At 48.0% G+C, this 180,389-nt stretch carries 161 protein-coding genes, 1 tRNA gene and 1 pseudogene (1 of these 163 only partly in view); 45 read left to right on the top strand and 118 right to left on the bottom strand.

Annotation, left to right across the window (positions count from 1 at the left end):
- Positions 1-234 precede the first annotated feature (234 nt).
- From ABWV76_RS12905 to ABWV76_RS12770, 28 genes are all read right to left on the bottom strand, one after another.
- Positions 235-324: transfer RNA gene (locus tag ABWV76_RS12905), tRNA-Ser, on the bottom strand.
- 282 nt (positions 325-606) lie between these two features.
- Positions 607-801, bottom strand: coding sequence for a carbon storage regulator CsrA (csrA, locus tag ABWV76_RS12900; protein WP_020411317.1), 195 nt, complete (start codon positions 799-801; stop codon positions 607-609).
- 229 nt (positions 802-1,030) lie between these two features.
- Positions 1,031-2,263, bottom strand: a complete 1,233-nt coding sequence (locus ABWV76_RS12895) for an aspartate kinase (RefSeq protein ID WP_020411318.1) — start codon at positions 2,261-2,263, stop codon at positions 1,031-1,033.
- 128 nt (positions 2,264-2,391) lie between these two features.
- A complete protein-coding gene (alaS, locus tag ABWV76_RS12890; protein WP_353376149.1) occupies positions 2,392-5,004 on the bottom strand; it encodes an alanine--tRNA ligase in 2,613 nt (870 codons plus the stop codon).
- 72 nt (positions 5,005-5,076) lie between these two features.
- Positions 5,077-5,424 carry a histidine triad nucleotide-binding protein gene (locus tag ABWV76_RS12885; protein ID WP_020411320.1) on the bottom strand — a complete coding sequence of 116 codons (348 nt, stop codon included), beginning with the start codon at positions 5,422-5,424 and terminating at the stop codon, positions 5,077-5,079.
- Between the two features lie 4 nt (positions 5,425-5,428).
- Positions 5,429-5,614, bottom strand: a complete 186-nt coding sequence (locus ABWV76_RS12880; protein WP_020411321.1) for a Trm112 family protein — start codon at positions 5,612-5,614, stop codon at positions 5,429-5,431.
- Positions 5,615-5,758: 144 nt separating this feature from the next.
- Positions 5,759-6,598 (bottom strand): alpha/beta hydrolase, encoded by an 840-nt coding sequence (locus tag ABWV76_RS12875; RefSeq protein WP_353376148.1) that lies wholly within the window; start codon positions 6,596-6,598, stop codon positions 5,759-5,761.
- A 50-nt stretch (positions 6,599-6,648) separates the two neighbouring features.
- Complete coding sequence (locus ABWV76_RS12870) at positions 6,649-7,668, bottom strand: class I fructose-bisphosphate aldolase (protein WP_353376147.1); 1,020 nt, start codon at positions 7,666-7,668, stop codon at positions 6,649-6,651.
- Positions 7,669-7,718: 50 nt separating this feature from the next.
- On the bottom strand, positions 7,719-9,197 hold the full coding sequence (gene glpK / locus ABWV76_RS12865) for a glycerol kinase GlpK (RefSeq protein ID WP_282952801.1): 1,479 nt from the start codon (positions 9,195-9,197) through the stop codon (positions 7,719-7,721).
- A gap of 96 nt (positions 9,198-9,293) precedes the next feature.
- Entirely contained in the window at positions 9,294-9,779 is a 486-nt protein-coding gene (locus ABWV76_RS12860) for a regulatory protein RecX (RefSeq protein ID WP_020411325.1), read from the bottom strand.
- Positions 9,780-10,814 carry a recombinase RecA gene (recA, locus tag ABWV76_RS12855; RefSeq protein WP_353376146.1) on the bottom strand — a complete coding sequence of 345 codons (1,035 nt, stop codon included), beginning with the start codon at positions 10,812-10,814 and terminating at the stop codon, positions 9,780-9,782.
- Positions 10,815-10,986: 172 nt separating this feature from the next.
- A complete protein-coding gene (locus ABWV76_RS12850; RefSeq protein ID WP_353376145.1) occupies positions 10,987-11,502 on the bottom strand; it encodes a CinA family protein in 516 nt (171 codons plus the stop codon).
- A gap of 542 nt (positions 11,503-12,044) precedes the next feature.
- Positions 12,045-14,048 (bottom strand): polysaccharide biosynthesis protein, encoded by a 2,004-nt coding sequence (locus tag ABWV76_RS12845; protein ID WP_353376144.1) that lies wholly within the window; start codon positions 14,046-14,048, stop codon positions 12,045-12,047.
- 34 nt (positions 14,049-14,082) lie between these two features.
- Positions 14,083-14,664 (bottom strand): acetyltransferase, encoded by a 582-nt coding sequence (locus ABWV76_RS12840; protein WP_353376143.1) that lies wholly within the window; start codon positions 14,662-14,664, stop codon positions 14,083-14,085.
- A 111-nt stretch (positions 14,665-14,775) separates the two neighbouring features.
- Entirely contained in the window at positions 14,776-15,801 is a 1,026-nt protein-coding gene (locus tag ABWV76_RS12835) for an MraY family glycosyltransferase (protein WP_353376142.1), read from the bottom strand.
- On the bottom strand, positions 15,798-16,778 hold the full coding sequence (locus ABWV76_RS12830) for a UDP-glucose 4-epimerase family protein (RefSeq protein WP_353376141.1): 981 nt from the start codon (positions 16,776-16,778) through the stop codon (positions 15,798-15,800). Before ABWV76_RS12830 ends, ABWV76_RS12835 begins: the two co-directional genes overlap by 4 nt.
- Positions 16,775-17,905: a glycosyltransferase family 4 protein gene (locus ABWV76_RS12825; RefSeq protein WP_353376140.1), complete on the bottom strand. Its 1,131-nt coding sequence runs from the start codon at positions 17,903-17,905 to the stop codon at positions 16,775-16,777. The genes ABWV76_RS12830 and ABWV76_RS12825 overlap by 4 nt, the downstream gene beginning before the upstream one ends.
- Before the next feature lie 82 nt (positions 17,906-17,987).
- A complete protein-coding gene (gene wecB / locus ABWV76_RS12820) occupies positions 17,988-19,115 on the bottom strand; it encodes a non-hydrolyzing UDP-N-acetylglucosamine 2-epimerase (RefSeq protein WP_353376139.1) in 1,128 nt (375 codons plus the stop codon).
- Positions 19,108-20,118 carry a polysaccharide biosynthesis protein gene (locus ABWV76_RS12815; protein ID WP_353376138.1) on the bottom strand — a complete coding sequence of 337 codons (1,011 nt, stop codon included), beginning with the start codon at positions 20,116-20,118 and terminating at the stop codon, positions 19,108-19,110. Before ABWV76_RS12815 ends, wecB begins: the two co-directional genes overlap by 8 nt.
- 120 nt (positions 20,119-20,238) lie before the next feature.
- Positions 20,239-21,111 (bottom strand): dTDP-4-dehydrorhamnose reductase family protein, encoded by an 873-nt coding sequence (locus tag ABWV76_RS12810; protein ID WP_353376137.1) that lies wholly within the window; start codon positions 21,109-21,111, stop codon positions 20,239-20,241.
- Positions 21,112-21,292: 181 nt separating this feature from the next.
- Positions 21,293-22,798: a murein biosynthesis integral membrane protein MurJ gene (gene murJ / locus ABWV76_RS12805; protein WP_353376136.1), complete on the bottom strand. Its 1,506-nt coding sequence runs from the start codon at positions 22,796-22,798 to the stop codon at positions 21,293-21,295.
- Position 22,799: 1 nt separating this feature from the next.
- Positions 22,800-24,137: a hypothetical protein gene (locus ABWV76_RS12800; RefSeq protein ID WP_353376135.1), complete on the bottom strand. Its 1,338-nt coding sequence runs from the start codon at positions 24,135-24,137 to the stop codon at positions 22,800-22,802.
- Positions 24,134-24,670: an acyltransferase gene (locus ABWV76_RS12795; protein WP_353376134.1), complete on the bottom strand. Its 537-nt coding sequence runs from the start codon at positions 24,668-24,670 to the stop codon at positions 24,134-24,136. Before ABWV76_RS12795 ends, ABWV76_RS12800 begins: the two co-directional genes overlap by 4 nt.
- Positions 24,671-25,864 carry a glycosyltransferase family protein gene (locus ABWV76_RS12790; protein ID WP_353376133.1) on the bottom strand — a complete coding sequence of 398 codons (1,194 nt, stop codon included), beginning with the start codon at positions 25,862-25,864 and terminating at the stop codon, positions 24,671-24,673.
- Between the two features lie 101 nt (positions 25,865-25,965).
- Positions 25,966-26,988 (bottom strand): NAD-dependent epimerase/dehydratase family protein, encoded by a 1,023-nt coding sequence (locus tag ABWV76_RS12785; RefSeq protein ID WP_353376132.1) that lies wholly within the window; start codon positions 26,986-26,988, stop codon positions 25,966-25,968.
- A 111-nt stretch (positions 26,989-27,099) separates the two neighbouring features.
- Positions 27,100-28,377, bottom strand: a complete 1,278-nt coding sequence (gene tviB / locus ABWV76_RS12780; protein WP_353376131.1) for a Vi polysaccharide biosynthesis UDP-N-acetylglucosamine C-6 dehydrogenase TviB — start codon at positions 28,375-28,377, stop codon at positions 27,100-27,102.
- Positions 28,378-28,439: 62 nt separating this feature from the next.
- The gene (locus tag ABWV76_RS12775) at positions 28,440-29,537 is read right to left on the bottom strand and encodes an LPS O-antigen chain length determinant protein WzzB (RefSeq protein WP_353376130.1); all 1,098 of its coding nucleotides are present in this window, start codon (positions 29,535-29,537) and stop codon (positions 28,440-28,442) included.
- Between the two features lie 1,177 nt (positions 29,538-30,714).
- Positions 30,715-31,149: a GNAT family N-acetyltransferase gene (locus ABWV76_RS12770; protein WP_353376129.1), complete on the bottom strand. Its 435-nt coding sequence runs from the start codon at positions 31,147-31,149 to the stop codon at positions 30,715-30,717.
- A 28-nt stretch (positions 31,150-31,177) separates the two neighbouring features.
- Between ABWV76_RS12770 and ABWV76_RS12765 the strand changes: the two genes are divergently transcribed.
- From ABWV76_RS12765 to ABWV76_RS12755, 3 genes are all read left to right on the top strand, one after another.
- Positions 31,178-31,777 carry a tRNA-uridine aminocarboxypropyltransferase gene (locus tag ABWV76_RS12765; RefSeq protein WP_353376128.1) on the top strand — a complete coding sequence of 200 codons (600 nt, stop codon included), beginning with the start codon at positions 31,178-31,180 and terminating at the stop codon, positions 31,775-31,777.
- Positions 31,778-32,302: 525 nt separating this feature from the next.
- Entirely contained in the window at positions 32,303-32,470 is a 168-nt protein-coding gene (locus tag ABWV76_RS12760; protein ID WP_353376127.1) for a hypothetical protein, read from the top strand.
- Between the two features lie 38 nt (positions 32,471-32,508).
- Positions 32,509-32,916: an SbtR family transcriptional regulator gene (locus ABWV76_RS12755; protein WP_353376126.1), complete on the top strand. Its 408-nt coding sequence runs from the start codon at positions 32,509-32,511 to the stop codon at positions 32,914-32,916.
- A 90-nt stretch (positions 32,917-33,006) separates the two neighbouring features.
- Here the strand turns inward: ABWV76_RS12755 and ABWV76_RS12750 are convergent, their stop codons facing one another.
- Positions 33,007-33,777 carry a sulfite exporter TauE/SafE family protein gene (locus tag ABWV76_RS12750; protein WP_020411348.1) on the bottom strand — a complete coding sequence of 257 codons (771 nt, stop codon included), beginning with the start codon at positions 33,775-33,777 and terminating at the stop codon, positions 33,007-33,009.
- A 3-nt stretch (positions 33,778-33,780) separates the two neighbouring features.
- Positions 33,781-34,569, bottom strand: coding sequence for a TauD/TfdA family dioxygenase (locus tag ABWV76_RS12745; RefSeq protein ID WP_353376125.1), 789 nt, complete (start codon positions 34,567-34,569; stop codon positions 33,781-33,783).
- Positions 34,570-34,870: 301 nt separating this feature from the next.
- On the opposite strand from ABWV76_RS12745, the gene ABWV76_RS12740 reads away from it, so the two are divergent.
- Both ABWV76_RS12740 and csrA (ABWV76_RS12735) read left to right on the top strand, forming a co-directional pair.
- Positions 34,871-36,058, top strand: coding sequence for a glutathione S-transferase (locus tag ABWV76_RS12740; protein WP_353376124.1), 1,188 nt, complete (start codon positions 34,871-34,873; stop codon positions 36,056-36,058).
- Between the two features lie 809 nt (positions 36,059-36,867).
- A complete protein-coding gene (gene csrA, locus ABWV76_RS12735; protein ID WP_353376123.1) occupies positions 36,868-37,056 on the top strand; it encodes a carbon storage regulator CsrA in 189 nt (62 codons plus the stop codon).
- 386 nt (positions 37,057-37,442) lie between these two features.
- On the opposite strand, the gene ABWV76_RS12730 is transcribed toward csrA (ABWV76_RS12735), so the two are convergent.
- The 5 genes from ABWV76_RS12730 to ABWV76_RS12710 form a co-directional block, all read right to left on the bottom strand.
- Positions 37,443-37,829, bottom strand: coding sequence for a DUF805 domain-containing protein (locus ABWV76_RS12730; protein ID WP_353376122.1), 387 nt, complete (start codon positions 37,827-37,829; stop codon positions 37,443-37,445).
- Positions 37,830-37,978: 149 nt separating this feature from the next.
- The gene (locus tag ABWV76_RS12725) at positions 37,979-38,284 is read right to left on the bottom strand and encodes a DUF5076 domain-containing protein (protein ID WP_353376121.1); all 306 of its coding nucleotides are present in this window, start codon (positions 38,282-38,284) and stop codon (positions 37,979-37,981) included.
- Between the two features lie 1,104 nt (positions 38,285-39,388).
- Entirely contained in the window at positions 39,389-39,988 is a 600-nt protein-coding gene (locus tag ABWV76_RS12720) for a dihydrofolate reductase family protein (protein ID WP_353376120.1), read from the bottom strand.
- Positions 39,989-40,037: 49 nt separating this feature from the next.
- Entirely contained in the window at positions 40,038-40,451 is a 414-nt protein-coding gene (locus ABWV76_RS12715; protein WP_353376119.1) for a hypothetical protein, read from the bottom strand.
- A gap of 152 nt (positions 40,452-40,603) precedes the next feature.
- Positions 40,604-40,870 (bottom strand): hypothetical protein, encoded by a 267-nt coding sequence (locus ABWV76_RS12710; protein ID WP_353376118.1) that lies wholly within the window; start codon positions 40,868-40,870, stop codon positions 40,604-40,606.
- A 2,368-nt stretch (positions 40,871-43,238) separates the two neighbouring features.
- On the opposite strand from ABWV76_RS12710, the gene mutS reads away from it, so the two are divergent.
- The 4 genes from mutS to ABWV76_RS12690 all read left to right on the top strand — a co-directional run bounded on the left by mutS (position 43,239) and on the right by ABWV76_RS12690 (position 47,349).
- Entirely contained in the window at positions 43,239-45,890 is a 2,652-nt protein-coding gene (gene mutS / locus ABWV76_RS12705; RefSeq protein ID WP_353376117.1) for a DNA mismatch repair protein MutS, read from the top strand.
- A 139-nt stretch (positions 45,891-46,029) separates the two neighbouring features.
- Complete coding sequence (fdxA, locus tag ABWV76_RS12700) at positions 46,030-46,353, top strand: ferredoxin FdxA (protein ID WP_020411359.1); 324 nt, start codon at positions 46,030-46,032, stop codon at positions 46,351-46,353.
- Positions 46,354-46,421: 68 nt separating this feature from the next.
- Positions 46,422-47,090, top strand: a complete 669-nt coding sequence (locus ABWV76_RS12695) for a polysaccharide deacetylase family protein (RefSeq protein ID WP_353376116.1) — start codon at positions 46,422-46,424, stop codon at positions 47,088-47,090.
- A 91-nt stretch (positions 47,091-47,181) separates the two neighbouring features.
- Entirely contained in the window at positions 47,182-47,349 is a 168-nt protein-coding gene (locus tag ABWV76_RS12690) for a DUF1328 domain-containing protein (RefSeq protein WP_020411361.1), read from the top strand.
- A gap of 55 nt (positions 47,350-47,404) precedes the next feature.
- Here the strand turns inward: ABWV76_RS12690 and ABWV76_RS12685 are convergent, their stop codons facing one another.
- Positions 47,405-47,947, bottom strand: coding sequence for a carboxymuconolactone decarboxylase family protein (locus ABWV76_RS12685; protein ID WP_020411362.1), 543 nt, complete (start codon positions 47,945-47,947; stop codon positions 47,405-47,407).
- Between the two features lie 98 nt (positions 47,948-48,045).
- Here ABWV76_RS12685 and dinB point away from each other — a divergent pair, with 98 nt between their 5' ends.
- The 5 genes from dinB (at position 48,046) to ABWV76_RS12660 (ending at position 51,458) form a co-directional block, all read left to right on the top strand.
- Positions 48,046-49,122: a DNA polymerase IV gene (gene dinB / locus ABWV76_RS12680; protein WP_026304883.1), complete on the top strand. Its 1,077-nt coding sequence runs from the start codon at positions 48,046-48,048 to the stop codon at positions 49,120-49,122.
- 308 nt (positions 49,123-49,430) lie between these two features.
- Positions 49,431-49,958, top strand: a complete 528-nt coding sequence (locus ABWV76_RS12675; protein WP_020411364.1) for an RNA polymerase sigma factor — start codon at positions 49,431-49,433, stop codon at positions 49,956-49,958.
- 13 nt (positions 49,959-49,971) lie between these two features.
- Complete coding sequence (locus tag ABWV76_RS12670; RefSeq protein WP_353376115.1) at positions 49,972-50,421, top strand: hypothetical protein; 450 nt, start codon at positions 49,972-49,974, stop codon at positions 50,419-50,421.
- A 125-nt stretch (positions 50,422-50,546) separates the two neighbouring features.
- Positions 50,547-51,125 carry a hypothetical protein gene (locus ABWV76_RS12665; protein ID WP_157533296.1) on the top strand — a complete coding sequence of 193 codons (579 nt, stop codon included), beginning with the start codon at positions 50,547-50,549 and terminating at the stop codon, positions 51,123-51,125.
- A 114-nt stretch (positions 51,126-51,239) separates the two neighbouring features.
- Positions 51,240-51,458 carry a hypothetical protein gene (locus ABWV76_RS12660; RefSeq protein WP_353376114.1) on the top strand — a complete coding sequence of 73 codons (219 nt, stop codon included), beginning with the start codon at positions 51,240-51,242 and terminating at the stop codon, positions 51,456-51,458.
- Positions 51,459-51,481: 23 nt separating this feature from the next.
- Here the strand turns inward: ABWV76_RS12660 and ABWV76_RS12655 are convergent, their stop codons facing one another.
- From ABWV76_RS12655 to ABWV76_RS12630, 6 genes are all read right to left on the bottom strand, one after another.
- Positions 51,482-51,943 (bottom strand): MaoC family dehydratase, encoded by a 462-nt coding sequence (locus ABWV76_RS12655; protein ID WP_353376113.1) that lies wholly within the window; start codon positions 51,941-51,943, stop codon positions 51,482-51,484.
- Positions 51,944-52,037: 94 nt separating this feature from the next.
- On the bottom strand, positions 52,038-52,814 hold the full coding sequence (locus tag ABWV76_RS12650; RefSeq protein ID WP_353376112.1) for an SDR family NAD(P)-dependent oxidoreductase: 777 nt from the start codon (positions 52,812-52,814) through the stop codon (positions 52,038-52,040).
- Between the two features lies 1 nt (position 52,815).
- Complete coding sequence (locus ABWV76_RS12645; RefSeq protein ID WP_020411370.1) at positions 52,816-53,592, bottom strand: SDR family oxidoreductase; 777 nt, start codon at positions 53,590-53,592, stop codon at positions 52,816-52,818.
- Between the two features lie 58 nt (positions 53,593-53,650).
- Positions 53,651-54,706, bottom strand: a complete 1,056-nt coding sequence (locus tag ABWV76_RS12640) for a phosphotransferase (RefSeq protein ID WP_353376111.1) — start codon at positions 54,704-54,706, stop codon at positions 53,651-53,653.
- The gene (locus tag ABWV76_RS12635; RefSeq protein ID WP_353376110.1) at positions 54,699-55,931 is read right to left on the bottom strand and encodes an acyl-CoA dehydrogenase family protein; all 1,233 of its coding nucleotides are present in this window, start codon (positions 55,929-55,931) and stop codon (positions 54,699-54,701) included. The genes ABWV76_RS12640 and ABWV76_RS12635 overlap by 8 nt, the downstream gene beginning before the upstream one ends.
- A gap of 35 nt (positions 55,932-55,966) precedes the next feature.
- Complete coding sequence (locus ABWV76_RS12630; protein WP_353376109.1) at positions 55,967-56,644, bottom strand: histidine phosphatase family protein; 678 nt, start codon at positions 56,642-56,644, stop codon at positions 55,967-55,969.
- 108 nt (positions 56,645-56,752) lie between these two features.
- On the opposite strand from ABWV76_RS12630, the gene ABWV76_RS12625 reads away from it, so the two are divergent.
- Positions 56,753-57,646, top strand: coding sequence for a LysR family transcriptional regulator (locus ABWV76_RS12625; protein WP_353376108.1), 894 nt, complete (start codon positions 56,753-56,755; stop codon positions 57,644-57,646).
- Positions 57,647-57,858: 212 nt separating this feature from the next.
- Positions 57,859-59,895, top strand: a complete 2,037-nt coding sequence (locus ABWV76_RS12620; RefSeq protein ID WP_353376107.1) for an oxidoreductase — start codon at positions 57,859-57,861, stop codon at positions 59,893-59,895.
- A 152-nt stretch (positions 59,896-60,047) separates the two neighbouring features.
- Here ABWV76_RS12620 and ABWV76_RS12615 read toward each other — a convergent pair whose 3' ends face one another.
- Positions 60,048-61,319 carry an MDR family MFS transporter gene (locus ABWV76_RS12615; RefSeq protein ID WP_353376106.1) on the bottom strand — a complete coding sequence of 424 codons (1,272 nt, stop codon included), beginning with the start codon at positions 61,317-61,319 and terminating at the stop codon, positions 60,048-60,050.
- A gap of 440 nt (positions 61,320-61,759) precedes the next feature.
- Complete coding sequence (locus ABWV76_RS12610) at positions 61,760-61,897, bottom strand: hypothetical protein (RefSeq protein WP_353376105.1); 138 nt, start codon at positions 61,895-61,897, stop codon at positions 61,760-61,762.
- Here ABWV76_RS12610 and ABWV76_RS12605 point away from each other — a divergent pair.
- Positions 61,896-66,683, top strand: a complete 4,788-nt coding sequence (locus tag ABWV76_RS12605) for a CapA family protein (RefSeq protein ID WP_353376104.1) — start codon at positions 61,896-61,898, stop codon at positions 66,681-66,683. The two genes, ABWV76_RS12610 and ABWV76_RS12605, sit on opposite strands and share 2 nt — an antisense overlap.
- 8 nt (positions 66,684-66,691) lie before the next feature.
- Here the strand turns inward: ABWV76_RS12605 and ABWV76_RS12600 are convergent, their stop codons facing one another.
- The 6 genes from ABWV76_RS12600 to ABWV76_RS12575 all read right to left on the bottom strand — a co-directional run bounded on the left by ABWV76_RS12600 (position 66,692) and on the right by ABWV76_RS12575 (position 75,910).
- Positions 66,692-67,381, bottom strand: coding sequence for a TIGR02466 family protein (locus ABWV76_RS12600; RefSeq protein WP_020411378.1), 690 nt, complete (start codon positions 67,379-67,381; stop codon positions 66,692-66,694).
- A gap of 59 nt (positions 67,382-67,440) precedes the next feature.
- Positions 67,441-68,358, bottom strand: coding sequence for a transglutaminase-like domain-containing protein (locus ABWV76_RS12595; RefSeq protein WP_353376103.1), 918 nt, complete (start codon positions 68,356-68,358; stop codon positions 67,441-67,443).
- Between the two features lie 11 nt (positions 68,359-68,369).
- Positions 68,370-69,590 carry a beta-barrel domain-containing protein gene (locus ABWV76_RS12590; RefSeq protein WP_353376102.1) on the bottom strand — a complete coding sequence of 407 codons (1,221 nt, stop codon included), beginning with the start codon at positions 69,588-69,590 and terminating at the stop codon, positions 68,370-68,372.
- Positions 69,591-69,642: 52 nt separating this feature from the next.
- The gene (locus ABWV76_RS12585; RefSeq protein ID WP_353376101.1) at positions 69,643-71,844 is read right to left on the bottom strand and encodes a type I secretion system permease/ATPase; all 2,202 of its coding nucleotides are present in this window, start codon (positions 71,842-71,844) and stop codon (positions 69,643-69,645) included.
- Complete coding sequence (locus ABWV76_RS12580; protein WP_353376100.1) at positions 71,841-73,268, bottom strand: TolC family outer membrane protein; 1,428 nt, start codon at positions 73,266-73,268, stop codon at positions 71,841-71,843. Before ABWV76_RS12580 ends, ABWV76_RS12585 begins: the two co-directional genes overlap by 4 nt.
- A 152-nt stretch (positions 73,269-73,420) precedes the next feature.
- Positions 73,421-75,910 carry a BapA/Bap/LapF family prefix-like domain-containing protein gene (locus ABWV76_RS12575; protein WP_353376099.1) on the bottom strand — a complete coding sequence of 830 codons (2,490 nt, stop codon included), beginning with the start codon at positions 75,908-75,910 and terminating at the stop codon, positions 73,421-73,423.
- Between the two features lie 272 nt (positions 75,911-76,182).
- Here ABWV76_RS12575 and ABWV76_RS12570 point away from each other — a divergent pair, with 272 nt between their 5' ends.
- Both ABWV76_RS12570 and ABWV76_RS12565 read left to right on the top strand, forming a co-directional pair.
- Positions 76,183-77,754 carry a carboxylesterase/lipase family protein gene (locus ABWV76_RS12570; protein WP_353376098.1) on the top strand — a complete coding sequence of 524 codons (1,572 nt, stop codon included), beginning with the start codon at positions 76,183-76,185 and terminating at the stop codon, positions 77,752-77,754.
- A gap of 11 nt (positions 77,755-77,765) precedes the next feature.
- Positions 77,766-78,314, top strand: coding sequence for a histidine phosphatase family protein (locus tag ABWV76_RS12565; RefSeq protein WP_353376097.1), 549 nt, complete (start codon positions 77,766-77,768; stop codon positions 78,312-78,314).
- Between the two features lie 337 nt (positions 78,315-78,651).
- Here ABWV76_RS12565 and ABWV76_RS12560 read toward each other — a convergent pair whose 3' ends face one another.
- From ABWV76_RS12560 to ABWV76_RS12495, 14 genes and pseudogenes are all read right to left on the bottom strand, one after another.
- Positions 78,652-79,584 (bottom strand): hypothetical protein, encoded by a 933-nt coding sequence (locus tag ABWV76_RS12560; RefSeq protein WP_353376096.1) that lies wholly within the window; start codon positions 79,582-79,584, stop codon positions 78,652-78,654.
- A gap of 523 nt (positions 79,585-80,107) precedes the next feature.
- Complete coding sequence (locus ABWV76_RS12555) at positions 80,108-80,464, bottom strand: hypothetical protein (protein WP_353376095.1); 357 nt, start codon at positions 80,462-80,464, stop codon at positions 80,108-80,110.
- A gap of 198 nt (positions 80,465-80,662) precedes the next feature.
- Complete coding sequence (locus ABWV76_RS12550; protein WP_353376094.1) at positions 80,663-81,445, bottom strand: glutathione S-transferase family protein; 783 nt, start codon at positions 81,443-81,445, stop codon at positions 80,663-80,665.
- 167 nt (positions 81,446-81,612) lie between these two features.
- A pseudogene (locus ABWV76_RS12545) lies at positions 81,613-82,798 on the bottom strand (IS3 family transposase).
- Between the two features lie 110 nt (positions 82,799-82,908).
- A complete protein-coding gene (locus ABWV76_RS12540) occupies positions 82,909-83,199 on the bottom strand; it encodes a hypothetical protein (RefSeq protein WP_353376093.1) in 291 nt (96 codons plus the stop codon).
- An 88-nt stretch (positions 83,200-83,287) separates the two neighbouring features.
- Positions 83,288-83,638, bottom strand: a complete 351-nt coding sequence (locus ABWV76_RS12535) for a hypothetical protein (protein WP_353376092.1) — start codon at positions 83,636-83,638, stop codon at positions 83,288-83,290.
- Between the two features lie 90 nt (positions 83,639-83,728).
- Positions 83,729-83,983 carry a hypothetical protein gene (locus ABWV76_RS12530; RefSeq protein WP_353376091.1) on the bottom strand — a complete coding sequence of 85 codons (255 nt, stop codon included), beginning with the start codon at positions 83,981-83,983 and terminating at the stop codon, positions 83,729-83,731.
- A 90-nt stretch (positions 83,984-84,073) separates the two neighbouring features.
- Positions 84,074-84,382 carry an immunity 53 family protein gene (locus ABWV76_RS12525; RefSeq protein ID WP_353376090.1) on the bottom strand — a complete coding sequence of 103 codons (309 nt, stop codon included), beginning with the start codon at positions 84,380-84,382 and terminating at the stop codon, positions 84,074-84,076.
- Positions 84,383-84,494: 112 nt separating this feature from the next.
- On the bottom strand, positions 84,495-84,797 hold the full coding sequence (locus tag ABWV76_RS12520; RefSeq protein ID WP_353376089.1) for a hypothetical protein: 303 nt from the start codon (positions 84,795-84,797) through the stop codon (positions 84,495-84,497).
- A gap of 94 nt (positions 84,798-84,891) precedes the next feature.
- Positions 84,892-85,395: a YcxB family protein gene (locus ABWV76_RS12515; RefSeq protein ID WP_353376088.1), complete on the bottom strand. Its 504-nt coding sequence runs from the start codon at positions 85,393-85,395 to the stop codon at positions 84,892-84,894.
- A gap of 104 nt (positions 85,396-85,499) precedes the next feature.
- Positions 85,500-85,688 carry a hypothetical protein gene (locus tag ABWV76_RS12510; RefSeq protein WP_353376087.1) on the bottom strand — a complete coding sequence of 63 codons (189 nt, stop codon included), beginning with the start codon at positions 85,686-85,688 and terminating at the stop codon, positions 85,500-85,502.
- 92 nt (positions 85,689-85,780) lie between these two features.
- Positions 85,781-86,161 carry a hypothetical protein gene (locus ABWV76_RS12505; protein WP_353376086.1) on the bottom strand — a complete coding sequence of 127 codons (381 nt, stop codon included), beginning with the start codon at positions 86,159-86,161 and terminating at the stop codon, positions 85,781-85,783.
- 93 nt (positions 86,162-86,254) lie between these two features.
- The gene (locus ABWV76_RS12500) at positions 86,255-86,770 is read right to left on the bottom strand and encodes a hypothetical protein (RefSeq protein WP_282951560.1); all 516 of its coding nucleotides are present in this window, start codon (positions 86,768-86,770) and stop codon (positions 86,255-86,257) included.
- A gap of 148 nt (positions 86,771-86,918) precedes the next feature.
- A complete protein-coding gene (locus ABWV76_RS12495; RefSeq protein ID WP_353376085.1) occupies positions 86,919-87,350 on the bottom strand; it encodes a hypothetical protein in 432 nt (143 codons plus the stop codon).
- Positions 87,351-87,668: 318 nt separating this feature from the next.
- Between ABWV76_RS12495 and ABWV76_RS12490 the strand changes: the two genes are divergently transcribed.
- Together ABWV76_RS12490 and ABWV76_RS12485 are read left to right on the top strand one after the other, a co-directional pair.
- Complete coding sequence (locus tag ABWV76_RS12490) at positions 87,669-88,442, top strand: integron integrase (RefSeq protein ID WP_353376084.1); 774 nt, start codon at positions 87,669-87,671, stop codon at positions 88,440-88,442.
- A 12-nt stretch (positions 88,443-88,454) separates the two neighbouring features.
- Complete coding sequence (locus tag ABWV76_RS12485) at positions 88,455-88,712, top strand: tyrosine-type recombinase/integrase (protein ID WP_353376083.1); 258 nt, start codon at positions 88,455-88,457, stop codon at positions 88,710-88,712.
- A gap of 99 nt (positions 88,713-88,811) precedes the next feature.
- Here ABWV76_RS12485 and aroC read toward each other — a convergent pair whose 3' ends face one another.
- A complete protein-coding gene (aroC, locus tag ABWV76_RS12480) occupies positions 88,812-89,888 on the bottom strand; it encodes a chorismate synthase (RefSeq protein ID WP_020412736.1) in 1,077 nt (358 codons plus the stop codon).
- Positions 89,889-90,063: 175 nt separating this feature from the next.
- A complete protein-coding gene (gene prmB / locus ABWV76_RS12475; RefSeq protein ID WP_353376082.1) occupies positions 90,064-90,987 on the bottom strand; it encodes a 50S ribosomal protein L3 N(5)-glutamine methyltransferase in 924 nt (307 codons plus the stop codon).
- A 307-nt stretch (positions 90,988-91,294) separates the two neighbouring features.
- Between prmB and folE the strand changes: the two genes are divergently transcribed.
- A complete protein-coding gene (gene folE / locus ABWV76_RS12470; RefSeq protein WP_020412734.1) occupies positions 91,295-91,837 on the top strand; it encodes a GTP cyclohydrolase I FolE in 543 nt (180 codons plus the stop codon).
- 65 nt (positions 91,838-91,902) lie between these two features.
- A complete protein-coding gene (locus ABWV76_RS12465; RefSeq protein WP_020412733.1) occupies positions 91,903-92,247 on the top strand; it encodes a 5-carboxymethyl-2-hydroxymuconate Delta-isomerase in 345 nt (114 codons plus the stop codon).
- 4 nt (positions 92,248-92,251) lie between these two features.
- Here ABWV76_RS12465 and ABWV76_RS12460 read toward each other — a convergent pair whose 3' ends face one another.
- The 7 genes from ABWV76_RS12460 to ABWV76_RS12430 form a co-directional block, all read right to left on the bottom strand.
- Positions 92,252-93,121 carry an alpha/beta fold hydrolase gene (locus tag ABWV76_RS12460; protein WP_353376081.1) on the bottom strand — a complete coding sequence of 290 codons (870 nt, stop codon included), beginning with the start codon at positions 93,119-93,121 and terminating at the stop codon, positions 92,252-92,254.
- A 133-nt stretch (positions 93,122-93,254) separates the two neighbouring features.
- On the bottom strand, positions 93,255-93,707 hold the full coding sequence (gene sixA / locus ABWV76_RS12455; protein WP_020412731.1) for a phosphohistidine phosphatase SixA: 453 nt from the start codon (positions 93,705-93,707) through the stop codon (positions 93,255-93,257).
- 32 nt (positions 93,708-93,739) lie between these two features.
- Positions 93,740-94,270 (bottom strand): DUF4389 domain-containing protein, encoded by a 531-nt coding sequence (locus ABWV76_RS12450; RefSeq protein WP_282952721.1) that lies wholly within the window; start codon positions 94,268-94,270, stop codon positions 93,740-93,742.
- Positions 94,271-94,282: 12 nt separating this feature from the next.
- Positions 94,283-95,314 (bottom strand): NAD(P)H-dependent glycerol-3-phosphate dehydrogenase, encoded by a 1,032-nt coding sequence (locus ABWV76_RS12445; RefSeq protein ID WP_026305013.1) that lies wholly within the window; start codon positions 95,312-95,314, stop codon positions 94,283-94,285.
- Positions 95,315-95,571: 257 nt separating this feature from the next.
- Positions 95,572-97,491 (bottom strand): molecular chaperone HtpG, encoded by a 1,920-nt coding sequence (gene htpG / locus ABWV76_RS12440; RefSeq protein WP_020412728.1) that lies wholly within the window; start codon positions 97,489-97,491, stop codon positions 95,572-95,574.
- Between the two features lie 99 nt (positions 97,492-97,590).
- A complete protein-coding gene (locus ABWV76_RS12435; RefSeq protein ID WP_020412727.1) occupies positions 97,591-98,793 on the bottom strand; it encodes a serine hydrolase domain-containing protein in 1,203 nt (400 codons plus the stop codon).
- A 240-nt stretch (positions 98,794-99,033) separates the two neighbouring features.
- Complete coding sequence (locus tag ABWV76_RS12430) at positions 99,034-99,636, bottom strand: peroxiredoxin (RefSeq protein ID WP_020412726.1); 603 nt, start codon at positions 99,634-99,636, stop codon at positions 99,034-99,036.
- A gap of 302 nt (positions 99,637-99,938) precedes the next feature.
- Here ABWV76_RS12430 and ABWV76_RS12425 point away from each other — a divergent pair, with 302 nt between their 5' ends.
- The gene (locus ABWV76_RS12425; RefSeq protein ID WP_342664458.1) at positions 99,939-100,181 is read left to right on the top strand and encodes a bacterioferritin-associated ferredoxin; all 243 of its coding nucleotides are present in this window, start codon (positions 99,939-99,941) and stop codon (positions 100,179-100,181) included.
- Between the two features lie 68 nt (positions 100,182-100,249).
- Here ABWV76_RS12425 and ABWV76_RS12420 read toward each other — a convergent pair whose 3' ends face one another.
- From ABWV76_RS12420 to ABWV76_RS12405, 4 genes are all read right to left on the bottom strand, one after another.
- Complete coding sequence (locus tag ABWV76_RS12420) at positions 100,250-101,776, bottom strand: sensor histidine kinase (RefSeq protein WP_353376080.1); 1,527 nt, start codon at positions 101,774-101,776, stop codon at positions 100,250-100,252.
- Positions 101,757-102,464 (bottom strand): response regulator transcription factor, encoded by a 708-nt coding sequence (locus ABWV76_RS12415; protein ID WP_282952718.1) that lies wholly within the window; start codon positions 102,462-102,464, stop codon positions 101,757-101,759. The genes ABWV76_RS12420 and ABWV76_RS12415 overlap by 20 nt, the downstream gene beginning before the upstream one ends.
- A 99-nt stretch (positions 102,465-102,563) precedes the next feature.
- Positions 102,564-103,298, bottom strand: a complete 735-nt coding sequence (locus ABWV76_RS12410) for a spondin domain-containing protein (protein WP_020412722.1) — start codon at positions 103,296-103,298, stop codon at positions 102,564-102,566.
- 23 nt (positions 103,299-103,321) lie between these two features.
- On the bottom strand, positions 103,322-104,017 hold the full coding sequence (locus ABWV76_RS12405) for a spondin domain-containing protein (protein ID WP_353376079.1): 696 nt from the start codon (positions 104,015-104,017) through the stop codon (positions 103,322-103,324).
- A gap of 1,144 nt (positions 104,018-105,161) precedes the next feature.
- Here ABWV76_RS12405 and bfr point away from each other — a divergent pair.
- Positions 105,162-105,653 carry a bacterioferritin gene (gene bfr, locus ABWV76_RS12400; RefSeq protein ID WP_020412720.1) on the top strand — a complete coding sequence of 164 codons (492 nt, stop codon included), beginning with the start codon at positions 105,162-105,164 and terminating at the stop codon, positions 105,651-105,653.
- Positions 105,654-105,761: 108 nt separating this feature from the next.
- Here bfr and grxD read toward each other — a convergent pair whose 3' ends face one another.
- Positions 105,762-106,094 carry a Grx4 family monothiol glutaredoxin gene (grxD, locus tag ABWV76_RS12395; protein WP_026305012.1) on the bottom strand — a complete coding sequence of 111 codons (333 nt, stop codon included), beginning with the start codon at positions 106,092-106,094 and terminating at the stop codon, positions 105,762-105,764.
- A 316-nt stretch (positions 106,095-106,410) separates the two neighbouring features.
- Between grxD and ABWV76_RS12390 the strand changes: the two genes are divergently transcribed.
- The 4 genes from ABWV76_RS12390 to ABWV76_RS12375 all read left to right on the top strand — a co-directional run bounded on the left by ABWV76_RS12390 (position 106,411) and on the right by ABWV76_RS12375 (position 114,055).
- The gene (locus ABWV76_RS12390; RefSeq protein ID WP_353376078.1) at positions 106,411-107,595 is read left to right on the top strand and encodes an aspartate aminotransferase family protein; all 1,185 of its coding nucleotides are present in this window, start codon (positions 106,411-106,413) and stop codon (positions 107,593-107,595) included.
- A gap of 24 nt (positions 107,596-107,619) precedes the next feature.
- Positions 107,620-108,534, top strand: coding sequence for an ornithine carbamoyltransferase (gene argF, locus ABWV76_RS12385; RefSeq protein WP_020412717.1), 915 nt, complete (start codon positions 107,620-107,622; stop codon positions 108,532-108,534).
- A gap of 853 nt (positions 108,535-109,387) precedes the next feature.
- Complete coding sequence (locus tag ABWV76_RS12380; protein WP_353376077.1) at positions 109,388-112,324, top strand: ribonucleoside-diphosphate reductase subunit alpha; 2,937 nt, start codon at positions 109,388-109,390, stop codon at positions 112,322-112,324.
- A gap of 465 nt (positions 112,325-112,789) precedes the next feature.
- A complete protein-coding gene (locus tag ABWV76_RS12375; RefSeq protein WP_020412714.1) occupies positions 112,790-114,055 on the top strand; it encodes a ribonucleotide-diphosphate reductase subunit beta in 1,266 nt (421 codons plus the stop codon).
- A 156-nt stretch (positions 114,056-114,211) separates the two neighbouring features.
- Here ABWV76_RS12375 and ABWV76_RS12370 read toward each other — a convergent pair whose 3' ends face one another.
- The 3 genes from ABWV76_RS12370 to ABWV76_RS12360 are packed head-to-tail and all read right to left on the bottom strand — an operon-like array spanning position 114,212 to position 116,722.
- Positions 114,212-114,958, bottom strand: coding sequence for a LytR/AlgR family response regulator transcription factor (locus ABWV76_RS12370; RefSeq protein ID WP_282952715.1), 747 nt, complete (start codon positions 114,956-114,958; stop codon positions 114,212-114,214).
- Between the two features lie 12 nt (positions 114,959-114,970).
- A complete protein-coding gene (locus ABWV76_RS12365; RefSeq protein WP_020412712.1) occupies positions 114,971-115,984 on the bottom strand; it encodes a sensor histidine kinase in 1,014 nt (337 codons plus the stop codon).
- Between the two features lie 21 nt (positions 115,985-116,005).
- The gene (locus ABWV76_RS12360; protein WP_020412711.1) at positions 116,006-116,722 is read right to left on the bottom strand and encodes a hypothetical protein; all 717 of its coding nucleotides are present in this window, start codon (positions 116,720-116,722) and stop codon (positions 116,006-116,008) included.
- 437 nt (positions 116,723-117,159) lie between these two features.
- Here ABWV76_RS12360 and ABWV76_RS12355 point away from each other — a divergent pair, with 437 nt between their 5' ends.
- Positions 117,160-117,546 carry a DUF2750 domain-containing protein gene (locus tag ABWV76_RS12355; RefSeq protein WP_020412710.1) on the top strand — a complete coding sequence of 129 codons (387 nt, stop codon included), beginning with the start codon at positions 117,160-117,162 and terminating at the stop codon, positions 117,544-117,546.
- A gap of 684 nt (positions 117,547-118,230) precedes the next feature.
- On the opposite strand, the gene ABWV76_RS12350 is transcribed toward ABWV76_RS12355, so the two are convergent.
- Positions 118,231-118,761, bottom strand: a complete 531-nt coding sequence (locus ABWV76_RS12350) for a redoxin domain-containing protein (protein WP_020412708.1) — start codon at positions 118,759-118,761, stop codon at positions 118,231-118,233.
- A gap of 72 nt (positions 118,762-118,833) precedes the next feature.
- On the opposite strand from ABWV76_RS12350, the gene ABWV76_RS12345 reads away from it, so the two are divergent.
- Positions 118,834-119,748 (top strand): alpha/beta hydrolase, encoded by a 915-nt coding sequence (locus ABWV76_RS12345; protein WP_353376076.1) that lies wholly within the window; start codon positions 118,834-118,836, stop codon positions 119,746-119,748.
- An 85-nt stretch (positions 119,749-119,833) separates the two neighbouring features.
- On the opposite strand, the gene ABWV76_RS12340 is transcribed toward ABWV76_RS12345, so the two are convergent.
- Together ABWV76_RS12340 and ABWV76_RS12335 are read right to left on the bottom strand one after the other, a co-directional pair.
- Positions 119,834-121,051: a hypothetical protein gene (locus ABWV76_RS12340; protein WP_282952711.1), complete on the bottom strand. Its 1,218-nt coding sequence runs from the start codon at positions 121,049-121,051 to the stop codon at positions 119,834-119,836.
- A gap of 418 nt (positions 121,052-121,469) precedes the next feature.
- Complete coding sequence (locus tag ABWV76_RS12335; RefSeq protein WP_353376075.1) at positions 121,470-123,659, bottom strand: hypothetical protein; 2,190 nt, start codon at positions 123,657-123,659, stop codon at positions 121,470-121,472.
- 494 nt (positions 123,660-124,153) lie between these two features.
- On the opposite strand from ABWV76_RS12335, the gene ABWV76_RS12330 reads away from it, so the two are divergent.
- Complete coding sequence (locus ABWV76_RS12330; RefSeq protein WP_020412704.1) at positions 124,154-124,921, top strand: SIMPL domain-containing protein; 768 nt, start codon at positions 124,154-124,156, stop codon at positions 124,919-124,921.
- 85 nt (positions 124,922-125,006) lie between these two features.
- Here ABWV76_RS12330 and ABWV76_RS12325 read toward each other — a convergent pair whose 3' ends face one another.
- A complete protein-coding gene (locus ABWV76_RS12325; RefSeq protein ID WP_353376074.1) occupies positions 125,007-125,675 on the bottom strand; it encodes a DNA-3-methyladenine glycosylase I in 669 nt (222 codons plus the stop codon).
- 226 nt (positions 125,676-125,901) lie between these two features.
- On the opposite strand from ABWV76_RS12325, the gene ABWV76_RS12320 reads away from it, so the two are divergent.
- Positions 125,902-127,359 carry an amidohydrolase gene (locus ABWV76_RS12320; RefSeq protein ID WP_353376073.1) on the top strand — a complete coding sequence of 486 codons (1,458 nt, stop codon included), beginning with the start codon at positions 125,902-125,904 and terminating at the stop codon, positions 127,357-127,359.
- A 134-nt stretch (positions 127,360-127,493) separates the two neighbouring features.
- Here the strand turns inward: ABWV76_RS12320 and ABWV76_RS12315 are convergent, their stop codons facing one another.
- Together ABWV76_RS12315 and ABWV76_RS12310 are read right to left on the bottom strand one after the other, a co-directional pair.
- Positions 127,494-129,677, bottom strand: coding sequence for a S9 family peptidase (locus tag ABWV76_RS12315; RefSeq protein ID WP_353376072.1), 2,184 nt, complete (start codon positions 129,675-129,677; stop codon positions 127,494-127,496).
- Between the two features lie 79 nt (positions 129,678-129,756).
- Positions 129,757-131,133 carry an SLC13 family permease gene (locus ABWV76_RS12310; protein WP_020412700.1) on the bottom strand — a complete coding sequence of 459 codons (1,377 nt, stop codon included), beginning with the start codon at positions 131,131-131,133 and terminating at the stop codon, positions 129,757-129,759.
- Between the two features lie 452 nt (positions 131,134-131,585).
- Between ABWV76_RS12310 and ABWV76_RS12305 the strand changes: the two genes are divergently transcribed.
- The 3 genes from ABWV76_RS12305 (at position 131,586) to ABWV76_RS12295 (ending at position 133,605) form a co-directional block, all read left to right on the top strand.
- Positions 131,586-132,260 carry an outer membrane beta-barrel protein gene (locus tag ABWV76_RS12305; RefSeq protein ID WP_353376071.1) on the top strand — a complete coding sequence of 225 codons (675 nt, stop codon included), beginning with the start codon at positions 131,586-131,588 and terminating at the stop codon, positions 132,258-132,260.
- A gap of 185 nt (positions 132,261-132,445) precedes the next feature.
- Positions 132,446-133,045: an SLATT domain-containing protein gene (locus tag ABWV76_RS12300; RefSeq protein ID WP_020412698.1), complete on the top strand. Its 600-nt coding sequence runs from the start codon at positions 132,446-132,448 to the stop codon at positions 133,043-133,045.
- A gap of 41 nt (positions 133,046-133,086) precedes the next feature.
- The gene (locus tag ABWV76_RS12295) at positions 133,087-133,605 is read left to right on the top strand and encodes a TrmH family RNA methyltransferase (RefSeq protein WP_353376070.1); all 519 of its coding nucleotides are present in this window, start codon (positions 133,087-133,089) and stop codon (positions 133,603-133,605) included.
- A gap of 81 nt (positions 133,606-133,686) precedes the next feature.
- On the opposite strand, the gene ABWV76_RS12290 is transcribed toward ABWV76_RS12295, so the two are convergent.
- From ABWV76_RS12290 to purL, 3 genes are all read right to left on the bottom strand, one after another.
- Positions 133,687-134,568, bottom strand: a complete 882-nt coding sequence (locus tag ABWV76_RS12290) for an aldo/keto reductase (RefSeq protein ID WP_020412696.1) — start codon at positions 134,566-134,568, stop codon at positions 133,687-133,689.
- Between the two features lie 206 nt (positions 134,569-134,774).
- Positions 134,775-135,098, bottom strand: coding sequence for a TfoX/Sxy family protein (locus ABWV76_RS12285; RefSeq protein ID WP_020412695.1), 324 nt, complete (start codon positions 135,096-135,098; stop codon positions 134,775-134,777).
- A gap of 394 nt (positions 135,099-135,492) precedes the next feature.
- Positions 135,493-139,359 carry a phosphoribosylformylglycinamidine synthase gene (gene purL, locus ABWV76_RS12280; RefSeq protein WP_353376069.1) on the bottom strand — a complete coding sequence of 1,289 codons (3,867 nt, stop codon included), beginning with the start codon at positions 139,357-139,359 and terminating at the stop codon, positions 135,493-135,495.
- Positions 139,360-139,772: 413 nt separating this feature from the next.
- Here purL and mltF point away from each other — a divergent pair, with 413 nt between their 5' ends.
- Positions 139,773-141,251, top strand: coding sequence for a membrane-bound lytic murein transglycosylase MltF (mltF, locus tag ABWV76_RS12275; RefSeq protein WP_353376068.1), 1,479 nt, complete (start codon positions 139,773-139,775; stop codon positions 141,249-141,251).
- On the opposite strand, the gene ABWV76_RS12270 is transcribed toward mltF, so the two are convergent.
- The 6 genes from ABWV76_RS12270 to mtnP are packed head-to-tail and all read right to left on the bottom strand — an operon-like array spanning position 141,248 to position 146,616.
- The gene (locus ABWV76_RS12270) at positions 141,248-141,892 is read right to left on the bottom strand and encodes a TIGR04282 family arsenosugar biosynthesis glycosyltransferase (RefSeq protein ID WP_026305009.1); all 645 of its coding nucleotides are present in this window, start codon (positions 141,890-141,892) and stop codon (positions 141,248-141,250) included. The two genes, mltF and ABWV76_RS12270, sit on opposite strands and share 4 nt — an antisense overlap.
- Positions 141,885-142,559 carry a TIGR04283 family arsenosugar biosynthesis glycosyltransferase gene (locus ABWV76_RS12265; protein ID WP_020412691.1) on the bottom strand — a complete coding sequence of 225 codons (675 nt, stop codon included), beginning with the start codon at positions 142,557-142,559 and terminating at the stop codon, positions 141,885-141,887. The genes ABWV76_RS12270 and ABWV76_RS12265 overlap by 8 nt, the downstream gene beginning before the upstream one ends.
- Positions 142,559-144,034, bottom strand: coding sequence for a dihydrolipoyl dehydrogenase family protein (locus ABWV76_RS12260; protein WP_353376067.1), 1,476 nt, complete (start codon positions 144,032-144,034; stop codon positions 142,559-142,561). Before ABWV76_RS12260 ends, ABWV76_RS12265 begins: the two co-directional genes overlap by 1 nt.
- Positions 144,035-144,043: 9 nt before the next feature.
- A complete protein-coding gene (locus ABWV76_RS12255; RefSeq protein ID WP_020412689.1) occupies positions 144,044-144,727 on the bottom strand; it encodes a TVP38/TMEM64 family protein in 684 nt (227 codons plus the stop codon).
- Between the two features lie 36 nt (positions 144,728-144,763).
- Complete coding sequence (gene arsS / locus ABWV76_RS12250; protein WP_353376066.1) at positions 144,764-145,711, bottom strand: arsenosugar biosynthesis radical SAM (seleno)protein ArsS; 948 nt, start codon at positions 145,709-145,711, stop codon at positions 144,764-144,766.
- A 5-nt stretch (positions 145,712-145,716) separates the two neighbouring features.
- Complete coding sequence (gene mtnP, locus ABWV76_RS12245; protein ID WP_282952696.1) at positions 145,717-146,616, bottom strand: S-methyl-5'-thioadenosine phosphorylase; 900 nt, start codon at positions 146,614-146,616, stop codon at positions 145,717-145,719.
- Positions 146,617-146,860: 244 nt separating this feature from the next.
- Between mtnP and ABWV76_RS12240 the strand changes: the two genes are divergently transcribed.
- Entirely contained in the window at positions 146,861-147,427 is a 567-nt protein-coding gene (locus tag ABWV76_RS12240) for a DUF2239 family protein (RefSeq protein WP_020412686.1), read from the top strand.
- Between the two features lie 12 nt (positions 147,428-147,439).
- Complete coding sequence (locus ABWV76_RS12235; protein ID WP_020412685.1) at positions 147,440-148,828, top strand: MATE family efflux transporter; 1,389 nt, start codon at positions 147,440-147,442, stop codon at positions 148,826-148,828.
- A 109-nt stretch (positions 148,829-148,937) separates the two neighbouring features.
- Here ABWV76_RS12235 and sucD read toward each other — a convergent pair whose 3' ends face one another.
- The 9 genes from sucD to sdhC all read right to left on the bottom strand — a co-directional run bounded on the left by sucD (position 148,938) and on the right by sdhC (position 160,170).
- A complete protein-coding gene (gene sucD / locus ABWV76_RS12230; protein WP_226645469.1) occupies positions 148,938-149,810 on the bottom strand; it encodes a succinate--CoA ligase subunit alpha in 873 nt (290 codons plus the stop codon).
- Between the two features lie 2 nt (positions 149,811-149,812).
- Positions 149,813-150,979 carry an ADP-forming succinate--CoA ligase subunit beta gene (sucC, locus tag ABWV76_RS12225; protein WP_282952692.1) on the bottom strand — a complete coding sequence of 389 codons (1,167 nt, stop codon included), beginning with the start codon at positions 150,977-150,979 and terminating at the stop codon, positions 149,813-149,815.
- 163 nt (positions 150,980-151,142) lie between these two features.
- Positions 151,143-152,585: a dihydrolipoyl dehydrogenase gene (gene lpdA, locus ABWV76_RS12220; RefSeq protein ID WP_353376065.1), complete on the bottom strand. Its 1,443-nt coding sequence runs from the start codon at positions 152,583-152,585 to the stop codon at positions 151,143-151,145.
- 65 nt (positions 152,586-152,650) lie between these two features.
- Entirely contained in the window at positions 152,651-153,844 is a 1,194-nt protein-coding gene (gene odhB / locus ABWV76_RS12215) for a 2-oxoglutarate dehydrogenase complex dihydrolipoyllysine-residue succinyltransferase (protein WP_282952690.1), read from the bottom strand.
- 46 nt (positions 153,845-153,890) lie between these two features.
- On the bottom strand, positions 153,891-156,725 hold the full coding sequence (locus ABWV76_RS12210) for a 2-oxoglutarate dehydrogenase E1 component (RefSeq protein ID WP_020412680.1): 2,835 nt from the start codon (positions 156,723-156,725) through the stop codon (positions 153,891-153,893).
- A gap of 208 nt (positions 156,726-156,933) precedes the next feature.
- Entirely contained in the window at positions 156,934-157,638 is a 705-nt protein-coding gene (locus tag ABWV76_RS12205; protein ID WP_020412679.1) for a succinate dehydrogenase iron-sulfur subunit, read from the bottom strand.
- Between the two features lie 19 nt (positions 157,639-157,657).
- The gene (gene sdhA / locus ABWV76_RS12200) at positions 157,658-159,430 is read right to left on the bottom strand and encodes a succinate dehydrogenase flavoprotein subunit (RefSeq protein ID WP_282952689.1); all 1,773 of its coding nucleotides are present in this window, start codon (positions 159,428-159,430) and stop codon (positions 157,658-157,660) included.
- Between the two features lie 3 nt (positions 159,431-159,433).
- The gene (gene sdhD, locus ABWV76_RS12195; protein ID WP_026305008.1) at positions 159,434-159,802 is read right to left on the bottom strand and encodes a succinate dehydrogenase, hydrophobic membrane anchor protein; all 369 of its coding nucleotides are present in this window, start codon (positions 159,800-159,802) and stop codon (positions 159,434-159,436) included.
- Entirely contained in the window at positions 159,796-160,170 is a 375-nt protein-coding gene (gene sdhC / locus ABWV76_RS12190; protein WP_020412676.1) for a succinate dehydrogenase, cytochrome b556 subunit, read from the bottom strand. The genes sdhD and sdhC overlap by 7 nt, the downstream gene beginning before the upstream one ends.
- Positions 160,171-160,607: 437 nt before the next feature.
- On the opposite strand from sdhC, the gene gltA reads away from it, so the two are divergent.
- The 5 genes from gltA (at position 160,608) to ABWV76_RS12165 (ending at position 167,225) form a co-directional block, all read left to right on the top strand.
- On the top strand, positions 160,608-161,897 hold the full coding sequence (gene gltA / locus ABWV76_RS12185) for a citrate synthase (RefSeq protein WP_020412675.1): 1,290 nt from the start codon (positions 160,608-160,610) through the stop codon (positions 161,895-161,897).
- 308 nt (positions 161,898-162,205) lie between these two features.
- Positions 162,206-162,742 (top strand): hemerythrin domain-containing protein, encoded by a 537-nt coding sequence (locus ABWV76_RS12180; RefSeq protein WP_282952687.1) that lies wholly within the window; start codon positions 162,206-162,208, stop codon positions 162,740-162,742.
- A gap of 538 nt (positions 162,743-163,280) precedes the next feature.
- Positions 163,281-165,311 (top strand): FAD-dependent oxidoreductase, encoded by a 2,031-nt coding sequence (locus ABWV76_RS12175; RefSeq protein ID WP_353376064.1) that lies wholly within the window; start codon positions 163,281-163,283, stop codon positions 165,309-165,311.
- Positions 165,312-166,664 (top strand): cytochrome c3 family protein, encoded by a 1,353-nt coding sequence (locus ABWV76_RS12170; RefSeq protein WP_353376063.1) that lies wholly within the window; start codon positions 165,312-165,314, stop codon positions 166,662-166,664.
- A 12-nt stretch (positions 166,665-166,676) separates the two neighbouring features.
- Positions 166,677-167,225, top strand: a complete 549-nt coding sequence (locus ABWV76_RS12165; RefSeq protein ID WP_020412672.1) for a Tll0287-like domain-containing protein — start codon at positions 166,677-166,679, stop codon at positions 167,223-167,225.
- A 502-nt stretch (positions 167,226-167,727) separates the two neighbouring features.
- Here ABWV76_RS12165 and ABWV76_RS12160 read toward each other — a convergent pair.
- Positions 167,728-167,949, bottom strand: a complete 222-nt coding sequence (locus tag ABWV76_RS12160) for a DUF3820 family protein (protein ID WP_282952683.1) — start codon at positions 167,947-167,949, stop codon at positions 167,728-167,730.
- A 151-nt stretch (positions 167,950-168,100) separates the two neighbouring features.
- Between ABWV76_RS12160 and ABWV76_RS12155 the strand changes: the two genes are divergently transcribed.
- Positions 168,101-168,370 carry a YMGG-like glycine zipper-containing protein gene (locus tag ABWV76_RS12155; protein WP_020412670.1) on the top strand — a complete coding sequence of 90 codons (270 nt, stop codon included), beginning with the start codon at positions 168,101-168,103 and terminating at the stop codon, positions 168,368-168,370.
- Between the two features lie 177 nt (positions 168,371-168,547).
- Here the strand turns inward: ABWV76_RS12155 and ABWV76_RS12150 are convergent, their stop codons facing one another.
- The 12 genes from ABWV76_RS12150 to ABWV76_RS12095 all read right to left on the bottom strand — a co-directional run.
- Complete coding sequence (locus tag ABWV76_RS12150; protein ID WP_020412669.1) at positions 168,548-168,733, bottom strand: hypothetical protein; 186 nt, start codon at positions 168,731-168,733, stop codon at positions 168,548-168,550.
- Positions 168,734-169,887: 1,154 nt separating this feature from the next.
- Positions 169,888-170,262, bottom strand: a complete 375-nt coding sequence (locus ABWV76_RS12145) for a VOC family protein (RefSeq protein ID WP_282952682.1) — start codon at positions 170,260-170,262, stop codon at positions 169,888-169,890.
- 230 nt (positions 170,263-170,492) lie between these two features.
- Entirely contained in the window at positions 170,493-172,541 is a 2,049-nt protein-coding gene (locus ABWV76_RS12140) for a TonB-dependent receptor (RefSeq protein ID WP_353376062.1), read from the bottom strand.
- A gap of 198 nt (positions 172,542-172,739) precedes the next feature.
- Positions 172,740-174,128: an aldehyde dehydrogenase family protein gene (locus tag ABWV76_RS12135; RefSeq protein ID WP_353376061.1), complete on the bottom strand. Its 1,389-nt coding sequence runs from the start codon at positions 174,126-174,128 to the stop codon at positions 172,740-172,742.
- Entirely contained in the window at positions 174,128-175,186 is a 1,059-nt protein-coding gene (locus tag ABWV76_RS12130) for a phenylacetate--CoA ligase family protein (RefSeq protein ID WP_353376060.1), read from the bottom strand. The genes ABWV76_RS12135 and ABWV76_RS12130 overlap by 1 nt, the downstream gene beginning before the upstream one ends.
- A gap of 27 nt (positions 175,187-175,213) precedes the next feature.
- Positions 175,214-175,846, bottom strand: a complete 633-nt coding sequence (locus ABWV76_RS12125) for a pyridoxal 5'-phosphate synthase (protein WP_353376059.1) — start codon at positions 175,844-175,846, stop codon at positions 175,214-175,216.
- 9 nt (positions 175,847-175,855) lie between these two features.
- On the bottom strand, positions 175,856-176,698 hold the full coding sequence (locus ABWV76_RS12120; protein ID WP_353376058.1) for a PhzF family phenazine biosynthesis protein: 843 nt from the start codon (positions 176,696-176,698) through the stop codon (positions 175,856-175,858).
- Between the two features lie 261 nt (positions 176,699-176,959).
- Entirely contained in the window at positions 176,960-177,253 is a 294-nt protein-coding gene (locus ABWV76_RS12115; protein ID WP_020412660.1) for a hypothetical protein, read from the bottom strand.
- Positions 177,238-179,139, bottom strand: a complete 1,902-nt coding sequence (locus ABWV76_RS12110) for an anthranilate synthase family protein (protein ID WP_353376057.1) — start codon at positions 179,137-179,139, stop codon at positions 177,238-177,240. Before ABWV76_RS12110 ends, ABWV76_RS12115 begins: the two co-directional genes overlap by 16 nt.
- On the bottom strand, positions 179,136-179,756 hold the full coding sequence (locus ABWV76_RS12105; RefSeq protein WP_353376056.1) for an isochorismatase family protein: 621 nt from the start codon (positions 179,754-179,756) through the stop codon (positions 179,136-179,138). The genes ABWV76_RS12110 and ABWV76_RS12105 overlap by 4 nt, the downstream gene beginning before the upstream one ends.
- Positions 179,757-179,859: 103 nt before the next feature.
- The gene (locus ABWV76_RS12100; RefSeq protein WP_353376055.1) at positions 179,860-180,318 is read right to left on the bottom strand and encodes a PhzA/PhzB family protein; all 459 of its coding nucleotides are present in this window, start codon (positions 180,316-180,318) and stop codon (positions 179,860-179,862) included.
- Between the two features lie 57 nt (positions 180,319-180,375).
- Positions 180,376-180,389, bottom strand: the 3' portion of a protein-coding gene (locus tag ABWV76_RS12095) for an MBL fold metallo-hydrolase (RefSeq protein WP_353376054.1). 1,585 nt of this gene lie beyond the right edge of the window; 14 of the gene's 1,599 nt are visible here — the last part of the coding sequence; its start codon lies beyond the right edge, outside the window; the stop codon is at positions 180,376-180,378.

The following is a 180,389-nucleotide window of genomic DNA, read 5'->3' as shown; positions in this document are numbered from 1 at the left end:
GCTCGGCTCTAACTGCGGGACGCGTATTCTACACATCCGGGCTGCTGAATCAAGTGATTTTTTGCAGCTTTTTTTCGGTGATTTGAACTGCTCAAAGCGCTTTTCAAATCCCGGCAAGGTTGTTTCCGCCCTTGCTTGAAGTGGCGCGCATTATAGCTTCGCAACTTCCTTTTGCAAGCGCCTCAAAAATTATTTTTTGGGGCCGCAGACCTTCTTTTCAGAGGGCCTTTTATATGGCGGTGAGAGAGGGATTCGAACCCTCGATGAGTGTTAACCCATACGCCCTTAGCAGGGGCGCGCCTTCAGCCACTCGGCCATCTCACCTTTTTAATTTACTTCGAAACTCTTCTTCCGAAAAACCTCTTTTAGGAGGTTTTTTCTACTCAACAACCTAACTGGTTGCTCGCTGAAAGTGGGCGGCATAATACCAACGGCCCGACAAAAAGCAATGGGGAATCAATAACTTTTTGCACTTTTTTGTCTTATCGAACACCTTTTAGACAACACGGCCAAAAAAACGACTTTCCCGCCAAGCACTTCTTTTGAGGAGAAGATTCAAAAATAAAAAAAGGCCGGGTTACCGGCCTTTTTAGGGAAACTGTGCGTCTAGTCGTTACCACCCTCCTCAGAGGATTGCTTTTCACGCTGGATACGCTGGTAAATTTCTTCGCGGTGCACGGCGACTTCCTTTGGCGCATTGACACCAATACGCACCTGATTGCCCTTCACCCCCAGCACGGTAACCGTGACATTGTCGCCAACCATCAGCGTTTCGCCAATTCGGCGGGTTAAAATCAACATTACCTACTTCTCCTTGATCATCCTGTGATAAAGAGCGGCCGGTGTTTTCCTGACGCTGCTCTTATTTGGTCATCTTAACCGGATGGCGGTGCAAAAAGGTCAAAAACTACCCATCACACTATTCAGTATTGACCAGTCGAACAAAATCTCAACAGGTTGGATGTAATGCCAAGCAACTGAATCGAAATGGGTGGCTCTTGCCGCCTTAGCTCCGGTTATAGCGTTTATTTCATCTCTGTTTATCAGAGAGCTCAAATTCACTATGCAAGGCACGCACAGCAAGCTCGAGGTAGCGCTCATCGATAATCACCGATATCTTTATTTCAGATGTGGTGATCATCTGAATATTGATATTGTCTTCACCCAGAGCACTAAACATACGACTGGCCACGTTCGCATGGGAACGCATTCCCACGCCGACAATTGATACTTTGGCAATCTTGTCGTCTGTGATCACTTCGCGTGCGCCAAGTTCCGCCGAAACACGCTCCAGAACATCACGCGCTTTATGCAGATCATTTCGATGCACAGTAAAAGTAAAGTCTGTAGTTCCATCAACCGCGCTGATGTTTTGCACGATCACGTCCACTTCAATATTTTCGCGGCCAACTGGTGCAAGAATACGGCAGGCAACCCCGGGGGTATCCGGAACACCGCGAATAGTTAGCTTGGCTTCATCACGGTTGAATGCGATACCAGATACGACGGGTTGTTCCATCTCGTTGTTTTCCTCATCCAGACTAATCAGGGTTCCTTCACCCTCTTCAAAAGTTGAAAGTACGCGCAGCGGAACCTTGTATTTACCGGCAAACTCTACGGCGCGGATCTGCAGGACCTTTGAGCCAAGACTCGCCATCTCCAGCATTTCCTCAAACGTAATCCGATCCATACGACGCGCACTATCCACCACTCGTGGATCAGTGGTGTAGACCCCATCAACATCCGTATAAATCTGGCACTCAGTGGCATCAAGCGCTGCAGCGAGAGCCACGCCCGTGGTATCTGAACCACCGCGCCCCAAAGTAGTGATATTTCCATCATCATCTACCCCCTGGAAGCCGGCTACTACAATTACTTTGCCGTTATCCAGGTCAGCGCGCATGCGTTCAACATCAATACGCTGGATACGTGCTTTGGTATGGGCGTTGTCCGTGAGGATCTTGACCTGCCCCCCGGTATAGGAGCAGGCATCATAGCCACGTTTCTTCAGAGCCATGCTCAATAGCGCAATGGTGACCTGCTCACCGGTAGACACCAGCACATCCAGCTCGCGGGGATCGGGTTTTTCCTGGATCTGATATGCCAAATCAATCAGGCGGTTGGTCTCTCCACTCATGGCAGAAAGCACCACAACCAAGCCATGCCCTTTGGCGCGAAACGCGGCTACTTTATCAGCGACAGCCTCTATACGCTCTATCGAGCCTACAGAGGTTCCACCGTATTTCTGCACGAACAAACTCATAATCTTTGTGTTTCCTTAGCCCCTGGCCAAGTACGCGCACTGCTCTGACTCATGCAGGCGCGCACTTAATCACCAAACTTCGGTGAAATCAACTTCACATACGACTTCTGGCGCCGTTTTTACCGAAATCAGCTGCTGAGGGAGCCCTCAACCCATGTGGGCACCTCCTGCAACATACCCGCCAGGGCGGAAACATCAGTTCCTCCCCCCTGTGCCATATCCTTACGGCCACCGCCCTTACCACCAAGCTTGGCAGCGGCAAAGCGCATAAGATCCCCCGCTGACAGGCGATCTGTCAGGTCCTTGGTTACTGCCGCTACCAGAGCCACCTTATCCTCACCAGGTGCTGCAAGCAGGACAACACCACTACCAAGCTTGTTTTTCATCTGGTCAGCCAGGTCTCGCAGGGATTTAGGGTCTGCGCCATCAACAGACGCCGCCAACAACTTGAAGCCAGCAATTTCCACCGCTTGAGCAGAGAGATCACCTCCGGCACCACTGGCCAATTTGGTCTTAAGCTGACCAATTTCCTTCTCCAGTTTGCGGTTGTTAAGCAATAGCTGCTCAACTTTATCGGCAAGGCTATCCGGGCGCGCCTTGAGAAGTGCTGCAATATGTTCAAGACGCTGCTGGGTTTGATCGAACAATGACAGCGCATGTGCGCCAGTCACGGCTTCAATGCGGCGTTGACCGGAGGCGATACCGCTCTCACTCACAATGCGCAGAAGACCTATATCACCGGTGCGCTTGACATGAGTCCCGCCGCATAACTCAACAGAAAAAGCGCCAGTTTCAGTCTCTCCCATGGAAAGAACACGAACCGTATCGCCATATTTCTCACCGAACAGGGCCATTGCCCCCATTTCCTTGGCAGACTCAATATCGGTTTCGCAAGTATCAACCGGAGTATTGGCGCGAACCTGGGCATTCACCAGGGATTCAATGGCATGCAGCTGCTTATTGGTAACAGCCTCTGGATGAGAGAAATCGAAACGAAGGCGCTCGGAGTCCACCAGCGACCCCTTTTGCGTAACATGCTCGCCCAACACTTTGCGCAGAGCAGCGTGCAGCAGGTGGGTGGCGGAGTGATTCAGTGCGGTTGCCTGGCGCACTTCTGCAGACACCTTGGCAGAAATTTGATCACCAATAGTGATGACACCCTGCAACATTTTACCGGTGTGCAAGTGGTGGCCGCCCTGCTTGGTACAATCACGAACCTCAAAACGGCCAGCTGTTGAACTGAGATAGCCACTATCGCCAGCCTGGCCTCCAGACTCGGCATAAAACGGGGTGCGGTCGAGAATCACCGCACCTTCTTCACCTTCCTCCAGGCGCTCGACTTGCTCGCGACCTTTGACGATAGCGATAACCCTGCCCCGCGCCTCAGTTGTTTCGTAACCGAGGAACTCTGTCACACCTTCCAGATCCAGAACCTCGGTATAGTCCTGCTTGAATTTACCTGCTGCGCGCGCACGTTCGCGCTGGGCTTCCATCGCAGCCTCATAACCTGCCATATCCAGTGACAAACCACGCTCTCGGGCAATATCCTGAGTCAGGTCGGTGGGGAAGCCATAAGTATCATGTAAAGTAAACACCAGCTCACCAGGAATCTCGCTATCTTCCAGGGAGGCCAGCGCACTCTCCAGCAGAGCCATCCCTTTGTCCAGGGTTTTGGCAAACTGCTCTTCCTCTTTACGTAGAGCCCGCTCAATAAGCTCTTGCTTCTCACGCAACTCAGGATAAGCATCACCCATTTGCTCAGTCAGGGCTTCCACTAACTTAAAAAAGAACACCTCTTTATGGCCGAGTTTGTGACCATGACGCACAGCACGACGGATAATGCGACGCAACACAAAACCCCGCCCCTCATTGGATGGCATCACCCCATCAGCAATCAGGAAGGAGCAAGAGCGAATATGGTCTGCAATGACACGCAGGGATTTTTCTTCGAGGTTCTTGCAGGAGACTATTTCACTAGCAGCTTTAAGCAGCGCCTGGAAAAGATCAATTTCATAATTTGAGTGCACGCTTTGCATAACCGCGGCAATACGCTCCAAACCCATGCCTGTATCTACGGAGGGCTTGGGCAGTGGGTGCAGTTCGCCATCAGCAGTGCGCTCGTACTGCATAAATACCAGGTTCCAAATCTCAATATAGCGGTCGAGATCGTCGTTATCGGAACCTGGGGGGCCACCGGGAACATCGGCACCGTGATCGTAGAAAATTTCTGAGCTGGGCCCACAAGGACCTGTATCGCCCATTTGCCAGAAGTTGTCCTCATCGAGGCGAGAAAAACGCTCTGCGCTAACGCCCACTTCTTTTAACCAGATATCAGCGGCCTCATCATCGCTGATATGAACAGTCACCCACAGGCGCTCTTCGGGCAGACCCAGTACTTTTGTGAGGAAATCCCAGGCAAAGCGGATGGCTTCACGCTTGAAATAATCGCCAAAACTGAAGTTGCCCAACATTTCAAAGAAGGTGTGATGGCGCGCGGTATAGCCCACATTCTCCAGGTCATTGTGCTTGCCTCCGGCACGCACACAGCGCTGGGAGCTAGCGGCCCGATTGTAAGGACGCTTTTCCTGACCGAGGAAGGTGTCCTTAAACTGCACCATGCCGGCATTGGTGAATAGCAGGGTCGGGTCATTGCCCGGAACCAGAGAGCTCGACGGCACCACAGTATGGCCCTGCTCGGCAAAGTAATTCAGAAAGGCGTCGCGAATCTGTGCGCTTTTCATCCGGCGTAATTCCACTTCGTTAGTTGAAAGTTATGTGAACGACACCGATGACGCGGTGCCACGTCTGTCCTGCTACTGCGCAAGCCCTTGTTCGGGCATCTTCTTTTGAGCCAGCAGGTGAACATGCAGGTGAAATACGGTCTGCCCCGCACTACGGCCATTGTTAACCACCAGCCGAAAGCCCTCGAGTCGTAAGCGCCGGCCCAGCTCGGCTGCCACCCACATCAGGTGGCCGAGTAGACCTTTGTCTTCGCTTTTGGCATCGGACAGATTAACTAGAGGTTTGCGCGGGATAATGAGGAGATGGGTCGGGGCTTGTGGCGCCCGATCCTCAATAACGACACAAAGGTCATCCTCGTAGATTTTCTCGGCCGGGATATCGCCCGAGATTATTTGACTGAAAACGCTGGGTTCACCCATTGGCTTATTTTTCCAGCTTTTCCTCAGCTGTCAGCTGACGCGCCTCAGATTCCAGCATCACCGGAATCCCGTCCCTAACCGGATAGGCCAAGCCACTGGCTCGACAAACCAGCTCCTGGGTATCTTCGCGGTACTCAAGCGGTGCCTTACTTACAGGACACACTAATAGGCTCAGCAACTTCTTATCCATGTTCCACCCCACTATTTCCCCCCGACACAACTTCCGGGGGGCAAAAATGACCGCGTATCATACAATGCTTCATGGGGTTTTTCACGGTATTCACCTCTGCTTAAGCCAACAGATTTCCCCGTTTTAACCCATCTTTACCTATTTTTATCCAGAGATGACAGGGTTTGAGGCTGGCAAAATGGAGTTTAGGTGGCCCAGTAGTAAATCACGGGCTAGACGCCCCTCCTCCACCTCGTTGAACAGCTCGTGGTAAGCTGCCGGAAAACAGTGAAGCCTTTTATTGGTCGAACCCATTCGACCAAACCACTCCCGACTCAGCTCTACATCCACCAAACGATCCGATTCCGGCAGCAGCATTAAGCAGGGTGTAAGCAGCCGCTCCAGATTAGCTGACAGAAACGTCCTCTCCTGGAGAAAGCTTTCAAACCAACGCAGGGAAACCCCGTGGTGGGCAAGCTCATCATTGCGATAGGCTTCGACAATAGAAACATCCCGGCTCAACCACTTGTCATCAATTCGACTGGAAAGTACAAGCTTCGGAAATAATTTGGCCAGCATCATTACCAGCCACAGCTCCAGGCCAGCGGGCTCTTTAGCTCCGCGAAATCCAGGCGCAGACAGGATCACACTGTCCACGAATCCATACCGAATAGCGCTGCCGCAGGCCACTACCGCCCCCATACTATGGCCCAACAGATGCACACTTGTATTGGGGTTACCACTTTTGACCAAACAAATAAATTCATGCAGGTCCTCGCAATAAAGGGAGAAATCATCAATATGCCCCCTTTTTCCATCTGATAACCCATGACCATAATGATCGGGGGCGTAGACGCTGAACCCGGCACGATTCAGATACTGGGCCAGCATGGTGTAGCGGCCGCTATGCTCACCCAAGCCGTGGGAAATAACTACTACCCCAAGCGCTTTCTCAACCCACCAACGGCGGTAGTGCAGGCTTACATTTCTGGTTACAAACTCCATTGCCCCTCCTTATTTTCCTTATTGTTGTAGCTTGGGCCATTCGGCACCTGTCAGCTCTCCCGCTCCAGACTGCTGCAGTACTGTCCCAACATGGCCAAATGGTTAAGGCGTGCCCGCTTGAGTAACGCACCCTGTGCTTTGGCAATATTTTCAGAGCGCCCCGCCCAAGCTGCCAATGCTGGCTGCTGCAACGCCCGGCCGTAGGAAAAGCTCAGTTGCCAAGGTGCATTATTTATCTTGTTCAACGCGTTGAGATTTGCAGAAGCCTCTTCGTTCCCCTGGCCACCAGAGAGGAAGTTTATGCTCGGTACGGCTGCTGGCACTGACCGACGTAAACTTCGCAGGGTGTATTCCGCAACCTGCTGCGGCTCCGCTCGTGCCGATTGCGCCCCAGGTATGACCATGCTGGGCTTCAGTAACATCAATTCAAGAGTGACGCCATGACGATACAGCGCGTGAAAAACAGTATGCCAAACTTGTTCATTAACTTCGGCACAACGCTCAATGCTGTGATCCCCATCCATGAGAACTTCCGGCTCCACAATTGGCACCACGCCCTCGGCCTGACACACAGCTGCGTAACGGGCCAACATTTCAGCATTGGCCTGTAGCCCGAGCTCGGTGGGATTGTGTGGACTAACTGGATAGACTTCACGCCACTTGGCAAATCGAGCTCCCTGCTTTTTGTACTCGCGCAGTCGTTCGGCAAGTCCATCCAGGCCATATGTAATCATATCCCCCGCAGTACCAGCCAATGGCCCTTTTCCCTTGTCGACCTTAATCCCGGGGACAACCTTTTGATTCGCAGCCACCTGTGCCAAAAGTTTGCCATTAGCACTGCATTGACCAAGCGTCTCCTCAAACAGAATTACCCCACTGATAAAATCTCCCAGGCCCTTTGCCTCTAGCAGGGCCGCACGGTAATCCCGTCGACTCTGCTCGGTGGACTCCACCCCAATCGTGTTGAAACGCTTGGCAATAGTGCCACTGCTCTCATCTGCAGCGAGAATTCCCCTGCGACCATCCACCAATGCATCAACTGTTGCCTGTAACTCCTCCCAAACCGCCATTTGGCCACCTCCCTGTGCCGAAAGCCCATCTTGAAAAATTATTGGCCTAACTAAAATGCCTTACACGCGGCAACTGCCCGTTGCCAGCCGGCCAACCGCGATTTCCTTTCTGAAGCAGCCATAGAGGGCATAAAATCTCGCTCAATCTCCCTCAAACATTCCGGCAACTTGTCAAAGTGCCACAGGCCACTACCAATACCCGCCAGAAGAGCAGCGCCGATGGCTGTAGACTCGATTTGCTTTGGCCGCTCAACCCGCAACGCAGAAATATCTGCCTGAAACTGCATCAGGAAATTATTTGCGCATGCCCCACCATCCACTCGCATATGGCTAATGGATACCCCGAGAGCCCCCTCCATCAAGCGCGCCAACTCATCACTCTGATAGGCGATAGATTCAAGCGTAGCGCGCACTATTTCTGCCCGGCCAGCGCCGCGACTCAAGCCGCACACAGTACCCCTCGCTGATGGGTCCCAATGAGGAGCACCGAGGCCACTGAACGCGGGCACCAGGTAAACTCCACGGGTATCAGGAATACTCTGCGCAATCACCTCTGTATCCACTGCCTGCTGAATCAAGCCCATCTCATCACGTAGCCATTGGATCGCAGACCCCGCGGTAAATACCGACCCCTCAACTGCATAAGCAGGGGCACCGCTGATATCACAGGCAATAGTGGCGAGCAGCCCCGGAGATGGCTTCGGTCGCTTCTCACCTGCAAAAGCCAGCATAAAACAGCCAGTACCATAAGTATTTTTGATCTCCCCGGGACGGAGACAGCCCTGACCAAACAACGCTGCCTGCTGATCGCCGGCCACACCACAAATAGGTGCGCTTGCCCCAATGAACGCCTCAGGATCGGTATCGGTAAAATGACCGGCAGAAGGCCGGATTTCCGGCAGGATAGACTCTGGACAACCAAAGAGAGCCAGCAATTCCGGATCCCAGCGCTTTTGTTCCAGGTTGTAAAGTAGGGTGCGACTGGCATTGGTGTGATCAGTCAAGTGTGCGCGGCCACCGCTCATTTTCCACACCAGCCAGCTATCTACTGTGCCGAAACACAGGTCTCCGCGATGAGCGCGCTCCAGCAGCTGTGGCTGTGCACGGAAAATCCACAGCAACTTGCTTGCGGAGAAATAGGCATCCAACAGCAATCCACTTCGTTCGCGCAGCCAATCAGATTTTTCTGCAGCAGCTAACTCCTGGCAGATTTCTGCGGAGCGGCGGCACTGCCATACAATGGCGGGGTGCACCGGCTCACCGGTATGCCGGTCCCACAGAACTGTAGTTTCACGCTGATTGGTAATACCCACTGCCTCAACATCGGACGCGCGGATGCCGGCGCGTTGCAGAGCTGCCGCGCAAACCCGCTGCGTCACCTGCCAAATTTCTTCGGCATTCTGCTCAACCCAACCGGGTTTAGGGTAGTAGTTGGGGATTTCAGAGTAACTGCGCCCAACCAGAGCGCCGCTACTATTAAAGACAAAGGCCGTAGTGCCCGTAGTGCCCTGGTCAATGGACAGGATCATAGGGTGTCTCACGCTTATTATTCTTGCTTTCATCATCACAGGTCGGACAGCAACAATACCACCGTGACCCAATCATGCATGAGAGTATAAGCCCGATTACTTCCCGTCTAGCGCCCAGCTGATAGCATCTGCGGGAAAACCGCGATACGCCAAATAGCGCTGGCGCCTTGCGCGCTCTTTCATTTGCTGGTCTCTGGGCAGCGCTATATTGATAGGAGCACGGTATTTGCGCTGGAGCTGCTCCTGGGCAAGCTCAAACCAATCAACCTCCAGCTGCTCAATCGCATGGGTCGCGAGCTCTCCTCGAATCCCCCGCTGCTGCAACTCCTGACGAATACGCATAGGCCCCTGCCCACGCTGAACACGAGCGCGGACAAATACTTCAGCAAAGCGCTGATCTGACTGATAATTAAGTGTTTGCAAGCGCTCGAATAGAGCATCGAAATCGGCACCGGGGAACTTGCCCGCAAGCTTTTGCTTCAATTCATGGCGCGAATGCTCACGACGGGCAAGTAACTCAAGCGCCGCACCGAACAGCACTTGAGCGGGATCAACGGAGAAATCCGTGTTTGAATAAGGCACTTACTCTTCCGGGAGTTCCACTACCTCTTCGGGGCTTGCCGGAACCAGGTCACCCAGCAGTTGCGCACGCAGCTGCCCTTCAATCTCATTGCGGATATCCGGGTTGTCACGTAAGAACTTTGTGGCGTTAGCCTTACCCTGGCCAATCTTCTCGCCCTTATAACTGTACCAGGCACCAGCCTTGTCAACCAAGCCCAGTTTCACTCCATAGTCGACTACCTCGCCAACCATATTGATGCCTTCGCCATACATGATCTGGAATTCAGTCTGCTTGAAGGGGGGCGCCACCTTATTTTTGACAACTTTTACGCGAGTCTCATTACCCACTACCTCATCGCCGTCCTTTACGGAACCGATACGACGGATATCCAGACGCACGGAAGAATAGAACTTAAGCGCGTTACCACCAGTGGTGGTTTCCGGGGAACCAAACATCACACCGATCTTCATACGGATCTGGTTAATAAAAATTGCCAGAGTATTGGTGTTCTTGATATTACCGGTCAGCTTGCGCAAAGCCTGGGACATCAGGCGGGCCTGCAAGCCGACGTGGGAATCCCCCATCTCGCCCTCAATCTCTGCACGTGGGGTCAAGGCCGCCACAGAGTCCACTACCAGCACGTCCACGGCACCGGAGCGTACCAGCATATCGGCCACTTCGAGAGCCTGCTCACCGGTATCCGGCTGGGAAACGATCAGCTCGTCAACATTAACACCCAGCTTCTCTGCATAGATGGGGTCGAGCGCATGTTCAGCATCCACAAACGCGCAGGTGCCACCTTTGCGCTGCGCCTCAGCAATAACTTGCAGTGTCAGGGTAGTTTTACCTGAGGATTCAGGACCATAGATCTCAACAATACGGCCGCGGGGCAGACCACCAATACCCAGGGCCACATCCAGACCTAAGGAGCCAGTTGAGATCGCCGGGATACGCTCGCGCTCTTTATCTCCCATGCGCATCACTGTGCCTTTGCCAAACTGGCGTTCGATCTGCGAGAGCGCCGCCTTTAGCGCCTTGTCTTTATTGGAATCCATGACCATTCCCATATTGCTAAGCTGTGTTGATTGGTGGCAAGCTTAACGAAGGATTACTGTATAGGCAACCAGTAATTCCGGCACAACCGGTACCAGTCACCATCGCGCAAATTATGGGCTTTGGGCAGCTGCAAAGCTCGCCCTAACATTGCCAAGGTAACCCACTGCAGCCCTAAACCGGATGCTCATCCAGGATAGCGAGCATACCTTTGATTGCCTCTCTCACAGTCTGCGCCTGTACTTCAGCCCTATCGCCTTGAAAATGAAAGCAACGGGCATCGATCTGCACGGGTTCCTGCCCATCGGCATGAGCCCAGGCAATCCAGACGGTACCTACAGGCTTCTCTTCAGTACCGCCATCGGGACCGGCAATACCACTCACTGCAACAGATAGATTGGCATCCATCATTGCCAACACGCCACAGGCCATCTGGCGGGCAACCGGCTCACTGACAGCACCAAACTGTTGTAAATCCTTGACATCTACACCCAGAACGCTGTGTTTGATGCGGTTGGCATAACTCACGACAGAGCCGTCAAACCAACTTGATGCCCCGGCAATAGCGGTTATCGCTGCGGCAACAGCCCCCCCAGTGCAAGACTCCGCAGCGGTAACTCGCCATGCACGTTTATCCAGTTCCTTACCCAGCCGCTGAGCTAACAGGGTAACGTCTCTATACTCAATCATTACACTTCCCATTAGTTTGAATCGGGAGTAGCCCCCAGCCAGGCAGCAGCCTTGATACACTTTGCTCCTAAACCATCGATACGATTGATGCTTTATTAGCTTCGAATTTTAGGGGGCTGGCTATCAAGAGTAGTTTTTCATATCGAGATTAAAAAAGACTGATCGCTTACAGCATTGATCAACGCTGACTTCAGGGAAAACGAAATACAAAATGCCAGAGAGCCTTCCCCAAAGCGAGACCATCAAGACCACCTCCATATTTGTGATGATCATGAGATCAGAGTTGTTCACTTATTGGATGATGGCTGGTTTTACTCCAGCCACTCAAAACCAAGTCTATTGAAATCCAATTGACTCTTGTCCACAAATAAGAGAAGGGAAACGAAATTCAGGTCGGTAGTATCATTTAGCCATGGCGGAATTTATTAACGAACTGTTTTGAACAGCCAACGGTGAAAATTTTTCCGCCATTCTTGCATCTAGCTTCGCACTAAACCTGGGCTAAGTTGCGACGAAGGTGGTACATGAACTGTTCGGCGCGATTAAGCCAACTCAGGTTCCGCACATCGCTTCTGATGAACCCAATCTACAATTTCGCCCTCCGGGATATAACCACAAACAGTTTCCCTCAGTAGCTGGCGTACCCGCTCATAATCATCACGCTCTACCGCACTAAGTAGCTGGGCCAACACCGTCTTGAATGATTCCCAGGACAAGTGATCCTCTGTAGCGCACATAATCATTGGGTGATCGGTCGGGCTGACGTTGTCACCAATCAATAGCTCTTCATAGAGTTTTTCACCCGGACGCAAGCCGGTAAACTCGATAGCGACATCGCCGTGCGGGTCCTTCTCTGACCGCACAGTGCAACCACTGAGGTGGATCATCTTTTCTGCTAACTCAGCAATTTTCACTGGGCTGCCCATATCCAGTACAAACACATCCCCACCCTGCCCCATCGCACCAGCTTGAATAACCAACTGGGCAGCCTCGGGAATCGTCATAAAGTAGCGGGTAATATTGGGGTGCGTTACCGTTACCGGGCCACCACGCTTGATCTGATCACGAAAACGCGGAATCACCGACCCCGATGAACCCAGCACATTGCCGAATCGAACCATGGTGAAACGGGTTTTGTTAACCTGGTTTACAGTTTCGCCATCATTGAACAACGTAGGAGCTGGCTCTTGGCTCAGTGCCTGTAGCACCATTTCTGCAAGGCGTTTAGTGCTACCCATCACATTGGTTGGGCGCACCGCTTTGTCAGTAGAAATCAATACAAAGTGTTCAACTCCCGCTTTTACCGCCGCCTGAGCGGTATGCAGAGAGCCAAACACGTTGTTCATCACACCCTCGGCAATATTATGTTCAACCATCGGGACGTGCTTATACGCCGCTGCATGATACACGGTGACCACATCCCAGGACCGCATCAGATCCAATAGACGCCCTGGGTTACGGATAGACCCAAGGACCGGTACCAATCGCACAGGCAACGATTCACGTCGGATCCGCTGCTCCAACTCTGTATGGATGCTGTAAAGGTTAAACTCACTGTGCTCAAACAACAGCAGTGTAGTTGGACCTGTAGCTACAATCTGACGACACAACTCCGAACCAATCGAGCCTCCAGCGCCAGTCACCATCACTACATGACCACGAATACACCTTTCAAAAAGAGCCTGCTGTGGCGGCACCGCATCGCGGCCAAGTAAATCAGCAACATCTACTTCCTGAATATCTTCGACTTTAACCCGACCACTAGCCAAATCCATGAAGCCCGGTACGCTACGCACATGTAAAGGGAAGCTTTCGAGTAACTCAAGTATCTCGCGTCGGCGTGCACGAGAGGCAGACGGAATTGCAAGAAGTATTTCCTCAGCTCCAGTTTGCTCAATCATTCTTTGAATGTTCTTAGGTTTGAAAACCCGCAGACCCGCTATAACACGATTGGCAATACCACGATCATCATCAATGAAAGCTACCGGCATCATGACTCGATCTATACGCAATGCAGCCACAAGTTGGTTGCCTGCCGCCCCAGCACCGTAGATGGCCACCTTTGGTAAATGATCGACTCGGTTGATAAAGGGCACCTGCTGGCTAGCCACATACCAATCGCCCATAAAGTACTGCCGCATAACCAGCCTGAGGCCGCCGATCATCAACAAGCTCAGCCAACAGTATATAAACACAACCGAGCGAGGCACCCTTAGCGGTGGCTCGCGGTTCAAATAAACAACTAAAGCAAGCACCAAAGCCGACAGCATTACCGCTTTGAAGATGCTGATCAACGCATCCTTGCCAAAATAGCGCATCACCGCACGATACATGCCAAACCTAACGAAAATAGGTATCGCGATTAGCGGTGCACTAACAAATAACCAAGCGTATTCGGCAAAGGGGTTAACAGGCTTATCCAATCCCAAACGAATTGCAAAGGCCAGCCAAAGGGCTAGCCACACTAGCAGAACATCAGTTATCACTTGTAAGATGCGTTTATTACGGCGGGGCAGCCCCAGTAGCCAGTTGCGCAGCTCATCCATTATTCCTTGGACCCCATAATTCTAATAGTAATCATTACGCTGTCAGCGCCGTTCCCGGTGCCAATACCTCCCCCTCGGCTATAACCACGCGATACCCAGCACTACACCCCGCCTGCAACCAAGCTTTCGCACCCACTTGCACCCCACCAGCTAAATGTACACCAACTCCTAAATGGGCAAACTCCCCCAAGCAAGCATCATGATCCACTGTCGCTTGAGCATTGACGATTGCACCGCAGCCAATCCGTGCGTCTACTCCAACCATGGCTAACGCCATCACCGCACTCCCCGCCCCCAATTGTGCACTAACGCTGACAGACGCAGCGGGATGGACTATCGTAGCCAATGGAAAGCCCGCTTGCTGCAAAGTTGCCAACCACTGCTCTCGTAACGCATTGTTACCAACTGCAGCAATGGCAGCATCCACTGTTCCAGCAACCTCAGCCAAAGTGAAGCTGTTCGCTATTACAGGGCAGCCGAAAGATTCTTCCAATTCCGGCCAACGGTCATCAGCAAAACAAACCCGCTGCCATTTTCCTGACAACATTGCGGCCTCAGCCACGGCTTTACCATGGCCACCTGCTCCCAGAATTAACAGTGTCTTTCTCAAACTCATATTTCAATTACTTAATCATACAAGGTGTGATTATTTTGTAGTAATTCGGTTGCAGAACTACTTATTAGTATTTATAACCGCCAGTAAATTAGATACAGTAAAGTGCATCCTCTACTCCCGCTCCCCTGCCTTGAACTTCACCACCAGTACCAACAGCGGAAAATAAGCAATGAGCAAACCAAGGGCACCATCCAGTTCTCCTAACCCAACCCACAATGCGATCGGCAGTAACCAAAGCAAATTAATCACTAGCACCGACAGAGTCACCGGTAAGTGCTTTCCAAACCGACGTGAAGCAAACTGATAGGCATGGCTTCGATGTGCCTCATACACTTTCTCTCCACGCGATAAGCGACGCATTAAAGTCCAGGTTGCATCCAGTATGAAAACCCCAAGCAGAATTAACCAGCTCCACAATAATTGTGGCGCCACCCAGGCAGCCTGCAAGGACAACACTCCCAAAGTAATACCTAGAAAGCCACTGCCAGCGTCCCCCATAAAGATACGTGCAGGTGGGAAATTCCAAAATAAAAAACCTGCCACCGAAACTGCTAATAGCACCGGAATGACCCAGTCGGAAGTTTGTAGAGAGCCCGAAAAGCCAAGCCCAAAATACAATAGCGCCCCGCCTAGGCATACACAAATGGCCTCAATACTGGCAATACCATCAATACCATCCATAAAGTTATAGAGATTCAGCATCCACACTAAATAGATCGCTGCCAGAGCATGGCCAAGCCAACCCAGATTCAAGGTAATACCAAATAAGCTCAGTGGGGGCAGCCCACCCAACCACTGCAATGCCCAAATAGCAGCAGCAAAATGCCCCAGTAGTCGCCAACGTGCGGGAATATGGCCATGATCATCTAGAAAACCAATCACGGCCACACCTATACCTGCTCCCAACAGCGCCCACATCATAGTCCACGGTACTATGTCAACTAAGGTTAAAAGCGGTAAGGTTCCCAGAAAGGCGAACACAAAGGCGACTCCACCACCACGAGGCGTTGGTGAAATATGTGAACTACGCGCGTTCGGGATATCAACCAAACTGCGAGCTAAGGCATAACGGCGCAAGGCCCCGGTCATAAATAGTGAAACGCCAGCCACTGCCACCAGTAACCACCAGATACTCATTTGAATTGCTGCTCCAAAAAATGCTTGGCCGTATTTCGCAATGCTTGATCAACACCAACCGGCGGGTTCCAGCTCAATAAATCACGAGTTTTATCTATATCAACCTGTAACGAACCACACAGTCTCTGAGAGAGAGCCCGCTTACGTAAAATTGCCGCTCCAGCCTCCAAAATTATGCTCGGTATAGGCAATAAGTATGATGGCTTACCCAAGGCGATACTCAATCTACGTAACAATTCAGTAGTCGATAGGTCCTCACCATCACTAACCAAGAAAGTCTGATTAGCAGCAGCAGGATGATCGACACAGGTCACAAGTAGATCAATTAAATTATCTAAGGCAACCAAACTACGCCGATTATAGATAGCTCCAAAAGGCAAAGGAACGCCCTTATGTAGCCAACGCATCATTGTAAGGAAATTGGCTTTCACACCCGGCCCATAGACCATTGGTGGTCGGATGATCACAACCTCCATTCCAGTTTCATCCATCAATGCGCGTAATCCCTGCTCCGCTTCCATCTTGGAAATACCATAGAAATCCACTGGCTGCGGATTATCATCAGCACAATAAGCTCCGCCCTCCAATGTACCTTCACCATTTACCTTAATTGAGCTGATAAATATAAAGCGGCGCACACCAGCCTTAGCCGCCTGACGAGCAAGGTTCAATGTGCCATCCACATTAACTCTACGAAACTCATTAAGTGGGTCTGATGAACTATCGTGCATAACATGCACGCGAGCCGCAGTATGAAGTATCTGATCAACCCCTTGTAAAGCACTAAGCCAGTTTCCCCCGGCATCAATGTCTCCCATTGGCACCGGCTCTACACTGGGAAAATTACATGTATTGCTTCGGCGGACTCCCGCTAGCAAGGTAAAACGGCCATCATCAACTAGGCGTTTTAAAAGCGCATTTCCAACAAACCCAGTCGCACCGGTTACTAGTAATTTCTGCCTAACTCGATCTTTCAAATACTTAACTCCAACTTCTTATATACTTCCATATGTGCGCTGACAATGTGTTCAAGGGCGAACTCGCGCTCAGCTAAGTCTCTTCCTGCAAGTCCCATGTCGCGTCGCAGTTTGGCATCCCCAATAAGAGCCTGTATAGCATCAGCCAGTGCAACCGGATCGCGCACAGGCACTAGCACCCCTGAAATACCCGGTTCGATAGCATGCCGGCATCCTGGAACATCTGTGGTTACTATCGCACGACCGCATGCTGCTGCTTCTAGCAATACTTTAGGTAGCCCCTCCCTATAAGAAGGTAAAACTACAATATGAGAAGAGGCGAATAACTCTGCTATATCCGCTCGGAATCCTAAAAGCTCAACAATATCCTCATCCCGCCACTTATTCAGGGTCTCATGTGAAATGCTGGTTGGATTACCTGGATCCGTATCGCCAATCAAATAAAATCTCGCTTTAACATCTCGCTGCTTGAGAAGGCGTACCGCATCCATGAACTCACCAACTCCCTTGTCCACTAGTAAACGAGCCGCAAGTGATACTGTCAACGGGCCATCTGATTCAGGCATAACTGGGTAGTGGGCAAGGTTTACTCCCGCTCCTCGGATCATCTCGACTTTATCGCAATCAAGTCCAGCAAAATCAAGAAGCATATCTCGGTCATCCGGGTTCTGGAATATCACCCGTAGATTCTTCTTTCCAAAAGACAGACGGTAAAGCCATTTTACGCTCATACGAACCAATGAAGCTTTTATTCCGCGTGCGATAAAAATAGAACCAAGACCAGAGACTGCAGCCACCACCCCATGCACGCCAGCAAGACGTGCTACAATACCTCCATAAATAACTGGTTTGATAGTGACCAGATGGACAAGATCTGGCCTCCAATGGCGGTACAATTTATAAATAGAAAATATAAGTTTAAAGTCTGATAGTGGATTTTTTCCGCTACGCGTTAATGGCAGCTCAAAATGAGCAAAACCATATTTAACAATTTCATCAACAGCTGGCCCCGGCATACTCGCGATACTTACTTCGTAACCATAACGCTTAGCATTAAGCGCGATAGGTAGCCGATGAGAGATAAAAAAAGCTGCATCATTGACTACAAAAAGCAAACGCTTCTTCATATAAACCCTACCACCCGAACCTTAAGACTTGATAATGCGATCCATTATTGAAACAGGTAAACATCTTTTAAAATCAAATGTGTTACCCATTCCTCCATACAGTGCGGTTGATATAATCAACATAACTCAAAACGACTCGTACTACCTGAATTGAGACCGGCCCACCCTTATAATCAGCAACAGTGGGTATCGTCTGCTGAGAATGGTTATGCTGGCTGGTAACAACTTTTACAGCCTCTAGCACTTGATCTCGCTTGAGCCCACTCATAACTAATGTGCCTACATCCATACCCTCAGGCCGCTCATGCTCATTACGAATCGTGATAGCTGGCAAGTTAAGAAGAGATGCCTCTTCCGTAATTGTTCCACTGTCAGATAAAACGCAACATGAAGACATTTGCAACTTTATGTAATCCAGAAAACCGAACGGTTTCATAAATTGAATTAACGGATGATCCAACTGAACACCTAGATCTTCTAAACGTTTTCGAGTACGAGGATGGGTCGAGATAATAACCGGATATTGGTAGCAGTCTGCTAATGCATTTAGGGTTTCGAGAAGATCCTTAAGGTTCTCAGGACTATCTACATTTTCTTCACGATGAGCACTAACAATAAAAAATTTACCTTTTATTAACGACATTCTCGCCAAAACATCAGACTCTTGAATTTTTGGCAGATAATAATCAAGCACCTCCGCCATATGAGAGCCAGTTTTAATTATAGTTTCAGGGCGAATACCTTCCGCAATAAGATAACGGCGCGCATGTTCAGTTAGCACCATATTAATATCGCTCAAATGATCTAGAACTTTGCGATTTAACTCTTCAGGAACTCGTTGATCAAAGCAACGGTTACCAGCCTCCATGTGGAATACCGGTATCTTTCGCCGCTTAGCGGCTATAACAGCTAAACAAGTATTGGTATCACCATAAAGTAGCACAGCATCAGGCTTTTCAAGCTCAAAAACAGCGTCAGACTTACTGATAATATCAGCTATAGTCTGTGCAACAGTCGCACCACCAGCACCTAGAAAATGATCCGGCTTTCGAATTTCCAGCTCATCAAAGAATACTTGGTTGAGTTCATAATCGTAGTTCTGCCCAGAATGAACAAGTACATGATCTACTTGCTTATCTAGTTCAGCAATAACTCGGCTCATCTTAATCAGCTCTGGGCGAGTTCCAACGAGCGTCATTACCTTAAGCATTAAGAGCTTCTCCAATATAATCTAAACTCAACAGTACATCTTTAACCTGTTCAACGCTAAGACGATCTGTATTATGTGACGTATAATCATCTAGTCCGGTAATATCTCTCTCACCCTCGACAAAATATTTCTTGTAGTTTAAGTCTCGGTTATCAGCAGGGATTCGGTAATAGCGTCCCATATCTACAGATTTTGCCATTTCCTCTCGGGAAATTAGAGATTCGTATAGCTTTTCACCATGTCGGGTACCGATGACTTTTATTTTGTTTTCACAAGCAAATAGTTCTTTAAGAGCTTGCGCCAGAACCTCTACCGTGGAAGCTGGAGCTTTTTGCACGAAAAGATCACCCTGTTCAGCATGCTCGAACGCATGCAAGACAAGATCTACCGAATCTTCCAACGACATCAAAAATCTAGTCATATTAGGATCAGTTATTGTCAATGGAGCTCCGCTCTTGATCTGGTTAACGAACAAAGGAATCACTGACCCACGGGATGCCATAACATTTCCATAACGAGTAGCACAAATAACTGGACCTGATACAGGAATCATCCTCGATTTGGCAACCATTAGCTTTTCTGCCATAGCTTTGGAAATACCCATAGCATTAATTGGGTAGACCGCCTTATCGGTACTAAGTACTACGACCCGTTGAACACCGGTAGCGATTGCTGCATTCAGCACATTTTCTGTCCCCATAACATTAGTGCGCACTGCCTCCATTGGGTAGAATTCGCAGGAAGGCACTTGCTTTAAAGCTGCCGCATGAAAGACATAATCAACGCCAATCATAGCTTGGGCAACACTGTCATAGTTCCGAACATCGCCAATGTAAAACTTGACCTTGTCATTAGACAGATTAATTCTCAGGTCTTCCTGTTTCTTTTCATCGCGACTAAAAATACGTATTTCACGAACTCCAGTATTCAGAAAGCGCCTGAGCACCGTATTACCAAATGAACCCGTACCTCCCGTTATCAATAAAACCTTATCATCAAACATATATTGAAACCCACATAACCATTCAATTCAAAAGCAAGCTGCCTGAGCACTTACTTCACTTCAATAAAATCTACCTTCGAGGTCAGAAAAAATTTACAATCGAAAGATTTCTCCTGACTGTCAAGCAACCAAATTAGCACTGCTTTTATACATTCTCTCAACTAATTCTGGCCAAGTAGGTGGAATATAACCTGTAGCCTGGTGAAAAAGTTCAGAATTTAAAGATCGATCAATCACTAAGCGCTCGTCGGGCACTATATCAATAGACTTCTGATACTTCTTTGCAATCAAACACAGTAACTCATACTTACTGATAGGCGCTGAAGCAACATGAAAAAGACCACTAAGTTCCGGCCGAGTGATCACATAATCCTTAATAACCAAAGCTAACTCAATAGTCGGCAAACCAGAAAAAACTGCCTTGGAATACCCTCTCACTTGGTCTGTTTGAGAGAGAAACCAATTAACAAGCGCCATATTTGACCCCAGCTCATGTCCGATAATAGAAGTTCGGAGAGTAATCGCATGCGGCGAATCACGGAGCTCACCTATGAATTTGGACTTTCCATATAAATCTTCCGCGTCCGATACATCTTCTTCCTTATATCTCCCCTTACGGCCAGAAAAAACACAATCGGTACTGACATGAATCACTCGAATATCGGAAAGCCCACAGAGCCGCTCTAGGCGATGCGGGAATATCGAATTTACTGGTAGTGTCGAAAGGGGATTATTAGCATCTGCAAGCTGCTTGATAAGCCCAACGCAGTTAATGACTACGTCTGGACGTACTGTATTTAGTGCCTGTACTAACGCATCATTATCCAGAACATCAACGCCAACCAATAGCCTCTTCCGCTGGTCCTCCGAAAAAAAATGCAAGGCAGAGGCGCTACGAAGTGTCCCCCACACCTCATGAGATAAATCTTTACAAAAAACTTTTATTACAGCATTCCCTAACATTCCCGAGGCACCAAGAACCAATACCCTCATTACTCCACCCCTAACTAGCCAAAAAAACTATTACTCTATCTATAATGATTAAATTCATTCTCTGACCTCTTTACTAAAACTACCTCTCTAGGCATTTAAACCAACATCAACCTAACATACCAAATTGCCAGAGAACCACCGAGCAGCGGTTAAGAATTAAAGATGCAAAGGATAACGTTTATCACGCAAAACGTCTTCGCAATATAAAACTAACATAATAATGAATCTTTTTATAAAACATTAAAACAGAAATCAAAAGAAAATAAACGAGAGTAAAGGGAATAGATAAAAACCACCAATACTCAAAAAACTGGCCATGGAGCCAGCTTAGAAATAGATAAGCTACAATGCCACAAAAACAACTTATTATCACATAGTGCAAGCAAGGTATAATTAACCCAGAATTGATCTTACGTTGCACCAATAAAATCATAACGAAGCTATTGAAAACAGTTGATATCACAACTGAAGAAACCAACCCCTCCAATCCAAAATTTTGAGAAAGCACATAACTAAACGATGCATTAATAAACAAAGCAAACAATGAAACAAAAACCGGTATCAATGTATCTCCATATGAGAAAAACACACGATTCATAATATCTCTAAGCAAACAAAAAGGAAGGGCGATTAATATGATAGAAAAGACTGAGGCAAGCTTAACAGTATCATCCCTTCCAAAATTACCACGCTGAAATAAGAGCTCTACAATTTCTTCTGCGTAGAAGCCCATATAAATAACAGCAGGGACTGAAAGAATGACAACTAATCGAACACATCGTGTGAGATAGCGAAACAATTCAGCCTGACCTTCCTTCGTCGAAACTGCTGCAATACGGGGAAAAATAGATGCAGTTAAAAAAACCAAAAATACTGAGAGAAATATCAGATTAAGTTTATTTGAGTAAGAAAGTAATGATATAGCCCCTACTCCAAGGTCCGACGCGAAGTATACCCCCACAAATGCATTTATTTGCTCTATATAGAAAGCAGTAACCGCCGGCAAAAACAGAAGCATAAACTTCTTATCAGAAAAGTAAGAAAACGCAGCACCACCTACAAATGAAAAGCTCTTACGTGAAATAAAGAAATTTATAAGTAACAACAACACCCAAGCCAGGGCACCAAGCAACAAAACCTTATCGAACTCGGCTGCACCATTAAAAAAATATAACCCTATACAAAAAAAAGTATTATTAAAAACAGGCACAATATAGGAAGGAATTACAACTTTGTTAACGGTCTGTAGAGAATTGAAAAATGAGACCAAACTTGAAAAAACAAAGGTCGCGGACATAATACACAAATAGCTTACGGAAAGAGCCCTAACACGGCTATCGACTGAAGCTGATACCATGTCCAACATCCCCCCCCCAAAACTAAATACGAAAACGCCAATACATGCGGAAAGTAGAAAGAAGAAAGATATAGCAGAGGAAAGTTCCTTGTTTACCTCTAAAATATCGCCCCTATTCAATAAACGCGAGTACATTGGCACTAAAAATATAGGTATTGCCGAGTAGACAGCCATATATAGTAAGGAAGCCAAAGAATTTGACAGGAAATACGCATCTGTAACGACAGAAACTCCATGATAAAACGTTATCAATACATCCTTAAAGAACCCGCTCAACTTGCCCAGTAGAATAAGCGAGAAAATTACAAGAAACTTCCAGTACCTATTCACTTCATTCCTCACGTTGACAGAGAGCTTTGCCAGGCAGAAAGTTATGAAAAGATAAATTTCGCGAAAAAAACCAACCTACGAATAAGACTAGCAACACCATTACACCAGCCAACCCATGCATAAGTTGATTATTGGCATAGCTAAATATCAATCCCATGGAAAAGTATATAAACAATGGGCCAGCAAAAGGGTTACTAGCTTTTATTGCCTGCAACCAAAGCCTCGCATATAAGAATGAAAAAATTGGAGTAAGAAATAGAACACCAATAAAAGTTATATCAGAGGCAAGCCATGCAAACAAAGAATGCCACTTATCAAACCCCCAGCCGTAAACTTCACCTACACGATATGGGTAAGTCTGCTCTAAGACAAAACCATCTGTAGAGAGACCTATCTCTACAATCCTACCGATAGAGTAGGAGTTCCCAACAAAATAAGACCACTCGAATGGCAAATTTAGGCTTAAATACAACCCATAAAGCCCGTTTGAAAAATAACCTAGAAAAATGCCTAGTGCTAGCGTATATTCAGAACCTATAAGGTTAAAAAACAAAGAGCTCTCATCCCATTCAATCAAGGGATGCGTTTTCAAGTGAATATTATCAAGTCCAATACCTGCAGCAAGGTAACGCTGCCGAAGAATCTCTAAGAAAAGGAAGAAAACACATAATCCGATCAAACCAAAAACACAAAAAGTTCGAAAATTCAACTTCCTGCCTTTGGCTGCAAAATTGATCAACATACAGAAAAAAGTAAATATTACTATATCACCCAAATATTTCTGCTTACCACTTCCAACCACATTAACCAAAATAAAAGTTATCAGTATGAAACAAAAAGCACTCTTGGCAAGCAAACCCATTGTTCGATAATAATAGATAGAAAACAATAAAGCCAAAGTGATTAAAGCTTGACCAAAAATATTCAAAATATAAAAAACATCAACTCGAGCTTGTCCACGCTCATACCCCTCGTAACCTTTTACATAATTTGCACCGATGTCCCCAAGGTTCAATTTACCACCTAAGGCGAGAAAGGAGTACCAATGCGCAATGGAAGTTATCACAGCGAAGAACAAAAGTGTGCTAATGAAGAAGGAGACTCTCTGAGCAGAGATAGAGCGTACATCTAGGTTAAATGAATCTATCCGATATTCCCCTCTAGCCCCCAATATAAAACCAAAAGCAAACAGAAGCACCAAAATTGTTATGAAAGGAATCAGAACAAAATAATCAAGATCTTTATATTCAATTGGTCCTAACGTCAAACTTAATATGACGAAGCAGGAATACCCAATGTATATATTAAGAGGGAGGTATCGATAACTAAAGATCTTCATTTTATCTTAAACAGATCCTTATATGCCGCAACTTTTTCGCGGCCAGTTAAATGTCCAATTTTCAGTGATTTCCTTTGAGCTCGAACCAAAAAATCTTCTGTCGTACCGATCTGCTTTGCTGGATTTCCGGCAACAATGGATCCATCAGGAACACTTTTAGTTACAACAGAATTGGCCCCCACAATACACTGACTGCCAATTGTTACATTCGGTAAAATCAACGCTCCCATACCTATAAACACATCATCGCCTACATGAATTTTCCCTGCCAGCTCAAGGTCAGGAATATCTTTCCGGAAAGGCAATGTTGAGCCATCATGACAAACGAATTTTGCACCAATACTGATATAAACATTATCCCCCAAAGTCACTAGGTAAGGCTCTGAACTGAACATTGAATAACTAGAGCCGTATATGGTTACAAAACCCTTTAGTTCAACCCCAATTTTTCTTGCATAGGACGTGGGAAACAACGCGGCATGTAGCATATTTAGCGGTGCTGTAAAAACTTTAAGCAATCTACGCACCTTCATTCAAACCTCCACCTCTGTAATGAACTCAGAGACCATATCCAGATAATTCCCATAATCAAAAGTTCGCGAAAAATAAGCTTGCTGCTTGATAGTGTTGACTTCGGACGCTGATAAAGACATCAATCTTTTTATTAAAGAGAGTTCATCACCGCGATCAGCAAGAAATAGGCCGTCACTATCGGAATATCGATCAAGGCAAATCATTTTGTTTGAAATTACTGGCGTGCCGCACGTTATTGACTCCGCTAGTTTTGAGGGAAATCCGGCCAATGTTACCCGTGTTTCATCACGAAAAAAAATACTAAAATCAGACTCAGCAATACGCTGCAAAACCAATCGATTAGATTGCCTTCCCTTAAAAACTGTACATTTTGCCATATCGAGCAACTTAGCAGAGTGCTCAGGAAACACTCGAAGATAATCCTCTAACTCAATCCCATAAATTTCGAAGTAAAAATCCTCCCCCTCACTATATAATTTATGGAAAATTTCAACACATACGTCGAGGCGTTCCTTAAGATTATTTCGCTCCTTGTTCACTCTGTCTACATCAAAGGGAGAGCCGACATATATAAACTTTTTGCGAAAAGAGCATCCGCGATGAGGTGGCGAAGGAAATCTGCTTACATCAAATAAGGTAGGGAGCTCAACGACTGTTTTCCCTTTGGATACGTAGAAATCAGTGAGATACTTACTCGTAGTAAATATGCCGTCGGCTAGGCGGTGAATAAAATTCATTCGCACCGATGTATCCAAGAATTTTATCACTTGACGTGTAAAATTTCCTGCGCCAGCATCATACCACTCCGTAGCATCGGCGATTATTTTTATACCAGTGCGCTTACAAATTAGTTTTATTTGACCTTGAGCCAGTGCAGGATAATTATAACAAATCACACCTACAAGACTGTTGGAGGGATATTTTTTTAGAAACTTAAGTATCGAACTCAAACCAAGGATATATCTCAACCATGCCACAACTCTCCTAGGGTAGGGAACACTCCAACATTCGAAGTCAAAAAAGTCTTTACGCAAAAGCTCTGTGCCGGCCACCCTAGAGCTATCAACGCCTATAAAAACAACCTCGTAACCAAGTTCACGCAGGATCTTGCCATTCGCAATAACACGGTGGGCAGCGGCATTTCTATCAGGTAACTCGAAGCCGCCAACGTAAATTATCGTTCCTTTACTCATTCTCTTAACCAAAAGTCTTCACATTGAAACGACCAGCGCCAAGAAGATATAAAAGGCTTTTTGCAAATCCAAAAATCACCCGTTATTCTAAGCACAATAAGTTATTTAAACAACTCAATGTACCATGGCATATCTCGCCAAATACCTTCCTGAATACTAAATTTTGGGCAATAACCAAGCTTAGTTATTGCCTTATCGATGTTTGCTTGGGAGTGGCGGACATCACCTTCACGAAACTGACGATAGATTACCTGCTTGTTATAGGCAATATTATGATCTGCAAGGGCTTCCTTAATATAAACGAATAGTTGATCCAAGCTTGTTTTAGCACCTACAGCTACGTTATAAACCTGATTTTTCGAATCAGCTTCAGCGGTAGCTGCGAGCAGGTTCGCCTGAACAGCATTTTCAACAAAACAGAAATCGCGACTAGTTTCACCATCACCATTAATGAATACATCGCCACCATTAATCATAGCGGCAGCCCATTTAGGAATCACGGCAGCATAGGCCCCTTCTGGATCTTGGCGTTTACCAAACACGTTGAAATAACGAAGGCCAACCGTTGCAAATCCATAAGCACGATCAAAAACTTCGGCATACAACTCATTGACATACTTGGTTATTGCATAAGGTGACAGCGGTTTGCCAATAATATCCTCAACCTTGGGCAATCCTGGGTGGTCACCATAAGTAGAGCTACTTGCCGCATAGGTAAAACTCTTTACCTTCGCATCGCGCGCGGCCACCAACATATTTAGAAAACCGTCAATATTTGTTCGATTAGTAGTAACAGGGTCTTTAAGTGAGCGAGGTACCGAGCCAAGTGCAGCTTGATGTAAAACATAGTCTACATCACTACATGCCTTATGGCAGTCCTCTTGATCGCGTATATCACCATTAATGAATCTAAAGCGCTCCCACTGTTCCTGGCTGACCGAAGCACGCACCTCATTCAGATTTCGCTGATGCCCTGTCGCAAAATTATCCAAACCAACTACATATTGATCGAGCCGAAGAAGAGATTCTAATAAGTTAGAACCGATGAAGCCAGCTACTCCAGTAATCAACCATCTTTTTGGGGAGTCAGGCAGTGTTTGTAATATAGTTTCGTAACGCGTCATGGATTCATTCGAGAAAGTGAGTTAATAATTTAGTCACAGAGCTTCCACTCAAAAGTGGTAACTCATCATTATTTCCTAGGTGTCCCATACATAAAGTAATTGAACTTGGAATTACAGCCGTAAGTCCGAATCTTCGCAACTTAATAGGTACTTGAGATCGTAAAGAACATGTTCAGCCTTGCCGAGACGTCGGATTTTGCTAACACCTAAATCCCTAAACTCGCTATGTGCTACTGCGAGAATTATTCCATCATAAGCATCACTTGTAGGCTCCAGCACCGGTATAATTCCATACTCACTCTGTGCCTCTTCAACATTTATCCAAGGATCATAGACATCCACTTTAATATTGTAATCCGCCAGCTCACGAATAATGTCTACTATCTTAGTATTACGCAAATCTGGGCAGTTTTCTTTGAAGGTCAACCCCATTACCAATACACGGGCACCATCAACATGAATACGCTTTTTAAGCATTGCCTTGACAAGTTGAGACGCCACATAAGCCCCCATCCCGTCATTTAAGCGCCGTCCAGCAAGGATGATTTCTGGATGATACCCAATACTTTCAGCCTTATGGGTTAAATAATAAGGGTCCACCCCTATACAGTGGCCGCCTACCAAGCCTGGTCGAAACGGCAAAAAATTCCACTTAGTGCCTGCGGCCCTCAAAACAGCCTCAGTATCGATATTCATTCTATTAAAAATAAGCGCGAGTTCGTTTATTAGCGCAATATTAAGATCGCGCTGAGTATTCTCAATTACCTTTGCAGCCTCTGCAACCCTGATACTTTCTGCCTTATGTGTGCCTACGGTAATAATCTGCCGGTACAAAGAATCAATCAATTCAGCAATTTCTGATGTTGACCCTGAAGTGATTTTTGTAATTGTACTTAAGCGATGCTCCTTGTCCCCAGGATTGATCCGCTCTGGACTATACCCAGCAAAAAAGTCAATATTGAATTTTAGGCCAGATGCTGCTTCTAACACCGGAATACAATCTTCCTCCGTTGCACCCGGATAAACCGTCGACTCATAAATGACGATGTCGCCCTTCTTAAGTACTTTCCCAACTGAATGTGAGGCCTTGATAAGAGGAGTGAGATCAGGCGTATTATGCTCGTCAATTGGTGTTGGGACCGTAACAATGAAAACATTGCACTTTGCCAGATCGCTCAAATGAGTAGTGAAGCGCAACCCCTCTGCCGCCACAAGGTCGTCATCACTAACTTCCATAGTTGCATCATGACCCGCGGTTAGCGCATCAACTCGGGTCTGATTGACATCAAACCCAATCACCGTACGGCACTTTCCAAATTCCACTGCCAACGGCAAACCAACATAGCCAAGACCAATAACAGCTAGTCTCAGTTCATCCAATTTTTGCATAACGTAAGGGCCAAAAATCAAGAAAATTAGAAGTTAACAGGAGCCACCAAGCACGCCAACACTTATCGGGAGCCAGCCGAAACTAAACCATCAAGGCTAACGCTTTCTTGGGAATTATTTGGGTACCCATTTAACATCAGACGAACCAGGGCGATCAAAAAGCCAAGCATTCCACCAAGAAGCACTCCTAATACCAAGATCAACGCTTTTCTTGGTTTAACGGGGGCATCAGGTATTTCAATCGGGCCATCTAAACGAGAAACACTAACGTTCATGGAGGGGGCCAGAGCATTTTGGAGGGTGGTGTGCTGCTGCTCCAAATAGCGAAGCGAGGGGATAAATGGCTCATCCGCAGTACGGCCTTCCAAAACCTCAATCTCAGAACGCAATGCTCTAGTGCCACGCATATACATTAGGTCGCCATTCATAAAGGCCGATAACTGTTGGGAAATTTGTCCGCCGATAACCGGGGGAGCCTCCAACCCTACGGCCTCAGCTACAGTCAAAGCTTCTCTAAGCTTCGCTAAACGATCATTTTTGTGGATCTCTGCAAACTTCCTCAGAGTATTTAGTTCCCCCTGGATCTGCTTGCTTTTCACTTCGACTTCTCTCTGTGTGTTACGTAACACCTCGGCAGTAGATTGTCGAGTAACTTGATCCAAGTAGTACTGAGCCCAATCAGCAGCCTTAAGTGGGTCGGAGTGCTTAACGATGACGGTGTGGGCTATCTGACCTTTAGCTGGGAGCTGGACTTTCAGTAACTTACCAAATTTTTTGTATAGCTCATCCCGGGATCCAGAGCGTTGTTCGTTATCAAGGGATGGCAAGTACACATTTTTAAAAAACTGATTGCGGCTCCCCTCAGAACGCAGATTACGAGTAAATACAGAATAAACATCAGTCACTGAGAAGGGGGCAAGCCCAGTGTTTTCACTTCGCGCTATATTAAATCCAGTAATATCGCTGAGCACAGGCGGCAATACACCAATACGCGCCTCGTAAACTGGCTTACTAAGAAACGCATATAGGGCAGCCCCCAAGGTAACCACGAGTGTTACTATCGCTATCAACCACCTTTGACCCCACAATCCCTGAACCAACGCAGTTATATCAATTTCATCATTCCCTGGTGCACTACTTGAATGATTGGCGCTAGTCACTGTTAATTACCTTATTTTGATTGATTTTTACTTGCCGCAAGAATAACAATTTATATCTTAGGACCTTGGCGTACAAAACCGAGCATTCTGCCATTGCTTTTGGGCATTGCAACCCCCATACACAAAAGAAGCTGATCGATAGTAGTATTTTGCTATCAAAGAGAGCCAACCTTCCCTTTCGCTGTTCGGCAGATTCCCGAAAAAGCACTATAAAAGTAGATATTTCAGTAATTAGAAGAGCGGTTTTGAACGAGCAAGAACCTCTTCGAGCCAAAATATCGCAAGCTTACCCATCGGTGGTGCGAGCGCTTATAATTTTAGGTCGCTCAGAGCAGGCTAAAGCTAATTCGTACCCACCATAAACCAAACAAAAATTGAACGGCATTAAGTGGATTGAACCCGGAAAGCCTAACCTGAAGGAACATATGATCATCACATAAAAGGACCATTCTATACGATCCGGCCAACAACTTACAGGTAAAACACCTCCATAAAAATTAACCCTTCAAAGTAAAGAGTTATAAGATTTCTAAATCTTATACCTTCCACTCATGACACCTAAAGATAAAGTTGACTACAGAACACTCACTCCGCCACAGGCTGCCTTGACCTCTCATCGCTTTATCCGGCTTGGCGTGATTCAATAACAAGGAACAACTACTTTAAATAAAAAACAGAAAACACTCACAAATTCACTGTGAGACTGCCTTTAAGGCAGCTAACTCCCTTCCTGCCTATCAAAATCAAACAAGTATCCCCCTCTCATCAAACAGCTTCTGTGGTTAGCGGGGTGAGCACTCAAGCCCGCTTCATACCACTAAAAAGAATGAAATACAGCCAACTTGATCAAAAATCAAACTAAACAGGTGCCTATGCAGTACCAAAATCCCAAAGAAATGATGGCTTTATCGAATAGAGACCCCCAATAGTCGGGCCTGAAACCACCAGGCAGCACCGAATATATCAAGTAACCCTGCTTTGCATGTCCATAAGATGGTTAACCCTGAGTGCTTAGCCCTACTCTCGCCTTAGATTCAAGAGTTAATATCTAATGAACTGCCTGCCATTGGGGAGTGAAGGCTTAGAAAGGTATAAATTTCATTGAAATACAAGGGTGCTCAGGCTAGCCAGTTCTAGCAACTACTCAACCCTAAAAGTGAAGGCACTATTAAGCTGCTCACCTATGCGTCATTACTAAAATTCCACGCCCCTGCTTTAGATAGCTGTGATATAGATCCTTGACAGGCTCCACTAACACCTCAGCGTCCACTCGATCAAAGCCAAAAGATAAGTAGAAGGGCTCTAAGTGGGTATAGGGAAATGCATAAGTAGCCTGATCGAAATGTTTCGCCATTAACTCCAACAATCTGCGCGCGACTCCCCTGCCCTGGTGCTCCCGCGCCACCGAAACCCCAGCAAGCAGCCTGAAGGTGTCGTACCCCCTTAAGTAGCCACAGGCTACAATCTCCCCCTTTTCATCCCGCACCACGGCACAGTCCTCATAACGCCTAGCTTTGCCTCGAAAGCCATGCATGCGATAAAATTTATTCGCCAGTGGTATCTCAATATCTGACAACCACTGAGCCCGATAGGAAGGCTGTGTTAACGTCATAATTCCGCCTGCATGATGTAGAAAAGAAATGCCCAGAAAAACCTGTGATACCTGCCTGCGCCCACAGAATGCGTGCTACTGTACCGCTCTGGTAAAGGTAGCTAATACCATAAAGGTGCTGATCATACAGCACCCTCTAGAGGGGAAGCACCCATTTAATACCGGGCGTATGGCGCATCTTTGCCTCAGTAACAGTGAGATGATCATTGCTGAGAAGCTCTCAGGCTCAGAACTGGATACACTTCTCGACACACCTTCAGCGCTCCTATACCCATCCCTAGGTTGGCTACCCGATAATATTGACTTGGATATCGATTCCTTTATAAGCGACAGTGACAACAACCAACAACCGGTAATTACACAGCTGATAGTTATTGATGCTACCTGGAAAAAGTCTAAGAAGATTCTCCACTTAAACCCTCAACTTCAAACCCTTCCCAGAGTCAATCTCAGCGGTGGTTTAAAGTCCAATTACACAATTCGAAAAACCTCAATATCAAATGGTTTATCAACAATTGAAAGTATTGTCCAGGCAATGCAACTGCTTGAACAAAAAACTGATTTTCAAAGATTACTAAAGCCATTTGAGAGGATGATCGCCTTACAGAAACTTAGCTACCTGAACTAACCCTACTCGCCCCAACCCAAGTATTATTTCTACTATATGTGTTATTCCCCCTTAAAGGTATCAGCCGACCTAATTCCTTTAGCTAATTCCCCTACGGCCACAAAATCCCTTCATTAACAATTTGACTTACAAAAGACTCATTAAAAACTGGCCCCCCATAACCAGCCAGTAAGAGCTGCTCGGAAATATTCGTTTTCAACCCATGCAGCCCTAAGAACGGGCAGGCAACATGGCCAAGCCATGACTTCTTGACGACATCTTCATAAAAAAACAATAGTTAACACCTTAAATCGAAAAATATGTCGCAATGTCCAGACTAATACGTCTTTGCCTAATAGAAGAAGGCATAAGATGACTCCATAGGGATTAGACAGCTCCTTATGTCAAATAGATTACCGTATTGAAGTCACATGAAGATTAACCAATCGGACGCTGCCAACGGTAACGCCTTTCTGGAGTTGTCAGAGGAAAGGCCCAAGCTATTAATTTTCATCAGAAAACGAATCCGCAACACACAGGAAACAGGTGAAAGACCAAAAGGCCCAAAATAAGCGCGCCTTGCGCGCAGACGCAGTGCGTAATGAGGATGCGTTACTGGAGGCAGCCAAAGAGGTATTTCAAATTTCAGGCGTGAATGCACCCGTCAGAGAGATTGCCGCTAAAGCCGGCGTGGGTATAGGTACCCTGGTATAGTTACCCTGTACCGCAGGTTCCCGCAGCGGTCAGACTTGGTGGCCAGCGTATTCCGTCGAGAAGTGGATGACTGCGCTGCGGAAGCCGCCACCCTTGCTGCTGAAAAGAGTCCGCTGCAAGCGCTAACCCTCTGGTTAAAGCGCTATGTTAATTTTCTCGCTGCTAAAAAAGGATTGGCCTCAGCCCTCCATTCCGGTGATCCTGCATTCGAAGCACTGCCAGCCTATTTCCGTGAAAATTTCGAACCGGCCTTGAGTACACTACTCGCTACAGTCATGAAATCCGGAGAAATTCAGGAAGAGGTTGATCCCTTTGATCTATTACGCACGATCGGCAACCTGTCTGTCACCAGCAGTGAAGACGATATTCAACACACATATCGTATATTGGACTTACTGATTAAGGGATTGCAGTTTACTGGAGGTACCACAGGGAAAGTAGGGTAATGCTTTTACATGTAAATTAATAATGGGGCTAGATGCAGCCCCACTTATCAATTAACTCATGGCGTTGTAGATATCCTCTTCTCCATGGTTTCATGTCACTCCTGCCTCAATAGATACCAAATTTACCACCCCTTGATAGACCAGCAAACACATAAAAAAAGATAAAGCATATCGAATCATCGAGCGATATCGATCGCTATCAATTCTAGTCTGTAACCTAAAACCTACCACCAACCCTAAATAGGCAGCAATAGTTATTATGGATAACGGAATAAATTCAAATTCGTTATAGGTTAGGTACAAAGAAAGAATCGCAAGCTGCATCAACTTACCGATAAAAAAGCAGATATTTGAGACAAAAATAATTTCCAGCTTGGATTTGGTCATTTCAAGCAGGTAGATCATAAGAAGTGGCGCGATAGCATTTGTAGCGCCGCCTATTAATCCTGCCAACAGGCCCATTAGAACTGCAAAAAACTGTGGTCTTTTCGATAACGCAGATAAGTATTTTCTCAAGACTCCAGAGAACAGGTAAATTAATATGGACCCTGCGAGTAACAGCTTTAGAATATCAGGGTTAACCCATGTTAACAGCCATGCTCCCGACAAACTTCCCAACGAAACAAGAAGGATAACCAAACTATATTTAGATAAGTCAATCTGAAAACTCCTACATTTATATAAGCTTGATACTATCACCAACAGTGAAGGTACCATCGTTAAAATAACAGCAGTTTTCAGATCATAGACCAGGGCCAGAATGGGGGTTGAGAGCATTGGAAAGCCAAAGCCCAATGCTCCATGGAATAAGCCTGCAATCAATATTAAAAGCAAACCAACTAAAATTATCTCTATCGCCACTCGCTAAGCAACCCTCAAAGTAGCAGGCATATTGAAGCGTATGCGCTTAAGGTGCCTCTTCTTATCCTTTATCTTGGTCCTAGCATGAAGATAACGCCGATTATCCAACAATAATATTTGATTATCACCCAAATGAAATCTAAACATATTGTGTGGCAGCGAAATCTTCAGCTCAAGTTCACTTAATGCCTCCAGCTCATCCTTAGAACAAAGGCTTCGTTCGATAATATCATACCTATATCTAAACCCATGGCTTTCATCAATTAGGGTCGCCTCAATAAAGCTGGCTTTTTTATGGAATTCTTCTGGCACTCTTAATCTAAATCTCTTATTTGAAAGTACTTGAAAAGCTCTCTCGCTAAGGCTCTCAATAATCCTATCAGCACATACCAAAACACTTTCACCTCCTCCAAGAGTATCTGCTCTCACCACATGAAGGCCGAAGTACCCTGGCATTTCCTGCTCAAAGGCACCATCATTGTGCAGATTAAATTCCCGGTCGCTATGCGATATTGCAAGTGCCTCATCTCCTGTTTCTCCACCAATCCTAACGTCCCATACTGTGCGCCCCCTTCCATCATGTTCATGAATTAAGCCTATGGTACTGATTATATTCTTCATAATTTCGGCTGAATCATCTGGGAAGCCCAACCGTATTAGTACAATACCTTTTTTAAGTAGTGCTATTTTATAACTTTCATATTCATAGTCAGAGTTCGAGCCTAAATTAAAGCAGCAATAATCTGGAACCCTAAGTGGTATAGCATGAGATGATAAATGTAACGATGACATAGCTAGCTCCCTCTATGGTTTCACAATTTCCAACGTAAGGTATGTCTGCGATCACTGACAATCAATGAGGAGCAAGCTTTATGCCAGAAATGATCAGCGCATCACAAATTTTTGCATTTTAACAATTGATTATTCCCTGAGTCATCTATCAGCTCCAACAACGTAGCTGTACAATATACTCAAGAGCCCAAATACCGGATGTACCTGTAGCTAGCTCTAGATAAGTGATAGCGATACCCCCACTCCGTCTGTAGACAGTTTACTTTCAGCGCGTTTGATCCGAGAATCTTAGGAGCACTAGATGAGCGAAACCTATAAGTTATATGGTATGGCTGCCTCCCTTTATACCGCCAAGGCCCGTAGCTATCTGCGTAAGCAAGGGATTGATTTTAAAGAGTACGGTGTCAATAGTGATCACTATAGCCAGCAACTACTTCCTGTGCTGGGCCGCTTTATTATGCCCGCCATAGAAACGCCAAACGGCGAAGTAATTCAGGACAGCTCAGATATTATTGAGTACTTTGAACGGAAAAATAGTACTCACAACCCCGCCTACCCGACCAGCACTGTTTTACAGGTAATCTCGTACTTATTCGAACTATTTGGCGGAGAAGGCTTACTGCGGCCCGCGATGCATTATCGCTGGAATTTTGATACCCAGAACCTGCAGTATCTCAAGAACGAGTTTGTAGCGGGACTCGCTCCTCCCAATGCTGACGAGGAAACAGAAAATAGTTTGTTCGGCTTTGCCAGTAAACGTATGCGGAAAGCCTGCCAAGGCTTTGGAGTATCGGAACAGAGTGCAGCTTTGATTGAGGCATCCTACAAAGAGTTCCTTGATCTCTTCTCTCACCATCTAAAGAAATTTCCCTATCTATTGGGACATCAACCTACTTTAGGTGACTATGCACTAATGGGACCATTGTATGCCCACTTGTATCGGGACCCAGTACCCGGAATGTTGATGCGGCAACACGCCCCTATAGTTGCCCGCTGGGTGGAGCGTATGAATACAACTGAGGATTGTTGGGTAGAACATATGGAGTCAAATTCTCCCCTTATTGACCCAGCATGTCTCCCACCGACCTTAAAGGCCTTAATGAGATATATTGCTATAGAGTACTTGCCGGAGTTAAAAGCGCATATCCAGTTTGCTAATAGTTGGTTGGATCAGCACACCACCTTAAAAGCTGGAACCAATGGTATGGATAACCCAACTGCTCGAACAATTGGGCAGGCTGAGTTTACTTGGAGAGGTATCCGCTTAAAAACACACGTACTGCCTTACCGTTTTTATCTGCTACAACGCTTGCAAGAATGTTACCAGCGCGCCAATCAAAAAGAACAAGATGCTATTAAGTCACTTTTTACTGAAGTAGGTATCGATTCTCTACTGACACTCACTACAAACCGAAAGGTAGAGCGGCATCAGTTTCTTGAGGTATGGGGAGACTTACGCGCTATTAAAGAAACACCTGAAATTTCATAAGAAACTAATACGTTAATCAGGGATTGGGAGCAATCTAAATACGCCTTTGCTCCCATTGCACTTTAATAAACAATTACATCTCTTTAAGCCGATCGCCGATTAATTATTGCTGCCAAATAAATTTGCGTAGATACTACTGTAAATCTCGTGTTTCGCTCAGCTCCAAATAGCTTTAGTTCCATTTACTTTATCTAAAAAAGAAACTGATACTCTTCCAGTAGCAATTCGTTATCACATTTAGAGTACTCGCAGCTTTGTGAATTCTAGAGGCCCATTTATAGGCTGTTTGATTCTTCAAGCGTGCGCATATAGAAATATAGGCGCCAAAATTAACCCATTATATTTCATTAAGTTCCTTTAACATCAAAGCTGCGTAAAATCGATAGCCTTTTATCAATATTGTAAGCTGTAATTGAACAGGCTTCTGCAGGCCAACAGCTTAAGAACTGCATTAGAACCCAAATTTCTAAGAGCCCCATCCCCTCAAGAGGAGAACGGTAGAGTGACGTAAGAGTAGATGAAAGGCACTGATCCAAGGTACAACACCAGGGGCCAGCTAACCAAATTGATAGAACAAGTATCAAGATGGTTATATGGATAATACGCTAGAAACCCACTCGTCTTCAATAAAGTCGAGTACATTCAGCAGCTTGGAGCGACGCCCTAAGCTCTGGGAGTGTTGCATCCGTCTTTTCTTCTTTTACGCCTATCGTTCTCCTGCACCACCTCTTATTTCCTTCATGTACTACTTTCTAAACTTTCTCACCAAAGAATGCCCCTCATGAATTGAGTATCATTAGGAAATGAATATGCTGATCTTAAAGCGCCGGACAAGCGAAAACCTACGGATTGGGACAAGTGTCACTGTTACAGTATTGGAGGTTAAGGGTAATCAAGTAAAGAAAGGAATACATGCCCCCAAGTCTTTGGCCGTACACCGCGAAGAAATTTTTATGCGGATTCAAAAGAAGCGAAAAGCCGGCAAAAAAAATTTCTGAGGAGCGGATTCTCTCAACAGAAAGCGCCCGTAGTGAACCCATACTTCCTTGCAAGGCCATTTAGCCTAGCATTGAGGAGGTCATGACACTATTTAATAGTGCAAGCCCTAGAGGGGCAAAAAAGCCAAGTGTTAAGCATCTGGGAATCCACTCCGAAATAAAGATCGTCTCCATAAAGGCCTGAAAACCCAAAAGGCTTGCTATCCTCAGAATTAAGAACTCAACCAGAATAAATTTTTCCGTTTTAAACGCCGTATATTTTTAGCTAAAAACTCATGATTCACGAATAAAACCCCGGAAGAATTGGATCTGTTGAGTACTCGTGTGTCACGCAGCACAAAACCGTCGAAATGTAACTGACTGGCAGTAAACTTAGCATGCGGCACTTACTTTCGGCAAATTGATTTCCCGTATTTATTATCTTTAAAATCACCGATTGTGGTTCCACACTCCAACAATATCCAAATCCAGCCGATTACAGGCCAAAATTGAATTAATCCCCACCAGCCTCTCTTGCCAATATCGTGATACCTTTTGGCCGTAACAGCCAATAGTGGCCAAAGAAGAACGACAAATAAGCTCAAAGCAGCATTTATGCTTACATCGACCAACAATATCGGCATTAGAGAGATTGGTAAAAAAGCCAGCAAAAATTGCCTTCTTGCGATTCTACCATCAAAGCTAAAAAGCAAAGCTTTAATAGAAACTGATCTAGGGCTATCAAGAGTAACTAATTTTACCCTTTCAATGGGAGAACGACCTAAAATTTCCATTGATTCCTCTTTACTATTAACATCCGCACTAGCAGCTTTATTGAAGTCCAGCGGAAATATGTGATCTTTCTCCTATAAAACGGGGCAAGATCACAATCCGCTGCTGGCCCTTGTTAGCTACGTTTAAAGATCACTCCATGATTTTTCATCTATTCCTTAAGATAACCACCCCGAACATCAGAAGTAGATAAATCCAGTTCATTGTTAAGAGCTTCAACTATATCAACTATAACATCATAGCCATCAACGTTTTTGCTTTCTGAGATTGCGCTTGCAAGGTGTTTTATAGTATCTGCCAAGAATATCCCCCAGGCCTTTTCCTCTTGAAATTCATGGTTACGGAAAAGATGTGGATTGATAGAAGTCCATTGAGCGCCATTGGCGACAAAAGCTCGAATTAATTCAACCGAATTTTCATCCTGAACCGCTGCAGGAGGTATTTCTAATTCATTCATAACATTCCTGATATGTACTACTACCACGGCAATTATCGGCCAGTCAAGCAGCGCTTGGCAAGACCTTGCTGCCAAAACCAGCAGTCTGGATAGATTGCTTTATTATACTCTTTTCCACTCATACCACAGATAGTGATACCCTTGGATCTCTCTGACAACGTAGCGCTGAGAACAGCTACTGCACTGAACACAGTAATGCTTTTCTTATAGATCTTTCGAACTTCAGAACTTTCGACAGAAATATTTTCAGAATCTTTTTCTGGCTAGAACAGCTAATCGGCTGGATAAAACTGACAAATACGCCCCTGATCCACTGAAACGAACTCTATTTTTTATGGCGAATAATAGATGATGCTCATTCGATATAAAAGCACCACCAGCTCGACTATTGACGCATGCCTCCTAAAATCGTTCAAATATGGCGACAAGGCCATTATCCTTGACAAATCTCAAGATGCTTTTATCTCAAAAGCAGCATCTCTTACTTTTGATACACCATAAGAAAGAAGCCTATTTAACCACGGATCTTTTCGCAAAAAATTAAACAATCTTTTCACCTACCTAAAAGCATTACGCCCGGTACATCGACGACCAAAACAAAGCGAAGCGAAGCGACGTATAGTCCGTCTGGACTAACGCTTTCACTGAGTGTAGGTACTGCTGTTTTTTTCAATGGATGGCTCAACTTACGAAGCCATTTATAAAATAAAAAACACAGCTATGGGGATAGGGTATATAAATCCCATATAAATTTGTTCGATGGCTTCAGGTGAATTTAGCTATTGACGAAATTTATTCATTTCATCCAGTTACTTTAGGTTAGGGGGAAACTCGCTTAACCTCTTTCCTCTGTGACGAAACAAGGCACTGCATATAGGCTAAAGTAAGAAGAATACTGACATACCCTATTCTACCGCAATAAGTTTCTCGGCGTTTTACCAATTATTAACGATCTCCGCTTGATAAAAATAGTTTACTGTTAATAGTTACCCATTTGCACATAGTGGAACCAGTATTTTGGTATAGATGTGGTTGATTATATTTATACACTTAACATCTCGCATCAACGGCCATGTAAGTAATGTGTCCGCTTGCATGCACTTATTATACAGCACCGCCATCTAGTGATTGATAGAAGTGCATAAAAGCACCTGAAGGACAGGTCGCAAATTTGATGAGTTTGTATTTTGACGAAATGTCACCGTTTTCAAATAAGCGTTTTCCTTCTCCAACAACTACTGGGAACGTCCAAAGTCTAAGCTCATCTACCAGATTATGCTTGAGAAGTGACTGCACCAACTGCCAACTTCCGTGAACCTGTAGTAGTGGTCCTTCCATTTCTTTAATTTTGGCAACCTCTTCGGCCGCATCCGAGCCCCTTAGCTTAATTGAATTATTCCATGTAAGATCATCAGTCCTTGATGTCACGACGTATTTTTTTGCCTGATTAAGTTTTTCCGCAGCTGGATTACCTGGTTCAACATTTGCAAAATTCGAGGCAAACAAATTGTAGGTATTGCGTCCTAATAGCAGATCATACGGTTCCGCCATTGCCTCCTTTCCAACCTGCTCCATGACTTCATCCCAATAATCCTTGGCCCAGCCTCCATGACTGAAACCGCCTGAAAAGTCTTCCTCAGGTATGCTCGGTGCCTGCATTACGCCGTCAAGCGTTTGAAATATCAGTATGGCCAGATTTCTCATTGGTTGATTCTCACGAAGAGTCAAATCTTTTGGGTCGTATAACGCCAAGCTAAGCGGTGCCCTTTACGGCACCCTTGCTTGAAAGTCTGATTAGCCTTTTAAGGTGGCATCTAGCACCGTAGTAGAAAAATGGTGGCGCTAGAAAGCCAGACAATAAAATATACCATACCGGCACCTCACGTGCTGGGAAAAACGCTAACACTAACATTATTGAAGAGACGATAAGAGGGTTAAGCAATTTACCTTTTCGGGATATTTTAGAGATTATAAAGCCCGACCAGAAGTAGCTAGAGATACATGCTAAAAATAAAATAATCAGCTCTTCAGTGGTGTATGGAGCGTCGTATGGCTGGGAACCAAATAGTAAAATTTTAATAAACGTTGAAATTACAGCTATAACGACAACACCAAGCAGCCCAAGAAAACCGCCCAAGAAAATTCCTTTTAGATCTATATTATTCATGAAATTCCCAGAAGAAGCTAACGCCCGCAATAGGGGTAAACAATGCTGTGTGAAATTGGGAGTGTACCGACCTGCACAAAATATGCACAGCGTTGGGCGTCCCGCTAAGGCCCGCAACGCCATAGCAAACTGCTTACGCTTGTTATACATCTCTAGCTTACCGAACCCGGGAAAAACTCAATTGCACAACCATCTCTCTCTAAAATATAGCCATCCATATAATAGCCACGGAGTGACTCTTTAAAGAAATAGATTTTATCGCCAAACTTCAGCTTTTCCTTGACGTCTACAAGAAGTTTGGATTCTGAAATAGGATCAAGACCTAATTCTTTTCTCCTTTTATTTATATGCGTCTTAATTTCAGAAACTAGTAACGGCCCAAATATCTCCACACCTTCATTAGAATACAAGTCCTCCATAGATGGACTTTCCTTGGCGCAAGCGAATACTAAATTTTTTGCGCTACATATGGAAAAAAGTACTGCGGAGAAAATTGTCTTATTCATAAGGTATAATGATCAGATTTTGAGTAGCCGAAATGCGGTGTAGACTGCCCCTGCCATGTGAAGCATGGCGACAACAGCGCTTTGTTATGTGTTTTTGGCATGTTCCCTGCTCAGCACTTTAATGAGTATTATTGTTGATAGTACTAGGGCGAATGATAAGGCTATGCCCCATGTAACCCAGAATGCTACGTATTGGAACCCGCGATTATTTGCATACAAATCTGGAGACGGATTCCTAGCCAATTATTCCATCATTATGGAAGCATATATTTCGTCTAGAAAATGGATACCAACTGTTCCCAGAATAATATATACCGCAACATAGATGCGCCTGCCCTTCTTACTCATTCTTACCTCGAGTTACACATAACGCCACCGGCAGGGGCAGCTTATCTTGTGCACTTTTTGCGCAAAAAGGGAGCGTAGCAACCCATGCAAAATATGCACAAGGTAAGCTACGCCACGGAGGGCCGAAAGCCAGGAGCTTTATTGCCTGGCGTTGTTAACTATGATGCAGGATGTAGTACCCAACAGCCCATAACAGTGCCACATTCAGAACGCCGATCACATAGCCAAAAACTCTAATATTCTTTTCTTTCATACAGCTTTGAAAATAGCCGACAGTTAACCCTAAATAAACCACTGGGAGTGCCACTGTCATAATAAACCATACAATTTTGTATGCATTATAGTCAAAGCTATCTAGGGTCTTCTTGATTTTGGGAAATCGCTCTTTTCTCTCCTTCGATCCTAGAATCGTAGGAATGAGACTTCCGTAGCCTATTAAAAATAATAGAAGCTACAACATGAACATTAATACTACCAATATTTCTTTCACGGCTTTTGCAGTTAACTCCGCGATAATCGGAACAGCATGCGAAGCGTGGTGTGTCCGGTGGAAGTCCGTAGGGCTGGAACGAAATTCATCACCTTGTTATGCCTTAAACAAGTCTTTGATAAAACTTACCGGAGACTTTTTACTTACCACCAGATCAGAAATAGCTTTGACAAATAACTCCTTATCAGAAGCGGGTCCTGGTCCATGATTTGCTCTGCTATCTTTCGATCGTTCCGTAAGCATTGTGCCGACCTCACCATTCATTGGGTTAACGAAATATTCCAAACTGAAACATCTATAAATCTCACTACCCTTTGGCTTTACCAGGCCTGGTAATAGGTTTCGATTCTGAGCAGGCATAGGTAGATTAATTGTTGTTAGCTCCACCCTTTTTTCAATCTCATCAACGAAAACATCGATTTTTTTCTTGATATAAATTCATTTTCCGGAAACTTTTCTGCAAAACTATCCCAAGCATTAGAAAACACACTTCAACCATTCCTATCTATAGCCGCCACAAAATTTTCAATTGCATCACTAAATATTACTTTCGGAAGTAGTATTCTAGTCAAGCAATAATGATGCTCTTTGTTCTCAGTTATTCCACTCTTTAGTTCTTAACCTCTGAGAGACATAGCAGCCAATTCAAAAGCAGCCTCTATATAATTCTACCGTCTTAAATCAAAGTCCGCTTAAAAAGCCAACAAAATCAAAAAGTTACATCAAGTGTCACGAAATCAAACAGGTAGACATATAGCAGCGCCTTTATACTTCCAAGCTTTCTCTGCTTTGTATCATTTTTCAGTTCCCTTAAATATCAACAAGTTCGAAAATTTCCTCATGAAGTAGGAGAAGCTTCTCTAGAACTTTGATATACGAAGTGGGATTTAGCTATCAGCACTGTATTTTCCTAACTTGATTACGTACATGCGTCCTAGTTGAAAGTGCGCTACCAATAATTTTCTTTGTGCACCACTATGAAGAATCAGGAGTTACATAGATACCTAGCCTTACATCTTCTTAACTGCCAGGCCCTCCTATGAGTAACATCACACTCTTAAGAGCAAAGAGGTCTTACCTCAAAGTCAAAACACCGTATTTCCCTATCAAAGCTTTGCTCTTTAATACACTCGTTTGCTACAAACCATTCCTCTTGCGGTTGATCAGCCATCCATAGTGGTTTGCCCCTCACTCTGCTATTCTGCGCCCCCTATAAAAGAAGCCCTTCGAACTCTGGGCTGGGCTTCCCGTCCAGACCTGCCAAGATTGCGCGCTTCAGGAACATCAGGTTTGGGCTTTCCGTTCAATTTTTGATCGAACGCTTCTGCTTTTTATGCCCTAGAACAAACCTGCCCCCTACCCCAGTATGAGCTAGCCGTATCTCTTGCGGGGCTCTCGGGGTTTGCGAACACTTTTGTAATTTACTGATTTTCTTAGAGAAAAATGCCAAAAACCGCAAGCAAAACCAAACCCGCGAAGCCCGAACACACTCCCATGATGCAACAATACATGCGCATCAAAGCCCAGCACCCCCAGGAGCTGGTGTTCTACCGTATGGGGGACTTTTACGAGCTGTTCTTTGATGATGCCAAGAAGGCTGCAGAACTGTTAGATGTCACCCTTACAGCACGAGGCAAATCAGGCGGTGAGCCAATCCCCATGGCAGGCATTCCTTACCATGCCGCAGAAGGATATTTAGCGCGTTTGATCAAGGCTGGTGTATCTGTAGCGATTTGTGAGCAGATTGGCGATCCAGCCACCAGCAAGGGACCCGTTGAGCGGCAAGTAGTAAGGATTGTCACCCCTGGTACCGTCACTGATGAAGCTCTCCTCAATGACCGTCGCGATAACCTGTTGGCTGCCATCTCTCACTTAGGTGATGGTTTTGGCCTGGCACTATTAGACTTGGCCACTGGCCGCTTTGTGGTGCAAGAGACCGATACCCTTGAGGCTCTTGCTGAACAGGTTCAACGGCATAATCCCGCAGAACTTCTAGCTCCAGAAGATCTCACTTTGCCGGCGGAGATTGAGCGCCGCACCGGTTTGCGCCGCCGCGCCCCCTGGGAATTCGAATTGGAAACTGCCCTGCGCCTGCTGAATCAGCAATTTGGCACCATGAATCTGGAAGCCTTCGGCTGCAGCCATATGCACGGTGCGGTAGTCGCCGCTGGTTGCCTACTGCAATATGCGCGGGATACCCAGCGTACCGAACTTCCCCATATTCGCGGCCTGCTCACCGAAAGCGGCGATGAAACAGTTGCCTTGGACGGTGCCAGCCGCCGCAACCTGGAAATCGACCTAAACCTCAACGGCGGCGATGACAATACCCTGCTGTCAGTTTTTGATAGCTGCAAAACCGCAATGGGTAGCCGTTTACTACGCCGTTGGTTAAATAACCCTCTGCGCCAGCTCACTACACTGCGCAACCGCCAGGATGCTATTGCGGCCCTGATTGCTGATTATGGTTTTGAACCACTGCGTGATGCCCTGAAACCTGTGGGGGATATGGAGCGTATCCTGGGTCGCTTGGCATTGCGCTCTGCACGCCCCCGCGACTTGGCACGCCTAGGCCAATCCCTGGCACAGTTCCCCGAAATTCAGGGGCAGTTAGAAGATTCAGGTGCCACGCTGCTTAGAGAGTTATGCAGCCAGGTCGGTGAATGGCCAGAGACCGTGGCGCTTCTGCAAAAAGCCATTATCGAAAACCCGCCTGTCGTAATACGCGATGGCGGGGTTATCGCCACCGGCTATGACGAAGATTTAGATGAGCTGCGGGCTATCAGCGAGAACGCCGGGGATTATCTGGTTCAGCTGGAGCAGCGAGAGAAAGAGCGTACAGGCATCCCAACCTTAAAAGTGGGTTACAACCGGGTGCATGGCTACTTTATCGAGATCAGCCGGGGCCAGAGTGACAAAGCGCCAGCCGAATATATCCGCCGCCAGACCCTGAAAAATGCCGAGCGCTTTATTACTCCGGAATTAAAGGAGTTCGAGGACAAGGCACTCTCCGCCAAGAGCCGCGCATTGGCTCGGGAGAAAGCACTTTATGAGGAGCTGATCAATCAGCTAAATAAGTCCCTGGCAGAGCTGCAAGCCGCTGCGGCCGGTATTTCTGAACTGGATGTATTGGCCTGTTTGGCCGAGCGAGCGGACGACTTGCGCCTCTGCCGCCCCGAACTGGGTACCGAGCCGGGTCTGTATATTACCGGCGGGCGCCACCCGGTAGTCGAGCAAGTTTTAGACGAACCCTTCGTAGCCAACGATATCGAGCTTCGCAACGACCGACGCATGCTGGTCATTACCGGTCCAAACATGGGTGGTAAATCTACCTATATGCGCCAAACTGCGCTGATTGCACTGCTGGCCCACTGCGGCAGCTATGTACCCGCAGACAGCGCCCAGATCGGTCTACTGGATCGTATCTTCACCCGTATCGGCAGCGCCGATGACCTGGCCGGTGGCCGCTCTACCTTTATGGTAGAGATGACCGAGACAGCTAATATCCTGCGTAATGCCAGCGAGCACAGCCTGGTGCTGATGGATGAGATTGGCCGCGGCACCAGTACTTACGATGGCCTCTCCCTGGCCTGGGCCTGTGCTCACTATCTGGCAGGGGAAGTACGCGCCTTTACCCTTTTTGCCACTCACTACTTCGAACTGACCGATCTACCCAGCCAATGTGCAGAAGCAGCCAATATCCATTTGGATGCCACTGAGCACGGTGAAGGTATCGTCTTCCTGCACCGCATTCAGGAAGGGCCCGCGTCTAAAAGTTATGGATTGCAGGTCGCCAAGCTGGCGGGTATTCCTGCAGATGTGCTTACCGAAGCCCGCGCCCGCCTGGCAGCATTGGAGGCCGGCGTCCAATCAGTAGATGTTCCGCCTCCTCTCCCCAAACCCGCGCCGGCCCCCAGGCAGGAACCGGAATCAGCGGTAGCTCCAGCGGCTACGGCACCCGGCTCTCCCCAGCAGGTTGACCTGTTCGGCAGCCCCAGCCACCCGGCGGTAGATGCCCTGGAAGGGCTGGACCCGGACGATATGACGCCACGTCAGGCATTGGAAGCACTCTACTCTTTGCGCAAGCTATTGAAGTGAAGACTTGGGCGACAGCTGTCGTCCAACGCAACTTGTTATAAACAGTGAACTAAATCGACTGAAAAGCCACTACAATTCGCGCCAGTAATTGATAAAATCCGCTGCACGAAGAATTCAGTGGCACTATCGAGGGACAAACATGACATTCGTAATTGGGGAAAACTGCATTAAGTGCAAATACACTGACTGTGTAGAGGTTTGCCCGGTAGACTGTTTTTACGAAGGCCCCAACTTCCTGGTTATTCACCCCGACGAGTGTATTGACTGCGCCCTGTGTGAACCGGAGTGTCCCGCCAATGCGATTTTCTCGGAGGATGAAGTTCCTGATGACCAGCAGGAATATATTGAGCTGAACGCTGAGCTCGCTGAAGTCTGGCCCAATATCACTGAGAAAAAAGACCCATTACCAGATGCCGAGGAATGGGATGGTAAGAAGGGTAAGCTCGAGCTTCTCGAGCGATAACAGCCTACAAAAAAGCCGTCACTGACGGCTTTTTTCATTTTTGAGCTTTTATAAAGCAGGATAGCTAAATGAGAATAATAATAACTGCGATTTCAATTATTTATTTAAGCTTTTCTCCAGCCACTTTGGCTAATACTGGGAAGGAAAAACAGATTGCCCTGGCCTTTGGCGAGGGCCCCGTACCCGGGGTAACAGAGTCCCTATTACAGCAACTCGATGCACTCCAAATCAAAGCCACCTTTTTTCCTGTCGGCATGCAAATGGAACAGTTTCCCGAACAAACTCGCGCCATTATTAATGCCGGTCACCAGCTGGGAAATCACGGTTACTCCCACATCAACCTGGCTGAACTACCCCTAAGCAGTGCTAAGGAGGAAATCAAAAAAACCTGTAAATTACTCCAAAGCCATGGTTACCAGGAACGCCCAATGATTATGCCGCCATTTGGCAATATATCCGTTGAGCTCAGTGATTTACTGGAAGAACAGGAGTTCCAGCTGGCTAAATGGGATCTTGAGCCCCGCCTTCATGTCGACATGAGTGAACCTGAGTCAATTGCCGGCTATGTGGCAGAAAACGCTACCGATGGCAGTGTGGTGATGTTGCATCCCATGTATGAACACAGTGAGCAGATTATTGAGGCCCTCCCGCTGATCAGCACTCAACTCCACCAGCAAGGATTTCGTTTTGTTACTCTCGCCCAAATAGCAGAGAGCGAGAAAATCGAAAACTTGTAAGAGACAGCAGACGACATTATCAATAAGGCCAATGGGAGCCGGGTATTGAACTCTGCGGCCCACTCCCGTACTCACATTGGGAGCTATCGCCATGTTGCGCTGGGCCATACTCTTTCTGGTAATTGCCTTGATCGCCGCCTTCTTTGGCTTCAGTGGTATTGCCACCACGGCGACGGAAATCGCTAAAATTCTCTTCTTTATCTTTATTGTGCTGTTCGTACTGGCACTGATATTCGGTAAATCCAGGCCGCCCAAATAGTATTGCCTGACAAGTAGCTCAGGGACTCAGCCAGTCACCCCGGTATGTACCGGGGTTACTTTTGGTGTGGTGTGCGAGTCGGGACCAGACTTAGTACTTCTGCCAGGTGGTTAAAGCCCGAAACCAGTTCCATCACTCCCAATGCTTCAAGCAGCTCATCATCCCTGGCCCCTAGCTTTCGCGCTTCAGCGATCAAGTGCCGGCGATGATCATCGGGGGCACTGTTGGCATTGCGGGCCAGATCGAACAGAGCATGTTCTTTTTCTGAAAAATGCACGTTTTTGGGGTCGGTACGGATGCGCATAATCTCCGCAGCATCCACTCCCAGCATTTGCAAAGACGTACTGTGATGATAGATGCCATAGTCACAATGATTGTCCGCGGAAACAGCAAGCCCGATAGCTTCTTTCAGCTGGGCAGACAGGCAACCGTGCAGCATGACCGCCTTAAACTTGTCCCAATTGGCTTTAAGCAAACCCTCGTGGTGTGCATAAACGCGAAACAGGCTCGGTATGCCGCCCAGCTGATCCTGAATCTCTGCAAAAACCCTGGCCTCCTCGTCACCATCCGGGCTCTCCACCAAAGGGATGCTGCTCATCGTTCACCTACCTGTTAACCTGGCTGTTATTAACTGGCTCCGGCCCCAGCGACACAATTGACTTCCTGGCGCCCTAAAAGACTGTATATAATCACAGCATGCGAAAGATTATCCATTGCGACTGTGATTGTTTTTACGCGTCGGTTGAAATGCGAGACGATCCCAACCTGCGTGGGCGACCGCTGGCTGTAGGAGGTAGCAGTGACCGCCGTGGGGTTATTTCCACCTGCAACTACGAAGCGCGCAGCTATGGGGTGCGCTCCGCTATGCCTACCGCCCAGGCCAAGAAACTCTGCCCTGACTTGATTGTAGTACCCGGTAACATGGCTAAATACCGGGAGGTCAGCGGGCAGATCCGCGAGATATTCCTCGACTACTGCGATGATATTGAACCCTTATCCCTTGATGAGGCCTTCCTGGATGTCACGAATAGTGCTCGCTGCCAGGGCAGCGCCACTCTCATTGCTGAAGAAATCCGCCAGAGGGTAAAAGACAACCTGGGTATCACCATCTCCGCTGGGGTGGCGCCAAACAAGTTCCTGGCCAAGATTGCCAGTGACTGGCGTAAGCCCGACGGCCTCACAGTTATTACCCCCGACGAAGTAGATCAATTTGTTGTGCGCCTGCCGGTTGGCAAAATCCATGGTGTCGGCCGGGTAACCGCTGAAAAAATGCATCGCCAAGGTATTCATACCTGCGCGGATCTGAGACGTTATTCTCAAATCGAGTTAAGTAAACTTTTTGGTAAATTTGGCCGCCGCCTTTATGAACTGAGCCGTGGGATCGACGAGCGCCCGGTTAGTGGTGACGGTGCACGTAAGAGCGTCAGTGTAGAACGTACCTTCAGTGAAGACCTGTGTGAATTTGAGGAATGGCTGGAGCAATTAAGCGCACTTTATATGCGCCTATTGGAACGGGTGGAAAAGCTCGGCGATCGCTACGAAGTTAATGGCGCCACCGTAAAAGTAAAATACGCGGACTTTACCCAGAGTACCCATGAGCGCAGTAGCCGCGCGGGAAGAATCTCTGAGTTTCGGCAGCTGCTACAAGAGTGCTGGGAAAAACGGCCGAACCCTATTCGTCTCCTAGGTGTCGGGCTCAGGCTGACCGACTTACGCGCAGGCAAAGGTCCTGAGCAGCTGCCTTTGCCACTACCAGAATTACTACTTCGATAATTTTTCCACCAGACATAATATTTCTTTTTGCGCCACTTCCCCTTTAAAAAAGGCTTAAAGCGACAATCAACCGCTCATCAAAAACTGGCGTTGGCCGTTACCCGATGTAAAACCGGGTAAGAAACGGACATCTATACTTCGCAAGCCCAAAGACTCTTAGCCAACTTCTAAAAAACCAGAGTCCACCGGTGCCTGAGAAAATATGTAAGACGCTTAAACATACTACAATTTCCATTATCAACGCCGTATAAACCCAGGCTCCAGAAGCCACCAGAGCTCGGATTATCCGCGTACGGAGGCGCGACAACTTGTCCCGCAAAGCATTTCAACATCTGACAGACGAAGCGCTCCTCGATCACTACAAGGAAACGCGTAAAACTGTCGTATTTCACCAACTTTATACGCGCCACAAAGACGCCTTGTATCGCTATTCAATACAAATGGCGCCAGCCTCTTCCGCAAAAATATTACAAGAGCTCTGGCAAAAAATATTGGAAAACCCGCCACAGTTACATGGCAGGCTTTTTCGCAACTGGTTATTTATTCAAATCAACAAAGCTCTGCGTGAACAACAAGCATTGAACGAGCACAAGTCTACTGCAGTCGATTACCGAAAAAGTGCCGTGCTCGTAGCTATCCAGAAACTTCCCTCCTTGCAGCGCAACATTTTGCTTCTCCATATGGAGTGCAAGCTTTCCCTAGCCACTGTCGCAGATATTGAGCAGATATCCCTGAAAAAGTGTCGGGAATACTATCATCGGGCAAAGGAGCAAATTGAGACGCTGGTGTACGGAGTACAACCAAAACCCTGGCAAGTGGAGGTTATAGAAGAGTGATCGAGGTAGAAGCATGAGCAATTGGGAGCACCAATATCGCGAAGAGGTGTCAGCTTTTACCTCCCCGCAGCAACTGGATACCCAGGTATTACAGCAAGCAAAAAGGCTACAGCCGAAAAAAGATATCGGCCGAATACTGTCCAGAGCCTCACTCGGCTGCGCCACCATCGCTGCCATCTTAATGTTGGTGCATCCAGCACAGCACCTGGGAGCCCTGACCCCAAGGATGACCCCAGAAAACGAAAGTCCACAACCCGAATTGGAAATCGCCCGGTGGCAGCCTCCTCAAATAGAGCCTGAAACACAGGAAGACCCCTGGCAGGCATTGAGAAATCAGGTTACAGCGGGAAACTATATTGCTCTATGCCAAGAGTGGCGATCACAACAGAGGACCACAGCAGAACAACCCTTACCTCGTGAGCTGCGCAAATTCGCACAAAAGCGCTGTCGCATCCTGCACTAGCGACAGTCAGTTTTGTGTATTACCGCAGCTCCTATTTGAAATCCGGGTATCGGTTTACCAATCGACTCTACAGATGGAAGTCGTAATTAAGGCAAACCTTTCAAGTGCAGTTTGGCTTTACTGAAATGACCTTGATTGACGAAAAACTCCCCACCGAAAAACCAGGCAAAAATCCAGTATTAAAAAATAGCCTAGCCGTGGCTGGTATCTACGGTGCCGGTGGCCCAAGTGCGGGAGACAACCGAGCACTCAGCGCCCTGATCAATGAAATGGGTGGAAGCATGTTTGGCCCAGGCGAGAAGCGCCGGGCTCGAAAGTATCTTGTCCAAGAGGCTAGGCAGAAAAAAAGCCTGATGCTATTTGGCTATAGCCGCGGAGGTACCTCCGCAATTAAGCTTGCCAATATGCTCGGTCGTGTTGGGGTCACTCTAAATCACTTGGTGGTCTTTGATGCACACAGCATTTTTGATAGTAGGACTTTCCACCTTCTGTATGACAACGTCCTCCAGGCCCACAATTTTTTTCAGAGAAATCCGAGAAGCGCTGGACGTTATGGCTGGTGGGGAAGAAATCCTTACTGGGGGAGCCCGTTGATATCAAATTTTATTCAAGTACAGCAGGTCAACTTTACCGGTGCCTACTATAAGAAAGGGATTCCCGTTTCCCACTTGAATATTGTGCGCCAATCCCTGGCATCTCTATAAATAATGACTGCTGTCAATAAAGTATTGGAAGGCAGGGTCCTAACAGAGCGGACACGCTCACCCAAAGCAGGGCTGGATCTATATCTACTTCGGTTGAATGAACCGGTAATGTCGATGCAAAGTTGGGATCGCATTGCAACTGCCCGGAGTGATCGAAATGGCCGTTTTTCTTTTAATATCAGTGAAGCCGGCCCTTATGAGCTGCGCTGGAAACACGAAGCTGACGCGGTAGAACATGAGCTTCATATAGGTGATTTTGATACAAAAAAACAAATAGAAGTTATTTATTCCAACAAAGAAAGAAAGGTCTTCCCCTGGGCTAAAGACCTTTAATAAAGCTGAGCCCCTACCATTTGTTATTTGGTCAGCTGTAGAAACAAACACTCCGCCACGAATGCCGGCCTGACCTCTCCTTCGATATCCATAGTTGCCTGTAACCTGATCAAAAACTGGCCCTGCTTTTTCTCATTGATATCACAGATTTTTGCCCTTACAGCGACTCGGCTACCGACTTTAACTGGCCGAATAAATCGAACCTTTTCCAGTCCATAGTTTACTACCATATGCATTCCCTCAATCTGAATATCGAGCCTCTCTATAAAATGCGATAGCAGTGACAGAGTGAGGAATCCATGAGCGATAGTCCCCCCAAATGGTGTCTGCATTGCAGCTTCAGGGTCAACATGAATAAATTGCCGATCCAGAGTACATTCAGCAAAATTATTAACGCGCTGCTGATCTATCTCCAACCAGTGAGTGGGTTCAATTTCCAGTCCGATAAACTCACCAATTCTCTCTGGCGGAATTAGGGTAGGCATAGAAGGTTCCTTCTTCTGTGTTTTAGCGGGATTAACAAATCGGGGCAGCTGCAATGAGATTGCGGCTGCCCTCGATATTACTAGCACAAAGGAGCTAGTATGCCGATAAACCGCCATCCACCGCTAGTGCCTGGCCCGTAACATAAGTCATCTTCGGAGAGAGTAGCATCAACATAGCCGCTACCACTTCTTCAGGCTCGCCAAGACGCTTCATCGGACAACCCTCGGCGAGAAAAGCCTGTACCTCTTCCGGGCTGGCCCCAGGGGCCTCCACAGAGGTCACCATAGGCGTCAGGCAATAGAATGGGCAAATGGCATTGACCCGAATGCCATATTTGGCATTTTCCATCGCCGCAGTTTTGGTCAGCCCGATAACCCCATGCTTGGCGGCTGCATATGAGGCAATTTTGGGTGCGCCACCCAGTCCAGCCATAGAGGATACATTGAGCACTACACCGCCACGATCTTTCATTAACGGCAGCTGGTGCTTGAGTCCGAAAAATACGCCCTTCAGGTTTACATTGTACTGGTGGTCCATCATCGCTTCGTCAGTCTGCTTCAGAGACATCATCGGCGGAGCGATACCGGCATTATTTACCGCCATATCCAGGCCGCCGAATTCGGACTCAGCCAGTTGCACGAGAGCAACACAATCCGCTTCAGAGGAAACATCACAGCGTTGAGCGCGCACCTGGATACCATCACTACCCAGGTCATCGGCGAGTTGCATCAGGCCCTCTTCATTGATATCTGCAAGCACCAGGCGCGCTCCACGAGATCCCAATTCTCTAGCCAGCAGCTTGCCAAAACCACTGGCGGCGCCAGTAATTAGGGCAACCTGGTTGCCGAAATCCAATATTGGATCTTGCATTTTAAATTCCCCCACAGGAAGTCATTCCGCCATCCACCACTACACATTCCCCCGTGGTGTAACTGGACGCATCAGAAACTAAGTAGAGCACAGTGCCCGCCATCTCCTCAGGCTCAGCGTGACGATGCATGGGGATATGGCCGATTGCAGTTTTATAAATATCCTCGTGAGTAAAAAGCGCCCCGGCAAACTTGGTTTTGGTCAGCCCAGGCAATAGGGCATTAACACGGATATTGAACTGGGCACATTCCTTGGCAAAGGCTTTGGTCATATTGACTACTGCCGCCTTGGTGATGGAGTAGATCCCCTGGCCCACGCCAGGCTGCAGGGCATTCACGGAGGCAGTATTCACAATCACACCACCACCTTGTTCGCGCATCAACTTGCCCGCCTCCACAGACATAAAGAAATAGCCGCGAATATTCACTTCAACCGTTTTTTCAAATGCCGCAAGATCGGTATCGAGGATATGACCAAAGTAGGGGTTGGTAGCCGCATTGTTGACCAGGATATCCAGCCGCCCGAAGCGCTCGCGAACATCGGAAAATACTTTCTGGATGTCTTCCATATTGCCTATATGGCAGGGCATCGCTTCTGCTTTACCACCGGCATCGACAATCGCATCAGCAACGGCTTGGCAGCCTTCGATTTTCCGGCTGGATACCAATACATGGGCGCCCTGCTCTGCCAGCAGTTTTGCAATTGCCTCACCAATGCCTCGGCTCGCACCGGTTACCAGAGCAATTTTTCCGGTGAGATCAAAAAGACTCTTTGCCATTTTTTATCCTTATCATTTTCCCAAAAGCGAAATAAATTGTATCGAGATGACCTTCTAACTAACTCGCCTCGCTGGCGATGCTCATTGCCGTTTGTGCCAGTGGCGCCACCAGCGCGCCGAGGCTCGCCGCATTGCGATTTGAGGCGTTTCCATCCTGTGCGCGCTTGGCTACTCCCTGGACTATCGCCGCCAGGCGGAAAAAACTAAACGCTAAATAAAAAGGCCAGTGATCAATGCCCTCAATCCCCATACGCTCACAATACTTGGCCACATAAGCCTGCTCCGAGGGAATACCCAGCGAAGCAATATCCATCCCCAATAACCCGGACATCTTGTCGCCCCCAGCAGGCATACGCATTTGCATGCACTGATAGGCAAGATCCGCAAACGGGTGGCCCAAAGTAGAAAGCTCCCAGTCCAGCAGCGCGATAACTTTGGGTTCTTTAGGATGGAAAATCATATTGTCGAGGCGGTAATCACCGTGTACCAGAGCTACCCGACCATCGTCTTCCGGTAGCGCACTGCCAAGCCATTCGATCAACTCTTCCATCGCCGCAATAGACTGTGTCTCGGAAGCCCGATATTGCCCCGTCCAACGCTCCAGCTGCCGCTGAAAATAATTTCCTGGGCGGCCGTAATCAGATAACCCCAAAGAGTCGATGTCGAGACTATGTAAAGCAGCGAGTACTCGATTCATTTCATCGTACATAGCACTGCGCGCAGGGGCGTCCACTTCGGGAATTGAAGCATTCCAGAAGATCCGCCCCTCACAGTATTCCATCAGGTAAAACATGGAACCGATCAAATCCCGGTCTTCACATAAATGAAAAACCTTGGGTACCGGTACATCAGTATCAGCCAAAGCAGACATAACACGGTATTCACGATCCACAGCATGAGCGGATTTCAATAGTTTTCCCGGGGGCTGCCGGCGCAATACATAGGTATTTGAAGGGGTTTCCAGCTTAAAGGTGGGATTGGATTGACCCCCAGAGAATTTACTCACTTTCAGTGGCCCGGAAAAACCTTCAACATTTGCGCTGAGGTATTCGCGCAAATTTTCCAGTGGCAAAGCTTCCACTGAACTACGGGATTCCTTTACTGTTTCAGACATGCTCCTCTCCCTGTGCAGTCTCTATGGCATAACGCGCAGCCAGGTTGCGTCCCAACTGCATCATATGCACTTGGTCCGGTCCATCGGCTAAACGGATAGTGCGCGCGTAAGCATAATGGTGGGCCAAGCTATAGTCCTGGCTCAACCCTGCCGCACCGTGAATCTGGATAGCGCGGTCAATCACCTTGCAGGCCATTTGCGGTGCAACAATTTTAATCATGGCGATCAGGTCTTTGGCCGCTTTATTGCCAAGCCGATCCATTTGCGCTGCAGCTTTTAAAGTTAGCAGACGCGCCTGCTCAATTTCACAGGCAGACTTGGCAATATCCTCCCGCACAGACCCCTGTTTGCTCATGGGGCGACCAAACACAATACGTTTTTCCGCGCGGCTTGCCATCATTTCCAGGGCGCGCTGGGCCTGGCCAATCAGGCGCATGCAATGGTGAATTCTGCCCGGCCCCAAACGTCCCTGAGCTATTTCAAAACCACGCCCTTCTCCGAGAATCAGGTTAGACGCGGGCACCCGCACATTATCAAAGATCACCTCCGCATGACCTTCCGGGGCATCATCGTAACCAAATACCCGCATGGGCCGAATTATTTTTACCCCAGGGGTATCTGTGGGAACCAGGATTTGAGATTGTTGGCGGTGCCGATCCGGATTAGCGGGATCGGTCTTGCCCATCACAATCATGACCTTACAGCGCTTATTCATCAGGCCACTAATATAAAATTTATGACCATTAATCACATATTCATCGCCATCGCGCACGATGGAAGTTTCAATGTTCGTGGCATCGGAAGAGGCTACCTTGGGTTCGGTCATGGCGAATGCCGAGCGAATATTGCCTTCCAGCAATGGCCTCAGCCAGGTTTCCCGTTGCGCTTCCGATCCGTACTGGGTCAGTACTTCCATATTCCCGGTATCCGGGGCGCTGCAATTAAAAACTTCTGAGGCAAATAAGACCTTCCCCATCTCTTCCGCCAAAGGCGCATATTCCAAGTTGGTAAGGCCGGCACCATAGCTGGAGTCGGGTAAGAATAAATTCCACAGCTCAGCCTCCCGGGCCTTTTCTTTTAAAACCTCCATAATAGGGGGCTCGCCCCAGGGATCATCCTGTAACTGCTGTATATAAGTACTCTCAGCAGGATATACATATTCCTGCATAAAGCTTTTGAGCCGCTCCAACAGGCCCTTTACCTTTTCTGAATATTCAAACTCCATGTCTTCTCACCTTTAATTGCGTTGTAGGTTTTAATTCAGCTGTAAGTCACGGAAGTGTGGCGCTCCTCTCTCTCCAAATGAGGCACATGGTTAAAACTGTTCAAGCTAAGGCCCTGCCCTGGGCTAGAGAAAAAACGGGTAGTGCCGGTATTCTGTATCTGCATGTTGAGTTTGATCACCGTCTCGGGAGGACCTCCCAATACCTGCCGCACCATCATGGCAATAGCCCCACCGGAACTGACTACCAGGGTTTTACTGCCTTTGGGGGTATCGCTGATGAAATTCAAAACTTCACGAATGCGATTTTCGAATGCCTGCCAACTCTCTGCAGGAGTAATTTCCCCTGCGGACCAGGCGAGCATGCCCTGCATCAAAAAACGGTAAAAATCGGCACGGGGTGCGTTGGGGCCGGGGGTAGCTGCGGAATTTTTTTCACTGTAAAGACGCGCCACCTCATGGAAATTAAATTCATCCAACTGGGAAACTACCGTCAAGTGGCTGTCTAAATCGATGCCAAGACCTTCGCAAATGCCCACGGTGGTCTGCCGGTGGCGGCGCAGGCTGCCACATAAAATCCGGTCAAATTTCTGGCCAGTCTTCCGCCAGTATTCTCCCAGCCAGCGGGATTGCTGCCAGCCAACATCGGAGAGATTGTCGTAATCATCGGCGCCGAAGGACGCCTGTCCATGGCGCACCACAATTGATTCGGCCACAGCGAGTTCCTCTTTTTATGGAGCTCCAACCCTAGCCCTCTCGTTTGAATCATCAAAGTTTATTATGCGAATATGTGATCATTCACAATGGTTATGAATGGGGCACTTATGCAGCTGCAAAAAATGGATATGAACCTGTTCCTGGTTCTGGAGGCCATTTATAGCGCGGGCAACCTCACCCGTGCGGCTGAACAGTTGCATATCACCCAACCTGCGGTGAGTAATGCTTTGGCACGACTGCGCCGTACCCTGGACGACCCACTATTTATTCGCGGCCCATCCGGCATGACTCCCACCCCCCTTACGGAATCCATTATGCCCAGGGTGCAGCAGGCCCTTTCCCTGCTTGGTACCAGCCTGAATGAACACCGCCAGTTCAACCCCGCCCTGGCACGCAAAACATTGCGACTGTCTATGAACGATATGGCAGAAACCCTGTTGCTACCGCCCCTCTTGGAACGCCTGGAAAAAGAGGCGCCGGGTGTAACAGTAGAGTCATTCCACGTGCCCAGGGATCAGCTGGCAAAAGAACTGGCCGCCAATACGTTGGATTTCGCCCTGGATATTCCTCTGTCAACAGCACCCCAGCTGCAGCAACAGCGCCTGCACCAAGACCGCTATCTCTGTATGTTGCGCAATGGGCACCCCTTGGCCGGGGAGTCAAGCCTGACACTGGATCAATATCTACAGCTGGAACATATCCATGTCTCCAGTAGGCGCACGGGTCCTGGGTTGGCAGATATAGCTCTGAACAAACTGGGGCGGCGACGCAATATCAAACTTCGAGTACAGCACTACCGAGTGGCGCCTTTGGTAGTGTTACGTACCGACTTGGCTCTAACAGTACCGGCGAGTCTGGCCAGTCAATATTCTGCCCGTCTATTCGAGCTGCCCTTCCAAATACCCCTGATGGACTGGCACCTGTTGTGGCACAAAAATCTACACGAAGATCCCGCCAATCGCTGGCTGCGAGAGCAGCTTCTCGCGGTTTTGGCTGTGTAAATAAACAGATGAAAATCCCTTTAAAAACAGACATTTCCGCCAAATGAGAATGGGACGCAAATAGTTTAATAAAACGTCAGGAATTGATCACTGAATTCGACCGGAAAGGTCACTGTTTCACGTCAAAGGCTCTTGTTATCCTGCTGGGCAACGATATGCACTTTTTTGCATATATACATGAACCCCAAAGGTTACAAGAAGAGAATTTTGCCATGTCCCAAGCCTACACTAATATGCTTGCCCCCCTGGACCTGGGCTTCACCACCCTAAAAAACCGGGTGCTGATGGGCTCCATGCACACCAACCTGGAAGAACACCCCGGTGGCTTTACCCGTTTGGCGGCATTCTACGCTGAGCGCGCCCGCGGTGGCGTTGGCCTGATTGTAACGGGGGGTATCGCGCCCAACGAAGAGAGTGGCGTATTTAAGGGTGCCTCTAAAATGAACACCCCGGAAGAGGCGCAACAGCACCGGGAAGTGACCGAGGCCGTTCACGCCGAAGGCGGCAAAATCTGTATGCAGATCCTGCATACAGGCCGCTACGCTTACAACGAAAACCTGATTGCTCCCTCCCCCATCCAGGCTCCGATCAACCCTTTCACTCCGCGCGAGCTGACCAGTGAGGAAATTGAAGGCCAGATCGACGATTACGTACGCTGCGCCACCCTGGCCCGCGAAGCCGGCTACGACGGCGTGGAGATCATGGGCTCCGAGGGTTACTTCATTAACCAGTTCATCGTAAAGCGCACCAACAAGCGTACCGATGAGTGGGGCGGCAGCTTCGAGAACCGTATCCGTCTGCCAATCGAAGTGGTTCGCCGTGTGCGCGAGGCTGTTGGCGAAGACTTTATTATTATCTACCGCCTGTCCATGCTGGACCTGGTGGAAGACGGCAGTGACTTCGACGAAGTAGTGGCCCTGGGCCAGGCTATCGAAAAAGCCGGCGCCACGATTATCAATACCGGTATCGGCTGGCACGAAGCGCGTGTTCCCACTATCGCCACCAATGTACCCCGCGCCGCATTTACCGATATTACTGCCAAGGTGAAACAGCACCTATCTATCCCGGTAGTTGCCAGTAACCGTATCAATGTACCGGAAGTGGCCGAAGAAGTTCTGGCCTCCGGACAGGCCGATATGATCTCCATGGCGCGCCCATTCCTGGCAGATTCCGATTTCGTCAACAAGGCCGCAGAGGGCCGCGCCGATGAAATCAACACCTGCATTGGCTGTAACCAGGCCTGCCTGGATCACACCTTCCAGCTGAAGCTCACCTCCTGCCTGGTCAACCCACGCGCTTGTCATGAGACTGAGCTGAACTACCTGCCTGCCGAAAACGTGAAAAAAGTTGCTGTTATCGGTGCCGGCCCCGCCGGTTTGGCTGCCTCCACTGTTGCCGCCGAGCGCGGACACCAGGTAACCCTGTTTGAAGGCAGCGACAGAGTCGGTGGCCAGTTTAATATCGCCAAGCAGATTCCCGGCAAGGCAGAATTCCAGGAGACCCTGCGCTACTTCAAACGCCACCTGGAAGTGACTGGCGTTGAGGTCAAGCTCAACACTATCGCTACCGAAGAAGACCTGCAGTCTTTTGATGAAGTGATTATCGCCACCGGTATCGAGCCGCGCACTCCACCGATCCCAGGTATTGAGAGCAAAAAGGTGCTGGGTTATCTGGACGTACTGAAGCACAAGAAACCAGTCGGCGAAAAAGTGGCCATTATCGGTGCGGGTGGTATCGGTTTCGACGTGGCGGAATACCTGACTCACGACGGGCCCCACTCCACTGAAGAGGAAGTAGTTGCCAGCGATAAAGAAGAGTTCTTTAGTGAATGGGGTGTGGATATTGAGCTGGAACAGCGCTCTGGCCTGAAACCCCGCGAAGCAGTAAGCACTCCGCGCCAGGTTTACCTGCTCCAGCGCAAAACTACCAAAGTGGGTGCGGGCCTGGGTAAAACCACTGGCTGGATTCACCGTGGCAGCCTGCAACACCGCAAGGTAGAGATGATTGCCGGTGCTCTTTATGACAAAATTGACGATAAAGGACTGCATGTTCGCATAGGTGAAGAAGAGCGACTGCTGGAAGTGGATAACATTATTATCTGCGCCGGCCAGGAACCCGCTCGTAAACTCTATGAAGCGCTACAGGAACGCGGTGTGAAGACCCACCTGATCGGTGGGGCCGACGAAGCCGCAGAACTCGATGCCAAACGCGCTATTGACCAGGGCTCACGCCTCGCAGCAGAGATCTAAAAAATTCCCCGGCAATATTCTTGTCGGGGAATTTCTCTATCAAATCAGAACGGGAAGCTCCATCTGCTTATTACTGGATTTCCCGTTTTTTATGCCTCACAGATACCTTTCTATTTATATATCCGCAAACGTTTTAATTAGGGTGCCTTTTACTATCCAGTGGCTTTGGCACTTTCACCTGAAGAGATTGTCGGCTCTTCCCGTTCCGGCCAGTGTGGGCGGGAGAGGTAAGCTGTTGTGCGATAAAGCACGAATACTACACCGCAAAGCGCGAGCAACATCCAATAAAGCGTCGGTCCACCCCACCACTCTAAAACCACCCCTCCAGCCAGTGGGGCCAAGGCCCAACCGAGAGCGTAAAAGGAAGAGGCCCCAAAATAGGTACCGCGTAAATGCTCAGGCGCCAACCGGTCTATCTGTACACTCATGGTTGGAAAGAGAATCGCTTCAGCCAAACTGAGGACAAAGGTCGCCCCCATCCAGCCCCAAAACCAGTGCACCGGATTGAGGGCAAACCATATTTGTGCCGCGGCTAATATCACCAGCCCGATCATAATTCGCCCATTAATATCCAGCTTGCGCATCAACTGCATAAGTGGAAACTGCAATAATACGATGGTCATTGCGTTCACAAAAATCATGCTGGATATCAGCTCAACCAATCGCGGAGCCTCTGCCCGTGTCAGATATTGCACCAGACTGGAATCCATATGGGCATAGATAAACATCGTGAGGATATTGGCAACAATCACAACCATAAACACCTGATCCCTGCGCAATATCGACAGGGTACTGCCTAAATCGACAGAGCCATCACCATTGCTCTTTGCGAGCTGTCCCGTCTCTGTTTTTGCAAATCCCCAAATAAACGCCAGTGCCAGGAGCAAATAACTGAGAGAAGTTAAGCCAAAGGTGGACTGCTGCGCACTGAGCCCCGCCCATACACCAACAATAGGCCCTAATGCGGCTCCCGCATTAATAAGGAAATAACGCAGCTGCAGGGCCAGCTCACGACTTGCCTGGTTATCCATTAAGTCACCAATCAAGGCGCTTGCTGGCGGCTCCCAAACAGCACGACCGATTGAACAAAGGGTCATTGCCAGAATAAATCCCGGTAATGTCTGGGTTACTGCCAACAGGGCAAAAGAACATAAGTTAATTGCAGAACCCAATAACAGAATATTTCTACGCCCATAACGGTCAGATAGTGCACCCACATAAAAGCCCAGTAAAGCCGCACCAACTGCTGAAGCACTGAGAATTAAACCAATTTCCGCTGCCCCCAACTCAAACTTATTAAAGAGAAGAATGGCCAGAAAAGGCCAAACCATAAAGTAAGTGCCACGGCTAAAAAAACTGCCTATTAATATTATCCAGACCAGAGGAGGAAAACTCCTGAGGTTCTGCCACCAATTCCAACGCATTACCTAATACTCCACATCAATTTCTTCCTTGTTCTCAAATAGCCCTTTCAGGCTCTTTGAACTCCGCGCCAAACAGCAAGACCTAAGCAAAAACCAGGGAAAACAGCCTTTCTCACAGGCCTAATGCCCATGTATCGCCTTTAAAGTCGACAGGGTAATCAACCGCGAGGGCCAATATCTTATTGGTCGGTTAATAATTTTCTGACAAAAAACCCGAAAGGATCGCCTTTCGGGTTTTAGGGATTGGCAAGCGTATAACCTGCAAAATCATTCAACCTGGATATTAACCCTCCTAAATAGCCTGAGGGTTAATTATGAGAACCTTCGGCACTTTGCGTGCCTTCCATTCTTCAGCGCGGTATCCCCAATACTATCCAAGTTAATTAGTTTTGAAAACCCAATTTTCTTTGTTCATAAAAAATTTATCTGGGAACAACTTATCATTCGATATTTCTCCCATTACCGGCAGGATCTGTACGTAAGTCTATACTCCAGCAGGAAAGTCCTCCCGTAGTTATCACAGAAATAAAAACTGTAATTTCTGCCAACTCGGAATCCAGAGAGAACAATAGCAACATGTCCCTATCCAGCATGCTGATGCAGGCGCGCCCCTTGGTAGAGCGGGCACTGCGTGAGGTCAGTCCACCCTATACGCTTTTTTTTTCAATTAGTGATGCCAAGCATCGTGCTGAAGTACGACATTCTCATGCAAAAGATTTTCCAAGTGCTTGGCAGGAGCTTGCTCAAAATACCCGTAGGGCTGCACAACAGTCAAAAATGGAGCCCTGCTGGCTGCGAATAGATTGGGTGACCCGCAGGAGTACGATGACTCTGGCCGGTTTGCATGAACTTCTACAGGACACCAAGCGCTCCTACTTCCGCTACGGTCTCGCACTGGATGTCAATTGCAAAATTGCTTTCCTCGAACAGGAACTCAATGGAAACGCCATGCTCTATGGCGGCAACAAAATCGACCACGCATTCCTCAACGAAAAGAATTTCCTCTCCTACTATAAAAAACGTTTTCCTCAGCAGGGCGACCTGAATCTATCTGAAGAGCGCAGCGTCGTGCTTCTCTCTACTGAAGGGCTGTTCTGCGAAAAAGATCAGGAACCTGTGTACTTATACGAAGCGGGATTAAATGCCGGGCGACGGATTATCGACAAACTGGGCGACGAGCAGGTAACAAAGCTTATTAGAAGCGGCAGTCATTACCTGGCCAACCAGGTAAAACCCAATGGGCTTTTCCATTATGGATGGCATGCCTGCTTCGACAGGGAGATCAACACCTACAATAACCTGCGCCACGCGAGCAGTACTTATGCAATGATCGAGGCTTGGGAGGTCACCAAAGAGCCATCCCTGATAGCAACCATTCAACGTTCACTCAAATTACTCACCGATAAATTAATTAAACCAATAGCGCTCAGTGACGGGCAGGTGGGTGCATTCCTGGTTGAGCCGAATAACGAAATCAAGCTTGGTGGCAATGCAGTAAGCCTACTGTCCCTCGTAAAATACTCAGAGGTGGTACAAACCCAAGAATATGCTGAGCTCATGGAACAACTCGCGGTGGGTATTGCATTTATGCAAAACCCCGAAAATGGCCAATTTTGTCATGTTCTTGAATATCCCAGTCTCAAAATAAAGGACCAGCATCGGGTTATCTACTACGACGGGGAAGCCGCGTTTGGTTTAATGCGCCTATATGACTGGAGCAAGGACGAGCGCTGGCTGGCTGTAGTGGAAAAAGCATTTGACTACTTTATCGTATCCGGCCATTGGAGAGCCCATGATCACTGGCTGAGCTACTGTGTCAATGAACTTACCATTTATAGGCCAAAAGAGAAGTACTACCAGTTTGGCATCCGTAACTTTACCAACTACCTGGATTTTGTCGAAAACCGGATTACGACCTTTCCAACCCTTCTTGAGTTAATGATGGCCGCCGAAAAAATGATTGTGCGGCTGGGGCAACAGAGTGAATTCCAGTACTTACTGGACCAGGTTGACCTGGAGCACTTTTACCGAGCGTTACATAAACGAGCGGCTTACTTACTCAACGGTCATTTCTGGCCTGAATTTGCCATGTTCTTCAAGAACCCAGAAAAAATCCTGGGTAGCTTCTTCATCCGACATCACGCTTTCAGGATAAGAATTGATGATGTTGAACACTATTTATCTGGATTCGTTGCATACCGCAAATTCCTTATCGCCCAAAATGCTTCTGAGCAGCCTATCAATCAACCGGCTGAAACGGTAGACAATGTCAATGAAGAAAAAACAACACAATTAGAAATAGAGAACCTACCAGTACTCGCCTGGGGCGGAGATGTAAATCTAGGCCGACGCCAACACTATCGCACTGCACAATTGGGAGTCGATGAGGTTCTCGGGAAAATTCCCGCACTTAAGAACGCTGATATCAGTGCAGTAAATCTGGAGTGCGTTGTCTCCACCCAAGGAGAACAGGGAATCTCCAAGGGTGAGAGTTCTTCCTACTACTATCGCGCAAGGCCGGAAATGTTGTCAGTGCTTATTGCTGCTGGAGTTGATATCGTAACCACTGCTAATAATCACAGTGGAGATTATGGTCCCGAGGCTCTTTTGGAACAGGAACACTGGCTGGACATCACCGGCATAGGCCATACAGGTTCCGGCGAAAACCTGGATGAAGCTCTACAGCCGGTATTTAGGCCTGCCGGCCCCCTTAATGTGGCCCTATTTTCGATAGATGCGACTCAGCCCCGTTTTGCCGCTGGGCCAACCTCTGCCGGTTGCGCATACTTGCCATTATCCTTGCCCGAGCTCTGGAGAGAGACTTTAGGCCCCCGGATTTCAGCCGCTCGCACACAAGCCCAAGTAGTAATTGTGGCTGTACACTGGGGAGCAAATCGCGAAACCTATCCCAGTAAAGAACAAATTGATGTGGGCCATGCCATTATTGATGCCGGGGCAGACGCCATACTCGGAACCAGTGCTCATAATTTGCAGGGTATCGAGGTTTATCGCAACCGCCCTATTATCCACGACGCGGGAGACTTACTATTTGATGCCGTTCGTAACAGCCTCGCGGATAGCGGCATCTTTCGTCTGCAACTCAGTACACATGGAGTCGAGCAGATTACCTTTGTCCCGGTAGGAGTTGGCTTTGGTTTTAGTACGCAATTGTCGAGGGAAGAAGCGGTGAATCTTAGCCGACAGTTTTCCAACCAGTGCTTACCGCTTGGTACCAAACTGAGCTTATGCGAGGAAGGCACCGCAATCCTAAGACTCACGCCCCCCAGGCGCGATCATGTTAATCTTCCGAGCTTCCCAAAGACTCTCTACCAAATCACTGCGCTCCAGCAGCAACCATCTCTCAATCCGCGCTGGCAGGTAAAAGCTGTTCCCGTGGATGCACAAACCACTTCAATTAAAATAGGCCCGTTGGAATTGTTAGGAGTGCGTTTCTACCCAAGAGAGGTCAAATCCCGGCAGATACTGTGGGTGGAATCCTTCTGGAGAACAGACAATGAAATCCAGGAGGACTTTCGCCTGGATTGTCGTGCAGTTCCAGTGGTGAAAACCACAATGCCCTACTGGGGCAAATCCATGGACCATGATCCATGTGACTGGCAATTGCCTACAAGTCGCTGGAAGCCCGGTACTATCTACCGTGATCTATACGGCTTAAGGCCACCAGCCAGTAGAGACATCACTGATGTGGATCTTCAACTTCATATCGGTCTTGTTTCCAATAGCACTAAGATCAAACCAGTACCTATTGCTGGTATGATCACAAAAATAAATTTTTCCAGGAACGGGGAAAACCGCAAACGGAAAATCCCACAGTATCGATCAGAATTCCCATCCATAATCTACGATCACCCACCAGGACAGACTTGGAATGCGAAGCAAATTACTGCAATTGCCGGTGGTACATGGCTCGTGCCCCCACCCGAGGGATGGTTTGTACGTAGTGTTATTTCCGGTAGTGCGTTTATCGAAGATTCCCTGGATCCAATCTTATTTGTTGCCCATACCAATCTCGATCGTATGTATCACGAGCAAAGCTCAAAAACGTCCGCAAAATTTTGGGATTTCCATCAAAAGTTACCTAGTTTTGCTCACCGTATTGCAGGAGCCATAGTCGCACGACCAGTCGAAGGATTACCAAAGGAGCTCCCGATTCTAAAAGTGGATGACCCGATCAAAGCTATTATTGAGCTGGGTCTCGCAGCAAGAGATCGATTTGACGGAGAGGTAATTGCACTTACAGGCACCGCCGGAAAATCCACCACGTTAAAAATGATTGGACAAATGCTGGGACCAAGGGACCAAGTATTGACCAGTCTGGGAAACTATAATTCCCGCGTAGGGGCACCTTCTATGCTGGCTAGCCTGAGTAAGGATCACGAGGCAGCGGTTATAGAAGTTGCACAAAGTGCATTGTGGATGAAACGGGGCCCTATCACTCATCGTATTAAACCCACCATATCACTGATCACTGAAATCGGTATTTCCCAAACGGATCGGAAAGTAAAAAATGTGGAGGACACTGCTAGGTGGAAGTCAAGGATATATGATGGTTTGGTGGGATCCGCAATCGCCATCGTCGGTGAACACCTTCAGTGTTTTGACTATGTACTAAACAAAGCCAAGAAACATGCACGAAGAGTAATTATTTTTGGCGAAAGCACTAATGCCGAAATCCGGATAATAAATACTCGAGCGGACGAATTAGGTAGTTGGGTAAGATTACAATTACCAAGCAGGGAACTTGAATTGCGAGTGCCCATACCCAGCATTGGAATGTTACATAATGCCTTAGCCGCAATCAGTGTCGCTTATGCCCTTGGCAGAGATCTCGATGAAGCCGCTATGCGATTACAAGAGCTTCACCTTGATGAAAGTCATTTACAGCGATTAAGCTTGAATATACGGGGCCAGTCTATCACGTTAATTGATGACAGCTGGAACGCCACTGTAAGCTCTATGTTAAATGCCTTCTCTGTATTTTCGCAAAGTATGGTAAAACAAGGGGGTAGGAAGGTTGCCGTTCTGGGAAGAATCGTACACCTCGGTGAAAAATCCAAGGAAATACATGCCAGCCTGGCTAAGCCATTACTACAAAGTAAAGTAGATTGGGTTATTACCCACGGGGAAGACATGCTATATCTACGAGAATGTCTACCACCAGATATTTTGGGCCCGCACTTTTCCGACGCTCCTGCATTAGTGGATCATATTACAGGATTCTGTCAAAACTTTGACCTTATCCTGGTTAAGGGCTCAAGAAGAGACTCGGACTTCGGTAAAATTCCTGCCCTCTTACAAAAAACATCATTAAAAATATCAGATGAAGCCTCTATGGCGAAATAGGCACGAATTTATCCCTGATCCATCACCTGATCTTCAGAGAACATTACATCTCCTAGGGAAAGCATACTTGCACTACGCCGCTTTAATGTACTGGTTTCCAGTTTTACATTAAAGGCAATGCAAATTCTTAGTGAGTTATCTTCTACAGGGTTTACATAATGTAATAACCAATTAGGGAACAATACCATTCTCCCAGCTCTCGGCATTACCCTGACTCTACCGCCAAAATTGCTATTAGGTAGCTCAGTAGTTATACATAGCATTCTCGGATCAAGAAATTCTATAATGCCGCTACTTTTACTTTTCTCCTGAGATAACACAGAGCGCACATAATAAACACCCGACCATGTGCAAGATTCATGATTATGTATTTTTCGATAGCTATCTGCACGTGAAACATTTGCCCAGGCATGAGCGTACATATCCTGGGCAGCAGGGCTGTATTTCCCCCGAGTGACCTTCATTGTCATCTCCCGGGTAACTGAAACTATACGCTGCTTTACAATAGTTACTTCTTTGTATGGCCATTCGAGTAAGTCTTTTTTAGAGTCCCAACTTCCAATATTAGAACGTTTGGCAGCAGGAATAGATGATTCCTTACCGAGGATAATATCCGTTAACTGCTCATTAACCCTCTCCGAGTCAGGCCAATCTTTGACCAAAATTGGAGTTCCGAAAGCCGACTTGATCTTATACATGGCACTGCACCTCCAGTTTGGCTATGCCTGATAGTAATCTTTTCTCCCCCATTCAATTCTCAAGACCCTCGAATGATTTCAACTTTCCAATTGATTGTTACTTTCGGTCTCTCCTCATGTGGCTGAAACCTTTCAGGCCATACATTAGACCAGACCCAAGTAAAGTCCCTGGTTAAAGTAATCTTACTAACTCTTCCACTTCCAAATCCATATCCTAATTTGCTATCTATTGCTAAATTTGGATCTACCGGTAACCACCTACCATTGAAATAGACCTCTGCAGCATGGTGATTAGGTTGGGAAAACTCATTTCTACTGGCAAATAGAAATTCAGAGGTAACTCTAGCCGGATAACCCATTGACCTCGCCAAAGCCGTAAAAAGAGCAGCGTATTCTGTACAATCACCGGTCTTGTGAATCACTGCATAGTATGCACCTTTGGTTGACTGTACCCGATATTCAATTATATCTTGGGGCGCTTGAAATGCAGCCAATAAGCGTTCTTCATCACTTTTCGAACTGGACTGGATTTTCTGGGAAAGTAACTTAACTGGTGGGGACTCTGTCTCTATATATTTCTGCGGCCTGATATAGCGCCCTTTCGGGTAGGGGATTGTACCTTTTGGCAAATCTTTATAATTGTACTCTTTTAGCTCCATTTCAAAAATAACTGATCTCGTTACTGATGATTGCGCAGGTACATCAAATTTAAATTCAACATATCTTGTATCGCCCCTTTTATGCCTTTTATATTTCAGCACTTCTGGGTGCTTGTAGCGAACAGAGAGCAGCCTCTGCTGAACACCATCCTCCACCGGAACAGAAATACGATGAATATATCCCGAAATATCGCGATCCAATTTATTATTTACAGTTATAGATGCTGTAAGCGCTACAACCTTGGATTCATCGGCATAAGCACAAAGTGTGTACTGTATACAGAAAACAAAAATAAACTGCATTGTTAACTTCTTCATCAACATACCTGCTACCGCTCTCGCATTGCCTCCTTGGCACGACTTATTGGTTTCATCAGATAATCAAAAATCGTTTTTGACCCAGTCTTAATATCTACAGAAGCGATCATTCCTGGCACTATTGAGAACTTCTTACCCACACCATTCTCCAGCGAATCAGAAGTTGTTAAAATAAAAACCTTATAATAAAATTCATTTGGTGCCACCTCATCCTGTATAGTATCGGGTGATATCATCGTAACCTCGCCAGACAAGCCGCCATAAATCGCATAGTCATAAGCGGTAATTTTTACTTTGGCAAGCTGTCCAGGATGAATAAACGCTATATCCCTTGGAGATATTTTTGCTTCAATAAGTAACTGGTCATCCAGAGGTACTATTTCCATCAGTTTTCCATTAGGTGGAATAACTCCTCCAATGGTTGTAATTTCAATAGCTTTTACGATACCTCGAACTGGAGATCGATGAGTAAGCCTGACTAACGTATCTGAGCGCCCCTCCAGTACAGAAGCCAAAACTTCCACTTCAGCACTTACTTTCGCAAGTTCCTCCCGAGCTCTCACCATATATTGGGAGTTAAGCTCACGAATTTTCGTTTCCAACTCCGCTTTTTGCCTTTGCAATTTAAGAACATCGACACTACTAGCAGCACCTGAATCTACTAGGCTGCTGGTCATGGCCAGTTCCCTCCTAACCAGCTCCAAAGACTCTTTTGATCCTCGCACTGACTCCAGCAACCCCTGCTTGCGAATATCAAATAATTTTCTTTCCTTAGCTTGTAGTTCTTCATGCCCCACCAACTCCTCAGGAAAGCGTAGAGGCGTCTGGTTCACTTCAGCACTTAATCGAGCCACCTTCGCCAAGGCAGCTCGATACCTTGCTGAACTTTCATCCATATTAGAGCGGACTTTTGTAGGGTCTAGCTGGGCCAGAACTTGCCCTTTCTCTACAATATCCCCTTCAGAAACTTTTAGCTGTGCCAGTATGCCACCATCTAGGGATTGAATAATTTGTGCTCGTGAAGTCGGCACAACCTTCCCGCTGCCAGAAGATACCTCATCTACACGCGCCAAGTATGACCATATAAATAAGGCAATGATCAACAAAAAGAACACCCAAACCACGGTCCCCGATCGAATCAAGGAGGATTCATCTACATCATCACCGTACTGTTGCTCATGAATCTGATGATCAATATCCAGCAACGCAACTCGCCGCTTATCAATAGCCAAAATTATTCCTACTGCAGTTAACTATTACCTATATCATTCATTTCTTACATAGTTAGGAAATTTTCTCTCCTTCAGTTGATGTCTTTCTTTGCGACCGGGTTAATACTTCCAATGCCTTCTCTTTTGGCTCGTCAAGGACGACATAACCATTATTAAGAACAATAATTCGCTGAGCAAAGGTCAGGATATTGGTTCTATGTGTCGCGACAACAACAGTCCTTTCAGCGGCCCAGTCTTGTAAATTCCGAATGAATTTTCTCTCTGTTGACTCATCAAGTGCAGCTGTAGGCTCATCTAGCAAGAGAACATTGGGATGTCGCAACAGCATCCTTGATAAAAGTAGTGATTGCTTCTGACCCCCGGATAAACCAAAACCACCTTCTTGTATTAAATAACCTATACCTTTGGGAAGTTTATTAACAAAGTTGCTCGCGCCGCTCATATTAAGCGCCCAGAGAATTTCCTCATCATTTGCATTGGGAGCTCCCAACGTAAGGTTTTCATGGATGGTCCCATGAAATAAAGTGGCTTCCTGCCTAAGAAGACCAATATCCCTACGGACATCCGCAGGATCAATATGCTTAATACTGACATTATCCAGTTGCAACTGTCCTCGTTGAGTTACAATTGCACCCGCCATTGCATGGAGAAATGTAGATTTCCCTGAACCATTTTTCCCAAGAATTGCAACTCGTTCTCCTGCATATATTTTTAACTCGGGTATGATAAGAGCAGGGTCCTGCCCCTCCTCGCCATATTGAAAAACTGCATTTTTGAAGTGAAAATTCCCAGTTATCGATGTTTTCTTTACTCTTTTTTCTAATTGAGGATTATCCACCGGCAATTGCATTAGATTGTCAATTCCTTGCATTGCAAATTTTGCCTGCTGCCAACGGCTCAAAACTTTTGTGATATTTGCCATGGGAGCCATCATTCTTGAACCCAGGATTGATGCTGCAACCAATGCTCCTGTAGTCATAGTGCCGCTCATAACCATCGGTGCACCAAACAGTACAATGACCGCAAATACTGATGATTGAACATTATGAGTCCAGGCAAGCAGCATCCCCACAAGAGACCTCAGCTTTAGGCTCGCATCTGCGGTTATCGTGTTAAAGTGGTTCCACCGCCCCTGAAAATACTGCTCCGCCTGTAGTGATTTGATATCCTCTACCCCCTGAATCGTCTCTATCAATATGGCGTTACGTAATGAGGATTCCTTTATCGACTCCTGTGAAAGCTTGGCTAATTTTGGCTGAAGTAATAGACCCGGAATAAGCAAAAGAAAAACAGCCAGTAGAGGTACCAAAGCTAAGACCCCTGCAATCCACCACATTACAATTAAAAACAACAGAAAAAATGGTAAATCAGCAATTGCCAAAATTGTAGTGGATGTGAATATTTCTCTCACTTTTTCTAATTCACGAATTTGTGAAATAAAAGTACCAGTAGATTTTGGACGGGCCTGCGCTTGAATTCTTACAGCATGCCCAAAAACCAAATCAGACATTCGGATGTCCGCACGCTTTCCAAGAAGATCTGTAATCTTCACTCTCATTGAACGCATTACAAAATCAAATATAATAGCAACCAAAACGCCACTAAATAGAACATAAAGAGTGGGAATAGATTCCGCTGGAATTACTCTGTCGTACACCTGTTTGGAAAAAATAATGCCAGATAAAGCCAGAGTGTTGGCGACCGTGGTAGCCAACATGATATGTCCATAGGGTTTTATATCCCTAAGTATTATTTTACGAAGCCAATGTTGATTATCTGTTTTAATATAATCATCTATCCTGGTATCTCTTGTTGTTTGCCTCGGCCTAAGGATTATCAGACTAACAATATCTTTGCTGATCTTCTCTAGAGGTAAAGTACTTTTAAGCCCCTGGTCACCACACAGCATAAATCCAACGTTCAAGTCACTGGAAATGGTTTCAATTACCGCTATCTGGCCACCACGCAATTGAGCTACGAGTGGTAAGCGCCATGGGTTAATATCAGTATCTTTTAGGGTACAAAACTTTATCGTCAAACCAGCCTGACGTGCCATTCTTCTTAGTGTGTGGTCCACTGGAGAGTTCTGATCCCATTGTCCGGAAATTCGGATACTTTCGGGTGAACACTCCACTCGATAGTGGCGAGCCACATAGGTTACTGCTTCACACCATGGCTCAAAATCCATAGTGCCAGTCTTTATTCCTTCACTTTCATCGAGAGATCTTAAAACATTACTACTGTTTTCACTCAAGGAAGGACCTCCACACCCTGTATTTGCCGTCCATCAAGACTGAATGCCCTACGTAATCCACCGCGACTATACAGACAATCAATCTTAAGGAGGTGAAGATCAAAAATAGTATTGTTCTTTTCTATGCGTGCCAGGTGTAATTCCTGCTCTGCATTGAGCAGGTCAAGTAAAGTACGGGTACCGAGTACTTCATATTGCTGTTTATACAAATCCCGAGTTTCAGCAATCGCACTTTCTCTGGAATTCAAAGCTTTGAGGCTTTGCATCAGCCCGGCAGCCTCTTCCTGGGATTCCTGATACTTTTGTATAGTCAATAACCGTATTGAATCTTTCGCTGCATCTGCCGATAAGAGTGCAAAACCAGCGCCTTCTTTGCCGGCCGAAATTTTACCTCCTTGATAAATCGGCATAGACACATTGAAGAAAACTGCACTTTCATTCGTGTCAAAAGCATTCGCATCAACGTAATCCTGATCAAGGTACTGGTTAATGTTGGCGTCTAATGAGAAGGTTGGCCATGCATTTGCTTTAGATTCATCCAGGCGCGCCATTGCTTCTGCCCTGTAAGATTCAGCAATAAGCACCTCAGGTACCGCAGATAGGTCAAAAGAATCCAAGTCACAAGCCTGAGTCACATCATCTGGTACTGACATGGAGACACTAAACTTTTCATCTAGCCCCGTTAAATTCTGCAGTGTACTTCTCCACCTACGTAAAAGAGCTTGAATTTGTTGCCTGGACGCTTGCGCTGCGTCAATTCGCGACTGGGCCTGGAGAACATCAGATCTGGAGCTAGCACCTTTTTCTTTTCGAATCTTTACAAGATTTGCGATAGCAGACACCCCATCAACCTGCTCATCAGAGCTCTGCAATAGAGCCTGATATCGTTGTACCTCTATAGTTGCTTTAGCAGTTTGTCTAGCTACTTCTTCTATCGATTTTAAAATTTGAGCTTGGGATCGTCGCACGCCCGCTCTAGCCTGTCTTACATTGCTGGAAACTTTCCCAAAGTCAAACAGCATTTGGGTGACGTTTAACTGAATTGCATGTCCGTCACCTTCTCGCTTGTACTCGGTATCTTCACCAGCAACTATCCCAGCACTCAATTGTGGAAAGTAAGCGGATCTCGCTGCTTTAACTCCCTGTCTTTGCTGGTAGAGATAGCCGATCGATTCTGCAATTGATGGATGCCAACCAACCGCTCGGTGAACAGTATCAAATATACTGAGCTCACTTTGTGCTACCTCATCCTTATAAACTCGATAAGTAACATTTTCTGCTCTCTTATCTTGCCCTTCCCCGTGCCCGACAATTGTTTTTTCCGCTGATACAGAGTTGACAAATACTTCCTCTCCGACTACTTCGGATAGAAATAGAGAAGGGATAGAGAGTGCAAAAAATGACAGTTTTTTTAATACATCCATGTTTTCACACTTGTCATTGACAGTTTTGAGATCCCACAACCTGGAATTAAGAAGCCATATAAGCAAGACTTTTCCCAAGCCTCATAAAAGTTTAGCTCAAAAAAAACCGGGCCTTTTAGCCCGGTTTTTTTGCTTAACTTGAACTTCTCACCTCACATATCACTAAATCCATTTTGCTGCCATATATCTCCCATCGGATCTTCAATGACTGCATAATTTTCAGGACTGGTTAGAGAACCAATATCTGTTACAGTCGTCTGATGCTCTGATTGTCCAGATACATCATAAGAAAGATTGAGCTCTATCAGCTGAATATCCCGATCACCAGAATCTAGTAACTCATCCAGTAAGGACTCTTCTACTGAGTCAAACCGCTGATAGTCATTGGCAAACTCTGCCAACCCGTCTGCAGTCATTACCTGTTGATAGTGGTTATCAACACCACTATCAACAAAGTCCAGCTCAAGCTCAGCCAGTTGCATCATACCCAACCCGGCAGAACCTTCCTGCTCGCTTCCATCACTGACGGACTCCTCAACCTTTGAAGCAGAAGCATATCCAACGGTATCGAGATACTCCTCAAACACACTGGGGATCGCAATAGCTTCCAGGGAAATGATTTCATCAATGTCAAAATCTATTTCCAAATCCGGGAATCCCGGCGGTAGCTCACCACCCTCATAGTCGTAATCGGCATCCGCATCACAATCGGCATCGGCATCCGCATCGGCATCCGCATCGGCATCGGCATCGGCATCCGCATCCGCATCCGCATCCGCATCCGCATCCGCATCCGCATCAGCATCCGCATCGGCATCCGCATCCGCATCCGCATCCGCATCCGCATCCGCATCGGCGTCAGCATCACAATCCGCATCGGCATCCGCATCCGCATCGGCATCCGCATCGGCATCGGCATCCGCATCCGCATCCGCATCGGCATCCGCATCCGCATCCGCATCGGCATCCGCATCGGCATCCGCGTCGGCATCGGCATCGGCATCGGCATCTGCATCTGCATCCGCATCCGCATCCGCATCGGCATCGGCATCGGCATCTGCGTCAGCATCCGCATCGGCATCGGCATCCGCGTCGGCATCCGCATCTGCGTCAGCATCGGCATCGGCGTCGGCGTCGGCATCTGCATCCGCGTCTGCATCGGCATCGGCATCGGCATCGGCATCGGCATCCGCGTCGGCATCTGCGTCGGCATCGGCATCCGCGTCGGCATCGGCATCCGCGTCGGCATCGGCATCCGCATCGGCATCCGCATCCGCATCCGCATCCGCATCTGCGTCGGCATCCGCATCCGCGTCGGCATCGGCATCCGCATCGGCATCGGCATCGGCATCGGCATCCGCATCTGCATCGGCGTCGGCATCGGCATCGGCATCGGCATCCGCATCGGCATCCGCATCGGCATCGGCATCGGCATCGGCATCCGCATCGGCATCTGCGTCGGCATCGGCATCTGCGTCGGCATCCGCGTCGGCATCGGCGTCGGCATCCGCGTCGGCATCGGCATCCGCGTCGGCATCGGCATCCGCGTCGGCATCGGCATCCGCGTCTGCATCGGCATCGGCATCGGCATCGGCATCCGCGTCGGCATCTGCGTCGGCATCGGCATCTGCGTCGGCATCCGCGTCGGCATCGGCATCGGCATCGGCATCGGCATCCGCATCCGCATCGGCATCCGCATCCGCATCCGCATCCGCATCCGCATCCGCATCCGCATCCGCATCGGCATCGGCATCGGCATCCGCATCCGCATCGGCATCGGCATCGGCATCGGCATCGGCGTCAGCATCCGCATCTGCATCGGCATCGGCATCGGCATCCGCGTCGGCATCTGCATCTGCGTCGGCATCCGCATCGGCATCGGCATCGGCATCGGCATCGGCATCGGCGTCAGCATCCGCATCGGCATCGGCATCCGCGTCGGCATCGGCATCTGCGTCGGCATCCGCATCGGCATCCGCATCGGCATCGGCATCTGCGTCGGCATCCGCGTCGGCATCTGCGTCGGCATCCGCATCCGCGTCGGCATCAGCATCCGCATCCGCGTCGGCATCAGCATCGGCATCGGCATCGGCATCGGCATCGGCATCGGCATCGGCATCGGCATCGGCGTCAGCATCCGCATCGGCATCGGCATCTGCGTCAGCATCCGCATCGGCATCCGAATCTGCGTCCGCATCTGAATCCGGAGGCACAAAGCCACCCCCACGGTTACTATCGTCATTTGATGCTACAGCGATGACAACAACACCGAGAGCAATCAAAGCAGGGACAAACCACGGAACGGCAGGGGGAGGAGGGGGAGGAGGCTCACCAGCTGGGCCGCCGGCTACGGTAAAAGCTGGTATCAACCCCCCCGAAGCCGCAAGGAATAAGGGCTCTGAACCCCCAGTTACAGTCAACTCACTATGATCTCCATCACTGTCTTCATGATAGAAACCAAATAAAGTGAAGATTTGACCCGTCTTTAAAACTATTACTAGGTCATTTCCTTCCTGAGATAACGAAGCTATCTCGTCTGGATCTACCGGCAATTCAACCAAGCCTGTCGCGGTTAACTTCAAGCTATCCAGTGGCTTCTCAGCAATCAAGCCCGTAGACTTGTCAAAGATTTTTACGATCATGCTCTCACCAACTTCAAACGGTGCAACTTCCTAAATACACTGTTCATGGCCTGAGCTAAAAGACGGAAAATTCCCCACCTTGAGCCCATCCGTGACTAGATTCGTCAATGCATCTCCTTGCCAGGATCCCTCCGGAAAATAACTGTGCCAAATTTTTTCCACACACTCTTTTTGTATGGACGTAAATTAAAATGATTTCAAGGAAAGTCTGAAGAATAACGCCGACTAAATAAGTGCAACGTTAGAGAGAAATACAGTAGGAAAAACTACTCATGACAACGGACCCAAGTATTAGAAAGCTCACAAATAAGAGGTCAACACCTGTCATTGATACACCCGCTGGACCGATTGTTGGCAAAGTAGACGAAGCTACAAGAACCTATAAATTTCTAGGTATACCCTATGCTCGTCCCCCAATTAACGACCTCCGCTGGAAAGCACCCGAACCAATGCCAAATTGGAGTGTGCCATTTGATGCAGCGCAATTTGGAACGCCAGCTGCACAAAATCCCTCAAACCTGATGCAGGTCCGGGGAAAAAATGGAGAGATTCCTGATAGAGAAGAATGTCTTTATCTAAATATTTTCTCGCCACCTATAAACCAAGGAAGAAAGCTACCTGTAATGCTCTGGATTCATGGTGGAGCTTTCTATATGGGGTCAAGCTGCCAAGATATATATAATGGGTGCCATCTTGCCTCAAGCGGTAGAGCAATAATTGTGACATTCAATTATCGTCTTGGCGCTCTAGGCTTTCTACGTTTAAAGGACATTTCTGAAATCCCATCTACTGGCAACGAAGGTCTATTGGATCAAATAGCAGCGCTCAAATGGGTGAGAGATAACATTGCAGCCTTTGGCGGAGATCCTAACAATATCACTCTTTTTGGTGAATCTGCCGGCGCAATGAGCATCATCTCTCTATTAGAGGTAACTGAATATCATAATTTATACTCTCGAGCGATTGTACAAAGTGGCCACCCAAGGGCTGCTCATTCGATTTCCAGAGCCAATAACATGGCAGCAGCATTCATCGAGCATCTTAATAACATAAGCGGTGGAATACCAATACACAAATGCTCTACAAAGTTACTTCTTCAGGCACAAAGCGAAATTCTTAAAGATCCACGCATGACACAAAACTGGGGGCAACTTCCATTTAAGCCGGTGCTAGACGAAAGCTTATTAAGAAAAAGACGACCGTCTTTAGTAAACATTAAAACTAATACAGCCCATCCAATTCTTCTTGGCAGTAATCTAGAAGAGTGGAATCTATTTAGTGTTACAAACCCTGAAACTTTCACACTGAATTATCACTCAATCTGCAAAAAGTTAGAATGGCTGCTACCTGAGAGCACACTAAAACCTATTATTGATTACTATTACCAGCAGGCTTTATCTATTAAAAATAATCCCTGGCCAGAATGGAGTAAAACCTGGAATTTGATGTTGACCGATATGGTTTTTACCCTACCAGGGCTTAGGTATCTAACCCAACATAAAGGACAAAGTTTCCATTATCATTTCGCCCAACCATTAGCGGCACAGCCCTTTTTGGGTGCGTGTCATGCTGCAGAACTAGCCTATCTATTTGGTACTCATGGTGAAGCGTCTTTACAGGAATTATATCGCGATGAGCCAGCCCCGCACACCTTAAGTAAAAGTATGCAAGAAGCCTGGCTGAACTTCGCTGAATGTGGCAACCCGGGAAACAACTGGCCAATATTTACAGGAAAGCAAAGCCAGCGTATCGGTAATCATCCACATTTCACGAATTTCAATACAGCAGAACTGCTATCATTATGGCAAAATATACCAGATGAAGTATTAAACCAGTATCTATAATCCCAAATAACATGCCCAGAATTTTACTTGCACGACATGGTGAGGCAGCTAAAGGAGATAATATCCTTGATCCACCCCTCACCAAGTTAGGATTTATACAAGCTGAAGAGTTAGCTCAAAAACTTGCTATTCAAGGAAGATTGAAAATCACGAGCAGCCCTAAGCTGCGAGCCAAGCAGACAGCAGAACCCCTAGCAAGAATATGGGGCGCTTCAATAGAAGTGGTCAACTTAGTTACTGAGATACCAACACCCGAAGGTATTCTATCAAGTCAACGCCTACCATGGATACGCTCTCTTCTGAACAAAGAATGGACTATAAGTGATAAACAGCAAAAAGAGTGGCGCAATGGAATTCAGAGATATTTACTTAGCATTACTGAAGATACTATAGTTTTTTGTCATTTTATGGTAATAAATTCAATCGTTGCTTATATTCATAAAAGCCAAAAAATTCAACAGTTTCGACCAGAGTATACATCAATAACCGAACTAACAATTCAAAATAATCAGCTACATTTAGTAAGCTTAGGAAAAGAGAAAGACAGCCAAATTCTTTAGCATACGCTATTTAGGTCAGGATGCTAAACTCTCTGATAATAAGTTAAATTCTATTGAATCAAGTAGAACAGCATAGTTTTACAGTCTGTGCCTATGAACAATCACCATCAGCAACCAAGAACACAATAAATATTCAATTCAAATTATAAAAAATGATCTATCCATCTTATTAATTTTCTGCGAAAAAAACCAAATAAAGTATACTAAGCAGTTGGCAGCTCACAGCAACTATAGAAGATAGTGTTTGATATTTGCACCGCCAGATCCCCTTCAGCGAAGGGAGCAAACTTATAAATGGAAATATAAATCTGTACCTTATTGGGAGTGTTGATACCCCCTAAAGACCTTCACTCATAGTTTCATTACATAGCTCAACATATTTATTAGCTTTACGCTGAACGAAATCATCATTACTTTCTCTAATAAGAGCACTGAGATCAAGAGGTTTATATTTAAACCCGACTGATCGTCCCAAACTTTCTATTAATTCATTACAGAGCACTGCAACACAAGAAAGCCTAACCCAGAGGATTGGAGTTCCTCTAAGACATAGCCCAGACATAACATTAACAAGGGGGGAAATTTTCTCAACAAAATTATATTCTTTTAGGGCATCTGTAAACTCTGAAAAAGACATACACCTCGCTACTGACTCGCCTTCATTAATGGTAAGCGCATTTCCTATACTTGATAAGGTATCAAAGAAAATATGCTCCTTTTGTACTTTCCAATTAGCATTTGGGTGATGACTAGTTATTTTTGAACCGGACAACATCAGAAATAGCGATTTTTTGAACTCAAGCAACTTAACAGAAGACTCATCTACAGCAAAATCAGCATAAGCAACTTTACTCTCTATCAGCTCTGACAAACAGAGCAGTCTTGCTAGCCTGTAAATGGTGCTTTTTCCATAATGGCCATTCAAATCAATTTTATAGGGTTTTTTCGGAATATTCGTAACTCTGGCTTTAAAATCACGGGCAGCCAGAAGAAGCTGGAACTTAAGGGGACCAATAGCTTGATACAACCTGGCCCTCGCCTCAAAATTGTATCTTATATCAGCTTCATTCTCCTTCAGGTATACTTCTACATCCTTTCTAATTAGGCCATCTTGCACACTCTTAAAATCACTTAAAGATCTATCTAGCTCATTTTTATGTTTCTGAAGATCCTTTTCCAATCTATGAGCAACTAGTGACTTAGTCAACCATATAGCAGTGAGTGAAGAAACGCCTAAAGAAGAAATGAATGTGGGTATATCTAAATCCATGAACTAATACCTCCTTGCTTAGTCTTCACACTGATAATCAGCCAACTTTATCCGAAATCAGTCAAACAATCTAACCATAAATTTTCCATCTACTCCATACTAAATATAAGCAGCAATCGGATACTTGCAGAATCTTCCAAAATGAAAGTCGTTATCCATCCTTATTGAATAAAGTTCTGATATGGATTTCTATACATTCACACCTCTTCACTTCCCAACAGCGTTGGAAGATTTTACTTCAGCTAATCCATGGTAAAAATCTTTTAAACCAGAAAATTTCCTAATTCATAAATTGCAAATTGAATATGTACGGTTCTGTTTGCTTCCAGTATGTCGGCCATACAACATCATCCCAAACTAAAGCCGATGTATAAGCGATTAGACGACGCTGGTAAATCTAAGAAGATCGCTCTGATTGCCCACATGAGAAAGCAGATTACGATCCTGAATACGATGGTGAAAATTAACACTTACTGGGATGCAAGTATGGCTTAAAAACTTGACGAGCAACCATAGTCGCTTGTTAAGTATTTGCCAACACCCCAGCCAACCAAAAAATGGTGCTGTACGTTAAAGCGGTAAAGCTGATTAAAAATATAACTTGTAAAATAGATAGTTTAGAATGTATACCAAAATCAATAAGTTCATAGAGTTTTTTGGGAAAGTACTTTTTTATACTTAGTATAACCATAATTACTGCCATACCTACATAAAGTAACACGACACCCCAAAACCGTTCTGGTTCAACATCAATACTGATTGTTTCTGAGAGACCAGCTCGTTTATAGACAGATACCTTGCCACTCACAACAGCAAACACGCAATAGGCTAACGTGAAAATAGCAAACAGCAGATGAATGAATCCAACTTTCTGTGGCATTGCTACCCCATACTCTAGGTACTTAACGCTTTAAACAGCGGAATAAAAACTGGAGGTTTTTGTGCCCGCCTGGATTAACTTGTTAATTTCCCAGCATCTAATTTGTAGGGACATCTCATATTTCTTTCGAGATAGAAGACTGGTAGTTACCCTCCATACAAACCCTTAGAGGGAGGGCAGATATTAAAAAGGTTGCAATCAGCTTCCTAGCTTTCTAGCTTGAATCTGGCTTGGAACCAAAGGCAATGAAGGGTCGAGTTCACCCTGCACACGTAGCGCCCATTCTCGTATGCGACTACGACGGAAAAGTCCGTCTCCTCCTGTAAGCCCAGCCTCATAACCAAAAGCAAGGAGCGCATAGACAGAGAGGTCTGCAACACTCACTTCACTGCGATTACACATAAAAGGACCTCTCTCAAGCTCTTTACTCAAACGTGCACCGACATGACGTGCAGCAGCCATTATGCTGTTTCCTGGAGCATTTTCAGCTTCCCTGCGGACAAAAGGAGCCCACCGAAGGACTAGAGGCCATACAAAACGCCATGCACCGATTGCGTTATCTGGTACCGTGCGATTCATGGCACAACCGAGGCGCCAAGCGTTGATCAGCTGCACAGGAAGTGCTAGCGATAAAGTCGGTCGCGCAAACCTAAAATTTGCAGGAATCATGCAATGCTGGACCCAATCATCAAGTTCGTTAATGCACGGATCACCGTCTACAGGGTACAGGGGACGCTGCGGGAAGCGTTCATCTAGCCAATGAGCTATTTCTTGTGAATCATTTTTGCTTTCACCATCAATTGTCAAAACAGGCACGGTATGCCCCATCGGAAGTGTTTCCCTCATATTAAACGGAGATACATAGACAATTTCGTAAGCGATCTTTTTAAAAGCGAGAAAAGCTTGGACTTTAAGACCGTATGGACTGGTAGCGAAAGTGTAGAGCACGACTTTTGGGGTATTGAATTCCATGCTTTCCATAATTAGCTCCTTCTATACCAGTGGTTTAACAGCTCGTTTAAAAAAGAGTGAGCCAAGGTGTCAGTAGAATTAACGCCGGCCACAGTGGCCTGCGGACTTAGCACGTAATTGTACCAGCAATTTGAGTGAAAGGTGATCTTGCCCCGATAAAACGGACACACTACTTTTCATACTGCTATTCGCTCATATTCTATTAATGATTGATAGCCTAAAGCTGAATGCAGCTGCTTACGGTTGTAAAAATCATTAATATATCGAGCCAGAGCATACTTTAAATGGCTCATTGTCTGGAAGCTAGTTTTTCTAATCAGTTCAGCTTTTAAGCTATGGAAGAACGACTCCATATGAGTATTATCCGTATATTTACCCGCTCTACTCAAGCTATGCTGGATTCCATATCTTCCCAACTCTTTTTGATACTCGGATCCTCTGTTCTCTACACCTCTGTCCGTGTGTAATATTAACCCCGGTTGTGATCCTCTTTTCCTTCCAGCATTCATCAGGGTTTTTCGGGTTAATTCTGTTGCTCTCTTCGTGTCTAAACTCCAACCGATTACTCGGCGAGAATACAAATCCATCACCACTGACAAGTACTGCCATTGACCCTTAACCTTAAGGTAAGTTATGTCAGCAACCCAAACTTGATTCTTGCTTTTAGGCACAGCTCCTTCCGGTCTAAGATTCTCCCCAGAGGCTAGGAAACGCATTATTCCTGGTGCCCTACGTGTCACTCTCGTAACTCTGGCTACGACTCCTAATTCCTGCATCAGCCGGGCTACGCGCTTATGGCTAACTTCATAGCCCTTGGTCAGCAGGGCTTTCCAAATTCTTGGAATACCATAGCGCCCTGCAGAGTCATCCGAAATCTTTTGAATCTCTGAACTTTTAGATCATCATCTTGGTGTTTTCGGTGCGATCGCGGCCTCTTCAGCCAATCATAATAGCCACTGCGCGATACTCCTAGCCACTGACAAGTTCTTTTGATACCTAATGCTGATCCGAACCTCTGGATAAATCGATATCTTGCTGATGTTCCTCTGCAAGAAACCGTTGCCACTTTTTTAGCAAATCAAGCTCCTGCTTTAATTTACGATTCTCCGCCTCTAAACGCTTTACCCTAGAAAGTTCCTTTTCTGTTCTAGAGACTACATCAGTAAGCTTTCTTCGTTTATCTGCCACAATCTTCCCTTCCTGAAACTCTTTTCGCCATCGTGACAGCATGAAAGGGTGAATGTCGAGAGTTTCAGCCACTTCCTTAACTTGAATGCCCTCTATCAAGCTAAGCATTACCGCTTTCACTTTGAATTCGTTTGAATACTGCCAAGTCTTTCTAGGTTTGTTGTATTTCGGCATAAGACACCTCGTCTGTTTGACCTTGGTGTCCGTTAAAACGGGGCAAGATCACGCAGAGGCCCCGTCAGGGGCCGACGCAAACTGCCTGTGATTGTTAGAAGTTGGGTACACTACCACCCCTCCAAATATGTACCCAGCTCTTGGCCGCGTTCTTTATCTCCTTTTGAAAGAAAAGAATCTTTGAACGCCGAATCTTGCATTCTACGGCGATGAAATAGTATGCATGCGCCAAAGAACAATAACCAAGCTAATATTTGAAATCCGAGCAGGAAGACTGATTTTTCAAATAGTGACATTTCACTCACAGCAAAGAGCGAGAGCACACCAATCACCACAACCGCCCACGCGATGCTTAAAAACGCAGCTTTTGCCGCTAATAGAATTACCTTTTTCGAATACATTTTTAGCTCTACGTGTTTAAGACTTCTAACGCCCGTATTTGCGGCTGGGTGGAGCGCAGTGGAAAACCAGTCCGACAACATACGATTGTTAAGGCTTTTTCTGCCATAGCGGAGATAACTTAGCTCCCCAGTGGTCTACGGCAACAAGTTGCTCATTTTCATCAAAATAGAACACTATCTGATTTTGAAGCCGGATCTGTGTCTCGTAATTTTTATCCATAGACTTTGAGTCTTCAAAATTAATGTCAGGTAGATCACTTTCTAATATAGCGGCTACTGATTCCTTGGTGCTTTTTTGGCTAATAAACTTCCCTAGAATGCGGACATCGGCACTCAATTTAGGTACCGCCTCTATCGTATAACTTTTATCAATAAACCAATAAATCAAGTACAAATTCAAAACAACGGATAGCACCAAGGCTGTAGCAAGAGTTCTCATTTCGTATTTCTTTCCGTCTGCATATGCCTTAACGCCAAGCGAAGGGGCGAAGTGCGCAGCACTTTGTCCCGCTTGTGCGCCTTGTTAAATTTAGGGTAGGCACTCTAGCCAAACCCGTTCATTTGGATGGTGCTCTGCAATCGTGGCTAGTGCTTCATCTAGCGCGCTATCATCGCTAGGATCTATTGTATAGTTGAAGTTAGTCAGGTCGATATCGCTTGATCGTAGCGAATCTATCTCCTGCTCATTCAGCACGCCATCGCCCACCCATACTGGATACAGCGCCGATCTAATTATTGGCTCTAATTCTGTGTAGCCATTTCTTGTAACTGCGAATATAACCATGATGAAATTTAACGCCCGACACAGGGGCAGACAAAAAAGCGAAGCGTTTTGGCTGTCCCAGCGACCAACGGGAGCGATTGCTGCGGCTTGTTAAGCATTTTTTACCCACTTTAGAAAGAGCTTTATCAGCTCGCTTAGTTTGTGAGGGCCACCATAGCCAACAAACTTACCGCTTTCTAGTTTTGTAATAATCCAGTCGTTCCCACTCGCTTCGGCGTCATCACCTACACCGTAGGAAAAACCTTCATATTCCTTTTCTTCTATATCTGTATCGGTGATGTCTACCTTTAGAAACCAGCCTGGATTATCAAGAGTACCGATTTCAATGCCATAGGTATGTTCCCAGTCCTCATTGCACTGAGAAAAATACCATTCTTCAAGTTCTTTGAGAGCTTCCATGTTTTTGATGCTTAACGCCTTACTCAGTCGCCACCGGAATGGAGCCGCTTTGTGCTAGCGTAGCGTACAGCATAAAGGGAGCGTAGTATAGGTGGTCGGATGCAGTAACTTGTTATGTGTTTTTCTCGTCACTATTTTCGTAATACGACTCAGATACTTTTACTGCTTTTGTATACGCTTCAAAATTATCGAAAAGTACATAGCTTCTAACTTGCGTCCATTCAGCTGCGCCAACATGACCAGCATCCCAACCTGACTCACTACATCCAACTGGAACCTCACCAACAATAAATAGTTTTCCACCTTGATATTCAAAGCGTGGATTGTCCAAATCATGTCTGCATTCCGAGTCGGTCAAACACATTGAAATACATTTACCAGAGAAGTCTGGAATATCTTCTTTATCTATACTCATTATTACTTCCCTACTTTACACATAACGCCGGTAGCAAAGGCGAGCGTTAGCGAGTCCAGCCCGAGTTTTTTGCGGGTGATTTTGCCTACCCTTGTTAAGCATTTCCACTAGCCCTACTAGAAAGTATATTACCGAACTCTTCGTATTTAGCTAAAGAGCTAAACGAACGCCTTGGTAACATGTGGAATAGATACTGGTTTACTCTGACTAGTATGTAATTTTTATTGATTTTAACATCATCTATACCTGACCACTTTATAAGCGCCTCATTAGCTTCGGTGCTCTCGGATAACCCTTCCTCGGTGATAACGTATTCATGCTTACCTAATACGCCCGATTTAGAGTTAGACATAAGCAAGATGTAGCCCAAGTTCCATAACCATGCTATCAGTGTGGCTACAAGTGCACCAATAAAACTGGACACAACTCCAATGAGCGTACTCTTAATGGAAAATGTAAATCCATCCTTGTAGCTAAAAAAAACGAACATACCGAGAAATAGCACCATAAAATATATCCAGGTGCCTCTGCTTCTTGAAAAAAAATAGCAGCTTAGGTTTATAAGGTCTTTCTTTGTAATATGCGCTTCAATTTTCATAGTATTGCTTAACGCTCAGCTAATGGGCCGGAGCAAGCGTAGCTTGCGGACGTCCAGCCCACGCCTTGTGTGGGCGGTGGTTGATGCACTTGTTAAATTTGGGATTATGCAAATACAATTTTGTACTTAGATCTATCATTACTATTAACCAGTCCATCGCTAATGGCATTATCCCAAGCCTGATCAAACCATTCTTGATCTTGTGGATCATAATTAAGCCCGCCGAGGCTTATTTGATCAGTTGTAATAATCTCTTCAGTCTCAATTTTTATGATGATTATTTTTCTTGTCATGATCCGTATTCCCTTATTAATTTAACGCCCGCAACACCGGGCAATTTGGAGCGCAGCGTAAATTTGATCCGAGTGCTTGCGCTTGTTAGTAGTCAGTCCCACCAATTGAATAACCCTTCGCCCATTGTTTTAGGTCGCCAGTATTTAATATCAGATTCAAGCATGCTATTGGTTGCTTTAAAAGGAAGGTTTAACTCTTCTTTGGTGAGAGTTTTAATATTATAAATATCTTTCAGCTTTGAGGAAATAAGTTCATTATTAATAAAAATTAGCTCACAGGATTCTGGATCGTAATCTTCCACAAATGCCCAATCATTATTTTCTGAGCAGAGTATATATAAAGAGAATTTTCTCGTTTCTATTTGGCAGGCAAGGAAATTGGGTATAACTTCAGGCGAAATAACCTTCCCCAAAGAAGCACCTACTTCTGGGGCAATCCCGTACAATACCTTTTTGAATATCGAAACTTCCATATGACTACTAACGTCGCGGTAAGCTGCGGCTATGTAGTTGATTGTGTTGTGGCAGCGTAGCGACCGCCACATAAACAAGCGACGGAATAGCCGTCAGTCTTGATCGCCTTGTTGGGTGCATTTTTCGGAACTAAGCCAAACCATAGCATTATAGGTAGGCTGATTGCCGTTTTTACGAATTGTAAACTTCTCGAAGCTGGCCGATGTAATGCGCTCGCACCTCGACTTGAGTGATGCGTTAATTCGTGTGACCAAGCTTGTTGACATCAACGCCTCTTGAAAGGCTGCGCGTAAAGCGACCACCTTAGGATTGTGCATATTTCCAGCCGACGCTAAGGCTTCATTGTGAAGTTCTGGATATTTTGATACTAGGAAATTATGCAGCTCCTTTTGCATTTTAACATCCTCCCCCGATGGGAATGTTCGAAAGTGCTTTAGCCAAACGTCATCAGGAACAAGAGCGATTGCTTCTGAGAGTGAACGCTCTCCCTGATGTGTATCGGAAACCGTAGCCCAGCCATACTCGCTAATATATGTACTCCAGCCAGTACTTTCACCGAATAGTACAGGTGAAAAAATAAGGCTTAAAAGTAATACGAAGATTCTCATATGTACGAGCACCTAACGCCCACGGCAGGGGCGGATTACCTTATGCGCGATTTACGCGAAACTGGGAGCGTAGCGACTCGCACATAATGTGTATGGCGTTGGGCGTCCCGCGGAGGCCCGAAGGGCTGTAGCATACTGCTTGCGATTGTTAGCATTGGTGCTCTCCGAGGTAATTGAGCAGCTCACCTAATTGAATTTTTGGTATTGCTTCAAGTGAAATTGACGATGCTCCATCCGCCGAAAATACCTCGAGGGTTTTAATATAATTAGGAACATGTGATTTTATGAAAACCTTCTGAATTTCATGAACCTTTATTTTTACATAGTTTCTTGAGCCAACATTCTCTGGAAGCCAAACCTCACCATTACCATATTTTATTGGAAGTGGCTTATACCGAAGTGTCTTCAGCCCAAGTAAAATGAAGGCCAACCCAAAAACGCCAACAGATATGCTGAAGAAGGCCAGGGTTTCAAGATTCATAGATGAAGCCCAAAACAGATAAGCACCCGCTATTGTGGCTCCCCCAAGTATTATCTGAGCAACTCCATTTCCGCGATATCTAAGTTCGATGATTTTCATAATGTTAACAGTGTATTCAAAAGCAGCTGCATTATATCATCTGACAATATATCCCAAGATAAGAAATTACCAAAGCCAGGAAAGATATTTATAAATCAGGGAGTTGGGCGTCAATGACATAGTAATACTCAAGTGGATATATTGCAGCTGCATCATATTTTGTTATTTTGTTGCTTTTGATCACAGATGTAAATCATTCAAAATCAATAAGTTAACGCTCATATTACTGTGGATATGTGCAGCTGCTTTTGATCTTAGGTATTGACAATCCAGAAAAACACCAAATACTGTATAAAAAAACAGCTGAAAGAAATTATCATGGATGATATTCGCCCTAAGCTACCCCCTAAACCAGAACGTTTTATGGATATTTTACGTCAGCATATTCGCAAGCAGGGACTATCGTACCGAACAGAGCAAACTTACACGCATTGGATAAAGCGGTTTATTCACTTTAATCGATTGAAGCATCCTGCCGGTATGGGGCCGGCTGAAGTTGAGACTTTCCTTACCCATCTCGCTGTTCATGATCTCTGCGCATCCAATACTCAAAGAGTGGCATTGAGTGCTATTGCTTATCTCTACAAGCAGTTCTTAGGTAAGAACATCCCAGACTTGGATTTTACGATTGCCAAGAGGCAACGGCGGCTGCCTGTTGTTTACAGTCGTGAAGAAGTGGCTACGGTTCTTAGTCATTTACAGAGGGTCTTCAGATTACAGACTGAGCTGATGTATGGCTCAGGGCTTCGTAGTGCCGAATTACTATCTCTCCGAATAAAAGATGTGGACTTTGGTAGCAATAATATTTTTGTCCGCGGTGGAAAAGGAAATAAGGATCGAACTACCCTTCTTCCACAGGGAATAATCCAAGATCTACAACGTCAAGTTAAATATGTATCTCTTCTTCATCAGCAGGATTTACTGGCCGGCTACGGTTTAGTTTATCTGCCGGATGCACTCGATCGCAAATACCCCAGAGCCGCCAAACAACTTGCTTGGCAATACCTGTTTCCTGCTAACACTATCAGTAAATGTCCCCATTCAGGCATATACCGAAGACACCATATACACTCATCCACATTGACGCGCTAAGTAAATAGTGCTGTGAGAAAAGTGGGAATCAACAAACCGGCACGCTGCCACGCATTCCGGCATAGCTTTGCCATACATTTACTCGAAGCTGGTTACGATCTACGCACTATCCAGGAATTATTGGGGCACTCTGACATTAACACTACTGAAATTTACACCCATGTAGTGAATCGTGGTAACAAAGGCGTATTAAGCCCCTCAGGCCGCCTTCTTAGTATTAATAAAATTAAGGAGACCGGAGCTAACTATTTTAATAGGGCCTTGGGTTAAATTAGAGGCTCCTTAATTTCTTTACTGTATGTTAACGGCTAAGGCACTGGATACCGGCTCTTGCGGTATCCCTATAGCTAAAGATCAAGAGCGCTCGAATTACCCAGGTGTTACATCACCATTTTGTGCGCGATGACGCAGGGCATGGTCGATAAGTGTAAGAGCCATCATGGCTTCCGCAATAGGTGTCGCACGTATTCCCACACAGGGATCGTGGCGGCCCTTGGTAACTACTTCAATAGGGTTGCCAGACCGGTCGACACTGCGCCCTGGAATACGCAGGCTAGAAGTTGGTTTTAGAGCGATATGGGCAATTATATCCTGACCACTGGAAATGCCCCCTAGCACGCCACCAGCATTATTCGATAGGAAGCCATCCTCTGGGGTGATTTCATCCCGGTGCTCGGTGCCTTTCTGCTCCACGCAGTCAAAGCCCGCTCCAATTTCCACGCCTTTTACCGCATTAATACTCATCAGGCCGTGGGCAAGGTCTGCATCCAGGCGGTCAAAAATAGGCTCACCCAAGCCAGCTGGTACACCGCTGGCGTGCACTGAGATGCGCGCACCAATGGAATTTCCCTCTTTGATCAGGTCTTGCATATAGGCTTCCATTTCAGGAACTCGCTCTGCATCCGGGCAGAAAAAGGGATTAAGTTCCACTTGCTCCCAATCCAGTTTTTGTACCTTAATCGGGCCCAGTTGAGAGAGGTAGCCTCGCACTTCAATGCCGTATTTTTGCTTCAGCCATTTTTTGGCGATGGCCCCGGCGGCAACCCGCATAGCAGTTTCCCTGGCGGAAGAACGGCCACCCCCACGGTAATCACGAATGCCGTATTTCTGCCAGTAGGTGAAATCGGCATGGGCCGGTCTTACCTGCTCGGCGATATTACTGTAGTCCTTGGAGCGCTGATCGGTATTTTCAATTAACAGGCCAATGGGCGTGCCGGTGGTTTTCCCCTCGAAAACACCGGAGAGTATTTTTACCTGGTCGGGCTCGCGGCGCTGGGTGGTATAACGGGAAGTACCGGGCTTGCGGCGATCCAGCTCTAACTGAATCTCCTCTTCGCTAATCTCCAGGCCCGGAGGGCAGCCATCAACAATACAGCCCAGGGCGGGCCCATGGCTTTCGCCAAAGGTGGTGACACAAAACAACTTGCCAAAGGTATTGCCCGACATAGACGACTTTTCCAGCTAGTAGGTGGTTAAACAGGAGTTGGCCTCAAGTGAAGCCGCACATTATAAAGGAACCCCGGGGCCCAGCACGCGGCCAAGAACAAAAAGCACAATTGCTCCGCGCATCTGGCTCCAATAACGAACCCGACAATGTAGATTGCCAGGTTGGCAAAAGAAATTACTCTTTTTCGAAGTAAGGTTGGTAAGCGAGCAGTTCTTCGCGGCTGATGACAAAGACACCGTGGCCTCCATCCTCAAACTCAGGCCACATAAAGGGTACCTCGGGGAAAGCTTGTTCCAATGCCTCCCAGCTATTGCCCACTTCACAAACCAGCAAACCCTCTGGCTGCAGATGATTGGCAGCCTCTCGCAACAGGCGACGGGTAAAATCCAAACCGTCCTCTCCTGAACCCAGGGCGATTTCTGGCTCTGCGCGGAATTCTTCTGGCATTTCTGCCAGGTCACGAGCATCTACATAGGGCGGGTTACAGACAATCAGCTCATAGCTGAACCCCTTCAGGCCGGCGAAAAGATCCGACTGTACAGCGCGCACGCGCTCATTCAAGTTGTGGCGATTAATGTTAATTTGCGCAACTTCTATGGCACCCTCAGAGATATCGCTCAGGTCGACCCGCGCTTCAGGGAAAGCTTCTGCGCAGGCAATTCCGATACAGCCACTTCCACAACAAAGATCCAAAATCGCCAAGGGCTCTACCTTGAGCCAGGGCTGGAAGTTGTGCCGTATCATCTCCCCAATAGGCGATCGAGGTACCAGCACCCGATCATCCACATAGAAAGTCATATCGCAGAAGTGCGCTTCATGGGTCAAATAGGCAGCTGGTACCCGCTCGGTAAAGCGTCGCTCCAGGATAGTGAGCACATCGCGACGCTCCTCCATCGTCAGGCGTGCCTGCAATATCTCCGGCTTACTATAAGGTGGCAGGTGCAGCGCGTGGGTGACAAGCAATACCGCCTCATCCCAGGCGTTATCGGTGCCATGACCATACCAAAGACCAGCCTCATGGAATCTGCTGGTGCCCCAGCGAATGTAGTCCAAAACCGTGGTCAGCTCGTGCAGGCTGGATTCACGCCTTTCTATCATCGAATCTATCCTTAACTATGTATCTCATCAGGGCCTATTGTCACTCATTGGATGGCCTCTGTTGTGGCAATTCTATAGCTGTACCCAATGGACCTAGGCTATTTATCTACCCAACTACTTTATCAGTCGTTTAAATAGAGTAACTAGGCCTCACTCCATCTGCCTTCCTGAACAAAAAATGGCCCCTGGCACTGGCTATCAAACTGGTGTCAACAGGCCTCTGGGTCCGCGCGGATCTTTACTCTCGGGTTACAAACGCTTAGGGTAGCGCACCCGCCCTTCGGGCTGAGATGTTGGAAAGAGCAGCATGAACGAACACTACGCGCGAATTATTGAAGCAATCGGCGAAGATCCGCAACGCCCAGGACTCAAGGACACCCCTGAGCGCGCCGCCAAGGCCATGGAATACCTGACCCGCGGCTACAGACAGACCGTCGAAGACGTGGTCAACGATGCACTCTTCCCCTCCGACTGCAGTGAGATGGTGCTCGTTAAGGATATCGAACTCTATTCCCTGTGTGAGCACCACCTGTTGCCATTTATCGGCCGCGCCCACGTAGCCTATATTCCCAATGGCAAGGTTGTTGGCCTGTCCAAGGTAGCACGTATTGTCGACATGTTTGCGCGCCGCCTGCAGATCCAGGAGCAGCTTACTGTCGAGATCGCCGAGACCCTGCTAAACGTCACTGGTGCTGCCGGTGTCGGTGTTATCATCGAAGCCAAACACATGTGCATGATGATGCGCGGGGTGGAAAAACAGAACTCTGTGATGAAGACTTCGGCAATGCTCGGTACTTTCCGCAGTAACCAGGCTACGCGCAACGAGTTCCTCTCCCTGCTCCGCCAGTAACAGGGTCGACTCACCAGCACATCGCGGCTCAAAAAGAGCCGCCAATGTTCACGGAGTGAATTGCTATGCCCCACCTGATCATAGAGTATGCGAAGAATCTGGAAGACAGGATTTCCGTTGCCGCCCTGGTCAGCTCCGCACAGGAGGCAATGAACCGCTCCGGGCTATTTGCATCGCACAACATCAAGACCCGTGCCAAGGCTTACGAACAATTTATCGCCGGCGATAATGGCAGCAGCTTTATCCATGCCGAAATCCGGCTATTGGAAGGCCGCAGCTCCAGGGAGCGAGAAGCACTGAGCTCGGCAGTGTTCAATTGCCTGTGCCAATTCGCCGATGGCGTGCCTGCGGTCTCGGTAGAAGTGCGGGAAATGGACCCCAGCTGCTATTCAAAGCGCGTGCCCTTCTAGCTCATTAGTCGGCCTCGCCGCGCAAGAAAGGCCCAAACCACTCCGCAATGCCCTCGGCTCCGTCCTCCATATGCAAGTGGTGACTGCCAGGCAGCTCCCGCACTTCAATATTCTCATAATCAGCCAGAATTGGGCGCAGCTTCTTAATCATATTTGTAATCCCCCCCTCCGCCAGAACCAGGCGTACCGGCATACTGAGCCGTGAAAGAAAGGCCCGAATCTGCACTTCATTGAGCTTCGCGGTGGAAGCCGCCATCAGCTGGGGATCATTACTCCAGGTAAAACCACCGTCCAAGGGGCGAGTTCCACGCTCAGCCAAAACCCGTGCAGCCCATTCAGAAAGTGGGAAGAGGCCATTCATACGAGCTTCCACGGCTCCCTCAAAGGTCGGGTATACCTTTGCCTTGCGGTGCCTGTAACGAGCGCGCTGGGCGATGGCCCTGGCAAGGATATCCGGCGATTCCTCATCCTTTGTGGCCGGGGGCACCAAGCCATCAATCAATGCGAGGCGCTTTACCCTGTTGGGAAAAGCCCCGGCGGTAATCACGCTCGCAATGGCTCCTCGTGAGTGAGCGAGCAGGGAAAAGTTTCGCCAACCTAGAGCCTCCGAGGCACCGATAATATCCTCAGCCTCCTCCCAGATGTTGTAATTGGCATGAGGAGAACGATGGTAGCTGCGGCCATGCCCAGCCATGTCCATGGCAACCAGGTTAATTCCTTCAAGCAGGGGGGCAAGTCGATTAAAACTGGCACAGTTATCCAGCCAGCCATGCAAGGCCAAAACTGGTTCACCAGAGGGGTCACCCCACTGCCGTGCAGCAATAGTTTTACTCTCAAACTCGAGGGTGATTTCGCTGGCGACGCTTTGCTTCATAAGCGGTAATTCCACTGGGTAACTGGTTTTGATAAGACAAGATGGTGCTACTGCTCTGTCATAACTGCAATGACACTTGGCACCAGCGAGCTAGTGATTTAGGTGCAAGCATGGGAGGAAGATTAAATGGCGCCTACTCTGCGTGTTGCAGCCAATCAAGCTCAGCACAGCCATTGGCCCAAACTTCAGCACTCACACAGGCAAGGCTTGAAGTACCCATGGGATGCTCATTACCGCTACCGCAAAGGCCATTGAGCAGACTGCCAACCAACGGCTGGTGGCTAACCAATAGAATGGGGAAGTTATCCTGCTCCTGCAAAAGGTCAAGCAACTGTTGGGGATTGCTATCCCCGATTAGTAGTGGCTCGGTAACAACGGGCAGGCCCAAATGAGCGGAGACAATATCAGCTGTTTGCTGGGTTCGAACAAAAGGACTGGCCCAAATAGCGTGCACAGCCGATAACTCTTTTGAGCGTTTTTTGCATACCTGCGCCACTTGCTTGCGCCCACGTTCCGTCAGGGAGCGAGCGGCATCATTGCCAAGCATCGGCTCGGCCTTGCCATGGCGCAGGATAAACAATTGCATTGACATAGCCTCAATTAGAGCTGAGCAGGTAGCTAGTTTTTCTCGCCGCGCTCGTCAGATTCGCCTTTCTTTTCAGCAAAAGAAGCCGGCGGCTCATCAGCACCCTCTTCTACCAGCTCAGGCTTTTTATCATCGGCAGGTTCATCACTACCGAGAATAATGGCATCCTCAGCCTCTTCCTCTTTTTTTGATTCCGCTTTCTTGACCGGTTCAGCTTTTTCCTCTGTAGCGACCACCTCCGCAGAGACTTCTTCAGCTCCTTCATAACCGGAGAGATCTTCTACATCGGATTCCGGCCACTCCGCAAAGGGGAAGGGCTTCTCGTCTGAGTTGTAAATCAAAAACTGTACAGCCTGGTAGATATACGAGGCGAGCTGATCGCCAAAACGACGCAAGTTATCGTTAGACTTACCGCCGATAATCGAAAACAGGAACTGCAGCACCACCACAGCCAACAGTACCCAGCCGGCAATCTGCAAACAGATGCCAAACAGCACCATATAGATCAGTCGCACCCATTGATTACCGGAGGTCAGGTTGCGCTTCAATTCATCATTTTTCATAAGAGGCTTCCATCAAGGCTTGGCCGAGTAGGCCACATCAAACGTTTGTGCGCCCGACATTAAATTACGAATTACCTCTGGGATCGGTCGCTCTTCAAATAATATGGCGTGAATCGCGGAAACCAAGGGCATGTAGACGCCCATTTCATCAGCTTTCTTTTTTATCAGGCGAACAGTGTTTACGCCCTCGGCCACCTGACCGATTTCTGCGACAGCACGATCCAGGGGTTTGCCCTTACCTACCAAATAACCCACGCGATAATTGCGGCTGAGATCGGAAGAGCAAGTCAAAATTAAGTCGCCAACACCGGCTAGACCGATAAATGTCATGGGATCTGCGCCCATCGCCTCGGCAAAGCGCATCATTTCGGCAAGGGAGCGGGTTATTAAAAGGCTAATGGTGTTTTGCCCGCGGTCCAGTGCTGCGGCCATGCCGGTTACTATCGCGTAAATATTTTTCAGGGCACCGGCCAGCTCTACTCCGAACACATCATTACTAGAATAAACCCGAAAGGTTTCCGAATGCAGGGCTGATTGGATATCTTTGCACAAGGCCTCATCTTCACTGGCAACTACTGTAGCTGTGTAGTGGCCCGCGACAATTTCCTTTGCGAAATTAGGCCCGCTCAGCACACCTACACGCATGCCAGTCGTTTCCTCGCGCAGGATATCGCTCATTAATTGGAAGTGATCGTGCTCAATACCCTTGGTAGTGGAGATCAGCATGGTGCCCGGCTTCAGTAGCGGCGCTACGCGGCGTACCACCTCGCGGAAAGATTTACTGGGAATTGCTACAAACACAATGTCACAGCCTTGCACAGCTTCGTGCAAGTCGCTGCTAATACAAAGCTCCGGGTGTAAAGCTACACCAGGTAGGTACTTACTGTTCTCCCGAGTTTCCCGGCAAGCTTCCGCACTCTCCGAATCCCGCATCCACTGGCGGGTGTCGTGACCATTCCCCGCTACGATATTGGCAATTGCGGTCCCGAAACTGCCGCCGCCCAATACGGCTATGGAGAGGGGGTTGGAAGTTTCCTTTTGCATAGTGATACCGATAAAGCTTCTCTCGTGGCCTGGGATTATAGAGGTATGACCCTCCAAGCCCAAAGGGTTCAATTTACGGGAATTTGTTCGTAAATTTGCAAAACAACACGGAAAAAACAGAAAACGGCCCTCTGCTTAACCACCCATCCAATAAACTGGTGGGTTGGTTACGCAGGGGCCGTACATCAAAAGCGCGCTGGCGCGTTGCAGATTTTAGCGCGCGGGACTTACAGGGCGAGCCCGTAAGCCATGGTTACTTAGCCGTGCATTTCCAGCAGAAGCGTATTCAGGCGGCGCACATAATCTGCCGGATCCGCCAACTGGTTACCTGCCGCCAGGTTAGCCTGGTCCATCAGGATATTGGTGAGATCCGCAAAGCGATCTTCATCCGCTTCCTGATCCAGACGCTGCACCAGCGGGTGGGACGGATTGATTTCAAAGATCGGCTTGGCATCTGGCAGGGCCTGGCCGGCTTGTTCCAGGATACGACGCATCTGCGGGCCCATATCCTGATCGCTCACTACCAGGCACGCCGGAGAATCCACCAGACGTGTAGTAGCGCGTACGGACTCAACGCGGCCTTCCAGAACGTCCTGTACCCGCTCAACCAGAGCACCGGACTCTTTCTCGACTTTTTCGCGTTCGGCCTTGTCTTCATCGCTCTCGGCTTCACCCAGATCCAGCGCACCTTTGGCGACATCTTGGAACTGCTTGCCGTCGAATTCGTTCATATGGCCCACGAACCACTCATCCACCTGGTCAGTGAGCAGCAGTACCTCGATACCTTTCTTGCGGAATACTTCCAGGTAGGGGCTGGATTTGGCTGTAGCGAAATTGTCGGCACACACATAGTAGATCGCCTTCTGGCCATCCTTCATGCGACCTACATATTCTTCCAGGGATTGATCCTGCTTCTCGGTATCGGTGTGGGTGCTGGCGAAGCGCAACAGCTTGGCGATTTTCTCTTTGTTGGAGAAATCTTCAGCTGGGCCTTCTTTCAGTACATTGCCGAACAGCTCCCAGAATTTCTGATACTCATCGCCATCTTTCTTCGCCAGCTTGTCCAGCATATCCAGTACACGCTTGGTTAGCGCGCTCTTGATCGCATCGGTATTGCGATCTTTCTGCAGGATTTCACGGGATACATTCAGCGGCAGGTCGTTGGAATCCAGAACACCTTTCACAAAGCGCAGGTACAGCGGCAGGAACTGCTCGGCATCGTCCATGATAAAGGTGCGCTGTACATACAGCTTGAGGCCACGAGCGGCATCGCGCTGGTACAGATCGAACGGTGCGCGCGCAGGAATGTAAAGCAGGCTGGTGTAATCCAGTTTGCCCTCTACGCGGTTGTGGCTCCAGGTTAAAGGGTCATCAAAGTCGTGAGAGATATGCTTGTAGAACTCCTTGTACTCCTCGGACTTCACTTCGGAGCGCGGGCGGGTCCACAGGGCCTGGGCAGCGTTTACCGCTTCAAACTCTGGCGCTTTCTCTTCTTTCGGCTCTTCACCTTCCTCCGCAGCCGGCATTTCCTCTTTCAGCATTTCCACCGGAATGGCGATGTGATCGGAGTACTTTTTAATGATGGAGCGCAGGCGCCAGTTATCGGCAAACTCCTTCGCTTCCTCTTTCAGGTGCAGAACCACTCGGGTGCCACGCTGGGGCCATTCAACGGTTTCCACGGAGTATTCCGCTTCACCGTGGCACTCCCAATGCACGCCCTGGTCAGCATTCAAACCGGCGCGACGGGTGAATACGTCGACTTTGTCAGCGACGATAAATGCTGAGTAGAAGCCCACACCGAACTGGCCGATCAGGTGCGCATCTTTTTTCTGGTCTCCGGTCAGCTGCTGCATAAATGCAGAGGTGCCAGAGCGGGCGATGGTGCCGAGGTTTTCGATTACTTCATCGCGGCTCATACCAATACCGTTATCGGTAATGGTGAGCGTGCCCTCTTCCTTGTCAAACTCAATGCGAATGCGCAGGTCTGCATCTTCGCCCAGTAAATCGGGCTTGGACAGCGATTCAAAACGCAACTTGTCAGCGGCGTCAGAAGCATTGGATACCAGCTCGCGCAGGAAAATCTCCTTGTTGGAGTAGAGCGAGTGGATCATCAGGTGCAGTAGCTGCTTGGCTTCCGTCTGGAATCCATGGCTCTCTTTTTGGGCCTCAACGGTCATCTAGTAAGTCTCCCCATACACGTCAATCGGAACAGGGAGCAGATATGAGGCCCTTCTGGCAGGTTTCAAGGGGAGGGATAAGAGGTCCTCCAGCGGAGATTAACGATCTCCGCTGGTTTTTACTGTGGCAGAGTTGCCTTTGCCGGTAATATCGATCACGAAATTGGCGGTGAGATCGGAGATTACACGAGACTCCGCATTCATCAGGATAGCGATACCAATCTTCAACTTCTCTGAATAGGCCACCGCAGCGCGGAAACCAGCTACCCAACCCCCGTGATAAATAATACGGTCATCACCGATGGTATACAGACGCCAGCCCAGGCCGTAGCCGGCATGAGACAGGTAGTCCCGCCAGATACGGTGGCGCATATGGCGCTGAGTAGCGACCCGCTCGGTGGTCATATCCTCAATCATCTCCGGGGACAGCACTTTTGGGTAATATCCCATTTGGGCCTTCAGCCATTGGGCCATATCGGAGATGCTGGCGTTAACGCCAGCTGCCGGAGCGGCAAAGTAATACTCTTTCTCTACCTTAACCGGGCGCCAGCCGCTGCCGGTTTGTACATGGGGCGCAGCGCGGTTATCGGAGGCCATAAAGCTCTCCCAGCCCACCGAGGCATTCTGCATTTTCAGCGGTACAAAGATGCGCTGTTTAAGCTGGCTGGCAAAAGACACACCCGTTGCTTCGAAAATCACATCTTCAATCAGGCTGAATAGCACATTCTGGTAGCCGTAACATTTTCCCGGGGTACAGCGCGGATCAATATTGGCAAATTTCGGCAATATCTTACTGAGCGGCTTGTTGTCCTCAAGATAATTGTCGTACGCATTGGGAGTCAGGCCGGAAGAGTGGCTGAGCAAATGCTCTACCTGTAATTGCCGCGATAGGGTTGACGTTTTGAAGCTCAGATCCGGCACATAGTTGACTACCTTGTCACTCCAATTGAAGCGTTTTTCGTGCTCCAAAATGGTGGCCATGCTCGCCGCAAAGGTTTTTGAGACAGAAGCCAGGCGGAACACAGTGTCGTTATCCACTTTGCCGGCCTTACCCCTGATCCGCACGCCATAGGTATCCATGGCGACCACGCGGTTTCCATCGACAATAACGTAAGCGCCCCCAGGAATTGACTTACCCGCCATCATCTGGCGAAAGTAGCGGTCAAATGCCTTGGCCCTGGCGTCAATATCCACTGCCCGCGCAGGCAGGGACAGCCCGCACAGAAGTAGTGCCGAGAGAAAAATACGCGCCTTCCCGGCACGTAGGTGGTAGACGATATTTGAAAGAATTGCAGGTCTCATACGCAAATCGAGCCGCCAAAGCAATCCGGTACTTGCAGATAAGACTAGCAGCCAGCGGGCAAAAACTCTATTTAGGCGCCACGCAGGACTGACTGCAGAATTCTAGTCGCTAATCTCAGACTCCGCGCGGACACCTATGCCAGTTCCATAAAGCAATACAATGGCACTTATATAAACGAAAAAACCGCCTCTCGGCGGTTTTTTCGTTGTGGGGATACCCCCACAGCGAGGGCCCTAAGCTTAAAGCTTTTCGGCGTTCTCGCTCAGGTAAGCCGCTACACCTTCCGGAGAAGCGTTCATACCCTTGTCACCTTCCTGCCAACCAGCGGGGCAAACTTCGCCGTGCTCCTGGTGGAACGCCAGAGCGTCAACCATGCGCAGCATCTCGTCAACATTACGGCCCAGCGGCAGGTCATTGACTACCTGGTGACGAACCATACCTTCCTCGTCAATCAGGAAAGAACCACGGAAAGCAACGCCAGCATCTGCTTCTACGTCGTACGCCTGGCAGATTTCGTGCTTAACATCAGCAACCAGGGTGTACTTAACCGGGCCAATACCACCGTCATTTACCGAGGTGTTACGCCATGCGTTATGAGAGAACTGGGAGTCGATGGAAACACCAATTACTTCAACGCCGCGCTTCTCGAACTCAGCAAAACGGTGGTCGAAAGCGATCAACTCAGAAGGACATACGAAGGTGAAGTCCAGCGGGTAGAAGAAAACTACTGCTTTCTTACCTTCAATTGCTTCTTTCAGGTTAAAAGTATCGACGATCTCGCCGTTACCCAATACCGCTGCAGCGGTGAAATCCGGAGCCGGCTTACCTACCAAAACTGCCATGAAAACCTCCTCAATCCAATGATGGGTTGTTGATAAAGAGTGAAGTGTTCAATTTATACGCAACAGCTATAAATCGAATAGGGATTAATAGTGGAGCGCTATGATACACACCCACCTATTACAGGCCCATAAATTTTTTAAATCAGCCTGATAGCAGAATGGCTATGCGTGAACTGAACCACAAAAGGGAAGGAATACCCATCAGCAGGAGTAAAAAAAGATCAAAGTGACTAAATTATACTCTTTCTGAAATCTTATTGACACTCATTCTCAATTGCAATAGGATTTACATAAGTCTAATATTGAACAGAAATCGACCAGAGCCCACAACGATGTATGTATGTATCTGTAAAGGTATAACCGACCGCCAAATCAAAGAGGCAGTCTATGATGGCTCCACTTCTGTTAAGGCGTTGAGGCGCCAACTGGGTGTCTCCTCTCAGTGTGGCCGCTGTGCAGAACAGACCAAAGAGATCATCGACGAGACCATGAGCGGAGGAATGATTAACTCTGCCAACAACGGATTGTTTTACTCCGCCAACTGATTTCTTCTTTCGACCTGCGATCGCCCCCTTGGCGATCGCCACTCCACTTCTTCTCTCTCAATCTGCGCTCAATAGTCCGACTCTTCCATATGACCGCATGGCGCGCCCCAACGGCGGTGCAGCTGAAATTCAAAAGCGGTGCCAAAGTTTTCCCTGCTACGCACGTAAATATCGGCTCGATGCAAAGCCAACAGTCTTTTGGTGATTGCAAGCCCAAGTCCTCCCAGCCCACGGCTGCTTTTCTTGCTATTAGCAGCCCGATAGTGTGCGTCGAAGATATTAGGCAGGTCATCAACGGGAATCCCCATGCCACTATCCTTCACACTCACTGAGGCCTGGTCACCGTGTGGCCGCAGCTGCACGATAATCTCATCACCCGAGCCACAGTGACGCAGGGCATTTTCTACCAGGTTGGAGAAAACCCGTTCCAGCTTTTCAATATCACCATAGACGACGATACTTGAATCCTGTGGTATTACCGCTGCGCGCACACCCTGCTCGAGCGCTTTTATAGTAAATTTTTGCAGTACGTCCTGAATTAATTCAGCCAGTACAACCCGCTCTATCTTCATCGGCACATCAGCACTTTCCAGGCATGCCAATTCAAACAGTTGCTCCACTAGCCGATTCACTTTCTTACTACTGCGATAAGCCGTTTCCACATAATGCCGGCTGTCATCCGGGTTTAGCTCTTCGCGCCGGATCAGCCAGGTTTCCAGGTACCCTTGTAACGATGAGAGCGGTGTACGCAGGTCATGAGAAATATGGGTCAGTAATTCACGACGCATTTCATCGATGGTCTTTATACTCTGATACTGCTGCTTTAACGATGTAGACAATTCATTGAAAGCACTTCCAAGGCGTTGAACCAAGTCATTCTCTTCAGTATTCCAGGAGGTTGATGGCAAATCCCCTTGCAGACCGGCAGCGCGAAAATGCTGCATATCTCTAGTGAGCTTTCGCAGAGGACGGGTAAGCAGTGCAAACACCCATAGGGAGGCAATCAAGCTGAGTATCAGGCATCCTAAAAAAACCGCTGCCACCCAGCGCAGCAGATGATTTTGCCAAACTCCCTGAACCACATCGTCAAATAGCTCACTGCCAATAATGACATACATGTAACCTAGCATTTGGCCATCCCGCTCTACTGGAGCTGCGGAAAATACTTTTAGGCGCTCACTATCACGAGGGTCTGGGCCGTAAATTGTTCGCTGAATACCCGTCGATCTATCTAGAAATACCCGAATAGGGTCAAGGTCAATAAATTGACGCTTTATCTTTGCCGGCTCGGCAGAATAAGCAAGGACTTCGCCTTCAGGGCTCAACAGGTAGAATTCAAAGTTTGGCCCCAATACCATGAGGTCGTGAAATAGGTGATAAAGACCTTCTTTATCTGGCTGACCATCGACAAAAAGTGCATTTTGCTCTGCCAGATGTCGAGCTAAATCCCGGTGTAGGTTTTGCGCTACTTCACTCTGGTAGGCTGCAACTACACAGCCCATAAGCAATAAGAAAAACACCCCCACAACTATGAAACTACAAAGCAGCAACAGGATCAGGCGGCGATAAAAAGCATCACGCAATAATGGCATCATTGAATTTGTAGCCCACTCCCCAGACTGTCAGTACATATTCCGGTTGTGAAGGATTTTGCTCTAACTTGTTGCGCAGGCGATTGATATGGGAATTCACGGTATGCTCATAACCACTGTGTTGATAGCCCCAAACTGCATCCAGAATTTGCGTTCGCCTAAACACTCGACCAGGGTGACTTGCGAGATAATAGAGAAGGTCAAATTCCCGCGCAGTTAATTCCAGTGGCTGTAAGTCCAGCTTTACGAGCCGCCTGCTACAGTCGATATGCAAGCGACCACAGGTGATCATTTGGTTGTTTCTGCTACTTACTTGGGCATTGAATTCAGAGCGACGCAATAAGGCTTTTACCCGTGCCTGCATCTCACGCATACCGAACGGTTTAGATAGGTAGTCATCGGCACCCATCTCTAACCCTAATACCCGATCCAGTTCAGAGTTACGTGCGGTGAGCATCAGAATTGGAAGGGCGCTACCGACATCACGCAGGCGACGGCAAATCTCCACCCCATCCAGGCCCGGCAACGTCAGGTCCAACAGCAACAAATTGAATTTCTGGTTTAAGGCTCTCATCAGCCCCTGCTCACCGTTATCACAGGCGGTTACCGAATAACCTAAGCTCTCCAGATGCATGCACAACAATTGGAGTATGTCGTGATCATCCTCGATTATCAGAATACGCTTGTTCATGCGTGCCCCACCATTTCTGGCCTTCTTCCCCTGGCAACTCCCCCAGAGGAGGAGTTGTACTCGGGTCTCAGGCTATTTGTCGCACCAGCAGCGTAATTGTTACTCTATTCGGGTAATACTCAGAAGCATGGCTGTTTGATCAAAGCGATGAGACTGATCCAAAGTCGATTCAGCATAACCATCTGCCCGACTGACAACCCCAGGGTGACGTGAAACAAAATTCACATCCTCCCGCTCTACGTTAAAACCCTCACCACCATCGGCGGGGCCTGGGATAGTACCCACCAGCTCGCTATTGAATTCAGTACCCGCATCATATATCGGAGCCAGGCGCTGTAAAGAATCACCCACCGCCAGGGATGACACATCAATTCGAGTAATACCGCTAAACGCATCATTGGTATTGACCAGCATGGTGGCAATCGTCAGCAGCACCTCTTCTTGTTCAGCAAATTCCAGGCTGAGGCTTTCACTGGCACCGGGACCAAGCGGTGCTTCCGCACTCATTGAAGCGAAACCGCCGGAATCCTCCAGTTCCATCCTGAATTCGCTATTGTCACCACCTTCAGCGAGCAACTCGAGACCAGCACTGGAGGGCTCACCAACGACCCAGCCATGCAAGGCACTATCGTGGGCCACTATTGCCACCGGCGACAGCGGCTGATTGTGGGTTAAATTGGTTACTGTTATCTCAAACCCCATAGTAACGGGGTCAGGGGCCGGTGCAGGATTATCTGTCGCGTTGGAGCGGCTGTTATTATCATTGCTACAGCCGACCAGCAAGGCCGTGATGGCCAGAGGCAACAGTAAGGAGCCCAACTTGGTTTTATTCATAATGATTTCTCCCGTTGGCTTACTTACTGAACCGTTACAACAACCTTGGCTACTGGGTTAAGCCAGCGGTGAATGCGCGCATCCAGATCGCTGTTACCAGCATCCGGGTCGGTATCACCAACGTTGCCACGGTGAATATGAATCAGTTGGTTAACTTCTTCTGAGGTGACACCAGTACCTCCGACACCACCATTACCATCAGGGCTGGCTGGAATACCTGCAACAAAGGGTGCACCGCTGCCCTCAACAACTAACTCATTGTTAGCCTCGGTGCCGGCATCATAGGCATTGAGATATAGGGTATAGCTACCGGGTTCAGTAGGAATTTCCCAGGCATCGAGCCCAACAAAACCATCATTAGTTGGCAGCAACATGGCGGTGATAGACAAAAACCCATTACTGCCGGTGTCAAACGCCTCAATATCTACGCTGCTGCCAGGAGCCAGTAATCCCATTGTTTCCATATTGACTGCCCCCATTGCGCTGGCAACGGCAGCAAGGCCGCTGATATCTCCGCCTTCGGCCATCATCTGCAGTTCTGGGCTCGCACCGGAGCCAACTTCAAACAGATGAAACTCATCAACATGGGCTGAAACCAGCAGCGGTGTGAAATAGATGCCGTGGGTAAGATTCGTAACGACTACTGAAGTGGTTTGTGCCTGAACTCCCGTCGCCATAGCGGCCAATGCCAAGGTGCCGAGAATGGATTTTATTTTCATAGCTATCCCCAAAATCTGAGCTTTTATAAGTAAAGGGCCAAACAGCCTCCTTTAAGCTAAGGGGGAAATATCCAATATTGATCACCGAATCATCACATTTTTATCACAGGTGCTCGGCACGCTTTGCATTTAGGCTCGACGCATAGATTATCTCCTGTGGGAGAGGAAAACTGCTTAGTATTGCCATTAATTCTATAGGTACTTAAAACCGGTTGATTTCGCCCTCTATGATCAAAACGATAACAACCTGAAATTAACGACTGGCGACAGCATTAGCGGTATGGGCTCTACGGTATAAGAGAAAAATTCTGGCACCTTCGTAGCAGGATACAAGCACAATCTCAGGCAGTTAGTGCTACTGGGTACCTATAGAGTAGCAATTACACTGATATAGCCGTGCAGTAAAAAGTTAATCAATCTATATATACGTATTTTACTTATTGCCCTACTCACCCCCCACCGGTCAGTGATCTCATCCTAGTGAATAATGTCACTTCACGATAAGTTGGTAGGAACTTCTCTCAACTTTACACTCCTGCCTGTGAAAGCAGCCCTGACATTCGAATATTTGAATTCCATATTCTACTGCGCTCTATTACACCAAGCCCGCGCACTGGCCATGCCGCCTTAAGCCCTTCTTCTAGCATACGGATTAATTCGGGATCAATTAACATTAAGGCAAAAGTTAATACCAGGTCCGAGCGCCTCTACCTAGTTTGCCCCCTTATAAATTACGCTGCATATTTTACTATTTATCGAATTACACTTTCCTGAAAATCGCATTTCTTTTCTAATTGGCCTATCGCCTTAATCAACTTTTATTTATATCTGCAACTAAGTATCTCCCACATATGCAACCTAAACAGGAATCATTTTCGTTGCGATTTTCGGCTAAATTAATGTTTAAACCCTTGTTTTTCCTGCATTCTGCAACAAATATTTTTCCTTGACTTGCCGCAAATCGCAACGCAAACTCGGCCCGGATTGCAGTTGCCACCCTAAAATAATATGTGGGAAAACGGTCAGCCGCAGACTTTAGTGACTAAACCTATTTAGTAACTTTTTATTTCTACTTATCAGCGACTAACAATTAGGAATTCTCTGCTGGCCATATTGAGCTCGCAGGGCCACAGGAGCAAAAGCTATGAAGGGCGATCCCAAGGTTATCGAACATTTAAACAAAGTGCTCGGCAATGAGCTTGTGGCAATCAACCAGTACTTTCTGCATGCTCGCATGTACGACAACTGGGGGTTAAAAGAGCTTGGCAAGCAGGAATACCACGAATCCATCGATGAAATGAAACACGCCGATTGGCTGATCGAGCGTATTCTTTTCCTGGAGGGTATTCCGAATCTACAGCACCTGGGTAAATTACTAATCGGTGAAAACACCGAGGAAATGCTCAAGTGTGATTTAAAAATCGAATCCAAAGCCATTCCCGATTTACGTGAAGCTATCGCTTACTGCGAATCAGTACGCGATTATGGCAGCCGCGAGCTACTGGAAAAAATCCTTGAGTCTGAGGAAGAGCACGTAGATTGGTTGGAAACCCAACTGGAGTTGATCGACAAAGTTGGCATTCAAAACTACCTGCAAACTCAAATGGAAACTGCAGCCGGCCACTCAGGCAAGTAGTTAAAGTCTTCTCACAGGCATAAAAAAACCGCAGTTTCCGCTGCGGTTTTTTTTCTCACAATGCACTGTCGCTTTCGCCAGACAGAAACATTGGAACAAAAGCGAAAGTTAACCTTCGCCTTCGCCCTCCGCTGACGCCTCATCAATCAAGGTTTTCAGCTCGCCGTTCTCGTACATCTCCATAATGATGTCACAGCCACCAATCAACTCTCCTTTTACCCACAGCTGAGGGAAAGTCGGCCAGTTGGCATATTTCGGCAATTCGGCACGAATATCCGGGTTAGATAGGATATCCACATAAGCAAAGCGCTTACCGCAGGCCATCATCGCCTGGGAAGCACGCATGGAAAAGCCGCACTGGGGGGCGTTAGGGCTACCTTTCATGTAAAGCAGGATGGCGTTGTCAGCAATCTGCTGTTTGATGTTCTCCAGTGTATCCATAAGCTTGAGAAACCTCAGGTGGTAGAAGCAAAAAATGATCGTGTGTTCCGCATCGGCACCCAGCCATTGCGCACGGGCCGGTATTGTACCCCAGCGCAGGGAGGAATAAGTACCCACAGCCCAGCTCGAAGCAAAAAAACGCCATGTCTTACCTGAAATATCGCCCGCTTGGCTATCTCAAATGGATAGCACACGCGACACAAAGCTTGTGGTAGTATTGTCAAATCCGTAATAGATGCGGAATGAACACACCAATACAAAATTTTCTGCGGCAAAGATTTTGAAGCCGATGACCTGGAATTAAGGAGAACCCGCAGTGAGCACCCCCACACTGATGGACAACTATGGCGAGAGAACCCTGACACTGGTCAGGGGGGAAGGCAACTATGTGTGGGATAACGAGGGTCGACGATACATGGACGCTATTTCCGGCATCGCCGTATGCGGCTTGGGACACTGCCATCCTAAGGTAACCGAGGCCATTCAGGACCAGGCCAATACCCTGTTGCACGTCTCCAACCTATATAACATTCCGGCACAGCAGCAGCTGGCCGATCGACTGGTATATATGTCGGGCATGGACAACGTATTCTTTTCCAACTCCGGGGCGGAGGCCAACGAGGCCGCAATCAAGTTAGCGCGTAAACTTGGCAACGAACGCGGACTATCAACACCGCGCATTATTGTGATGGAGGGGGCTTTCCACGGCCGTACCCTCGCGACCCTCACAGCAACAGGCAATGAAAAAGTCCAACAGGGTTTTGCCCCCCTGCCAGAGGGTTTTTTAAGGGTCCCGTTTAATAATATTGACGCAGTTACACACCTGGCCGAACAGTATGACGATATCGTCGCCGTGCTGGTGGAGCCGATTCAGGGCGAGGGCGGAATCCGTGTACCCGCTGCAGATTACCTGCCAAAACTACGCATGCTATGTGACCAACATGACTGGCTGCTAATGCTGGATGAAATACAGACTGGCAACGGCCGTAGCGGCAGGATGTTTGCCTACCAGCACGCGGGTATAGTCCCGGACGTACTGACCACAGCCAAAGGACTGGGAAACGGGGTACCTATCGGCGCTTGCCTGGCCCGAGGGAAAGCTGCAAGCCTGTTTACCGCCGGCAGTCACGGCTCCACCTTTGGCGGTAACCCTTTAGCTTGTCGCGCCAGCCTCGCAGTATTGGAAGCACTGGAAAGTGAGTGGTTACTTGAACGTGCCGAAAAGCTTGGCACACAGCTAATGCAGTCTCTGCAACTGCAACTACAAGACTGCCCTGCAGTGTTGGAAATTCGCGGTCTCGGCCTGATGATCGGTATAGAGCTGGAACATCCTTGCTCAGAACTGGTTGAGCAGGCCCGAGCATATGGAATCCTGATTAACGTGACAGCAGGCAATGTACTCCGACTATTACCACCTCTCACCCTCACCGACGCCGAGTGCCAGCAGTTGGCAGGTGATATCAGCACCTTGATTCAACAATTTGCGCTGCAAGCAGTCTGAAGCACCAATTAAGGAGAGCAGCTTATGGCAACCAGACATTTCCTCACCCTAATGGATCTGTCCTCAGAGGAACTAAAACAAATTATTGAGCGCGCAATCGAGCTAAAAACACTGCGCAGCCAGGGCATAACCACTGACCTTTTCCGGGGTAAGGTACTGGGAATGATTTTTGAAAAATCTTCCACCCGTACACGGGTCTCCTTCGAGGCCGGTATGGCGCAAATGGGCGGCAGCGCCCTATTCCTGTCACCGCGGGATACCCAACTTGGACGCGGAGAACCCATTGAGGACAGTGCGCGGGTGATTTCACGCATGGTAGATATGGTGATGATCCGCACATTTGGCCATAAGACTCTGGAGCTCTTTGCCGCCCATTCACGGGTACCAGTCATTAATGCCCTGTCTGACAGTTATCACCCCTGCCAGCTTCTCGCCGATATCCAGACTTTTGTCGAGCATCGAGGCAGCCCCTCGGGCAAGGTGGTAGCCTGGGTAGGCGATGGCAATAACATGTGCCACTCCTACATCAATGCCGCTCGCCTGTGCGACTTTGAGCTGCGGATCGCCTGCCCCCAAGGCTATGAACCGGATGCCGAAATAGTCGCCGCCGCTGGCGACCGGGTAAAAGTTGTGCACAACCCTGTAGAGGCGGTGCGTACAGCCGATTGGGTTAGCACTGATGTCTGGGCCTCGATGGGACAGGAAACGGAACAGCAGGTACGCACCAAGGCTTTTGACAACTTCCAGGTAAACCATGAACTGATGAGCTACGCCAAAAGCAACGCAGTTTTTATGCACTGCCTGCCTGCCCACCGCGGCGAGGAAGTAAGTGCCGAGCTGCTGGAAGATGAAAGCATCTCCGTTGTCTGGGACGAAGCAGAGAATCGCTTACATGCACAGAAAGCATTGATGGAGTTTCTTCAGGAGTACAGCGCCTGAGTATTTTTTGCGCCGGCCGGTTGCGCATCATTTCGCAATACCGGCCACCTTGAACAACCATCCACTGCCACCAATCGACCGGAAATGCCCAGCCACTTTATCTCGGTCCCTGTCACGTAACGCATAATTCATCTAGCTGCTCACACTTGTGACACTAAATTCATTATTTAGATAAATATTCACCAATGCATACCTAATAAACAAGCCCGCGCCAACATTAAATTCACGCCACAAAGTTGATCATCTTAGTACCAATTTGCTCAAATTACGGTCATATAAAAATGGTTATTGCCGTTGTTAATTTAGAACGCCTTCGCTATTAAAAAAAATTGTAAGAGCTTGTATTTAACCCACTCCCGAAGTGCCTAATCCCATGCAGCCCAGCTATGGCGGGCTCTGCCGCGGAAGTGGCTACTGACTCAACCAGCCTACCCACAATTTATCCACAAACAACTACAAAGTTATTCGCCTTGAACTGACCCGCCTACCGCATTATCTTGTAGCGCACTCGAGGCCGTACCCCTATATATTGGGGTAGAGGGCTAAGGGCATCCCCAATTCAAGGGGCAAATTCCGGCGCCTTGCCACACTTTTTGGCGGTGGGCGTCAGACGCTGCTTTTTTCAAAGCAGAATCAGAGGTAAGCGGGCGGAAAGGAATTATCCGCCGCAGGCAGCAGCCGGCAGACCTTAACTGTGCGCCGGTCATCAAGCCGCCTGTTTCCAGTATCCCCCACAGAGTGGGAGAAATTACTGAATGCGATGGACCCGCTCCGCACATGCCACGTAGTCCAGTGGCCGCTGTTCTAGTGAACACACGCGGACAGACAACAAAACAACCTTTCGGAGATTTACATGCACACAGAGACAGGGCGCTCTCAAACCGTGCCTGCGGAAAAGTCGGGCACCTCAAGCGACCAGGCTACTGGCGGCACCACTCTGGCCGCTACTGCACCGGGACAAATCCGCGTAATTAAGCGCAATGGTACCGTTGTCCCCTACGACGACAGTAAAATTTCCGTCGCCGTTACCAAGGCCTTTCTCGCTGTTGAAGGCGGCACCGCCGCTGCGTCCAGCCGTGTCCACGAACAAGTTGAAGAACTGGTTGGCCAGATCAGCTCTACCTTCAAACGCCGCATGCCTTCTGGCGGCACGATTCATATCGAGGAAATTCAGGACCAGGTAGAACTGGCCCTGATGCGCGCCGGCGAGCACAAGGTTGCGCGCGACTATGTACTTTACCGCGAAGAGCACGCCCGTCTGCGCGCTGAGAAAGTGAAAACCGCTCAGCAAACTGAGCAAGCTATCGATGCCCACCCCAGTATTCGTGTAAAACTCGACGATGGCAGCCTTGTCCCCCTGGATATGGAGCGCCTGCGCACTGTTGTCAGTGAAGCCTGTGAGGGCCTCAAGGATGTAAACGCCGACGCCATCCTCAGTGAAGCGCTGAAAAACCTGTACGACGGTGTTTCCGAAAACGATATCAATACCGCATTGGTGATTACTGCGCGTACCCTGGTTGAGCAGGAGCCCAATTACACCTTTGCCACTGCCAGCCTGCTGCTGGACAAGCTGCGCTCAGAAGCCCTGCGCTTCCTTGGCGTTGCAGAGCGCGCCACCCAGCACGAGATGGAAAAGCTCTACGCCTCCACCCTGCCCACCTACGTGGAAAAGGGTATCGAACTGGACCTGCTGGACCCGGCGCTGGCCACCTTCGACTTGGAAAAACTCGGCAAAGCTTTAAAAGGCGAACGCGACCACCAGTTTACCTACCTGGGCCTGCAGACCCTGTACGACCGCTACTTCCTGCACAGCGATGACATTCGTTTTGAGTTGCCGCAGATCTTCTTTATGCGTGTCGCCATGGGCCTCAGCATTAATGAAGAAAATAAGAACGAGCGCGCGGTAGAGTTCTACAACCTGTTGAGCTCCTTCGACTACATGAGCTCCACCCCGACCCTGTTTAACGCCGGCACCCTGCGCCCGCAGCTGTCCTCCTGCTACCTGACAACGGTACCGGACGACCTGCACGGTATTTACGGTGCTATCCGCGATAACGCCATGCTGTCCAAGTGGGCCGGCGGTCTCGGCAATGACTGGACGCCAGTGCGCTCCCTGGGTTCCTATATCAAAGGCACCAACGGCAAGTCCCAGGGTGTTGTGCCCTTCCTGAAAGTGGCCAATGACACCGCAGTAGCGGTCAACCAGGGCGGCAAGCGCAAGGGCGCTGTGTGTGCTTACCTGGAAACCTGGCACCTGGATATCGAGGAATTCCTCGAGCTGCGCAAGAACACTGGTGACGACCGCCGCCGCACCCACGATATGAACACCGCCAACTGGGTCCCCGACCTGTTTATGAAGCGCGTGTTCGAAGACAAAGAATGGACCCTCTTCTCCCCGGCGGATTGCCCGGACCTGCACGACCTGTTCGGCACCGCATTCGAAGAGCGCTACAACCACTACGAACAACTGGCTGCCGAAGGCAAGCTGCGCCTGTTCAAGAAAATCCGCGCACTCGACCTGTGGCGCAAGATGCTGGGCATGCTGTTCGAAACCGGCCATCCCTGGATTACCTTTAAAGACAGCTGCAACCTGCGCAGCCCGCAACAGCACGCCGGTGTAGTACACAGCTCCAACCTGTGCACCGAGATCACTCTCAACACCAAGGCCGACGACGAAATCGCCGTGTGTAACCTGGGCTCCGTCAACCTGGCTCAACACATTGGTGAGAACGGTGAACTCGACCGCACCAAGCTGGCCAATACCGTAAAAACCGCGGTACGTATGCTCGATAACGTTATCGACATTAACTACTACGCGGTTGAAAGTGCACGACAGTCCAACATGCGTCACCGCCCGGTAGGCATGGGCCTGATGGGCTTCCAGGATGCGCTGTACAAAGCCGGCATCGCCTACGCCAGCGACGAAGCCGTCGCCTTCGCCGACAACACCATGGAAGCGATCAGTTTCGAAGCCATCTCCGCTTCCAGCGATCTGGCTGCCGAGCGCGGCAAGTACCAGACCTACGAAGGCTCCTTGTGGAGCAAGGGTGTTCTACCACTGGACTCTATCCAGATCCTGGCTGAGCAGCGCGGCCAGCAGTTTATCGAACAGGACACCAGTTCCACTCTGGACTGGGACGGCCTGCGCGAAAAAGTAAAATCTCAGGGTATGCGAAATTCCAACGTGATGGCGATCGCCCCTACCGCGACCATTGCCAATATCACCGGGGTTTCCCAGTCGATCGAACCGACTTATCAAAACCTGTATGTGAAATCGAATCTGTCCGGCGAATTCACCGTAGTGAACCCCTACCTGGTACACGATCTGAAAGATCGCGGCCTTTGGGATCAGGTCATGGTTAACGACCTGAAATACTACGAGGGTTCCGTACAGAAAATCGATCGCGTACCGGAAGACCTGAAAGCGAAATACCGCACCGCGTTTGAAGTGGAACCGCGTTGGATTGTGGACGCCGCCAGCCGTCGCCAAAAGTGGATCGACCAGGCCCAGTCCCTGAACCTTTATATTGCCGGTGCCGATGGCAAGAAGCTGGACCTGACCTATCGCATGGCGTGGTTCCGCGGCCTGAAAACCACTTACTACCTGCGCGCCCTGGCTGCCACGACCACAGAGAAATCCACCGTAAACAGCGGCACCTTAAATGCGGTAAGCGCACACGGAAGTAACGGCATGGCCGCTGCAGAGCCTGCTGAACAGGCGGCACCGGTTCCAGCTGCGGTACCTCAGGCCTGCTCCCTGGACGACCCGGATTGCGAAGCCTGTCAGTAAAATTATTGCCCCTTTTTTAAGGGGCTGCACTAACTCTCGGGGGAGAGCGTCGTAACCGCACGTGCGGGCATGACCATGCGCAGCGACCCCGGCCCGCCCGGTACCAAAAAGCCGGAAGAAGTTACGGGCCGGGGATCGTCTGCGACCTGCAAGCAACAGGAATTTTCCCAAAGTGCAAAATACAAAATTGCTGTAATACACCGACTTTAAGCATCGGAACTCCTTTGCCCAAGCAGCCTTCCCAGGCTCTAAAACCCGGAAAAATACGGGTAAAAAGCAAAGCAGTAATTGATCTGGCACAGTAATTTTGTGCCCGGGCAGGTAGAAAATACCTACTCCAAAGAATTATTGCCGGAAAAAAACCGGTACATCACCCCTGGCCCCTCCCTGCGAGTATCGCGCCAGGAAGATTGAAGAAAATTAATATCGAACTTTCGATACCGAGACCAATCAAAAGGGCCAACTATGCTGAGCTGGGACGACTTCGAAACAAAGCCCCAACAACCTGAGAAAGCAACCGAACCGCGACCGGCGCCGGAGACCCAGGCGAAAGCTGTGCAAGAACCCAGTGCTTCTTACACAGCGGAAGCAACAGCTCCCACAGCCACTCCGGCGTCGCCTGCGGCCCAAAGTGGCTCCACAGCTGTTGAAGCTGCACGGGCAACAGTTGCCAATATGGACCCAGCTCCTGGCCTGGAAGAACTGGAAATGGGCGCAGCCCGTATCCAGGTGGATGAAAAGCGTATTATCAATTGCCGCGCTGACCTCAACCAGTTAGTGCCCTTTAAATACGACTGGGCCTGGCAAAAGTACCTGGATGGCTGTGCCAATCACTGGATGCCCCAGGAAATCAACATGAACAAAGACGTGTCCATGTGGAAAGACCCTAACGGTCTCACCGAGGATGAGCGTCGCATCGTGGAGTATTCCCTCGGTTATTTTTCCACCGCAGACTCCCTGGTTGCCAACAATCTGGTGCTGGCGATCTACCGCCATATCACCAACCCGGAGTGCCGCCAGTACCTGCTGCGCCAGTCTTTTGAAGAAGCTATCCACACTCACGCCTACCAGTACTGTGTTGAGTCCCTGGGCATGGATGAAGGTGAAGTCTTCAATATGTACCGCGAAGTGCCTGCAGTTGCCAAGAAAGCAGCCTGGAGCCTTTCCCATACCCAGGCAATCGGTGATCCCAACTTCAAAACCGGCACTGTTGAATCCGACCAGGAGCTGCTGCGCAACCTGATCGCCTTCTACGCCGTCACCGAAGGCATCTTCTTCTACTGCGGTTTCAGCCAAATACTGTCTATGGGTCGCCGTAACAAAATGACGGGGGTTGCCGAACAGTTCCAGTACATTCTGCGTGATGAGTCTATGCATCTTAACTTCGGCATCGACGTGATCAACCAGATCAAGCTGGAAAACCCACACCTGTGGACTGCAGAATTCCAACAGGAAGTAACCCAAATGATTCTCGAAGGTATGGAACTCGAGGTCGCCTACGCCCGCGATACCATGCCCCGCGGTGTGCTCGGTATGAATGCGAACATGATGGAGGAATACCTCCAGTTTATCGCCAACCGCCGCCTCAGCCAGCTGGGCTTGAAAGAGCAGTTCCCAGGTGCCCAGAATCCATTCCCGTGGATGTCTGAAATCATGGACCTGCGCAAAGAGAAAAACTTCTTCGAAACCCGGGTTATTGAATATCAAACCGGTGGCGCACTACAGTGGTAAGCGCCTCCTGGTAAGCGAATTACTAAAAAAGGAGAAAGTAGTCGCTCACAGGAAGAGAAGTATTGAAAACGGGCTTGATGCCCGTTTTTTTTATCCTAATAATAGCCTGCTGAAGGTTCTCCCTAGTATTCACCCCACAAATACTTCTGCCTAAGTTTAACTATCAAGCCAGCGCCGAAAAGCAGAACTTCTTGTCTTGCTAGTTATGAGAGGTTCGTTCAAACCTGAGAGATGAACGGCGAGAGTGTCTTTACCGTAAGCCTCAAAGCGCTGCACATACTGGATATTGACAATATCGCTACGATTGATTCGAATAAATTTTTGAGGGTTCAGCTGGGACTCAAGATCAGTCACCGACTGTTGCACTAACGGGTGAATCATCCCTTTTTTATCGTGCGCAACAATAATTCCTTGCTCAGCCCTTAGGCAAATAATATCTTCTACCCATAAAACCTCTACACCTCTGCCCTTTCTCAATAGAAATCTATATCTAAATCCAGCGCCGCCAGCCGGCTCTTCCTTGGCATAATTTTTATCTGAAAAACTACTCTTTAACTGCTCGAAAGACAGCATAGCACCGGTAAAACGCTTGTAAGAATATGGCTTAAGTAAATATTCAATTCCCATATTTTGAAAAGCATTCATCCAATAGGAATCATGGGCGGTGGTATATATAACCGGGCAGGGTAAATCAATCTCACTCAAAACGTGAAACACCGGCCCATCGAGCAGCTCTATATCTGAGAATATAAGATCTAACTCGATTTCCTCCAGGAAAAATCTCCGAACCTTTTCAACCTTATCCAACGGACCCAAGATTTTGGCTTGAGAGTTATACTTCAGTATATAGTTCTTTAGTTTCTCGGCCGTTAACGGCTCATCCTCAATCAATAGAATATTCATCGAATGATTACATTAGTTACAGGCTAGTGGAAGGCGCAACATGAATTCACCATCCTTTTGCATGACTTCTATTGACCTACCTAGGATCATCTCCGATCTTTTCCTCAGGTTTATTAGTCCTAACTTTCCCGAAGGAACCGTTGTAACTTTTGGCCTTATTTTATTTCTCACCTCAAGCCAGTGATCAGTCACTATTACTTTAACCCATAAAGGATTCTCCCTATCCCCCTGGTTATGTTTGATTACATTTTCCAGCGCCAACTGAAGAGAGCAAGGTAAAGTTACATGTTGATATAAAGTATTTCTTCTACATTCAACATCTAATTTGTACGCATGAGAAAACCTTTGCTCCACCAATGACATATAATCCATTGCAAAAGTAATTTCACGATCAAGACTTATCGTTTTGAAATCTTGACACTCTAAGACATAGCGATAGATATTTGTAAATTTATCTAGAAACTCATCAGCTACCTCAGGATTGGAACCTATAAGTGCCGACAGAACATTAAGATTATTAAATAAGAAATGAGGATCCAGCTTCTGCTGCATGGCTTCAAGCTGCTTCTCCAAAAGTAACTTTTGCACTCTCTCCAAATCTAGACGTTGCTCATTAACCCCTTTAATTAGCTTAAAGGAAATAACTGCACCACAATTTAAAACATGTAAAAAAATCAAACTCAACGCAAGTAAGGACACATGTCTTTTATCTATCTCCTGGATACCAAAGAACAGCTCCAAAGACAAAGTAAGAAATATTGCCAGGAAAAGGTAGATAAAGCCGCTAATTACAAAAACTGCAAGGAAGAATTGGATGGATATATTATCCTCTTTTTTACTTGGTATTAACGTGCCATATACTTTCAACGATAACCATTGAGAGAGAAAGCACTGCAATACAATCCAAATTGGTGCATCATAATGTATAACGATGGCATTTCCCGGAGTAGCTTTTATTGTAGCAGAGTACAAGACAACCAAAATTGAGAAACACGTCGTCAAAAAAATAATGGCTGCCTTGCTCATCTTTATACTTTACTTATTTATTTACTGCGGAAGACGCATAATAACCTGACCATTGACATCGAGAAACTCTAATTTTGCCTCACCATCTTTGGTAACCATTAGCTGAATACGTTTGTTTCCATCAATATCATTTAGCTGAAGCTTCGAATCACCATTTAGGGTACCGTAAAAAGCCCTTCTAGTCCCGCCAAGCTTTTCTTCTTTATACCGCTTTGTTAACCATGCTATTCGCTCTTTATCGCCAAGCCTTTTAGCCTCACTAAACTCCTTAGACAGATCAAAATCCATATCCTGATCAGGACGGTCCATTACTGTAAGGCCCGTGACCATATAATCAGAACTTTCAATGTGTTGCACCATTAGAGTTTGATCTTGATTATATCTATCAAAAGATAGATGTAACCCATGGTTAGTTATACCACCGTCCTGACTTCCTCGAAATATAAATCCCCCATTTTCAGTCCCCTCATCATTGTAAAAAATCATCCCAGGCCTAGAGGACTTTGATCGAAATACCTCTCGCCCATACCTTTCGACCCCTGGCGCCTTATCTGAGTTTGCTAGAACCATACGATTTAATCCGTTCTTTTCTACAATATTGATTCGCTCGACAAAAATCTCTTCAAACTCAACTGTATCCCTCTTAAGCCCCATTAAGCCGCCCAAAAAAAGTACGCTTAATGCTAGTAGTACATTAATTTTGCTTTGATGACTTGATACTTGTCTTTGATTTTCCATGTTAACTACCTTACCTAAATAAAACCTCAAAGTTAGGGGGTAGAAGGAAAGTGTTCTAGAAGAAAGCTGTGAACGGGGGGAGAACCTAAATAAACAGGGGGAAAAGCCAAATAAGATGTGCTCAAGAGGCCTTTGTGAAACATCGAGAGGATTGTTTTTGAGATATGTACAGTCAGATAACAATAGCAATCACCATGTATAGATAGTGACTTTGGGAATACAGCATATAGTGAGTCCCTATTCTTACTACCTCCCTCAAACTAGATTTATGTTCCACTAAAGCCCTTATAGATCACCATTGACGCCTATCAATAGGTTAAACAGTTTGGACAAGATTCAAAACTGGCGCATAATAACTCATACTAGCTGCACTCAACCCCCAAGAAGACGCTGTCTGTCGTAGCCGCCCGTCTTAAATTTATGATTGTGAATTCCCTATGAACACCCCTGATTTGAACGATATTGCTACCTTGAGCTGTGAAGATCGCTATGAGTATTTCCTGAGCATAGCCGGAGAAGAGCGGGAGATCTGGATACTGATCGATAGCCAAAATTGCTTTCTTAAAATACACACCGATGAAGACGGTGGCTTTGAATATCTACCAGTATGGCCAAGCGCTGAATTTGCCCAAGCCTATGCTGAGAATGAAGCAGGCCTCACCCCTAAAAGTATTCCCTTACCACAGTTTTTAAAGAAGTGGCTTTCCGGCTTAAAAGGTGACGGCATTGAAATAGGTGTGTTTCCTGCGTCGGATAAAAGCGTATGGATTACTAACTCAGAGGAGCTAGAGGTCGATCTGCGGGAAGAACTGAACAACTTCTAAATGAGCCATTCATATTGAAGCTATCGTTTCAATAATCTGACAAAGAAGCTTAATTCCATTGAATAAAAGTAAGATAACAGGCTAAACACCTGTTTTCTTGCTTAGGAAATAGACATTTACAGATTCGCCGCCTGATATTTATATATACGATTCACTTGAGACGCTGCAATGAAAATCAGGAATGAAATAAGTTTCGACACCACCAAAAGCCAAAAGGCGTAGAAAGATATAAAAATCGGCTTTGCTCACTCATAGCAGCGCAGTCGCCAGCGCAAAGAATTCGGCAAAGCAAATAGTATTCGGCTAGATAACTTTTACGTCATCCAAACCTCCCCACAAGTCGACATCCGAATTCAAAGTAAAATCCACAACTCCCCCTATAGAGAGCAGATAGATATTAACTCCCTGATCCAGAGACCGCCAATCATGTAGGGTAACAAACGCTTTATCGAGAAATTGATACTGAGTAATAATCTCTCTACCATAAACAGATATAGTTTTTTGTTAAGGCCATCAATAAATATAAATTTTCTACTAGCAATTAGAGTAAGCTTGGAATCATTAACTTTAGATAGCAAAGCGTTCATCACTACCCTCCCCCCTTAAATTCAAGACCTCTAACTTTACTATGAACTTTTAATCCAAAAAGCAGTCTCCCCAAATTAGCTGTGTATTTAAAAACTCCTAATATGTTCCCCTAATTGGGTAATGATTATCAGGATTTCGAATAAACTCGATACCCACCAATAGCGTTTGCAAGTCAGGCCTTGCAAAAGGTGCATTGGAAATATCGACTATTTGCAGCCTTCCTGATTCGTTGATGACAAAAACACCCGGTTCAGCAAAGGGCCTGTCTGTTTCTTCTGGGGAGCGGGGTTTTGAAATATAGAGCCCAAGCTGCTGCATTTGGGGTATTGATAAACCGTAACCGATAGTAAATCCCGGCTGAATTGTTTCCATATGCAGAGAAGCTTTTTCCTCGGTATCGGCAGAGACAGCAACCACGTCAATACCCTCCGCATGATAGCGGGGTAGTAGCACACTCAATACACGCAAATACTTGGTACAAAGAGGGCAGTGCTTACCTCGGTAAGCGACTACCATCTGCCAATGAAAACTACCGTCGGGCTTCCCCAGCACCAACTCACCTCCGCCAAGTCGCTGTACCTTTATGGAAGGGAAATCTCTACCAGAAGCAAGCTTTATATTGCTCATTAGCACCCCACTTGAGAATATAAGTAGAGACCTAGTCAACCAATGAATCCCACCGTTAGTATAGGAGACTCGATGAAAAAGCCCCTTATTCGTTTTCTATCAACGCTACTAGCAACCGGACTGCTAAGTGGCTGCCCTGCTAACCACCAAAGTAACTCTTCTCCTGAAAGTCATTCCCAACCACTCGAGTTTTTGCCTGCCCTGAAAGGGGACTACTTTAAGTTGGATTCAACGATTATTGGGCGCCCCTACCATATCTATACTCGCCTGCCTGAGGGCTACAATTCAAACGAGGATACAACTTACCCGGTAATTTATCTCCTCGATGGGGATTCCCTGTTCCCAATTTTGGCTACTAATCACCTGTTTATGCATTACGACGATTACGCCCCCGAGGCGATTATCGTAGGTATTGCATACGGCTCATTTAAACCCGAGATCAATCATCGCAGTTTTGACTTTTCGCTACCCAGTGACAGTGACACACTTAAGTACGGCGGTGCAGCACAGTTTCTCAACTTTCTAGAGCAGGAGCTCTTGCCAGCAGTTGAAAGCCGCTACGCGGTAGACCCTCAGCAACGGGTTCTCTTCGGTCAAAGCCGCGGGGGGCATTTTGTACTGTACACGGCCTTTACTAAGCCCGACTTATTTCAAGGCTTGATAGCTAGTAACGCCACCTTTCTTCCACAGCAGGAGTTTTTCCATAGGGAACCTGTACAAGCGACAAGAGAGGATCTGACTCTGGTAGTAACCAGTGGCTCTAAAGACATGCCAAACCTACGCAATGATGCACTCTCCTGGCATAAGCACTGGAAAGAACGAGAGAACACTCCCTGGCGCATTGCATTTACAACGATTCCGGGCGGTACCCATGCGGCAAACAGTACTGACAGTTACCGTTTCGGCATCCATGAGATTTTTGCGGAAGAGATCGAAGTATCTCGTATGAAAGCAGAGAACAATTTACAAGTGGCAGAGGATCACTAGAGCTAAAAATTAATAGCAGTAAATATGTGATTCCCGCAAACTAAAAAGCCCGCTTAAAAGCGGGCTTTTTAAAACGATGAGCTAATTACTCTGTACAGGCAGCAATACGACCAGCCGTATTTTTACCGGCACCACAGTTCAGGCCACCGGGGATACCAGTGTAGTCTGGGGCCATAATACCGCCGTTACGCTGAGCATCATGGTCAGTATAGAGGCTCGCCAGGTTATAAGAGCGTGCAGTACCTTTGTGATCATTATCACAGGAGAAGATCGCGCTACCGTATGCGATACCCAGGAAGGTTTTGTATTCTTTCAGGTTTGAGTAGAGGTTGCGCTTCCCTGAGCCAGAACAGTTCATCTGAGACGCCAGGTTAATATAACCGTCGTCTTCACCGCCCAACAACAGGGAACTTGCAGTTGCAATGCCAGGGAAGCCCGCATAACCGCCAATGGTATAAACCGGTGCAGCCAAATTTGTACCTACATAGTTACGCACCGCATAAACATCATTTGTCTGCAGATAGCGCACCGCTGAGCACTCTCGACCTATAAACAGATCATTGACCACGCTTTCTATCCAACTACCGTTACACAGCCGATCGACAAATTCTGTGCCGGTAATAGCACCACCAGTAGTGAAAATTGCAGCAATACCACTAATCGCTTTATTAAAGTCAACCTCAACCGCATAACGGTCATCTAAACCAGCTACGTTATAGGTCTTGGTTTCGGTTTTACATCTCTTCCAGAACCATCTGCCAGTACAAACCTTTGAGCTTTCAGTAACAGTATTTGTGTCAAACTGGTTATAAGCGCGATTGTAGTAAGGAGATCCGGGTACAGCATTGCCGGTGAGGTACATCATTTGCGCCGCACCCTGGCTATGAGCAATCACCCAAAAGGTATCATCGGCTTCACACTGATTATCATGCTGGTATCCATCTCCCTTACCACTGCGAATATCAATGATCTGCCGGGCAATCTCACCTGCTGTACCATCATGCCAATAGGGCATTTCACCCTCATCGGTGGAGTTATATCCAACTACTCCGTAGTTGCCACCGTTCATGCGCAACTGCTGGATAAAATTACTACCATTGTATTTATCAAAGAAGGCCTCGCTCCAATAATCCAGGGCTGGCTGTTCCAGCTTACCTTGAGAATCAGTGCGCTGTTTAATATGCCCTTCGGTACCATGACCATGGACGAGAATATAGCAGTTGTCAGCTGCTGCAAAAGCTGACGCCATGAGCCCAGCAAGTGCAAGAGAGAGACTTACACCCAATCGTTTGTAGAATGTCATTGTTGTATCCTTATATTTTTTCCCAGCCCCACTTCACACTTCCAAAAAATTATTTTTATTGGCCGGAATACTATTTTTGGACTGGCAAACTTATCTGGAGAAGATATTGCGGTAATAGGACTTCAAGCGCCAAACGAGAACCCGGAGCGACATGCTTGCAGACCAGTTAGTCAGAAGGCAAGAATTCAGGCAGTTAACCAAATATATTTTAAAAAACTTATAAATCTTGACCAAAGCCCTGGTAAATCAAACAGACCGCACAGGAAGAACCCCACATCTGGATAGATTTTTTGTCCAAATTTTAACCAGGCCGAAAAATAGCAAATGTGAAAAAGGGGGCTTCCCCCCCTTTTTAGTCAACAAACCCTCTATAAAAAGCGCGCAGAAAATTAAAACTGCTGATCAAATTACAATCGAATTAGTTAACGCTTTTTGAGTGATAAATCATCGCCTGCCACGTATTCTGCTGACCACCACCATAGTTTTCAAAAGTTGGGTTCTTGATGTAACTCCAAGCTACCTTGCCACCACCCATATACATAGGCTCATCCAATCCACCCCAACCATGATTAGGCAACTGAATCGGCCCTTCAAGAACATTCAAGTCCGCATCAATTTCCATCACATAGTAGGCCTTGGGAACCAAGAGACGTAATGACTTTGGGCTATAAATTCGATCAAAGGGTAAGTTATCCGAGATACACTGGAACTTGGCATATCCGAATAAATAACGACCATTTTTTAAGTCAACTAACTGAGGATCACTAACCTGGCAATCATTATCCTCTACCAGCCACTTAAAGCCTTGCCCACTAATGCTTCCACTACCATTGACCTTAGCAATACCAATGCGTGTCAGAGAGGAAGGATCCAGAGCATCTCCTGAATAAAGTCCTTGACGCTCAATTGAAGGAAACTGGGCTTTCTCTGGGTACCAATAATTGTAAGACATATAAGAGAGGAAGCAGTTATTTTCATCATAATCTGAACACTCCTCGTCAAATGGCCCCTCTTTGCTAGGGTCTACACCCACTTCATCTTGTAGAAACCGATCCATATCGGCATCAGCAATAAATTTTGGAGAGACAATTAATGACAAATTAGTATCTGCATCCAGGGGCACAACAGTATGCCCTCCACCATTGGAGACCATTGCCGCGGTTGAAGGTACAAAATGGTTAAAATAGCCTTCAGAACTCGAACTTGAGGTTTCCATTTTAATCGCGATAGTTCCAAGCTGACCGTGAGTGCTGCCAATCCAGTCATTCCAGTCGCTAGTGCATAGAGCCCCATATTTCTCATTATCGGGATTATAGAATGCCCGGATATTGACAACATGGCCATCGCCACAAGCCCAATACCAACCGCGATTATCCGAACCACTCATATTCAGCGACCAATCATTTCGATTGATAACCGTTAAGCCCGCAGAATAATGTGAGTCCCCTTCATTATCGAATACACGGGCTGAGGCCGAGAAAGCATAGCTAGACCTCCCCTGGCTATCTGTATCCACGTAAACCAATTCTTCTGTTCCCACATGAGATCCGCCATGCATTTTATTTACTACATAAGCATCGGGCGTTTCACTCAGAGCTTCGCTCTCCCACTCCAGCAGCCATATCTGATCATTATATTTGTAACCATTGTCACGAATATGTTGTAGAAGAGCATCGTGATCGGCAGAGGATAAATTATCTATGATATATTCCATTTCCTCCTGCATTTCAGCACCTTTAATGGTAGTGAAGGAAGGTGATTCACCGAAATCAGTATCAGGGAACGTGCTTTTCAAACCGGGGAGAAAATCATCAAATTTTAATGTCGGGTGCTCAGTGAAGAAATCAATGAATTTTCCATGATTAGTGGCCACCATTAAGCCAATTTCATTACTAATTCGTGCTTCAATTTTGTCAATATTATCTTCCATTGTCATCCAACCGCTACCATACTGCTCCACAAGGTCCCCTTGAACCTCGTAGCGTTCATGCGCCTGGTAATCTGTATTACAAAGTACTGCCACTCGGGAGCAATCTTTGCTCGCGGCAATACCATGGGATTCATGACATTGTTTTAAAATTGTCGCATTGCCTGTCTGGTCGAAGCTGGAGGTTTCGGGGTTATATTTTAGTTCATACACGGAACCATAGGTGGTATCGTCAGCGCTGGTCCCCTCAGATAAAGTTGTTGAGACAAACATTCGGGGAATCTCGGTGTCCGTCGCACAGGTAGCTACATAGTTACGAATAGGGATATCAATGTCATTTTCATTCTGCTCACCATCTGTCCGAGCAATATAATGAGCCATTTGATAGACTTCTTTGGCGTTATTCATTGCATCAGGCAAGGTCACATCCACAGCTGTCAAAGTGGCAAATCCAAGCTCAGTGACTTCTACATCACCGACCATCACTGAAGTACCGACATTATCTGATATTGGCGTATCACCTGCGCCTCCTTGCCCATTTCCGGAACCCTGTCCACTACCACCATCTCCTGCAGGTTGGTCAGTATCAGAAGATGAGTCTCCCCCGCCACCCCCACCACAGGCGGTCAGAAGTGTTACTAAGGTAACTGCAAGTAATTTCTTGTTAAATAATGTTCCCATGAGTTCTGCTCTTCCAGAAAGTCGCTACAAATATAGTTATTGGCTGGGCCTAGCCAGGTTGTCCCACCTAGAAACAACGGCCGACCTTAAAGGCTATGCAATCGATTTTCTGCGAAGTAGCTAAAGCAAAAAGTGTCTACTGGTTCAAAGTAAGCCTGAGGAATAAATATGCATAGGATAAAAACCTGGAAAAAGTATAGATAAAAGCTTTTATATAGATGAAATTAGCCAGAAAAATTCCCTAAAAAGACTTTCCTTAGCCCCCGGGTGACCCAAAGTCATCTAGAAAAGTTATTTGATAAAAATCAGAATTTATTTCCCCAGAACGCCTAACACTCAACTTGTCACACTTTGGCAATTTAAATCAGTTTTTAGTGATTTTGGTCACTTATGACTAATTAATGACCTCGGAGGGGTTTGCAAATATAATTACAACTTCAGCTAATTTTTAATATAAGCCCACCAACAACGACTTTTCAAAGTGAGAAATCAAAATGAACAGGATGCTACTGTTATTTACCTTTCTTCTATCCAATATCTGCGTAGCCGAACCAGAGATAAAGGGTTCTCCTCAAGAATTACGCGGAATCCTATATCCTGCAGACAATATTGTCACAATCCGTGGTAGCGCTGAAGAAACCGCTTATTCTGACCGTGCCATCATCAGCTTAGTCGTTACTACCGAAGAAGAACAATTATCAGATGCCATCACAGCAAATCACTCTCTTCGTACAAAGCTCCGACAGAGCCTCATTACAACAGGCATTGATCAAGATAAAATCAAGAACTCCAGATTTTCTTCTTCTCCACAATTTGGCTGGCTAGGCAAAAGGCCTAACAGCTACAAAGTAATGAATCGAGTAGCAATTACAATAGAGGGAGAAGATCAGCTACAAGCTGTCGCCCGGCTCGCAGATCAAAATAAAGAGGTTATGATTGTAAACACTGCATTTGAGCATTCAAAAGAGAGGCAGACCAACAAAGAGGTACAGTCTCAAGCCCTACAAAATATTTTACAACAGAAAACCGACTATGAGATGGCTTTGGGTGTAAAACTAATACCCGTCGGCATTCGGAAAAATAACACGTACTTTCGAGCCACCGGTGGTGCCATGGCTATTGAGGAAGTCGTAGTCACTGGCTCCAGAGTACAACAGGATGACCTTTACTCTTTCGAGCAGGAACCTTCCTTTGATGAGATTCTATATGAAGCAGATCTTGCAGTAGATTTTAGAATTCAGTCTGAGTCCAGAACCCAATAAATCAGCCTTTGAATAAGGGCTTGACTTCGGTATCTGAATGAAGCGCTGGATAGCTATCACCACCCCCTATCCAGCACCCCTAAACTCACCCTACAGATAGTGACAATATCTGGCTAATTTCATTCAAACTGCGATTGGATTGCATTTGCCAGGTTTCAATTGCTTCTTGCAATGCTGCCCAGTCCTTTTTTGAAGAGGGAGATTTATCCACTACTCCCTCCCTGACAAGCGCCCTTATGGTATCGCTAGCAAAAACCAGAGTATCTACCCCCATTCGGCGTAAGAATACTTGAGCAGTTTTACCTCCCAACCTATCTCCGCCCCTGCGCAGATACTTTAGATTCTCTATATAATTAGCTGTATTCCAGCTGGAAAAATAGCTTCCCAGACTGCCGTGCTTATTAGACAGCTGCCAAAAAAAATCTGCATTCCTTGGTATCGATCGTGTTTTCGTCCAATGCTTTATCATTCCCTCCTGGTGCATCAGGTCATCAAGTACCTCTTCCGGCAAGTACCGGCAAAAAGATAGGTCAAACCCATGAAAGATATTCTCAATACCTGGCCATTTTTTCTCCACCACCTTCCAGCTAAATCCCGCCTGAAAAACAGCCCTTGAGGCGGCAGATAGCCACTGACTATTGGGAATAGACTGGATCTGCTCCGCCGCCTTGGGTTTTGTCAATCTTGCTTCAAGGCCTGACTCTCCTCCAAATCTATCAATTACCGGAGCCTCAATATCTAAAAAATTACGCATGTAAAAATACTCCGTAAAAATTCATACCGACTTATATCAGCCTAAAGCAAGGACGACTAGTAAAATGACAAGAGACTTTTAAATAGGGACTCACTCCCAGCCTGATTTCTGGTGAGTAAATTAGGACTCACCTGACTAATGAAAACAGAGAAAAACTCTCCCCAAACTGATACTTTGTATACACCTACTTTCTTGAATATCTATTTTATAACAGCAGGAGTTCCATATGGTCCGACGTACACTCCCCGCCCTTATTTTTGCTATCTCAGTTGCTACAGCAGATGCTTCAGGGCCTGAATCACTACCAGAGGATGCTAGTTGGGTTAGCAGCCAATCTGAACAGATGAAATCCCAGGCTATTGAACTCGCTGATCACCTGTGGAGTTTGGCCGAGGTAGGTTATCAGGAAACCCTCAGCAGTGCGGCCATCCAAGCTCAGTTGAAAGCTGCGGGTTTCAGGATCGAAGAGGGTATCGCAGACATACCCACTGCTTTCGTCGCCACCTTTAAACAGGGACGAGGAGGACCAACCATTGGACTACTGGCAGAAATGGATGCGCTACCCGGAGTCTCCCAAAAAGCGGTGCCCTACCATAGCCCGATTGAGAAGCAGAACGCTGGGCACGCCTGTGGACATCACTTGTTTGGCGCTGGATCAACAACAGCAGCGGTTATGCTCAGTCGTTGGTTACAGGAAACTGACACGGACGGTGAGATTCGCCTGTATGGTACGCCAGCTGAGGAGGGAGGCTCTGGCAAGGTCTATATGGTAAGAGCTGGCGCTTTTGAAGATACCGACATAGTTCTACAGTGGCACCCGGGTGACCAAAATGAAGCTCACCCACAATCCAGCCTGGCAAACAAGTCTGCAAAATTTCGTTTCAAGGGTATTGCCAGCCATGCAGCCGCTGCACCTGAACATGGCCGCTCCGCTTTGGACGGCGTCGAGGCTATGAACTTCATGGTAAACATGTTGCGTGAACATGTACCAGACAGCACCCGCATTCATTATGTAATTACAAATGGTGGAATGGCACCCAATGTCGTTCCAGCCAATGCAGAGGTCTTTTACTATGTACGTGATCGCAGTGCTGCAGACCTAGAGCCAGTATGGTCACGCGTGGAAGAGATAGCGCGCTCTGCCGCCCAAGGCACAGGTACTGAAGTGGAGTGGGAGGTAATTCATGGTAACCATAGTCTTCTACCAAACCAAACGCTGAATCGCCTTATCGATTCCAGTATGCGGCAATTTGGCGGTATCCAGTACTCAACCGATGAATTGGAATTTGCCAAGAACCTGGAGGGACTTACTCACCGCCCCGGTCGTCAAATCGGTGACCAAGAAAACATTGTCGACTATAACCCTAGCGAGGCCCCCTTCCCCGGCTCCACCGATGTGGGGGACGTAAGTTGGAATGTGCCTACAGGCGGTTTTACCACCGCAACCTGGGTTCCGGGCACATCAGCCCATACCTGGCAGGCCGTAGCGGCAGGAGGGACAAGTATTGGTCACAAAGGGATGCTTTTAGCTGCAGAAACCCTGGCACTCACTGGAATTCAATTACTGAAGTACCCTGAACTGGTGGAACAGGCTAAGCAAGAGTTCAGCCATAAGCGTGGAGAGAGCTTTGAGTACATCCCCCTTCTCGGCAATCGCAAGCCACCGCTTGACTACCGCAAATAAGTAAATTTCACTCTCTCTTGAATTAGAAAAGGGAAGCAAGCCTACCAAAAGCTTTGCCTCCCTTATTTCCAAGCTGCAACTTTCGCTACATCCTCAAAGTGGAGAAGTGCGCGTTTCTTAAAGTGAGACTCCAGTTACTCTACAGGTACAGCAACTGCCTCCTGCCCGATGAGATCCAGATAAAAGGCATACTGCAAAGCAGTTTCATGGTAACGGCGAAAGCGACCGGAAGAGCCGCCATGTCCGGCCTCCATATTTACATTGAACAGCAGCCGGTTTTTATCAGTTTTAAACTCACGTAACTTAGCCACCCACTTCATAGGCTCAAAATACTGTACCTGGGAGTCATGCAGGCCAGTAGTTACAAGCAGATTGGGATAGTCTTGTGCCTTCACCTGATCGTAGGGTGAATATGACAGCATATATTCATAGCTATCTTTATTATTCGGGTTTCCCCATTCATCATATTCGTTGACTGTCAGAGGAATAGACTCATCCAGCATAGTGGTCACAACATCGACAAATGGTACTGCCGCAGTCACTCCCCGATATAACTCCGGAGACATATTCACGACGGCCCCCATTAACAGACCACCGGCACTACCGCCTGAAGCGAATATCTTATCTGGAGCGCCATACTTCATCTTAGTAAGGCCTTTGGTTACATCGATAAAGTCCGTAAAAGTGTTCTTCTTATTGAACATCTTTCCATCTTCATACCAAGCCCGCCCCAATTTTTGGCCGCCGCGAATATGAGCAATCGCAAATACAAAGCCGCGATCAAGCAGTGAAATCACAGAAGAGCGGAACCAGGGGTCCACCGTACTACCATAGGAGCCATAAGCGTACTGCAGTAAAGGGTTAGAACCATCCTGCCGGAATTTATCTTTCCGATACACAAGAGATACCGGCACTTTTACCCCATCGCGGGCAGTAATCAGAATGCCTTCACTTTGATAGTGCTCTGGATCAAAGCCACCAGGAACTATATCTTGCTTAAGCAGCTCCAGATTACCGGTATCTAGCTCGGCCTCATAAACACTATTTGGTGTCGTCAAACTCGAATAAGATACCCGTACGCTATTAGAATCCAGGTTGGGGTTCGCGCTCAGACCCAATCTATATACTGGATCATTAAAACCTACCTGAATATCTTTATTGTTCTCGAGATTGATAATCCTAAGACCCGTTTGACCAGCTTTTCGCTCTATCACAGCAAGGTGATGGTTAAATAAGGTGAAATCTTCCAATAAAACATCGTTGTTGTGTGGTATCACCTCCTGCCACTTAGACTTATCTGCAGCATCTGCCAGTGCAGCTTTCATCAAGCGGAAGTTTTCAGCTTGCCAATTGGTCAGGATATAAAATTCATCTCCCAGCTTTAGAGCTGAATATTCATGATCCTCTTCGCGGGGATGCAAAGGTGAAAAGTCAGTGAGCGGGGCGTTAGCATCCAGGATTGACTGGCCACTGCTGGTTGTGGAACTGTGGTGAATCCTCACCAGCTCCCCATCTCTTGATTTGGAAATCCAAGTATAAAATGCTTTGTCACGCTCTTCATAAACAACGACATCTTCACTTTGCGGCGTCCCTAACTTATGGCGCATTACCTGATAACCAAGCAAGGTCTGGCGGTCTTTATTAATGTAGAAAACTGTCTGGTTATCGTTAGCCCAAACAGCTACCGGGGAGGCATTCTCCAACTTATCAGGCAGCAATTCCCCAGTTTTCAGATCTTTGAAACGAATAGTGTAAACACGACGCCCTACATTATCCTCCGGATATGCCAACAACCTATTGCTGGGAGACACCCCTAGGCGCCCAACACTGAAATAACCTGAATCTTTCGCCAGTTGGTTGACATCCAGCATCACCTCCTCAGCAGCTTCCAGGCTACCTTTACGGCGTGCATGAATAGCATATTCTTTTTCCGGCAGGTAACGGGTGTAATACCAGTATCCATTGTGGTACACAGGTACAGTTGATTTATCCTTCTCCAGTCGCCCCGTCATTTCCTCAAAGAGTAGTTCCTGCAACTCTTTAGTGTGGCGCATAACAGTATCAGTATAAGTATTTTCCGCCTCAAGATGCGCGATGACTTCTGGAGCCTTGCGTTCGTCATCGCGCATCCAATAGTAGTTATCTATACGCTCATGACCGTGCACAATCATCTTATGAGGCACTTTTTTAGCAACTGGAGCCGATGGCTGCTCAGAAGGTGTTATTGCATCTAAATTAGCGTTAGCTGTCTCATCACTGGACTTGCCACAAGCGGCAAGGCCCAGGGCGAATACTAACGTCGCGGTGGTGGTTTTCATTGATTCTTATTCCTCTACAGTTCCATTTTCTTATTCAAAATACATGACCAGACGATCAAAAAAGCAACTGCCAGCCGCTCTATGCCAATATCAATCCACACATCCCCGCAATAATGAGTGAAGCGGTCACGCTCAGCACTGCACCCTCCCGCACCATATCCTGCATACGCACCTTTCCTGTGCCATAGGCAATGGCATTAGGCGCCGTGGCAACTGGCAGCATAAAAGCACAACTTGCGCTCATAGCGGCGGGAATCATCAACACCATGGGATCGAAACCTGCGGAGGTGGCCGCTACAGCGAGGATCGGCATTAGTAAAGTCGCCGTAGCTGTATTACTGGTAATCTCTGTCAGGAAAGTAACCCCAAGACACAAAATAACCAACATCAACCACAGCGGCATTGCAGTCAGGAATGAGAGCCCATTCCCAAGCATGTCGCTCAACCCTGAGGCAGTAAAGCCCTTGGCAAGGGCAATACCACCAGCAAAAAGCAGTAGCATTCCCCACGGGATTGTCTCAGCAGTCTGCCAATCCAGCAGACGCCCCCCTTTGCCATTCGGTACCATAAACATGGCTACCACTGCCGCGAGGGCGACCGTACTATCCCCAGCAGCCCCAATTCCCAGCCAATCACTCCAGCCACCAAATGGTGCGTTGCGCGTAACCCAAAAAAAGATTGCCACCCCAAAAACTATCAGTGTGCGCTTTTCTTCAGCCCGCCACTCTCCAATCACCGGCGGTTCAATTTTATTTTTCAGATGCACATTACGGGTTAGCCAAAGAGCCATTATTGGTAAAGTTACCAGGGCAACCGGTACTCCCACCTTCATCCAACCCAAGAAACTGAATTCCCTGCCAGTCACCTCTTCATAGATTCCCATAAAAATCACATTAGGGGGGGTCCCAAGGGGCGTGCCCACCCCCCCGAGGCTGGCTGCGTAAGCGATACCAAGGATTAATGCGATAGTAAGACGTTCATTTTTTATGCGGGAGAGGATTGCCAAAGCAATGGGTAACATCATTAGGGTTGTGGCAGTGTTGGAAATCCACATGCTGAGGAACCCGGCAGCCAGCATAAAACCCAAAACCAAGCGCCGGCCACTGGAGACCCCAAAGAGACGCAGCATATAGAGGGCAAGGCGCTCATGGGCACCACTCTTTTCCAGGGCCTTCGATAAAATAAATGCGCCCATCAGCAGTAATATCACATGACTGCCCAAAGAGGCTGCTACCATTTTGTGGTCTGCAACTCCAAATAAGGGCAAAAGCACAAAAGGTACCAAAGACGTGGCGGGAATAGGCAGGGCCTCAGTAATCCACCAGATGACCGTCAGCAACGTAATTGCTGCGGTAACTGCAGGCAGATACTGCATCCCTACCATGGATAAAAAGAAGTAGAAAGCCACTGCCAACAATGGCCCCAGAACTATGAAGCGCTGCCGCGCAATCGACATACCTGCCCCCAAAATGCGTAAGGGTAAATTTGTTATTGGTTTATCTATCCTTTCGGGTAATCAGATTCGGTGTCCTCAGCCCTCCAGGTGGGCACACAAAATACAAGAAAGCAGACACTAAGCGCAGTAGTTTGAGATAAGAAAATCCAAAAGTATCCGCAGTACACAAAACCCTATCAGTCGCTGTTTAAATTTCACTCAATCGATAACAACAATGCCATCAAAAGAGCAAATATTCACTTACCAGGAAAGCCCGACAGGCCTACAAATTGGAAATGAGGCACTTTTAGTAAATCAGGCGCAAATGTACAATAGTGACAATTTATTATTTTGTTATTTTCTTTCCAAGCAAAAGCTAAAGACCTCCACATAAGCCAGGGACCTCAACGAACCCTATTATTTTGTAGGAGGCACTGATTAAAGGCTTGAGCATCTGCTTCTAGAGGTACCCTTTGAAATACACCACTCTTGTTACCCTTATTGCGCTGGCCAGCACCGGCGTTTACGCTGAAGAAAAACCTTTCTACTTGAAAGCTTCACTCGGCCATACAGAGTTCGATTCAGAAAGCTCCTACGCACTTAGAGAGAACCTTAGTTCTACAGGTTATGCCTTTATTTTTGGCTACCGGGTAAATAGCTATATTGCTGTTGAGGGGGGTATGACTGATCTGGGAAGTATCCGCAGAGACTATGAATCTAATGTTCACGGCCTCGAATGGTACATTGACGATGATGATTTCATAGTGGAAAACTATGATTACAAAAGTAAACAGGAAGCTGAATATAACTCCTATAGCGTAGGATTAGCTCTCACAGCACCAATTCAGCAAAACCTAAATGCTGGTATTCGCCTTGGTGTTCACCAGTGGTGTGAAAACAATAGCGGCCAAAGTGAGACCTCCGGTACTCTCAACTGGTATAACGGTGATCGTGAGCTGCTGGAGGTAGAACCCTACTATAGGTCTTACAGCTGGGACAATGAAAAGGATAGCGGCAGCAACCCTTACTATGGTGTGGAAGTGAATTGGACCACTCGTGACTGGAGTATTAGCCTGGAGCACACTGTCTACGAGATTCAAGATGATAAAGCCAACTTCTCTGCAGTGGGCGTAACCTATAGTTTCTGATCCCACGCCAAGAGACTGGGGCTTTGTTCGGCAGGTACTCACTTACTGTTTACACGGGGCCCCACACAAAACTTGCCTATAAAACATACACGCCCATAATTCCTCCCCTCCCTTTTCCTGTACATATCATGATTATCCGGCAAACTATCACCCTCAAAGTGAGTGCAAACAGGCGGAAGGGATTCATGAGTTCGATACCCAATACAGTTGAAGTACTGGATAAATTGCGTTGGAACGCACACCTGTGTAAGCACAGCCACTTCCGGGCCTCTATGAAAGGCCGAAACCTGCACGTGCTCTGCGGTGTACCAATCGTAGTAGTTAACTTGTTCTTAGGCTCCCTGTTCTTTTCCCTGATCAATGCTGAACTGCCTGACTGGACCAAATGGACTGGCGCTGCACTGGCATTAATAGCGGCGCTGCTGGGGGGAATTCAGACTTTTTTCAATTTCAAAAAGAACTACGAAGGTCATCGTCAAGTAGGCAATGAATACCTGGCGATTGCCAGGGAGTGTGAGCGCCTGATAGCACTCTACTTCGACCGCATCCTCGACCTCGAGCACCTTTCCAACAAGGTCTCCGAGCTAAACACCCGCTATAGTGAAATCAATCAAAGAGCCGAAGAGTTTATTGTATCGGACAAAGTCTACCGCCAGGCCATGCAGATCCAAAACCAGAAAGCCAGTCGCGAACCCTCCCTGGTGGAGAGAATGCGTAAGCTGCAGAGTAGATCTCACGTAGAAGCCAAAATAGGCTCACAGACATCAACAATAGAACACCCCTGAAACATTTTAGGGACCTGGCAAAGAACTTCAGCAGTAGTAACATGCAAAAAGAGCACAACGATCATTCACCTGGCAGACATAAGTTTTCTCTCTGCTACCTCGCCACTGACATCCGTACCCCCAGCAACGTGGGGGGGCTCTTTCGCATTGCCGATGCTTTGGGCGTGGAGAAAATTTACCTGGCAGGAAAGAGCCTAGTACCGCCAAACTCCAAGATCCGCAAAGTTTCCCGTTCAACAGAACAGCAGATCCCCTATCAATACGAGAATGATGCCCTAAAAACTGCCCAACGATTGAAAACAGAGGGGTATCAAATTATCTGCCTGGAAATTACATCACATAGTGTTGAATTAAGTCATGCCCCAGTTACCGGGGGTGATAAGATCTGTTTGGTTCTAGGTTCGGAGAAAGATGGAATTGGTGAGGAATTATTGAAGATAGCCGATGCAACTGTACATATAGTTATGCAGGGAGTTAACTCCTCAATGAATGTGACATCGGCCTGCGCTATTGCAAGTTATGAAATTCTGCGCAAGATAACTTCTAAACATCAAGATTGAAATGGAGAAATCCAGAAAATTTAATTTAACAAAGAACCTGACATCAAAATCAGTAGAGTTGTAAATTTCTTAAGTTCTCTCTTAATCCGGCACTTTTAAAGTCATATTAATTTTATGTACATAATCCGGGTCACCACCAAAACGTTTATTACAATTCAAGCTGTTTATTACCTGAATATCTGCATTACTCAGATTAAAATCACTCAACAAAAAATTGGTCCTAATATTCTCTAAGGACTCCGATTTGGGCACTACAATACGGTGCTGTTGGATATTCCACTTCAAAATTACCTGTGCAGGCGTAGCTGAATACTTATCGGCGATTTCGGCTATCACCGGATCCACAATTGGCTTTTCAGCAAGAGGCACACCGCTCCAACTTCCCGATCCTAGAGGAGAGCAACAGCCAATAGCAATTTTGTGAAACTGGCAGTAATCGACCAAAGGCTGTTGAGTAAAGTATGGATGCAACTCTATTTGATTAATAACCGGTCGCACTTCAGCAAAGGTCGCAATCTGCTCGATATCCGATTTGCGAAAATTTGATAAGCCCAGCGCCCTTACCTTTTTCTGCTGGTATAATGCCTCCATAGCCTCCCAGGTTTCACGCGTATAAGCGGGAACAGGCCATTGAATCAAATACAAGTCCAGGTATTCCAGCTGCAATCGCTCTAGGCTCCGAGCAAAGGCATCATGGGTTTTTGTCCCACCCTGTTCCGTATCCCAAACTTTACTGGTAATAAAAAGTTCTTCCCTGGGTAGGCCAGACTCCTTTATTGCACGGCCCAATGCCCGCTCATTTCCGCAAATCGAAGCGGTATCAAACAACCGGTAGCCAATAGCGATAGCTTTTAAAATAACATCAGTGACGTACTCATCATCCTGCTGCCAGCTGCCCAGCGCGGACATTCCCATTCCAATCTGGGGAATTTCCACACCATTATTTAATTCGATAAAATACATGATCGATACCCTTAGCGAATACCGCGACCGAGTGTCACAGCAATCTCCTACGGCTTCTATTAAAAGTGCTCGGCGCTGATTGTAGATGGCACAGTGTTTTTTAGCGAGAAGGCTTACTGAGGGGAAATAGCAGATAAAGCTTCAGAACCGGAGTGCAATTGTCGGCTCTTTTTTCTCACCGTTATGCTGGCCTCGCTATGTTAAAATTACTTGGGAGGCAGAGAACCGGCAAACTCGGCACCGCGATTTACCCAGTTATCCAAATCTTCCGCAACGGCATCCTCTTCAACATACACCATACCTTTAAGGGGCCTGCCGGTAAAATCCATTGGCCTGGTATAGCGCTCCGCCAATGCATCCTGGTAATTGTCCGGCCCAACACGAACCATTAGCTCTTCCCCAACTACACCACAAGCCATATTGCCATTTAACATAAATGCCAGGCCACCAAACATCTGTTTCTCACTCAGACCTTGATTTCCCTGCAGTAGGTTGCGCACTTTTTCTGCCAATGTTTCATTGTACGCCATGACAATCTCCTTAATTACTTTTGCTAAATGGGGAAAAATGCTTTGGGTACTGCCGTGATCCGCTCTGGTTAGAAACTGGCGGACAAAAGATAAATTGAGAGGGAATGATGAGTGCCCTTCCACGCTGCAAGCACCCATAGCAAACAGAAAAGTATTCAATAATCGATACAGATAACTGCACCATAGCGAAAAAAGTTATTTCGAATAATCGTTTAAGTGTAGCAGGAAATATCAAGTCATCTTCTGGCATGGCGGATTAGGCGCCATGGACATTTAAAAACTGTGAAAGCCTAGGAGGGAAATCGTGGCGACAACGACAATGTCGCCACGACAAACATCGGGGCACCTTGGGATTTCCACCCATCCGAAAAGTACCACCGACAGAAGATCTGACTTAGTCGACAAACACCCGCGCATTGCGGAACAAGCGCATCCAGCCGGAATCTTCTTTCCACTCATCTGGATGCCAGCTGTTGCTGACAGCTCGGGCAACACGCTCGGGGTGCGGCATCATAATAGTCACGCGGCCATCCTCAGAACTCAGGGAGGTAATACCATTGACCGATCCGTTGGGATTGGCCGGGTAAGTTTGGGTGATTTCCCCTTTGTTATTCAGGTAGCGCATCGCGATAGTACCGGAAGCTTCACACTTCTCCAGCGCCTGCTGGTCGGCAAACTCCACGCGCCCCTCACCGTGAGCAACGGCAACCGGCATGTAAGTACCCGCCATACCTTTAAACAACACGGAAGGTGAGTCTTCAATGCCCACCAGTGCGAAGCGCGCTTCATACTGCTCAGAGAGGTTTCGCACAAAGCGCGGCCAGTGATCCGCACCTGGAATCAGCTCTTTGATCACTGAGAACATCTGGCAACCGTTACACACCCCCAAGCCGAAGGTATCGTTGCGATTGAAGAAGCCCTCAAACTGATCGCGGGCACGATCGTTAAACAGGATGGTTTTAGCCCACCCCTCACCAGCACCTAGTACGTCGCCGTAAGAGAAGCCACCACAGCCCACCAAACCCTTGAACTCATCCAAAGCGACACGACCAGACAGGATGTCACTCATATGTACGTCGACAGCGTTAAAGCCAGCGCGGTGGAAAGAGTGCGCCATTTCCACCTGGCTATTCACGCCCTGCTCTCGCAGTACAGCAACTTTCGGGCGAACACCTTTAGCGATATAGGGTGCGCTGATATCGTCGTTGATATCGAAAGTGAGGTTTACTGTCAGGCCCGGGTCTTCTTTGGCGATTACAGCAAATTCCTGCTCGGCACACTCGGCGTTATCGCGCAGGGATTGGATGCGGAAGCTGGTTTCCGACCAGATCTGCTGCAATTCAGCACGGGAGCGCTTGAAGATTTCAACACCGTTATTGGTGATGCACAGGTGTTCGTTATTGTTCAGGTAACCGATCTTGTGGGTGGGTACACCCACAGCGGCAAAGCGCTGTACCAGCATATCCGCTTCACAGGCGGGAACCTGCAATACCGCACCCAGCTCTTCACTGAACAGCGCCGCAATCGGGTCTTCACCCAATTCGTAGATTTCCACATCCATACCCACGCGGCCGGCAAAGCCCATTTCCGCCAGGGTTGTAAACAGACCGCCGTCGGCGCGGTCGTGGTAGGCCATGATCAGGTCTTCATTCAGAGCCTGCTGTACCACCTCGAAGAAACCTTTCAGCTTCTTGGCATCATCCAGGTCTGCGGGCTTGTCACCCAGCTCGTTGTAGACCTGCGCCAGACAGGAACCGCCCAAGCGATTTTTGCCGGCACCCAGATCGATAAACAGTAACTCACTCTCACCTTTATCGGTGCGCAGCTGCGGTGTCACTGCCTTGCGGACATCAGTTACCGGAGTAAAGGCAGAAATTACCAGAGACAGCGGTGCGGTAACCGCTTTCTGCTCGCCCTCTTCCTCCCAGGCAGTACGCATAGACATGGAGTCCTTGCCCACCGGGATGGTAATGCCCAACTCGGGACACAGCTCCATACCCACCGCCTCCACGGTGCGATAGAGTTTTTCCTCTTCACCCGGATGGCCCGCAGCACACATCCAGTTGGCGGAGAGTTTGATATCGGACAGTTGCTTCACTGGGGTACAGGCGATATTGGTAATTGCCTCACCCACGGCCAGGCGGCCCGAGGCCGGCGCATCCAGCAATGCCACCGGAGTGCGCTCACCCATAGACATGGCTTCACCGGCGTAGCTGTCATAGGCAACGGTAGTTACCGCGCAATCGGCCACCGGCACCTGCCAGGGTCCGACCATCTGATCGCGGGAAACCTGGCCGGTTACAGTGCGGTCACCGATAGTGATCAGGAAGCTCTTGCTAGCCACTGTAGGCAGGCGCAGCACCCGCTCAGCCGCTTCATTCAGATCGATATCGGCAGTGGAAAACGCCTTGGTTTCCACCTGGCGAGTTTCTGCCTCGCGGTGCATGCGCGGCGGCTTGCCGAACAGTACCGACATCGGCAGATCCACCGGCTTGGAATCGAACTGCTTGTCATTTAAGAGCAGGTGTTTGTCTTCGGTGGCCTCACCAACAACGGCGTAAGGCGCGCGCTCGCGCTCACAGATTTGCTCAAAGCGCTCCAGGTCTTCCGGCATAACCGCCAGTACATAGCGCTCCTGGGATTCGTTACACCAGATTTCCAGCGGGCTCATACCCGGCTCATCGCAGGGCACATTGCGCAATTCAAAATTGCCGCCGGTACCGCCATCTTTCACCAGTTCGGGGAAAGCGTTGGACAAACCACCCGCCCCCACATCGTGGATAAAAGCAATGGGATTACTCTCACCCAGCTGCCAGCACTGGTCGATAACCTCCTGGCAGCGACGCTCGATTTCCGGGTTCTGGCGCTGTACCGAAGCGAAATCCAGATCTTCAGAGCTGGAGCCGCTGGCCATACTGGAAGCGGCACCTCCACCAAGTCCAATCAGCATGGCCGGGCCACCCAGCACTACCAGTTTGGCCCCAGGGGAAAATTCGGGCTTCTCCACATGCTCTTCGCGGATATTGCCATAGCCACCAGCCAGCATAATCGGCTTGTGATAGCCGCGGCGCTCGCCGTCAAAATTCTCTTCGAAAGTACGGAAGTAACCACAGATATTTGGGCGACCAAATTCGTTGTTAAATGCCGCACCGCCGATGGGACCCTCAATCATAATATCCAGGGCGGTCACGATACGCTCGGGTTTGCCGTAATTGGACTCCCAAGGCTGCTCCCAGCCGGGAATCTGTAGGTTGGAAACAGTAAAGCCGGTCAGACCGACTTTCGGCTTGGATCCGCGACCCACCGCACCCTCATCACGAATTTCACCACCGGCACCGGTACCGGCACCGGGGAAAGGTGCGATCGCTGTAGGGTGGTTATGGGTCTCCACCTTCATCAGCATATGGATAGCTTCATTACTGAAGCTATATTCCTTGCTTTCCGGATCGGGGTAGAAACGACCGGCTACATTGCCCGCCACAACTGCGGCATTATCGGCATAGGCAGACAATACATTGTCACCTCCTTTACGATAGGTATTCTTGATCATGCCAAACAGGGAATGCGGCATCTCTTCGCCGTCGATAGTCCAGGAGGCATTAAAGATCTTGTGGCGGCAATGCTCGGAATTCGCCTGGGCGAACATCATCAACTCTACATCAGTCGGATTACGCTCCAGTTCTTGGAAACTGGTGAGCAGATAATCAATTTCATCTTCGGCAAGAGCCAGGCCCAAGGTAACGTTGGCATCCTCAAGCGCCTCGCGGCCGCCCTCGAGGATATCCACTCCGCGCAATGGGCGCGGTTCTTCTTCGACGAACAGCTGCTCCGCTTGCTCAAAGCCGGAAAACACCACCTCAACCATGCGATCGTGCAGCTGTGAAGCCAGAGCCTGGCGTTCAGCGTCAGTTAATTCCACGCCAGTAAGGTAGTAGGCAATTCCCCGCTCCAGGCGATGGATTTTTGTCAGTCCAGTATTGTGGGCAATATCCGTGGCCTTGGAAGACCAGGGGGAAATAGTACCCGGACGAGGCGCCACCAGGATCAGCTCTCCTTTGGGCTCATGCTGTTCCTCAGTCGGACCATATTGGAGCAGCCGCTCAAGCAGCGCCATCTCCTTGTTATCCAGTGAGTCGCTATCTGCAAAGTGCACGAACTCAGCGTAGAGGTCGTCTATGGTCGGTTGCAGCGCGCGCAGTTGATTGAGCAGTTTTTTATGGCGGAATTTCGACAGTGCGGGAGCACCACGCAGAACTAGCATTGCGGGAGGTTGCCTCTTGTCTGAATGAGAAAAAATGTGCAAAAGAAGGATCGCACAAGGCCCCGAAAATTTGAGAGGCGCAATTGTACCTGAAGCATCGCCAGTCCAACACACCCGCCGACCACTTGCATATACATGAACCAATTAGCAATCAATATGTTCAAAAGGCGAGCAAACTTATTGCTTAAAACCTCCTAAACAAGAGGCGAAAGAAAACTCCTACAAAAGTCCGGCAGGGTTTTCAAGCGCATAGATCACAGTGTCCAAATGCCAAATTGGGCAGATTGACGCCGGATAATGTAAAATTGGCGGACTGTGCCAGCTTTGGCCATAAAAGCCCTGGCGAACCGAACTTCACCGGGCCTTAGGCATAACAGCAATAAAACTAACGGACGAGCTAGAGGGGACAGCCTATGATGATGAAAAGCCGCGTGCTGCGCTATGTCCGCCGCCTGTTAAAAGGGCTGGCCATGTCATGCTGCGCCTCCCTGTTAGTTGCCAGCAAAGCACCGAGTACTCTTGAGCGGATCAAGGCCTCTGGTGAGCTGGTTGTGCTGTCACAAAATGGCCCCACTACATATTACGAAGATGCATCCGGTAATCCCACTGGCTTTGAATATGGAATGCTGCGGGCCTTTGCCGAAGAGCTCGGCGTCAAGCTGGTAATTCGCGACGTTCACGATCTAGACGAAATGTTTGAGCGCCTGCGTGACCCGGAAGAGGGTGCACACTTCGCTGCCGCTGGCCTTACCGTCACTCCGGAGCGCCGTGAACAGGTACGCTTTACCCCCTCCTACTTCGAAATCCGCCAGCAGGTTATTTATCGTGTTGGTGAGCAGCGCCCACGAAAGACCAGCGACCTGGAGGGCAAGACTGTCGCCGTAATCGCCGGCAGTGCCCACGCGGAGGAACTGAAAAAACTCTCCCAGCGCTACCCACTGTTAGATTGGGAAGAAGTGTCTGATGTGGATGCAATGGAGCTGGTAGAGATGGTACAACAGGGCAAGTACAGCTACGCAGTAGTGGACTCCAATGCTTATGCGGTACACCGCGGCCTTTATCCAAACACCGCTGTTGCTTTCAATCTCACTCAGTTCCAACCGGTCTCCTGGGCTTTCCCTAAAAGCGACGATGACAGCCTCTACCAGAGTGCCCGCCTGTTTATGTTGCGCGCCAACACCAATGGCATGATTGCGCAGCTGCGCGAAGAGTTTTTTGGCCATGTCAGCGACCTGAATGTCGGTGGCGCCCAGGCATTTGCCAAGCGCAGCCAAGAGCGTTTACCAAAGTGGCGTGGAGCGATGCAGAAAGTGGCAGACCAGTATGATCTGGACTGGCACTTGTTGGCGGCGCTCAGTTACCAGGAGTCCTACTGGAACCCACGCGCGCGCTCCCGTACCGGAGTCCGTGGCCTGATGATGCTTACTCTGAATACCGCCAAAGACCTCGGTGTTAACCGGCTCAATCCCGAGGAGAGCATTGAGGGAGGTGCGCGCTATATAGTACAAATTCGCAATAAACTGCCTGAGCGCATTCGTGAGCCCGACAGAACCTGGATGGCACTAGCAGCCTATAACGTGGGCTACGGCCACCTTGAGGACGCCCGCGTCCTCACCGAACGTATGGGCGGCAACCCGGATCTGTGGCCCGATGTGCGCGACCATTTGCCTCTGCTGGCCAAGCGTCAGTATTACAAGACCACCAAACATGGCTACGCACGTGGCTGGGAGCCGGTAACCTATGTGCAGAATATCCGCCATTACCAGGCCCTGCTGAGTTGGAGCAGTCGTATTGAGGAGCAACGCCTGGCTGCAGCCAATGATGCAAATCGCGAAATTCTTGCTGACGGCAGCGCAATAGAAGCCGAAGCTAGCGCAGCTCCGGCACTCTAGCCCAGCCGTATTAAGTCCCGCCAACCTTCTGGCAAAAAAGATAAATCTCCCGGCTCATCAATATCTGCCAGCGCCTCCAGGCGCTGGCAATTCATTCCACACTCCCAAAGTCTATCCAGAGTCTGCCGGGCAACAACCTCAGTACTCCAGTGAATATCCTCAAACAGCCGCACCTGTATTTCCTTGAGCCCTAATAACGCATAGCCACCATCTTTTGCCGGATACATTACCGCATCAGACACCTGTAGCTCTTCTGCAGCAGCTCGCAAACGCTGCGCGGTAAGGGACGGACAGTCGGTACCAAGCAAAAGAAGCCCCTGCCCCAATGCTCGTGCGTTTCCCGTAGCATGCCAAAGGCGCTGACCAAGGCTGCCTTGGGACTGCCCATAAACAGTGACTCCCGCAGGCAATGGGAAACCCCGCCAAAAAGCGTGGGACGGATCAGGTGTCACATGCAGCTCCACGGGTCCCAGCTCAGCTCTCACACACTCTTCAAGGGTATGGCGCAACAACTTCTCCGCAAGCGACGCGGCTCCCTGCTCCCCCAGTGCCGGAATAAGACGGGTCTTGGCATAACCAGCCAGTGGAGCCTTAGCCATCACCACAAGGCGCAGGAACTTCCTCGAAAGACGACTACTCATAGCGCCTAGCCAGGGTATCTGCAGGCACGCCGCGCCAATAAGCAAAACGCAAGCGCCACATCAGCAATACCGTGCGCAACACCCCAAATTTTTCCCAGCGTCGCCCAGAGGTTGAGACTCTTTGATGGAGACAATAGGGACGGCTTATTTTTAACAACTGCCGACTTAGCTCAACATCCTCCATCAATGGCTGCCTGGCATAACCGCCAATTTTTTCAAAAAGAGTACGCCGGACAAAAATCGCCTGGTCACCAGTGGCGATACCACTTAGACGTGAACGCCAATTAATCAGGTTGGAAATTAGGGGAAACCACAAACTCCGCCCTTCAATACGAATATTAAAGCGGCCCCACTCTGCTCCCTGAGCCACTGCCGATGCAACCGCACTCAATGCACCCTGGGGCAGGCGTGTATCAGCGTGTAAAAACAGCAGCCAGTTCCCACAGGCAATGGCTGCACCTGCATTCATTTGCGAGGCTCGGCCGCGCGGGGAAGTAATTACCTGGAACCCCTCAGCAGTAGCAATTTCCACACTGCCATCAATGCTACCACCATCCACCAGGATAATTTCACAGCTGGTAAAAGCCTTAAGTTCTTTTAACTGCACAATTAAATCGGGCAGTTGCTCCCGCTCATTCAACAACGGAACTACAACAGAATACTGCACTAACCCCGTCTCCAACGATGAAACACTTCGAGCCAACGCAACAACCCCTTGGGCGCATGGGCTCGTTTCCAGTTTCCTGCAACAAATTTATTGCCTTCAGTCATAGTCGGATAGATATGAATGGTAGATAGGATTTTATTCAGTCCAAAACCCTGCTTCATAGCAAACACAAACTCGGCTATAAGCTCCGCAGCATTCTCACCAACAATTGAAACACCCAGTATTTTATCTTTACCCGGTACTGTAAGCACTTTAATAAAACCCCGTGCCGCGCCATCCACGATAGCGCGATCCAGATCATCAAGGTTGTAGCAAGTTACCTCATAGGCAATAGCACACTGCTCCGCCTCATGCTCACTAAGCCCAACGCTGGCCACCTCTGGATCAATAAAGATTGCCCGAGGTACCAGTGAATAATCCACAGCAAATTTCTTGATATCGCCGAAAAGGCCATTCACTGCTGCATACCAGGCCTGGTGCGAAGCCATATGGGTAAACTGAAATGGGCCCGCGAGATCCCCAGCTGCAAGAATATGGGGGTAACGAGTGCGCAGGAAGGCATCCGTTGTCAATTTACCATCTTGCAGTAAGTCCAGTTTTTCCAATCCAAACCCTTTAGTCCTGGCACGCCTGCCAAGTGCCAGGATAACTTCATCAAATGTCACCTGTGTTTCACCCACGGCATTACGCAAGTTTAATACCCCCTCTCGGCGATCTTCACTTCCAGTAAAAGAGACCGCCTCATGCCCAGTGAGAAGACACACTCCTTCAGATTCCAATGCCAGGGAAACAGCTTGCGACACTTCGTGGTCCTCCTGGGGGAGCAAACGTTCATCTCGCTCTATCAAGGTAACTCTTGACCCCAAGCGGGTGAATGCCTGAGCCAACTCACAACCGATGGCACCACCTCCCAGTAATACCAATCTATGCGGTGCCTTATTCAACTGAGCAAACCTATCCCAGAGTGTTTCGCTAGTCAGATAATTAACCGTGTCGAGGCCGGGGAATGGTGGCACTGTAGGTTCAGCACCGGTGGCCAGAATAATGGCTCGTCCCCGTAGGGACTTTTCACCACCACTATGCAACGTGATATCGACTGTCCAGGGATCTACTAATCGCGCGTACCCTTTTATTACTTCCACACCGAGATCTGAGTAACGCTCCACACTATCGTGAGGCTCAATCTGCTGGATAGATTCACGCACATGGCGCATCACCCCGGGAAAATCAATCTCCGGTTCCGGCAGGCGCACACCAAAATTACTCGCAGTGCGCGCGGAGTGTGCCACACGAGCACATTTGATCAACGCCTTACTGGGCACACAGCCGGTATTCAGGCAGTCCCCGCCCATATTTCCCGACTCGATCAAAGTCACCTTGGCTTTTACCGCCGCAGAAATGTAGGCACTCACCAAGCCCGCAGCGCCTGCACCAATAACAATGATATTGCGATCAAACTTTTTGGGTTTTCTCATTGGAGTCACTCACTTGGCCTCACGGCGACGTTTAAGCCAGTTGAGGAAGTATTTTGCCAATAGCGGGAATATACCCAATAGGGCAAAAGACAATAACAATTGCGGAGAAGCGATATCCTTCAGATTGTCTATACGAGCGAGTTGTGTGCCGGCATTAACGTAAACAATCGTAGCCGCCAGCATGCCTAATTGGCTCACCCAATAAAATGTCCAGACTCGAAGGTGGGTTAATCCCATCAGAATATTGATCAGAAAAAATGGGAAGATTGGTACGAGACGCAAAGCAAAAAGATAAAAGGCGCCCTCCCTCTCAATACCGTTATTTACAACCTGCAGGCGTACAGCAAACTTCTCTTGAACATAGTCACGAAATAAATAGCGGGCCATCAGAAACGCCAGGGTGGCTCCAATACTGGAAGCGAAGGATACAATGACAGTGCCCCACAACAAGCCAAAAATAGCACCCGCGGCAATAGTGAGAATCGCAGCACCGGGTAAGGATAAACCGGTTACCAAAATGTAAAAAACTAGAAACAGGAAGCTCACCAGAAATGGCGATGAGGCTTTCCATTGCTGAAACTGCTCACCGCCTTCCTGCAGCTTTTCCAGGCTCAACCAGTGGTGTAAATCAAATGCGTAAAAAGCAATCACCAATATCACGATAATCGCCAGCAGCAGTATTTTTTTTCTCATGGCATTCCCGCCCTCCGGCTATTAAACCCTATCCCCTTACAGTGCCCCACCGCAACTGCTGCCCTGCCCCGCAGTACAGCCATAGCAATGATCAGCCACACAAACTGCCGAATCTTTAAGATCAGCTTCGAGTAAATCACGCAGATGCAATCGGCCTGGCACTGGTATATTCAACTGCTGGTTAAAGTCGCAGTCATATAAATTCCCCTGCCAGTCAACACTCACCAGACTGCGACACATCACGCCCTCAAGATTAGATGCAGAGTAGCTCTCCCGAAGCAGCGTCATATAGTCTTTAAACTGCCCTTTGGAAATCAGCATGGAGCCAAAGCGTTTGATGGGCATATTGGCGAGAGCAAAGAGGTGATTAAATTCAATTCCAAAATGCGCGGCCAACTCTCGTCGATAGTCTGCCTCCAGGCCCTCCTGCTCCGGGGGTAAAAAAGCACCCTGGGGGTTATAGACCAGGTTAAGCTGAAGGCCAGTTTCCGACTTGCCATAGCCCAAGGCATTTAGCTTCTGCAATCCGGCAATACTTTTATCAAAAACCCCTTTGCCTCGCTGCTTATCTACATTTTCCATGGAGTAGCAGGGTAGAGAGGCAACCACTTCCACATGGTTCTGCGCGAGAAACTCTGCTGTATCCTGCTGTCCTGGCTCAAATAGTATCGTGAGATTGCAGCGATCTATTACATGCACACCCAGCGCCCGTGCAGCTTTCACCAAAGACCGAAACCCGTTGTGGAGCTCTGGTGCACCCCCAGTGATATCCAGGGTTCGCACCCCCCTTGCCTTGATAACGCCCAGTAGTAACTCCAGATTGTCGTCCGACATCATCTCGGTACGATTGGGACCTGCATTCACATGGCAGTGCACACAACTCTGGTTGCAGCGATAACCGATATTTATTTGCAGGGTTTCAATAGCCTCACGGCGAATCGCCGGGAAGTCCGATATTTCCAGTAACGGTAATGTTTCGTGCATTCCCCTCAGTGCTCCATTTCTTCAGGCACTGCTTCTGTCGGCGTAAGTAGCGGCTTTATTACAGCTTGTTTTTCCTCTGGCATCGCATCGACAGGTGTCACCAACCCGCTCGCCAATGCAGTATGGGCGGCGGATTCAGGTTGCTCAGTACCGAGCAAGCGGATTGCCTCTGCGGCAATCTTTTGAGCACGGGCGGCATTTTGCTGCAAATTGGCGATAGCCACGTCCGCTGTCACCGCCTCTTCCCGAGGGTGCCAACAGTCATAATCTGTTGCCATGGCGAGAGTTGCATAAGCCATCTGCGCTTCGCGGGCGAGTTTTGCCTCCGGCATATTGGTCATTCCGATCACCGAAGCATTCATACTGCGATACCAGTGCGACTCAGCTCGGGTAGAGAACTGGGGTCCTTCAATACAGATATAACTGCCACCTCGATGCAACCTGATCGGCTCTTCTCCCTGGGTATTGGCAAAAGCCCGCGCCAGGCTATCCGCCACAGCAGGGCATACCGGATCAGCCATGGAAACATGGGCTACAGCACCATCGCCAAAGAAAGTACTCTCCCGTTTGCGGGTCATATCGATAAACTGATCCGGGATCAGCATATCCAGTGGACGCACCTCTTCCTGGAGGGAGCCCACGGCAGAAAGGGAAAGAACATAGCGTACGCCCAACTGGCGCAATGCGTGGATATTGGCTTGATAGGGCACCTGGGAGGGAATCAGCCGATGACCGCGTCCATGGCGGGCAAGGAAAGCAACAGGAATACCATGAAGCTTGCCGCAGGCAATTGCATCCGAGGTGCCACCAAAGGGGGTCCCCATCTGGACTTCCTCCACCTCGGTTAACCCTTGCATCTCATAAAGACCGCTACCGCCGATAACACCGATTAAAGCCCTGGCCATGTCCACTCCTAAACAGTTGGTTTTTCCGCAGTATAGGAGTGCTCCTAGACCGTGTATATCACTGACATGTAAACAAAAATTAAGCGCGAGCAAAGCGGTCAACCTCAGCTTGGGAGGCCCTTCCCCATTGGGTCACATCAAAGGCAGAGGCCATGCAGAGAAACATTCCTTGTACATATGGTGATCAATGCACTATATTTACCCGGACATAAATATTTAACCCGGGTAAATATAGAGAAATACTTTGGCTACTGACTATATCGCTATCGACCAGCAACAGATTGTTGCGCGGGGGACATTGGAAGTAATTGTGCGCCGGGTGAAGAGTATGGGCACAACTCATGAGCCCATGGTCTTTGAAGCCGATAGCTGTAAACGGATAGAGGTGGATTGGCACGGAGATACCGAGGAAGTACTGGCAGCCTTATCGGTGGATGTACCGGCCCCGAAAACTAAACGTGGACGCCCCAAGTTAGGCGTTATTCCCAAGGAGGTTACCCTGCTTCCCCGTCACTGGGAATGGCTGGGTCAGCAGCCTGGCGGTGCTTCTGCCACTCTTCGTAAGCTGGTGGAGCAGGCACAAAAGCACGTTTCGCTTGAGGAGAGAATCACCACAAAACAGCATCAACTCGATAGATTCATGCTGTTAGTTGCAGGAGATACTCCAGGCTTCGAAGAGGCCAGTCGTGCACTGTACAGAAACAGCAAGGTCGGCTTTGAAAAAGCCATTCAATTTTGGCCTGAGGACCTCAAACAACTTTTATTGAGTAAGTTTAATGAGGTCGCAGAGATGCACAGCGGCAATTTGTAAAGTGAACTTACTATGACTCATCAACACGACAATATTTTTGTTAATGGCGCCTTACTGCCGGTTTTCTTTAAGACTGCTGCGCCTATTATTCTGATAATGCTGGTAAACGGCTCGTTTACCCTATTAGATGCCTATTTCCTGGGGAAATATGTAGGAGCTGAAGCATTAGCCGCAGTAACCTTAACATTCCCAATGTTTATGTTACTGGTAGCACTTTCTTCATTAATCTCCAGCGGATATTCGAGTGTATTGGCCAGATTACTCGGCGCGGGAGAAAAAGATAAAGCGAGGCAGGCATTTTCCCAAGCTATTACACTGGCTCTGGTGGTTTGCACTGTGTTGATGTTGTTATTTGTGGCTTGGGGTAAACAATTAACACTATTAGTTGCCAATGGCTCAGCAGATCTAGCAGGGATGGGGTACACCTATTTAACGATATTAATCTTCCTTTCCCCAACTCTGTTTATCAGTTCTGTGAATTCCGATACTTTGCGATGCGAAGGGCAACTGTCGCTAATGGCGATGGTTTCCCTTGCGTCGGTAATGCTCAATATTATTTTCAATTATATTTTTATTGCGCACTTGGAGATGGGGGTGGCCGGCTCTGCTTATGGCACTGCCCTTGCACAGGCAATCGCCCTTTTGATAGTGGCGTGCTATCGCCATTATGGCCGCACGGTGATTGATACACAGATTATCCGGATCTCAAGCAGGCGTGATTTTTGGCCTGGATACCTATCTTTGGGCTTACCATCCAGCTTAAGTTACATCGGTGTATCACTCACATCTATTGCTGTAATTTTTAGTATCCAGGCCTGGGGGGTTAGTAACTACGATGCGACAGTAGGAGCCTATGGGATCACTACCCGTATTATGACCTTTATCTTCCTGCCACTTCTCGGGCTGAGCCAGGCATTTCAGACTCTGATCGGCAATAATGTTGGCGCTAAAAGCTGGTCTCGGTCCGACAGCAGTATCAATATCGCTTTAACAGTAGCGTTCGGTTACTGCCTCGCTTTACAGCTTGGCGTGTTAATACTGAAAGACTCTTTGGGAGCCTTATTTGTCAGCGATAAACAGATTATTACAGAGGTTGCACGTATCCTGCCCATGATGACGCTGGTCTATTTTTTGGCCGGACCACTCATGATGATCAGCACATTTTTCCAGGCTATAGGCGATGCCAAACGTGCCGCCATTCTCGGAATTGCAAAAACTTACGTTTTCGTTTTGCCTCTCATTTTGATTTTACCCCCACTCATGGGCGAAGTGGGAATATGGTATGCGGGTCCAGTCGCGGAACTCATGCTGCTTATATTAACGGCTTTTATCCTTTATCAGCGGGGACGCAATCACGGTCAAAAATATGGTTTATATGGTACTCAGCAAACATCCGGCTGATTATTTCCAATCCAAATAGAAAAACATTCCTGAAATATTTTTGAGATCAAATAAAAAAGGCCGCTTCGAAAGAAGCGGCCTTTTCACAGACAAGGTACTTACCCAGCTCTTACCAGCCAGTAACTTCCTTCAGAGCGTCGCCAATCTGAGCCAGGGAGCGCACGGTTTTAACACCCGCGTCTTCCAGAGCAGCGAACTTCTCGTCAGCGGTGCCTTTACCACCGGAGATAATCGCGCCCGCGTGACCCATGCGCTTGCCGGGAGGAGCCGTTACACCGGCGATATAGGAAACGACCGGCTTGGTAACATTTTCCTTGATGTAAGCCGCCGCTTCTTCTTCAGCAGTACCACCGATCTCACCGATCATAACAATCGCTTCGGTCTGCGGGTCATTCTGGAACATTTCCAGGATATCGATGAAGTTGGAGCCCGGGATGGGGTCGCCACCGATGCCCACACAGGTGGACTGACCGAAGCCGTAGTCGGTAGTTTGCTTAACCGCTTCATAGGTCAGAGTACCGGAACGGGAAACGATGCCCACTTTACCCGGCTTGTGGATATGACCCGGCATAATACCGATCTTGCACTCACCGGGAGTGATCACACCCGGGCAGTTCGGGCCAATCAGGCGCACACCCAGCTCGTCGCACTTCACTTTAGCGTCGAGCATATCCAGGGTCGGGATACCTTCGGTGATACAAACGATCAGTTTGATACCAGCGTTGGCCGCTTCCAGGATGGAATCCTTACAGAAAGGCGCAGGTACGTAGATTACGGAAGCTTCTGCACCGGTCTCTTCTACCGCTTCTTTCACGGTGTTGAATACCGGCAGGCCCAGGTGAGTCTGGCCGCCTTTACCCGGAGTTACACCACCAACCATCTTGGTGCCGTAAGCAATCGCTTGCTCGGAGTGGAAAGTACCCTGGGAGCCGGTGAAGCCCTGGCAGATTACTTTGGTGTCTTTGTTAATCAGTACTGACATGATTATTTACCCTCCGCAGCTTTAACCACTTGCTGAGCCGCATCGGTCAGGCTCGTAGCCGCGATAATGTTCAGGCCACTGTCGCTCAGAACCTTGGCGCCCAGGTCTGCGTTGTTACCTTCCAGACGCACAACAACCGGTACTTTAACGCCTACTTCTTTTACTGCGCCCACAACGCCTTCGGCGATCATGTCACAGCGAACGATACCACCGAAGATGTTGATCAATACCGCTTTGACATTCTCGTCGGACAGGATGATCTTGAACGCTTCAACAACACGCTCTTTGGTGGCGCCGCCGCCAACATCCAGGAAGTTAGCCGGCTTGCCGCCGTGCAGGTTGACGATGTCCATGGTACCCATGGCCAGACCAGCGCCGTTTACCATGCAGCCGATATTGCCATCCAGCGCTACGTAGTTCAGATCGAACTTGGCAGCGTGCGCTTCACGCGCGTCATCCTGAGAAGGATCGTGCATTTCGCGCAGGTCCGCGTGGCGGTACAACGCGTTGCTGTCGATAACCACTTTGGCATCCAGGCAGTGCAGGTTGCCTTCGGTGGTGATTACCAGCGGGTTGATTTCCAGCAGGGCCAGATCTTTTTCCTGGAACATTTTTGCCAGGCCGAGGAAGATCTTGGTGAACTGCTTAACCTGAGTCGGGTTCAGGCCCAGTTTGAAAGCCAGCTCGCGTGCCTGGTAAGGCTGAGCACCCACCAGCGGGTCGATAGTGGCTTTGAGGATTTTTTCCGGGGTCTCTTCCGCTACTTTCTCGATCTCAACGCCGCCTTCGGTGGAAGCCATGAAAACGATACGACGGGTAGAGCGGTCAACAACGGCGCCGAGGTACAGCTCTTGATCAATGTCGGTGCAGCTCTCAACCAGGATACGGGAAACTGGCTGGCCATTTTCGTCTGTTTGATAAGTTACCAGACGCTCGCCCAGCCACTTCCTGGCAAACTCTTCAATTTCTGCCTTGGAATCTACCAGCTTTACACCGCCAGCCTTACCGCGGCCACCAGCGTGCACCTGGGCCTTTACTACCCACTTATCACCGCCAATTTCGTCAGCCGCTGCTACTGCCGCTGCCGGGGTTTCCGCTGCAATGCCTTTGGAAACCGGCAATCCGTATGCCGCAAACAGTTGTTTGCCCTGATACTCATGCAAGTTCATAGTCAATACCAATTCACATATAAAATGTGTTTACTAATTGCAGATCTCTCTGCACCTGAAAGACAAAACTCAAAATTTCCGTCGTTGCAAATTTTGAACTTCGCAAATGAAACCGGGGCAGCTAATTAATGAATAATTAGTGCCCCGACATCGAAAAAACTTCTTACTTACGCTTCTTGCGATTTACGGTATGAATCGCATGGCCGTTTACGCCCAATGCCGCTTCCTTCACGGTCTCGGACAGAGTCGGGTGTGCGAATACGGTCATACCGATGTCTTCGGCGCTGGAGCCGAATTCCATCGCGATCGCCACTTGCTGAACCAGATCGGCAGCAGATGGGCCAACGATGTGGGCACCCAGTACACGGTCAGTTTCCGCATGCGCAATGATTTTCACAAAGCCCTGGGTATCGTTGGCGGCCATGGCACGACCGTTGATCGCAAACGGGAAGCTGCCTACGTTGTAGGGCTCGCCATCAGCCTTCACCTGCTCTTCGGTACGACCGACCGCAGCGATTTCCGGGTGAGTGTAAATAACATTGGGGATCACGTCGTAGTTCATCATTGGCTTCTGACCGGCGATGCGCTCAGCGACTACAACACCTTCTTCAGAAGCCTTGTGCGCCAGCATCGGACCGCGTACCACGTCACCGATCGCCCATACGCCCGGTGCAGAAGTCATGCACAGGTCGTTGACATAGATGAATCCACGCTCATCCATCTTCACGCCGGCATCTTCAGATAACAGGCCTTCGGTGTAAGGACGACGGCCAACGCAAACAATCAGCTTGTCGAAAGTTTCCTGGTGCTCTTTACCATCTTTATCCTGGTAAGTAACAACCACTTCCTCGCCCTTCACTTCGGAGCCGGTTACGCGGCAAGCGAGGCGGATATCCAGGCCCTGCTTTTTGAAGATCTTCTGGGATTCTTTGGCAACCTGTTGGTCCATGATCGCCAGGAACTTATCCATCGCTTCCAGAACAACCACTTCAGAGCCCAGGCGGTTCCATACTGAACCGAGCTCCAGACCGATAACGCCGGCACCGATAACGCCCAAACGCTTGGGCGTTTCAGAGAATTCCAGAGCGCCGGTGGAGTCGACAATAATTTTATTGTCTACCGGAGCAGGCGGAATATTTACCGGTACAGAACCGGAAGCCAAAATGACATTTTCGGCTTCGTAGATAGTGCTGTTGCCTTCGTCGTCGGTAACTTCCACTTTCTTGTTCGCCAGCAATTTGCCGGTACCGAAAATGGAGGTCACTTTATTGGCGGTGAACAGGCCCGCTACGCCGCCAGTCAGCTTCTTAACGATCTCGCCCTTGCGCTCGATCATCTTGCTCACATCCATCTTGACCTTGCCGACTTCAATGCCGTGCACGTCGAGAGCGTCTTTGGCCTCGTGGTACTTCCAGGAGCTGTCCAGCAGTGCCTTGGAGGGAATACAACCTACGTTCAGGCAGGTACCGCCGTTTACGTATTTGCCTTCCTTGTTTTTCCACTTTTCAATACAAGCAGTCTTCAGGCCCAGCTGAGCGGCACGGATGGCAGCGACATAACCACCAGGACCAGAGCCGATTACGATTACGTCAAATTTTTCCGACATGATCAGTTCCAGATATTTCTAATGCAGTGTGATCGAGGGGCCCCATAGGCCCCAGAACTTATTTTTTAAACTTCGAGCAAGATACGCGCTGGATCTTCGATCATTTCCTTGATCGCTACCAGGAAGCCAACCGCTTCTTTACCATCGATCAGACGGTGGTCATAGGACAGCGCCAGGTACATCATCGGCAGGATTTCCACCTTGCCATCTACCGCCATTGGGCGCTCCTGGATCTTGTGCATACCCAGGATTGCAGTTTGCGGCGGGTTCAGGATCGGAGTAGACAGCAGGGAACCGAATACACCACCGTTGGTGATGGTGAAGGTGCCGCCGGTCATCTCTTCAATAGACAGCTTGCCATCGCGAGCGCGCACGCCCAGATCGCGGATATTGTTTTCCATATCCGCCAGGCCCATATTTTCGGCGTTACGCAGAATCGGCACAACCAGGCCTTTCGGCGAGGAAACCGCTACACCGATATCCTGGTAACCGTGGTAAACGATATCGTTGCCATCGATAGACGCGTTCACCGCCGGGTAGCGCTTCAGAGCCTCCACCGCAGCTTTTACGAAGAAGCCCATAAAGCCCAGGCGAGTACCGTTGTGGGTCTTCTCGAACAGGTCTTTGTAGTTCTTACGCAGGTCCATGACCGGCTTCATATTCACCTCGTTAAAGGTGGTGAGCATGGCGGTGGACTGGGATGCATCCAGCAGGCGCTCGGCAATACGCTTGCGCATACGGGTCATAGGAACACGCTTCTCTACGCGCTCACCCGGGGTCACAGCCACTTCGGCAGCGGCGACGGGGGCAGCAGCTGCAGGTGCAGTACCCGCTTTCATGACATCTTCTTTGAGAACACGGCCACCTTTACCAGTGCCTTCCACACCAGCCAGATCAACGCCTTTTTCGGCCGCCATTTTCTTGGCGGACGGCATGGCGATTTTCTCACCGGCAGCGGGTGCTGCAGATTCAGCAGCAGGTGCTTCGGCCTTTGCTTCCGCCGGAGCGGCAGCGGCGCCGGCACCCGGCTCAAACTTGGCGATCACTTCATTGGAGAGAACCGTGTCGCCCTCGTCCTTAATGATCTCGGAGAGAGCGCCGTCTGCCGGCGCAACCACTTCCAGTACCACTTTGTCGGTCTCAATATCCACGATCAGTTCATCGCGGGACACGGCTTCACCGGGTTTTTTATGCCAGGTGGCGACAGTACCGTCCTGAACGGATTCCGGGAAAGTTGGCGCTTTAATCTCGATCGTCATTTTTCCTGTTTCCTGAGATTGTCTCTGCTTAAAATACTGCCGCCCGTTACTTGACGGTCAGCGCCTCGTTGATGAACTTATTCTGTTCTTCTAAATGGGTGGACATATAGCCCGCCGCAGGTGCCGCCGACGGGGCGCGGCCCACGTATTCCAGGTCCAGCTTCGGATGCGTTTCCGCCAGCAGGCGACGCAAGTGATGCTGACTGTGGTACCAGGCGCCCTGGTTCATAGGCTCTTCCTGACACCAGGCAACACTCTTAATGTTCTTAAATGCGGATACCGCATCCACGAACTCCTCGTCCGGGAAGGGGTACAGCTGCTCGATACGTACGAACGCCACATCTTCCTGTTCGCGCTCCATGCGCGCTTCCAGCAGGTGGTAGTACACCTTGCCGGAACACAGGATCAGACGTTTAACCTTTGCCGGGTCCACCCCCTGGTCCTGGATCACATTTTGGAAACGACCTTCAGCCAGTTCTTCCAAGCTGGAAGTAGCGAGCTTGTGACGCAGAATCCATTTAGGGCTCATAATCACCAGCGGGCGGCGCATCGGGCGCACCGCCTGGCGACGCAGCAAGTGGAAGATTTGTGCCGGGGTAGTGGCGTTACACACCTGGATATTGTGCTCGGCACACAGCTGCATAAAGCGCTCGAGACGCGCGGAGGAGTGCTCCGGACCCTGGCCTTCATACCCGTGTGGCAACATCAATACCAGGCCGCACATACGACCCCATTTGTGCTCACCGGAAGTAATGAACTGGTCGATCACGACCTGGGCGCCGTTGGCGAAGTCACCGAACTGAGCCTCCCACACCACCAGGGATTTTGGCGTGGTAGTGGCATAGCCGTATTCGAATGCCAGTACCGCTTCCTCAGACAGCAGGGAATCGTACATGTAGAAAGGCGGCTGGTCCTCGAACATATGCTGCAAAGGCACATAGCTCTGGCCGTCTTTCTGGCTGTGAATTACCGCATGGCGGTGAGAGAAGGTTCCGCGGCCCACGTCCTCACCGGTAAAGCGGACCATAAAACCCTCTTCCAGAAGGGTGCCGTAGGCCAGGGTTTCCGCCATACCCCAATTAAGCGGCAGGGCGCCACCGGCCATCTTGCGGCGATCATCATAAATCTTGGAAACCTGACGCTGCATCACAATGCCATCGGGCACCGTGGTCATACGATTGGCGACGTCCTGAAGTTTCGGCATTGCGAAACCGGTGTCTGCAGGCACCTGCCAGTCGTGGCCCAGGTAGGGACTCCAGTCTACAAACATGGACGAGTCCGGCTGCTTAACCAGACCAGTGGCCACATCTTCACCCGCATCCAGCTTATCGCGGTAGTCGTTCGCCAGCTTGTCCGCTGCAACCTTGTCCAGGATGCCCTCTTCCACCAACTTCTCGGAGTAGAGAGTGCGAGTGGTTTTGTGCTTGCGGATGGTCTGGTACATCAGCGGCTGGGTGCCGGATGGGTCGTCGGTCTCGTTGTGACCGCGACGGCGATAGCAGACCAGATCGATGACGATGTCTTTCTTGAATTCGTAACGGTAATCGACAGCCAGCAGAGCCGCCAATACGACCATTTCCGGATCGTCGCCATTCACGTGCAGCACCGGTGCATCGATCATTTTGGCGGGATCGGTGGAGTACTCAGTGGAGCGGGCATCTTCGCGCTTGCTGGTGGTAAAGCCCACCTGGTTGTTCAGTACGATGTGCACAGTACCACCGGTGTAGTAACCGCGGGTCTGGGACATCTGCAGGGTTTCCTGCACAACACCCTGGCCGGCAAAAGCCGCGTCGCCATGGATATTGATCGGCATTACCTTCTCACCAGCAGCATCTTTGCGGCGGTCCTGACGGGCGCGCACAGAGCCAACCACTACAGGCGCACTGATTTCCAGATGCGATGGGTTAAAGGCAAGGGCCAGGTGAACTTCACCACCGGGGGTCATTACGTTGGAGGAGAAACCCTGGTGATATTTCACATCACCAGAGGTATCGAGGGTTTTCTTACCTTCGAACTCCTGGAACAGATCCGCAGGGTTCTTGCCGAGGATATTCACCAGGGTATTCAGGCGGCCGCGGTGGGCCATGCCGATCACAATTTCCTTCACCCCGTAAGTGCCGGAGCGGCGGATCAGCGCATCCATCATCGGGATCAGGCTCTCACCGCCCTCCACACCAAAGCGTTTGGTGCCTGGGTATTTGGAATCCAGGTGACGCTCCAGGCCTTCTGCGGCAGAGAGACGCTGTAGAATTTCAATTTGGATATCGGTGCCAAAGTTGGCCTTGGACTGGCTGCGCTCCAGGCGCTGCTGGAACCACTGCTGCTCTTCCAGATTGGAGAGATGCATGATCTCCGCACCCAGATTGCCACAATAAGTCCGCTCCAAGCCCTCTACGATTTCACGCAGGGTCGCCTCTTCTTTGCCAAGGAACAGGCTACCGGTATTGAAGGTCGTATCGAAATCACCTTCAGTCAGGCCGTGGTAGCTCAACTGCAGGTCGGGCACCTGTTCGCGGGCCATCAGGCCGAGCGGGTCCAGGGTAGCTTTCTTATGGCCGCGATGGCGGTAGGAATCGATCAGCTGCAGAACCTTGATCTGCTTGCGCTCGTGCTCAAGATTAATAGAGCCGGAACCGGAGCCTGGTGCCGCCACAGGGCGGGCGCGATGCTTGCTGAGCAGTTCGAAGTGCTGGCGCACTGCGGCGTGGGAAACGTCGCTGCTACCGCCAACGCGGGGGAGGCTGTCGAAGTAATTGCGCCACTCCTCCGGTACACCGTTGGGGTCGTGCAGATAGGTCTCGTAAAGCTCCTCCACGTAGGCGGCATTGCCCCCGGAGATATGGGAGCTACGCCACAGCTGCTCCATGGTACTTTCGTGCATTTTGATGCCTACCTCGATTGCAGTGGGCTCTTATTTGCCTAAGCCACTGCGCTTTCCTTTCACTCACAAAAGGGGAGGCGCATAAAGCCACCTCCCCTTTTCAATTAGTTGCCGGTTCTCACCGGCTTTATCATTAGATAAGCGCCTTACCTGGCACCGGACCCACTACAAGTGGCCCCTAACGGGTCGATTAATGACCCGGATTCCCCTATACCGCACGCGTCAGCAGCATATTGCGAATATGGCCAATGGCGCGCGTTGGGTTCAATCCCTTTGGACACACATTCACACAGTTCTGGATACCGTGGCAGCGGAATACGCTGAAAGGATCGTCCAGGTTTGACAAGCGCTCGTCAGTGGCCAGATCGCGACTGTCCGCCAGGAAGCGGTAAGCCTGCAGTAAGCCGGCCGGGCCTATAAACTTATCCGGATTCCACCAGAAAGACGGACAGGCAGTGGAACAGCAGGCACACAGGATACACTCGTACAGGCCATCAAGCTTTTCGCGATCTTCTGGAGATTGCAGGCGCTCAATCGCCGGAGCCGGAGTGTCATTTTGCAGGTACGGCTCGATCTTTTTGTACTGCTCGTAGAACTGCTCCATATCCACGACCAGGTCGCGGATTACCGGCAAGCCGGGCAGCGGACGCAGGACCAGCTTACCTTTAGGGGCAGCTTCAGACAGTGGCGTAGTGCACGCCAGGCCATTGCGGCCTGAAATATTCATACCGTCGGAGCCACACACACCCTCGCGACAGGAGCGGCGGAACGACAGGGTCGGATCCTCGGCCTTCAGCAGCTCCAGAACATCCAACACCATCAGGTCCTTGCCCTTGGTGTCCAGCTCATAGTCCTGCATATACGGCGCTTTATCGGCTTCCGGGTTGTAACGGTAAATGCTTACTTTCAACATACTCTATTCCGCTCCCGAATCAGTAGGTCCGAGCTTTCGGTTCAAAGGCTTCCATGGTGTTCGGTGCGAAGTTTACCGCACGCTTGCCGACACGTTTCTCAGCCGGGAAATACATGGAATGACACAGCCAGTTTTCATCGTCGCGCTCCTGGAAGTCTTCGCGGGCATGGGCACCGCGGCTCTCAGTGCGGGTCTCCGCGGCAATTGCAGTAGCCTCAGCAACTTCCAACAGGTTCTGCAGCTCCAGGGCTTCAACACGGGCAGTATTAAACGCGCGGCTTCTGTCGTCCAGGCGCACATTTTCAATACGCCCACGCAGATCAGCCAGCTTCTTCACACCTTCTGCCATGTAGTCGCCGCGACGGAATACGCCGAAGTGATTCTGCATCACACCCTGCAGCTCTTTGCGCAGGTCGGCAGCTTTCTCGCCGGTTTCGTTGGTTTCCAGACGGTTCAGACGAGCCATAGCGGCTTCGATATCGGACTCGGAAGCTTCGCGGTGCTCGATACCTTCGCGCAGGGCCTTCTCGATAAACAGGCCGGAAGCCCGTCCGAATACCACCAGGTCCAGCAGGGAGTTGCCACCCAGACGGTTAGCGCCGTGCACGGATACACAAGCAACCTCGCCACAGGCATAGAAGCCGTCAATGATCTGGTCGTTGCCGGCAGCGTCCTGGGTCAGGGCCTGACCGTGAACGTTGGTGGGAATACCGCCCATCATATAGTGACAGGTCGGCACTACCGGGATCGGCGCCTTAACCGGGTCGACATGTGCAAAGGTCTTAGATAGCTCACAGATACCGGGCAGACGGCTGTTGAGCAGCTCTTCACCCAGGTGATCAAGCTTCAGGAATACGTGATCGCCTTCCGGGCCACAACCGCGACCGTCGAGGATCTCCAGCACCATGGAGCGGGCTACAACGTCGCGGGACGCGAGGTCTTTCGCATTGGGGGCGTAGCGCTCCATAAAACGCTCGCCGTCTTTGTTGATCAGGTAACCACCCTCACCGCGACAGCCTTCGGTCACCAGAACACCGGCACCATAAATGCCAGTTGGGTGGAACTGCCACATCTCGATGTCCTGAACCGGCATACCGGCACGCAGGGCCATACCGACACCGTCACCGGTATTGATGTGTGCATTGGTGGTGGAAGCGAAGATACGACCGGCACCACCGGTAGCGAATACGGTCGCCTTGGACTTGATAAATACCACTTCGCCATCTTCGATGCACATGGCGATAACACCAACAACGGCACCATCCTGGTTTTTCACCAGGTCAATGGCAAACCATTCATTCAGAAATTCGGTTTTATGTTTTACGTTGTTCTGGTACAGAGTGTGCAGCAACGCGTGGCCGGTGCGGTCAGCAGCGGCACAGGTACGGGCAGCCTGACCACCACGGCCGAAGTCTTTGGACTGGCCACCAAAAGGACGCTGGTAAATACGGCCTTCTTCAGTACGGGAGAACGGCAGGCCCATGTGCTCCAGTTCGAACACGGCTTCCGGACCTACGGAACACATATATTCGATCGCTTCCTGGTCACCGATATAGTCGGAACCCTTAACGGTATCGTACATGTGCCAGCGCCAATCGTCATTGGGGTCGGAGCTGGCGATCGCACAGGTAATACCGCCCTGGGCGGACACTGTGTGAGAACGGGTTGGGAATACTTTGGTAATTACCGCAGTCTTGTAACCTGACTGGGCCATCTGCAGGGCAGCGCGCATACCAGCACCACCACCGCCAATTACAATCCCATCAAAAGAAATAGTACGCATATTCGCCATTGTTTATACACCCCAAAGAATTTCAATGCCCCACACCGTGTACAACACGGCAACCGCAGCCAGAACCACTTCTACGAACAAGCGCAGAACAGTGGCTTTACCGCCCATCATCCGATTGGTGATGTAATCGGTAACCACGGACCAGAGGCCAATCCAGGCGTGAATAATGGTGGAAAGCAGAGCAACCAAGCTGAATACGCGCATCCAGCGCTGGGCGAACAGCTCAGACCAGGCTTGGTAGCCAAAGTCTTTAGTGAAAAAGATAAAGCCCACTATAAAGAGGACATACGCGAGCAGTATCACTGCGGTAACTCGCTGGTAGAGCCAGTCGAAAGTGCCGCTACGGCCGAAGCTAGTTACTGTTCTTACCACAACCATACTCCCACTAAAAGAATAAGGATTACACTCACCACCAGCACCGTAATAGCACTGCGACGGCCGCCCTCAAGGCTCTCACCCATACCCATATCCATAAACAGGTGACGCACACCCGCCACCAGATGGTATATAAGAGCTGCCAGAGAGGCCCATAGGATGAGCTTGGCTGGAATACTATTAAATGCTGCCGCGACATCGGCGAAGCCTTGCTCTGATTCCAGACTGGCATCGAGCATGCAGAGCAGAAGCGCTACAACGGCGAAGAGCACAACGCCAGAAATTCGATGCAAAATGGAAACCAAAGCGGCAGCGGGAAGCTTTATAGTGGAAATGTCTAAATTGACAGGTCTGTTTTTGTTCACAGGAAAAACACCTTGTTGCCCTGAACGACCGGGCGCCCGTTAGCTTTTCAATGGAGGGACGAGCTGCTTGCTGATCACTTTGCACTCGACCTGTTGAAGCCTTGTACAAAGTAGCCGTACCATGGCGCAAGCCGCGCGGATTATAGGCATTCAATAGTCAAAACACAACGAACGCCTGGGAAACTGCCGGCTTTGGCGGTCTTCATGACCTGTCATTTGGCGCCGCGGGATTTCCGCAGATTTTCACGCCTCACTCCAGGCAAAAGCTCTACAGGCCCGCCCTGTCGCCAGATATCCTGTTGCCCGCAGACTGACCGTCCACTCCTTTTGGTTTGACAATTTGAGGCCCGGCACTTAAGTTTGGCCCGCTCAAAAGGCTGCCAGCACCCGAAAATCCTAGGAAAAGGCCGCCATAAGAACAGTTTTAGGAGTCCGCAATGTCCGATAAAAAAGCGCAACTCACAGTCGATGGTATCGACGGCGCGATAGAGATGCCCGTACGATCTGGCACCCTCGGCCCAGATGTTGTCGATGTCGGTAACCTGACCGGCAAAGGCTTATTCACCTATGACCCGGGCTTCGTATCCACTGCCTCGTGTGAATCCAAGATTACCTTTATCGATGGCGGCAAGGGCCAACTGCTGCACCGCGGCTACCCCATCGAACAACTGGCAGAAAAATCCGACTACCTGGAAACCTGCTATCTGTTAATGAACGGCGAACTGCCAGATGCCGAGCAGAAAAAGAAGTACGTAGACACCATCATGTCTCACACTATGGTACATGAGTCCCTGGTTAGCTTCTTTAAAGGCTTCCGTTACGACGCCCACCCAATGGCCATGATGTGTGGCGTAGTAGGCGCCCTCGCCTCCTTCTATCACGACTCCCTGGATATCAACAATCCACAGCACCGTGAAATTTCCGCACACCGCCTGATCGCAAAAATGCCAACCCTGGCTGCCATGTGCTACAAGCATTCCCAAGGCATGCCCTTCATGTACCCGGATAACAGCCGCAGCTACTCCGAAAACTTCCTGCACATGATGTTTGGCAACCCTTGCGAAACCAGTAAGGTCGATCCGGTTGTCGCCAAGGCGATGGATATCATCTTCCTGCTGCACGCAGACCACGAGCAGAATGCCTCCACCTCTACTGTGCGCCTGGCCGGCTCCTCCGGCGCCAACCCGTTCGCATGTATCTCTTCCGGTATTGCCGCCCTGTGGGGACCTGCACACGGTGGAGCCAACGAAGCTGTACTGAACATGCTGCAGGAAATCGGTGATGAGAGCCGCATCGATGAGTTTGTTAAACGCGCCAAAGACAAGAACGACCCCTTCCGCCTGATGGGCTTTGGCCACCGCGTTTACAAGAATTTCGATCCGCGCTCCCGCGTAATGCAAGGCATCTGTGATGAAGTTCTGGGTGCTATGGGTGCAGAGAATGATCCGCTGCTGAAGATCGCCAAAAAGCTGGAGAAAATCGCCCTTGAGGACGATTACTTCGTGGAGAAAAAGCTCTACCCGAACGTAGACTTCTACTCTGGCATTATTATGAAAGCGATCGGTATTCCCACCGATATGTTCACCGTAATCTTTGCCACTGGCCGCACCGCAGGCTGGATCGCCCACTGGAATGAAATGATTTCCAACCCGTACAAGATTGGCCGCCCGCGCCAGCTCTACACTGGCTACACTCAGCGCGACTATGTCCCCCTGGAACAGCGCTAATTAGCTCCCCAAAAAAAGCCCGGTATCACCGGGCTTTTTTATGCGTCTTGAACAAATAAATATTCAACACAATTTTAATAGCGCAATAGTGGTTTCACGCAAAAAATGTGACGCGTACCTCATTTTTTAAATTTTGCTCAAATCCCCTTCCCTATTTGGCAGTAAATAAGCTGTCATCCAATGTAAAATCCGCCGCTCCCCGGCCATAGCGAAATAACACTGCGTTCCCACTCGGCAGTTACTTTCCATCCGCGGAACTCCTTACTCGTACAAACACAAAACCACAATACTAATTAAGGGCACAGCATATGCTTAGCTTTATCTCCGGTATGTTCCGAAGTAGCAAGTCGGAAGAGTCTGCCGACCTGGAAGAAAAATACACCCGCAGTACCTATGCCGGCTCCAAGGGCGCCCGCACAATCTCTTATGACCCAACATTAATTAAAGCCCTGGAAGACGATCACCGTCACCTGATCGGAATTTTTCAGCGTATGTGGTCTGAGGGTTTTGAAAAACAGAACTACCGCCAGCTATCGCAACTATTAACCCAGTTTAAGTCTGGCTTTCAAGCGCACCTGATCAAGGAAAACGTGCGTTTCTATGTCTATCTGGAACAAGCACTGGCCGGCGATGCCCACACGCTGCAGGTAGTTAAAGACTTTCGTACTGACATGAACGAAATTGCCAATGCTGTGGTGCAATTCTGTAAGCGCTACAACCACGAGGCATTTACTCCAGAGATGGTTCGCGATTTTAAGATGGACTACCAAAAGATTGGCGAAGCACTTACTCGCCGTACTGCATTGGAAGAAAAAGAACTCTACGTTCTTTACCAACCCTCCTGACAAAAGCTTCTCCAATCAGTGGAATATACTGTTACTTCAGCTCTACAGGAATTGGGCGCAAGCCGCTGAGTAAGCAACAACTTATTGAATAAAAATCCACGGGAATTTCACTGCGGCCCACAAGGACGGGGCGCAATTTCCCAACCCTCAGAAAATAAAGCACCACTGCATCTCCACTTAATCAAAGACTCACTAGAAAATAGTTTCTTACAGGCTCCCCCCACTAAAGCAATTTGTCAAAATTCATCGAACAAGCACCTGCTCTACTTATTTGCAATTTGGGCAAGCCCCAAAAAAGTGCGCAATTACAATAACTTAATAAAACTTTCCATCCAGACCTCCCTTAACTTCCTATTCTCTATCGTCATTCTTATTCAACACTAGACGTTTATTTAATTTTGTTTAAACATAGGGGAATTAGAATTTAAAAAAAATTTCCGTGATGGGATATTGGTCTAAGAAGTTCTGATAGCTTTGTGGCTTAAAAACAAGAATGACAAAAAGGCCAGTAGTAAAAGCCGGAGTACTTGGGGGAAATATGACTGAACTAGAAAGTTCAGCTGCTCGACAATATACGCCAGATAGCACCCACACCAGTGATAGCAGCTATCCGATTTATGTGATTGTGGGTACCGGGCCCGTCGGGGTCCGCTGCGCACAAAAACTCCTGGAATTCTGTGACGAAGCTCAAATTGTTATTTATGGAGCAGAAATAGAATCACCTTATAACCGAGTAAAGCTCTCACAATATCTCTCTCGCCATGTGGATCGGGAGGAGCTCGACAACCCAATCCTCGGAAAGACTGATCACAGGCTTGCCGAATATATCGATCGGAAAATTGTGGCGATTGATCGCGCAAACAAAACGGTCACCGATGCCGAGGGCAATATACAACCCTATACCAAGCTGATCCTTGCTACAGGCTCCAATCCGACCATTCCTCAAATCCCCGGAGCGAACCTACCCAGTGTTTATCCATTTCGCAGTCTGCGTAACACGAATGACCTGATTGCCCTACGTGAGCGCCACGCGGACATTTGCGTTATCGGCGCCGGTGCGCTCGGGCTTGAAGCTGCAACCGCACTAAAGACCCCAAAAAATTCCGTCACCCTACAATCACGCGGTAAATTACTCAGTGGCCTGCTTGGTGAAGAGGGAGAGGAGTTTCTGAAGTCCTCCTTGTCAGCACTCGGCGTTGAACTTAAAGTCGGCGATGCCCTTAAGGCGATTGAGCAGCACGAAGAAAACAACATTCTGCAGTTTTCTGATGGTGAGTACCTGAACGTAGATGCCATAGTTCTATGTACGGGTATCCAGCCTGAGGTCACACTCGCCCAACAAAGCGGTCTGGAAACCGAGCGGGGAATTGTTGTTAACGAGTGGATGCAAACCTCCGATCCCGACATTTACGCAATTGGAGAGTGTGCTGAGCATGACCGTAAGGTTTATCAGCTGGTGCGCCCCGGTTATGAACAAGCTGAGAGTTGCTGCTCACATATTCGCCGCAATCATGGCGGTGAGGTGCTAGAGCGCCCCTACTCCGGAAGTTACACCGATATCCAGCTTAAAATTGCCCATATTCCCTGTGCAATTATTGGGGATGTCGCCTCGGACAATCTCAAGCAAGGGGATGATGTACAGAGCTACATCTACCGCAACCGCTTCAAGGGAATTTACCGGCGCCTGTTCGTCAGGGATGGGCTTATCCTCGGCGCCGTCTATATTGGTAGCTGGGATGAGGCCAGTAGTCTGCGCCAAGCCGTGGCCCAGGAAGAAAAAATTAGTCAACGCGCCTTCAGTGACTTCGAAAGTGAGGGGCGTCTATTTGGCAAGAAAAAAACCAATAGCATCAAGGATTTTCCTGATGGCTATCTGGTGTGCCAATGTAATTCAGTCAGTAAAGGGGAACTTTGCAAAGCCATTTCTGATGGCAAGCGCACTCTCAACGAGTTACAGCAGGCCACCACCGCGGGTTCTGTATGCGGCAGTTGTCGCCCTCTGATGGCAGAGTTATTGGATGCTCCTGTTCCCAACCTGGTGATGCGCCATGCCAAAGGTATACTAATTACCTCGCTCATATCATTACTCCTCATAGCGCTGGCATTTTTGATGCCCTCCCCCCCAGTCTCAGACACCGTACAATCGGGACAACTCTGGGACAAATTGTGGTATGACAATTTCTGGAAGCAGGTTAGCGGTTACAGCATATTAGTGCTGTGTATATTTACTGCCGCTCTCAGTGTACGCAAGCGCTGGAAAAAAATAACTCTCGGGCATATGGACCATTGGCGTTACGCACACAGTTTGATTGGCGTTGTCGCCCTTGCAACACTTGCAGTGCATACAGGGTTTCGCCTTGGGAAAAATCTCAATCTGGTCCTGATGTTGGTGTTTCTGGGGGTAACTGCAACCGGCTCACTGGTCGGTGTCTTTATGGCTCGCAATCATCACTGGACGGATCTCAGGCTGCGCGAACACCGCAAGTGGTGGTCTCGCATTCACTACGCCCTGCTCTGGGCGCTGCCGGTACTCCTTGCTTATCATATTCTCGCTGTTTATTACTTCTAAATGAAATCTTATCAATTTAAATTCTGGCATTACGGCCTGTTGCTGACGCTCACTGTTGGTTCATTGGCTGCGTACAACCTAACCGTAGCCGATAAGTCATTATTCGTAACCGGTGAGCCTACCCATGGGCACCATCAAATAGAACTCGCATGTACTTCCTGTCACGCAGATGGTTTTGCTGGACAAGATGCAATCCAGAAGTCCTGCCTGAACTGCCATGCGGAAGAACTGGAGCTCGCCGACGACTCCCATCCGCGGAAGAAGTTTCTCGATCCCAGAAATGCTCAATTACTAGAGACTCTTGATGCGCGTCAGTGCATTAGTTGTCACACAGAACACAAGCAGGAAATTACTCGTGAAATGGGTGTAACCCTAGCCGGGGATTTTTGCTTCCACTGCCATAGCGATATTGCCGAGGAACGCAGTAGTCACCAGGGTATGGGCTTCGAAACCTGTGCCAGTGCCGGCTGCCATAATTATCATGACAATGGCACTCTCTATGAGGACTTCCTGATTGCCCATGTTGGGCAACCCGACCTTCTTGATGAGGCAAAACTGCCAGCACGCACCGCAATGGCTGCCTGGTTGCGGAAAAACCCGAACAAAGAACCGCTGCAATTGACTCATGCTGACCTGAAAGTTGAAAGTAGGAGTACAGAAATTGCAGCTGCTTGGGCGCAAAGCGCTCACGCTCAGGCAGACGTGAATTGCACCAGCTGCCACGCTGACGGGAAAATGCAATTTAACAGTGTGGAAATTCTTGAGCAGTGTGCCAGCTGTCACAGCGAGCAGAAAGAGTCTTTCACCCAAGGCAAACATGGCATGCGCCTCTCTTCCAAACTGCCCGAAAATTTTGCTGAACAGGTCGGCGCCATGTCTCCTCAACTGGCCAGGACTCCTATGCAGAGTAATGCATCAGGTGAGTTAAACTGTATCAGCTGTCACGGCCCTCACGAAGTAGACCTGCAATATGCTGCAGTAGAGGCATGCCTCGGTTGTCATAGTGATGAGCACAGCCTGGCCTATAAAGAGTCCCCCCATTTCAATGCGTGGGAGTCTAACCCCGAGCAGGGTGCCAGCTGTGCAAGCTGCCATCTCCCACGGGAAGCCCATAGTGAACAAATCGTGGTGAATCACAACCAGAACCATAATCTCCGCCCCAACGAAAAAATGTTACCGGTTTGCCTAAATTGCCATGGGGCTGAGTTTTCCTTGGCAGCAATGGCAGACAAAAAATTGATCTCTCAGAATTTCAAGTATAAACCTGCGGATAAACACGAGACATTTGACTTGATTCGTGACCGTATTGCGAAGATTTCCAACAGCAAAAATAAGCAAACACAATCCCAATAGGAGGGGAACACTATGCGTATTGCCGCTTGTTTTATCGCCGGACTGGCACTGCTCACTGGCTGCGAAAAAAATCAGGGAGTTGCGCCCGAGCGAATGGCGGATGCCATCTTTGCCGTGATTGAGGCGGATCGAGCAAACTACACCAACAAGGTAGTTAACCGTTTGCAGAATGAAGAGAAAATTCTGGACGCTGACGAACACTGGCAGGATAAAAAATTACTGCCGCTACCCGCGCAAATGATGCGTATGGGAGCCGAGCGTGTTGCAGAAAAAGACTCCGGTTTTAACTATGCCCTGCTATCCCTTTGGCCTGTTAACAAGCAGAATAAACCGCGCACCGATATGGAAAAAGAAGGGCTACAGTATGTAATCGATAACCCAGGTAAGAATTTTTACGGCCGTGAAAAACTGGGCGACACAGAATACTTTACTGCAGTCTATGCTGATGTCGGCGTATCCCCCGCTTGCGTCAGCTGCCACAATGACCATGTGGACAGTCCACGAGACAACTTTGAACTCGGAGAAACTATGGGTGGTGTAGTTATCCGTATCCCGCTCTGACTTAAAAATAGCACAATCTTAAAGGGGCCTTCATTGGGCCCCTACGCCTTCCTATGCTCAACGCATCAGTACTTGGGCCCGTCAAGCCCTACTTTATTTCTGATTTTTCGCACAATCTCCAACCAATCAAATTTTTTAGGAAAACTAAGCACCTAACTCATAAGAGTTGGGCGAATTGAGCGCTTTCGCGGACCGAGATCAGCGACTTAAATTTGAGCTGCTTACAATTAATTAGCGGCCGAAATCATTTCGACCGCTCCCTCTTTCAATTGACTGGCTCTACTCCCGCTGCAACCTCGCTGAAATCATTCAGACCAGTGGTCACCCGCTGTGGGCCTATTTCCGGGTAAGTCCAGTCTCCATTACGGACCGCTTATTGTTTCACTTCGCTCCGCGAAGCACACCTAGGCATTAATATATTAGTCACCCAAAGAGGGATATCAAAGAAGATACATATTGCACTTAAGAATTTGGACAAATAGGAAAAACTTATAAAAGCTTTTCAAGTGTTACTTTGCTTTAATGGGGTGATAAGCCCCTGCAACCCTTCAACTTTGATTTCCAAAGTCAACGCCATCAGTTGCCCCAGTCTACCCTCGGGAAATCCTTTTTGGGAGAACCAGAGCAAATACTCTTCAGGAAGATCAATAAGCGCTCGCCCCGTATATTTGCCAAAAGGCATCGGCGTCCGCGCTACCTCTATTAGGTACTGTTTTTCAAACATATCAAAATCCGACAAAACTTCACTTTTGTGCTATAGCAAGCTCTCGCCCTGGAAATTTGTTGCTGCTTTCTGCCCACCTTACACTGGCTCCGAAATTGTTCGGCCTAATCCGCCGTTCCTATACCTCAGGCAATTACTAACAGAGGTGCCTATGCGTATTAAAGCTATTAAATATCTCAGCCTGGCAGCTGTGCTCAGCGCTAGCCTGGGAGGCCAAGGCTGTGCCAATATGAGTGATACCGACCGCCGAATAGGCACCGGGGTTGGCATTGGGGCCGTTACCGGCGCCCTGATTAGCGGCGGACGTCCAGGCGGTACCGCTGCAGGGGCAGTTATTGGGGCTGGAGCCGGCTATCTCTACGACAGGGAGCGCAAACGTAGAGACTACTATCGTTATCGCGGTCGCTACTATCGCTACTAATTTACTGCTATCGATCCAGGACAGGAACAGACAGTCAGTAGATAATGGTCTACGGGTGGGTGCAGCTTAAAGCCGCCCCCACCCTTAATGTTAAGAAAAGACGCTTCCCCAACCATTAAAGGAGCTGTCTAATCACATTGATTCAACCTGGACAGAAATTACCGGTGGGAAACATCCTTAGAGTAACCGGGTCTTATTTTTTCCACAGCGCTCACAACGATACTCAGTGACCAGCTTTCCCTGTTTAACATCAAACTTACGCTCGGTGATCACCTTCCATTTATGGAAACCCTCTCTACACAGGGTTTTCCCCTTGTGTTTCTGCCAGGCAGTTTTCTTTTTAAAAGGGATTACATCTCCCATATATTTTCACACATCATATTTTGAATTCTAACTATCATTTGGAATAATAAAAACTGAACTCCAGTTAAAAAACTAGCAAATGTATGCTTCCGGAGCGGAGCCTAGGCCACACTAAAATGAGACGTACTATAACTATTCATCGTTAATCTTGGCAAGCATATACAAGCTTTTATCATATGACTAAGAATCAATTGACCGAACAGTCAACTTCTATTCTTTCTTTAAAGCTAAGAGCCCCATAAACATACAAAGCCTACTTAATCTTAATATTCTAAAGCTAGTTAAATCTCTTGAATGAGAGGCTTATGAGCGAAGCTGGCAGAGAGGTTAACCTTGACTCCACCTATCAACTGAAGCATCAATAGTAAAGACTCTAATTGGCAGTCAGAAGCTTTACGATTTAATGAATAGAGCCCACCGTAAAATCAACTGACATTTTGAATATTAATTTTTACCAAAATACCTGTTTTCAACTTCTTTCTTAAGTGTAAAATTTAAATACCGGTGCATTAATGTAATTCTCTCTATGCCTTGGTAATAGCCGAGAATTTTTACTGGAAAGACCTAATAAACTATAACGCCCTATATATGTAGATTCATCAACCTTATCAATATGGATTAAGATTTTAATTTTGGATAATTGTTTGAGGATAACGTTAATAAAAACTTGCTTAGTGGTGTTACGAATAAAATTAACTAGACTCCGGGTATTCGGTATGGGTCCCATTCTACCCAGAATAACTCTCAAAAAAAATGAGCAGTCTAACTTAAGAACCGCAATATTGCCTCTAAAATCAATCGGCTTAACGGTAATCAATTGCATTCAAAATAGTCATTTTCCTACTTCACATCTCCCAACCACTTTCTCTAAATTTGTGATCTTGATCTTATTCGGAAATTGATTTTTATCAATCGACAATTCCAGTATTCACAAGGGAATTGTTTGCCTACGAGAATCCTTCTGGCTAGGAGGTTGGAGTTTCTACCCACACAGCCAATCATATTTTACAAATGCACTGCAATGGACAATCAATTACTCCAACTGCAGTGCAACTTGATTAAATACACATGAAATCGCTAAAAACCAAGCACCTTGTGAGAACTTCAATTAGACGAAGAAAACACAAAACTCGTCACAGAATATTATTTAGTACTTAATCTACAGGACATACTCGAATTATATGGCCATCTGGATCTTCAACAAGAAAAGTACGGCCAAAGACCTCATTGTAAGGTTCTTTCGCAAACTTGATTTCGGTATTCTCTCGCCAATTCTCATAAAGAGAATCTACATCTTCACTAGAAGGCAACATAATACCAATCTCAGAGAAACGAGGGGTATCAGCATTTGGCTCTGCTCCCCCTGTCCAAAGGGCAAATAATGCTTCGCCATCCGCTGCAAATGCCACATAACGAGGACTGGAAAATATCGGATCTGAATTGAAAAGCATTTTGTAAAAGCCCGTTGAACGTTCAATATCAGACACGTAGATAAGTTGAAGATTAGGTTTGGGGGATACTTTAATCATATAACTTCACTTCCCTAAAGCAGGTTAAAAAATCCTGTACCAAATTAATTATACAAGGCCTAAAAATCAGCAGCAAGAATAGTTTTATCGCTGGATGCTGATATCTATAGAAAATAAATAAATAAATAAATTTTAATAGCGTACAATCAAACAAAATCAATATATTTTAAACACTAAGGTCGCTGCTTACATTGCACAGTCAAAAATTCGAGCATTGGAAAATTACAACTCTAAATATTAACAACAAACTCCGTACCGAAAATTCGTCCCTTATTTAAAATTGTAAATGTCGATTCCTGGCTATAAATTGGCATACTGGTATTAAGGCCTTCCGTTACTTCATTAAGAAGATTACGGCCATAAAGCGAAAACTTCCAGCCACCATCAGCTGGTTCTATCGAAAGGTTCACTTCGAGCATATCTGCCGCGCTCAGCACACCGCGATTGTTATCGTCATAGAATTGTCTGTCCCGGTGATTGAAAGTAACACTGCCACTGAAAATGCCAATAGAGCCAATATCTTGGGAATAGATTACCGAGGCACCATAACTCCAAGGAGCTAAACGCGGCAGGCTCAGCTTCTTATCAAAACTATTAATTTCCCCATCTTCATTAAGATCATAAAATATATGTGTATATTTATCATCCATATATCCAATATGACCAGTAAATGAAATTTTGTTCGATAGGTATACTTGACTTTCTAACTCAACACCCAATATCTGTGCATCCGCAGCATTAGTTATTGTTTGAAAAGTAACATTATCCTGTCCTATAAAGGAAATTTCCCTCTGAAGATCGTGAATCTCGTTATAGAAAGCCGATAAATTAACTCGTGTGGTATTTGAGAAATCTTTTTTGACACCAACCTCATAGGCATCCTGTTTTTCTGGATCGAATGGGCCAGGAATTGTGGTATCGTTATTACGGAAATTGTAGCCACCACTGCGAAATCCGCGAGTCCAAAAAGCGTAAACCTGAGTATCATCATCTGGTACCCATTGAAACCCAAATTTTGGAGTATAGGCTTTCCACTCTTCATTGTCATTGAACGTCACATTACAACTTTGTCTCATGAGGCTGCATCCACTAGGCACGAGATCTGCAAGGGCCGCTTCTTTTTCTTCGTTGGTAAAGCGAATACCTGCATTCAATAGCCAATTTTCAGATAAGTGCCAATCTGTTGAAGCAAAAAAGCCCAAAGTTTTATAGGTCTGATCCCCACCACCAGTTAAACGTAACGCTCCAGTATTCACCAACCGGTCTTCGATATAGTCAATATTCTGAGTAAAGTAATAGATACCCGCGGTCACGTCTACTAAGTTAAAAGTACCTGAGTAACGCAGCTCATTACTGAATTGCTCCTGGTCAGTCCATGTTTCAGCATGAGCACCTATAATTGGAGAAGAATCAATATCCGATAAGGTACCGGCTTCGTACTGACGCCAGGCAAAAACGTTGGTGAGAACACCATCTCCAAGTGCAATATTGATATTGCTCTCCGATACTGCGCTTTTCCAATCAACATCGGAATACCCGGGCTCATCAATTTGAATGTCGAATTCGCCCAATGCCGCAATGTCCCTGTTTTGGTTGGCAGGACCATCTCCCTCCATTTGACCCAACTCCAACTTTAGGATCATTTGTAGTCCATCCAGAGGGTAAGCATTTAATGCATGACGAATAATTTTGGTCTCAGAGCGACCATGCCGGTCACCGGTGTGTGTGTTTTCAAACCACCCAGAATCGTCGGAGTAATAGGCGGCAATCTTAGCATTTAAAAGATCGTTGATTACCGGTCCAGACAGCACTCCACTAGTGATCTTTTTTGTTCCACTTTCAAGAGCAAAACGCCCATTAGCTTGTAATTCATCACCTGGGACTGTTGTATTTAATAGAATTGCACCGCCAGTAACATTTCTACCGAACAAAAGTCCCTGAGGGCCACGCAATATTTCTATGCTCTGTAGATCAAAGTTGTCAAAAAGCACACCACCACTAATGCCCAGATACATACCATCGACAAAAACACCAACTGTTGGATCAATAGAAGGTATAGAGCTATTGATACCAAGTCCACGTATGGAGAAATTTGCATATCCAGGAAAAGTACCAATATCATCAAGGGATACATTCGGCACACTGTATCCCAAGTCACCCAAAGAAGTTACATGCCTATTTTCTAGTTGAACATTGTCAAATGCGGTGACAGCTGTAGGAACATCTTGAATACTAATCGCCGTCGTTTTCTTCATTGCCGTAACTACTACTTCGTCCATGACTGAGTTCATGTTGGCTGTCGCGCTATTGGTTATGGTTAGGATTAAAATTGATATTCCAATTACTCGACAAATCAATAAATTGTTACTCGATTTTACTATCATATCTTTCATCCTGAAAAAGTTTTAATATTCCTTGATCATTCCAAATTTCATTACCACTTCACATACAAGCTGTTAAATTTGCTTTCTATTCTGCTAACTGGATTTTAACCATTGAGTGTGAACCCGAAGTCCCCGATTACACATTAAGAAATCAGCTAAATAGCCATCGTGAGGTACCCGATAATCCATCCAGGTAGTGGGAATAATGCCAATATAAACATTGGAAATGGAAGCATCCGATAGTACTCGGTGAATTAGTTCTTTCTCGCGGGATAAAAGCGTAACAACAAGAGAGCCAGATAATGCACTAAAATCTTCCTGCCGATTAAAAGGTGCAACAGTTATACAGGGAAATGGCAGTTCACGCTGGACCTTGGCATCGGTAGCACTCTCAACTAAGGTAACATGGGGTTTTAAGGGGTACCCATTAGTTGAAGTATGATCATATAGCCATGGATTTTCTTCAGCTTGCAATAGATTCATATATGCATCAACCTCCCGCCTTCTACCCAGGGTAAGGGGTTGCAGTTTCGCGCGAACTTCTAGTTCAAGCCTTAGCCGATGAGCAAAGCCATAGGGGTCATCCTCCACCAATACTGCACTGGCGCAGACGCAGGCCGCACCACCTCGTGATAAAACAGACTCAGCAACAACAGTGACAGCCTCTTCATGATCAACATCCCTACCTACAACCATTTTCGATCGTCCCGGACCTTGGACTAGAACTTTAGGATTGCTTCCATACCGCGTAGTAACCTCTGGGCCACCATAAACTATTGCCAGATCACTTAGCTCAATCAGGCTATCTACCCCCCTGTGATCAGTCGGGATCAAAGCAACGTATTGTTCCAACCCCGCCAACTCAAGAGCGCAAATAAGTCTCTGTGCAGTGAAGGGTTCGCGGGATGAAGGTCTGACCATGGTTCGGTATCCCATAGCAATAGCCTGGGGCCAAAGGCCATGGACACCCGGACCGTTACCTGCCGCAATAATTGAAACAACATCCCCTCGACGTGACAACAAGCTACAACCGTTACTGGCGGCGGAATCTCGGTAATCCCAAACAGCGCCGGCTGGGGTAGCGGCCTGCATAATCCCGAGCATATTATTAAGACTATGAGAAATGTGAGTCATAGACTCGGCCACCAGGGATTTCTGCAACCCCGTTACATTAGCAACCATCGAAATATAGGCGTCCGGTTCCAGGCCTGCTAAATTTGCTTCCTTATATATCTGGCCAGCCTTTGCTAATCGCTCATAGCGTTGCGAAAGTGTTAGTGATTCCCCTTTCCGCATCTGTACGATTTTATCTTGTATATAAACGGTAGGGACGATCGCACTTTCACCAACGATGCGATCAGATACATCCATTATCGGCTGCCTTCGCCTGGTATGATGAGAAGCACCTAGGCAACGTGCTTCCACCTGTAGTACCTGTTGCTCAAAAGGAGTTTTCCGGACATCACTAGTGAGCGCTGCCATTAATACACTCCTTCAATCACTGCTTTACCGGAGACCTGCGCAACGGGTTTTACATCACTGACAGAAGAACCGGGACAATTCCCTAAAGTGGGAAGTCGCACTGCCGTATCACGCTCAAAGATATTGGGGAAAAATGCAAAGCGACTCAGGTGATTCATCACCACCTGTCCTCGCCCATTGTACTCAACGGGTTTTCCACTTTCTGGGTCGACCACCTCCAAAATGACATAAGGTGCGTAGCTGTCAAAGATAGGGGATCCGTTATAGTCCTGATTAATCCGCGCTTTGGTCTCCGAAAGAATCATAGTGCTTCCATAACTCGCTGTTATAGGGACATCAGGGAATACCATCGTTTTCAAATAATCTAGTGTGTCTACATCCATATGAGTTCCTCCCCAAGTGATCATCTCAAGGGTACTGTTGAGAGTTTCAGCTAAGGAGCGGCGACGCGCTATCGCCTCTAACAAAGGCGGTGTTGCAATAAGATATTTAATAGCTTGTGTAGCAATGATGGGTTCCGCCTGGTCAATAAGATGATCGGAGTAGTCCCTGGCACCTTCCATATTTCCTGCCTGGATCAATTTTTTTACCCAACGGGGATCTAAATCTACAGTGAAGCACTGCCCACCAAAAGCTCTGGCACGACGACGGTTGATGGCTCCTACGATATGAGGGCCCGTCGGTATAATTGCCAGCGTATTTTTCGGAGTCTTATCTGTTGAGGTTTCAAATCCCTCCAAACGCCAACTAACCACCTGCTCAAGCCACTCCTCATAAGCAACAACCCGTTTGGCTGTCCCCGTTGTCCCGCCACTTTCAAATATCCCGGCAAGCCTATAATCGGCCAGTCCCTTAGGTTGCAGATCTTCAATCGCTATCTCACGAAGCAACTGGCTGATATCAGGAAATAAAGACAGATCGGCCAATGATCGGACATCCTTAACTGGATCAAAATCAAGTTGACTGCGCATTGATAACCAAAATGGAGAGCCGGTATCCGGCGAAAAATGCCAGTTCAAAATGTCAGCCAAATGACGTTGGAAGTCAGGTGATTCCATAGGAATGTTCCTCCGTTGAGTAGGTGACTAAGGCTGAAGTCGTATATGCTTCCACTCCGTTTGATCCCGTTCGAATCGCAACCTCTTGTGAAGCCGATTAGAACTCGACGACCAAAACTCGATTGCTTGAGGCTCGAGAACATACACTGAAAACCTCTCGGGACAAGGCAATGCGCCTACACGATCAAGCTCTTGCGCAGCAGCTAGCAGTTGATCATAGGAATCCAAAGGCTCACTTTGATGAGAAACCGTCGACATCGCGTGCAGAGGTATTGGGCGAGCGTCCCACTCTCTAACTGCCCGCTCTCGATCGAGCTGCCTAATTTTCCCACTTACGGAGAGCTGGCGACCAAGCTCGCGCCAGTAAAAGTGTCCACAAGCAAAGGGGGTCTCTTCGGTATCTTTTATTTTACGGCTACAGCTGTGTGTGGCGAAGATGATACCAATGGTCGCAAAATCCAATATAGCCATGACTCGCGATGACAGAGCGCCTGAGAGGTTCGCTGTCGCCATTACCATCGCCCGAGGTTCACGAACCTTGTTATCGATAGCCTCCTGGAGCCATTGTCGTGCAAGAGACATGGGGTCACTAGGAGGGGTATTGTATTCAGAAAAGCTTTGATCCACTTTCCCTGTCATGCTTTCAAAAGTACTGCTCATAATTCCTTCCTAGATAAAATATTGACCAGTAGCTACCTGAAACCCATAGCCACCAACTTTGAGGAAAGGGGAGTCATTTTTTATATTGGCGATAGCATTCATACGAGAAGGTCTCCCCATTTCCACCCCCTGAGTGATCTTTATTTCTGCACCGAACTTTACCAATCCATAACGCGAAAGATGCAGTGCCAATGGCCCCGCTGCAGAACCTGTAGCCGCATCCTCTGCAACACCATAGGCTGGAGAAAACATACGAAGTCGCCAGCTGTCTCCTATATCCGGGCTAAAACAGAGCGCTGCCATATTGTGGAAATCTGATAGTCTCCTCAGGTCAGGACTGATTTGGGCAAGCTCATCCTTATTATCCACCCCGACAAAGACGTGTCTGGGCCCCACATCATACATATCTACCGGCAATGTACTTCGCCTCACTCCAAGCGCCTCAAGTAATGCCTCTTGATAATCAAAGGATGAAATTACCGGGCAGGGCTGCTCCATTTGTATGTAAGCTGAGAAAGGATTTTCTTTAACGGGTTGCACTGCAAAGTTAAAAAGGCCTTTTTTGGTTTCGATCTTTAATTCCGTAAGATCAGTTGCTTTCGATAAAGCCAATGCGGTGCCCAACAGCGGGTGCCCCGCAAAATCCAGTTCATTGACAGGCGTAAAAATCCTGACATTGACATCACCACCTTTGCTCGGGGTTCCAATAAACGTTGTTTCTGAAAGGTTAAGTTCAGCCGCAATTCTCTGCATACTATTGCTGTCCAGGTCATCGCAATCAAAGAAAACGGCTACGGGATTACCAGTAAATGGTTCTCTACCAAAGGCGTTTACAACAGTGTATCTATGCATTTTATTATTCCATTAATCGAATACTGAAAACTCTAACCAAATTAAGGAGCCTCTGAACAACTCCGTGATGCCTCTGGCTTGCAGAGTGGTTTAAAATTAAGGCGCGGCTTCGCAGGAATATCTAGACCTTTCAAGAAGTCGCAATGCGGGGTGTGAATCGCTCCGCAAGCCCCGAAGAGTGGGCCTTAAAGGTCACGGTTACTGCGTTGCAGTTCCTGCAAAGGGCTAATGCCATTCTTTGATGCTATGCCCTATGAATTTCTATCCAGCTGGTTTGCTTTCAAAGCACACATCAAAGGCTATTCGATGATCAGGCGGTCTGTTAATAATTTCCGCTGAGATATTAGGTGGCATATCAGAGAGATTAGGTTTATCTCCACACCAGATCATTAAAGCACCCCAGCGGGGAGTGTCCTCTGAGACAAGCCAAAGCTTCGTTATCATATTAGGCACAAGCTCCCATTCCTTGAGAACTTCATCGGTTAAACAGCCCTTAAGCTCATCGGGCGCGGGATCATTATCATCAAGATCCCACCAGGCTAGTTCAATACGCATTCAACCCTCATTGATAAAACGGCATCCCTCAGAATTCTGAAGCCATCCATTGTCAATACTGATTCAGGATGGAATTGCATCGAGCAAAAGTTGGGCCCTTGTAACCCGTGAACCTGGTTTGACCCCGGATCACGATAAATACGTACTTTACCTACCGGACTTTCGATATAATCCGTGTCAGATATCGCAGTAAATGTGTTGTAAAAGCCGACTGTCTCTGTTTTTCCAAAGATAGAAATCTGCTTCTGCAGCCCCTGATTAGGCTGTTCAAGTGACTTTATCGGTAAACCTAGAAGCGAGCATAAAATCTGGTGACCAAAACAGATAGAAACAAAAGGTTGATTATTTTCCCAAGCTTCAGTCATCACACGTCGACTGGCAACAACCCGTGGATCGTTGTGATTACATGGATCACCAGGACCTGGCCCTACAATAATAAGTTCGGAATCTGTAACTGAATTAATTAAGGTGTGGGGCACGACCTTAACCTTTAAACCTGCAGCGCGCAGTTGGTACTCCATCATTGAAGTGAATGCATCTTCATTATCAAGAATCGCAACTGTAAGTCTCTCATCCTGCTCCAAAGTAGGATCGTTCATACCTGAAGTCCCACTCAACCAAAAACTGGATAGGCGTTTATTTCTATTAAGTAGAGACTGGCCAATACACTCCTTCTTTGCCAGGGAATCCATTGCACTGACACCCATGGCAGCTTGAAGTGCAGCAGCTTTCGCCGCTGTTTCTTTAGTTTCCGAGTGAGGGTCAGAATCGCGTACCAAAGTAGCACCTACTCCTACTCTCATATCTCCACTCTTTAATATCTCAGCGGTACGGATAAGAATTGCCGAGTCTAGCAAAGTCCCACAATCATTATTTTCGATCATCGCTGCAAAACCACTGTAGTAGGAACGCCCACTGGTTTCATAGCGGGCTATCACCCTGGTAGCATTTTCAAGAGGACTGCCAGTTACCGTTGGTGCAAACATCGATCGCTTCAATATTTCAGAAAGTGGCAAATCCGTGGAACCTTCAATTCGGTAACCAACATGAGCTAATTGGGACATCTGAATAAGATAGGGACCCTTTGCAATGACTTCGGAAGAACATATATGAGTCATCATTTTCAGTTCTTCATCAAGAACCATTGATAACTCATCTTCCTCCTTGCCATTATTCAGAAATTCCAAAAGTCCTTCCTGGGTCGGACCCAAGGAAGGAAATCGGTAGGTACCACTGATAGGCGTCATGGAAAGCGATTTCGAATTAAGTTTTATATGCATTTCCGGGGAGGCGCCTACTAAAGTAAGATCGCCCATTCTGATAAAAAATAGCCAGTAAGCTCCCTTTTCCTGCTTTAACAAGTTGCGGAAAATCGTCAACCCAACGTGATCCTTGTAATCAGCTAGCTCACCAGTAAAAGTACGCTTGATTACAAAATTTGCTCCTTCTCCCGTTCCAATTTCCTGTTCGATCACTGCCCTTACTATATTTTCATAACTTGCATCATCGGGTATAAAGTGAGCATCTCTGAGATTGACGGGGACATCCGGTAATTCAGACAGGCCTGTTTCGAGCGGTATTGTTCTATATTGATCAACGTCAAGTGCCCGAAAAGGCACTTGATCATCGATAACTGTAAAACCACGTTCTTCAATCTGACGATATGGGGTAACAACAAGTGTTCCCCAACGACATGTATTTTTCTGCTCTTCCTGAATGAGTTCCAGTTCAGCCAGATTTTCCAGTATGCGCTCGGTTCCCGTCAAAACCTCAAGTGTCGGTTGTTTATATCGCTCGGGTCGGTAAACCAATGCATAGGCATCATAATGACCATCAATAACATTTTGTAAAACATTCGATGCATTGGCGGCGCCATCAAAGGTCATTGGCATACTTCCTCTGTTGGCAATACTTTAGCGCAACATTCCGCCGCATAATTTAATGTTTGCAAATGGTCCTGCTTGGAAAAGTCAGCAATAGAATCCTGAACGAGAAAGACCTCTATATCTCTTGAATAAGCATCGACAGCACTAGCGAGAACCCCAATATGAGCGAAAACACCACAAATAATAATTTGATCACGGTGTGTATTATGGAAAATATCATCAAGGGAAGTGGCATGGAACGCGCTATAACGCCACTTGGCCAGCACCGAGTCTTCTTCCCTAGGTGCAATTTCCTCAGTAATAGCGGTATGCTCAGGACTATTGCTCATCCCCTTTCCCCAAATATCAAAAAGAAGCCCCCGCTGTTTCTCCGACATATCTCCGCATTGCGCCGTATAAACCACTGGTATGTTATGTTTTCTTGCGTACAAAACCAGCGTCTGACAATTTTCAATCAGTGCTCTACGTAGAGGGTTCGGAAACATCTTCAGAAAATATTGCTGCATGTCATGAACCAGCAAAATACTGCGACTATTTACTTTGCTCCAATTAACAATATTGTCTGCACTTAAATCCGACGCTTGAAGTGTGTAATTCTCGATTCTTGGAATGCTCATGCCCCGCCCCAAATTGCCGTAATCTCTTAATTATATATTTTCAAGAAGAAAATAATTCTGGCTTAGCTGCAAAATAAGCTGCTCGCCCTTGAAACAATCTAAATCAAGCCGGTATGCCTGCCCTAACAATCTGAGGCACAGTAATACCCAATGCCTCGAACTGCTTGCAGGGGTTCATAAACTCACGTTGAATTTTTATTTTACCGTTCTCAAATTCAAAGCTATGGATAAAATGATTTTCATAGAAACCTTCTGGATACCCTTCGAAACAGATACGGCCTTTGCCATCACACTCTACCCAAAAGAAATCCGGGTTCTGGCCATCAAATATTTTAATGTTGAACCAAAGCCAGTCAGGAAAGCACTTGAGAGACCATACAGCATGCTCCGCTAAAAGTTTTTTGCTGCGTATCATAATGGGCTCACCAGTGTCGGTGGTCCAAAGACCTCCGCAGCCATCTTCAGTAAACAGTTCATGACGCTTTAATCGATCTTGTCCCTGGGTATTCATATACTTCTCAACAATACGACGATTGTGTTGTCTTTGCTCATCTTGAGTCATGTAGTCATCTCCTATGATGTAGAACAAATTTACGAAGGGAACACCGTTGATGCTCTATCAGTAAAAAGTAA

The organism is Microbulbifer sp. NBRC 101763 (assembly GCF_040371615.1).
In the GTDB taxonomy this organism is placed as follows: Bacteria; Pseudomonadota; Gammaproteobacteria; order Pseudomonadales; family Cellvibrionaceae; genus Microbulbifer; species Microbulbifer variabilis.
Note: the sequence above shows the minus strand (reverse complement) of the source record. Positions and strands in the feature narration are given on the sequence as shown.

Excerpts from the sequence above, each read along its gene's own strand:
- sdhA (WP_282952689.1), bottom strand. The coding sequence starts at position 159,430 with ATGGCGAATATGCGTACTATTTCTTTTGATGGGATTGTAATTGGCGGT.
- ABWV76_RS12430 (WP_020412726.1), bottom strand. The coding sequence starts at position 99,636 with ATGGCAGTTTTGGTAGGTAAGCCGGCTCCGGATTTCACCGCTGCAGCG.
- ABWV76_RS12260 (WP_353376067.1), bottom strand. The coding sequence starts at position 144,034 with ATGAGAAAACCCAAAAAGTTTGATCGCAATATCATTGTTATTGGTGCA.
- ABWV76_RS12560 (WP_353376096.1), bottom strand. The coding sequence starts at position 79,584 with ATGGATTTAGATATACCCACATTCATTTCTTCTTTAGGCGTTTCTTCA.
- ABWV76_RS12105 (WP_353376056.1), bottom strand. The coding sequence starts at position 179,756 with ATGAGCATTCCAAGAATCGAGAATTACACACTTCAAGCGTCGGATTTA.
- alaS (WP_353376149.1), bottom strand. The coding sequence starts at position 5,004 with ATGAAAAGCGCACAGATTCGCGACGCCTTTCTGAATTACTTTGCCGAG.
- ABWV76_RS12530 (WP_353376091.1), bottom strand. The coding sequence starts at position 83,983 with ATGGTTATATTCGCAGTTACAAGAAATGGCTACACAGAATTAGAGCCA.
- ABWV76_RS12665 (WP_157533296.1), top strand. The coding sequence starts at position 50,547 with ATGACCTTGATTGACGAAAAACTCCCCACCGAAAAACCAGGCAAAAAT.
- ABWV76_RS12410 (WP_020412722.1), bottom strand. The coding sequence starts at position 103,298 with ATGAATAAAACCAAGTTGGGCTCCTTACTGTTGCCTCTGGCCATCACG.
- ABWV76_RS12450 (WP_282952721.1), bottom strand. The coding sequence starts at position 94,270 with ATGAAAAATGATGAATTGAAGCGCAACCTGACCTCCGGTAATCAATGG.
- ABWV76_RS12120 (WP_353376058.1), bottom strand. The coding sequence starts at position 176,698 with ATGCATAGATACACTGTTGTAAACGCCTTTGGTAGAGAACCATTTACT.
- ABWV76_RS12635 (WP_353376110.1), bottom strand. The coding sequence starts at position 55,931 with ATGGAGTTTGAATATTCAGAAAAGGTAAAGGGCCTGTTGGAGCGGCTC.
- ABWV76_RS12740 (WP_353376124.1), top strand. The coding sequence starts at position 34,871 with ATGAGCGAAACCTATAAGTTATATGGTATGGCTGCCTCCCTTTATACC.
- bfr (WP_020412720.1), top strand. The coding sequence starts at position 105,162 with ATGAAGGGCGATCCCAAGGTTATCGAACATTTAAACAAAGTGCTCGGC.
- ABWV76_RS12580 (WP_353376100.1), bottom strand. The coding sequence starts at position 73,268 with ATGGATGTATTAAAAAAACTGTCATTTTTTGCACTCTCTATCCCTTCT.
- ABWV76_RS12840 (WP_353376143.1), bottom strand. The coding sequence starts at position 14,664 with ATGAGTTTGAGAAAGACACTGTTAATTCTGGGAGCAGGTGGCCATGGT.
- ABWV76_RS12815 (WP_353376138.1), bottom strand. The coding sequence starts at position 20,118 with ATGTTTGATGATAAGGTTTTATTGATAACGGGAGGTACGGGTTCATTT.
- ABWV76_RS12345 (WP_353376076.1), top strand. The coding sequence starts at position 118,834 with ATGAAAAAGCCCCTTATTCGTTTTCTATCAACGCTACTAGCAACCGGA.
- ABWV76_RS12510 (WP_353376087.1), bottom strand. The coding sequence starts at position 85,688 with ATGACAAGAAAAATAATCATCATAAAAATTGAGACTGAAGAGATTATT.
- ABWV76_RS12210 (WP_020412680.1), bottom strand. The coding sequence starts at position 156,725 with ATGCACGAAAGTACCATGGAGCAGCTGTGGCGTAGCTCCCATATCTCC.
- ABWV76_RS12795 (WP_353376134.1), bottom strand. The coding sequence starts at position 24,670 with ATGAAGGTGCGTAGATTGCTTAAAGTTTTTACAGCACCGCTAAATATG.
- ABWV76_RS12725 (WP_353376121.1), bottom strand. The coding sequence starts at position 38,284 with ATGAATGAATTAGAAATACCTCCTGCAGCGGTTCAGGATGAAAATTCG.
- ABWV76_RS12235 (WP_020412685.1), top strand. The coding sequence starts at position 147,440 with ATGACTCATCAACACGACAATATTTTTGTTAATGGCGCCTTACTGCCG.
- ABWV76_RS12495 (WP_353376085.1), bottom strand. The coding sequence starts at position 87,350 with ATGAAAATCATCGAACTTAGATATCGCGGAAATGGAGTTGCTCAGATA.
- ABWV76_RS12765 (WP_353376128.1), top strand. The coding sequence starts at position 31,178 with ATGCCCAGAAAAACCTGTGATACCTGCCTGCGCCCACAGAATGCGTGC.
- ABWV76_RS12320 (WP_353376073.1), top strand. The coding sequence starts at position 125,902 with ATGGTCCGACGTACACTCCCCGCCCTTATTTTTGCTATCTCAGTTGCT.
- ABWV76_RS12420 (WP_353376080.1), bottom strand. The coding sequence starts at position 101,776 with ATGATGCCATTATTGCGTGATGCTTTTTATCGCCGCCTGATCCTGTTG.
- ABWV76_RS12555 (WP_353376095.1), bottom strand. The coding sequence starts at position 80,464 with ATGCCACAGAAAGTTGGATTCATTCATCTGCTGTTTGCTATTTTCACG.
- ABWV76_RS12380 (WP_353376077.1), top strand. The coding sequence starts at position 109,388 with ATGCACACAGAGACAGGGCGCTCTCAAACCGTGCCTGCGGAAAAGTCG.
- ABWV76_RS12365 (WP_020412712.1), bottom strand. The coding sequence starts at position 115,984 with ATGAGCAAGGCAGCCATTATTTTTTTGACGACGTGTTTCTCAATTTTG.
- csrA (WP_353376123.1), top strand. The coding sequence starts at position 36,868 with ATGCTGATCTTAAAGCGCCGGACAAGCGAAAACCTACGGATTGGGACA.
- glpK (WP_282952801.1), bottom strand. The coding sequence starts at position 9,197 with ATGATCCTGTCCATTGACCAGGGCACTACGGGCACTACGGCCTTTGTC.
- ABWV76_RS12670 (WP_353376115.1), top strand. The coding sequence starts at position 49,972 with ATGAGCAATTGGGAGCACCAATATCGCGAAGAGGTGTCAGCTTTTACC.
- ABWV76_RS12785 (WP_353376132.1), bottom strand. The coding sequence starts at position 26,988 with ATGACGCGTTACGAAACTATATTACAAACACTGCCTGACTCCCCAAAA.
- ABWV76_RS12610 (WP_353376105.1), bottom strand. The coding sequence starts at position 61,897 with ATGTTGCTATTGTTCTCTCTGGATTCCGAGTTGGCAGAAATTACAGTT.
- ABWV76_RS12180 (WP_282952687.1), top strand. The coding sequence starts at position 162,206 with ATGCTTAGCTTTATCTCCGGTATGTTCCGAAGTAGCAAGTCGGAAGAG.
- ABWV76_RS12295 (WP_353376070.1), top strand. The coding sequence starts at position 133,087 with ATGCAAAAAGAGCACAACGATCATTCACCTGGCAGACATAAGTTTTCT.
- purL (WP_353376069.1), bottom strand. The coding sequence starts at position 139,359 with ATGCTAGTTCTGCGTGGTGCTCCCGCACTGTCGAAATTCCGCCATAAA.
- ABWV76_RS12285 (WP_020412695.1), bottom strand. The coding sequence starts at position 135,098 with ATGGCGTACAATGAAACATTGGCAGAAAAAGTGCGCAACCTACTGCAG.
- ABWV76_RS12660 (WP_353376114.1), top strand. The coding sequence starts at position 51,240 with ATGCAAAGTTGGGATCGCATTGCAACTGCCCGGAGTGATCGAAATGGC.
- ABWV76_RS12435 (WP_020412727.1), bottom strand. The coding sequence starts at position 98,793 with ATGAGACCTGCAATTCTTTCAAATATCGTCTACCACCTACGTGCCGGG.
- ABWV76_RS12535 (WP_353376092.1), bottom strand. The coding sequence starts at position 83,638 with ATGAGAACTCTTGCTACAGCCTTGGTGCTATCCGTTGTTTTGAATTTG.
- ABWV76_RS12690 (WP_020411361.1), top strand. The coding sequence starts at position 47,182 with ATGTTGCGCTGGGCCATACTCTTTCTGGTAATTGCCTTGATCGCCGCC.
- ABWV76_RS12825 (WP_353376140.1), bottom strand. The coding sequence starts at position 17,905 with ATGAAGAAGCGTTTGCTTTTTGTAGTCAATGATGCAGCTTTTTTTATC.
- ABWV76_RS12520 (WP_353376089.1), bottom strand. The coding sequence starts at position 84,797 with ATGAGTATAGATAAAGAAGATATTCCAGACTTCTCTGGTAAATGTATT.
- ABWV76_RS12525 (WP_353376090.1), bottom strand. The coding sequence starts at position 84,382 with ATGGAAGCTCTCAAAGAACTTGAAGAATGGTATTTTTCTCAGTGCAAT.
- ABWV76_RS12445 (WP_026305013.1), bottom strand. The coding sequence starts at position 95,314 with ATGCAAAAGGAAACTTCCAACCCCCTCTCCATAGCCGTATTGGGCGGC.
- ABWV76_RS12255 (WP_020412689.1), bottom strand. The coding sequence starts at position 144,727 with ATGAGAAAAAAAATACTGCTGCTGGCGATTATCGTGATATTGGTGATT.
- ABWV76_RS12875 (WP_353376148.1), bottom strand. The coding sequence starts at position 6,598 with ATGGAGTTTGTAACCAGAAATGTAAGCCTGCACTACCGCCGTTGGTGG.
- ABWV76_RS12790 (WP_353376133.1), bottom strand. The coding sequence starts at position 25,864 with ATGAGTAAAGGAACGATAATTTACGTTGGCGGCTTCGAGTTACCTGAT.
- aroC (WP_020412736.1), bottom strand. The coding sequence starts at position 89,888 with ATGTCGGGCAATACCTTTGGCAAGTTGTTTTGTGTCACCACCTTTGGC.
- ABWV76_RS12110 (WP_353376057.1), bottom strand. The coding sequence starts at position 179,139 with ATGACCTTTGATGGCGCCGCCAATGCATCGAATGTTTTACAAAATGTT.
- ABWV76_RS12150 (WP_020412669.1), bottom strand. The coding sequence starts at position 168,733 with ATGGGAGATGTAATCCCTTTTAAAAAGAAAACTGCCTGGCAGAAACAC.
- ABWV76_RS12310 (WP_020412700.1), bottom strand. The coding sequence starts at position 131,133 with ATGTCGATTGCGCGGCAGCGCTTCATAGTTCTGGGGCCATTGTTGGCA.
- ABWV76_RS12160 (WP_282952683.1), bottom strand. The coding sequence starts at position 167,949 with ATGTTTGAAAAACAGTACCTAATAGAGGTAGCGCGGACGCCGATGCCT.
- ABWV76_RS12695 (WP_353376116.1), top strand. The coding sequence starts at position 46,422 with ATGAGAATAATAATAACTGCGATTTCAATTATTTATTTAAGCTTTTCT.
- csrA (WP_020411317.1), bottom strand. The coding sequence starts at position 801 with ATGTTGATTTTAACCCGCCGAATTGGCGAAACGCTGATGGTTGGCGAC.
- recA (WP_353376146.1), bottom strand. The coding sequence starts at position 10,814 with ATGGATTCCAATAAAGACAAGGCGCTAAAGGCGGCGCTCTCGCAGATC.
- ABWV76_RS12565 (WP_353376097.1), top strand. The coding sequence starts at position 77,766 with ATGCCCAGAATTTTACTTGCACGACATGGTGAGGCAGCTAAAGGAGAT.
- ABWV76_RS12810 (WP_353376137.1), bottom strand. The coding sequence starts at position 21,111 with ATGAGGGTATTGGTTCTTGGTGCCTCGGGAATGTTAGGGAATGCTGTA.
- ABWV76_RS12145 (WP_282952682.1), bottom strand. The coding sequence starts at position 170,262 with ATGATTAAAGTATCCCCCAAACCTAATCTTCAACTTATCTACGTGTCT.
- ABWV76_RS12370 (WP_282952715.1), bottom strand. The coding sequence starts at position 114,958 with ATGAATATTCTATTGATTGAGGATGAGCCGTTAACGGCCGAGAAACTA.
- ABWV76_RS12620 (WP_353376107.1), top strand. The coding sequence starts at position 57,859 with ATGTCCCAAGCCTACACTAATATGCTTGCCCCCCTGGACCTGGGCTTC.
- mutS (WP_353376117.1), top strand. The coding sequence starts at position 43,239 with ATGCCAAAAACCGCAAGCAAAACCAAACCCGCGAAGCCCGAACACACT.
- lpdA (WP_353376065.1), bottom strand. The coding sequence starts at position 152,585 with ATGTCGGAAAAATTTGACGTAATCGTAATCGGCTCTGGTCCTGGTGGT.
- ABWV76_RS12115 (WP_020412660.1), bottom strand. The coding sequence starts at position 177,253 with ATGCGTATTGAACTAGCCTGGTGGGATCTTGATGATAATGATCCCGCG.
- ABWV76_RS12615 (WP_353376106.1), bottom strand. The coding sequence starts at position 61,319 with ATGCGTTGGAATTGGTGGCAGAACCTCAGGAGTTTTCCTCCTCTGGTC.
- ABWV76_RS12465 (WP_020412733.1), top strand. The coding sequence starts at position 91,903 with ATGCCCCACCTGATCATAGAGTATGCGAAGAATCTGGAAGACAGGATT.
- ABWV76_RS12165 (WP_020412672.1), top strand. The coding sequence starts at position 166,677 with ATGCGTATTGCCGCTTGTTTTATCGCCGGACTGGCACTGCTCACTGGC.
- ABWV76_RS12330 (WP_020412704.1), top strand. The coding sequence starts at position 124,154 with ATGAACAGGATGCTACTGTTATTTACCTTTCTTCTATCCAATATCTGC.
- ABWV76_RS12575 (WP_353376099.1), bottom strand. The coding sequence starts at position 75,910 with ATGATCGTAAAAATCTTTGACAAGTCTACGGGCTTGATTGCTGAGAAG.
- ABWV76_RS12625 (WP_353376108.1), top strand. The coding sequence starts at position 56,753 with ATGCAGCTGCAAAAAATGGATATGAACCTGTTCCTGGTTCTGGAGGCC.
- ABWV76_RS12290 (WP_020412696.1), bottom strand. The coding sequence starts at position 134,568 with ATGTATTTTATCGAATTAAATAATGGTGTGGAAATTCCCCAGATTGGA.
- ABWV76_RS12885 (WP_020411320.1), bottom strand. The coding sequence starts at position 5,424 with ATGGGTGAACCCAGCGTTTTCAGTCAAATAATCTCGGGCGATATCCCG.
- ABWV76_RS12640 (WP_353376111.1), bottom strand. The coding sequence starts at position 54,706 with ATGTCTGAAACAGTAAAGGAATCCCGTAGTTCAGTGGAAGCTTTGCCA.
- ABWV76_RS12745 (WP_353376125.1), bottom strand. The coding sequence starts at position 34,569 with ATGTCATCGTTACATTTATCATCTCATGCTATACCACTTAGGGTTCCA.
- ABWV76_RS12895 (WP_020411318.1), bottom strand. The coding sequence starts at position 2,263 with ATGAGTTTGTTCGTGCAGAAATACGGTGGAACCTCTGTAGGCTCGATA.
- ABWV76_RS12835 (WP_353376142.1), bottom strand. The coding sequence starts at position 15,801 with ATGAGTATCTGGTGGTTACTGGTGGCAGTGGCTGGCGTTTCACTATTT.
- ABWV76_RS12135 (WP_353376061.1), bottom strand. The coding sequence starts at position 174,128 with ATGGCAGCGCTCACTAGTGATGTCCGGAAAACTCCTTTTGAGCAACAG.
- ABWV76_RS12490 (WP_353376084.1), top strand. The coding sequence starts at position 87,669 with ATGGATGATATTCGCCCTAAGCTACCCCCTAAACCAGAACGTTTTATG.
- ABWV76_RS12170 (WP_353376063.1), top strand. The coding sequence starts at position 165,312 with ATGAAATCTTATCAATTTAAATTCTGGCATTACGGCCTGTTGCTGACG.
- ABWV76_RS12140 (WP_353376062.1), bottom strand. The coding sequence starts at position 172,541 with ATGGACGAAGTAGTAGTTACGGCAATGAAGAAAACGACGGCGATTAGT.
- ABWV76_RS12515 (WP_353376088.1), bottom strand. The coding sequence starts at position 85,395 with ATGAAAATTGAAGCGCATATTACAAAGAAAGACCTTATAAACCTAAGC.
- sucC (WP_282952692.1), bottom strand. The coding sequence starts at position 150,979 with ATGAACTTGCATGAGTATCAGGGCAAACAACTGTTTGCGGCATACGGA.
- argF (WP_020412717.1), top strand. The coding sequence starts at position 107,620 with ATGGCAACCAGACATTTCCTCACCCTAATGGATCTGTCCTCAGAGGAA.
- ABWV76_RS12570 (WP_353376098.1), top strand. The coding sequence starts at position 76,183 with ATGACAACGGACCCAAGTATTAGAAAGCTCACAAATAAGAGGTCAACA.
- ABWV76_RS12155 (WP_020412670.1), top strand. The coding sequence starts at position 168,101 with ATGCGTATTAAAGCTATTAAATATCTCAGCCTGGCAGCTGTGCTCAGC.
- prmB (WP_353376082.1), bottom strand. The coding sequence starts at position 90,987 with ATGATAGAAAGGCGTGAATCCAGCCTGCACGAGCTGACCACGGTTTTG.
- folE (WP_020412734.1), top strand. The coding sequence starts at position 91,295 with ATGAACGAACACTACGCGCGAATTATTGAAGCAATCGGCGAAGATCCG.
- odhB (WP_282952690.1), bottom strand. The coding sequence starts at position 153,844 with ATGACGATCGAGATTAAAGCGCCAACTTTCCCGGAATCCGTTCAGGAC.
- ABWV76_RS12720 (WP_353376120.1), bottom strand. The coding sequence starts at position 39,988 with ATGAGAAATCTGGCCATACTGATATTTCAAACGCTTGACGGCGTAATG.
- ABWV76_RS12350 (WP_020412708.1), bottom strand. The coding sequence starts at position 118,761 with ATGAGCAATATAAAGCTTGCTTCTGGTAGAGATTTCCCTTCCATAAAG.
- ABWV76_RS12415 (WP_282952718.1), bottom strand. The coding sequence starts at position 102,464 with ATGAACAAGCGTATTCTGATAATCGAGGATGATCACGACATACTCCAA.
- ABWV76_RS12100 (WP_353376055.1), bottom strand. The coding sequence starts at position 180,318 with ATGACTCAAGATGAGCAAAGACAACACAATCGTCGTATTGTTGAGAAG.
- ABWV76_RS12770 (WP_353376129.1), bottom strand. The coding sequence starts at position 31,149 with ATGACGTTAACACAGCCTTCCTATCGGGCTCAGTGGTTGTCAGATATT.
- sucD (WP_226645469.1), bottom strand. The coding sequence starts at position 149,810 with ATGTCAGTACTGATTAACAAAGACACCAAAGTAATCTGCCAGGGCTTC.
- ABWV76_RS12340 (WP_282952711.1), bottom strand. The coding sequence starts at position 121,051 with ATGACATTCTACAAACGATTGGGTGTAAGTCTCTCTCTTGCACTTGCT.
- ABWV76_RS12355 (WP_020412710.1), top strand. The coding sequence starts at position 117,160 with ATGAACACCCCTGATTTGAACGATATTGCTACCTTGAGCTGTGAAGAT.
- ABWV76_RS12315 (WP_353376072.1), bottom strand. The coding sequence starts at position 129,677 with ATGAAAACCACCACCGCGACGTTAGTATTCGCCCTGGGCCTTGCCGCT.
- grxD (WP_026305012.1), bottom strand. The coding sequence starts at position 106,094 with ATGGATACACTGGAGAACATCAAACAGCAGATTGCTGACAACGCCATC.
- ABWV76_RS12375 (WP_020412714.1), top strand. The coding sequence starts at position 112,790 with ATGCTGAGCTGGGACGACTTCGAAACAAAGCCCCAACAACCTGAGAAA.
- wecB (WP_353376139.1), bottom strand. The coding sequence starts at position 19,115 with ATGCTTAAGGTAATGACGCTCGTTGGAACTCGCCCAGAGCTGATTAAG.
- ABWV76_RS12300 (WP_020412698.1), top strand. The coding sequence starts at position 132,446 with ATGAGTTCGATACCCAATACAGTTGAAGTACTGGATAAATTGCGTTGG.
- ABWV76_RS12175 (WP_353376064.1), top strand. The coding sequence starts at position 163,281 with ATGACTGAACTAGAAAGTTCAGCTGCTCGACAATATACGCCAGATAGC.
- ABWV76_RS12645 (WP_020411370.1), bottom strand. The coding sequence starts at position 53,592 with ATGGCAAAGAGTCTTTTTGATCTCACCGGAAAAATTGCTCTGGTAACC.
- ABWV76_RS12715 (WP_353376119.1), bottom strand. The coding sequence starts at position 40,451 with ATGAATAATATAGATCTAAAAGGAATTTTCTTGGGCGGTTTTCTTGGG.
- ABWV76_RS12595 (WP_353376103.1), bottom strand. The coding sequence starts at position 68,358 with ATGAAGAAGTTAACAATGCAGTTTATTTTTGTTTTCTGTATACAGTAC.
- gltA (WP_020412675.1), top strand. The coding sequence starts at position 160,608 with ATGTCCGATAAAAAAGCGCAACTCACAGTCGATGGTATCGACGGCGCG.
- dinB (WP_026304883.1), top strand. The coding sequence starts at position 48,046 with ATGCGAAAGATTATCCATTGCGACTGTGATTGTTTTTACGCGTCGGTT.
- mtnP (WP_282952696.1), bottom strand. The coding sequence starts at position 146,616 with ATGGCCAGGGCTTTAATCGGTGTTATCGGCGGTAGCGGTCTTTATGAG.
- ABWV76_RS12710 (WP_353376118.1), bottom strand. The coding sequence starts at position 40,870 with ATGGAGGACTTGTATTCTAATGAAGGTGTGGAGATATTTGGGCCGTTA.
- ABWV76_RS12205 (WP_020412679.1), bottom strand. The coding sequence starts at position 157,638 with ATGTTGAAAGTAAGCATTTACCGTTACAACCCGGAAGCCGATAAAGCG.
- ABWV76_RS12880 (WP_020411321.1), bottom strand. The coding sequence starts at position 5,614 with ATGGATAAGAAGTTGCTGAGCCTATTAGTGTGTCCTGTAAGTAAGGCA.
- ABWV76_RS12685 (WP_020411362.1), bottom strand. The coding sequence starts at position 47,947 with ATGAGCAGCATCCCTTTGGTGGAGAGCCCGGATGGTGACGAGGAGGCC.
- ABWV76_RS12850 (WP_353376145.1), bottom strand. The coding sequence starts at position 11,502 with ATGATTGAGTATAGAGACGTTACCCTGTTAGCTCAGCGGCTGGGTAAG.
- ABWV76_RS12360 (WP_020412711.1), bottom strand. The coding sequence starts at position 116,722 with ATGGAAAATCAAAGACAAGTATCAAGTCATCAAAGCAAAATTAATGTA.
- ABWV76_RS12800 (WP_353376135.1), bottom strand. The coding sequence starts at position 24,137 with ATGAAGATCTTTAGTTATCGATACCTCCCTCTTAATATATACATTGGG.
- ABWV76_RS12500 (WP_282951560.1), bottom strand. The coding sequence starts at position 86,770 with ATGAGAATCTTCGTATTACTTTTAAGCCTTATTTTTTCACCTGTACTA.
- ABWV76_RS12845 (WP_353376144.1), bottom strand. The coding sequence starts at position 14,048 with ATGGATGAGCTGCGCAACTGGCTACTGGGGCTGCCCCGCCGTAATAAA.
- ABWV76_RS12335 (WP_353376075.1), bottom strand. The coding sequence starts at position 123,659 with ATGGGAACATTATTTAACAAGAAATTACTTGCAGTTACCTTAGTAACA.
- ABWV76_RS12270 (WP_026305009.1), bottom strand. The coding sequence starts at position 141,892 with ATGAGTAGTCGTCTTTCGAGGAAGTTCCTGCGCCTTGTGGTGATGGCT.
- ABWV76_RS12325 (WP_353376074.1), bottom strand. The coding sequence starts at position 125,675 with ATGCGTAATTTTTTAGATATTGAGGCTCCGGTAATTGATAGATTTGGA.
- tviB (WP_353376131.1), bottom strand. The coding sequence starts at position 28,377 with ATGCAAAAATTGGATGAACTGAGACTAGCTGTTATTGGTCTTGGCTAT.
- ABWV76_RS12460 (WP_353376081.1), bottom strand. The coding sequence starts at position 93,121 with ATGAAGCAAAGCGTCGCCAGCGAAATCACCCTCGAGTTTGAGAGTAAA.
- ABWV76_RS12605 (WP_353376104.1), top strand. The coding sequence starts at position 61,896 with ATGTCCCTATCCAGCATGCTGATGCAGGCGCGCCCCTTGGTAGAGCGG.
- ABWV76_RS12130 (WP_353376060.1), bottom strand. The coding sequence starts at position 175,186 with ATGGAATCACCTGACTTCCAACGTCATTTGGCTGACATTTTGAACTGG.
- ABWV76_RS12730 (WP_353376122.1), bottom strand. The coding sequence starts at position 37,829 with ATGGAAATTTTAGGTCGTTCTCCCATTGAAAGGGTAAAATTAGTTACT.
- sixA (WP_020412731.1), bottom strand. The coding sequence starts at position 93,707 with ATGCAATTGTTTATCCTGCGCCATGGCAAGGCCGAGCCGATGCTTGGC.
- ABWV76_RS12550 (WP_353376094.1), bottom strand. The coding sequence starts at position 81,445 with ATGGAAAGCATGGAATTCAATACCCCAAAAGTCGTGCTCTACACTTTC.
- ABWV76_RS12650 (WP_353376112.1), bottom strand. The coding sequence starts at position 52,814 with ATGCAAGATCCAATATTGGATTTCGGCAACCAGGTTGCCCTAATTACT.
- mltF (WP_353376068.1), top strand. The coding sequence starts at position 139,773 with ATGATGATGAAAAGCCGCGTGCTGCGCTATGTCCGCCGCCTGTTAAAA.
- ABWV76_RS12870 (WP_353376147.1), bottom strand. The coding sequence starts at position 7,668 with ATGGCGGTTTGGGAGGAGTTACAGGCAACAGTTGATGCATTGGTGGAT.
- ABWV76_RS12125 (WP_353376059.1), bottom strand. The coding sequence starts at position 175,846 with ATGAGCAGTACTTTTGAAAGCATGACAGGGAAAGTGGATCAAAGCTTT.
- ABWV76_RS12540 (WP_353376093.1), bottom strand. The coding sequence starts at position 83,199 with ATGTATTCGAAAAAGGTAATTCTATTAGCGGCAAAAGCTGCGTTTTTA.
- ABWV76_RS12655 (WP_353376113.1), bottom strand. The coding sequence starts at position 51,943 with ATGCCTACCCTAATTCCGCCAGAGAGAATTGGTGAGTTTATCGGACTG.
- ABWV76_RS12505 (WP_353376086.1), bottom strand. The coding sequence starts at position 86,161 with ATGGAAGTTTCGATATTCAAAAAGGTATTGTACGGGATTGCCCCAGAA.
- ABWV76_RS12600 (WP_020411378.1), bottom strand. The coding sequence starts at position 67,381 with ATGTATAAGATCAAGTCGGCTTTCGGAACTCCAATTTTGGTCAAAGAT.
- fdxA (WP_020411359.1), top strand. The coding sequence starts at position 46,030 with ATGACATTCGTAATTGGGGAAAACTGCATTAAGTGCAAATACACTGAC.
- htpG (WP_020412728.1), bottom strand. The coding sequence starts at position 97,491 with ATGACCGTTGAGGCCCAAAAAGAGAGCCATGGATTCCAGACGGAAGCC.
- ABWV76_RS12405 (WP_353376079.1), bottom strand. The coding sequence starts at position 104,017 with ATGAAAATAAAATCCATTCTCGGCACCTTGGCATTGGCCGCTATGGCG.
- arsS (WP_353376066.1), bottom strand. The coding sequence starts at position 145,711 with ATGCACGAAACATTACCGTTACTGGAAATATCGGACTTCCCGGCGATT.